The sequence below is a fragment of the Methylosinus sp. LW4 genome, assembly GCF_000379125.1.
Lineage (GTDB): Bacteria > Pseudomonadota > Alphaproteobacteria > Rhizobiales > Beijerinckiaceae > Methylosinus.
The window spans coordinates 3,444,903-3,669,436 of the sequence record NZ_KB900626.1 but is presented as its reverse complement, the minus strand read 5'-3'; the positions used below and the strand labels follow the sequence as shown (position 1 = coordinate 3,669,436).

At 65.8% G+C, this 224,534-nt stretch carries 213 protein-coding genes, 2 tRNA genes and 2 pseudogenes (2 of these 217 cut by a window edge); 114 read left to right on the top strand and 103 right to left on the bottom strand.

Annotation, left to right across the window (positions count from 1 at the left end):
- The 3 genes in view from otsA to otsB are tightly spaced (each overlapping or abutting the next) and all read right to left on the bottom strand, a layout consistent with a single transcriptional unit that may run on beyond the window.
- Positions 1 to 1,110, bottom strand: the 5' portion of a protein-coding gene (gene otsA / locus METLW4_RS0118265) for an alpha,alpha-trehalose-phosphate synthase (UDP-forming) (RefSeq protein WP_018267680.1). It extends 279 nt beyond the left edge of the window; the window shows 1,110 of its 1,389 coding nt (coding positions 1–1,110); its start codon is at positions 1,108 to 1,110; its stop codon lies beyond the left edge, outside the window.
- On the bottom strand, positions 1,107 to 2,921 hold the full coding sequence (locus METLW4_RS0118260) for a glycoside hydrolase family 15 protein (protein ID WP_018267679.1): 1,815 nt from the start codon (positions 2,919 to 2,921) through the stop codon (positions 1,107 to 1,109). The genes otsA and METLW4_RS0118260 overlap by 4 nt, the downstream gene beginning before the upstream one ends.
- Positions 2,918 to 3,667: a trehalose-phosphatase gene (gene otsB / locus METLW4_RS0118255; RefSeq protein WP_018267678.1), complete on the bottom strand. Its 750-nt coding sequence runs from the start codon at positions 3,665 to 3,667 to the stop codon at positions 2,918 to 2,920. Before otsB ends, METLW4_RS0118260 begins: the two co-directional genes overlap by 4 nt.
- A gap of 230 nt (positions 3,668 to 3,897) precedes the next feature.
- On the opposite strand from otsB, the gene putA reads away from it, so the two are divergent.
- The 8 genes from putA (at position 3,898) to METLW4_RS0118215 (ending at position 15,813) form a co-directional block, all read left to right on the top strand.
- Positions 3,898 to 6,966: a bifunctional proline dehydrogenase/L-glutamate gamma-semialdehyde dehydrogenase PutA gene (gene putA, locus METLW4_RS0118250; protein WP_018267677.1), complete on the top strand. Its 3,069-nt coding sequence runs from the start codon at positions 3,898 to 3,900 to the stop codon at positions 6,964 to 6,966.
- A gap of 85 nt (positions 6,967 to 7,051) precedes the next feature.
- Positions 7,052 to 8,221, top strand: coding sequence for an isovaleryl-CoA dehydrogenase (locus tag METLW4_RS0118245; protein WP_026191611.1), 1,170 nt, complete (start codon positions 7,052 to 7,054; stop codon positions 8,219 to 8,221).
- Between the two features lie 54 nt (positions 8,222 to 8,275).
- Positions 8,276 to 9,883 carry a carboxyl transferase domain-containing protein gene (locus tag METLW4_RS0118240; protein ID WP_018267675.1) on the top strand — a complete coding sequence of 536 codons (1,608 nt, stop codon included), beginning with the start codon at positions 8,276 to 8,278 and terminating at the stop codon, positions 9,881 to 9,883.
- Between the two features lie 7 nt (positions 9,884 to 9,890).
- Positions 9,891 to 10,691 carry an enoyl-CoA hydratase-related protein gene (locus tag METLW4_RS0118235; RefSeq protein ID WP_018267674.1) on the top strand — a complete coding sequence of 267 codons (801 nt, stop codon included), beginning with the start codon at positions 9,891 to 9,893 and terminating at the stop codon, positions 10,689 to 10,691.
- Positions 10,681 to 12,669, top strand: coding sequence for an acetyl/propionyl/methylcrotonyl-CoA carboxylase subunit alpha (locus tag METLW4_RS0118230; RefSeq protein WP_018267673.1), 1,989 nt, complete (start codon positions 10,681 to 10,683; stop codon positions 12,667 to 12,669). The genes METLW4_RS0118235 and METLW4_RS0118230 overlap by 11 nt, the downstream gene beginning before the upstream one ends.
- Positions 12,666 to 13,589 carry a hydroxymethylglutaryl-CoA lyase gene (locus tag METLW4_RS0118225; protein WP_018267672.1) on the top strand — a complete coding sequence of 308 codons (924 nt, stop codon included), beginning with the start codon at positions 12,666 to 12,668 and terminating at the stop codon, positions 13,587 to 13,589. Before METLW4_RS0118230 ends, METLW4_RS0118225 begins: the two co-directional genes overlap by 4 nt.
- Positions 13,586 to 14,635 carry an enoyl-CoA hydratase/isomerase family protein gene (locus METLW4_RS0118220; RefSeq protein WP_018267671.1) on the top strand — a complete coding sequence of 350 codons (1,050 nt, stop codon included), beginning with the start codon at positions 13,586 to 13,588 and terminating at the stop codon, positions 14,633 to 14,635. Before METLW4_RS0118225 ends, METLW4_RS0118220 begins: the two co-directional genes overlap by 4 nt.
- Entirely contained in the window at positions 14,632 to 15,813 is a 1,182-nt protein-coding gene (locus tag METLW4_RS0118215; protein ID WP_018267670.1) for an acetyl-CoA C-acyltransferase, read from the top strand. Before METLW4_RS0118220 ends, METLW4_RS0118215 begins: the two co-directional genes overlap by 4 nt.
- Here METLW4_RS0118215 and METLW4_RS0118210 read toward each other — a convergent pair.
- Positions 15,810 to 16,931, bottom strand: coding sequence for a Glu/Leu/Phe/Val family dehydrogenase (locus METLW4_RS0118210; protein ID WP_018267669.1), 1,122 nt, complete (start codon positions 16,929 to 16,931; stop codon positions 15,810 to 15,812). The two genes, METLW4_RS0118215 and METLW4_RS0118210, sit on opposite strands and share 4 nt — an antisense overlap.
- A gap of 131 nt (positions 16,932 to 17,062) precedes the next feature.
- On the opposite strand from METLW4_RS0118210, the gene pdhA reads away from it, so the two are divergent.
- The 8 genes from pdhA (at position 17,063) to METLW4_RS0118165 (ending at position 24,592) form a co-directional block, all read left to right on the top strand.
- The gene (gene pdhA / locus METLW4_RS0118205; RefSeq protein WP_026191610.1) at positions 17,063 to 18,148 is read left to right on the top strand and encodes a pyruvate dehydrogenase (acetyl-transferring) E1 component subunit alpha; all 1,086 of its coding nucleotides are present in this window, start codon (positions 17,063 to 17,065) and stop codon (positions 18,146 to 18,148) included.
- On the top strand, positions 18,141 to 19,121 hold the full coding sequence (locus METLW4_RS0118200) for an alpha-ketoacid dehydrogenase subunit beta (protein ID WP_026191609.1): 981 nt from the start codon (positions 18,141 to 18,143) through the stop codon (positions 19,119 to 19,121). Before pdhA ends, METLW4_RS0118200 begins: the two co-directional genes overlap by 8 nt.
- Positions 19,118 to 20,242, top strand: a complete 1,125-nt coding sequence (locus METLW4_RS0118195; protein WP_018267666.1) for a dihydrolipoamide acetyltransferase family protein — start codon at positions 19,118 to 19,120, stop codon at positions 20,240 to 20,242. Before METLW4_RS0118200 ends, METLW4_RS0118195 begins: the two co-directional genes overlap by 4 nt.
- A 487-nt stretch (positions 20,243 to 20,729) precedes the next feature.
- Positions 20,730 to 21,233: a hypothetical protein gene (locus METLW4_RS28370; protein ID WP_018267664.1), complete on the top strand. Its 504-nt coding sequence runs from the start codon at positions 20,730 to 20,732 to the stop codon at positions 21,231 to 21,233.
- 268 nt (positions 21,234 to 21,501) lie between these two features.
- Positions 21,502 to 22,122: a response regulator transcription factor gene (locus tag METLW4_RS0118180; protein ID WP_018267663.1), complete on the top strand. Its 621-nt coding sequence runs from the start codon at positions 21,502 to 21,504 to the stop codon at positions 22,120 to 22,122.
- Between the two features lie 41 nt (positions 22,123 to 22,163).
- Positions 22,164 to 23,702: a RecQ family ATP-dependent DNA helicase gene (locus METLW4_RS0118175; RefSeq protein WP_245258471.1), complete on the top strand. Its 1,539-nt coding sequence runs from the start codon at positions 22,164 to 22,166 to the stop codon at positions 23,700 to 23,702.
- Positions 23,703 to 23,828: 126 nt separating this feature from the next.
- Entirely contained in the window at positions 23,829 to 24,287 is a 459-nt protein-coding gene (locus METLW4_RS0118170) for a hypothetical protein (protein ID WP_018267661.1), read from the top strand.
- Positions 24,288 to 24,316: 29 nt separating this feature from the next.
- Positions 24,317 to 24,592: a hypothetical protein gene (locus tag METLW4_RS0118165; protein WP_018267660.1), complete on the top strand. Its 276-nt coding sequence runs from the start codon at positions 24,317 to 24,319 to the stop codon at positions 24,590 to 24,592.
- A gap of 22 nt (positions 24,593 to 24,614) precedes the next feature.
- Here METLW4_RS0118165 and METLW4_RS0118160 read toward each other — a convergent pair whose 3' ends face one another.
- The 3 genes from METLW4_RS0118160 to METLW4_RS0118150 all read right to left on the bottom strand — a co-directional run bounded on the left by METLW4_RS0118160 (position 24,615) and on the right by METLW4_RS0118150 (position 28,292).
- The gene (locus METLW4_RS0118160) at positions 24,615 to 26,456 is read right to left on the bottom strand and encodes a cation:proton antiporter domain-containing protein (protein WP_018267659.1); all 1,842 of its coding nucleotides are present in this window, start codon (positions 26,454 to 26,456) and stop codon (positions 24,615 to 24,617) included.
- A gap of 234 nt (positions 26,457 to 26,690) precedes the next feature.
- The gene (locus METLW4_RS0118155) at positions 26,691 to 27,653 is read right to left on the bottom strand and encodes a DnaJ C-terminal domain-containing protein (RefSeq protein ID WP_026191608.1); all 963 of its coding nucleotides are present in this window, start codon (positions 27,651 to 27,653) and stop codon (positions 26,691 to 26,693) included.
- A 144-nt stretch (positions 27,654 to 27,797) separates the two neighbouring features.
- Positions 27,798 to 28,292, bottom strand: coding sequence for an RT0821/Lpp0805 family surface protein (locus METLW4_RS0118150; RefSeq protein ID WP_026191607.1), 495 nt, complete (start codon positions 28,290 to 28,292; stop codon positions 27,798 to 27,800).
- A 59-nt stretch (positions 28,293 to 28,351) separates the two neighbouring features.
- Here METLW4_RS0118150 and pdxH point away from each other — a divergent pair, with 59 nt between their 5' ends.
- The 4 genes from pdxH to METLW4_RS0118130 all read left to right on the top strand — a co-directional run bounded on the left by pdxH (position 28,352) and on the right by METLW4_RS0118130 (position 30,577).
- The gene (gene pdxH, locus METLW4_RS0118145; RefSeq protein ID WP_026191606.1) at positions 28,352 to 28,960 is read left to right on the top strand and encodes a pyridoxamine 5'-phosphate oxidase; all 609 of its coding nucleotides are present in this window, start codon (positions 28,352 to 28,354) and stop codon (positions 28,958 to 28,960) included.
- 117 nt (positions 28,961 to 29,077) lie between these two features.
- On the top strand, positions 29,078 to 29,710 hold the full coding sequence (locus METLW4_RS0118140) for a TIGR02301 family protein (RefSeq protein WP_083919288.1): 633 nt from the start codon (positions 29,078 to 29,080) through the stop codon (positions 29,708 to 29,710).
- An 80-nt stretch (positions 29,711 to 29,790) separates the two neighbouring features.
- On the top strand, positions 29,791 to 30,048 hold the full coding sequence (locus tag METLW4_RS0118135; protein WP_018267654.1) for a hypothetical protein: 258 nt from the start codon (positions 29,791 to 29,793) through the stop codon (positions 30,046 to 30,048).
- Between the two features lie 22 nt (positions 30,049 to 30,070).
- Complete coding sequence (locus METLW4_RS0118130) at positions 30,071 to 30,577, top strand: hypothetical protein (RefSeq protein WP_157235230.1); 507 nt, start codon at positions 30,071 to 30,073, stop codon at positions 30,575 to 30,577.
- Between the two features lie 31 nt (positions 30,578 to 30,608).
- Here the strand turns inward: METLW4_RS0118130 and METLW4_RS0118125 are convergent, their stop codons facing one another.
- Entirely contained in the window at positions 30,609 to 31,151 is a 543-nt protein-coding gene (locus METLW4_RS0118125) for a GcrA family cell cycle regulator (protein ID WP_026191605.1), read from the bottom strand.
- A gap of 585 nt (positions 31,152 to 31,736) precedes the next feature.
- Here METLW4_RS0118125 and METLW4_RS0118110 point away from each other — a divergent pair.
- The 6 genes from METLW4_RS0118110 (at position 31,737) to METLW4_RS0118085 (ending at position 37,725) form a co-directional block, all read left to right on the top strand.
- Positions 31,737 to 32,924 (top strand): aspartate aminotransferase family protein, encoded by a 1,188-nt coding sequence (locus METLW4_RS0118110; protein WP_018267650.1) that lies wholly within the window; start codon positions 31,737 to 31,739, stop codon positions 32,922 to 32,924.
- Positions 32,921 to 33,871: an ornithine carbamoyltransferase gene (argF, locus tag METLW4_RS0118105; RefSeq protein WP_018267649.1), complete on the top strand. Its 951-nt coding sequence runs from the start codon at positions 32,921 to 32,923 to the stop codon at positions 33,869 to 33,871. The genes METLW4_RS0118110 and argF overlap by 4 nt, the downstream gene beginning before the upstream one ends.
- Before the next feature lie 36 nt (positions 33,872 to 33,907).
- Entirely contained in the window at positions 33,908 to 34,873 is a 966-nt protein-coding gene (locus METLW4_RS0118100) for an Hsp33 family molecular chaperone (RefSeq protein WP_018267648.1), read from the top strand.
- A 201-nt stretch (positions 34,874 to 35,074) separates the two neighbouring features.
- Positions 35,075 to 36,268, top strand: coding sequence for a DUF1624 domain-containing protein (locus METLW4_RS0118095; protein WP_018267647.1), 1,194 nt, complete (start codon positions 35,075 to 35,077; stop codon positions 36,266 to 36,268).
- Between the two features lie 10 nt (positions 36,269 to 36,278).
- Positions 36,279 to 36,971 carry a fumarylacetoacetate hydrolase family protein gene (locus tag METLW4_RS0118090; protein WP_018267646.1) on the top strand — a complete coding sequence of 231 codons (693 nt, stop codon included), beginning with the start codon at positions 36,279 to 36,281 and terminating at the stop codon, positions 36,969 to 36,971.
- 97 nt (positions 36,972 to 37,068) lie between these two features.
- Entirely contained in the window at positions 37,069 to 37,725 is a 657-nt protein-coding gene (locus METLW4_RS0118085; protein WP_043333007.1) for a DsbA family protein, read from the top strand.
- Positions 37,726 to 37,815: 90 nt separating this feature from the next.
- Here METLW4_RS0118085 and METLW4_RS0118080 read toward each other — a convergent pair whose 3' ends face one another.
- Entirely contained in the window at positions 37,816 to 38,469 is a 654-nt protein-coding gene (locus METLW4_RS0118080; protein WP_018267644.1) for a response regulator, read from the bottom strand.
- Complete coding sequence (locus tag METLW4_RS0118075) at positions 38,466 to 39,866, bottom strand: sensor histidine kinase (protein ID WP_018267643.1); 1,401 nt, start codon at positions 39,864 to 39,866, stop codon at positions 38,466 to 38,468. Before METLW4_RS0118075 ends, METLW4_RS0118080 begins: the two co-directional genes overlap by 4 nt.
- 205 nt (positions 39,867 to 40,071) lie before the next feature.
- Here METLW4_RS0118075 and METLW4_RS0118070 point away from each other — a divergent pair, with 205 nt between their 5' ends.
- Positions 40,072 to 40,584, top strand: coding sequence for a hypothetical protein (locus METLW4_RS0118070; protein ID WP_018267642.1), 513 nt, complete (start codon positions 40,072 to 40,074; stop codon positions 40,582 to 40,584).
- A 92-nt stretch (positions 40,585 to 40,676) separates the two neighbouring features.
- Here the strand turns inward: METLW4_RS0118070 and METLW4_RS0118065 are convergent, their stop codons facing one another.
- The 3 genes from METLW4_RS0118065 to METLW4_RS0118055 all read right to left on the bottom strand — a co-directional run bounded on the left by METLW4_RS0118065 (position 40,677) and on the right by METLW4_RS0118055 (position 43,502).
- A complete protein-coding gene (locus tag METLW4_RS0118065; RefSeq protein ID WP_018267641.1) occupies positions 40,677 to 42,305 on the bottom strand; it encodes a CTP synthase in 1,629 nt (542 codons plus the stop codon).
- Between the two features lie 123 nt (positions 42,306 to 42,428).
- Complete coding sequence (gene secG / locus METLW4_RS0118060; RefSeq protein WP_018267640.1) at positions 42,429 to 42,917, bottom strand: preprotein translocase subunit SecG; 489 nt, start codon at positions 42,915 to 42,917, stop codon at positions 42,429 to 42,431.
- A 117-nt stretch (positions 42,918 to 43,034) separates the two neighbouring features.
- Positions 43,035 to 43,502: a hypothetical protein gene (locus tag METLW4_RS0118055; protein WP_018267639.1), complete on the bottom strand. Its 468-nt coding sequence runs from the start codon at positions 43,500 to 43,502 to the stop codon at positions 43,035 to 43,037.
- Positions 43,503 to 43,735: 233 nt separating this feature from the next.
- Between METLW4_RS0118055 and leuB the strand changes: the two genes are divergently transcribed.
- Entirely contained in the window at positions 43,736 to 44,848 is a 1,113-nt protein-coding gene (gene leuB, locus METLW4_RS0118045) for a 3-isopropylmalate dehydrogenase (RefSeq protein ID WP_018267637.1), read from the top strand.
- A gap of 163 nt (positions 44,849 to 45,011) precedes the next feature.
- Here the strand turns inward: leuB and ftsH are convergent, their stop codons facing one another.
- The 3 genes from ftsH to METLW4_RS25295 all read right to left on the bottom strand — a co-directional run bounded on the left by ftsH (position 45,012) and on the right by METLW4_RS25295 (position 47,528).
- Positions 45,012 to 46,883 (bottom strand): ATP-dependent zinc metalloprotease FtsH, encoded by a 1,872-nt coding sequence (gene ftsH, locus METLW4_RS25300; protein WP_018267636.1) that lies wholly within the window; start codon positions 46,881 to 46,883, stop codon positions 45,012 to 45,014.
- 87 nt (positions 46,884 to 46,970) lie between these two features.
- A complete protein-coding gene (locus METLW4_RS0118035) occupies positions 46,971 to 47,171 on the bottom strand; it encodes a hypothetical protein (RefSeq protein WP_157235228.1) in 201 nt (66 codons plus the stop codon).
- A gap of 69 nt (positions 47,172 to 47,240) precedes the next feature.
- A complete protein-coding gene (locus METLW4_RS25295) occupies positions 47,241 to 47,528 on the bottom strand; it encodes a TetR/AcrR family transcriptional regulator (protein WP_018267634.1) in 288 nt (95 codons plus the stop codon).
- Positions 47,529 to 47,826: 298 nt separating this feature from the next.
- Between METLW4_RS25295 and METLW4_RS25290 the strand changes: the two genes are divergently transcribed.
- Entirely contained in the window at positions 47,827 to 48,099 is a 273-nt protein-coding gene (locus METLW4_RS25290; protein ID WP_018267633.1) for a hypothetical protein, read from the top strand.
- Between the two features lie 22 nt (positions 48,100 to 48,121).
- On the opposite strand, the gene METLW4_RS25285 is transcribed toward METLW4_RS25290, so the two are convergent.
- On the bottom strand, positions 48,122 to 50,344 hold the full coding sequence (locus tag METLW4_RS25285) for a tetratricopeptide repeat protein (protein WP_018267632.1): 2,223 nt from the start codon (positions 50,342 to 50,344) through the stop codon (positions 48,122 to 48,124).
- Positions 50,345 to 50,570: 226 nt separating this feature from the next.
- On the opposite strand from METLW4_RS25285, the gene METLW4_RS0118010 reads away from it, so the two are divergent.
- The 5 genes from METLW4_RS0118010 to METLW4_RS0117990 all read left to right on the top strand — a co-directional run bounded on the left by METLW4_RS0118010 (position 50,571) and on the right by METLW4_RS0117990 (position 53,824).
- Entirely contained in the window at positions 50,571 to 51,164 is a 594-nt protein-coding gene (locus tag METLW4_RS0118010) for a hypothetical protein (RefSeq protein ID WP_018267631.1), read from the top strand.
- Positions 51,165 to 51,180: 16 nt separating this feature from the next.
- The gene (locus METLW4_RS0118005) at positions 51,181 to 51,654 is read left to right on the top strand and encodes a CYTH domain-containing protein (protein ID WP_018267630.1); all 474 of its coding nucleotides are present in this window, start codon (positions 51,181 to 51,183) and stop codon (positions 51,652 to 51,654) included.
- A gap of 82 nt (positions 51,655 to 51,736) precedes the next feature.
- On the top strand, positions 51,737 to 52,351 hold the full coding sequence (locus METLW4_RS0118000; RefSeq protein WP_018267629.1) for a ribonuclease D: 615 nt from the start codon (positions 51,737 to 51,739) through the stop codon (positions 52,349 to 52,351).
- A gap of 113 nt (positions 52,352 to 52,464) precedes the next feature.
- Positions 52,465 to 53,160, top strand: coding sequence for an LPS export ABC transporter periplasmic protein LptC (gene lptC / locus METLW4_RS0117995; protein WP_018267628.1), 696 nt, complete (start codon positions 52,465 to 52,467; stop codon positions 53,158 to 53,160).
- A gap of 13 nt (positions 53,161 to 53,173) precedes the next feature.
- Complete coding sequence (locus METLW4_RS0117990) at positions 53,174 to 53,824, top strand: LptA/OstA family protein (RefSeq protein WP_018267627.1); 651 nt, start codon at positions 53,174 to 53,176, stop codon at positions 53,822 to 53,824.
- A 6-nt stretch (positions 53,825 to 53,830) separates the two neighbouring features.
- On the opposite strand, the gene METLW4_RS0117985 is transcribed toward METLW4_RS0117990, so the two are convergent.
- The 4 genes from METLW4_RS0117985 to METLW4_RS0117970 all read right to left on the bottom strand — a co-directional run bounded on the left by METLW4_RS0117985 (position 53,831) and on the right by METLW4_RS0117970 (position 56,711).
- A complete protein-coding gene (locus METLW4_RS0117985; RefSeq protein WP_018267626.1) occupies positions 53,831 to 54,292 on the bottom strand; it encodes a YbhB/YbcL family Raf kinase inhibitor-like protein in 462 nt (153 codons plus the stop codon).
- A gap of 1 nt (position 54,293) precedes the next feature.
- Positions 54,294 to 55,412: an alanine dehydrogenase gene (gene ald / locus METLW4_RS0117980; protein ID WP_018267625.1), complete on the bottom strand. Its 1,119-nt coding sequence runs from the start codon at positions 55,410 to 55,412 to the stop codon at positions 54,294 to 54,296.
- 12 nt (positions 55,413 to 55,424) lie between these two features.
- Positions 55,425 to 56,072 (bottom strand): phosphoribosyltransferase, encoded by a 648-nt coding sequence (locus METLW4_RS0117975; protein WP_018267624.1) that lies wholly within the window; start codon positions 56,070 to 56,072, stop codon positions 55,425 to 55,427.
- A 72-nt stretch (positions 56,073 to 56,144) separates the two neighbouring features.
- A complete protein-coding gene (locus METLW4_RS0117970) occupies positions 56,145 to 56,711 on the bottom strand; it encodes an HPF/RaiA family ribosome-associated protein (protein ID WP_018267623.1) in 567 nt (188 codons plus the stop codon).
- Between the two features lie 244 nt (positions 56,712 to 56,955).
- On the opposite strand from METLW4_RS0117970, the gene METLW4_RS0117965 reads away from it, so the two are divergent.
- A complete protein-coding gene (locus METLW4_RS0117965; protein ID WP_018267622.1) occupies positions 56,956 to 58,476 on the top strand; it encodes a ribose-phosphate diphosphokinase in 1,521 nt (506 codons plus the stop codon).
- Positions 58,473 to 59,840, top strand: coding sequence for a nicotinate phosphoribosyltransferase (locus METLW4_RS0117960; protein ID WP_018267621.1), 1,368 nt, complete (start codon positions 58,473 to 58,475; stop codon positions 59,838 to 59,840). Before METLW4_RS0117965 ends, METLW4_RS0117960 begins: the two co-directional genes overlap by 4 nt.
- On the opposite strand, the gene METLW4_RS0117955 is transcribed toward METLW4_RS0117960, so the two are convergent.
- Complete coding sequence (locus tag METLW4_RS0117955) at positions 59,824 to 60,837, bottom strand: hypothetical protein (protein WP_018267620.1); 1,014 nt, start codon at positions 60,835 to 60,837, stop codon at positions 59,824 to 59,826. The two genes, METLW4_RS0117960 and METLW4_RS0117955, sit on opposite strands and share 17 nt — an antisense overlap.
- 26 nt (positions 60,838 to 60,863) lie before the next feature.
- Here METLW4_RS0117955 and METLW4_RS0117950 point away from each other — a divergent pair, with 26 nt between their 5' ends.
- Positions 60,864 to 61,475, top strand: coding sequence for a nicotinamidase (locus METLW4_RS0117950; RefSeq protein ID WP_018267619.1), 612 nt, complete (start codon positions 60,864 to 60,866; stop codon positions 61,473 to 61,475).
- Between the two features lie 3 nt (positions 61,476 to 61,478).
- Positions 61,479 to 61,880 (top strand): DUF3775 domain-containing protein, encoded by a 402-nt coding sequence (locus tag METLW4_RS0117945; protein WP_018267618.1) that lies wholly within the window; start codon positions 61,479 to 61,481, stop codon positions 61,878 to 61,880.
- A 104-nt stretch (positions 61,881 to 61,984) separates the two neighbouring features.
- On the opposite strand, the gene METLW4_RS0117940 is transcribed toward METLW4_RS0117945, so the two are convergent.
- The gene (locus METLW4_RS0117940; protein WP_018267617.1) at positions 61,985 to 62,935 is read right to left on the bottom strand and encodes an endonuclease/exonuclease/phosphatase family protein; all 951 of its coding nucleotides are present in this window, start codon (positions 62,933 to 62,935) and stop codon (positions 61,985 to 61,987) included.
- A gap of 64 nt (positions 62,936 to 62,999) precedes the next feature.
- The gene (locus tag METLW4_RS0117935; protein ID WP_026191602.1) at positions 63,000 to 63,521 is read right to left on the bottom strand and encodes an Hsp20/alpha crystallin family protein; all 522 of its coding nucleotides are present in this window, start codon (positions 63,519 to 63,521) and stop codon (positions 63,000 to 63,002) included.
- A 228-nt stretch (positions 63,522 to 63,749) separates the two neighbouring features.
- On the opposite strand from METLW4_RS0117935, the gene METLW4_RS0117930 reads away from it, so the two are divergent.
- Together METLW4_RS0117930 and METLW4_RS25280 are read left to right on the top strand one after the other, a co-directional pair.
- Complete coding sequence (locus METLW4_RS0117930; RefSeq protein ID WP_051079647.1) at positions 63,750 to 64,709, top strand: metallophosphoesterase; 960 nt, start codon at positions 63,750 to 63,752, stop codon at positions 64,707 to 64,709.
- 80 nt (positions 64,710 to 64,789) lie between these two features.
- Positions 64,790 to 65,611 (top strand): trypsin-like serine peptidase, encoded by an 822-nt coding sequence (locus tag METLW4_RS25280; protein ID WP_018267614.1) that lies wholly within the window; start codon positions 64,790 to 64,792, stop codon positions 65,609 to 65,611.
- Between the two features lie 9 nt (positions 65,612 to 65,620).
- Here METLW4_RS25280 and METLW4_RS0117920 read toward each other — a convergent pair whose 3' ends face one another.
- Together METLW4_RS0117920 and METLW4_RS0117915 are read right to left on the bottom strand one after the other, a co-directional pair.
- Positions 65,621 to 66,499, bottom strand: a complete 879-nt coding sequence (locus tag METLW4_RS0117920; protein WP_245258470.1) for a c-type cytochrome — start codon at positions 66,497 to 66,499, stop codon at positions 65,621 to 65,623.
- Between the two features lie 100 nt (positions 66,500 to 66,599).
- Positions 66,600 to 67,088, bottom strand: a complete 489-nt coding sequence (locus tag METLW4_RS0117915) for a CDP-archaeol synthase (protein ID WP_018267612.1) — start codon at positions 67,086 to 67,088, stop codon at positions 66,600 to 66,602.
- Positions 67,089 to 67,275: 187 nt separating this feature from the next.
- Here METLW4_RS0117915 and METLW4_RS0117910 point away from each other — a divergent pair, with 187 nt between their 5' ends.
- From METLW4_RS0117910 to METLW4_RS0117890, 4 genes are all read left to right on the top strand, one after another.
- On the top strand, positions 67,276 to 67,476 hold the full coding sequence (locus METLW4_RS0117910; protein ID WP_018267611.1) for a hypothetical protein: 201 nt from the start codon (positions 67,276 to 67,278) through the stop codon (positions 67,474 to 67,476).
- Positions 67,477 to 67,572: 96 nt separating this feature from the next.
- Positions 67,573 to 69,099 (top strand): FAD-dependent oxidoreductase, encoded by a 1,527-nt coding sequence (locus METLW4_RS0117905; RefSeq protein ID WP_018267610.1) that lies wholly within the window; start codon positions 67,573 to 67,575, stop codon positions 69,097 to 69,099.
- Positions 69,100 to 69,477: 378 nt separating this feature from the next.
- Positions 69,478 to 69,888: a MucR family transcriptional regulator gene (locus tag METLW4_RS0117895; RefSeq protein WP_020493755.1), complete on the top strand. Its 411-nt coding sequence runs from the start codon at positions 69,478 to 69,480 to the stop codon at positions 69,886 to 69,888.
- 229 nt (positions 69,889 to 70,117) lie between these two features.
- Positions 70,118 to 70,699 (top strand): L,D-transpeptidase, encoded by a 582-nt coding sequence (locus tag METLW4_RS0117890; protein WP_026191600.1) that lies wholly within the window; start codon positions 70,118 to 70,120, stop codon positions 70,697 to 70,699.
- Positions 70,700 to 70,921: 222 nt separating this feature from the next.
- Here METLW4_RS0117890 and METLW4_RS0117885 read toward each other — a convergent pair whose 3' ends face one another.
- Complete coding sequence (locus METLW4_RS0117885; protein ID WP_018267607.1) at positions 70,922 to 71,299, bottom strand: gamma-butyrobetaine hydroxylase-like domain-containing protein; 378 nt, start codon at positions 71,297 to 71,299, stop codon at positions 70,922 to 70,924.
- Between the two features lie 140 nt (positions 71,300 to 71,439).
- Between METLW4_RS0117885 and moaA the strand changes: the two genes are divergently transcribed.
- The 8 genes from moaA to nusG (METLW4_RS0117840) all read left to right on the top strand — a co-directional run bounded on the left by moaA (position 71,440) and on the right by nusG (METLW4_RS0117840) (position 79,594).
- The gene (gene moaA, locus METLW4_RS0117880; RefSeq protein WP_018267606.1) at positions 71,440 to 72,480 is read left to right on the top strand and encodes a GTP 3',8-cyclase MoaA; all 1,041 of its coding nucleotides are present in this window, start codon (positions 71,440 to 71,442) and stop codon (positions 72,478 to 72,480) included.
- A complete protein-coding gene (locus METLW4_RS0117875; protein WP_018267605.1) occupies positions 72,477 to 73,244 on the top strand; it encodes a transporter substrate-binding domain-containing protein in 768 nt (255 codons plus the stop codon). Before moaA ends, METLW4_RS0117875 begins: the two co-directional genes overlap by 4 nt.
- A 64-nt stretch (positions 73,245 to 73,308) precedes the next feature.
- The gene (locus METLW4_RS0117870) at positions 73,309 to 74,184 is read left to right on the top strand and encodes an NAD(P)-dependent oxidoreductase (protein ID WP_018267604.1); all 876 of its coding nucleotides are present in this window, start codon (positions 73,309 to 73,311) and stop codon (positions 74,182 to 74,184) included.
- A 201-nt stretch (positions 74,185 to 74,385) separates the two neighbouring features.
- Positions 74,386 to 74,616 carry a hypothetical protein gene (locus METLW4_RS0117860; RefSeq protein WP_018267602.1) on the top strand — a complete coding sequence of 77 codons (231 nt, stop codon included), beginning with the start codon at positions 74,386 to 74,388 and terminating at the stop codon, positions 74,614 to 74,616.
- A gap of 90 nt (positions 74,617 to 74,706) precedes the next feature.
- Complete coding sequence (gene bufB / locus METLW4_RS0117855) at positions 74,707 to 75,552, top strand: MNIO family bufferin maturase (protein ID WP_026191599.1); 846 nt, start codon at positions 74,707 to 74,709, stop codon at positions 75,550 to 75,552.
- A complete protein-coding gene (locus METLW4_RS0117850) occupies positions 75,549 to 76,340 on the top strand; it encodes an HvfC/BufC N-terminal domain-containing protein (RefSeq protein ID WP_018267600.1) in 792 nt (263 codons plus the stop codon). The genes bufB and METLW4_RS0117850 overlap by 4 nt, the downstream gene beginning before the upstream one ends.
- A gap of 91 nt (positions 76,341 to 76,431) precedes the next feature.
- The gene (locus METLW4_RS0117845) at positions 76,432 to 78,759 is read left to right on the top strand and encodes an ATP-dependent helicase (RefSeq protein ID WP_018267599.1); all 2,328 of its coding nucleotides are present in this window, start codon (positions 76,432 to 76,434) and stop codon (positions 78,757 to 78,759) included.
- A 289-nt stretch (positions 78,760 to 79,048) separates the two neighbouring features.
- Complete coding sequence (gene nusG / locus METLW4_RS0117840; RefSeq protein WP_198162233.1) at positions 79,049 to 79,594, top strand: transcription termination/antitermination protein NusG; 546 nt, start codon at positions 79,049 to 79,051, stop codon at positions 79,592 to 79,594.
- A 26-nt stretch (positions 79,595 to 79,620) separates the two neighbouring features.
- On the opposite strand, the gene METLW4_RS26630 is transcribed toward nusG (METLW4_RS0117840), so the two are convergent.
- The 4 genes from METLW4_RS26630 to METLW4_RS25270 all read right to left on the bottom strand — a co-directional run bounded on the left by METLW4_RS26630 (position 79,621) and on the right by METLW4_RS25270 (position 83,329).
- Positions 79,621 to 80,049, bottom strand: a complete 429-nt coding sequence (locus tag METLW4_RS26630; RefSeq protein ID WP_018267597.1) for a hypothetical protein — start codon at positions 80,047 to 80,049, stop codon at positions 79,621 to 79,623.
- Complete coding sequence (locus METLW4_RS0117830) at positions 80,046 to 81,398, bottom strand: O-antigen ligase family protein (RefSeq protein WP_018267596.1); 1,353 nt, start codon at positions 81,396 to 81,398, stop codon at positions 80,046 to 80,048. The genes METLW4_RS26630 and METLW4_RS0117830 overlap by 4 nt, the downstream gene beginning before the upstream one ends.
- Before the next feature lie 18 nt (positions 81,399 to 81,416).
- Positions 81,417 to 81,935: a hypothetical protein gene (locus tag METLW4_RS0117825; RefSeq protein WP_018267595.1), complete on the bottom strand. Its 519-nt coding sequence runs from the start codon at positions 81,933 to 81,935 to the stop codon at positions 81,417 to 81,419.
- 71 nt (positions 81,936 to 82,006) lie between these two features.
- Positions 82,007 to 83,329 carry a hypothetical protein gene (locus METLW4_RS25270; RefSeq protein ID WP_018267594.1) on the bottom strand — a complete coding sequence of 441 codons (1,323 nt, stop codon included), beginning with the start codon at positions 83,327 to 83,329 and terminating at the stop codon, positions 82,007 to 82,009.
- Between the two features lie 188 nt (positions 83,330 to 83,517).
- Between METLW4_RS25270 and rpiA the strand changes: the two genes are divergently transcribed.
- The 3 genes from rpiA (at position 83,518) to gor (ending at position 86,289) form a co-directional block, all read left to right on the top strand.
- Positions 83,518 to 84,234 carry a ribose-5-phosphate isomerase RpiA gene (gene rpiA, locus METLW4_RS0117815; protein WP_018267593.1) on the top strand — a complete coding sequence of 239 codons (717 nt, stop codon included), beginning with the start codon at positions 83,518 to 83,520 and terminating at the stop codon, positions 84,232 to 84,234.
- Between the two features lie 43 nt (positions 84,235 to 84,277).
- On the top strand, positions 84,278 to 84,829 hold the full coding sequence (locus tag METLW4_RS0117810; RefSeq protein ID WP_018267592.1) for a DUF2059 domain-containing protein: 552 nt from the start codon (positions 84,278 to 84,280) through the stop codon (positions 84,827 to 84,829).
- A gap of 92 nt (positions 84,830 to 84,921) precedes the next feature.
- On the top strand, positions 84,922 to 86,289 hold the full coding sequence (gor, locus tag METLW4_RS0117805; protein WP_018267591.1) for a glutathione-disulfide reductase: 1,368 nt from the start codon (positions 84,922 to 84,924) through the stop codon (positions 86,287 to 86,289).
- Between the two features lie 71 nt (positions 86,290 to 86,360).
- On the opposite strand, the gene METLW4_RS0117800 is transcribed toward gor, so the two are convergent.
- The gene (locus METLW4_RS0117800; RefSeq protein WP_018267590.1) at positions 86,361 to 88,874 is read right to left on the bottom strand and encodes a TonB-dependent receptor; all 2,514 of its coding nucleotides are present in this window, start codon (positions 88,872 to 88,874) and stop codon (positions 86,361 to 86,363) included.
- Between the two features lie 78 nt (positions 88,875 to 88,952).
- Positions 88,953 to 89,324, bottom strand: coding sequence for a DUF2946 family protein (locus METLW4_RS0117795; RefSeq protein WP_157235224.1), 372 nt, complete (start codon positions 89,322 to 89,324; stop codon positions 88,953 to 88,955).
- Between the two features lie 139 nt (positions 89,325 to 89,463).
- Here METLW4_RS0117795 and METLW4_RS0117790 point away from each other — a divergent pair, with 139 nt between their 5' ends.
- From METLW4_RS0117790 to METLW4_RS0117750, 9 genes are all read left to right on the top strand, one after another.
- Positions 89,464 to 89,850 carry a DUF2946 family protein gene (locus tag METLW4_RS0117790; protein ID WP_018267588.1) on the top strand — a complete coding sequence of 129 codons (387 nt, stop codon included), beginning with the start codon at positions 89,464 to 89,466 and terminating at the stop codon, positions 89,848 to 89,850.
- 180 nt (positions 89,851 to 90,030) lie between these two features.
- Positions 90,031 to 90,672, top strand: a complete 642-nt coding sequence (locus METLW4_RS0117785; protein WP_018267587.1) for a MotA/TolQ/ExbB proton channel family protein — start codon at positions 90,031 to 90,033, stop codon at positions 90,670 to 90,672.
- Entirely contained in the window at positions 90,672 to 91,208 is a 537-nt protein-coding gene (locus tag METLW4_RS0117780) for an ExbD/TolR family protein (RefSeq protein WP_018267586.1), read from the top strand. Before METLW4_RS0117785 ends, METLW4_RS0117780 begins: the two co-directional genes overlap by 1 nt.
- Entirely contained in the window at positions 91,205 to 91,918 is a 714-nt protein-coding gene (locus METLW4_RS0117775; protein WP_018267585.1) for a hypothetical protein, read from the top strand. Before METLW4_RS0117780 ends, METLW4_RS0117775 begins: the two co-directional genes overlap by 4 nt.
- Before the next feature lie 27 nt (positions 91,919 to 91,945).
- Complete coding sequence (locus tag METLW4_RS26625) at positions 91,946 to 92,311, top strand: hypothetical protein (protein ID WP_018267584.1); 366 nt, start codon at positions 91,946 to 91,948, stop codon at positions 92,309 to 92,311.
- 28 nt (positions 92,312 to 92,339) lie between these two features.
- Positions 92,340 to 92,837 (top strand): hypothetical protein, encoded by a 498-nt coding sequence (locus tag METLW4_RS26620; protein WP_018267583.1) that lies wholly within the window; start codon positions 92,340 to 92,342, stop codon positions 92,835 to 92,837.
- A gap of 14 nt (positions 92,838 to 92,851) precedes the next feature.
- Complete coding sequence (locus tag METLW4_RS0117760; RefSeq protein ID WP_018267582.1) at positions 92,852 to 93,184, top strand: hypothetical protein; 333 nt, start codon at positions 92,852 to 92,854, stop codon at positions 93,182 to 93,184.
- Positions 93,181 to 93,531, top strand: coding sequence for a hypothetical protein (locus METLW4_RS25250; protein ID WP_018267581.1), 351 nt, complete (start codon positions 93,181 to 93,183; stop codon positions 93,529 to 93,531). The genes METLW4_RS0117760 and METLW4_RS25250 overlap by 4 nt, the downstream gene beginning before the upstream one ends.
- A gap of 65 nt (positions 93,532 to 93,596) precedes the next feature.
- Entirely contained in the window at positions 93,597 to 94,868 is a 1,272-nt protein-coding gene (locus METLW4_RS0117750; RefSeq protein WP_018267580.1) for a sialidase family protein, read from the top strand.
- A gap of 45 nt (positions 94,869 to 94,913) precedes the next feature.
- Here the strand turns inward: METLW4_RS0117750 and METLW4_RS0117745 are convergent, their stop codons facing one another.
- Together METLW4_RS0117745 and METLW4_RS28365 are read right to left on the bottom strand one after the other, a co-directional pair.
- Complete coding sequence (locus METLW4_RS0117745) at positions 94,914 to 96,728, bottom strand: ABC-F family ATP-binding cassette domain-containing protein (protein WP_026191596.1); 1,815 nt, start codon at positions 96,726 to 96,728, stop codon at positions 94,914 to 94,916.
- 80 nt (positions 96,729 to 96,808) lie between these two features.
- The gene (locus tag METLW4_RS28365) at positions 96,809 to 98,242 is read right to left on the bottom strand and encodes a M23 family metallopeptidase (protein ID WP_245258469.1); all 1,434 of its coding nucleotides are present in this window, start codon (positions 98,240 to 98,242) and stop codon (positions 96,809 to 96,811) included.
- Between the two features lie 219 nt (positions 98,243 to 98,461).
- On the opposite strand from METLW4_RS28365, the gene METLW4_RS0117735 reads away from it, so the two are divergent.
- From METLW4_RS0117735 to METLW4_RS0117715, 5 genes are all read left to right on the top strand, one after another.
- Positions 98,462 to 98,551: transfer RNA gene (locus METLW4_RS0117735), tRNA-Ser, on the top strand.
- Positions 98,552 to 98,690: 139 nt separating this feature from the next.
- Complete coding sequence (locus METLW4_RS0117730; protein ID WP_018267577.1) at positions 98,691 to 98,987, top strand: type II toxin-antitoxin system RelE/ParE family toxin; 297 nt, start codon at positions 98,691 to 98,693, stop codon at positions 98,985 to 98,987.
- 4 nt (positions 98,988 to 98,991) lie between these two features.
- A complete protein-coding gene (locus METLW4_RS0117725; RefSeq protein WP_018267576.1) occupies positions 98,992 to 99,291 on the top strand; it encodes an addiction module antidote protein in 300 nt (99 codons plus the stop codon).
- Between the two features lie 64 nt (positions 99,292 to 99,355).
- Complete coding sequence (locus tag METLW4_RS0117720; protein ID WP_018267575.1) at positions 99,356 to 100,279, top strand: SAM hydrolase/SAM-dependent halogenase family protein; 924 nt, start codon at positions 99,356 to 99,358, stop codon at positions 100,277 to 100,279.
- A 165-nt stretch (positions 100,280 to 100,444) separates the two neighbouring features.
- Positions 100,445 to 100,744 (top strand): DUF6881 domain-containing protein, encoded by a 300-nt coding sequence (locus METLW4_RS0117715; RefSeq protein ID WP_018267574.1) that lies wholly within the window; start codon positions 100,445 to 100,447, stop codon positions 100,742 to 100,744.
- Between the two features lie 21 nt (positions 100,745 to 100,765).
- On the opposite strand, the gene METLW4_RS0117710 is transcribed toward METLW4_RS0117715, so the two are convergent.
- The 4 genes from METLW4_RS0117710 to METLW4_RS0117690 all read right to left on the bottom strand — a co-directional run bounded on the left by METLW4_RS0117710 (position 100,766) and on the right by METLW4_RS0117690 (position 104,609).
- Positions 100,766 to 101,170 carry a rhodanese-like domain-containing protein gene (locus METLW4_RS0117710; protein ID WP_018267573.1) on the bottom strand — a complete coding sequence of 135 codons (405 nt, stop codon included), beginning with the start codon at positions 101,168 to 101,170 and terminating at the stop codon, positions 100,766 to 100,768.
- A gap of 78 nt (positions 101,171 to 101,248) precedes the next feature.
- The gene (locus METLW4_RS0117705) at positions 101,249 to 103,030 is read right to left on the bottom strand and encodes an ABC transporter ATP-binding protein (protein ID WP_018267572.1); all 1,782 of its coding nucleotides are present in this window, start codon (positions 103,028 to 103,030) and stop codon (positions 101,249 to 101,251) included.
- Positions 103,031 to 103,392: 362 nt separating this feature from the next.
- Complete coding sequence (locus tag METLW4_RS28575) at positions 103,393 to 104,241, bottom strand: DUF6456 domain-containing protein (RefSeq protein ID WP_018267570.1); 849 nt, start codon at positions 104,239 to 104,241, stop codon at positions 103,393 to 103,395.
- Complete coding sequence (locus tag METLW4_RS0117690) at positions 104,238 to 104,609, bottom strand: helix-turn-helix domain-containing protein (protein WP_018267569.1); 372 nt, start codon at positions 104,607 to 104,609, stop codon at positions 104,238 to 104,240. Before METLW4_RS0117690 ends, METLW4_RS28575 begins: the two co-directional genes overlap by 4 nt.
- A gap of 140 nt (positions 104,610 to 104,749) precedes the next feature.
- Between METLW4_RS0117690 and METLW4_RS25240 the strand changes: the two genes are divergently transcribed.
- Positions 104,750 to 105,127 carry a DUF6477 family protein gene (locus tag METLW4_RS25240; RefSeq protein ID WP_018267568.1) on the top strand — a complete coding sequence of 126 codons (378 nt, stop codon included), beginning with the start codon at positions 104,750 to 104,752 and terminating at the stop codon, positions 105,125 to 105,127.
- A 72-nt stretch (positions 105,128 to 105,199) separates the two neighbouring features.
- Complete coding sequence (locus tag METLW4_RS0117680) at positions 105,200 to 106,087, top strand: hypothetical protein (protein ID WP_018267567.1); 888 nt, start codon at positions 105,200 to 105,202, stop codon at positions 106,085 to 106,087.
- Here the strand turns inward: METLW4_RS0117680 and yidD are convergent.
- Entirely contained in the window at positions 106,051 to 106,407 is a 357-nt protein-coding gene (yidD, locus tag METLW4_RS25235; RefSeq protein WP_018267566.1) for a membrane protein insertion efficiency factor YidD, read from the bottom strand. The two genes, METLW4_RS0117680 and yidD, sit on opposite strands and share 37 nt — an antisense overlap.
- Before the next feature lie 125 nt (positions 106,408 to 106,532).
- Here yidD and METLW4_RS0117670 point away from each other — a divergent pair.
- Together METLW4_RS0117670 and METLW4_RS0117665 are read left to right on the top strand one after the other, a co-directional pair.
- Positions 106,533 to 106,609: transfer RNA gene (locus METLW4_RS0117670), tRNA-Met, on the top strand.
- A 112-nt stretch (positions 106,610 to 106,721) separates the two neighbouring features.
- Positions 106,722 to 108,770 (top strand): hypothetical protein, encoded by a 2,049-nt coding sequence (locus METLW4_RS0117665; RefSeq protein WP_018267565.1) that lies wholly within the window; start codon positions 106,722 to 106,724, stop codon positions 108,768 to 108,770.
- A gap of 433 nt (positions 108,771 to 109,203) precedes the next feature.
- On the opposite strand, the gene METLW4_RS0117660 is transcribed toward METLW4_RS0117665, so the two are convergent.
- On the bottom strand, positions 109,204 to 109,587 hold the full coding sequence (locus METLW4_RS0117660; protein WP_018267564.1) for a hypothetical protein: 384 nt from the start codon (positions 109,585 to 109,587) through the stop codon (positions 109,204 to 109,206).
- A 397-nt stretch (positions 109,588 to 109,984) separates the two neighbouring features.
- Between METLW4_RS0117660 and METLW4_RS0117650 the strand changes: the two genes are divergently transcribed.
- Positions 109,985 to 110,470, top strand: coding sequence for a GNAT family N-acetyltransferase (locus METLW4_RS0117650; protein ID WP_018267562.1), 486 nt, complete (start codon positions 109,985 to 109,987; stop codon positions 110,468 to 110,470).
- Positions 110,471 to 110,624: 154 nt separating this feature from the next.
- Here the strand turns inward: METLW4_RS0117650 and METLW4_RS27900 are convergent, their stop codons facing one another.
- The 6 genes from METLW4_RS27900 to METLW4_RS28350 form a co-directional block, all read right to left on the bottom strand.
- Complete coding sequence (locus METLW4_RS27900; protein WP_157235222.1) at positions 110,625 to 110,930, bottom strand: hypothetical protein; 306 nt, start codon at positions 110,928 to 110,930, stop codon at positions 110,625 to 110,627.
- A 131-nt stretch (positions 110,931 to 111,061) separates the two neighbouring features.
- Positions 111,062 to 111,397 carry a hypothetical protein gene (locus METLW4_RS27895; protein WP_157235220.1) on the bottom strand — a complete coding sequence of 112 codons (336 nt, stop codon included), beginning with the start codon at positions 111,395 to 111,397 and terminating at the stop codon, positions 111,062 to 111,064.
- Positions 111,398 to 111,454: 57 nt separating this feature from the next.
- Complete coding sequence (locus tag METLW4_RS27890; RefSeq protein WP_157235218.1) at positions 111,455 to 111,745, bottom strand: hypothetical protein; 291 nt, start codon at positions 111,743 to 111,745, stop codon at positions 111,455 to 111,457.
- Positions 111,746 to 111,991: 246 nt separating this feature from the next.
- Entirely contained in the window at positions 111,992 to 112,441 is a 450-nt protein-coding gene (locus METLW4_RS28360; protein WP_198290197.1) for a hypothetical protein, read from the bottom strand.
- 87 nt (positions 112,442 to 112,528) lie between these two features.
- The gene (locus METLW4_RS28355) at positions 112,529 to 112,978 is read right to left on the bottom strand and encodes a hypothetical protein (protein ID WP_198290196.1); all 450 of its coding nucleotides are present in this window, start codon (positions 112,976 to 112,978) and stop codon (positions 112,529 to 112,531) included.
- A gap of 270 nt (positions 112,979 to 113,248) precedes the next feature.
- On the bottom strand, positions 113,249 to 114,043 hold the full coding sequence (locus METLW4_RS28350) for a hypothetical protein (RefSeq protein ID WP_198290195.1): 795 nt from the start codon (positions 114,041 to 114,043) through the stop codon (positions 113,249 to 113,251).
- On the opposite strand from METLW4_RS28350, the gene METLW4_RS28345 reads away from it, so the two are divergent.
- Positions 114,014 to 116,182: a DUF3320 domain-containing protein gene (locus tag METLW4_RS28345; protein WP_198290194.1), complete on the top strand. Its 2,169-nt coding sequence runs from the start codon at positions 114,014 to 114,016 to the stop codon at positions 116,180 to 116,182. The genes METLW4_RS28350 and METLW4_RS28345 overlap by 30 nt on opposite strands.
- 342 nt (positions 116,183 to 116,524) lie before the next feature.
- Here the strand turns inward: METLW4_RS28345 and METLW4_RS27885 are convergent, their stop codons facing one another.
- The 6 genes from METLW4_RS27885 to METLW4_RS0117615 all read right to left on the bottom strand — a co-directional run bounded on the left by METLW4_RS27885 (position 116,525) and on the right by METLW4_RS0117615 (position 123,854).
- Positions 116,525 to 116,692, bottom strand: coding sequence for a hypothetical protein (locus tag METLW4_RS27885; RefSeq protein ID WP_157235216.1), 168 nt, complete (start codon positions 116,690 to 116,692; stop codon positions 116,525 to 116,527).
- A gap of 87 nt (positions 116,693 to 116,779) precedes the next feature.
- Positions 116,780 to 118,018, bottom strand: coding sequence for a PepSY-associated TM helix domain-containing protein (locus METLW4_RS25225; protein ID WP_018267559.1), 1,239 nt, complete (start codon positions 118,016 to 118,018; stop codon positions 116,780 to 116,782).
- A 31-nt stretch (positions 118,019 to 118,049) separates the two neighbouring features.
- Positions 118,050 to 119,333 (bottom strand): PepSY-associated TM helix domain-containing protein, encoded by a 1,284-nt coding sequence (locus METLW4_RS0117630; RefSeq protein WP_018267558.1) that lies wholly within the window; start codon positions 119,331 to 119,333, stop codon positions 118,050 to 118,052.
- 115 nt (positions 119,334 to 119,448) lie between these two features.
- Positions 119,449 to 122,127 (bottom strand): TonB-dependent siderophore receptor, encoded by a 2,679-nt coding sequence (locus METLW4_RS0117625; protein WP_018267557.1) that lies wholly within the window; start codon positions 122,125 to 122,127, stop codon positions 119,449 to 119,451.
- 210 nt (positions 122,128 to 122,337) lie between these two features.
- A complete protein-coding gene (locus tag METLW4_RS0117620; protein ID WP_026191594.1) occupies positions 122,338 to 123,276 on the bottom strand; it encodes a FecR family protein in 939 nt (312 codons plus the stop codon).
- 77 nt (positions 123,277 to 123,353) lie between these two features.
- Positions 123,354 to 123,854 (bottom strand): RNA polymerase sigma factor, encoded by a 501-nt coding sequence (locus METLW4_RS0117615; RefSeq protein WP_018267555.1) that lies wholly within the window; start codon positions 123,852 to 123,854, stop codon positions 123,354 to 123,356.
- A gap of 776 nt (positions 123,855 to 124,630) precedes the next feature.
- On the opposite strand from METLW4_RS0117615, the gene METLW4_RS0117610 reads away from it, so the two are divergent.
- From METLW4_RS0117610 to METLW4_RS25215, 7 genes are all read left to right on the top strand, one after another.
- Positions 124,631 to 125,341, top strand: a complete 711-nt coding sequence (locus METLW4_RS0117610) for a L,D-transpeptidase (RefSeq protein ID WP_018267554.1) — start codon at positions 124,631 to 124,633, stop codon at positions 125,339 to 125,341.
- A 586-nt stretch (positions 125,342 to 125,927) separates the two neighbouring features.
- Positions 125,928 to 128,390, top strand: a complete 2,463-nt coding sequence (locus METLW4_RS0117600; RefSeq protein ID WP_018267552.1) for a TonB-dependent receptor — start codon at positions 125,928 to 125,930, stop codon at positions 128,388 to 128,390.
- Positions 128,391 to 128,519: 129 nt separating this feature from the next.
- Positions 128,520 to 129,167 carry a MotA/TolQ/ExbB proton channel family protein gene (locus METLW4_RS0117595; protein WP_018267551.1) on the top strand — a complete coding sequence of 216 codons (648 nt, stop codon included), beginning with the start codon at positions 128,520 to 128,522 and terminating at the stop codon, positions 129,165 to 129,167.
- Complete coding sequence (locus METLW4_RS25220; RefSeq protein WP_018267550.1) at positions 129,168 to 129,617, top strand: ExbD/TolR family protein; 450 nt, start codon at positions 129,168 to 129,170, stop codon at positions 129,615 to 129,617. It begins immediately after the preceding gene.
- Positions 129,614 to 130,462, top strand: a complete 849-nt coding sequence (locus tag METLW4_RS0117585) for an energy transducer TonB family protein (protein ID WP_018267549.1) — start codon at positions 129,614 to 129,616, stop codon at positions 130,460 to 130,462. Before METLW4_RS25220 ends, METLW4_RS0117585 begins: the two co-directional genes overlap by 4 nt.
- 313 nt (positions 130,463 to 130,775) lie before the next feature.
- Positions 130,776 to 131,453 (top strand): response regulator transcription factor, encoded by a 678-nt coding sequence (locus METLW4_RS0117575; RefSeq protein ID WP_018267548.1) that lies wholly within the window; start codon positions 130,776 to 130,778, stop codon positions 131,451 to 131,453.
- On the top strand, positions 131,450 to 132,862 hold the full coding sequence (locus METLW4_RS25215; protein WP_018267547.1) for a sensor histidine kinase: 1,413 nt from the start codon (positions 131,450 to 131,452) through the stop codon (positions 132,860 to 132,862). Before METLW4_RS0117575 ends, METLW4_RS25215 begins: the two co-directional genes overlap by 4 nt.
- Before the next feature lie 80 nt (positions 132,863 to 132,942).
- On the opposite strand, the gene thrS is transcribed toward METLW4_RS25215, so the two are convergent.
- The 3 genes from thrS to METLW4_RS0117555 form a co-directional block, all read right to left on the bottom strand.
- Complete coding sequence (gene thrS / locus METLW4_RS0117565) at positions 132,943 to 134,877, bottom strand: threonine--tRNA ligase (RefSeq protein ID WP_018267546.1); 1,935 nt, start codon at positions 134,875 to 134,877, stop codon at positions 132,943 to 132,945.
- A 146-nt stretch (positions 134,878 to 135,023) separates the two neighbouring features.
- Complete coding sequence (locus METLW4_RS27115; RefSeq protein ID WP_018267545.1) at positions 135,024 to 136,280, bottom strand: IS110 family transposase; 1,257 nt, start codon at positions 136,278 to 136,280, stop codon at positions 135,024 to 135,026.
- Between the two features lie 483 nt (positions 136,281 to 136,763).
- Positions 136,764 to 137,618, bottom strand: coding sequence for a nitroreductase family protein (locus METLW4_RS0117555; protein WP_018267544.1), 855 nt, complete (start codon positions 137,616 to 137,618; stop codon positions 136,764 to 136,766).
- 303 nt (positions 137,619 to 137,921) lie between these two features.
- On the opposite strand from METLW4_RS0117555, the gene rpsU reads away from it, so the two are divergent.
- Together rpsU and METLW4_RS0117545 are read left to right on the top strand one after the other, a co-directional pair.
- Positions 137,922 to 138,161 (top strand): 30S ribosomal protein S21, encoded by a 240-nt coding sequence (gene rpsU, locus METLW4_RS0117550; RefSeq protein WP_018267543.1) that lies wholly within the window; start codon positions 137,922 to 137,924, stop codon positions 138,159 to 138,161.
- Positions 138,162 to 138,267: 106 nt separating this feature from the next.
- Positions 138,268 to 139,143, top strand: coding sequence for a tetratricopeptide repeat protein (locus METLW4_RS0117545; protein ID WP_018267542.1), 876 nt, complete (start codon positions 138,268 to 138,270; stop codon positions 139,141 to 139,143).
- A gap of 108 nt (positions 139,144 to 139,251) precedes the next feature.
- On the opposite strand, the gene METLW4_RS25200 is transcribed toward METLW4_RS0117545, so the two are convergent.
- The 3 genes from METLW4_RS25200 to METLW4_RS0117530 all read right to left on the bottom strand — a co-directional run bounded on the left by METLW4_RS25200 (position 139,252) and on the right by METLW4_RS0117530 (position 141,525).
- Positions 139,252 to 140,091 (bottom strand): alpha/beta hydrolase, encoded by an 840-nt coding sequence (locus tag METLW4_RS25200; RefSeq protein ID WP_018267541.1) that lies wholly within the window; start codon positions 140,089 to 140,091, stop codon positions 139,252 to 139,254.
- A gap of 5 nt (positions 140,092 to 140,096) precedes the next feature.
- The gene (locus tag METLW4_RS25195) at positions 140,097 to 140,798 is read right to left on the bottom strand and encodes a TerC family protein (RefSeq protein ID WP_018267540.1); all 702 of its coding nucleotides are present in this window, start codon (positions 140,796 to 140,798) and stop codon (positions 140,097 to 140,099) included.
- 94 nt (positions 140,799 to 140,892) lie between these two features.
- Positions 140,893 to 141,525 (bottom strand): hypothetical protein, encoded by a 633-nt coding sequence (locus METLW4_RS0117530; RefSeq protein WP_018267539.1) that lies wholly within the window; start codon positions 141,523 to 141,525, stop codon positions 140,893 to 140,895.
- A 118-nt stretch (positions 141,526 to 141,643) separates the two neighbouring features.
- Here METLW4_RS0117530 and METLW4_RS0117525 point away from each other — a divergent pair, with 118 nt between their 5' ends.
- Both METLW4_RS0117525 and METLW4_RS0117520 read left to right on the top strand, forming a co-directional pair.
- On the top strand, positions 141,644 to 142,207 hold the full coding sequence (locus METLW4_RS0117525; protein WP_026191593.1) for a DUF2975 domain-containing protein: 564 nt from the start codon (positions 141,644 to 141,646) through the stop codon (positions 142,205 to 142,207).
- A gap of 5 nt (positions 142,208 to 142,212) precedes the next feature.
- Positions 142,213 to 142,431, top strand: coding sequence for a helix-turn-helix domain-containing protein (locus METLW4_RS0117520; RefSeq protein ID WP_018267537.1), 219 nt, complete (start codon positions 142,213 to 142,215; stop codon positions 142,429 to 142,431).
- A 345-nt stretch (positions 142,432 to 142,776) separates the two neighbouring features.
- Here METLW4_RS0117520 and METLW4_RS0117515 read toward each other — a convergent pair whose 3' ends face one another.
- Positions 142,777 to 143,526 (bottom strand): GyrI-like domain-containing protein, encoded by a 750-nt coding sequence (locus tag METLW4_RS0117515; protein WP_018267536.1) that lies wholly within the window; start codon positions 143,524 to 143,526, stop codon positions 142,777 to 142,779.
- A gap of 90 nt (positions 143,527 to 143,616) precedes the next feature.
- Between METLW4_RS0117515 and dapF the strand changes: the two genes are divergently transcribed.
- A complete protein-coding gene (gene dapF, locus METLW4_RS0117510) occupies positions 143,617 to 144,483 on the top strand; it encodes a diaminopimelate epimerase (RefSeq protein WP_026191592.1) in 867 nt (288 codons plus the stop codon).
- Positions 144,480 to 145,637, top strand: coding sequence for a MiaB/RimO family radical SAM methylthiotransferase (locus tag METLW4_RS0117505; RefSeq protein ID WP_018267534.1), 1,158 nt, complete (start codon positions 144,480 to 144,482; stop codon positions 145,635 to 145,637). Before dapF ends, METLW4_RS0117505 begins: the two co-directional genes overlap by 4 nt.
- Before the next feature lie 77 nt (positions 145,638 to 145,714).
- On the opposite strand, the gene METLW4_RS27880 is transcribed toward METLW4_RS0117505, so the two are convergent.
- Together METLW4_RS27880 and METLW4_RS0117500 are read right to left on the bottom strand one after the other, a co-directional pair.
- A complete protein-coding gene (locus tag METLW4_RS27880) occupies positions 145,715 to 146,218 on the bottom strand; it encodes a hypothetical protein (RefSeq protein WP_157235214.1) in 504 nt (167 codons plus the stop codon).
- 104 nt (positions 146,219 to 146,322) lie between these two features.
- Positions 146,323 to 147,507 (bottom strand): PQQ-dependent sugar dehydrogenase, encoded by a 1,185-nt coding sequence (locus METLW4_RS0117500; RefSeq protein ID WP_018267533.1) that lies wholly within the window; start codon positions 147,505 to 147,507, stop codon positions 146,323 to 146,325.
- A 115-nt stretch (positions 147,508 to 147,622) separates the two neighbouring features.
- Here METLW4_RS0117500 and METLW4_RS0117495 point away from each other — a divergent pair, with 115 nt between their 5' ends.
- The 4 genes from METLW4_RS0117495 (at position 147,623) to METLW4_RS0117480 (ending at position 150,200) form a co-directional block, all read left to right on the top strand.
- The gene (locus METLW4_RS0117495) at positions 147,623 to 148,240 is read left to right on the top strand and encodes a DUF2239 family protein (protein ID WP_018267532.1); all 618 of its coding nucleotides are present in this window, start codon (positions 147,623 to 147,625) and stop codon (positions 148,238 to 148,240) included.
- Positions 148,241 to 148,318: 78 nt separating this feature from the next.
- Positions 148,319 to 148,546, top strand: coding sequence for an FmdB family zinc ribbon protein (locus tag METLW4_RS0117490; protein WP_018267531.1), 228 nt, complete (start codon positions 148,319 to 148,321; stop codon positions 148,544 to 148,546).
- Positions 148,547 to 148,747: 201 nt separating this feature from the next.
- Complete coding sequence (gene infC / locus METLW4_RS0117485) at positions 148,748 to 149,275, top strand: translation initiation factor IF-3 (RefSeq protein WP_018267530.1); 528 nt, start codon at positions 148,748 to 148,750, stop codon at positions 149,273 to 149,275.
- A 67-nt stretch (positions 149,276 to 149,342) separates the two neighbouring features.
- Complete coding sequence (locus METLW4_RS0117480; protein ID WP_157235212.1) at positions 149,343 to 150,200, top strand: hypothetical protein; 858 nt, start codon at positions 149,343 to 149,345, stop codon at positions 150,198 to 150,200.
- Positions 150,201 to 150,564: 364 nt separating this feature from the next.
- Here METLW4_RS0117480 and rpoC read toward each other — a convergent pair whose 3' ends face one another.
- The 4 genes from rpoC to rplJ all read right to left on the bottom strand — a co-directional run bounded on the left by rpoC (position 150,565) and on the right by rplJ (position 160,241).
- Positions 150,565 to 154,755, bottom strand: coding sequence for a DNA-directed RNA polymerase subunit beta' (rpoC, locus tag METLW4_RS0117475; protein WP_018267528.1), 4,191 nt, complete (start codon positions 154,753 to 154,755; stop codon positions 150,565 to 150,567).
- A gap of 235 nt (positions 154,756 to 154,990) precedes the next feature.
- Positions 154,991 to 159,136, bottom strand: coding sequence for a DNA-directed RNA polymerase subunit beta (gene rpoB, locus METLW4_RS0117470; protein ID WP_018267527.1), 4,146 nt, complete (start codon positions 159,134 to 159,136; stop codon positions 154,991 to 154,993).
- A gap of 153 nt (positions 159,137 to 159,289) precedes the next feature.
- Positions 159,290 to 159,667: a 50S ribosomal protein L7/L12 gene (gene rplL, locus METLW4_RS0117465; RefSeq protein WP_018267526.1), complete on the bottom strand. Its 378-nt coding sequence runs from the start codon at positions 159,665 to 159,667 to the stop codon at positions 159,290 to 159,292.
- A gap of 52 nt (positions 159,668 to 159,719) precedes the next feature.
- Positions 159,720 to 160,241: a 50S ribosomal protein L10 gene (gene rplJ / locus METLW4_RS0117460; protein WP_018267525.1), complete on the bottom strand. Its 522-nt coding sequence runs from the start codon at positions 160,239 to 160,241 to the stop codon at positions 159,720 to 159,722.
- Between the two features lie 1,062 nt (positions 160,242 to 161,303).
- Between rplJ and METLW4_RS25190 the strand changes: the two genes are divergently transcribed.
- A complete protein-coding gene (locus METLW4_RS25190; RefSeq protein ID WP_083919284.1) occupies positions 161,304 to 161,924 on the top strand; it encodes a PAS domain-containing protein in 621 nt (206 codons plus the stop codon).
- A 39-nt stretch (positions 161,925 to 161,963) separates the two neighbouring features.
- Here the strand turns inward: METLW4_RS25190 and rplA are convergent, their stop codons facing one another.
- The 11 genes from rplA to METLW4_RS25185 form a co-directional block, all read right to left on the bottom strand.
- Positions 161,964 to 162,668 carry a 50S ribosomal protein L1 gene (rplA, locus tag METLW4_RS0117440; protein ID WP_018267521.1) on the bottom strand — a complete coding sequence of 235 codons (705 nt, stop codon included), beginning with the start codon at positions 162,666 to 162,668 and terminating at the stop codon, positions 161,964 to 161,966.
- A 4-nt stretch (positions 162,669 to 162,672) separates the two neighbouring features.
- Positions 162,673 to 163,101, bottom strand: a complete 429-nt coding sequence (gene rplK / locus METLW4_RS0117435) for a 50S ribosomal protein L11 (protein ID WP_018267520.1) — start codon at positions 163,099 to 163,101, stop codon at positions 162,673 to 162,675.
- A 184-nt stretch (positions 163,102 to 163,285) separates the two neighbouring features.
- Positions 163,286 to 163,816, bottom strand: coding sequence for a transcription termination/antitermination protein NusG (nusG, locus tag METLW4_RS0117430; RefSeq protein WP_026191590.1), 531 nt, complete (start codon positions 163,814 to 163,816; stop codon positions 163,286 to 163,288).
- A 60-nt stretch (positions 163,817 to 163,876) separates the two neighbouring features.
- On the bottom strand, positions 163,877 to 164,068 hold the full coding sequence (gene secE, locus METLW4_RS0117425) for a preprotein translocase subunit SecE (RefSeq protein WP_018267518.1): 192 nt from the start codon (positions 164,066 to 164,068) through the stop codon (positions 163,877 to 163,879).
- Between the two features lie 176 nt (positions 164,069 to 164,244).
- Positions 164,245 to 164,466, bottom strand: a complete 222-nt coding sequence (locus METLW4_RS0117420) for a hypothetical protein (protein WP_018267517.1) — start codon at positions 164,464 to 164,466, stop codon at positions 164,245 to 164,247.
- Between the two features lie 33 nt (positions 164,467 to 164,499).
- On the bottom strand, positions 164,500 to 165,363 hold the full coding sequence (rsmA, locus tag METLW4_RS0117415) for a 16S rRNA (adenine(1518)-N(6)/adenine(1519)-N(6))-dimethyltransferase RsmA (RefSeq protein ID WP_018267516.1): 864 nt from the start codon (positions 165,361 to 165,363) through the stop codon (positions 164,500 to 164,502).
- A complete protein-coding gene (pdxA, locus tag METLW4_RS0117410; RefSeq protein ID WP_026191589.1) occupies positions 165,360 to 166,361 on the bottom strand; it encodes a 4-hydroxythreonine-4-phosphate dehydrogenase PdxA in 1,002 nt (333 codons plus the stop codon). Before pdxA ends, rsmA begins: the two co-directional genes overlap by 4 nt.
- Before the next feature lie 477 nt (positions 166,362 to 166,838).
- Positions 166,839 to 167,324, bottom strand: coding sequence for a hypothetical protein (locus METLW4_RS0117400; protein ID WP_018267513.1), 486 nt, complete (start codon positions 167,322 to 167,324; stop codon positions 166,839 to 166,841).
- A 214-nt stretch (positions 167,325 to 167,538) separates the two neighbouring features.
- Positions 167,539 to 168,939, bottom strand: a complete 1,401-nt coding sequence (locus METLW4_RS0117395; RefSeq protein ID WP_018267512.1) for a M48 family metalloprotease — start codon at positions 168,937 to 168,939, stop codon at positions 167,539 to 167,541.
- 124 nt (positions 168,940 to 169,063) lie between these two features.
- The gene (locus tag METLW4_RS0117390) at positions 169,064 to 176,641 is read right to left on the bottom strand and encodes a hypothetical protein (RefSeq protein ID WP_018267511.1); all 7,578 of its coding nucleotides are present in this window, start codon (positions 176,639 to 176,641) and stop codon (positions 169,064 to 169,066) included.
- Between the two features lie 269 nt (positions 176,642 to 176,910).
- A complete protein-coding gene (locus METLW4_RS25185) occupies positions 176,911 to 177,486 on the bottom strand; it encodes an invasion associated locus B family protein (protein WP_018267510.1) in 576 nt (191 codons plus the stop codon).
- A 180-nt stretch (positions 177,487 to 177,666) separates the two neighbouring features.
- Here METLW4_RS25185 and METLW4_RS0117380 point away from each other — a divergent pair, with 180 nt between their 5' ends.
- Both METLW4_RS0117380 and METLW4_RS0117375 read left to right on the top strand, forming a co-directional pair.
- Positions 177,667 to 178,122, top strand: a complete 456-nt coding sequence (locus METLW4_RS0117380) for a MarR family winged helix-turn-helix transcriptional regulator (RefSeq protein WP_018267509.1) — start codon at positions 177,667 to 177,669, stop codon at positions 178,120 to 178,122.
- 30 nt (positions 178,123 to 178,152) lie between these two features.
- A complete protein-coding gene (locus METLW4_RS0117375; RefSeq protein WP_018267508.1) occupies positions 178,153 to 178,557 on the top strand; it encodes a DUF1398 family protein in 405 nt (134 codons plus the stop codon).
- Between the two features lie 88 nt (positions 178,558 to 178,645).
- On the opposite strand, the gene METLW4_RS0117370 is transcribed toward METLW4_RS0117375, so the two are convergent.
- The 12 genes from METLW4_RS0117370 to METLW4_RS0117310 form a co-directional block, all read right to left on the bottom strand.
- On the bottom strand, positions 178,646 to 179,389 hold the full coding sequence (locus tag METLW4_RS0117370) for a cytochrome b/b6 domain-containing protein (protein ID WP_018267507.1): 744 nt from the start codon (positions 179,387 to 179,389) through the stop codon (positions 178,646 to 178,648).
- A 30-nt stretch (positions 179,390 to 179,419) separates the two neighbouring features.
- Complete coding sequence (locus tag METLW4_RS0117365; protein ID WP_018267506.1) at positions 179,420 to 179,911, bottom strand: c-type cytochrome; 492 nt, start codon at positions 179,909 to 179,911, stop codon at positions 179,420 to 179,422.
- Positions 179,912 to 179,942: 31 nt separating this feature from the next.
- Positions 179,943 to 180,506: a peroxiredoxin gene (locus tag METLW4_RS0117360; RefSeq protein ID WP_018267505.1), complete on the bottom strand. Its 564-nt coding sequence runs from the start codon at positions 180,504 to 180,506 to the stop codon at positions 179,943 to 179,945.
- Positions 180,507 to 180,513: 7 nt separating this feature from the next.
- Positions 180,514 to 181,062, bottom strand: coding sequence for a rhodanese-like domain-containing protein (locus tag METLW4_RS25180; RefSeq protein ID WP_051079693.1), 549 nt, complete (start codon positions 181,060 to 181,062; stop codon positions 180,514 to 180,516).
- A gap of 19 nt (positions 181,063 to 181,081) precedes the next feature.
- Positions 181,082 to 181,972 (bottom strand): dienelactone hydrolase family protein, encoded by an 891-nt coding sequence (locus METLW4_RS0117350; protein WP_018267503.1) that lies wholly within the window; start codon positions 181,970 to 181,972, stop codon positions 181,082 to 181,084.
- A 20-nt stretch (positions 181,973 to 181,992) separates the two neighbouring features.
- Positions 181,993 to 182,406 carry a hypothetical protein gene (locus tag METLW4_RS0117345; protein ID WP_018267502.1) on the bottom strand — a complete coding sequence of 138 codons (414 nt, stop codon included), beginning with the start codon at positions 182,404 to 182,406 and terminating at the stop codon, positions 181,993 to 181,995.
- Between the two features lie 139 nt (positions 182,407 to 182,545).
- Complete coding sequence (locus METLW4_RS0117335; RefSeq protein WP_018267500.1) at positions 182,546 to 184,003, bottom strand: DUF1501 domain-containing protein; 1,458 nt, start codon at positions 184,001 to 184,003, stop codon at positions 182,546 to 182,548.
- Between the two features lie 37 nt (positions 184,004 to 184,040).
- The gene (locus METLW4_RS0117330; protein WP_018267499.1) at positions 184,041 to 186,374 is read right to left on the bottom strand and encodes a DUF1549 and DUF1553 domain-containing protein; all 2,334 of its coding nucleotides are present in this window, start codon (positions 186,372 to 186,374) and stop codon (positions 184,041 to 184,043) included.
- A gap of 274 nt (positions 186,375 to 186,648) precedes the next feature.
- Positions 186,649 to 187,092 (bottom strand): RrF2 family transcriptional regulator, encoded by a 444-nt coding sequence (locus METLW4_RS0117325; protein WP_018267498.1) that lies wholly within the window; start codon positions 187,090 to 187,092, stop codon positions 186,649 to 186,651.
- Between the two features lie 189 nt (positions 187,093 to 187,281).
- A complete protein-coding gene (locus METLW4_RS0117320) occupies positions 187,282 to 189,474 on the bottom strand; it encodes a family 2A encapsulin nanocompartment cargo protein cysteine desulfurase (RefSeq protein ID WP_157235210.1) in 2,193 nt (730 codons plus the stop codon).
- Positions 189,475 to 189,659: 185 nt separating this feature from the next.
- A complete protein-coding gene (locus METLW4_RS0117315) occupies positions 189,660 to 190,607 on the bottom strand; it encodes a family 2A encapsulin nanocompartment shell protein (protein WP_018267496.1) in 948 nt (315 codons plus the stop codon).
- Positions 190,608 to 190,864: 257 nt separating this feature from the next.
- Entirely contained in the window at positions 190,865 to 191,494 is a 630-nt protein-coding gene (locus METLW4_RS0117310; protein ID WP_018267495.1) for a helix-turn-helix domain-containing protein, read from the bottom strand.
- Between the two features lie 297 nt (positions 191,495 to 191,791).
- Here METLW4_RS0117310 and METLW4_RS0117305 point away from each other — a divergent pair, with 297 nt between their 5' ends.
- Entirely contained in the window at positions 191,792 to 192,286 is a 495-nt protein-coding gene (locus METLW4_RS0117305) for a GlcG/HbpS family heme-binding protein (protein ID WP_026191588.1), read from the top strand.
- 81 nt (positions 192,287 to 192,367) lie between these two features.
- Here METLW4_RS0117305 and METLW4_RS25175 read toward each other — a convergent pair whose 3' ends face one another.
- Positions 192,368 to 193,339 carry an LLM class flavin-dependent oxidoreductase gene (locus METLW4_RS25175; protein WP_157235208.1) on the bottom strand — a complete coding sequence of 324 codons (972 nt, stop codon included), beginning with the start codon at positions 193,337 to 193,339 and terminating at the stop codon, positions 192,368 to 192,370.
- Positions 193,340 to 193,647: 308 nt separating this feature from the next.
- Here METLW4_RS25175 and METLW4_RS0117295 point away from each other — a divergent pair, with 308 nt between their 5' ends.
- The 8 genes from METLW4_RS0117295 (at position 193,648) to METLW4_RS0117260 (ending at position 202,659) form a co-directional block, all read left to right on the top strand.
- Positions 193,648 to 195,123 (top strand): amino acid permease, encoded by a 1,476-nt coding sequence (locus METLW4_RS0117295; RefSeq protein WP_018267492.1) that lies wholly within the window; start codon positions 193,648 to 193,650, stop codon positions 195,121 to 195,123.
- Positions 195,124 to 195,127: 4 nt separating this feature from the next.
- Positions 195,128 to 196,549: a cryptochrome/photolyase family protein gene (locus METLW4_RS0117290; protein ID WP_018267491.1), complete on the top strand. Its 1,422-nt coding sequence runs from the start codon at positions 195,128 to 195,130 to the stop codon at positions 196,547 to 196,549.
- 57 nt (positions 196,550 to 196,606) lie between these two features.
- Complete coding sequence (gene ccmI / locus METLW4_RS0117285; protein ID WP_020493753.1) at positions 196,607 to 197,713, top strand: c-type cytochrome biogenesis protein CcmI; 1,107 nt, start codon at positions 196,607 to 196,609, stop codon at positions 197,711 to 197,713.
- 111 nt (positions 197,714 to 197,824) lie between these two features.
- Positions 197,825 to 198,271: a cytochrome c maturation protein CcmE gene (gene ccmE / locus METLW4_RS0117280; RefSeq protein WP_018267489.1), complete on the top strand. Its 447-nt coding sequence runs from the start codon at positions 197,825 to 197,827 to the stop codon at positions 198,269 to 198,271.
- Positions 198,272 to 198,386: 115 nt separating this feature from the next.
- Positions 198,387 to 200,348: a heme lyase CcmF/NrfE family subunit gene (locus METLW4_RS0117275; RefSeq protein ID WP_018267488.1), complete on the top strand. Its 1,962-nt coding sequence runs from the start codon at positions 198,387 to 198,389 to the stop codon at positions 200,346 to 200,348.
- Between the two features lie 161 nt (positions 200,349 to 200,509).
- Positions 200,510 to 201,010: a cytochrome c-type biogenesis protein gene (locus METLW4_RS0117270; RefSeq protein ID WP_018267487.1), complete on the top strand. Its 501-nt coding sequence runs from the start codon at positions 200,510 to 200,512 to the stop codon at positions 201,008 to 201,010.
- A 90-nt stretch (positions 201,011 to 201,100) separates the two neighbouring features.
- A complete protein-coding gene (locus METLW4_RS0117265) occupies positions 201,101 to 202,252 on the top strand; it encodes a DNA cytosine methyltransferase (protein ID WP_018267486.1) in 1,152 nt (383 codons plus the stop codon).
- Between the two features lie 5 nt (positions 202,253 to 202,257).
- On the top strand, positions 202,258 to 202,659 hold the full coding sequence (locus tag METLW4_RS0117260; RefSeq protein ID WP_018267485.1) for a very short patch repair endonuclease: 402 nt from the start codon (positions 202,258 to 202,260) through the stop codon (positions 202,657 to 202,659).
- An 84-nt stretch (positions 202,660 to 202,743) separates the two neighbouring features.
- Here METLW4_RS0117260 and efp read toward each other — a convergent pair whose 3' ends face one another.
- A complete protein-coding gene (gene efp, locus METLW4_RS0117255) occupies positions 202,744 to 203,313 on the bottom strand; it encodes an elongation factor P (RefSeq protein ID WP_018267484.1) in 570 nt (189 codons plus the stop codon).
- A gap of 186 nt (positions 203,314 to 203,499) precedes the next feature.
- Here efp and epmA point away from each other — a divergent pair.
- Positions 203,500 to 204,531 (top strand): annotated as a pseudogene (gene epmA, locus METLW4_RS27875) (EF-P lysine aminoacylase EpmA); the annotation flags it as partial.
- A 111-nt stretch (positions 204,532 to 204,642) separates the two neighbouring features.
- Here epmA and METLW4_RS28895 read toward each other — a convergent pair.
- Positions 204,643 to 205,503: pseudogene (locus METLW4_RS28895) on the bottom strand (acyltransferase family protein); the annotation flags it as partial.
- 139 nt (positions 205,504 to 205,642) lie between these two features.
- On the opposite strand from METLW4_RS28895, the gene METLW4_RS0117245 reads away from it, so the two are divergent.
- The 6 genes from METLW4_RS0117245 (at position 205,643) to METLW4_RS0117220 (ending at position 212,151) form a co-directional block, all read left to right on the top strand.
- Complete coding sequence (locus METLW4_RS0117245; protein WP_018267482.1) at positions 205,643 to 205,888, top strand: type II toxin-antitoxin system Phd/YefM family antitoxin; 246 nt, start codon at positions 205,643 to 205,645, stop codon at positions 205,886 to 205,888.
- Entirely contained in the window at positions 205,885 to 206,271 is a 387-nt protein-coding gene (locus METLW4_RS0117240) for a type II toxin-antitoxin system VapC family toxin (protein WP_018267481.1), read from the top strand. The genes METLW4_RS0117245 and METLW4_RS0117240 overlap by 4 nt, the downstream gene beginning before the upstream one ends.
- A gap of 61 nt (positions 206,272 to 206,332) precedes the next feature.
- Entirely contained in the window at positions 206,333 to 207,466 is a 1,134-nt protein-coding gene (locus METLW4_RS0117235) for a lysine-2,3-aminomutase-like protein (protein ID WP_018267480.1), read from the top strand.
- 61 nt (positions 207,467 to 207,527) lie between these two features.
- On the top strand, positions 207,528 to 210,194 hold the full coding sequence (locus METLW4_RS0117230; RefSeq protein ID WP_051079644.1) for a DUF3772 domain-containing protein: 2,667 nt from the start codon (positions 207,528 to 207,530) through the stop codon (positions 210,192 to 210,194).
- Positions 210,195 to 210,262: 68 nt separating this feature from the next.
- Positions 210,263 to 211,564 carry a glycosyltransferase gene (locus tag METLW4_RS0117225; protein ID WP_157235206.1) on the top strand — a complete coding sequence of 434 codons (1,302 nt, stop codon included), beginning with the start codon at positions 210,263 to 210,265 and terminating at the stop codon, positions 211,562 to 211,564.
- Positions 211,565 to 211,671: 107 nt separating this feature from the next.
- Positions 211,672 to 212,151 (top strand): CAP domain-containing protein, encoded by a 480-nt coding sequence (locus tag METLW4_RS0117220; protein ID WP_018267478.1) that lies wholly within the window; start codon positions 211,672 to 211,674, stop codon positions 212,149 to 212,151.
- Positions 212,152 to 212,155: 4 nt separating this feature from the next.
- On the opposite strand, the gene METLW4_RS0117215 is transcribed toward METLW4_RS0117220, so the two are convergent.
- Positions 212,156 to 212,344 carry a hypothetical protein gene (locus METLW4_RS0117215; protein WP_018267477.1) on the bottom strand — a complete coding sequence of 63 codons (189 nt, stop codon included), beginning with the start codon at positions 212,342 to 212,344 and terminating at the stop codon, positions 212,156 to 212,158.
- A 139-nt stretch (positions 212,345 to 212,483) separates the two neighbouring features.
- Between METLW4_RS0117215 and METLW4_RS0117210 the strand changes: the two genes are divergently transcribed.
- The 3 genes from METLW4_RS0117210 to METLW4_RS0117200 all read left to right on the top strand — a co-directional run bounded on the left by METLW4_RS0117210 (position 212,484) and on the right by METLW4_RS0117200 (position 215,920).
- Entirely contained in the window at positions 212,484 to 213,539 is a 1,056-nt protein-coding gene (locus tag METLW4_RS0117210) for a hypothetical protein (protein ID WP_018267476.1), read from the top strand.
- A gap of 225 nt (positions 213,540 to 213,764) precedes the next feature.
- Positions 213,765 to 214,172 (top strand): bacteriohemerythrin, encoded by a 408-nt coding sequence (locus tag METLW4_RS0117205; RefSeq protein ID WP_018267475.1) that lies wholly within the window; start codon positions 213,765 to 213,767, stop codon positions 214,170 to 214,172.
- Positions 214,173 to 214,297: 125 nt separating this feature from the next.
- Entirely contained in the window at positions 214,298 to 215,920 is a 1,623-nt protein-coding gene (locus METLW4_RS0117200; protein ID WP_018267474.1) for an ABC-F family ATP-binding cassette domain-containing protein, read from the top strand.
- 12 nt (positions 215,921 to 215,932) lie between these two features.
- Here the strand turns inward: METLW4_RS0117200 and METLW4_RS26615 are convergent, their stop codons facing one another.
- The 10 genes from METLW4_RS26615 to METLW4_RS0117150 all read right to left on the bottom strand — a co-directional run.
- Positions 215,933 to 216,982, bottom strand: a complete 1,050-nt coding sequence (locus tag METLW4_RS26615) for an alpha/beta hydrolase fold domain-containing protein (RefSeq protein ID WP_018267473.1) — start codon at positions 216,980 to 216,982, stop codon at positions 215,933 to 215,935.
- A gap of 198 nt (positions 216,983 to 217,180) precedes the next feature.
- Positions 217,181 to 218,293 carry a CobW family GTP-binding protein gene (locus tag METLW4_RS0117190; RefSeq protein ID WP_018267472.1) on the bottom strand — a complete coding sequence of 371 codons (1,113 nt, stop codon included), beginning with the start codon at positions 218,291 to 218,293 and terminating at the stop codon, positions 217,181 to 217,183.
- Between the two features lie 10 nt (positions 218,294 to 218,303).
- A complete protein-coding gene (locus METLW4_RS25165) occupies positions 218,304 to 218,858 on the bottom strand; it encodes a DUF3617 domain-containing protein (RefSeq protein WP_018267471.1) in 555 nt (184 codons plus the stop codon).
- A gap of 90 nt (positions 218,859 to 218,948) precedes the next feature.
- Positions 218,949 to 219,872 carry a metal ABC transporter solute-binding protein, Zn/Mn family gene (locus tag METLW4_RS0117180; RefSeq protein ID WP_018267470.1) on the bottom strand — a complete coding sequence of 308 codons (924 nt, stop codon included), beginning with the start codon at positions 219,870 to 219,872 and terminating at the stop codon, positions 218,949 to 218,951.
- Between the two features lie 3 nt (positions 219,873 to 219,875).
- Positions 219,876 to 220,745, bottom strand: a complete 870-nt coding sequence (locus METLW4_RS0117175; RefSeq protein ID WP_018267469.1) for a metal ABC transporter permease — start codon at positions 220,743 to 220,745, stop codon at positions 219,876 to 219,878.
- Positions 220,735 to 221,493 carry a metal ABC transporter ATP-binding protein gene (locus tag METLW4_RS0117170; protein WP_018267468.1) on the bottom strand — a complete coding sequence of 253 codons (759 nt, stop codon included), beginning with the start codon at positions 221,491 to 221,493 and terminating at the stop codon, positions 220,735 to 220,737. The genes METLW4_RS0117175 and METLW4_RS0117170 overlap by 11 nt, the downstream gene beginning before the upstream one ends.
- A gap of 11 nt (positions 221,494 to 221,504) precedes the next feature.
- Positions 221,505 to 221,678, bottom strand: coding sequence for a hypothetical protein (locus METLW4_RS27865; protein WP_018267467.1), 174 nt, complete (start codon positions 221,676 to 221,678; stop codon positions 221,505 to 221,507).
- A gap of 49 nt (positions 221,679 to 221,727) precedes the next feature.
- Positions 221,728 to 223,005 (bottom strand): glycerate kinase type-2 family protein, encoded by a 1,278-nt coding sequence (locus METLW4_RS0117160; RefSeq protein ID WP_018267466.1) that lies wholly within the window; start codon positions 223,003 to 223,005, stop codon positions 221,728 to 221,730.
- Between the two features lie 207 nt (positions 223,006 to 223,212).
- A complete protein-coding gene (locus METLW4_RS27110) occupies positions 223,213 to 223,599 on the bottom strand; it encodes an endonuclease domain-containing protein (RefSeq protein ID WP_245258499.1) in 387 nt (128 codons plus the stop codon).
- Between the two features lie 138 nt (positions 223,600 to 223,737).
- Positions 223,738 to 224,534 carry the 3' portion of an HpcH/HpaI aldolase/citrate lyase family protein gene (locus tag METLW4_RS0117150; protein ID WP_018267464.1) on the bottom strand. 178 nt of this gene lie beyond the right edge of the window, so only the last 797 of its 975 coding nucleotides appear in the window; its start codon lies off the right edge, out of view; its stop codon occupies positions 223,738 to 223,740.

Sequence of the window (224,534 nt, the reverse complement as noted above, 5' to 3'; positions counted from 1 at the left end):
GGCCACGAGATTCATGCCGTCGCGCAGAGGCGTCACCAGCCCAACTTGTGAGCCGCGATAGAGCGCCGCCAGAGTGTCGCGATCGACGCGGCGATGCAGATAGCGCACCGGCGTCCAGTCGAAATCGCCGAACTGCCCGTTGATCTCGCCCGACAGCGCCTCCAGCTCGTGGCGAATATCGGCATAGGCCTGCACATCCTCGCGCGTCGGCGGCGCGATCTGCATCAGCGTCACCGCCTTGCAATTCTGCGGATAGATTTCGAGCAGGCGCTTGAACGAACGCAAGCGATCCGGCAAGCCTTTGGTGTAGTCCAGCCGATCGACGCCGATGACATTTATGCGCGGCTCGCCGGCGCGATGCAGCCTTTCGATGCGCTTGGCGGCGCTCGGGCTCTCCGCCATGGCGGCGAAAGAATCGACGTCGATGCCGACCGGGAAGACAGACGCCGTCACCGTCTTGCCGCCGACGCGCACGAGATCGGGGGTCAGCATTTCGCCCTGCATGAAGTCGCACATGAAGCGCAAGAAATTGGCTTGATCGGTCTTGGTTTGAAAGCCCACGAGATCATATTCGACGAGCGCGCTCATCAGCCATTCGTGCTCCGGCATGGCGCAGAGCACATCGGGCGGCGGAAACGGAATATGCAGAAAAAAGCCGATGCGATTGGAGACGCCGCGCTCGCGCAGCGCCGCGCCGAGCGGAATGAAATGATAATCATGCACCCAGACGAGATCATTGCTCTTGAGCATGGGCGCAAGCTTTTCCGCAAAGCGATCATTGACGCGGCGATAGCCGTCGATCGCCTCTTGCGTGAAGCGCGCGAGATCGAGCCTGTAATGATGCACGGGCCATAGCGCCGCATTGGCGAAGCCGAGATAATAATCGCGATAATCCCGCTCGGTGAGCGGCATAGTGGCGAGCGTCAGCTCGTCGAATTTCACACGCGATACGTCGATATCCGCATCGTCCGGCACGATCTCGCCATTCCAGCCGAACCATACGCCGCCGCGCTTGCGCAGAGCGTCGAGAATGCACACCGCGAGTCCGCCGGCGGCCTGGCTGCAGCCGGGATCGGCGACGCGGTTGGAGACGACGACCAAGCGTTTCATATGGCTTTCTCCCAAGAACGCGACAGCCTCATGGCGCAGTTGATGACGCCGACCATGGAATAGGTCTGCGGATAGTTTCCCCAGGCTTCGCCGGTTTTGACGTCTATGTCCTCGGACATCATGCCGAGCCGATTGCGTTGGGCGAGCAGCGCCTCGAAATAATCGCGCGCCTCCTCGCGCCGACCCATGCGGGCGAGCGCGTCGATGCGCCAGAAGGAACAGGTGGTGAAGGCCGTCGTCGGCTCGCCGAAATCATCCGCCGCCTCATAGCGCATCATATGCGCGCCGCGGCCGAGCGCGCGCTCGATCTGCTCGAGCGTCGAGACCATGCGCGGATCATTGGGGTCGATGAAGCCGACCTCCGTCATCAGCAGCACGCCGGCGTCGAGATATTCGCCATCGAGCGATTCGACGAAGGCCTGGCGCTTCTGCGACCAGGCGCGCTCGAGAATCACCTGCTTGATGCGCTCGGCCTCGACGCGCCAATCGCGCGCGCGCTCCGGCTCGCCGATGTAATCGGCGATGCGCGCGAGCCGGTCGGCCGCCGCCCAGCACATGAGGCTGGACGTCGTGTGTATGCGCGCGCGCGAGCGCAGCTCCCACATGCCGGCGTCGGGCTTGTCGTAGCAGGCGAGCGCCTGCCGGCCCATATCCTCGAGCCGCAGGAAATCCATGCGCGTCGGCGGCGACAGCAGGCGCCGATCGAGAAAGGCCTGCGCGACCCCGAGTATCACATTGCCATAAGAATCATGCTGAAAATGCTGATAGGCCTGATTGCCGACGCGCACCGGCCCCATCCCGCGATAGCCGGGAAGATTGGGGATGATGCGCTCGGTGAGCTCCGCTTCGAGCCCGAGCCCATAGACCGGCTGAATATGCGAGCCCGCCGCCGAGGCGACGATATTCATCAGCCAATCGAAGTAATTCTCCATCTTGCGCATCGCCGCCATGCGATTGAGCGCGCGCACCACGAAATAAGCGTCGCGCACCCAGCAATAACGATAATCCCAATTGCGCTGCGTGCCGGGCGCCTCGGGAATGCTCGTCGTCAGCGCGGCGACAATGGCGCCGGTTCCTTCATAGGTGCAGAGCTTCAGCGTGATCGCCGCGCGCAGCACCGCGCTCTGCCATTCGAAGGGAATCGCCAGCCGATGCACCCAGCGGCGCCAATAGTCGCGCGTGCGCTCCTCGAAATTGCGCGCCGTATGCGCAATCCCCTCGTGCAATGTCTCGTCCGGGCCGAGCACGAGATCGATCGGGCTGCTCAGATTGAACAGCGTCTCCTCGCGCACATAATCGAGCGGCGCATTGGTGGTGAGCCGCAACACCGAATGCGGGCCGACATAACGAATATGATGCGAGCCGAAGGTGAGGCTGGGAAGAGCCGCGCCGTAATCGTAACGCGGACGCAGCCGAATGCGTATGCGCGGCGTGCCGGACACCGGCGTCAACCGGCGGATCAGCATATTGGGATGATAGAGACGATCGCGCCAGAAGAAGCGCGGCGCGAAATCGGTGACACGCACAGAGCCCTGCTTGCCATGCAGCACCGTCTCCAGCACCGCCGTGTTGCCGCAATAATCCTGCTCGCTGTGCACGCGATCCTCGAGATCGATCGCGAAAAAGCCGCCGTCCTCCATGTCCGGCGGCGAGCCGAGCAGGCTGTGGAACACAGGATCGCCGTCGAAGCGCGGCAAGCAGCACCACACGACGCTGGCGTCGCGATCGATGAGCGCGGCGAAAGAGCAATTGCCGACCACGCCGAGCTCGAGATCGCTGATCTTGCGCTCATGATTCTGCGCATCGCTCATCGCGCGCGCTCCGCTTGCGACGCGCGCACGAGATCGGCGAGCCAGCGATGCAATTCGCGCAAGTCCGCCGCTCTATAGCGCGCCAATGTGGCGCTTCTCCCCACTTTTATGGAGAGCCCGCCGAGCGCATTGACGGCGCTGAAGGCGACCTCGTCGGTCACGTCGTCGCCGGCGAAAATCGGCATGCGGCCGCGAAACGGCGCTTCTTTCGAGAAGGCCTCTATGACGTCGCCCTTGTCCGCCCCTTGCAGACGAATCTCGAAGACCTTCTTGCCCGGCAGAATCTCGAGATCTGGCCGCTCGCGCGCCGCGCGCTCGGCGATGGCGCGGCACTTCTCCTCGAGCTCCGGCCGAAGACGATAATGCAGCGCGACCGCGCCTGTCTTGCGCTCGACGACGACGCCCTCCTCGCCGCCGATCTCCGCCGTGATGACACGAAAGACAGAGTCGAGATCGCCGCCGGCTGCAGCGGCGCCATGCATGCGCCCCGCGGCGTCGCGACGCTGCAATCCATGCACGCCGGCGACGGGAAGCCGCAACGGGCTGAGCAAGGCGTCGATGACGGCGATGTCGCGGCCGGAGACGACCGCCAGCGCATCGCCGGCCGCGCGCCGCAAAGCGCCGAGAAGCTCGATCGTCGCCGCATCGACCTGCACGGCTTCCGGCCGCTCGGCGATTTCCGCGACCGTGCCGTCCAGATCGAGAAACAGCGCGAAGCGACCGATATCGTCGACATTTGGCAACATTATTCGAGCGTCCCCTCTGGCCGCCTCTTGCCGCAGCGACCTTTCATGCTCATGTCGAATGAAAGGAACGGCGACGTTCGCGCCGCGCGCGCTCGTGATCCGCGTGTTCCCGCCCTCGCTTGCGAGACAACTATGGACGACTCCCACCTTTTCAATGACGACATGCGACCATGATGACAGCCGAGTTCGCGTCTCTTCCACGTGAGCCGACATCGCTCGGGACAGATGACATGCCGGAGCCGGAGCCGTTTCACGCGCCTTGGTTTCCCGCCGATGAAGAAATCGCGGCGAAATTCCTGACGCAGCCGCGCGATGCGGAGCAGAACGCCCGCATCGAGCAGCTCGCGCGACGTCTGCTCGCCGCGATGCGCGCGCCAAAGAGCATGGCCTCTGTCGAGACTCTGCTGCAGGAATATTCGCTGTCGACGCGCGAAGGACTCGCGCTGATGGCGCTCGCCGAATCTTTGCTCCGCGTGCCCGACGATTCCACTCTCGATCTTCTGATCGCCGACAAGCTCGCCGCCGGCGCCTTCGATCGCCACTCGCCGGCCTCCGATGCGCTGCTGGTGCAAGCCACCGCCTTCGCGCTCGGCCTATCGACGAAGATTTTCGCCGCGGATGAGACTCCGCGCGGACTCGTCGCGCAAGCCGCGCGACGTCTCGGCGCGCCCGCGCTACGCGGCGCCGCGCGGCAGGCGATGAAGCTGATGGGCGGTCACTTCGTGCTCGGCCAGACGATCGACGAAGCGCTCGCGCGCGCCGCCGACGATGAGCGCTGGCGCTATTCTTTCGACATGCTCGGCGAAGGCGCACGCAGCGCAGCAGACGCCGAACGCTATTTTGCCGCCTATGCGGCGGCGATCGAGGCCATAGGCGCAAAGGCCGGCGCATGCGCGCTTCCGCAGCGGCCCGGCGTCTCCGTCAAGCTCTCCGCGCTGCATCCGCGCTTCGAGCCATTGTCGCGCGCGCGCGTTCTGCGCGAGCTGACGCCGCGGCTGCTGGAACTGGCGCGCCTCGCCCGCGCGCACGATCTCGTCTTCACCGTCGACGCCGAGGAGGCGGATCGTCTCGAGCTGTCGCTCGACGTCATAGACGCTGTCGTCGCCGATTCCTCGCTCGCCGGCTGGAACGGTTTCGGCCTCGCGATTCAAGCCTATCAGAAGCGCGCCGCCGCGGTGATCGGCCATATGGAGGCGCTCGCGAAGGCGCATGATCGCCGCTTCATGGTCCGCCTCGTCAAAGGCGCCTATTGGGATACGGAGATCAAGCGCGCGCAGGAGCGCGGCCTCGCCGACTATCCTGTCTTCACGCGCAAGGCGATGACGGATTTGAATTACGTCGCCTGCGCCGATCTTCTGCTCGCCGCGCCGCGCATCTTCCCGCAATTCGCGACGCATAACGCCGCCACGGTGGCGACCATCGTCGAGCGCGCGGGCGATCCCACACAATATGAATTCCAGCGCCTGCATGGAATGGGCGAAGATCTGTTCGGCGCGCTTCTCGCAGAGAAGCATGACGCGAGCTGCCGCGTCTATGCGCCGGTCGGCCCACATCGCGATCTGCTCGCCTATCTCGTGCGGCGGCTCATCGAAAATGGCGCCAATTCATCCTTCGTCGCGCGCGCCGCCGACTGTGCGACGCCCGAGAGCGAATTGCTCGCTTTTCCCGGCGAGGTCATCGGCGACGCATCGTGCGCGCGCCATTCGCGCTTGCCGTTCCCCGCCGATCTCTATCGACCCTTGCGCGCGAATTCGAAAGGCGTCGAATTCGGCGATCGTGACGCGCTCGCCGAATTGCTCGCGGAGAGAGACGCCGCGCCCGCCATTTTGCACGCTGCTCCTTCGTCAGGGCGCAGCGCGCGCGCCCCACGCGAATTGCGCTCCCCCATCGACGACTCCTCGCTCATCGGCTCCGTCGTCGAGGCCGACGTCGAAACAGCGCGCGCGGCGATGATTACGGCCGCCCGCGCTTTCCCGGCGTGGGAAGCGACGACGGTCGAAGCGCGCGCCGCTATTCTCGAACGCGCGGCCAATCTCGTCGAAGCGCGCCGCGGCGCGCTCATCGCATTGCTGCAAAGGGAAAGCGGCAAGACGCTCGACGATGCGCTCGCGGAGATACGCGAGGCCGCAGATCTCATCCGCTATTATGCGGAACAGGCCCGACGGCTCTGCGCGGAAGAGAGTCTTCCTGGTCCGACCGGCGAAGACAATCGCCTGCGCCGGCGTGGACGTGGCGTTTTCGTCTGCATCTCGCCATGGAATTTTCCATTGGCGATATTTCTCGGCCAAGTCGCCGCTGCGCTCGCGGCCGGCAATAGCGCCATCGCCAAGCCCGCGGAGCAGACGCCGCTCATCGCGCGCGAAGCTGTCGCGCTTCTGCATGAGGCCGGCGTTCCGCATGGCGCTCTCCATTATATTCCGGGCGACGGCGCGATCGGAGCGGCGCTCGTCGCCGATCCTCATGTCGCCGGCGTCGTCTTCACCGGCTCGAGCGGGACCGCGCAATCTATCAACCGCACGCTCGCGGCGTCGAATGGGCCGATTGTTCCGCTCATCGCCGAGACCGGCGGCGTCAATGCGATGATCGTCGATTCCACGGCTCTGCTCGAGCAAGTCGTCGACGACGTCCTCGCATCGGCGTTTCGTTCCGCCGGGCAGCGCTGCTCGGCGCTGCGCCTTCTCTGCCTGCAGGAGGACATCGCCGAGGACGCGCTCGCTATGCTGATCGGCGCGACGAAGGAATTGCGCGTCGGCGACCCGCGTGATCCTTCGACACACATCGGTCCCGTCATCGACAGCACAGCTAGAGCGCGGCTTTGCGATTATTTGGCGCAGCGCCGCGCGCAAGGGCGCGTGCTCTACGCCGGCGAGGCGCCGAAGAGCGGCAGCTTCGTCGCGCCACACATTATCCGGCTCGATCGCGCCGGCGATCTGCGCGATGAGATATTCGGTCCCGTTCTCCACATTGCGACATGGCGCGCGGAGGATGAAAAGGATTTGTCGACTCTGATCGATGAAATATCGGCGAATGGATTCGGCCTCACAATGGGCCTGCACACGCGCATAGAAGCGCGCATGCGCATGTTCGCCGAGGCCACGCCGGCCGGCAATCTCTATGTCAATCGCAACATGATCGGAGCCGTGGTCGGCAGCCAGCCTTTCGGCGGATCGCGCATGAGCGGCACCGGACCGAAAGCCGGCGGCCCCGACTATCTGCGCCGCTTCCTGCGCGAGGAGACGGTGACGATCAACACCGCCTCCTTCGGCGGCGACGCGCGGCTGCTGGCGATGAAGGAGTGACTCGAAAGAGGCTCCGCCCGCGGTCTTGAAACGCCGCGCGCGCGCCAAATATTCGCTTCTATCGCGTCCGGGAGGCTCGGGACCGATGCGTCACTGGATTCCTTCGCTCGATTTCGCGCTCGGCGAAACCGCCGATATGTTGCGTGACCAGGTCGAGACATTCGCCGCGCGAGAGATCGCGCCGCGCGCCGCGACGATCGATCGCGAAAACGATTTCCCTTCCGACCTCTGGCTCAAGATGGGCGCGCTCGGCCTGCTCGGCGTCACGGTCGAGGAAGAGTATGGCGGCGCCGGGCTCGGCTATCTCGAGCATGTCGTCATTATGGAGGAGCTGAGCCGCGCTTCCGCTTCCGTCGGCCTCTCCTATGGCGCGCATTCCAATCTCTGCCTCAATCAACTACGCCGCAACGGAACATGCGAGCAAAAGCGCCGCTATTTGCCCAAGCTCGTTTCCGGCGAGCATATCGGCGCCCTCGCCATGTCGGAGCCGGACGCCGGCTCGGATGTGGTCAATATGTCGATGCGCGCGGAGAAGCGCGGCGACCGCTATGTGCTGAATGGCGATAAGATGTGGGTGACGAATGGTCCCAACGCCGATGTCGTCATCGTCTATGGCAAGACCGAACCCGCGGCCGGCGCGCATGGCATAACCGCCTTTATCATAGAGAAGGGCTTCAAAGGATTCACGCCCGCGCAAAAGCTCGACAAGCTCGGCATGCGCGGCTCCAACACATGCGAATTGCTGTTTAGCGATTGCGAGGTTCCCGAGGAGAATGTGCTGGGCCTGCCGGAGCGCGGCGTGAATGTGCTGATGAGCGGGCTCGATTATGAGCGCGCCGTTCTCGCCGGGGGGCCGATCGGCATCATGCGCGCCTGCATGGATATCGTCGTTCCCTATGTGCATGATCGCAAGCAGTTCGGCCATCCGATCGGCGAGTTCCAGATCATGCAGGCCAAGCTCGCCGACATGTATACGGCGCAAAATGCGGCGCGCGCCTATGTCTATGCCGTCGCGCGCGCCTGCGACCGCGGCCGCACGACGCGCAAGGACGCCGCCGGCGCCATTCTCTTCGCCGCGGAAAGCGCGACGCGCATGGCGCTCGAAGCCATTCAATGCCTCGGCGGCAATGGCTATATCAATGATTATCCGACCGGCCGCCTGCTGCGCGACGCCAAGCTCTATGAGATCGGCGCCGGCACCAGCGAGATTCGGCGCATGCTGATCGGCCGCGAGCTTTATAGCGAAACCGCGTGACGATCGCGGCGCGCTTCGCCGCGGCGAGAGATTTGGCCAAGAGAGAATTTGGCAATGACTGTTCTCGAAACGAGCTTGGACACGGCCTCCGCCCAATTCGCGGCCAATGCGCAGACGATGCGGAGCCTCGTCGCCGATCTCCGCGCCACGGCGGCGCGCATCGCCGAAGGCGGCGGCGCGGCGGCGCGAGAGAAGCATGTCGCTCGCGGCAAGATGACAGCGCGTGAACGCATCGCCGCGCTCGTCGATCCCATGTCGCCCTTTCTCGAGATCGGCCAATTCGCCGCCTATGATCTCTATGACGGAGAGGCGCCTTGCGCCGGCGTCGTCGCGGGAGTGGGACGCATTTGCGGCCGCGCCTGCCTGATCCTCGCCAATGACGCGACCGTGAAAGGCGGCGCCTATTTTCCGCTGACCGTGAAAAAGCATTTGCGCGCGCAAGAGATCGCCGCGCAGAATCGCCTGCCTTGCCTCTATCTCGTCGATAGCGGCGGCGCCAATCTGCCGCGGCAGGACGAGGTGTTTCCCGATCGCGATCATTTCGGCCGCATCTTCTACAATCAAGCACAGATGTCCGCGGCAGGCATTGCGCAGATCGCCATCGTCATGGGCTCTTGCACCGCGGGCGGCGCCTATGTGCCGGCCATGTCGGACGAGTCGATCATCGTGCGCGATACGGGCACGATTTTCCTCGCCGGACCGCCGCTGGTGCGCGCGGCGACGGGCGAGGTCGTGACGGCGGAAGAATTGGGCGGCGCCGCGGTGCATGCGCGCAGCTCCGGCGTCGTCGATCATTATGCGGAGAATGACGGCCATGCGCTCGGCATTGCGCGCGACATCGTCGCCACGCTCGGCGCGCCTCCGCCGCCGTCGCTGCAGAAGCGCGAGGCGCGCGAGCCGCTCTATGACCCGATGGAGATATATGGTCTCATCCCCGCCGACCGTCGCCGTCAATATGACGCGCGCGAGCTGATCGCGCGGCTCGTCGACGCGAGCGAGTTCGACGAGTTCAAAAAGCTCTATGGCGAGACGCTCGTCGCCGGCTTCGCCCATATTTGCGGCTATCGCATCGGCGTGCTCGCGAATAATGGCGTCCTGTTCGGCGAAAGCGCGCTCAAAGGCGCGCATTTCATCGAGCTCTGCGCGCAACGCGGGATTCCTCTGCTGTTTCTGCAGAATGTCACCGGCTTCATGGTCGGTCGCGACTATGAAGCGCGCGGCATCGCCAAGGATGGCGCGAAAATGGTGACGGCGGTGGCGACCGCCGCCGTGCCGAAATTTACCGTTATCGTCGGCGGCAGCTTCGGCGCCGGCAATTATGCGATGTGCGGCCGCGCCTATGGTCCCCGCTTCCTGTGGAGCTGGCCCAACGCCCGCATCTCCGTCATGGGCGGCGAACAGGCCGCCGATGTTCTCTCCCGCGTGCGCGGCGACAGCTACGCCGCGAAAGGCCGCGACTGGCCGCAGGCAGACCATGACGCCTATCATGCGCAAATCCGCGCGCAATATGAGCGGCAAGGCCATCCCTATTATGCGAGCGCGCGTCTCTGGGACGACGGCGTCATCGATCCGGCGGATACGCGCCGCGTGCTTGCTCTCTCTCTCGCCACGGCGTCCAATGCGCCGCTCGAGGCGACTCGCTTCGGCCTGTTCCGCATGTGAGGCGCCAATGTCCCTTCTTCGTTCGTCCCTCGATTCCCGCGGCGTCGCCACGCTCACGCTCGCACGAGCGGAGCGGCGCAATGCGCTGGACCAGGCGATGGTCCTCGAGCTCATAGCGGCGCTCGAATGCGCCGCGCATGATTCGCAGACGCGCATTCTCACGCTCTCTGGCGACGGCGCCGCTTTTTGCGCCGGCGGCGACATAGAATGGATGAAGCGCGTCGCCGCCGACACGCCGCGCGCCAATGAGGAGGATGCGCTTCTGCTCGCGCGTGCGATGCGCGCGCTCGACACCTTGCCCAAGCCGACCATCGCGCGCGTTCATGGCGCGGCCTATGGCGGCGGCGTCGGACTCGTGGCCTGCTGCGACATCGCCGTCGCGAGCGATACGGCGAGCTTCTGCTTGAGCGAGGCGAGGATCGGCCTCACGCCCTCTGTGATCGGCCCTTATGTTCAACGCGCGATCGGCGCGCGCCAGGCGCGACGCTATTTTCTCACCGCCGAGACGATCTCCGCGACGCAGGCGCGCGCGCTCGGCCTCGTTCACGAGATCGCCCCGGCCGCAGAGCTGGATGCGCGGCTCGCGCGCATCGTGGATGCGCTGCTCGCCGGCGCGCCGGGCTCGCAAGCCGAGGCGAAAGATTCCATAGCGCTCTTTGCCGAGCATCCGATCGACGAAGCGCTGATGCGCGACACGGCGCAGCGGATCGCCGCGCGGCGGGCGTCTGCGGAAGGACAGGAAGGTCTCGCCGCCTTCCTCGAGAAGCGCGCCCCCTATTGGAGACGGGATCGCGACGATGTTTCGTAAGATTCTCATCGCCAATCGGGGCGAGATCGCATGCCGCGTGATCGCGACCGCGCGGAGCATGGGCGTCATCGCGGCCGCCGTCTATTCCGACGTCGATGCGCAAGCGCGTCATGTCGCGCTCGCCGACGAAGCCTATCCGCTGGGCGCGGCGCCTGCGCGCGAGAGCTATCTCGCAATCGACAAGATCATCGCCGCCGCGCGCCGCGCGGACGCGCAGGCCGTGCATCCCGGCTATGGCTTTCTCTCCGAGAATGCGGCGTTCGCGGAGCGTTGCGGCGAGGCAGGAATCGTCTTCATCGGCCCGACGCCGCACGCCATGCGCCTCATGGGCTCCAAGGCGCGTGCGCGCGCTTTGATGGAGAGCGCCGGCGTGCCGATCGTGCCGGGCTTTCACGGCGCGCAAGATATGGAGAGCCTCGTCGACGCGGCGATGCGCATCGGCTTTCCCGTGCTCGTCAAAGCCTCGGCGGGCGGCGGCGGCAAAGGCATGCGCCGCGTGGAGACGCAAGCCGAGCTGCGCGGCGCGATCGAGAGCGCGAGACGCGAGGCGGCCTCCGCTTTCGGCGACGATTCGCTGCTGATCGAGAAGGCGCTCGACGGCGCGCGGCATATAGAAGCGCAAATTTTCGGCGATACGCATGGCGGCCTCGTCGCTTTTCCAGAACGCGACTGCTCGATCCAGCGCCGCCATCAGAAGATCATCGAGGAGACGCCCGCGCCGGGCCTCTCGAGCGCGCTGCAAGCCGCCTTGCGCGAGGCCGCGCTGGCCGCGGGGCGCGCGGTCGCCTATATCGGCGCCGGAACGGTCGAATTTCTCGTGAAGGATGACAGCTTCTACTTTCTCGAGATGAACACGCGGCTGCAAGTGGAGCATCCGATCACCGAAATGATATCGGGCGTCGATCTCGTCGAATGGCAGCTGCGCATCGCGTCCGGCGAGACGCTGCCCGCGCGGCAGGAGGAGATCGCGCCGCATGGACATTCGATCGAAGCGCGGCTCTATGCGGAGGCGCCGGCGCGCGATTTTTTGCCGAGCGTCGGCCGGCTCGAGCACTGGCGCGCGCCGCGTGAGGAGGGGGCGATTCGCGTCGAGACCGGTGTGCGCGAAGGCGATGTGGTGACGCCGTTCTACGATCCACTGCTCGCCAAGATCGTCGCGCATGGCGCGGATCGAGAGACGGCGCGCGCGAAGCTGGCCGCGGCGCTGCGAGAGTGCGAGATCGTCGGAGTGGAGACGAATCTGCTTTTGCTGCGCGCAATTCTCGACAGTGGAGCGCATGCAGCCGGCGAGATCGACACGGGATTTCTTCCGCGTCATCTCGAGCTTGTCCTCGCGGGGGCGGAGGCGCCGGACGCGGACGCCGAAACCATAGCGCTCGCGGCGGGCGCCGCCGCCTGGCTGCGTCGTCTTCGCGGCGAGCGCAGCGACGATTCCCCTTGGAATGCGAGCGACGGCTGGCGTCTCAATGGCGCCGCGCAGCAGAAGCTGCTCGTGCGATTCCAGGAGCGCGAAATTCCGCTAACGATCGAGCCTCTGCCCAAGGGCGCTTTTCGCTTGCAAACGCCGATGTCGCTGCATTGCGTCGAGCTCGACAGCGAGGCGGGTCGGTCTCGCCTGCGCATCGACGGCATCGCGCGACGGCTTTCGATCGTCGAGCGCGCGAGAGGCTTCGTCATCATATGGAATGGACGCAATCATGAGCTTTCGCTCGTCGATCCGCTCGCGCCGCCGCATGGGGAGCGCGAAGACGATGCGGCGCTCGCGGCGCCGCTGCCCGCGCGCGTCACCGGGCTCTTCGTCAGCGTCGGCGAGAGCGTGAAGAAAGGCGCGCCGCTCGTCATGCTAGAGGCGATGAAGATGGAAATCGGATTGTCGGCGCCCCGCGACGGACGCATATCGGAGATTCGGACAAGGATCGGCGATATGGTGCGGCAGGGCGAGCCGCTTATCGTCTTCGCCGAGGGAGAAGCGGCATGACCGACATTCCGCAGCGCGTGCGCATCGTCGAGGTCGGCCCGCGCGACGGCCTGCAGAATGAGAGCGCGATGGTTTCAGTGGAGACCAAGGTCGCGCTGATCGAGAAGCTGGCTGCGGCGGGGCTGCGCGACATAGAAGCGGGAAGCTTCGTCTCGGCGAGGCGCGTTCCGCAAATGGCGGATACGAAGCGCGTGCTCGCGCATCTGCGTCCGCCGCCGCATGTTCATCTGTCCGCGCTCATTCCCAATATGCGCGGGCTCGAGGAGGCGCTCGCTTGCGGCGTGCGCGGCGTCGCCATTTTCGTGGCGGCGAGCGAGAGCTTTTCGAAAGAAAATATCGGCTGCTCCATCAAGGAGAGCGTGCGGCGTTATACGCCTGTCGTCGAAGCGGCGGTCGGCGCTGGGCTCGCGGTGCGCGGCTATATTTCCTGCGCGCTCGGCTGTCCCTATGAAGGCGAGGTCGCGCCACGCGCCGTCGCGACGCTGGCCCGCGATCTCGCCGCGCTCGGCTGCCGCGAGATTTCGCTCGGCGACACGATCGGCGTCGGCGCGCCTTTGCAGGCGCGGCGGCTCGTGGAGGAGGTCGGGCGCGACATTCCATTGGCGCAGATCGCGGTTCATTTTCACGACAGCTATGGCCAGGCGCTGGCCAATATATTCGCTTGCGTCGAGATGGGCGTCGGCGCCGTCGATGCATCCGTCGCCGGCCTCGGCGGCTGTCCTTTCGCGCCGGGTGCGAGCGGCAATGTCGCGACAGAAGATGTGGTCTATATGCTCGAGCATTCGGGAATCGAGACCGGCGTCGATCTCGCCGCGCTGATCGACGCCGGATCGTTCATTTGTGAAAGTCTCGGTCGCGAGACGCAGAGCCGCGTAGCCCGCGCATCGCTGCTCCGGTGCGAGAAGAGGCGCCGCGCATGAGCGATATTCTCGTCTCTCGCACGCGCAAGGTCGGGCGCCTGTCGTTGAACCGGCCGAAGGCGCTGAACAGTCTGACGCTGGATATGGTGCGCGATTTTTCCACCGCGCTCGACTCCTTCGGCGCCGATCGGGAGATCGTCGCCATCGTGGTGACGGGCGAAGGCCAGCGCGGCTTTTGCGCCGGCGGCGATATTCGCGCGCTCTATGAGCTGCGCAATGGCGACCGCAGCCTCTATGAAACTTTCTGGCGCGAGGAATATCGGCTGAATGCGCGCATCGCCGCTTTTCCGAAACCCTATGTCGCGGTGATGGACGGAATCGTCATGGGCGGCGGCGTCGGGCTTTCCGCGCATGGCAATTTTCGTATCGTCACGGAGCGGACGCGCCTCGCCATGCCGGAGACGGCGATCGGCTTCATTCCCGATGTCGGCGGCTCCTGGCTGCTCACGCGCAATGGCGGCGTCGGGCGCTTCATGGCGCTTTCCGGCATGACGGTCGGTCCGCATGACGCGATCTTCGCCGGGCTCGCCGATGTGCTCGTGGATTCGGCCGCGCTGCCAGAGCTGCTCGCCCTTCTGAGCGACATAAGCGAGGCGGAAGAGCTGCGGCCGCTGCTGGCGCGCTTCGCCAAATCATCCGGCCTCGGCGCCTTGTCGCGCCACGAGACTTTGCTGCGGCGCGTGACGGCGCATTCGAGCGTCGAGCGCCTCATCGCCGCGCTCGAGACAGAGGGTTCAGAATTCGCGCGCGAGGCGGCGGCGACGCTCGCCATGCGCTCGCCGACGAGCCTGAAGGTGACGTTGCAGCTGCTGCGCCGCGCGGCCGACGCGGAAAATCTGGAAGCGTGCCTGCGCCAGGAATTTCGCACGGCTTGCAATCTTCTTTCGACGCATGATCTCTTTGAGGGCATTCGCGCCGCTGTCATCGACAAGGATCGCGATCCGCATTGGTCGCCGGCGACGCTCGGGGATGTGGACGACGCTTCGGTAAAAGCGCTGCTCGATGGCGGCGCGGCGCCGGAGCTCGAATTTCGAGCCCGGACATGAGCGAAAGCTTCGATCCCGTGGTCATCATCGGCGCCGCGCGCACGCCGATCGGCGCGATGCTCGGCGAGCTGAAGAAAGTTTCGGCGCCGGAGCTCGGCGCGGCGGCGATTCGCGCCGCGGTGGCGCGCGCCGACGCGCCGACAGATCAGATCGACGATGTGCTCATGGGCTGCGTGCTGACAGCGGGCCTCGGCCAAGCGCCGGCGCGGCAGGCGTCGCTCGCCGCCGGTCTGCCGGAGGCCGCGGGCTGCGTGACGATCAACAAAATGTGCGGCTCCGGCATGAAGGCGATCCAGCTCGCGCATGACCAATTGCTCGCCGGCAGCTCGCACGCCATCGTCGCCGGCGGCATGGAGAGCATGAGCAATGCGCCCTATCTGCTCGAGCGCGCGCGCGAAGGCTATCGCATGGGCCATAAGAGGCTCGTCGATCATATGTTTCTCGACGGGCTCGAGGACGCTTATGACAAAGGCCGGCTGATGGGCGATTTCGCCGAGGATTGCGCGACGACTCATCAATTCACCCGGCAAATGCAGGATGATTATGCGACGCTCTCGCTCGAGCGCGCGCGGCGCGCGGCGCAGCAGGGCGATTTCGATTGGGAGATCACGCCGATCGAGGCGCATGAGACGACGATCACGCGCGATGAATTGCCGGCGAAAGCGAAGATCGAGGCGATCACGAAATTGAAGCCGGCGTTTCGCGAGGGCGGCACTGTGACGGCGGCCAATTCCAGCGCCATTTCCGACGGCGCCGCGGCGTTGACCTTGATGCGGCGGGAGCGCGCCGAGCGCGCCGGCCTCGCGCCGCTGGCGATCATTCGCGCGCATGCGACGCATGCGGGGCCGCCCAATCTGTTTCCGACGGCGCCGATCTCGGCCATGCGCAAGCTCGTCGAGCGCCTCGGCTGGCCGCTGTCGAGCGTCGATCTCTTCGAGATCAACGAGGCTTTCGCCGTCGTCGTGATGGCGGCGATGCGCGAGCTCGATCTGCCGCGCGAAAAGGTGAATGTTCATGGCGGCGCCTGTGCGCTCGGCCATCCGATCGGCGCCTCGGGCGCGCGCATCGTCGTCACTCTGCTCGCGGCGCTGCGCAAATATGGGCTGCGACGCGGCGTCGCCGCGCTCTGCATCGGCGGCGGCGAGGCGGCGGCGGTAGCGATAGAGACGGTGAATTAGCGCCAGCGCTGCGTCGCCATCATCTTGCGCAGGCGTTCCTGCACCAGCGCTGTCGCGGCGTCGCGCAACGAGACGCGCATCGCGGAAGCGCGCGCGACGATCTCTCGCATGTTGCGGGAGATTTTTTCTTCGATCGCCGCAAAGGCGGCCTTCTCGTCGCCGCCGGCATATTCCACGGATGCGCAGATCACGCCGCTGGCATTGGCGATGAAGTCCGGCGCGCTGACGATTCCGCGCTCGAACATGATGCGCTCCGCCTCGGCGGTCGCGGGAATATTGGCGCCCTGCACCACGAGCTTGCATTGCAAGCCGCCGACATTGTCGGCGCGCAGCACATCCGGCCGCGCGGCGGGGATGAAAATATCGCAAGGCGCGGCGAGCAGCGCATCGGGGGCGAGCGCTTCGCCGCGCGCATGGCTGGCGACGCTACGGCCTTCGCTGCGGATTTGCGCCAATGCGTCAATGTCGAGCCCGGCCGCGTCATAGATCGCGCCGCGGCTGTCGGAAGCGCCCACCAATATCGCGCCTTTGCGCGCGAGGAATCGCGCGGCGTGCCGACCGACGGCGCCGAAGCCTTCGACGACGACGCGCGCGCCTTGGAGCTTCAGCCCGGCGGATGGCGCGGCCGCCTCCGCGGCTATGGCGACGCCATAGCCTGTCGCGCCGATCTCATCGAGCGGAACGCCGCCGAGCTCGGCGGGCAATCCCACGGCGCGGCCGATCTCGTCATGCACATAGGCCATGCAAGTTTCGTTCGTGCCCATGTCCGGGCCGGGGATGTAATCGGTCAAGGGCTCGATCGCCTTGGCGAAGGCGCGAATGAGCTGCTCTTTCTCCTGCGGAGGCATCGCAGGATCGCCGAAGATGACGGATTTGCCGCCGCCATGGCGCAGGCCGCAGGCGGCGTTCTTCAACGTCATGGCGCGGGCGAGGCGGAAGCATTCCTCGACGCCGACATCCGGCGCCATGCGCACGCCGCCTATGGCGGGGCCGGCGGCGATATTGTCGATGACGACGATCGCTTCGAGGCCGACGCCCGGCGTGCTCACATAGACGATTTTCGCCGGGCCGAATTCGTCGACGAAGGGGAAAGCGTCTGATTTGGACGACGCGGACATAAATCATGAACTGGGCGCGAGCGCGCGCGAATCAAGCGTTCTTCGGCTCACGCAGCAAAAAATTCCCTAGGGCGGATGAAAAGCGCGAGGCGGCGCCTTACGTCACTCTGACGAAGCTCGAGGCAGGCCCGATGACCATTGGCGTCTCCTTCCAGATCGACTTTCTTCGCTTCCTCTCCGCGTCGGGCGAGCTCGACCCCGCGACGCCGCGCGAAGCGATAGACCCCGAGCTTCTGCTCGGCCTCTATCGCGCCATGACGCGCACGCGCGCTTATGATGGAAAAGCCATCGCTCTGCAGCGCACCGGCAAGCTCGGCACTTTCGCCTCCGCTCTCGGGCAGGAGGCGATCGGCGTCGGCATAGGCGCGGCCATGCGGCGCGAAGATGTGCTCGCGCCGTCCTATCGCGATCATGGCGCGCAATTGCTGCGCGGCATGACGATGGTCGAAAATCTCGTCTATTGGGGCGGCGACGAGCGCGGCAGCGATTACGCCGTTCCGCGCAGCGACTTTCCCATCTGCGTTCCCGTCGGCACGCAAGTGGCGCATGCGGCGGGCGCGGCTTACGCCTTCAAGCTGCGTGATGAGAAGCGCGTCGCGGTGACGATCCTCGGCGATGGCGGCGCCTCGACAGGGGATTTCTATTCGGCCTTGAACATGGCCGCCGTCTGGCGCGTTCCGCTCGTCGTCGTCATCAATAATAATCAATGGGCGATCTCGACTCCGCGCGAAATGGAATCGGCGACCGCGACTCTCGCGCAAAAATCCGTCGCAGCCGGCGTCGAGGGACGGCAGGTCGATGGCAATGATGTGATCGCCATGCGCCATGTCGCGCATGCGGCGATAGAGAAAGCGCGCGACGGCGGCGGGCCGACGCTCATAGAGGCGCTGAGCTATCGGCTCGGCGACCACACCACGGCGGATGACGCCTCGCGCTATCGCGACGTCGAGATCGTGCGGCGCGAGGCGGAGAAGGAGCCGCTCGGCCGGCTACGCAAATATCTCGCCGCGCGGGGTTTGTGGAACGAGGAGCAGGAGAAGGCGCTCGCGAAGGATTGCGCGGATGAAGTGGAGCGCGCGGTCGCCGCCTATCTCGCGACGCCGCCGCAGGCGTTCTCGGCGATGTTCGATCATCTCTTCGCGCAACTGCCGGAATCGATGCGCGATCAATATGAGGAAGCGCGGCGCTTTGCGCCGAAGGATGGCGACCATGGCTGAGCTCACTCTCGTCGAGGCCGTCAATCGCGCGCTCGCGCATGCGCTGGAGCATGATCCGGCCGTGCTGCTTCTCGGCGAGGATATCGGCGTCAATGGCGGCGTGTTTCGCGCGACGCTCGGCTTGCAGCAGCGCTTCGGCTCGGCGCGCGTTCTTGATACGCCGCTCGCCGAGGCGGCCATCGCCGGCGTCGCCGTCGGCATGGCGGCGATGGGGCTGAAGCCGGTGATGGAGATTCAATTCAGCGGCTTCATCTATCCGGCGTTGGATCAGCTCATCAATCACGCCTCGCGTCTGCGCAATCGCACGCGCGGGCGGCTCACCTGCCCCATGGTGCTGCGCGCGCCCAATGGCGGCGGCATTCATGCGCCGGAGCATCATTCGGAGAGCCCCGAGGCCATGCTCGCGCATACGCCGGGCCTGCGCGTCGTCATTCCCTCTTCGCCGGCGCGCGCCTATGGCCTGCTGCTCGCCGCCATTCGCGATCCCGATCCCGTCGTCTTCCTCGAGCCGACGCGGCTCTATCGCTTGTTCAAGCAAGAGGTGATCGACGATGGCGAGAGCCTGCCGCTCGACACATGCTTCGTCTCGCGCGAGGGACGCGACGTCACGCTGATCGCCTGGGGCGGCATGCTGCATGAGGCGCTCGCCGCCGCCGAGACTCTCGCGAGCGAAGGCGTCGATTGCGAGGTCATCGACATTGCGACGCTGAAGCCGCTCGACGCCGAGACCATTTTGCGCTCCGTCGAGAAGACCGGCCGCTGCGTCATCGTGCAGGAGGCCGCGCGCACCGCTGGCTTCGGCGCCGAGATCGCGGCGATCATCGCCGAGCGCGGGCTCTACTTTCTGCAAGCGCCGGTGCGGCGCGTCGCCGGCTATGACGTCGTGATGCCGCTGGCGCGGCTCGAGGGACAATATTTGCCGAGCGTCGCGCGCATCGCCGACGCCGTGCGCAAAACGATGGAGGCGGCATGAGCGTCTTCAAGCTTCCCGATCTCGGCGAAGGCCTGCAAGAGGCCGAGCTGGTGCAATGGCATGTCGCGCCCGGCGAGGAGGTGGCGATCGATCAGCCGCTCGTCTCCGTGGAGACGGCGAAGGCGGTCGTCGAGATTCCCTCGCCGCAGGCAGGACGCATCGAAAAGCTGTTCGCGCAGGCGGGCGAGATCATCCGCATCGGCGGCCCGCTCATCGCTTTCGCCGGCGACGGCGAAGAGCCGCCGCGCGCGCGCGAGGATAAGGGAACCGTCGTCGGCGCGATGGAGACGAGCGGACGCGTTCTGCAAGAAGGCGCGGCGCCGCTCGGGCGCAATGGCGCTGGCCTGCGCGCGACGCCGGCGGTGCGCGCGTTGGCGCGGCGGCTCGATGTCGATCTCGCAATGGTGACGCCCTCCGGCGCCGATGGCGTCATCACCGCGAGCGATGTGCAGCGCGTGGCGCGCATATTGTCGGAGGCCGCGCCGCCCGAGCCTCTGCGCGGATTTCGGCGCGCCATGGCGCAGAATATGGCGTTGGCGCAAGCCGAAGTGGCCGCGGCCACCGTCGTCGACGACGCCGACATAGAGGCTTGGGGTCGGGGCGAGGATACGACATTGCGGCTCATCCGCGCGCTCGTCGCGGGCTGCCGCGTGGAGCCGGGACTCAACGCCTGGTTCGAATCCCATGCGCTGGCGCGGCGCGTGCTCGCCGCCATCGATCTCGGAATCGCCGTCGATTCGGCGGAAGGCGGATTATTCGTGCCGGTGCTGCGCAATGTCGCGGAGCGCGATCCTTCCGATCTGCGCGCCGGACTGAACAAGATGCGCGCCGATATAGAGGCGCGGCGCATTCCGCCGGAGGAATTGCGCGGCGCCACCATCACCCTCTCCAATTTCGGCATGATCGCCGGGCGCTACGCCGCGCCCATCGTGCTGCCGCCGACCGTCGCCATTCTCGGCGCCGGGCGCATCCGCCGCGCGATCGTCGCCGATGACGAAGGCCGCCCCGTCGCCCGGCGCATGCTGCCGCTGAGCCTCACCTTCGACCATCGGGTCGTCACCGGCGGCGAGGCGGCGCGCTTTCTCGGCGCGGTGATCGCCGATCTCGGCCGCGCCGCCTGAGAGAGCGCGGCGGCGCCTTCGCCGTGTCGCAACGAGAAATTGCATAGAATTTGAATATATTTGTAGTATATTCGGCCGATAAATGAATAGAATTTTCTATTCTTTCATCGACGATCGTATAAATCGCACGCCGAGCCCCACGTCGACGTCCCACATAACATGTTGAAATTATTGTATTATCGCGGCGACGCGCGACGCCTCTCCGCCTTATAAGTACATGTCCTAATTTTGGATTCGGCCGCCAGCAAGTATTGACGGATCAGCGCGGCCCACTGCAATCTCGCCGCCCAGGGAGAATTGGCGCAGATGACATCCATGGATCAATTTGATCTCCGCACGCAATCGATAAATTTGAAGCGTTTCTTTCGGCTTCGCGTCCTTGCCGATCCGCTTTGCCCTTTCGCCGGCAGCCGCGGCCCGTTTCCCGCAGGCTGATCGCCCTTCCATCGAACTGTAACGAGTTTGCGTAACGCGTAAGGAGCTTCTCATGATCACCGTGTCGCAATGCGCCGCCCAGGCGGGCCTGGCCTCCAACGAGCTGGTTCTCGGCGCCATCCCCTCTTGCGAGCATGACGCGCTGCTCGAGAGCTATCTGCTCAACGGCCATCGTGGGCTGACGGCCGTGCGCGAGATGATCGTCGCCGATCTGCGCGGCTTTCTCGATCTCGGCGTGACGATCCGCGCCGCCGATCTGCTGATCGTGCTGCGCCTGCTGCTCACCGCCCATCCAGAAGCGGGCCTCGCCCAGCATCCGCGCCACGCCGAGAGCGAGGCGGCTTTCGAGGCCGCGCTGCTCGGCCATTATGTCGACGCCCGCCGCGGCCGGAGCGTCCCGCTGCGCGAGCCGGGCGTGGTGCTGTCCTTCTTTCGCGAGGGACGCCGGCCCCGACGCCGCGACGCGCAGGGCGAGACCCCGGAGTCCCTTTGTGGCGGCGACCCGATCGTCGCCCGCTTCGGCGCACGGGCGTCCTATCTGCGCGGCGATCGCTAGAGCTTTCGGCTCCAGAGTCCCGAAGGCTCCCTCCGAACCGAAAGGGACTCTGGAAGGCGCGTCCTCGGCCGGATGGGCGCGCGTCACGCGGGCGTCACGCGGCTATTGCCAATCGACGCGCCACATAGGATCATCCCGGCCCGACGCGCCTGTCGAGGCGCAAAACGCTCGGGTGGTCGGACCCGTTCTTTATGCAATCGGTAGACTGTTTCGATCTCGGCATTTCCGGCGACCACGCCTTTCGGCCTCGGCCGGGCGGAGCGCGCGCATGAGCGCCGCGGCCATCGTGCATGTCATCGACGATGACGCCGCCGTTCGCGACTCGCTGACGCTTCTTCTGAAAATGGCGGATTTCGACGTTCGCGCCCACGCCTCGGCGCGCGACTTTCTCGCCGGCCTCCGTCCCGGCGATGGCGGCTGCGTCGTCACCGATGTGCGAATGCCGGGCACGAGCGGGCTGGAGCTGCTCGCCGAGATCAAGGCGCGCGGCCTCGATCTGCCGGTGATCGTCATCACCGCCCATGCCGATGTGTCGCTCGCCGTTCAAGCGATGAAAGCGGGCGCCGTCGATCTGCTCGAGAAGCCTTTCGGCGAGGAGACGCTGCTCCGTTCCGTGCGCCAAGCCCTCGGCCTTCGCGGCGCGGGCGATGGCCGCGGCTCGGAGGCGGCGATCGCCCGCGACCGTCTGGCCAGCCTCACGGCGCGGGAGCGCGAGGTGCTGGTTGGCGTGCTCGAGGGCCGCCCCAACAAGATCATCGCCCATGAGCTCGGCATCAGCGTCCGCACAGTGGAGGCGCATCGCGCCCGGCTGATGGTGAAGATGCAGGTCAAGAGCCTCTCCGAGCTGGTGCGCATTTCCGTGCTCGTCCCGCGCGCCGCCTCCTTCTGAAGTTGCGCCGCCCGCCCGCCGATATGAAGGAGGCGCGGCGCGTGCTGCGCGCGCGCTTCGGCCATGAGGATTTTCTGCCGGGTCAGGCGGCCGTTATCGCGGCTCTGCTCGAGGGGCGCGACGCGCTCGCGGTCATGCCCACGGGGGCCGGCAAATCCCTGCTCTATCAATTGCCCGCCGCCATGGGCTCGGCGCCGGTCGTGGTGGTCTCGCCGCTCATCTCGCTGATGCGCGATCAATTGCGCGGCCTCGCGCGCTCGGGCGTCGCCGCCGTCGCGCTTCATTCGGGCCAGAGCGAGGAGGAGCACGGCGCGGCGCGCGCCGCCATCGCCGGCGGGCGGGCGAAGCTCGTCTATCTCGCGCCGGAGCGTCTCGCCGGGGACGGAGCCATCGAGCTTTTGCGCGCCGCCGGCGTGGCGCTGCTCGCCGTGGACGAGGCGCATTGTGTCTCCCACTGGGGTCACGAATTTCGCCCGGATTATGCGCGGCTCGGCGAGATCGCCGCCCGGCTCGGCGCGCCGGTGCTGGCGGTGACGGCGACGGCCGGCCCGCGCACGCGCGCCGACATTATCGCCAGCCTGTTCACGCGCGCGCCGGAGGTTTTCGTCGCCTCCTTCGCGCGGCCCAATCTGCGCCTGTCCTTCCGCCCGCGCGGCGACGCCGAGGGGCGGCTTTCGCGTTTCCTGCGGCGCCGGCCGGGCGAGAGCGGCGTCGTCTATGTGCGCTCCCGCCGCGAGGCCGACGAGACGGCGGCGAGATTGCGCCGGCTCGGCTTCGACGCGCTCGCCTATCACGCCGGGCTCGACGCGCAGACGCGGGCCGCCCATCAGGACGCGTTTTTCGCGCGCGAGGGCGTGGTGATGGCGGCCACCATCGCCTTCGGCATGGGCGTCGACAAAAAGGACGTGCGCTTCGTCGTCCACGCCGACCCGCCCGATTCGATCGAGGCCTATTATCAGGAGATCGGCCGCGCCGGCCGCGACGGTCGGCCCGCCGATGCGCTCGCCCTCTTCGACCCGCGCGAGCTCGCCGGTCGCTTCGGCTTCGCACCGCCGGAGGACGATCCCGTCGCGCTCGGCGAGACGGAGCGGCGACGCGCCATGGCGCGCCTCTGCCTCACCCCCGCCTGCCGCTTTCAGACCCTGCTCGCCGCTTTCGGCGAGGAGAGCGACCGCTGCGGACGCTGCGACAATTGCCGCGGCGGCCTGCTGGCGCTGCCGCGCCGCGCCAGCCTCGTCGCACTCGGCTGGCGCGTGGCCGCGCTCGCGCGTTTTTCCAGCGCCGACGCCGAGAGGCTCGACGCGCCGGAGGAGGCGCCGAGCCCCGCTGTGGCGCCGGGCCTCTCCATCGCGCCGACCGAGGAGCGGCTCAGCGTGGCCGAGGAGCGGCTCTATCGGCGGTTGCTGCATTTGCGGCTCGATATTGCGAGGCGCCGCCGTCTCTCCCCCCGCGCCGTGGCCAGCGACATGATGCTGCGTCGGCTCGCGATCACGCGGCCGAGCATGATCGGCGCCTTTCCGCCCGGCGAGATCGTCGACGCGCCGGCCTTTCTGCGCGAAATCGAAGCCTATGACGAATGAAAGGACATAGGTCGAATCGAAAGTTTTCGCCCCGAGAAGCCATCGGCCATTCGCGTTCCGTCAAAAAAGCGTCTTCGTAAGGAGATATTCGCCACTTTTTATCATCGGCACGACGCAGAGCGTGGCATGAAACATTTTCGCGCGATTTTCCTATTGCTTCTTTTCGTCGCTTTTTGGACGGCGAGTTCAGCCAGCGCGCAAGGCGCATCGGACGCGCCTTCGCCGGAGCTTCCGGCGAATACCGCTGACCTGAATGGTCTTCTCTATATGAAGGATTGGAACGGTCTCGGCGCCGCGCTGAGGGATGCCGATCAGACCCCGGTCACCCGCGTGAAAGCGATGAATTGGCTACAGCGCCGGGTCTTGCGCGGCGCGGAATATTTCGTCGTTTACGCCTATATGCGCGAGCTATGGACTGTCGGAACCGTGTCGCAGTCGGAGGGAATGCGCCAAACGGCGGGCGCGATGGCGCTCTACGCCTATGCGCTCATCGCGATCGACGGCGCCAAATGCCAGGACCTGACGGCGCCGGGCAATCGCATGACCAATTGTTGGGCCTCAATCCCTCGACCTTTTCGTTTGTGAAGAGTCAGCCGGCAGAGACGAAAGCAAAAATGATCGATTTGGCGATCACGATCGAAAACCGCACCTCGTCCGCTCGCCGTGATGACGACTTGCTCTGCCGTGGCGGCTTGGAGGAATACAAAGCAGCTTTCGAGGGAGGGACGCAAACCGAAGTTCCAAACTCGACAGGGCATTTCGGCAAGACATTTCAAGTCGAGCCTCCTGCCTATTGGAAACCGAAATTCGCGCCGCCGGAGGTCTACCGCCCCAAGCAGGAGATCGCGCGCAACGCCATGCGCGAAGCCCTGCTCAAATTGATCCAGTAGTTCGCGCCCGAAACCGCCGTTCCTACTCGTCTTCCAGCCCCTGCGCCGGACGCGCGCGCCTTTTCTTCAGCTCGCGCAGCCGCGTCGAAGCGCGCGCGGCGCGTTGGCGCGCCTCCTCGCCGGTCGGCTGCAGCAGCTTGCGATATTCGTCGCGCTTCTCGTGAATGGAAGCGATGACATAGCCCATGGGCACGCCGACATCGACGAGCACCGTCTCAGCGAGCTGCAGGCTCGACTCGATCGTCTCCGGTATCGCGTCGCTGGCGCCGAGCTCGTAGAGATGGGTGGCGTGCCAGGAGTCGCGGGCGCGCGCCACGATGGTCAGATCGGCGCGCTCCTGATGCGCGAGGCGCACGATCTCCTGCGCGGCTTGCGCATTCTCCACCGTCACCACCAGCGCGCGCGCCTGGGCCACGCCGAGGCGCATCAAAAACTCGCGCCGCATGCAATTGCCCCAATAAATATCGACGCCCTTGTCGCGCGTCTGCGCGACGAGCTTCACGTCATTGTCGACGGCGACGTAAGGAATCTCATGGCGGCTCAGCATGTCGCCGATGAGCGCGCCGACGCGCCCATAGCCGACGATGACGACGCGGCCGGCGGCGATCTCGCCCTCCGGCGCGAGATGGCCGAACTCCGCCTCGTCGTCCTGCAGCCGGCGTCCGGGATTGAGCCATTCGCCGAGCCGCGCCAACGCCGGCAGCACGAAGAGACCGAGCGTCACGGCGAGCATGGCGTCGGCGCCGAGATTTTTCGGCAGCACGCCGGAGGCGATAGCGGCGCCGACGAGAATAAAGGCGAACTCGCCGCCGGGCGCGAGAAGAAGCGCCACTTCCGCCGCTATGCGCGGGCGCAGGCGAAAGGCGCGGCCGAGCAGAAAGACGATGAGCGTCTTGGTCACGATGAGGCCGATGGCGATGACCAGCACCTGGCGCAAATCCTCGATCACGCGGTCGAAATCGAGGCCCGCGCCCACCGACACGAAGAAGAGGCCGAGCAGCAGGCCCTTGAACGGCTCGATCGTCACCTCGATCTCGCGGCGAAACTCGGTCTCGGCGAGCAGCAGGCCGGCGATGAAGGCGCCGAGCCCCATGGAAAACCCCGCCGCCGCGCTGGCGACGCCGGCGCCGATGATGACCAGCAGGCTCGCCGCGGTGAACAGCTCGATCGATTGCGCCGCCGCCACCAGATGGAACAGCGGCCGCAGCAGCAGCCGGCCGGCGATGATCAGCGCGCCCATGGCGGCGAGCGCCGGCAGAAAGGCGAGCAGCGCCTTCAGCCCTTCGCTCTCCACTTGCGGATCGGAGAGGAAGGAGATGAGGAAGAGCAGCGGCGCCACCATCAGATCCTGCAGCAGCAGCACCGAAAAGGCGGCGCGGCCGGCGGCGCGGTTGAGGCGGCGGCGCTCGGCGAGCAGCGGAATGACGATCGCCGTCGAGGACATTGCGAGCCCCGCGCCGAGCAGCGTCGCCGGCGCGGGGCCGAGCCCGCCCCAGAACACGCCCGCCGCCGCCAGCGCCCCGCCGCAGAGCAGAACCTGCGAGAGTCCGAGCCCGAAGACGAGCATGCGCATGCGCGCGAGGCGCTCCCAGGAGAGCTCGAGGCCGATCATGAACAAGAGGAAGACGAGGCCGAATTCGGCGATCTTGGCGACGCCCTCGAGATCGCTCAGCGCGATCGCCGAGAGAAGCTCATGGCGCTCGGCGAGCTTGCCGAGGCCGAAAGGACCGAGCGCCGCGCCGGCGAGCAGAAAGCCGAGAATGGGGCTGATGCGCAGCCGATGGAACAAAGGCGCGACGACTCCCGCCGTGCCCAGAAACAGCAGCGCCTCGCGATATTCGCCCCACTGGAAAGAACTCGTCATGACTAGCTTTCGTCGAAGAAGGGCGCCCTGCGCCCGATTCGACGTTCAGCATAGGGCATGCCGCCGCGGGTTAGAACGCGCGCGCGACTTTGTCGCGCTTGCGCTGTGACGAAAGGAGTTTTCGGCCGTCATCGCGAGGAGCGAAGCGACGAAGCGATCCACACCCCGGGCGGCTCCTGGATTGCTTCGCTCCGCTCGCAATGACGGCGCGCAGGACATCCCTCCGCGCGCCGCTCACATTCCCTTGCGCGGATCATAGGGCTTGGCCGTGCGCCATTTTTGGGCGAAGGCCTCGAGCTCGGCGTCGGCGCCCTCCGGCAGCAGCACGCGCAGCGTCACATAGAGATCGCCGGCCGGCTTGCCGTCAACGGCCGGCAGGCCCTTGCCGCGCAGGCGCAGCACGCGTCCGCCATTGGAGCCGGCGGGGATGGTCAGCTCCACCTTGCCGGAGAGCGTCGGCGCGGCGACCTTGGCGCCCAGAACCGCCTCGTAGAAGGCGATCGGCAGATCGAGCTTCAGATCGCGGCCGGAGATGGCGAAGAGCGGGTCCGGCGCGACATGGATGGTGACGATGGCGTCGCCGGGCTCGCCGCCGGGCGGGGCGGCGTGGCCCTGGCCGCGCAGGCGAATCTGCTTGCCGTCCTCTATGCCGACCGGAATATTCACCTCGAGCGTGCGGCCGCTGGGCAGAAAGACGCGCGTGCTGCCGCCCTTCACCGCCTCCGCCAGCGAGACGGTCACTTGCAGCGCGACATCCTCGCCGCGGCGCGGCGCGCGGGCTCCGCGGCGCGCGCCCCCTCCGGCGCCGAAGAGATCGGCGAAGAGGTCCGAAGGGTCGAAGCCGGCGCGGCCGCCGCCGCCCGGAGCGTCGCCGCCGAAATGAAATTCGAAATGCTCGGCCCCGCCAGGGCCGCGCTGCCCGCGATAGCCGCCGCCGGGACCCGCGCCGAAGCCCTCGAAACCGGTGAAGCGCGGCTTGCCCTCGGCGTCGATCTCGCCGCGGTCGAATTGCGCCTTTTTCTTCTCGTCGCCGAGAATCTCATAGGCGGAATTGGCCTCGGCGAATTTCTCCTTGGCCTTGGGGTCGTTCTTGTTCTGGTCCGGGTGATATTTTTTCGCGAGATTGCGAAACGCCTTCTTGATCTCGGCGGCGCTCGCCGTCTTGGCGACGCCCAGGACATCATATGGATCGCGCATTTTCTTCAAAAGCCCATAGTGGCGCCCGCCACTAGCGGCGCGGACGCTCATGTCTGACCCGTCTATTTGGGAGAAGAGACGGCCGCGCGCAAGGATGCGGCGAAGGTCGGAGGACGAGACCGCTGAATTTTCAGGCCGGACTCGTCAGGCCTTGCGCCAGGGCCGCACGTCGATCAGCGCCCAATCCACGGATTTGTCGCGGCAGGCCGTGCCCTGCAATTGCTCGTGGCTGTCTTTTGTCCCGACTTCCGCCAGAAAGGCGCGGCACACCTTGCCGTCCGAAGGATAGGGCTGGCCGACCGGCGTGAAGGAGCCGCGCGCATGGCTTTCGGGATTGTCCCAATTGACCGTCGCGCCGGCGCCCTGAGGATCGAGCGCGACGCCGAGCGCCGCATTGGCGCGTCGCCAGTCTTCCTGGTCGAGCGAATGCGAGAGGGTCGGCGTGGTCTTATGCGGAATGGAGCCGGTCACATCATCGCTGACATTTTTCCAGGCCGGGGCCGGCTCGCCGCCGGGAATGGCGAAAGAGCAGCCGCCGAGCGCCGCCGCCGCGAGGGCGGCCGCGAGCAGACGTGCGGCGGCGAGACCGATTTGAGAAGCGGCCACGGCGGCGTTATGTGTGTCTCGCAGGTCGTGCAATGCGCTGCCTTACCACCAGGACCACCGCCATCGCTTCGGCGGCAGCTGAGGATTTTCCCGTGAAGGGGTTAAAACAGAGTGACTTCTGCGAGGCCTCCGAACCCTACGCATTATTCGGCGAGTGGTTCGGGGAGGCGAAGGCGAGCGAGCCCGACGTTCCCGAAGCGATGGCGCTCTCCACGGTGGACGAGACCGGCCTGCCGGATTCCCGCATGGTTCTGATGAAGGATTGGGGCGAATCCGGCTTCACCTTCTATACCAACGCCGAGAGCGCCAAGGGCCGCGAGCTCGCCGCCACGATGAAGGCGGCGGCGCTTTTCCACTGGAAATCGCTGCGCCGCCAGGTGCGCCTGCGCGGTCCGGTGGAGCCCGTATCGGACGCCGAGGCCGACGCTTATTTCGCCAGCCGGCCGCGCGACAGCCGCATCGGCGCCTGGGCGAGCCGCCAGTCGCAGCCGTTGGAGAGCCGTTTCGCGCTCGAGAAGGCGGTCGCCTATCAGGCCGCGCGCTTCGGGCTCGGCGAGGTGCCGCGGCCGCCGCATTGGCGCGGCTATCGGATCCTTCCGGTCGCGATCGAGTTCTGGGCGGATCGGCCCTTCCGCCTTCACGATCGCGTGCAATTTTCCCGCGAGGGCGCCGGCTGGACCAAGGCGCGGCTCTATCCTTGACGGATGTTTTCACTTCATTTCGCGCGGCGTCGGCCGCCTTCCTTCTCCCCGCCTGCGGGGAGAAGGTGACACAACGAAGCGATCGGCCGGATCATCGGACTCGAAAGAGGCGAAGCGATGCCATTCTCGTCAGACAGAAGGATCACGACGAAGAGCGAGCCTGAAGGCTCGCGGTCCTGGCCGGGCTCTGGACCGCGAGCCTTCAGGCTCGCCCTTCCCCTCGCGCTCTCCTGCGCCTTGTTCGCGCAGCCGGCGCGCGCGCAGGATTTTCTGCAGAGCCTGTTCGGCTGGGGCCAGCAGCATTCGGCGCCGCGCGTGATCGAGCAGGCGCCGCAGCAGGGCAAGGCCAAGGCGAAGAAGAAGAACGCCGCGAAAACGCCGCCGGGAGGCAAGCAGCAGGCGCAGCCCAACGGCGCCGCGCAGCAGCCCGCCGCCGAAGGACCGCCGCCGCCCTATGAGCCGCAATTGCTGCGACTTTCCGAGATACTCGGCGCGCTCTCCTATCTGCGCGATCTCTGCGGCTCCGAGGATGGAGAGGATTGGCGCACCAAGATGAGCGCGCTGCTGGAGGCCGAGGCCAAGACGGGCCAGCGCCGGCTGAAGCTGACGGGCGCCTTCAACCGCGGCTTTCGCGGCTATGAGACCACCTATCGCTCCTGCACGCCCAATGCGCGCCTGGCCATCTCGCGCTATCTCGACGAAGGCGGCCGCATCGCGCACGATATCGCGTATCGTTACGGGAATTCCTGACGTCGCGAGCGCGGATGTGCGTTAACCCTCCGGCAAGGACCCGTCTCGCGCGGCGCGCCGCCGTTGATTAGAGTGATCGCATGACGGGCTTTTCCTCCTCCACATTGGACGACGCCGCCGGAGCCGAGCAGCGCCGGGTCGCGCTCGCTTATCTCGCCGAGGCTTTCGCGGAAGCCGCGCTCGCCGGGATCGAAGGGGATTCCTTCGCTCATGTCGCGCTCTCGGCGGCGCTGCACGAGCTCGTCGCCACTTATGGCGAGGAGGCGGTCGCGGCTTTCGTGGAGCGTCTGCCGCGGCGCCTGCGCGACGGCGAATTCTCGAGCGGCCTGCGCCATTGAGCGCGCTCCACGGAGCGTGCGCGTGAAAAAGCCGACAAAACCCACAGTCGAGACGATCTCCGAGCCGCTGCGCGATCTTTCCGCTCTGCCCGCGCCGGTGCGCGCGCTGCGCGAGAAGATACTCGCCGCTTGCGAGACGGGCGACATAGAGGCGCTGCGCATCCCGATCGACTGGAACGAGGTGCGCCCCTTGTTCGAGCGCGGCGCGCGGCGGCCCGCGGGCGCCGATCCGATCGAGACCTTGAAATCGCTCTCATTCGATCGCGCGGGACGCGAGACGCTCTCGCTCGCGCGCGCCGTATTGTCGCAGCCCTTCGTGCGCATCGCGCGCGGGCCGTTCGAGAGCTATGAATGGCCGGCTTTCGCGCGACGTCCGGCGCCGCCGGCGAGCGAGGACGAGGCGCGCGCGCTCTGGTCCTGCGTGCGCTTCGCCGATCTCGCCGCGTCCAATGCCGACGGCCGCCCTAAGGTGATGCGGATCGGCGTCGGCGCAGATGGCGTCTGGCACTATTTCTGGAACGCGGAATGAGCGCGCCGAGCTGTCTCGGGACGAACGCGTCTCAGGCGAGACGCGCGGCGGAACGCAGCTGATCGCGCGCGCGGCGACGATCCTGCACGGGCTGATAAGCGATCTGCGAATGATAGCCGCAATAGGGGCTGCCGCCGCCGCCCGGCGAGCGCGCGCCGCAGAAGCGAAACTCGGCCGATGTCGGATCGCCGATCGGCCAACGGCACATCGACTCTCTGAGCTCCATCAGCGTGACGCGTTCGGACATTGGAATGACGACTTCCTCTTGCGGACGGGCGTCCGGCATCACCAGCGCGCGCGGCGCGAGAGCCAGCGCGACATTGCCGACGATGGCCGGCGCATGTCCGTGATGCATGCGCGGCGCGGCGACCTGCTGTGGGCGTTGCGGTTTCGCGACGCGCGGACGCGCCGCTATGGGCGTCTTGGCGCGCTGCGCGAGTCCGAGACGATGGATCTTGCCAATGACGGCGTTGCGCGTGATGCCTGCGCCGATCTCCGCAGCCACCTGACTGGCGCTGAGGCCATCGTTCCAGAGCTTGCGCAGCATCTCGACGCGCTCGTCGGTCCAGGACATTAGGTCCTCCTCGATTAAGCCGGCTTCAGCCGAGAGAATCGGCGAACGCTCGCGCAACCGGCGACGCCGGAGTCGACAAGACGCACACACACTCGAATGAAGGCGCCACACGAGATATCGTGGGCGATGACGCGAACGCTACTCTACCAGTTGAATCACGCGCAAGAGTCCCTGGCAAGCGAAACGGCGTTCCCCACAAGGTAATGCCGCTCATTCCTCGCAGGTGTTGCGCGAAAGACTCACTATGGGCGTCGAAACGCATGGAATTCCACGCAGGACGACGCGTTCGACGACGCATTTCGCGGCGCGCGAACGTCTCCATATGCGTCATCGGCGTGGGGCGACGCTCCGCGCGGTCGCTCGCGGCCCTTCCGGCGCCGTGGTTTCGCCGCAGTCCCGGCGCCGCGCCGCCTCGAAGAATGCGGCGGGAATGGGATTTGACCCGCGCAAGGGGAGGACCTAGAATGTTTCCACGAGAAAGATGCCGCCCCAGAAGGGCGGCACTTTGATTTTCAGACCCTCGCTGACTGTCGGCGCGGCCAATCGGGCGCCGGCGAGCCGAGGTCTCTGCGAAGGAGTCGCCAAGTGGTTTCGGCGCTGTTTCCGACCTATGCGCGGGCCGATCTCGCCTTCGAGCGGGGCGAAGGCGCCTGGCTCACCGCCAGCGACGGCGAGCGCTATCTCGACTTCGGCGCCGGCGTCGCGGTCAATTCGCTCGGCCATGGCCATCCGCATCTCGTCGGCGCCTTGACGGCCGCCGCGGCAAAGCCCTGGCACGTCTCCAATCTCTTTCAGATTCCAGAGGCCGAGCGCCTCGCGCGCCGCCTCGCGCAGGCGACATTCGCCGATCTCGTCTTCTTCACCAATTCGGGCGCCGAGGCGGTCGAATGCGCGATCAAGACGGCGCGGAAATTCCATGCGGTGGAAGGTCGGCCGGAGCGCTATCGCCTCATCACTTTCGAGGGCGCCTTCCACGGCCGCACGCTGGCGACCATCGCCGCCGGCGGCAATCCCAAATATCTCGACGGCTTCGGCCCGCCGACCGACGGCTTCGACCAGGCGCCCTATGGCGATCTCGAGGCCGTGCGCGCGCTCGTCGGCCCGCAGACGGCCGGCGTGCTGCTGGAGCCCATTCAAGGCGAAGGCGGCGTGCGCGCCGCCCCGCCGCGTTTTTTGGCCGGCCTGCGCGAGCTCTGCGACGCCCATGGGCTGCTGCTCGTCGTGGACGAGGTGCAGACGGGCATTGGCCGCACCGGGCGTTTCCTGGCGGTCGAGCATTCCGGCGTGAGGCCGGACATCGCCGCTCTGGCCAAAGGCATAGGCGGCGGCTTTCCGCTCGGCGCCTGTCTCGCCACGGCGGAGGCCGGCAAGGGCATGACCGTCGGCGCGCATGGCTCCACCTATGGCGGCAATCCGCTCGCCACCGCTGTCGGCAACGCCGTGCTCGACGTAGTGCTGGAGCCGGGCTTCGTGGAGCGCGTCGCCGGCCTCGGCGTGCTGTTCCGCCAAAAGCTCGCCGAGCTCGAGGATCGCCATTCCTCGATCATCGAGAGCGTGCGCGGCGAGGGGCTGATGTTCGGCCTGAAAACGCGCGTGCCCAATGGCGAGTTCGCCGCTGCGGCGCGCGAGGCCAAGCTGCTGACCATTCCCGCGAGCGACAATGTAGTGCGGCTGCTGCCGCCGCTGATCGTCGGCGAGAATGAGCTGGCCGAAGCCGCGCGGCGGCTCGACGCCGCCTGTGTGAAGCTCGAGAGCGCCGGAGCCGCGCGATGACCGTCCATTCGCCACTGACGGGCGTCCGTCATTTCCTCGATATTTCCGAGCTTCCGCCGACGGAGCTGCGACGCATTCTCGATATCGCCGCGGCGATAAAGGCCGCACGCGTGCGCGGCGCGCGCTCGAGCTATCAGCCTTTGACCGGCAAGACGCTGGCGATGATCTTCGACAAACCGTCGACGCGCACGCGCGTCTCCTTCGATCTCGGCATGCGCGAGCTCGGCGGCGAGACGATCATGCTGACGGGCCATGAGATGCAGCTCGGACGCGGCGAGACGATCGCGGACACCGCCCGCGTGCTGTCGCACTTCGTCGACGCCATCGTCATCCGCATTCTTTCGCATGACGATCTCACCGAGCTCGCCCGCTATGCCAGCGTGCCTGTGGTGAACGGGCTCACCAAGCTCTCGCATCCCTGCCAGGTGATGGCCGATGTGCTGACCTTCGAGGAGCATCGCGGCCCGATAAAGGGCCGCACCGTGGCCTGGACCGGCGACGCCAATAATGTGCTGGCGAGCTGGGTCCATGCTGCGAAGCCCTTCGACTTCACAATCAATGTCGCGACGCCGCCGGAGCTCGCGCCCGGCGACGAGCTGGTGGAATGGGCGCGCGCCAATGGCGTGCGGCTCAATCTCACCGCCGATCCTTTCGCGGCCGTCGCCGGCGCCGACGCCGTCATCTCCGACTGCTGGGTGTCCATGGGCGACGAGCAGGAGGAGGCGCGCCGCCATGCGCTGCTCTCGCCCTTCCAGGTGAACGCCAAGCTGATGGAAGCGGCCAACAAGGACGCGATCTTCATGCATTGCCTGCCGGCGCATCGCGGCGAGGAAGTGACCGACGAGGTGATCGACGGTCCGCAATCGGTGGTCTTCGACGAGGCGGAGAACCGCCTTCACGCGCAAAAGGGCGTGCTCGCCTGGGTTTTCGGAGCGAACGGACCATGACTCGACAGGCGAGCAAATGACGCAGCGGACGCGCAAATGACGCGACGGGCGGATGAGGCCATCGCCCGGCCGGCGTCGCCCTTCGCCGAGGACGACAGCCTGCTCCCCTTCGCGGTCGAGCCGCTCGATCTGCGCGGGCGTCTGACGCGGCTCGGGCCGGCGGCGCATTCCATCCTCACTCATTACGATTATCCGCCGGCCGTGGCGCGCCTGCTCGGCGAGGCCGCCGCGCTGACGACGCTGCTCGGCTCGCTGATCGAGTCGCATGGCCGCTTTCAATTGCAGACGCGCGGCGACGGGCCGGTCGATATGATCGTCGTCGATTTCGACGCGCCCGGAAAGCTGCGCGGCTTCGCGCGCTATGACGAGAGCCGCGTCAAAGCCGGCATGGCTCCGGGCGATCTGCTCGGCCGCGGCCATCTGGCGCTGACCATGGAGCACGACCGCGACGCGGCGCGCTATCAGGGCGTGGTGCCGCTGGAGGGCGAAGGCTTCGCCGAGGCGGCGCATCGCTATTTCCGCCAGTCCGAGCAGATTCCGAGCTATGTGCGCCTCGCCGTGGCCGAGAGCGTGACGCCCGCCGGGCGTAGCTGGCGCGTCGGCGGCCTGCTGCTGCAATATCTGCCGGGAACGCCCGTGCGTCCGCGCGATCTCGATCCCGGCGACGCGCCCGCGAGCGCCGCTCTTTCGGACGACAGCGAAGAGGACGCCTGGGTCGAAGGCCTATCGCTGGCGGCGACGACGCAGGATCACGAGCTGGTCGATCCGGGACTCTCGGGCGAGCGCCTGCTCTATTCGCTGTTCCACGAGCGCGGCGTCACTGTCTATCCGACGCGCAGAATCGTCGAATCCTGCCGCTGCTCGACCGATCGCATCGCCAATCTGTTGCGCAGCTTCGCGCCGCAGGACCGCCGCGACATGATCGGCGACAATGGCCGCATCGGCGTGACCTGCGAATTCTGCCGCACGCTGCGCGAGTTCGACCCGGCGGATTTCGAGTAGCGCGGCGCCTCACCTCCCCCTCGAGGGGGGAGGTCGAGCGCCGAAGGCGCTCGGGAGGGGGTGATCCCCGAGTCTCGGGGAGTTTCACCCCACCCCGTCCTGCTTCGCAGGCCGACCCTCCCCCTGAAGGGGAGGGTGAGGGCCGCTGTTTCATTCATTGAGTTTTCGCATTGAATTTTCGATAGCCGACGGAGCGACGTCATGACAAAGACGATGGAGGAAATCCCGAGCATCCCGCGCGACGCCGCGATCGGCGCCGGAACGCGCCTTCTCTCCATCGATCGGCTGCGCGGGCTCGTCATCATCGTCATGGCGCTGGACCATGTGCGCGATTTCTTCGACGCCGATGCGCTGCGCTTCGATCCGACCGATCTCGAGCGCACCTATCCCGCTTTGTTTCTCACCCGCTTCGTCACCCATTTCTGCGCGCCGACCTTCACCTTTCTCGCCGGCGTCTCGGCCTATCTGCACGGGCTCTCGCTCGAGGATCGCGGCGCGCTGTCGCGCTTCTTATGGACGCGCGGGCTGTGGCTGATCCTGCTCGACATCTTCATCATCAGCCCGGTGTGGACAGTGGGCTCGGGCGCGATCGAGCTCGGGACGCTCTGGGCGATCGGCTGCGGCATGATCGCGCTTTCCGTCCTCGTCCATCTGCCGACGCGCGCCGTGCTGGCGATCGGCGCGGCGATCCTGCTTTCGCACAATCTCTTCGACGGCGTTCACGCGGCGCAATTGGGCGGCTTCGCGCCCTTGTGGAATGTGCTGCACGAGAAAGGGCCGCTGCCCTTCGGCCTGCGCGGCCAAGTCTATTATCCCGTCCTGCCCTGGATCGGCGTCATCGCGCTCGGCTATGGGCTCGCGCCCGTCTTTCTCTGGCCGCCGGAGCGGCGCGCCCGCGCGCTCACGGCGCTCGGCCTCGGCTTTCTCGCGAGCTTCGCGGTCTTGCGCGCCACGGGCGTCTATGGCGACGCGCGGCTGTGGCGCAGCTTTCCAGACGGCGCGCGGACCGCGCTGTCCTTTCTCGACATCACCAAATATCCGCCCTCGCTGCATTACGCGCTGGCGACGCTCGGCGTCGGGCTGCTGCTGCTGCCGGCGCTGGAGCGGGCGGGCGGCGCCTTCGGGCGCGCGCTCGCCACTTTCGGCCGGGTTCCGCTCTTCGCCTATGTGCTGCATCTCTACGCCATTCTGGCCGCGGCCTTGCTCGTCGCCATCGCCAAGGGCGTCGATATCAAAGGCCTCGAGAGCGGCGGGCCGCCGCCGGAGAATTACGGGCTCGGCCTCGCCGGCGCCTATGTCATGTGGGCGCTGATCATGGCGGCCATCTATCCCGCCTGCGCCTGGTTCGCGCGCGTCAAGCGACGCCGGCGCGACTGGTGGCTGAGCTATTTGTGAGGAGAGCGCGATGAGCGAAGAATTTCTGTTTCCGCCGCCGGCGCCGGCCGCGCTCGCCATTGCCGGCGACGCCCGGCGCTTTCCCGTGCGGCGCATCTTCTGCGTCGGGCAGAATTACGCCGCCCATGCGCGGGAGATGGGCAAGGACCCCTCGCGCGAGCAGCCCTGCTTCTTCTCCAAGCCCGCCGACGCCGTGGTCGCCAGCGGCGCGACCATCCCCTATCCGCCCCGCACCACGGATCTCCACCATGAGATCGAGCTGGCAGCGGCGATCGGGAGCGGCGGGGCGGATATCGCGCGCGCCGACGCGCTCGCCCATGTGTTCGGCTATGGCGCCGGGATCGACCTCCCCCGCCGCGACCTGCAGAGCGAGGCGCGCAAGGCCGGGCGGCCCTGGGATCTCTCCAAAGGCTTCGACAATTCCGCGCCGTTGGGAGCGCTGGCGCCGGCCGCGCGCATCGGCCATCCGGGCAAGGGACGCATCAGCCTCGCCGTGAATGGCGTAGCGCGGCAGGACGCCGATCTCTCCGACATGATCTGGAGCGTCGCGGAGATCGTGGCGATCCTGTCGCAATTCGTGCGGCTGGAGGCGGGCGATCTCATCTTCACGGGCACGCCGGCCGGCGTCGGGCCGATCGTTTCCGGGGACCATGTGACGGGCGAGATCGAAGGCGTGGGAAGCGTCGCGCTGACGGTAGGGTAGCGATTGGCGCGTCGGCGGCGAGACGCTCTTTCCGCCGATTCCCCACGGCGCGAAAATGCTCTATGGTCCGCCGGTTCCGCGACCCTATGGAGCGTCCATGCCCAGCTTCGACCTTCGATTTTCCCGTCGCGCCGCGCTCGCCGCGGCGGCTCTCGCCGTCTTCGGCCTCGCCGCGCCCGCCTTCGCCCAGAAGGCGCCGAGCGGCAAAATCCCGGTCGAGGAGCTGATGGGGCCGAACGCCCTGCCGGATATCGTCGAAGGCAAGGCCGACGCGCCGATCACCATCGTCGAATACGCCTCGATGACCTGCAGCCATTGCGCGGCCTTCCACAAGGACGTCTATCCGGCGCTGAAGAAGAATTTCATCGACACCGGCAAGGTGAAATTCATCCTGCGCGAGTTCCCGCTCGATCCGCTGGCGACGGCGGCCTTCATGCTGGCGCGCAACGCCGGCGACAAGCGCGACGCGGTGGTCGATCTGCTCTTCGCGCAGCAGAAGAACTGGGCCTTCGTCGACAAGCCGCTCGACGGCCTCGCCAGCGTGCTGAAGCAGACCGGGCTCGGCCAGGAGAAATTCGAGGCGACGCTGAAGGATCAGCAGCTCTTCGAGAATGTGAGCAAGGTGCGCGACCGCGCGGCGGAGAAATTCGGCATTAATTCGACGCCGACCTTCTTCATCAACGGCGACAAATACAGCGGCGAGATTCCCGAGGCCGACCTCGAGAAGATTCTGGCCGAGAAGGCGAAGTCGTAAAGCGCATCAGCGCGAGGCCTCACGAGGCGAGCCTGAAGGCTCGCGGTCCGATCCCGCCCTTGGACCGCGAGCCTTCAGGCTCGCATCTTCTCACATCGACCCCTCGCCGCCGACCAGGCCGGCGCCGATGGCGAGCCAGACGAGATGCGCGTCCGTGCGGGCGCCCATCTTGGATTTGATCTGATAGTGATAATTCTGCACCGTCTTGGCGCTGAGATTGAGCGCCCCGGCGATCTCTTCCGTCGTGCGGCCGGAGGCGACGAGGCGCAGAATCTCCGTCTCGCGCGGCCCGAGATCGTCGAGCGGCGAGCGGCCTTCGGCGAGGCGCTCCGCCGCGATCTCCCGCGCTATGTCGTCGCCGAGCGCGCGGCCGCCATGGGCGACCGTCTCCACCGCGCGGACCAGCTCCGCCGCCTCGCCGCCCTTGGTGACGAAGCCGCTGGCGCCGGCCTCGAACGCCTTCAGCGCATAGGCGGCGGCGTCATGCATGGTGACGACGAGAATGCGCGCCTTCTTGTCCCATTGACGAATATGGCGCACCGCCTCGAGCCCGCCGGCGCCGCCGGCGAGCTGCAAATCCATCACCACCACATCGGGCGAGAATTTGCGATAGGCCTGATAGGCCGCGGCGGCGCTGTCCGCCTCTCCGACGACGCGAAAGCCCGGCTGGCGCTCGAGCAGGCGACGATAGCCCTCCCGCACGATCGGATGATCGTCGACGAGCAGGACCGAGACGCCGCTCACGCCGCCCGTCCGAATGCGCCGACGGCGTTGGAATTGGCCGGCGCCAGCGGAATGCGCGCCGCGACGCAGACGCCATGCGCGGCGCGGTCGATGGAGAGGCTGCCGCCGAAGGCCGAGACCCGCTCGCGCATGCCGAGCAGGCCATGGCCGGCGGAAAAATCGATGCGCGTCGGATCGCCCTCGCCATCGTCCTCCACAGTGAGCGCGACGACGCCGTCATTGGAGGCGAGCCGCTCCACGCGCAGAAAAACCTCGCTCGGCCGGCCGTGGCGCATGGCGTTGGTGAGGCATTCCTGCGCGATGCGGAAGACGCTGGTGGAGACCGCGGGCGGCACGCCGGCGAGATCGCCCATCAGATCGAGATGCACGACCGCGCGCGGCGCCGTCTGCGCATTCCAGCCGGCGACGAGCTGAACGAGGCAGGCCTCGAGGCCCAGCTCGTCCAAATCCTGCGAGCGCAGCCGCGCCAGCGCCTCGCGCAAAGTCATCGTCATGCGCCGCGCCACCTTGCCGATGGAGCGCGCGTCGGCGGCGAGATCGGGCCGATCGGACGCCCCCGCCTCTATCGCCGCGGCGAAGGCGCTGGTCGCCGTCAGGCATTGGCCGAACTCGTCATGGAGATCGCGCGCCAGCGCGCGGCGCTCCTCCTCCTGCACCTCGAACAGCCGCTTGGTCAGCGCGACGCGCTCCGCCGTCGTCTGCGCCAATCGCTCGGCGAGGTCGTTGACGGCGCGGGCGATGAGGCCGAACTCGCCGCTGGTGAAGGATTTGACGCGGTGGCGGTAATTGCCCTTCTCGAGCCGGCGCAGCCCGTCGACGATCGTCTGCGTCGGCGCCAGCGCGTGGAAGATGGCGAGCGCCGCCAGCAGGCAGACGCCGACCGCCATGGAGGCGGCGACGCCGGCGACGATGGAAATCTCGCGCCAGGCCTGCCGCACGGCGGCGCCCTGATCGGCGCGCGCCACCACGGCGCCCGTCTCCGGCTGGCGCACGGTGAGCGGCCGCGACACCGGCGCCGGCGCGCCGAACAGTAGATCGAAAGTGCGGGTGAACCATTGCGGCGCCTCGACGCCGACGCCGTCCATCTGGCTGCACAGCACGCGCGGCTCTTCCACGCCGGGCGCGAAAGTGATGCAGACGCCGGGCGAGACGAGCTTCAATGTGGCGAGCGACTCCCAATTGGGAGTGGGCAATATGTTGTCGCGCCGCATGGAGCCGCGCCAGAGAATCTCGCGCCAGAAGAGATGCTCGAGCTCATGGGCGACGCGCTCGGCCGAGGCCTGCGTCTCCGCGCGGATGGAGCGATTGGCGTCGTCCATCACCCAGCCGATGGCGAGCGCGAGGCAAAATCCCACAATGACGACGAGTCGCATGATGAGGCGAATGATCAATTGCATCGGGCTTCGCTCCGGCTCTCTCCCAGCGTGGCCGAGTAAAGCAGGAATCGCCTTGACCGCCAATGCGATCCGGCCGCCGCTTCGTTTCCCCCCGGGAAGATCGGGCAAAATGCCCGGCGCGACACGGGCTCGAGCGCCCTAGGGCGCGCGGCGGGGAGCGGGCAGGATCGCGCCTCTCCCCGGTCGGGGCTTTCGGAGATTTACGATGAGACAACCATCGATCGCGGCGCGCCTGCCGTCGCGCAACGCCTTTCTGCTCGCCTTCGCCACTCTGCTGCTGGGCATGGCGCTCGCCATCGCCTGGGTCTTGGGCTTTACCCTGTTCTACCCGGACAGCGCGCTCGCCCACGCCATCCCCCGGCGTGACGATCTCATCCGCGCCCATATCGATTATCTGATGATGGCGCAGTTCGTCTTCGTCTTCGCGCTGCTGTTCCGCCAATACGCGATACGGCCGCCGATCTGGATGATCGTCTCTATCTGCTTCGGCACGTTCAACAACCCGCTGTCCTTCGCGCTGCGCGCGCTGAAGCCGAAGATCGATCCGGCGACGCTGCCGCCGGTCGAGCCGCATTTTCCGCTGATCGCGGGCGTGAGCTTCACTCTGACGACGGTGGGGTTTCTGACGGCGGCCTTCCTCGCCGTCCGCGCGGCGTGGCGGGCTGGCGACGCCTCGGCGGCGCCGACCATCGCTCGGAGCCTCGAGCGAGCGGAGTAACTCCGCGCACGACAAAGCGAGCCTGAAGGCTCGCGGTCCAAAGCGCGTTCCCTGGACCGCGAGCCTTCAGGCTCGCTCTTGCCTATCCGAGATCACACCAGCCGGCTCTGCGCCTTGGCCGCCTCGATGAAGCTGGCGAAGAGCGGATGCGGCTCGAAGGGGCGCGACTTCAGCTCCGGGTGATATTGCACGCCGATGAACCAGGGATGGTCGGGAATCTCGACCGTCTCCGGCAGCACGCCATCCGGCGAGGAGCCGGCGAAGGAGAGGCCATGCGCCTCCAGCCGCTCGCGATAGGCGTCGTTCACCTCATAGCGATGGCGATGGCGCTCCGATATATCGCAGCGCCCGTAGATGGCGGCGATGCGCGAGCCGGGCTTCAAATGCGCGGGATAGGCGCCGAGCCGCATGGTGCCGCCGAGATCGCCGCTCGCGGAGCGCTGCTCCAGCGCATTGCCGCGCAGCCATTCGGTCATCAGGCCGACGACAGGCTCCTCGCAGGGGCCGAATTCGGTGGAATTGGCCTTCTCTATGCCGGCGAGGGCGCGGGCCGCCTCTATGACCGCCATCTGCATGCCGAAGCAGATGCCGAAATAGGGAACGCCGCGCTCGCGGGCGAAGCGGGCCGCGAGAATCTTGCCCTCCGCGCCGCGCTGGCCGAAGCCGCCGGGCACGAGAATGCCGTTCACATGCTCGAGATGCGCCGCCGGATCGGAGCTTTCGAACACCTCCGATTCGATCCAGTCGAGATTGACCTTCACCCGATTGGCGATGCCGCCATGCGCCAGAGCCTCGATGAGGCTCTTATAGGCGTCCTTCATGCCGGTGTATTTGCCGACGACGGCGATCGTCACCTCGCCCTCGGGATTGTTGACGCGCTGCGTCACCGCATTCCAGCGGCTCATATCCGGCTTGGGCGCGGGGTCTATGCCGAAGGCGGCGAGCACCTGCGCGTCGAGCCCGGCCGCGTGATAGGCGCGCGGCACGTCATAGATATGGGCGGCGTCGCGCGCCTCGATGACGGCGTTCTCGCGAACATTGCAGAAGAGGCCGAGCTTGCGGCGCTCCTCGCGCGGGATCTCGCGATCGGTGCGGCAGAGCAGAATATCCGGCTGAATGCCGATGGAGCGCAGCTCCTTCACCGAATGCTGCGTCGGCTTGGTCTTCAGCTCGCCGGCGCTGGGGATGAAGGGCAGCAGCGTCAGATGGATATAGATGCAATGCTTCTCCGGCAGCTCATTGCCGAGCTGGCGGATCGCCTCGAAGAAGGGCTGGCCCTCTATGTCGCCCACCGTGCCGCCGATCTCGATCAGGACGAAATCGACATGGTCATTGCCCTCGAGGGCGAATTCCTTGATGGCGTTGGTGACGTGAGGGATCACCTGGATGGTCGCGCCGAGATAGTCGCCGCGCCGCTCCTTGGCGATGATGTCCTGATAGATGCGCCCGGTCGTCACATTGTCCTGGCGACAAGCGGGACGTCCGGTGAAACGCTCATAATGGCCGAGATCGAGATCGGTCTCGGCGCCGTCGTCGGTCACGAAGACCTCGCCGTGCTGGTACGGACTCATCGTGCCAGGATCGACGTTGAGATAGGGATCGAGCTTGCGCAGCCTCACCGTGTAGCCACGCGCCTGAAGCAATGCTCCGAGCACCGCTGACGCCAAGCCCTTGCCGAGTGAGGAGACCACGCCGCCGGTGATGAAGATGTACCGCGCCATGGGAGCTTACGCTTATCGCCTCTGGATCGATTCGGAAAAGACTTTTTTCGTCGGCCGGCGGAATTCCACCGGCCGTTCGCTGGCCGAAGCTGCGAAAGGCGACCCTCGCGAGCCGCCCGCGCCTCACTTCTGCTCGGCCGGAGCCTTGTCTGCGCCCTCCGGGGCTTTCGCCTCCGGCTCCTTCGCGCCTTCCGTCGCCGGAGCGGCGGCGGGCGGCTCGGCGGCCGACGGCGTCGCGCCCTGGCGCTGCTGCTGGACGCGCTGCAGCTGGTCGAAGATGCTCTCTTTCTTCTCCGCCGGAGCCGGCGTCGAAGCGCCGGCCGCCGGCGCCCCGGCCGCCGGAACTTCCTTCAGCTCCAGCTTGGCGGGATCGAGCCCTTCGCCGCTGCCGCGCTCCCAGGCCGGAAGAACGGTGAGCGCGATGCTCGTGAGAAAGAAGATGGCGCCCAGAATGCCGGTGGCGCGGGTGACGGCGTTGGCCTGGCCGCGGCCCGTGAACAGGCCGCCGCCTCCGCCAATGCCGAGCGCGCCGCCCTCCGACTTTTGGTAGAGGATCAGCACGACGAGAGCGACCACCACCATCAGGTGGATGACGATGATAACCTGCTGCATGAACCGCTATCTCCCGGCGCCCGGTTTCCGCCCGCCCCGCGGCCCGCGCATGTTCTTGTCGCGGGCCTTCTACACCAATTGCGCGGGACTAGGGAAGGGGCGGCGACGGCCGCCCTATCAATAGGCCTTGCCGTCCTGGCCCTTCCAGCCGCTCGGGGCTTGATCGAAGCGCGTCTCGTCCTTGAATTCGATCGTGGCGCCCGGCTCGATATATTGCCGGCCCTTGATTTCCTGATTGGAGACGGTCGTCGAAAAATATTTGCTGGCCGAGCAGCCCTCCTTCACGGCCCCGGCCTCATCCGGCTTGCAATCGAGATTGGCGCCCTTGGGGAATTCCGCCGTGCCGGTGAAGTAGAATTCGACGGCCTTATGGCCGGCGCCCTCGACGTCCAGCTGCCAGAAACGCGACACCTCGAATTTGACCACCTTGACGTCGGGATCGAACTTCTGCTTCAGCCGATTCTCGAACACCGAGCGGGCGTTGTCGGCGGTCGGATCGCAAGAGAACAGGCAAAAGGCCTCGGCGCGGCCGGCGGTGAGCGCGGTCGCGAGCAGAGCGGCCGCCACGATCTTCGATTTCGACATGAAACGCGTCTCCTCTTTTCGTTTTTTTCCTTCGCTCCCGCCGAAAGAGATCGGCGCGAAGCGGGGCTCCTTATGGGGCTCGGAACGCAGGCTGCACGGCCGTCGCGATCCCGGCAAGCCGGCCGCCGTGGACAGATTGTCGCATCACGATGGATTTCTCCGCGATGTTGCCTTGCGGCGGCGCGCGCCTTATTGACGGCGCAACCCCGAGAACCAGAGATAGAGAGGATTTCATGGCCGCCTACAAGCTCCTTCTCCTGCCTGGCGACGGCATCGGCCCGGAAATCATGGCCGAGGCCGAAAAGCTCATCGCCTTTCTGAGCGCCGCCGGCGTCGCCTCTTTCGAGACGGAGAAGGGCCTCGTCGGCGGCTCCGCCTATGACGCCCATGGACAGGCGATCAGCGAATCCGACATGGCCCTCGCTCAGAGCGCCGACGCCGTGCTGCTGGCCGCGGTCGGCGGGCCGAAATGGGACGGGGTGCCTTATGACGTGCGCCCGGAGGCCGGCCTGCTGCGCCTGCGCAAGGATCTCGCCCTCTTCGCCAATCTGCGCCCCGCCATCTGCTATCCGGCGCTGGTCGACGCCTCCTCGCTGAAGCCCGAGCTCGTCGACGGCCTCGACATAATGATCGTGCGCGAGCTGACCGGCGGCGTCTATTTCGGCGAGCCCAAGGAGATCACCGATCTCGGCAATGGCCAGAAGCGCGGCGTCGACACACAGGTCTACGAGACCTATGAGATCGAGCGCATCGCCCGCATCGCCTTCGAGCTCGCCCGCAAGCGCTCTAACAAGGTCACATCGTCCGAGAAGGCCAATGTGATGAAGTCCGGCCTGTTGTGGCGCGAGGTGGTGACCGCCCTGCACGCCCGCGAATACGCCGATGTGCAGCTCGAGCATATGCTCGCCGACGCGCTCGGCATGCAGCTCGTGCGCCGGCCCAAGCAGTTCGACGTGATCGTCACCGACAATCTCTTCGGCGATCTCCTGTCGGACGTCGCCTCCATGCTGACCGGCTCGCTCGGCATGCTGCCCTCCGCCTCGCTCGGCGGGGAAGACGCCGCCACGGGCAAGCGCAAGGCGCTCTATGAGCCCTGCCACGGCTCCGCGCCGGACATCGCCGGCAAGGCGCTCGCCAATCCGATCGCCATGATCGGCTCGCTGGTGATGGCGCTGCGCTATTCCTTCGGCCTGATCCCGGCCGCCGACGCGATCGACAAGGCGATCGCCGACGTGCTGGCCGCCGGCCTGCGCACGGCCGACATCGCCGGCCCGACCGACAAGCCGGTCTCCACGAGCCAGATGGGCGACGCGATTCTGGCGGAGCTGAAGAAGACGCTGGGGTAAAGACGACGGTCGCGGGGCTCTTCCTTCTCCCGCTCGCGGGAGAAGGTGGCCCTCGCGTCAGCGAGGGTCGGATGAGGGCGCCAAAATCTCGGCGTCACACATGGACGACCGCTCTCGACCTCCGAACATCCGGCGAGCCTGGAGAGCCCTCATCCGGACCCGGCTACGCCGGGCCACCTTCTCCCACCAGTGGGAGAAGGGCGCGCGCATCGATCAGCGCTTTAACCTCATCCCTTATCGGCTCCAGCTCCTCCTCCGTGAACGTCTCCTTGTCGAGCAGGCGCTTCGCCGTCTCCTCATGCACGTTCGCGCATTCCTTCAAAATTCGCGACGCGCGCAAAAAAGCCTCTTCCACCAGCTCCCGCACGGCGCGGTCGATGCGGGCGCTGGTCTCCTCGCTCGCGTCGGAGCGCTGGCCGAGATCGGCGATGTCGAGATAGCGCGGGCGCTCGGCGATATAGGAGGCTTGGCCGACCGCGGGCTCCATGCCGTAGCGCGTCGCCATGGAGCGCGCCATTTCGGTCGCGCGCTGCAGATCGTCGGCGGCGCCGGTCGTCGCCTCGTGGAACACATTCATCTCCGCGGCGCGGCCGCCCAGCAGAACCGTCATGCGATTCATCAGCTCCGAGCGCGTCATCAGATAGCGGTCCTCGGTCGGCGTCTGCATCGTATAGCCGAGCGCGCCCATTCCACGCGGAATGATCGAAACCTTCTTGATCGGGTCCATATCCGGCAGCGCCATGGCGACGATCGCATGGCCCATCTCGTGATAGGCGACGATGCGCCGCTCGCGCGGATGCAGCAGGCGATTGCGCTTCTCCGGCCCGGCGATCACCCGCTCGATCGCCGATGTGAAATCGTCCGGCGTCACCGAGACCGCGCCGCGGCGCGTCGCCAAGGTCGCCGCCTCATTGACGAGATTGGCGAGATCGGCGCCGGTGAAACCCGGCGTCATCGCCGCGATCTGCGTGGGATCGACATCGGCGCCGAGCTTTATCTTGCGCAAATGCACGTTCAATATCGCAGCGCGGCCGATCTTGTCCGGCCGATCGACCGAAATCTGCCGATCGAAACGCCCCGCGCGCAGCAGCGCGGGATCGAGCACCTCGGGCCGATTGGTGGCGGCGAGCAGCACGACGCCGGCGCTCGGATCGAATCCATCCAATTCGGCGAGCAATTGATTGAGCGTCTGCTCCTTCTCGTCATGGCCGCCGGAAAGGCCGGATATTCCGCGCGCGCGGCCGAGCGCATCCAATTCGTCGATGAAGATGATGCAAGGCGCGGAGGCGCGCGCCTGCGCGAACAGATCGCGCACGCGCGCGGCGCCGACGCCGACGAACATCTCCACGAATTCCGAGCCGGTGATGGAGAAGAAGGGGACGCCCGCCTCGCCCGCCACGGCGCGGGCGAGCAAAGTCTTGCCGGTGCCGGGCGGCCCAACGAGAAGAATGCCTTTGGGGACGCGCGCGCCCAGGCGCCCATAGGTCTTGGGGTCCTTCAGAAAGGCGACGATCTCCTGCAATTCCGCCTTCGCCTCGTCGACGCCGGCGACATCGGCGAAGCCGACCTTCACATCCGTCTCGACGAAAATCTTGGCGCGGCTCTGGCCGATCTGCATGACCGAGCCGAGGCCCTGCGTCATGCGGCGCGACAAATAGCTCCAGACGAGAAAGAACAGCGCGATCGGCACGACCCAGGAGAGCAGGGTGGAGGCCCAAGTGTTCTCGACGATTCCCGAATATTCGACATTCGCCGCCTCGAGCTCTGCGGCGACGTCGGTCGGCACGCGCACGGCGACGATCTGCTTGCGCCCATCCTTCATCGGCTCCTTGAGCGTCGCGCGCATCATGTCGGCGCCGACCTCGACCGAGGCGATCTTGCTGTCGCGCAGGAGGGTCTGAAGCTCGCTATAGGGGACGACCTCGGTCTGCCGATAGACCGTCCACATCTGCTGCAATATCAGCACGCCGATCAGCGCCAGCAGAAAATAGGCGAGATGAAAAGACCAGGCCTTGTCCTTCGGGGGCTGCTCCATCGGTCTCGCCTCATCGTCGCCAGAGCTCCGCGCGCATGCGCAAGAGAGACCAGGCGCGCGGAAAGAAATATAGGAGCCGCCGCGAGCTTATCCATCGGCGCGCATGTCGCGGCCCGCTCTCGACCATTTGCGCGCGACGGAGCGTTTGGGCGCGCCTCGCGCAGCCGCCTCTTTTTTGGCGCGCGTTTCTAGCGCCGGCGCGCCGCTCGCTCTCTGCGCCGCGCCTTCCTCGACCACGCTTTCTGGCGCGAGGCAGGCGGCGAGCACGCGCTCAATCAGTGGACGCATCGTCGCTTCATCGGCGTTCTGAAGCGCCTCCACGCCGAACTCCGGCAGGCTGAGCGCGCGCGCAGCGTCTCATTCTCGCGCTCGCGGAACAGGTCCTCGGCATAGCGCGCCGAGGCTGCGCCCCTCCGCGACAATCTGCCGCTCCCTTTCTCCCGAGGCCGTCAGCGCCGCCGCAAAGAGCTGCTCCTTGGAGCCGAAGGCGCGGTGGACGAGCGCGACATCCACGCCGAACTCGGCCGCTATGTCGCGTAGCTTCACGTCCTCATAGGAAGCCGAGCCAAAGCGCGCGAGCGCCGCCTGGAGAATGCGCTCGCGCGTCTTCTCTCCGCCGCGGCTTTCTTTCCGCTTCGCGCGCATCTCGAAATCCTTTTCGCCCCGACGCGCGCAAAATATGCGCGCGTCGCCGAGGGGCCGTCGGATATGCGGCTCGTCGGCTCAACAATCGTTGACTTTTTTCGAGTCTCACGTATTTTCTACCTCGTTCTACGCTGCTGGAGCGAGCGCGAAGATATTTCGAGCGGCGATCACTTTCGAAGCCGTCATTGCAGCACGCCAAATGAGAGCGCAGCCGATTCCGCGAGGTTTTCGGCGCCGTCGCTTTCGTCTGGAGCATCGATCATTCCATCGAGCGTCGCTACAATGAAGAAGGATTGAGATGAAAGGACGCATTCACCTTCTCGACCCCGATCGACCGGACGAGGCGCTCGAGGTCGACATCATCGCCCATGACGAGGCTGTGCTTTCGGTCGGCGTGCCGAACACGCATGTCAGCTTCGATCTCTTGCGCCAGGACGCGAGCGCGCCCTATCGCGGCGTGCTCGGCGGGCGCAGCTTCCTCTTCACGCCGCCGGCCCCGCGTCGCCGCTCGCCGGCGCGCGAAGCCTCGCCCGCCGCCGCTCCCAAAAAGCGAACGCTCCAGAAGAGCTGAACCGGCGAAGGCCGGCGGTCCTTCAATGGCCGCCGCGCGCCGCCGCCTCGAGAAAATCCTCGAGCGCGCGAATATAATCCATGTCCTCGAAGGCTATGCGCTTCTCGGCGGCGACGCGAGCGGCGAGCGCGGCGCGATGAACGCGGTTGCGCCCCAGCCGCACGGCGATCTCGACATAATGATCGAGCGAGGAGGCGATGGTCTCCTCGCAGCCGATGCGGCGCAGAATCGCGGCCGTATGCCGCCCGCGCATGAATGCGCCCTGCAATGTCACGATGGGACGATCGGCGCCGAGAAGATCGAGCGTCGAGCGGCCGCCCGACCAGCCGGGCGTGTCGAGAATGACATCCGAGGCCGCCGCCGTCGCAATGAAGAGCTCCTGCGGCATTTGCGGCAGAATGACGCAATGATCTTCCGCGGAGAGTCCCGCGTCGGCGAAGACGCGCTGCATCCGCGCGCGGAAGACGGACGTCACCTCCTCGCTCTTGGCGAAGGCGATGAAGAGGAATTTGCACGGTCCGACCGCCGCGGCGATGCGCGGATAGACGGAGTCATAGCAGGGCAGATATTTGTAGAGCGCCTGTCCCGAGAAGAAGATCGGCGCATGCGGCTCGGCGTCGAAGAGCGAGCGATCAAGCTTTTGCAGCGCGAGCGTCTCCGCCTTGTAATGCAGGCCGAGATTGGGCAGAAGCGCGAGACGCTCGGTATAGAAATGCTCGGCGCCTTCGGGCTCCATCAGCGCGCTCGACAGAAAATGGTCGATCGTCGGCATGCCGCTCGTCTCCGGCTGGCCCCAGGCCATGCATTGCACGGGCGCGAGACGCTGCGCCGCCAGCCAGCCCGACACGGGATCCATGCCGATCTCTGGATAGAGCAGAACATGCGGCGCCGCGGCGACAATGGCCTCGCGCCAACCTTCCGGCGTCGAAGGCTCGCGCGGAAATTGGTCGCAGGCCTGCGCGGCGCGAATCGTCTCGGCGTCCTCGGTCTTGCCGGTATGGAAGCCGATGATCTCGAAACGCGCGCGATCGAGCTTCTCGATCCAGCTCTCGAGAAAAAGACGGAACACGGTATGGCGGCAGAAGAAGCCGCTGACGATTCCAACGCGTATGCGCTCGCCCTCCGCCGGCGGCGACGCGAGCGGCGCGGCGGGATGCGCCTGCGCGAGCGTGCGGCAGGCGAATTCGCCATAGAGCGTCTGCAATTGCCGATCGTCCTCGCCCTGATAGGGAAGGAAGAAGGGCTGCGTCGCGGAGACGGCCGGCGCGAGCGCGGCGGCGATCTCGGCGTCCTGCGCGGAAGCGGCGAGCGCGGCCAGCGCCTGCGCATAGCGCGCGCGGCGAATGGCGACCTCCTCCTGCGTGCCATAGAGGATCGGCAGCTCCGCCATGCACAGCGCGATGCGCGCGCGACCGTGGCCTGGATCGGCCGCGATAGCCGCGCGATGGCGCGCCACCGCGTCATCGGTGCGTCCCTCGAGATGCAGCAGGCAACCGAGATTATAATGCGCGTCGGAGAGATCTGGCTTCAGCGCCAGCGCGCTCTCATAGCAGACGATCGCCTCGGCATGACGGCCGAGCTCCTGCAGCACGACGGCGAGATTGTTCCAATAATTGGCGTCGCCGGGCGCGAGGCGCACGGCGACGGCGAGATGCGCGGCGGCCTCGCTCCAGCGGCCGCGCCGCATCAGCCAGCGGCCGAAATTGCCCTGCGCCTCGACGAGCCGCGGCTCGAGCTCTATGGCGCGCAGAAAGGCGGCCTCCGCCTGCGCGGCGGGGCCGATCTCCGCCAGCGCATTGGCGAGATTGTACCAGATGACGGCCTGATCCGGCGCGCATTGCGCGGCCTCGGCGTAATGCCGGGCGGCGTCGGCGCCATGGCCGAGCTCCATCAGCGTGCTGGCGAGATTGCAATGCAATGCGCCGGAGTCCGGCCGCAGCGCGACCGCGGCGCGATAATCCACGACCGCCTCCTCGAGCCGCCCCAACGCGCGCAGAGCGAGCGCGCGGCTGTTGTGATGGATCGCCTGTCCAGGCGCCAGGGCCATCGCCTCGCCGATCAAGGCGAGGCCCGTCTCCGGCGCGCCGCGCTCCGCCTCCAGCAGGCCGAGAAGATGCAGGCTGTCGGCATGCTTCGGCCAGCGATCGAGAACGCCGCGATAGAGCGCCGCGGCCTCGTCGATCGCTCCCGCCTCATGGCGCGCGCGCGCCTGTCGAAAAGCCGAATCCGGCGTGATGTCGTTCATGCGTGCGAGTGATCCACGAATCGGGCCGAGCCGCGCATTGGGACTATCTCGGACGCCAGTGTTGCGCCATCTTATTCGCCGTGTTTCCGAACGGCGAATGATAGCGCCATCCTCTCCGGCCGCCGCCGCGCTAAATGTCGTGTCGATGCGTCATTCGTCACGACGCCGATTGCAAGCCTCGGTAGGCTGCGCGCCAGCGGCGCTCGCCGTGAGAGTGAGAGGTCCCATGGACGCGCTCCAGCCGAATGCGACGCCACGTTGGGAATGGCGCATCTTCGGCGCCGATCTCGCAGCGCTGGAAAGCCGGCTCGGCTCGCCGACGAGCCTGCCGCGCCGCAGCGACGAGACCTATCTGCTGAACGCGCTGACGCCGCATTCCGCGAAGATTCGCGACGAGGCGCTCGAGGTGAAGCGTCTGCTGCGCGTCGACGACGGGCTGGAATTATGGGAGCCGGCCTTTCGCGCGCCCTTTCCGATGACGGCGGAGCGTCTCTGCGCAGCCGCCGCGGCCCTGGCGCTGCCGCTGCGCCATCTCGATCGCGCCGCCTATGACGAGGCGCATTTTCTCGCGGAGATCGTCGCGCCCTGCCCCGCGCTGCGCGCCGTCGCGGTGCGCAAGTCGCGGCTGCGCTTCTCCTTTCGCGGCTGCGCGGCGGAATTCGTGCGAATGCAGATCGGCCCCGCGCCAATGGAGAGCGTCGCGCTGGAGAGCGAGGACGAGCGGCGCCTCGCCGAGGCGCTCGCCGCGCTCGACGCCGATCCGCGGCTCAATGTGAATTTTCCCAAAGGCGTCGAGCGCGCCGCCGCTCTGGCGATCTAACCAGGAGGAGGAAGGAATGGGCGTCGAGATCGAGCGGAAGTTTCTGGTCACGCGCGAGCTGTGGCGGCCGCGCAACGACGGCGTGGCCTTTCGCCAAGGCTATCTCTCGCGCGCCGAGGATCGCGTGGTGCGCGTGCGCATCGCCGGCGGCGCCGCCTTTTTGACGATCAAGGGCCGAACCTCCAACGTCACCCGCTCCGAGTTCGAATATCCCATTCCCGTCGAGGATGCGCAGATCATGCTCGATCGCCTCTGCGAGCGGCCGCTGATCGAGAAGACGCGCTATGAGGAAGTGTTCGGCGGCCATATCTGGACCGTGGACGTGTTCCTGGGCGAGAATGACGGGCTCATCATCGCCGAGATCGAGCTCGGCTCCGAGGAGGAGAGCTTCGACCGCCCCGGCTGGCTCGGCCGCGAGGTCTCGGGCGATCCGCGCTATTTCAACTCTGAATTGTCGAAGCGGCCCTTCGGCTATTGGGATGCGCCCTAACGGCTCCGAGCCCCCCGCTTCGACAAAGCCCCCGGAAATCGGCTAAAGATCGCTCTCCCTCGAGAAAGCGAATCAAAAGCCCATGACCATCCGCCTGCATACGGGCGACCTGCCGGACGGCGCCGATCTCGGCCCCGTCGTCGCCATAGACACGGAAACGCTCGGCCTCAATCCGCATCGCGACCGGCTCTGCCTCGTCCAGCTCTCCGGCGGCAATGGCGACGCCGATCTCGTGCGCATCGCGCCGGGGCAGACCACGGCGCCCAATCTGACGCGCATGCTCGCCGATCCGAAGGTGCTGAAGCTCTTCCATTTCGCACGCTTCGACATCGCCATTCTGGCCAAGACCTTCGGCGTGATGGCGGAGCCCGTCTATTGCACCAAGATCGCCTCCAAGCTCATCCGCACCTACACGGATCGCCATGGGCTGAAGGATCTCGTGCGCGAATTGCTCGGCGTGGAAATCTCCAAGCAGCAGCAATCCTCCGACTGGGGCGCGGCGACGCTCTCGGACGCGCAGCTCGCCTATGCGGCCTCGGACGTGCTCTATCTCCACGCGCTGCGCGAGAAGCTCGACGCCATGCTGGCGCGCGAGAGCCGCGCCGATTTCGCGGCCCGCTGCTTCGAGTTTCTGCCGACGCGCGCGCGGCTCGATCTCGCGGGCTGGCCGGAGACCGATATTTTCTCGCATGAGTGACGCCTCGAATTCGCCATGCGGCCGGCGTTATCTCGCGGCGGCGGCGGAGCGTTTTCGAGCGTGGCCGGAACCCGGATCGAGGATGACGCGCAGAATTGGCGGGCAGAATTAGAATGAACGACGCCTCGTCGCAGACCGACAGACGCGATCGGCTCGCCTCCATCATCGCGCCGAGACGCGACGCCATTCCGCAGGCGCGGCGCCATTCCCAGCGCGTCGCCCGGCTGCGGCGCTGGCTGCTGTGGGGCAGCGGCGCGATCGTCGCCGCCGTGGCCGTGGGCGTGGCGCTTCATTCTCTGCGCTTTCTGCCGGCCGATCTGCGCTTCTCGCGCATCGCCATGCAGGGCACGCGCATCACCATAGAGAGCCCCAAGCTCGTCGGCTATCGCAAGGACGGCCGCCCCTATGAGCTGCGCGCCCGCACGGGCATTCAGGATATCGCCAAGCCCGATATGTACGAGCTGGAGCAGCTCGAGGTGCATATTCAGAGCGACAATGAGACCAATGTCGTGCTGACGGCGGAACATGGCCTCTACGACGCCAGGGTCGACCGCGCCGATCTCTCCGGCGGCGCGCGCGTCGTCGACGGCAAGCATTATGATTTGCGCACGGAAGCCGCGGTCATCGATTTTCGCGGCAATATCGTCACCTCCGACCATCCGACCAGACTGACGCTGGACAAATCGGTGGTGACGTCGCAATCGGTCGAATTTTCGCAGAACGAGCGGCGCGCGACATTCTCCGGCGCAGTGCATACGACGCTTCCCGGCGACGACGACGCTGGCGCGGCGGAAGGATCGTCTCCATGAAAATGATCGCCAAATGAAAATGATCGCCAACAAAATAATCACGTTGAAAGTGATTCCCGTCCTCACGGCCGCGCTTCTGGCCGCAGCGCCGCTCGCCGCCAAAGGCCGCTCCGGCGGCATTCTCCCCGGCGCCAGCGCCAAGGACCCTGTCGACATAGACGCCGGCAAGCTCGACTATTTCGACAAAGAGCAGAAGCTCGTCTATTCGGGCAGCGTCGTCGTCGTGAACGGCCCTTCCACGCTGAAGGCCTCGCGGCTGATCCTGCTGCTCGACAAGCCGCAGCAGGGCCAGGAGAGCAATGGCGGCAGCGACCGCGTTCGCCACATAGACGCCGAAGGGCCTGTGACTCTGGTCTCCAAGGATCAGATCGGCACGGGCGATCGCGGCAGCTACGACCGCAGCGAGAACAAGGTCTATCTCTTCGGCAATGTGACGCTGACCCAGGGCGACAGCGTCGTGAAGGGCGACAAGCTCATCTATGACACATCGACCGGCCAAGCGACTGTCGTGGAGAAGCCCGGCCAGCGCGTGCGCAGCATCTTCACGCCCAGCGAGGCCAAATCCAACGAGGCCAAGCCCAATGAGGCCAAGCCCAACGACGCCAAGAGCGAGAAGAAGGAGAAAAAGGAGCCCGCTCCCGCCGCCGAGCGCCGCGCCGACTGAGCGCGCTCAGCGCCGATACACGCCGACCAGCGCCGTCTCCTCGAGCAGGACCTCATTGGCGGCGCGCTCCACCTCGAGACAGCTCGGCTCCTTGCGCGCGACGGCCAGCGAGGCCGTGGACAAGGCGAGCAGCCGGAAACGATAGTGATGCGCGCCATGGCGCGGCGGCGGACAGGGCCCGCCATAGCCGGAACCCTCGAAATCATTGATCCCCTGCGAGAAGCCGCGCTGCGGCCCTGGACGCCCGGCGCCTTCCGGCAGTCCTGTGGCGTCGCGCGAGAGATCATAGACCGCCCAATGGCGCCAGACGCCGGCCGGCGCGTCTGGATCGTCGCAGAGCAGCACGAAGCTCTTGGTCTGCGCAGGCGCGCCGCTCCAGCTCAGCGGCGGCGAGACATTGGCGCCATCGCATGTGTATTTGCGCGGTATCTCCTCCCCATGGGCGAAGGCCGAGGATAGCAGCCGCATATTACGCTCCTGTCGTGAATTTCTCCGCCGGCGCGACAGCGAGGCCGAGCGCCGCGGCCACGGCGGCGTTGACGATCTCCCCGCGCGCCACTGTGAGGCCGGCGGAAAGATGCGGATCGTCACGCAAGGCGCCGATCCCTTTGTCGGCGAGCGCGAGCACGAAAGGCAGAGTCGCGCTGGCGAGCGCGAATGTGGAGGTGCGCGGCACGGCGCCCGGCATGTTGGTGACGCAATAATGCACGACGCCATCGACGACATAGGTGGGATCGGAATGCGTCGTCGGCCGCGAGGTCTCGCAGCAGCCGCCTTGATCGATCGCCACATCGACGATGACGGCGCCCGCCTTCATGCCCGCGACCATGCCGCGGCTGACGAGCTTGGGCGCCGCCGCGCCCGGAACCAGCGCCGCGCCTATGACGAGATCGGCGCGCCGCACCAGCTCCGCTATCGCCGTCGGCGTCGAGAATATGGTGCGCGGCGCATTGCCGAAACGCGCCGAGAGACGCCGCAGCGGCTCGGCCCCGCGGTCGGCGACGATGACGCTCGCGCCCATGCCCAGCGCGATCATCGTCGCCTGCGTTCCGACCGTCCCGGCGCCGAGAATCAGCGTCTCCGCCGGCGGCGCGCCCGGCGCGCCGGAGAGCAGCACGCCGCGCCCGCCCATAATCTTCTCGAGACAGCGCGCGCCCGCCTGCGGCGCCAGCCGCCCGGCGATCTCCGACATGGGCGTCAGCAACGGCAGGCCGCCGAAGGGCGAGGTCACCGTCTCGTAAGCGATGCAGATCGCGCCGGAGCGCATGAGATCGAGCGCCTGCGCGCGATCGGCGGCGAGATGCAGATAGGCGAACAGCAGCTGCCCCGGCCGCAATCGCGCGCGCTCCTGCGCCAGCGGCTCCTTCACCTTCACGATGAGATCGGCGGTGGCGAAAATCGCCTCCGGCCCTTCTGTCAGCGCGGCGCCCGCGGTCTGAAAATCGCCGTCCGAAATGCCGGCGCCGACGCCGGCGCCGCTCTCCACCATGACGAAATGCCCACGCTGCACGAGCTCGTAGACGCCCGCCGGGGTCAGCGCGACGCGAAACTCATTGTCCTTGATTTCCTTTGGCGCGCCGACGCGCATCAGGCTCTCCGATCATGCGAGCGGCGAGAAGCGATCGAGAATCTCGATCACCTCCTCATCCTCGATCTGCCGAAAATTCTCGTAGAAGAAGCCGATCGCGCCGAAGCTCCGATAATCCTCGAGGCAGACGATCGCATCGGCCTCGTGGCGCAGCGCTGCGAGCGCATCGGTGGGCGCGACGGGAATGGCGAGAATGAGCCTGCGCGGCTGCAGCGCGCGAACCGCGCGCAGCGCCGCGCGCGTCGTCGCGCCGGTCGCGACGCCGTCGTCGACGACGACAGCGAGCTTGCCGGCGACATCCGGCCGCGCCCGGCCGCGCAGATAAGCGCCGCGCCGTCTCTCCAGCTCGGCGCGCTCACGCGCGCAGACGGAATCGAAGACGGCTTCCGTCACTTCCGCGGCGTCGATCACATCCTCATTGCGCACGATGATCGGCGCGCCGCCATTGGCGATCGCGCCCATGGCCAGCTCCGGCTGATAGGGAACGCCGATCTTGCGCACCAGCACGAGATCGAGCGGCGCCTTCAGCCTTTCGGCGATATGCGCGGCGACGGGAACGCCGCCGCGCGGCAATGCATAGACGACGCAAGCTTCGCCGACATGCGCGGCGAGCGCATCGGCGAGGCGGCGACCTGCGTCGTCACGATCTCGAAACGGCATGGCTCGCCTGCTCCGGCGCGGATGCGCGACGCCTTCGATATAATCGGCCGCCGCCGCGATGCGAGGGCGCGCTCACGACGGCGCGCGCTCGCCGAGCGGCCGCACCGCGCTCGCTTGCGGGCCATCCTCCGCGTCTTCAGGCACATAGCGCACGCGATCGCCACGCTCGAGCGCATCGAAGCCCGCGCCTTCGACGTTATTGCGGTGAAAATAGAGTTCACGTCCATCCGCGCTTTCTAAGAATCCATAGCCATCCTCGCGCATCAGCCGGCGCACGACGCCGAGCGCGGGCTCGGCGTGCTGCTTCACATGGCCCTCGAGGCGCCGCACCTGATCCTGCAACCGACGGCGCGCGCGCTTGAATGCGTCATTGATCGCGAAATCGAAATCCTGATAGCGCTCGTCCTGTGGCGGCGTGCGCTCGACGATCGCCTCGCGCCCGTCCGGCAGAGCGAGACGAATGTTGATCTCGTATTGCCCGCCCGTGTGATGACGCGCGCTCGGCGCTTTCACCACGATGCGGCAAGCGGTGACGCGGCCGAAGCGCGTCTCCAGCTCGTCGATCTGATGCGCGATGCGCGCCTGCGCCTGCGGCGAGGCCTCCATGCCCTGAAAGTCGATTTCCGGCGTCGTCTGCATGGCCGAGCCTCCGTTCTAGTGACGCGAATTTCGCCGCCGCTCGCGCGAGCGGCGCGATAGATAGATAGGGCGCGACAGCGGAGGTCGTACCGCGCCGGCGCCGCACACGCCGCTCGGATTTCGAAGTTCTTAATCTCGAATCGAGCGGGCGGCGCGACGGCGCCTCGACGACGCGCGGTCGCGACACATTTGTCCCCGCAGCCGGTCACGCTGGCGGCGAATGACCGGCCCTCGAGAGGTTCGAATGACCACGCTGGCCGAGACGCAACCTCATCTCAAGCGTCTCTTCGAGCGCATCGATCTCGCGCCGCGGCCGATCGGCGTCGAGACGCGCCACGCGCTCGAACATTGGCGCGCCTCGCGCCGCGGCGTCGCGCCGACCTTCGCCGATGTCGTCGCCGATCTGCGCAATGGCGGCTTCGCCTTTCGCGCCGTGCCGGAAGCCCGCGATTATGAGATCGTGATCGGCGCCAAGGCGGTGGCGCCGCTGCTCGGCGCCGTCGCGGAAGGCGCGCGCTTGAGCGAGGCGCCCAACCGTCGCGGCGCCGTGCGCCTGCGTCGTCTCTTCGATGAAGCCTTGCGCATCGGCGAGCCCGCGCTCGTGGAGTTCACGCTTGTCGAGAAAGGCCGCGACCGCGCCGGCGTCGAGCTGCTCGCAGCGCCGCTCGCGCTCGCCGATGGCGCGCTCGGCGCCGTGCTCGGCGCGCTGAACATTCAGCGCTATGAAGCGCCGGCGCCGGCGCGTGAGCCGCCGCCTCCGGCGACAGACGAAGCGATCGTGCTGTTCGCGCTCGGCTCCAGCCGCGCGCTCGGCGAGCGCGTCGCGCGCGAGCTCGCAATCACGCTCTCGCCGCATGAGGAGCGGCGCTTCGAGGATGAGGAGCGCAAGACGCGGCCGCTCGTCGGCGTGCGCGACAAGGACGTCTATGTTCTCTCGAGCCTCGAGGGCGAGACGGGCGACAGCGGCGCCGACAAGCTCTTGCGCCTTCTCTTCTTCATCGGCGCGCTGCGCGACGCCGGCGCCGCGCGCGTCACCGCCGTCGCGCCCTACCTCTGCTATGCGCGCAAGGACCGCCGCACCAAGCCGCTCGACCCTGTAGCCACGCGCTATGTCGCGCTATTGCTCGAGGCGATCGGCGCCGATCGCATCGTCACGATCGACGCGCATAATGTCGTGGCTTTCGAAAACGCCTTTCGCATAGAGGCCGTCGCGCTCGACGCGCAGGCGCTGCTCGCGCGCTATTTCGCGCAAAGGCTCGGCGCCGAGCCGGCGGCGATCGTCTCGCCCGATCTCGGCGGCGAGAAGCGCGCCGAGCTGTTCCGCCAGCGCCTCGAGACCATGCTCGCGCATCCTGTGGCGAAGGGCTTCATGGACAAGCATCGCAGCATGGGCGAGATCGCCGGCGAGATTTTCGCCGGCGACGTGGCCGGCCGCGCAGTGGTCATTCTCGATGATCTCATCAGCAGCGGCGGCACGATGGCGCGCGCCGCGCGCGCCTGCCGCGCCAATGGCGCGACGCGCATCTTCCTCGCCGCGACACACGGACTCTTCGCCCACGACGCGGAGAGCGCGCTGCGCGAGGCGCCGATCGAGGAGATCGTCGTCACCGACACGGTCGCGCCGAGCGAGGCCGTGGCGCTACGCTTGCGCGGGCGCCTGGTGACGCTCGGCGTCGCGCCGCTGCTCGCCGAGGCGATCGCGCGCCTCCATGGCGGCGGCTCCATAGACGAATTGCTCGACACTGGTCCGAAAGGCGCGCCATGACCGCAAATGCTCTCTTCGTCGATCTCTATGAGATCGCCATGCTCCGCGCCTATTTCGAGCTCGGCATGGCGGAGCGCCGCGCCACATTCGGCCTCTTCGTGCGGCGACTTCCGCCTGCGCGCAATTTCCTGCTCGCCTGCGGCCTCGCCGATGTACTGAAAGAGCTGCAGGAGCTGCGCTTCGAAGAAGGCGACTTGCGCTATCTCTCGTCGCTCGGCTTCGGGCGCGAATTTCTCGACTGGCTCGCGCGATTTCGCTTCACCGGCGACATTCGCGCGCTGCCGGAGGGCACGCCCTTCTTCGCCAATGAGCCAATTCTCGAAGTGACGGCCCCGATCGGCGAGGCGCAGATCGTCGAGACGCTGATCCTCAATCAAATCGGCCTGCAGACGATCCTCGCCTCCAAGGCGGCGCGCATGGTCTTCGCCGCGCGGGGACGCGCCGTGGTCGATTTCGGCGCGCGCCGCGCGCAGGGTTTCGACGCAGCGGTGAAAGGCGCGCGCGCTTTTCATATCGCCGGCGTCGCCGCCACTTCCGATCTCGCCGCCGGCAGAGCGCATGACATCGCCGTCGCCGGAACCATGGCGCACAGCTTCGTCGAGGCCTGCCCTTCCGAGGCCGCCGCCTTCGAGGCCTATGCGCGCATGTTTCCCGGCGCGACGCTGCTCGTCGACACCTATGACACGCTGGAAGGCGTGCGCAAGATCGTCGCATTGGCCAAAGAAATGGGCGCCGATTTCGACGTGCATGCGATAAGGCTCGACTCCGGCGACCTCGATGCGCTGTCACGGCAGGCGCGGCGCATATTGGATGAAGCCGGGCTCTCGCGCGTCGAGATCGTCGCGAGCGGCGGACTCGACGAAGCGCTCATCGACAGGCTCGCCGCCGCGCATGCGCCGATCGACGCATTCGGCGTCGGCACGGAAATGGCGGCCTCCACCGACGCGCCGGCGCTCGACATCGCTTATAAGCTCGTGGAATTCGCGGGCGAGGGGCGCATGAAGCTCTCGCCCGGCAAGCGCAATCTGCCGGGCCGCAAGCAGATCTTCCGCCAATTCCACGATGGCGTCGCGCTGCGCGACGTCATCGCGCGCGAGGACGAGCGCTACTCCGGCGTTCCATTGCTCGAGCCGGCGATGCGCGACGGCGAGCTGGTGAAGCCGCGTCCGAGCCTCGCCGACATTCGCGAGCATGCGCGCGCGGCGATGGCGGCGCTGCCGTCCGACGCCCGCGGCCTTTCGCCTTGCGCCGCTCCCTTTCCGGTGACGATCAGCATGCGCCTCGCCGAATATGAGCGCGAGGTGGAGGCCTCTCTCACGCGCAGGGCTCCGCACGCACGGCCGCATCTCACACGATGCGCGTGAGGCGCTCACGCGCGAGCGCGAGATAGCGGCGCGCGAGCGGCTCCCATTTGTCCTGGTGACGCGGCGCGGGATCGAGCAGATGAGCGAGCGAGAGACGAACGCGCAGCAGCGCGCGGCACACGCCATAGAGCGCGAACAGCGTGGGCGACGGCGGCCCAGGCAAATGGCGCGCCGTGGCCTCGACGATGGCCGCGCCGATTTGCGGCGCGCCGAGCAGAGCGCATTCGAGATCGAGAAAGGCGAGCTCGTCGAAAGGATCGACCTGCCGCAATTCATCATTGAACTCGAGACAATCGAAAATCGCCAGCGGCTCGCAGAAGCAGATGTGCTCGGGCCGCAGATCGCCGTGTCCGTCGACGATGCGCCCTTCGCGCACGCGCGCCTCCAGCGCCGGCGCCTGCTCCGCCAGCAGGCGATCGACGCGATCGAGCAGAGAGATCGCGTCGCAATGATCGAGCGCGAAATCGCGCAGCGTGACGATGCGTCGATTTTCCGCCTGCTCGCGCGAGAAGCGCGCGACATAATCCGGCGCGGAAATCGTCGAACGTTCCGCGCTGGCATAGAAGATCGCGAGGCGCGTCGCGAGCGCCTCGATCCGATGCGCGTCGACGGCGCCGTTCACGAGCAGACGATCGAGCATCAGCTCGGCCGGCAAGCGCTTCATCTCGACCAGCCAATCGACGATCTCGCCCGCGCCGCCGATCGACAATCGTCCATCGGCGAGCGTGACCGGAACCACATCGAGATAGACATTCGGCGCGAGACGACGATTGAGCCGAAGCTCCGCGCGACAATCGGCCTCGCGCGCGCGCGGCGTCGAAAAATCCAGGAAGGCGAAGCGCACGGGCTTCTTCAATTTATAGACGCGGTCTCCCGCGAGGAACAGGCGAGACATATGTGTCTCGACGACATCGACGCCGGCGGGCGCGCGCGCGAGCTGGCGCTGCAGCTCCTGGGCGAGGCGATCGAATGGCGCTCGGTCTTGCGGCGAAGACATAGGCGGCTTCATTGGAGGGGGTCGCGATGATGCGAAAGAAGATAGGGCTGCGCTCGACCGACGCGCTGCTGGTCGTCGATCTTCAGCTCGACTTTTTTGCCGGCGGCAAGCTCGCGGTTCCGCGGGCCGAGGAGATTCTGCCGGTCGTCAACGACGTCATCGACGAGGCGCGCCGCTCCGGGACCCAGATCATCATCTCGCGCGATTGGCATCCGCCGGATCATGTGAGCTTTTCCGCGCAGGGCGGCGAATGGCCGCAACATTGCGTGCGCGGCACCAGAGGCGCGGAGTTTCACCCCGAGCTGCGCCTGCCGCCGGGCGCTCTATTCGTCTCCAAGGCCAAGCGCGCGGAGCGCGAGCAATATTCCGATTTCGACGGCACCAGCCTCGCCGAGGAGCTGCGCCGCCGCGCCATAGATCGCATTTTCATCGTCGGCCTCGCCGAAGATTTCTGCGTGAAATGCAGCGCGATCGACGCGGCCCGTCTCGGCTTCGAGACTCATGTGCTGCGCGCGGCCACGCGGCCGGTGACGCGCGAGGGCGGCGAGAGAGCGCGCGCAGAAATGCGCGCCGCCGGCGTGACGGTGATCGAGCCGCCCTGCGCCCCATATGACGTCGATCACATCGCGAGGACGTGAGCCATGCCGGAGATCAATACCGACAAAGTTTGTTTCGTCATCGTCAAGGCGCGCGAGCTCGAGGCGGAGGACGAAGGAATGCGGCCGGACGCCTCCAATCCTTCCGACGACAAATTCGTGAGCGTGCTGACGGAGGAGGGATGGTCGCCCAATCGCCGCGAGCTCGTCGAGTTCATCGAGGCGATGGACGATGACGAGCAGGCGGAGCTGGTCGCGCTCGTCTGGGTCGGACGCGGCGATTTCACCGCCGACGATTGGGATTCCGCCGTCATTCAGGCGAAGGAGCGGCGCAAAGGGCCGACCTCGAAATATCTGCTCGGCATTCCGCTGCTGGCGAGCTATCTGGAGGCGGGGCTCGACGAATTCGACGAGAGCTGCGAAGGCTTCGAGGACGATCGGCAATAGTCTCGAGCGCTTTCCGATCGAACGGAATCGTTCGATCGATCAGAATTCGCTTCCAATGAAAGAATCTCGGAGCGCTATCCGATCCAATTGGATCGGATAGCGCTCTAGAGACGAAAGCGCGCGACGAGCGGCGCGTGGAGCGAGCCGAGAATCGGGTCCGGCGCCGTCGCCTCGTCGGCGAGGCCGTCATTCGATATCACGACCTCCTCGCATCGCGCCGCGAGCGCGGGCGACGCCAATATCTGATCGATGAGCGTCTTGCGGCCGGCGTGAATCACGGTGAAGCGCGCGCGCTCCTCTATGCGCAGCGCGAGCGGCGCAAGACTGCGCGGCCCGGCCGCGGCTTCTTCCGCGCCCCAGAGAATGCGCGCGGGCGCATCATAGGCGTCGCAGTTGAGATCGCCGCAGACGGCGATGAGCGGCGCGGTCTCCACATCGAAAATGCGATCGACGAAGAGCCGCGCCTCCAGCGCCTGGCCTTCGCGCTTTTGCGCGGCGAGCCATTGGCCTTCCGCGAAGGCGCGGCTCGATTTGCGATCGGCCTCGCCGGGCAGCGGAACGGCGCGCGGCGCGCGCAAATGCAGATTGAGCACATGCAGCGCCGCCCCATCGGGGAGATCGACGCGCGCATAGAGAATGGGACGCTCGAACAGAATGTCGATCGGCTGCGGGACGCTCGTCTCCGCCGGCGGAGTCCAGCACCATGGCGCGATGATATCGTGATAGAGCTGGCGATGCTCGACGACGGGCCAGCGCGAGAGCAGCGCGAGATTATGGATATCCGCGGGCGCGTCGCCGCCTGGACGCGAGGTCGTCGCGCGGAAGAAATTCGCATAGCCGCCGCCTTCGACGAGACGATCGAGCGCGATGAAGCGGCGCGGCGCATGCGCGGCCTCGCGCTGCGCATCGACTTCCTGAAGGCAGAGAATATCGGCGTCGATCGCCGCGAGCTGCGGACGCAGCACGGCGAGGCGCCGATCGAATTCGTCCTGCGCCGATGGCGACCAGTCCAAATTCTCTATGTTGAAGGTCGCGAGGCGAAAATGGCCCGCCATTCGTCGAAAATCCGTCTCGCGCCCTCTCCCGCGCGCGGCGGGAGAGGGAGATTGCCGTCGCCGCTCACGCGGCCTTTATATCGATGTTCTTCTCGGATTTCTGCGCCTGCGCGGATTTGGGCAGATGCACGGTCAGCACGCCTTTGGCGAAGGTCGCGTCGATCTTGTCGGACTCGACATTCTCCGGCACGCGAAAGGCGCGACGGAAGGAGCCATAGCGGCGCTCTGAGAGGAAATAGCCCTTGTCCTTCTCCTCACGCTGCTCCTTCTTCTCGCCGCTGATGATGAGCGAACCATTGGAGAGCTTCACCTCGACATTCTTCTCGTCAATGCCGGGAAGCTCGGCGGTGATCTGATATTCCTTGTCCTTCTCGACGAGATCGACCGCGGGCGTCGCCGCCCAGCCGATGCCGAAGCGGCCGAAAGGCTCGAGATCGGGCGTCGCGCCCTTTTGGAAGGGCGCATCCTCGAACAAGCGATCGATCTGCCGCCGCAACGTCTCCAGAGGATGCCAGTCGAACAAGCCATAGTTCGGCGGCGTCTCCTTCGATTCTCTCACGGGAACTTTCGTCTGCGCTTCCGCCATCTCCGCCTCCTCTATCAAAATGGACGAGTCGCTGCGGCGCGCGTCGGCGCGCTCGCACGACGCCTGTGACGTAGGAGAGCCGCGCGAAAAAACAATCGGCGCGGCGCGTCGGCGGAGCGCGGATGCGACGCGAAACGAACGAAAGCGAAGGCTTTCGCTGTGGCGCGACGCCATAGGCAAATTGTCGCGGCCGGTTATATTGCTCTTTAGATAATGGAGCGCTGCGACATGTCCGACGAGCCGACGCCGACCGAGGACGACATCATGCGCGCGCTGGAGGCGCGGCTCGGACGGCTGCATGCGCGCCAGAGGCTCGGCATAGAGCGCGACCATGAGGCGCAAGTCTTCGGCCAGGGCCTCAATTTCTTTCACCTTGAAAATCTCGCCGCCTCGCCGCTGCTGATCCGCGCCGCGCTCACCGCCGTCGGACTCTACCGCCGCGGTCTCGCCAATGCGGAAAAGCTTCGGCTGCGCGAGAATGAGATCGTCAGCGCGCGGCTGCCGCGCGCCTTCGACGGTTTCGCCATTCTCCATTTGAGCGATCTGCATGTCGATATGTGCGCGGGCGCGATGGCGCGGCTGCGCGCGATGGTCGCCGATCTCGCCTATGATCTCTGCGTGCTCACCGGCGATTATCGCGGCGCGACACATGGGTCCCACACGGCGGCGCTGGAGGGCATGGCGGAGCTGCGCGCGGCTTTGCGCGCGCCGATCCTCGCCGTGCTCGGCAATCACGACACCATATTGATGACGCCGGGCCTCGAGCAAATGGGAATGCGCGTTCTGCTCAATGAATGCGCGACATTCGTCCGCGACGGCGCGCGCCTTCATGTCGCCGGCGTCGACGACGCGCATTATTTTCGCGTCGACAATATCGCCAAGGCCGGCGAGGCGATACCGCAAGGCGAGTTCTCGCTGCTGCTCTCGCATACGCCGGAGATTTTCCGTCAGGCGGCGCATGCGGGCTTCGATGTTCTGCTCGCCGGCCATACGCATGGCGGGCAGATCTGCCTGCCGGGCGGCGTCGCGCTCACGCTCGACTCCGTGCTGCCGCGCGCCTATGGCGCCGGCGCTTGGCGATATCACGACATGCAGGGCTATACGTCGGTCGGCGCGGGCTCCTCCGTGCTGCCGGTGCGGTTCAATTGTCCGCCGGAGATCACCTTGCATCGGCTGCGGGCCGCCTGAGACGGAAATCGCCCGCGCATCTGGTCGAGCTTCGCGTCCGCCGCTAGAATATGACGGAGACGTGAAGGAAAGGGCGCGGGATGCGAGGCGACGAGCGAGTTGCAGGCGCGGGCCTTCGAGGCTTTCGGACGGCGATCGGCGCGGCCCTGCTGCTCGCGGCCAGCGCCGCCGCGGCCTTGGCGGCGCTCTATCCGCGGGAGGCGCGGCGCTTCATGGCGGAGGAGGATTTTCGCCGCTATCCGGGCGCCGGCGTGCTGACGTGCCGCACGGAGGAGGGCGTGCCGGAGCGCGCCGCCGCCGCCTGGCTGATCGGCGACCGCGGCCTCGTCGTGCTCAACGCGCATAATTTCGTCGATCGCAAGCTGCGGCCGACGCATCCCATAGACGATTGCGCCTTCTCCATCGGCGAGAAGGAATACGCCTTCGACATCGACAGCCTGCGCTTCGGCTTCGCCCGTGACGCCAAATCGCTGAACATCACCGATGATTGGGCGCTGGTGCGCCTGCGCGATCCGGTGGACGCCGATATAGCGCCGCAGCCGATCCCAGACGCTCCGGCGCTGCCGACCGGCGTCGAGACTCTGCGCGTGGTGATGGTGTCGCCGGCCGGCCACTCCAATTTCCGCCGCGCGACCAGCATAGAGGAATGCCAGATTCGCCAGATCGACGCGCCGACGGAGGCGGGAATTCGCCGCGCGCGGCATGATTGCAACGACGGCTATGGCGGCTCGGGCTCGGGGATTTTCAGCGACGATGGACGGCTCATCGCCATGCACAGCGCCTCGCTGGACATGAATTCGCGCCGAGATTTCGACATGGAGCGCCATTTCGGCATGGCGCTGCTGTTCGAGGGCGAATTGCTGGACGCTATTCGCGCCAATCTTCGGGCGGACGCGCGCTAGAACGGCGCCTCACGGCCCCGCGCGGGGCGGAATCGTGCGCAGCCAGAGGATGAGCGCATCGAGATCGCGCGGCGTCATCTTCGAGAAATGCGCCTTGGAAAGATTGGCCATGGTGGGCTTGAGCGGCTTGCCGTCGCGGCCGACGCCGGCGACGATCGCGGCCTTGATCTCCGCGTCGCTCCAAGCGCCGACGCCCGCCGTCGGATGCTGGGTGATATTGGCGCCGACCGCCGTTCCCGCCGGCGTGCGGAACAGCTTGCCGCCGGCGCCGAGCTTCTCCTTATGGTCGAGCGCGCCATTGGTCTCGCCGCTGTGGCATTCCATGCAGCGCGCCAGAGTCGCGACATAGAAGCCGCGCCGCAGCGGATCGTCGAGCGCGCTCTCCTCGAAAGGCGCCTCGGCGCCAGGAAAGGTCTCGGCCTTCTGCTCGCCGTCGCGGCGCTGCGCGGGCCGCGCGGCCTCCACCGGCGCAGCCGTGCGCAGAAAGGCGATGACCGCCTCGAGATCGCGCGCGGTCAATATTCGGTAATATTCCGACGGCATGGCCGGCGCGAGACGCCCCTCCGGCCCGACGCCGGCGATGATCGCCGCCGCCAGCCGCTCATCGCTCCAGGAGCCGATTCCGGTCGCGGCGTCGGAGGAAATATTCGGCCCGCGCACGCTGTAAGTCTCGCCATTGAAAGTCTGCGAGCCGCCGGAAAAGCGCTTGTCGAGCCGATAGCCGTCGGGGCCGCGCGGCGTATGGCAATTGTCGCAGGCGGTCAGCGCCTCGACGAGATAGCGGCCGCGATCGATATCCGCGGCGGCGGCCGGGGCGGCGAGGCAGAGCGGCAGCAAGGCGCGCCACGCCAGAGAACGCGCCCATGCGAGAGCAGAAGCAGAGAGCACAGCCTATCCGATAGCTCGAGAATGCCGCGCCAACATAGGCGGCGGCGCGTTCCGCTTCATTTCAAAAAAGTCTCGATTATGCGGGTGATTTCTCCCGTCGTCAGAACGGCCGCTCGCGGACGCGCAGATCGAACATCAGCCGCGAGAGCGCCTGCGAGCCGAAGAAGAACAGGCCGGCGACGATGACGATCTCCCCTGCCCCGAGGCGCGCCGGGCCGGCGATGGCGAGCAGCGGCAGCAGCGCTTCCGGGATTTGATCGAGCCCCGGCGCGCGGCTGCTGGAGGGCAAGCCGAGCCGGCGCTTGACGAAGCTCGAGAAAAGATCGCCCGCCATGGCGAAAGCGCCGAGCAATGCGCCGATAGGAGCGGGAAAGCCGAGCAGCGGCGCGCAGAAGGCGGCGGCCAGGACGGCGAGAAGGAGGCCGCGCCAGGTCTTGGCGGGGCCGAGCAGCGGCCGCCCGTCGAGGAAGCAGGCGCCGCCGTCCACGGGCCGGGCGAAGGCGCCGCCGAGCAGCCTTTTGCCGAGCACGGGCGCGCCATTGGCGACGATCAGCAGAAGCAGCAGGCGGAGAATCAGGGCTCCATCCATGTCCTATCCCCGCGAACGCGCCAGGGCTCATGGCTTATGGCTCATGGCTCATGGCTCCTTCGGCAATATAGCAGAGGCGGACGCGCCGTCATGCGGGCCGATAATCGACTAATCTTGTTGACTTCTGGAGCGGCTCTCCTAGCATTTCCTCGATAGGATTCGCTCAGCAGCGCTCGCGAGGACGCCGATGACGAGCAATGTCGATTTCGTGTTCGTCGATCAGATCGCCGTCGGTCTTCTCGTGACCGAGGGCGAATGCAAGAGATTTTGCGGCGCCTCCTGGGCGCTGGCCGCGCTCGAGGGCGCCGTGTTCGCCGATCTCGAGGAGGCCGAGCGGATCGTCGCGCGGCATTTGCGCAGCCGCGGCGAGCATGGCGGCGCCGGATAGTTTCGCGAGAGCCGGCCTTGTCGGAGCAAGAGCGCCTCTCTACATGAGCTGCGATATCCCGCCGTGCGGGAGAGCCTATAGTCTCCGAGGCCGGTCATGGGCGAGGACGCAGCAGCGGCCGATGGCCCCGATTTCTCGCTCGGCGTCGGCGTCGCCGATATGGCCGACGGCGCCGTTGTCTCCGGCCGCGTGGGCGCCGCGCCGGCGCTGCTGATCCGCCGCGGCGACGAATTCTCCATCATCGGCTCCGCCTGCACGCATTATCAGGGTCCGCTCGGCGAGGGGCTGATCGTCGCCGACACGATCCGCTGCCCTTGGCATCACGCCTGCTTCAGCCTGCGCGACGGACGAGCGCTGCGCGCCCCGGCCCTCGACCCCATTCCCTGCTGGCGCGCCGAAAGACGCGGCGATCTCGTCTTCGCCATGGAGACGATCGATCCTGGGGCGCCAGAGCGCGCGGCGCCGCCGACGCTCGGGCGCGTCGTCATCATCGGCGGCGGAGCGGCCGGGCTCGCCGCCGCCCATGAGCTGCGGGAGCAAGGCTATTCCGGCGCGCTGGTCATGGTCAGCGCCGACGACGCCGCGCCCTATGACCGCCCCAATCTGTCGAAGGATTATCTCGCCGGCGCGGCGCCGGAAGACTGGCTGCCGCTGCGCCCGCGCGATTATTACGAGGAGCGGCGCATAGAGCTGCTGCTGGCGACGAAGGTGCGCGCGATCGACCCCGGCGCGCGGCTAGTGTCCCTCGAGCATGGCGAGCCGCTGCGCTATGACGCGCTGCTGCTGGCGACCGGCGCCGAGCCGGTGCGGCTGACGATTCCCGGCGCCGAGCTGCCGCATGTGCATTATCTGCGCAGCCTCGCCGACAGCCGCGCGCTCATCGCCGCGGCGGCGCGGGCCACGCGCGTCGCGGTGATCGGCGCGAGCTTCATCGGCCTCGAGGCCGCTGCGGCGCTGCGCGAGCGCGGGCTCGAGGTCCATGTCGTGGCGCCGGATGCGACGCCCATGCAGAAAACGCTGGGCGAGGACATAGGCCGGCTGGTGCGCGCGACGCATGAGGCGCATGGCGTCGTCTTTCACCTTTGCGAGAGCGTCGTCGCCATAGGCGCGGATCATGTCGCGCTGGCGAGCGGCGCGCGCGTTCCGGCCGATCTCGTGGTCGTCGGCGTCGGCGTGCGGCCGCTCACGAGGCTCGCCGAGGAGGCCGGTCTCGCCGTCGATCGCGGCGTTCTCGTCGATGAATATCTCGAAACCAGCGCGCCGAACGTCTTCGCCGCCGGCGATATCGCGCGCTGGCCGGATCGCCGCAGCGGCGAGCGGATCAGAATTGAGCATTTCGTCACCGCCGAGCGCCAAGGGCAGACGGCGGCGCGCAATATTCTCGGCGCGAAGGAGCCCTTCGAGGCGCCGCCCTTCTTCTGGAGCCGCCATTACGACATGACCATCGCCTATGTCGGTCACGCCGGCGCCTGGGATCGCGTCGAGATCGTCGGCGACCTCGAGAAGAGGGATTGCATCGTGACCTATTTCTCGCGGGATCACAGAATGGCGACAGCGACAATCGGCCGCGATCTGGACAATCTGCGCGTGGAAGCCGAGCTGGAAGCGTCGACCGGCGGTTGAGCGAGCATAGTCGGCGCACGGACGACATATTCGACTTCGATTCGAGATATGCGCTCGGCCCATTCTTCTACCGAGCCATGGCCGGTTCTTTCGGGGACGCGCCCACAGCCGGGCCGAGCAAGTCAAACGGCGACATCGACGGCCGCTCGATTTTCGAGCGTAGTTCTACGTAGCAGTCGCAACAAATATTTATGCCCAGATTTAGTGACGCTTGGTTAGGAATTAGTTGCGACGGGTAGAGCATTGATGTATACCCGCAAATGTCTTTGCGGTCGAAACGGCGCTGACTTGCCCGCCCCGAGCTTGCCGGGCTTCGCCCCGCCGACCGCGCCGTGTCAGGACTTCCGGCGCCGAAACGAGAAAGTGAAGAGTGAAGAGATGACATCGACGAACAACATCGAACTCGCGGCCGACATCGTTTCCGCCTATGTGAGCAATAATTCTGTTCCCGCCGGCGATCTTCCGGGCCTCATCAATGAAGTCTATGGCGCGCTGATGCGGGTCGGCTCCGGCGTCGTCGTCGAGCCGGCGGAAGCGCCCAAGCCCGCTATTTCGGTGCGCAAGTCGGTGACGAACGACTTCATCATCTGCCTCGAGGACGGCAAGAAGTTCAAGTCTCTCAAGCGTCATCTGCGCACGCAATACGGTCTCTCGCCGGAAGAATATCGCGAGAAGTGGGGTCTTGCGGCCGATTATCCGATGGTCGCTCCGAATTACGCCAAGGCGCGCTCCACCCTCGCCAAGCAGATGGGCCTCGGCCAGCAGCGCCGCCGCCGCGGCGGCCGCTGACCCAGAACGACCGACGAAGGCGCGCCGCGAGCTCGGCGCGCCCATAGGTTGCAGGCCGCGCCGCAGCCGCTTCGTCAAATCGTATTTTTTTAAATTCTTTCCGCCCGCTTTCGCCTAGAGCGAGGGTGTGCGAGGAAACGACGCCGGACCCGCGTCCGGCTCGCAACGCGGCTGCTTCGGCGGCCGCGGCCGCTCGATTGTTGTCACTTGAGGCGAATGGGGGAAGCTCATGCGGCGTATCGCAGTTGCTCTGTGCATTTCATTCATGGGTTGCTCGGCCGGGTCTGCGTACGAAACAGGGGGCTTGGCCAGCTTGTTCGATTTGAGTCCGCGTGGACAGCAGCCGGCGGACGGCCGCCCGCAGGCGACCGCCGTCGCCCGCGAGATCGTGTCCTATCCCGGCGGCTACTCGCCCGGCACCATCGTCGTCTCGACCAATGAGCGGCGGCTCTATTATGTGCTCGGCAATAATCAGGCGATCCGCTATGGCGTCGGCGTCGGCCGGCCGGGCTTCGAATGGACCGGCACGCGCGTCGTCTCCAGCAAGCGCGAATGGCCGGATTGGACGCCGCCGGCGCAAATGCTGCGCCGCCGCCCCGATCTGCCGCGCCATATGCAGGGCGGGCTCACCAATCCGCTCGGCGCGCGGGCCATGTATCTCGGCGGCTCGCTCTACCGCATCCACGGCTCCAACGAGCCCGAGACCATCGGCCAGGCCGTCTCCTCCGGCTGCATCCGCATGACCAATGAGGATGTCGTCGATCTCTACGAGCGCGTGCGCGTCGGCGCGCGGGTCATCGTCACCCGCTAACTGTCTGCGTCGCGAGCGACGACGCCCCCTCCCCTGCCCTCCCCCGCTGCGCGGGAGAGGGAGCAAATTCGGGGCTTCATCGCAGGTTCGCGAAACGTCGACGTCCCCTCTCCCGCGCAGCGGGGGAGGGTGAGGGAGGGGGCAGCCCTAACCTTGCGCTCGCTCCAGATGCAACAAAAGACCGGCTTCCGATCCTGTGAACATCGGAAGCCGGTCTTTTTTTTATCGCTCGCCCGGACGGTCCCGATCCAGGCCCTTTTCCGCGAGTTCCTGCTCATAGGCGGCGAAATCCGCCGCGCCGCCGACGCCGAGCTCGTGGAGATAGCCCCAAGTGTAGATGCCGGTGTTGTGGAGATCGTCGAAATCCAGCCGCACGGCGTAATGGCCGACCGGCGCGACGCCGATTATGGCGACATTGCGCTTGCCGCCCACGGTCTTGCGCTCCTCCGGCGAATGGCCCTGCACCTCGGCCGAGGGGCTGCGCACCCGCAAATGCTCGGCCGAAAGATCATAGCTCGCCCCATTCTCGAAGCTCACCTTGAGCTTCCGCCCCTCTTCCAAAAGGCGTATCTCGCTCGGCCAAATATCCGCGTCGGCCATGGTCTTCTCCCGATCGTCTGGTCGGCCGTCCGCCCCGGCGCATCCATTGCTTGGGGCTTCACGCGCGGCCATTCCGTCAATATATAGGAACCTCCTTTGGAGCCTATACGCAGGACGGGACGCCGCAAACGGTCGACTATATGAATCCGCATCCGAAAATCGCCTATGATCCTCTGGCCTCCGCGCCGCTCGTCGACCCGTTCGGACGGGCCGTGTCCTACCTGCGCGTATCGGTCACGGATCGTTGCGATTTCCGCTGCGTCTACTGCATGTCCGAGCACATGCAATTTTTGCCCCGCCGCGACCTGCTGACGCTGGAGGAGCTGGACCGGCTCTGCACGGCCTTCATCGAGCGGGGGACGCGCAAGCTGCGCATCACCGGCGGCGAGCCCTTGATGCGCCGCGACATTCTCTCGCTGTTCGAGCGTCTCTCGCGCCATCTGCTCTCCGGCCGGCTGGAGGAGCTGACGCTCACCACCAATGGCTCGCAGCTCGAGCGCTTCGCGCAGGCGCTGGTCGATTGCGGGGTCAAGCGCGTCAATGTCTCGCTCGACACGCTGGATCGGGAGCGTTTCCGACAATTGACGCGCACCGGCGACCATGAGCGCGTTCTCGCCGGCGTCGACGCCGCGCTCCGCGCCGGCCTCGAGGTGAAGCTCAACGCCGTGGCGCTGAAGGGCGTCAATGAGGACGAGTTCGTCGCGCTGACGCGCTTCGCCCATGAGCGCGGCATGGACATGACCTTCATCGAGGTGATGCCGCTCGGCGAGATCGACGGCGGCGAGCGCGTCGACCAATACATCCCGCTGACTTTGGTCCGCGAGCGCCTGGCCGAGCGCTTCACGCTCACGGAGATCGACTATCGCAGCGGCGGGCCGGCCCGCTACATGCGCGTCGCCGAGACCGGCGGCCGCGTCGGCTTCATCACGCCGCTCTCGCATAATTTCTGCGAATCCTGCAATCGCGTGCGCGTCACCTGCACCGGCACACTGTTCATGTGCCTCGGCCAGGAGGACGCCGCCGATCTGCGCGCGCCGCTGCGCGCCGATCCGACCGACGCCTCGCTCAACGCCGCCATAGACGAGGCGATCGCCCGCAAGCCCAAGGGCCATGATTTCATCATCGACCGCTCGACGCGCGCGCCGGCCGTGGCGCGGCATATGAGCACGACCGGGGGATGATCCGGCGCCTCGTCGCCGCCGCGGCGGCCATCGCCCTTCTCCTGTGCCCGGCCGCCGCCGAGCCGCGCCATTTGCGCGTCGCCAGCGAAGGCGCGCGGCCGCCCTTCAATTATCTCGACGCCAATAATCAGCTCGCCGGATTCGAGATCGATCTGACGCGGGAGATCTGTCGCCGCATAGAGGCCGATTGCGTCTTCGTCACGCAGGAATGGGAGAGCCTCGTCCTCGGGCTCGAGAACCGTCAATATGATCTCGTCGTCTCGGCGATGGAGATAAACGAGGAGCGGCTGCGCAAAATCGACTTCTCCAAGCCCTACGCCCATACGCCCTCGGCGCTGATCGCGCAGCGCCAGTCGCCGCTCGCGAGCGCTGATCCGAAAGCGCTGCAGGGCGCGCGCATCGGCGTCGTCGCGGATGGGCCGCAGCAGGCCTATGCGGAGGACAAGCTCAAGGAGAGCGAGGTGCAGCGCTATGCGACGCTCGAGGCCGCCATGCTGGACCTCGCCGAGGGGCGCGTGGACGTCGTGGCGGAAGACAAGCTCGCCGCAATGGATTTTCTGCACGAGCGCAAGGAAGGCCGCTGCTGCCGCATCATCGCCGATCTGCCGCAAGACGCGGCCTATTTCGGCGGCGGCTTCGGCTTTGGCCTGCGCAAGGGCGCCACGGAGCTGAAGAGCGCGATCGACGCGGCGCTCGACGCCATCGTCGCCGATGGAAGCTATCGCGCGATCCGCAGCAAATATTTCGATTTCGACATACGCTGAGCGGAGGCGGCGGGCCTGAGGCTTGCTTGCGCGCTCTCGCATCTCACCCGCAAAGGACCGACAAATGACCGAGCTGACCGTCGCCTTCATCGGATTGGGCGTGATGGGCTATCCCATGGCCGGCCATCTCGTCACGCGCGGCGGGCGCAAGGTCGTCGTCTATAATCGCACGGCGGAGAAAGCCGAGCGCTTCGCCGCGCAATTTTCCGCGCGGACGGCGCCGACGCCCCGCCTCGCCGCCGAGGGCGCGGATTTCGTCTTCTCCTGCGTCGGCAATGACGATGATCTGCGCCAGGTGACGATCGGCGAGGACGGCGCCTTTCGCGCGCTGAAGGCCGGCGCGGTCTTCGTCGATCACACCACCGCCTCGGCGGAGGTCGCGCGCGAGCTCTATTCTCACGCCAAAAAGGGCGGCTTCGGCTTTCTCGATGCGCCGATCTCCGGCGGCCAGTCCGGCGCCGAGAATGGTGCGCTCACGGTGATGTGCGGCGGCGACGCCGAGGATTTCGCCCGCGTCGAGCCCGTGCTCGCCGCCTATGCGCGCGCCAGCCGGCTGATGGGGCCGTCCGGCGCCGGGCAGCTCACCAAAATGGTCAATCAGATCTGCATCGCCGGCCTCGTCCAGGGCCTCGCCGAGGCGCTGGATTTCGCCAGCCGCGCCGGGCTGGACGGCGCGGCGGTCGTCGATCTCATCAAGAATGGCGCGGCGCAATCCTGGCAGATGGAGAATCGCCACAAGACCATGCTCGCCGGCGAATATGATTTCGGCTTCGCGGTCGAATGGATGCGCAAGGACCTCGGCATCTGCTTCGCCGAGGCCCGCCGCAACGGCGCCAGCCTGCCGGTCGCCGCGCTGGTCGATCAATTCTACGCCGAGGTGGAGAATATGGGAGGCCGACGCTGGGACACGTCGAGCCTGATGGCGCGGCTGCGCCGATAGCTCGAAGCTCGGCTCGGCGCGGCGGCGGATGGCCCCGGCGCTCGAGAACGGGAAGCGCGGGCGCGGCGGAGCGGGACGCGAATCGGAGCGCGCTTTCAAATCCTTCGGCGAGTGCTATGGTCGCGCCGGGCCTGGGGAGGTCCAGGTCGCGCTCTTTTGGTCCCTGTCAGGGGCGGGGAGAGCGATGATGGGAGAAAAAAAATGAAAGCCAAGATCGTTTCGGGCTCGACCATCGCCGCGGCGGCGATCGCTCTGGCGCTCGCGGGCGGCGTTTCGACGCAGGCTTCCGCCAAGCATTCCAAACACGTCTGCAATATGGAAAAAGGCCAATGCGGCGGCAAGACGAAGTGCATGACCAAAAAGGGCGTCTGCAAGCACCACAAGGGGCATAAGGCCTCCTGCAGCGCCAAGGGTTCCTGCGCCGGCCGTTGAGCCGATCGAAGCCGTCGATCGCGCGCCATGCGGGGCGCGATCGATTCTCGCGGCGGGGGCGGCGCGAAGAGAGCATTTGGAGCGCGAGACATGAGCAGACCCGCCCCATTGGGACACGGCCTCGGACTGAGGCCGATCTATTACGATGAAATTCTGTCGACCCGCCCCGCCGTCGACTGGTTCGAGATCATCTCGGAGAACTACATGATCGGCGGAGGCCGGCCGACCGCCATGCTGGAGCGCGTGCGCGCCGATTATCCGATCGTCATGCATGGCGTCGCAATGTCGCTCGCCTCCACCGATCCGCTCGACTTCGATTATCTGCGCGCGCTCAAAGCGCTGGCCGAGCGCGTGGAGCCGGCCTTTGTCTCCGACCATCTCGCCTGGACCGGCGTGCATGGCGTGACGCTGCACGATCTTCTGCCGATTCCCTACACGGAGGAAGCGCTCGCCCATGTCGCCGAGCGGGTGATGCGCGTGCAGGATTTTCTCGGCCGGCGGCTCGTCGTCGAGAACGCCTCCACCTATGTCGCCTTTCGCGAATCCGAGATGAGCGAATGGGCCTTCGTCAATGAGCTGGCGCGGCGCGCCGACTGCCTGCTGCTGCTCGACGTCAACAATGTCTTCGTCTCGAGCTTCAATCACGGCTTCGACGCCAATGCGTTCATCGACGCCATAGACCCGGATCGCGTGGCGCAATTCCATATGGCCGGCCACACCGACAATGGCACGCATCGCATCGACACGCATGACCAGCCGGTCTGCGACGAGGTGTGGGCGCTCTATGAGCGCGCGCGGCGGCGCTTCGGCGCGGTCTCCACCATGATCGAGCGCGACGATAATTTCCCGCCCTTCGACGAATTGCTCGCCGAGCTCGGCCATATGCGCGAGATCGCCGCGCGCATAGACGCCGAGAACACGCGGAGCGCCGCATGAGGCTCGCCGAGCTGCAGGCCCTGTTCCAGGCCGGCGTGCTGGCCGGCGCCGAGGATGGCGCGCGCATTCTCGAATCGGTGAAGAATTCGCGCCAAGCCGACCGCACCACGCTCTTCGGCGTCTATGTGAACGCCTATCGCGCGAGGCTCGCCGAATTTCTGGCGGCGGATTTCCCCGCCGTTCGCGCGCTGATCGGCGAAACGGCCTTCGACGCGCTCGCCGACGCCTATATCGGCGCGCAGCCCTCGCGTGAGCGCAACGCGCGCTGGTACACGACGCGCTTTCCCGATTTCCTGCGCGAGCAGGACGAATGGCGCGACAATGCGCGGGCGATCGACCTCGCTCTGCTCGAGCGCGCGCTCACCGACGCTTTCGACGCGCCCGACGCCGAGCCGCTGGCGATCGCCGAGCTCGCCGCCTTCGCGCCCGAGCAATGGCCGCGCCTCTCCTTCGCCTTTCATCCAAGCCTCATCGTGCTGGAGCTGGAGGAAGGCACGATCGCGACGCATGAGGCGGCGATGGAGCAGCAGGACCTGCCGCCGCGCGGCGAAGGCCGCGGCCATGTCGCGATCTGGCGCGCCGATCTCGACTCCGTCCATTGCGAATTGGAGACGGACGAGGCCATGGCGCTGTCGCTGGCGATGGAAGGCCACGCTTTCGGCGACATCTGCCAAATGGCCGCCTTCCGCGATCACGCCGACGCCTCGCCCGAGCGCCTGGCGCAAATGCTCACCGGCTGGTTCCAGGAAGGGCTTGTGGTGGGCGCAAAGGCAGACGAAGAGAGCTGACGCGATCTCCACATTCGGGGGCATATCGAGAATCGGACGGTGATTCGCCATCCGTTCTCCTATATTCTCCCCGCTTCGAAGGAGAATCGCCTTGTCACGCCAAGCGCCGCCGGAAGACTTCACGCCGCTCGAAGGAGGCGTCGCCGCGCGCGCCGCGGCGCTCGCCGGCCGCGGGCGCTTTCTCGAGGCGCTGAACCCCGAGCAGCGCGCCGCCGTCGAGACGATCGACGGCCCGCTGCTGGTTCTCGCCGGCGCCGGCACCGGCAAGACGCGCGTGCTGACGACGCGCATCGCGCATATTCTCGCCAGCGGGCGGGCGCGGCCTTGGGAAATCCTCGCCGTCACCTTCACCAACAAGGCCGCGCGCGAGATGCGCGAGCGTATCGAGAGCTTGGCCGGTCCCGGCGCCGAGGCGCTGCAATGGCTCGGCACGTTTCACGCGATCAGCGCCAAAATCCTGCGCCGCCACGCCGAGCTGGCGGGGCTGAAGTCGAACTTCACCATTCTCGACACCGACGATCAGATCCGCCTGATGAAGCAGGTGCTGCAGGCCGAGAACATAGACGACAAGCGCTGGCCGCCGCGCGCGCTGGCGCATCAGATCGACGCCTGGAAGAACAGAGGACTCTCGCCGGATCACGTCCCTGTCGGCGAGGCGCAGAGCTTCGGCGACGGCAAAGGCAAGAAGCTCTACGCGCTCTATCAGGAGCGCCTGAAGGTGCTGAACGCCGTCGATTTCGGCGATCTTCTGCTCGAGACTTTGCGGCTCTTCCGCGAGAACGCCGATGTGCTCGACGACTATCGGCAGCGCTTCAAATATATTCTCGTCGACGAATATCAGGACACCAACACCGCGCAATATCTCTGGCTGCGCCTCATCGCGCAGGGGCGGCACAATGTCTGCTGCGTCGGCGACGACGATCAGAGCGTTTACGGCTGGCGCGGCGCCGAGGTCGAAAATATTCTGCGCTTCGAGAAGGATTTTCCCGGCGCGAAAATCGTGCGGCTCGAGCGCAATTATCGCTCCACCGGGCATATTCTCGCGGCGGCCTCGCATCTCATCGCGCGCAATGAGGGACGGCTCGGCAAGACGCTGTTCACCGAAGGCGCCGATGGCGAGAAGCCCAGCGTCACCGGCGTGTGGGACAGCGAGGAGGAAGCGCGGGCGATCGGCGAAGATATCGAGCAATTGCAGCGCAAGGGGCATGATCTCGAGGAGATCGCCATTCTCGTGCGCGCGTCTTTCCAGATGCGCGAGTTCGAGGAGCGCTTCATCACGCTCGGCCTGCCCTATCGCGTGATCGGCGGCCCGCGCTTCTACGAGCGGCTGGAGATACGCGACGCGCTCGCCTATCTGCGCTGCGTCGCGCAGCCTTTCGACGATCTCGCCTTCGAGCGCATCGTCAACACGCCCAAGCGCGGATTGGGCGACGCCACGCTGCAGGTGCTGCACGAATATTCGCGCCGCGAGAGCACGCCGCTGATGCAGGCGGCGCGCGTCATCGTCGAGACGGAGGAGCTGAAGCCCAAGCCGCGCGCGACGCTGCGCGCGCTGATCGCCGATTTCGATCGCTGGCGCAGCCTCATCGAGACCATGCCGCAGAACGAGCTCGCCGAAACGGTGCTGGACGAATCCGGCTACACGCAAATGTGGCGCGACGACAAGACGCCCGAGGCTGCGGGCCGGCTGGAGAATTTGAAGGAGCTGGTGCGCGCCATGGAGGAATTCCCCGATCTTTCGGGCTTCCTCGAGCATGTGTCGCTGGTGATGGAGACGGATGAAGCCGCCGATCAGCGGCGCGTGTCGATCATGACGCTGCACGGCGCCAAGGGGCTCGAGTTCGAGACCGTCTATCTCCCCGGCTGGGAGGAAGGCCTGTTTCCGCATCAACGCTCGCTGGACGACAATGGCCGCGCCGGATTGGAGGAGGAGCGCCGCCTCGCCTATGTGGGAATCACGCGCGCCAAGCGACGGCTGAAAATTTTCTTCGCGACAAATCGGCGCATTCACGGCCTGTGGCAAACCACTCTGCCCTCGCGTTTTCTCGACGATCTGCCGGCGGCCAATGTCGAGGTGAGAGAAGCCTCCGGCGGCTCGCAATATGGCTCCTACGGCGTGTCGCGCTTCGCCAATATGGACAGCTATGGCTCGAGCTATTCGACGCCGGGCTGGAAGCGCGCGCAAGCCGCGCGCGAGAGCGGCGGAAGCAAGCCAGCGTCACGCCGCGCGCCGCCGATGATAGAAGGCGAGGTGCTGGCGAAATCCTCCACGAGCGCGCGCTTCACGATCGGCGTGCGCGTGTTTCACCAGAAGTTCGGGCCGGGCACGGTGGTCAATGTCGAAGGCGCCAAGCTGCAGGTCGATTTCGACAAGGCCGGACGCAAGATGGTGCTGGAGAGCTTTGTCGAGCGCGGATAATCACGCAGGCTCGGCGCGCCGTCCATGTGGCGGCGGGCGTTTACAATTCGTAACCGAGCCGTATATGATTGCCGCATTGTGTCAACAGAAAGCGGATTGATCATGATGTGTGTCGAGCCGCCGCTCGTGAAGAGCGCCTGACCTTCGGACGCGAAGCCGCATCGACGTCTCATTCGTCGAAATATTCGGCCGCGCCATTTCGAGCTGCAATCATCATCGCAACCGGCGCGGCCTTCGCATCGGGGCGTGTAATCTTGTCTTCGTCTCATTTCAGCAGTCGAGGTTTCTCATGGCGTCGTTTCCAGATATGGATAATGCTGTCGCACACGTTTCCCTGCGCCACGCGCGCGGCTGGGGGGTGGTGAACACGCACCCGCACCGGGAACGTCTCGCCATCGAAAATCTGATGCGTCAGCAATTCCACGTCTATTGCCCCTTTATGCTCGAGCGCGTCCGCCATGCGCGTCGCACGCGAGAGGTCTCGCGGCCGTTGTTTCCCGGCTATGTTTTCGTGGAGCTCGCGTCCGACACGCGCTGGACGCCGATTTGCTCGACCTTCGGCGTGAGAACGCTGGTTCGCTCCGGCGAGAACCCGAGCATGCTCCCGAGCGATTTCGTCGAGGATTTGAAAATAAGAGAAGTCGACGGCGTGATCGTCGCGCCGTCGCGCCGCTTCGAGATCGGCCAGAAAGTGCGCATCGCCGGCGGCGCCTTCCAAGACTTCGTCGCCACGGTCATCGACATGGACGAGCGCGATCGCATCATCGTGCTGATGGAATTGCTCAGCCGTCCGGTGAAGGTCAAATTGACCTCGGAACAAGTCGCCGCCTGCTAGAAATCGGAAGCGAGCGCCGCGAGATTCTACAGCGGCGCGGCGCGGCAAGCGGGCACGCCCATGGCGATGAGCGCTTCGCCGGACAGCATTTTGGCCTTGTCGAAATCCGTGCTGTCCAGCGCGCCCGATCGCATGACCCACTCGCGCACGCGCGGCGGGTAGAAGGCGAGCATCTCGAGCGAGCCGAGACTGTCTGGACTTGGATCATCGGGCAGATGCGCGGCGTGGAACCAGAATTGCGCGCCGGGCTCGACGCAGACATTGCGCATGCCGAGATAGATCGTGCAGGCGGATGCGCAGACGCCGCGAATGGCTTTTTGCGCGCCGCGCGCGTCGAGCCGGCGCGCCTCGTCGATATAGGCGCGCAGATTGCCGCCCGCATCGCGCGTCGCTGGCGCGCCTTGGCATCCGGCGAGCAGCAGAGCGAGCGCCACAGAGGCGCGCCATGAGCTCATAGCTCGTGGACGAGCTCCGTCCGCGCCTGGCGCTCGTCGCAGCGCGCGGACCGGCTCGATCTATTTTTGCAGACGATGGCGCAGCACATGGCGAAGATGGCGGCGAGCGCCGAGGTCCGCAATGGATAGTCGATCGTCGAATGCGCGAACAGCAGGCCGACGACGATGAGAGCGGCGAAGCGCTCTTTCCGCAGCGCCACATCGCTCTCGCTGAAATTGCGCACAGCGGCGATCATCGTCGCGGCGAGCCAGCAGAGGACGAGCAGAACGCCGACGAGCCCGAGCTCCATCGCCAATTCGACAATGTCATTGTGCGCATGATTGACGATCGCCGGGAGGATCACGCTCGTCGGCTCGTATAGAGGATAGACGCGATCGAATGTGCCGAGGCCGGAGCCGAGCGGGAAGAACCCCTGCATCGTCTCGAAGGAGACGCGAAGCACGGTCCAGCGCACATCGGCGGCGACATCCTCGCCGGTCAAGCGATCGATGATTTGCGAAAGCCCGAAATAGGGCGCCAGAACGCCGGTGACGATGAGCGCAGGCGCGATGACGAAATAGATCGCCGCCTTGCCGGCCCGCGCGCCGCCGAGCCGATCGCCGAGAATGAGCGCATAGGCGAGCGCCGCCGAGGCGAGGCCGAACAGCAGAGCCGCGCGCGAAGCCGTCATCATGAGGCCGAGCGTGAACAGCATGAACAGCGCGAACACCGCTATCACGCCATAGGCGGAACGTCGCGACAAATATCGCTCCAGCGCATAGGCGGCGAGCGGCGTCAGCGAATAGAGAAAGGCCGCTGTGTGATTTTTGTTGACGAAGAGGCCGACGTCGGCGGGGCTGTAGAAACGAAGCGCGCTTTTTGGCCCCTGCACGATCTGCATCACCTCGAGCAGCACGGTCGCCACTCCGATGCAGGCGGCGAGCAGCATCAGGCGCCGCCGCTCATCGGCGTGGCAGGACATGACGCCGAGAAAAATGGCGATCGGCGCGGTCAGGGCGAGAAGGCTCATCGACGTCGCCCATGGCGCGACGGACAGGCCGAGCCATGGCGGAGCGAGCTCGGCGATGCGATAGGTGTCGGCGATGGCGTCACGCCCCGGCAGCCTGCTCCACACAGAGGGCGCGAGCGGAATGAGCTGCAGCAGCGGAACGGCAATGACGACGCCGAGCAGGACCGCGGTCCAGCCGCGCGTCGCGAGCGTTCGGCCTACATCCGGCAAGACCAGCGCCAGCAGCGGAAGCGCGGCCAGCTGAACAACGACATCCGAGACGCCGCCCTTCTGCGTCGCGCCGCCGAAGATCAGCGACGTCGCCAAGGCGACGCCGCAGAGCGTCTCGGTCATGCGCATGAGCGGCCCGCGCTCGCGTCAGTTGCTCAATGATTGCAGCAGCAAAAGCGCGGCGTTGCGCTGCTGCTCGTCATTGTTGTTGTTCGTATTGGAAACGCCGACGCCGACGCCCACGCCCACGATGATGGCGGCGGCGCCGCCGGCGACATAAGGCCCCGGATCGAAAGAGCTCTCCTGGCCGACGATCTCGGGATTGGATGCGACGCGCTTCGCGCAGATCACGCCGTCGTTTTCGGCGATCGTCACCATCGCGCCCGCATCCGCGCGCACCGCGACCTTGTCGCCGACCGTGACGCTCGCGGAGCCTTCACGCACGAGAATGCGGTCGCCCGGCGACAAGGGCGCAGCGTCGCGCAGCTCAGTGAACGAGCCGCCGCGCGACAAGAGCACGCCGCCTTTCACATTCGTCAGACGCGCGTCGCCGACGGCGCAATTGTTTCGACGTTGATTCGAGGGGGAGCCGACGGCCGCGCTCTCGGCCGCAGCCATTTGCGCGCAGCAGCCGAAAATGGCGATCGTCGTAAAAATTCTCTTCATCGAAACCTCCGATAAGTCGGCTCACCCGAGGGGGCCGCGAATCGACGCTATCATCGACGCCTATCGCCGGTCTATTTGCGGTCATGCACGATAGCGCCTGCCGAATTGCTCGATCTCGGCGCGCTCGCGAGACTTTCGACTGCGAGATTCACATAGCGCGCGCCGCCGCTGACATCGGCGTCCGTGGCGATGCGCACCGGTATCTCGAGCTTGAGCCATTGCGCGTCGCAGCCTTGGCTCGGCACGGCGAACTCGACGCGAAAGGCGCGCAGCGGAACCGTCTTCTTCAATAGCCGCGTCGCCGCCAGCGTCTGCGACGGATCGGCCGCGCAATAGATTCGCCAGCGCAGCCCCAGCTCATTGTCGAGATCGTCGGCTGCGGCGGCGCCGGTGAATGCGTATCGACCGGGCGCGAGCATGAGCATATGCGTCACATTCGAAAAAGAGACGCGCGCGCCGTAGAATTCGACGCTCAGCGTCTTGCGTTCGCCCTCCTCCGTCAGAGCGATGCTCGCGCCGCTCGTCGGCGTGAAGGTCCAATCGAAGGGGAGATTGGAGACCGGATATTGGAAGCGCTCATTATAGAGCAGGCCGAGCGCGCCGAGCCGTTCCGGCGGCAGATGCGCGAGCCAGGCCGCATAGGCCTCGTCATAGAGACCGTCGCGCAGCAGCCGCGCGAGGAGCAGGCCCATCTCCATATCGGACGGCCGCGCCTTGGATGTCTGCAGACGGCCGAAGAGACGCAGCAGCACATTCGGATTTTCGATGACGGGCGCGAGCTCGGCGAGCATGGCGGCGCGCCAGGGCGGAGTCGCCGCCAGCTGCCGAAAGAAGCGGTCCTCCACCGCCGCGCCGGCGCCCAGCATCGCCTGCAAGGACGGCGCGAGCCTGTGCGCCAGCGACGGACGCGCGCGCAGCAGCGTGTCCAGTTCGTCCAGCGCCTCGAGCAGCCGTCCATTGGCGAGCGCGTTCTCATAGAGCCAGCCATGCGCGACGAGATCGATCGGCAGATGCGCGGCGGCGAGGCGCAGAATGCGCTCGGCGCGCTCGGCGTCGCCGAGCTGCTCCACCGCCTTGCCATAGAGCGACAAGGCGCCGGGCGCGAGCGGATCGATGGCGAGAAGCCGCGCCGCGATCGATCGTCCCTTCGCCGCGCGCGCATCGGCGCCCGGCGTCAGCTCGCGCTGAGCGAGCTGGAGGAGAGTCGTGGGATCGGCGGAGTCGAAGGTGAGCGCCGCCCGCGGATCATGCGGCGCCAGCAAGGCGGAGAGCCCATGGCCGACGATGCGCCAGGCCAGAAAGGCGATCACGAGATAGGCGAGGAGCTGCGGCGGCTCCAGACGGCCGAGGCCGCGGGCGACGCTCTCCACGCCGGAGATGATCGATCGCTTCATCGAAGGCGGCGCTCTCGCTGCGCCTGCGGCGCATCGCAGGCGCAGACGGCATAGCGCGCGGGCCGCCGGGCGGTCTATCCGGCCCGACCCGTAAGCGCGCGGCCGGGACGCCGCCCGCCGCCGTTGCTTTCGGCCCGCGAAACGACTATCCGCCATTTCTCCCAAGCGACCGACAGAGGACGCCGCCCATGCCCGCCCCTTCCGCCGACGAGCTGAAACGACAAGCGGCCGCCGTGGCCCTCGAGGCCGTGACCCCGGGAATGCGCCTGGGGCTCGGCACGGGCTCGACCGCGGCGCATTTCGTCGATCTGCTCGGCGCGCGGGTGAAGGCAGGGCTCGACGTGCTCTGCGTTCCCACCTCCGAGCGCACGCGGGCGCAGGCCGCCGCGCTGGGCGTGCCGCTGGCGACGCTGGAGGAGGCGCCGGAGCTGGACCTCACGGTCGACGGCGCCGACGAGCTCGAGGGCCGAATGCGCCTCATAAAGGGCGGCGGCGGCGCGCTGCTGCGCGAAAAAATCGTCGCCGCCGCGTCCAAGCGCTTCATCGTCATCGCCGACGAATCGAAGAAGGTCGAGACGCTGGGCGCCTTTCCGCTGCCGGTCGAGATCGATCCTTTCGGCGCCAAGGCGACGCGTCTGCATGTGGAGCGCGCGGCGCGCGATCTCGGCCTAATCGGGACCGTCGGCCCGCGGCTGAAGCCCGACGGCCATGTTTTCGTCACCGACGGCGGCCATTTGATCCTCGATTGCGCATTCGGCGCGATTTCCGATCCCGATGCGCTGGCCGATCGCCTCTCGGCGATTCCCGGCGTCGTCGAGCATGGATTGTTCATCGGCCTCGCCACGGCGGCGGTCATCGCCGGCCGCGACGGAATCGCGACGCTCGGCCGGCTGGCCCCGGCGTGACCGAGCGCCGTCGCCGAATTGGTTTCACGAGGAGACGTCCCGAGTGATATTTCGCCCGACGATCGGTTTCGCCGCGCTCATTCTGGCGACCGCCGCCAGCGCCGCCGAGCAGCGACCCGGCGCCGCCCCCGCGGCGGCCGTCTCGCCGCCCGTCGCTTCCGCTCCGACGGTCGCGGCCACGCCGGCGCAGCTGGCGCTGGCGCGCACCATCGTCGTCGATTCCGGGATCGCCTCGTCTTTCCGGCTCATCATTCCGCAATATCTCGAGCAGATCGCCCTTTCGGTGACGCGCACGCGGCCCGAGATGGTGCCGGACCTCAATCTCGTCCTCGCCGCCGTGCGGCCGGAGTTCGACAAGAAGGTCGAGGAGATGATCGACAGCGCCGCGCAGCTCTACACGCAGCGCTTCTCGCCCAAGGAGCTCGAGGATGTCGCGGCTTTCTTCAAGAGCGCCTCGGGCCGCAAATATGTCGGCATGCAGCCGCTGCTGATGAGCGATATGTTCGTCGCCATGCAGGCGTGGTCGCAGAAGATTTCCGTCGACATGATGACCCGCGTGCGCGAAGAGATGCGCAAGAAGGGCCACGAGCTCTAGCCGCCCCATGAACGGAGAAATCTGGAGCGGGCGAGCTCTGGCGCAACCCGTGCGGGCCTTCCGCCCTCGGGTCGCAGATTCCGGGGTTCGAAATGGCAGAGCATGATTATGATCTCGTCGTCATCGGCGCAGGCTCGGGCGGCGTTCGCGCGGCGCGCATCGCCGCCGGCTATGGCGCGAAAGTCGCCATATGCGAGGAGTTCCGCATCGGCGGGACCTGCGTGATCCGCGGCTGCGTGCCGAAAAAGCTCTATGTGATGGCGAGCCGCTTCCACGATGATTTCCAGGACGCCGCCGGTTTCGGCTGGCGCGTCGGCGAAGTGGCGTTCGACTGGAAGGCGCTGGTCGCCGCCAAGGAGGCGGAGATCACCCGCCTCTCCGGCCTCTATGCGCAAAATCTCGAGAAGGCCGGCGTCGAGGTCATTCGCGAGCGGGGCGTGATCGCCTCGCCCAATGAAGTCGCCTTCGCTGGCGGCAGGCGCGTCTCGACACGTTACATTCTGGTCGCCACCGGCGGCGCGCCGACGTTGCGGCCGGACATTCCGGGCCTCGAGCACGCCATCTCCTCCAATGAGATTTTCGATCTGCCGGAACTGCCGAAGAGCCTGCTCGTCGTCGGCGGCGGCTATATCGCCGTGGAATTCGCCAGCGTTTTCGCGCGGCTCGGCTCCAAGGTCCATTTGTCGCTGCGCGCCGATCTGCCCTTGCGCGGCTTCGACGAGAATCTGCGCCGCCTGCTCGACGAGGGCCTCGTCAATGCGGGCATAAAGATTCACCGCGGCGCTCTGCCCACCAGGCTCGAGAAGACCGCGGGGGGGCTCGTCGCCACGCTGCAGAATGGCGCGCGGCTCGACATTGACGCGGCGCTGCTGGCGACCGGCCGCGCGCCGCTGACGCAGGGCCTCGGGCTCGAGGCTTTGGGCGTCGCGATGAAGGAGAGCGGCGCGATCATCGTCGATGATTATTCGCGCAGCAATATTCCGTCCATCTACGCCGTCGGCGATGTGACCGACCGCATCAATCTGACGCCTGTCGCCATACGCGAGGGACACGCCTTCGCCGACACTGTGTTCGGCGGCAAGGACGTCCGCGTCAGTCACGATCTGGTGCCGACGGCCGTGTTCACCACGCCGGAGATCGGAACCGTAGGCCTCACCGAGGCCGAGGCGCATGCGAAATACGGCCGGCTCCATGTCTTCGAGACCAGCTTCCGGCCGATGCGCGCGACGCTGTCGAAGCGCGCGGAAAAAGTCTTCATGAAGATTTTGGTCGACGCCGCCAGCGATCTCGTCGTCGGCGTGCATATTCTGGGGCCGGAGGCGGGTGAGATGGCGCAGATTCTCGCCATCGCCCTGCGGCTCGGCGCGCGCAAGGCGGATTTCGACGCGACCATGGCGCTGCATCCGACGCTCGCAGAAGAGCTGGTGACGATGCGCGCGCCGAGTCGCATCGTGGAATAAGAGAAAAAATGCGAGCCTTCAGGCTCGCTTTCGAGAGGCGATCCGAGACATTCCCGGATCGCCTCGTCGCCTCACTTCACGAAGGATATGTCGAACAGCGGCGGCTCGTCGCCTTCGAAAAAGACGCCGCGCTCGCCCTTGTCGCGCCCGAACTCATACTTCGCCGAGATCGTATAGGTGCGCTGGGGGAAGGGGTGGAACAGGAAGTATTTGTAATTTCCGATATTGTCGACGCCGAAGTCGAAGCTGACATGCTTGTTCCATTTGTAATGGATCTTCGTGTCGACGACGAAGAAGCGGTCGAAGCTCTGATAGACGCCATGGGCGATGTCGTTATTGGCGAGCGTCGTCCACATCTGGCCCTGATAGCGGGCGGCGACAGTGAAGGCCCAATGATCGTCGGGCCGATAGGTCGCCTCCATTGTGGCGCGCCAATCCGGCACATTGGGCACGCGCTTGCCGGCGACCGAGAGCGCCCAATTGTCGAAGTTCGTGCCGCCGGACGGCGCCCATTTGCTGTCGGAGATGACGCGAGCGTTGAGATAGGTCACGCTGCCGATGAGCTCGAGCCCCTTGATGACGACATTGTCCTTGCGCGCCGCGAGCTCGACGCCGCTGTTGCGGACGCGATCGACATTGGTCGTCTGCGACGCGGTGAAGGTCTGATTGGTGACGAAAGTGCTCTGCGAGATGATCGCGTCGCGCACTTCTTCATCGAAGAGCGACACGCGCACGGAGCCGTCGTCGCCGATCTTGCGCTCGACCGCGAGCTCCTTGCTGAGCGCCACTTCCGGCCGCAGATTGGGGTTGGGATTGACCACCGTTCCCGTCGCGCCGGGAATGGTCGTCAGATTATAGAGCTCCTTGGCGGTCGGGAAGCGATTGGCGAGGCCGATCGAGCCGGTGACCGTCCAATCCTCGTCCGGCGTCCATTGCAGCGAGCCCTTGGGCGAGAAGCGCGTGTGATAGAGCGCCGGCTGATAGATCGGCAGCATGCTCGCCGCCGTCGCCGTCGAGCCGAAGCCAGTGGCGTTGATGGAGCCGAGCGACTGGTTGTAGCCGTCCGACGCGCTCCAATGCTCCCAGCGGCCGCCGACCGTGAATTTGAACTCCTTCGAGATCTTCCACGCGTCCTGCGCCCACAGAGCCTGCGTGCGCGTCGTGCCATTGCCGATGGAGGCCGCGACGCCATAGGACGAGGCCATGCCGCTCGTCCAATTGGTGGTGAGCCAGGTGGGATTGTTCAGATGGAACTGGTCCCCATGCAGGCCGAAGCTGATGTCGTGGCCCGTGAGAACGCCGTCCGGCCGCAATATGCCCTTGAGGTCGAGCAGCGTCCAATAGGTGCCGTTGTAGCGGACATCCTTGCCGGTCGAGGAATAGCCCACCGGCGCCGCCGTATAGGGCGAGCGCTGATCCGACTGGAGATAGGTGAAATGCGAGGCGGAGACCTCGAAGTCGAAGGGGCCGCCGGTATTGGATTTCACCGCCAGCGCATTGGTGAGCATCTTCTCCTGCACGCGGTAATAGCCGCTGCCGAAGCTCTGCATCGCCGAGGAGCCGATGCTCCCCGTTCCGCTCGTCGCGCCAAAAGCCTGCGATCCGCTCGAGAAATAGGGCTGCGGGATGGAGGTTCCGTCATTGCTCCAGAAGCCGAGCGTGTAGGTCGCGCGAACCGTCGGCGTGAAGTCGTACGCCAGCTTCAATTTGGCGTTGATCTGGTCGTTCTCGAGATTGCCGGTCGCCCCGAGAATAGTGGCCGGCGCGCCGAATTTGGTGTTGCCGAAATAAGCGCCCGGATAACCGTAGAGATTATTGTTGGCCGCGGTCGCATAGGTCAGAGGCTGTGTCGTGCCATGGGCGTAATTGCCAGTGACCAGCCAAGAGAAATCGCCGATCTTGTCGCCGACGGTGGCGCTCGTCACCTCGGTGTGGAACAGCTTGCTCGTTCCATAGAGCGAGAAGTCCTGCAGCGCGACGGTTTGCTTGGCGGTGACTTCCAGCTTGTCGGGCATGCGCGTGGTGATCTGCAGCACGCCGCCCATGGAGTTGCCCGGATAGGCCGCCGAGAACGGCCCATAGAGCATGTCGACGCGCTCGATCTCCTCCGGCGCGACGAGGCCCCAGCGCGGGGCGCCGATGTTGTTGTCGTTGCCGATGAGCGCCGTCAGCAGCAGATCGTCGGCATAGACGAGGCTGCGCGCGCTCGACGAGACGCCCCAGGTGCGCGTCTGCAGCACCGCCTGCGTGTCGCCATTGTTGCGTTTGCGCAGGAAGAGGCTCGGCAGATATTTGACCACGTCTTCCGTGTCGATGACGTTGATCGTCTCGTCGATCTGCTTGCGGGTCACGCTGGCGACAGTGTTCGGCAGATCGAATTTCTGCACGAAGGCCGGCTTGCCGTCCGGCAGAGTGGGCGACCACACGGAGGCGGGCGCCGGGCGGCGCGACTGCGCGGGCTGCGCCTCCCCGGCGACGTCGATCGTCGGCAGCGATTCCTGGGCGCGGGCCGGGAGAATGGCGGCGGAGCAGACGATAAAGAGCGCGCCGGCGGAGACGCCGCGCAGCAGATGGTGACGATGCATTTGTGATGTCCTTCCCTGACGCCCTCTCGCGAGGGCGCGCGTCGATTTGCGGCGCTCGCGCGCCGCGGCGGTGTCGCGTCAGGAGAAGGAAGGGGGCGCGCGGGTCGGCGCATTGTCGTCGTCGCGCGAGAAGGGCGCGCCGGAGAAGGCGACGAAGGCGCCGGCCGCATGCGCGCGCGGGGGCTGCGCCGCGACCCACGCCATGGTCGCCAGAAGCGGGGGGCCGCCGGCGCCGAGCTCGCAGAAGGCGCAGGCGCCATGGCGATGGGATTGGTCGCTCTTTGGAGCCTGCTTGCCGGGCTCCGCGGCGAATGCGTCGCCCGCCTCGGCATGCGCGGCGAGGCAGAGCCGCGCCGCCGTCTCGCCATGCGCGCGCATTCCGCCGAGCGGCGCGGTCAGCGCCTGGCCCAGCAGGGCGAGAAGGAAGAGGAACTTGGCGATCGCCGCCATCGCGCGCATTAACTCTATCGATAAACCAGCTGCGAATTAGCGCGTTTCGCCAAATAAATCCAAGACCCCGCAGATTGTCAGAAGTTAAAAAATCCGTTAAGAGACATTTATGTCACACACGGGGGGACAGCGCAGAGAAATGCGCGCGATCTGCGCGATCGCCGCCGTTTGCGCGCTCGTTTTCGCCCTCCTCGTTTCTGGCGCGCCGCATCGCGTTGCGAGTGCGAGCGCCGCCGCCCGCGCGGGCGATCAGACAGCCCGCGCCGTGTGTCATGACGCGCTCACCGACGCGAACGCCGGAACGCCCGACAGGCCGATGAAGAAAGGGGCGAGCTGCCCCTGCTGCCTCGCCGCGCATTCCGGTCCCGCGGTGTTGCCCGATCGCGTTTTTGTCGCCCTGCGCCGCCAGACCGCCGCGCAGCCCGCCGTCTATCGAGCCTATGCCGCTGTGCGGCCGTCTTTCGCGCTATCGCAGGCGGTCAATGGCGCCCGTGCGCCGCCTTCCGGTCTCCTCGCTCTCATCTGACGACAGGCCGATTCCACGCCGAGCGACGCGCGGGAACGGCAAAGCAGGGCTTCGACGGCGCCTCCCCTCCCTCGAGAGAGCGGGATATCGCCGTTGGACGAACAAAATCATAAGCAACAACAATCTGCTGATCCGCGGCGGCGTCGCGAGATCGGGGAACCCCAAGCGCGAGTGCGTCCTATGGATTACGGCTCAATTTCTCCTGTCACCATGTTCCTGAACGCCGGCCCTGTGGGCAAGGTGGTCATGGCCGCCCTGCTGCTGGCGTCGGTCTGGACCTGGGTGCTGATCGTCGAGGGCGTCGTCGCCGTCGTGCGTATCGGCAAATCGGCGCGCGCCGCGCGCTCGGGCGGTCCGGCCGGATTGCTCGCGCCGATCGAGGCCGCCGGCGAGCACGCCGCCTCCTTCGATCTCCCCGGCGAATCCATCGGCGAGAAGCGCGAGCGCGTCGCCGAGATCATGAGCCGCGTCGGCCGCGAGCTGATGACCAAGGCGGAGGGCGGCCTGCCCAATCTCGCCGTCATCTCCTCCGTCGCGCCCTTCGTCGGCCTGTTCGGCACGGTCTGGGGCATCATGACCAGCTTCGCCGGCATCGCCCAATCGCAGGACACCAGCCTCGCGGTGGTCGCGCCGGGCATCGCCGAGGCGCTCGCCGCCACCGCCTATGGCCTCGCGGCCGCCATTCCCGCCTCGGTCGGCTACAACCGCATCGGCGCGGCCTTCTCGCGCGCCGGCCAGCAGGTCGCCCATTATGTCGAGGACAAGGCGCTCGCCGTCACCAGCGGCCACATCGTCGCCTCGAGAAAGCGGGAGGCCGCCTGATGGCCGGACTTCCCACGCGCTTCAAGAATGGCGACAGCCTCTATCAGCCGCTCGCCGACATAAATGTGACGCCGCTCGTCGACGTCATGCTGGTGCTGCTCATCATCTTCATGGTGACGGCGCCTCTGCTCGCCAAGGGCATGAAGGTCAATCTCCCGCAGTCCAAGGCGGCGCAGCCGCTCAATCCCAAGGAGCCGATCGTCGTCGCCGTCTCCAAGGACGGCAAGGTGGCGCTCGGCGCCGATGAAGTGTCGCCCGAGGCGCTCGTCGACGGCATCAAGGCGATGATGGGCTCCGACACGAGCCGCATCGTTCATGTTCGCGGCGACAAGGAGGCCAATTACGGCGAGGTGATCGCCGTGATGGACAAATTGGCGACCAATGGCATCACCCATATCGCCATACTCACCGACTCGCGGCCCAAGGGCGCGGCGACCCCGGCGGCGGCCGTCGGCGCGAAGCCGGCCGCGGCGAGCCCGGCGCCTGCGACGGCCGTTCCTGCGGCGGCGATTCCCGCGGGAGGGGCGGCGAAATGACGGATGCGATCCTCTCTTCCTTCGAGCATGAGGGGACGCCCATCGGCGCCCCGCCGCCCGTCAGACCCGGCTGGCTGCGGCCGGCGAGCTTCGCCGGCGTCGTCGTCGCTCATGCGGCGGTCGGCTGGCTGCTGCTGAAGCTGGCCGTGCCGAGCATCGCCAGCCTCGACTCGATCAGCATGGAGCTCGTCCCGCAGGGCGATTTCTTCGAAGCGCAAGAAGTGAGCGCCGCGGAGGAAGAGCCGCCGCCGCCCGAGGAGATCGAGCAGCCCGATCTCGCCATTCCGCCGCCGCAAGTGATGGCGCCCGATGCGCCGACGCTGCCGCAGCAGAAAGAGATCGTCGAGAAAAAGAAGAAGGTCGTCGAGAAAAAGAAAGACGTCGAGCGCGACAAGAAGCGCGAGGCCGTCACCCAGCGCCGGTTGGGCGCGCCGGAAGGGCAGTCGCAGAGCAATGGCATGTCGCAGAGCGCCTATAAGGCGCTGCTCGCGGCGGCGATCCGCAGCCACACGCCGGGAAGCTCCGCGCTGGGCGAGGGCACGGCGCATTGCACCTTCAATGTGACCGCCGGCGGCGGCATCGCCAGCATTTCCGCTTCCGGCTCCTCGCCGGCTCATGCTGCGCTGGCGAGGCGTATTTTGGCCTCGGTCCATGCGCCGCCGCCGCCGGGCGGATCGTTCATCGCAACTCAGAGCTTCCACTTCCACTGATGCGACGAAAAGATCGAGAGACGCGAAATGAGATTGTCGTCATCGACGATCGCCGGTCTGATTTCCGTCTTTGCTCTCGCAGCCGCGGACGCCGCGACTGCGAAGGATATCGCCCCGGCGTCGTCGGTCTTCGCCGATCCGGCGGCCATTCACCGATATAAGACAATCATGGCGGAAGTAATCCGCCGCCACACGCCGAACCGCGCAACGATCGGCCAGGGGCGGGCGACCTGCTTTTTCCATGTCGGGAAGGACGGCGCCATCAGCGTCGTCGAGGCGACGGGCTCGTCTCCGGCTCATGCGGCGTTGGCGCGGCGGATCATCGAATCGCTGCGGGCTCCGCCGCCGCCGGGCGGCCCGTTCGACGCCGAACAGAGTTTTCACTTCAACTGAGCGCAAAAAAAGATCGAGGAACGTCCCAATGAAAAGAATCGCGATATTGATGATCGCCGGGCTCGTCTCCGGCTCCGCCCTCGCGGTCGAGGGCGAAACGGCGGCCCCTGCCGCAGCCGAATCCGCCGCCGCGCCCGCTCCCGCCGCGACCGAGCACAAGGCCACGGAAGCCAAGCCCAAGGCCAAGCCTGAAAAGGCCGCCGATAAGGAAAAGAGCAAGGACGCGGACAAGAGCAAGGACAAGAAGCAGGCCGAGAAGGCGAAGCCCGCTCTCTCCAAGCAGGCCTATGTCAAGCTGCTCGCCGCCGAGATCAAGCGCCACACGCCCAAGGCCTCTGACGCGCAGACCGGCTCCATCCATGTCGCCTTCACGATCGGCGCCGGCGGCCGCGTCGTGTCGCACAAGGTTCAGAGCGCCTCCAATCCGGCGCTCGAACCCGTCGTCAATCAAATCCTCGCCGCGGTTCACACCGTGTCGCCGCCCGGCGGCTCCTTCTCCGCGGTGCAGGAATTCAACTTCCACTGATCGGCGGGAAGCTCATGAAATCCTCGGCCCTCGCGATAGCGCTCTTCCTCTGCGCGGGGGCCGCCCTCGGCGGCGAGTCGAGGCATCCGAATGTCTATGTCGCGCTCGTGAATGCGACTTTGGCGAGACAGAGCTTTCCGGCGCCGCATCCCGCAGGACGGGTCGACGCGGAGATCGAGATAGGCGCGGACGGATATGTCGTCTCCTCCCGCCTGCGGGGTTCCGATGCGCGCCTCGTGGCGTTGACGCGCGACAGGCTGGCGCGGGTCAGCCTGCCGCCGCCGCCCCGAGGACAATACCACCTGCGCTATCGTTTCGTTTTCGTGCGTGAAGGACAGGCCAGATGAGACGCTCGATCTTAATTCTCGCTTTCACCATGCTCGCCGGCGCGGCCCAGGCCGCGGGCGACGCCAATGGCGCGACGACGGCCCCCTCCGGCCTCTCGCAGAGCAAGTTCCTCGGCCTGCTCTATAGCGAGATCGCCAAGCGCACGCCGACGACGAGCCCCGCCGGTCCCGGCTCGGCGACGGCCAGCTTCCACATCGACGCCGCCGGCAAGGTGGATCAGGTGACGATCGCCCAGTCGAGCAGCCCGAAACATGCGGAGATCGTCCGCAAGATTCTCTCCGGCCTGATCGCCCCGCCGCCGCCCGGCGGCTCCTTCGAGGGCTCGCAGAGATTCAACTTCCACTGACGCGGGGTCGGCGGGCTTTTCGTCCCTTCGAGCCGACATCTTCAGCCGCTGAGAAAGGCACCGCCATGAAACGCGCCGCGCTCGCTCTGCTGTCCCTTCTCGTCGCTTCCGGCGCGCTCGCGCAAGAGAAAGCGCGAGAGGAAAAAATGGGCCAGATGGCCCATGCCGCGCCGCCCGCCTGCGCCGATCCGCTGCCCAAATGCGCCGTCAGCGCGACGCCCTCCTTCGGCGCCGATGGGCGGCTGTGGCTGACCTATTCGGTCGCCGGCAAGGTCTATGGCGCGGTTTCCAGCGACAATGGCAAGAGCTTCGCGCCGCCCTTCGTCATCGCCGCGCCGGCGGGAACGCTGGACGACAATGGCGAGGCGCGGCCCAAGATCGTCGCGCTCGCGGACGGGACTCTGGTGGCGAGCTTCACCACGCGGCCCGAGAAGAGCTATGAGGGCACGGTCTTCGTCACGCGCTCGACCGACGAGGGCAAGAGCTTCGCGCCGCCGCAGCCGCTCGTCGACGACAAGGGCCAGCGCTTCGAGACCTTCATCGTCGACCCCAAAGGGCGACTCTACGCCGCTTGGCTCGACAAGCGCGACGCCGCCAAAGCGAAGGCCGCCGGCGAGAGCTTCGAGGGCAGCGGCATAGCGGTCGCCTGGTCCGACGACGCCGGCAAGAGCTTTTCCGGCAAGAGCATTCTGCTCGATCACAGCTGCGAATGCTGCCGCATCGGCGCGGCGCTGGATCGCGACGGCCAGCCCGTCTTCATGTGGCGCCATGTGTTCGAGAATAATCGCCGCGACCATATGGCCGCCAAGCTCTCCGCCGACGGCAAGACGCTCATCGGCTCGCGCGTCAGCCTCGACGATTGGGCGACCGCCTGCCCGCATCAGGGACCGGCCATGGCGATCGACGCCGCCGGACGCTGGCACATCGCATGGTTCACGCGCGGCAAGACGCGCCAGGGCCTGTTCTATGCGCGCAGCGAGGATGGTGGAAAGAGCTTCTCCGAGCCCCAGCGCATCGGCGACGCCGAGCGCGCGCCGCAGCGTCCGCAGCTGCTCGTCAGCGGCGGCAAGCTGTACCGCGCCTGGAAGGAGTTCGACGGAACGCTGACCACCGTCCTCGCGCAGAGCTCGCGCGACGGCGGCAAGAGCTTCGACGCGCCGCGCGCGCTGGCGCAAACGGCGGAAGCCTCCGACCATCCGCTGCTCGTCGAGAGCAAGGGCGTCGCCTATCTCTCCTGGCTGACGCAGCAGGAGGGCTACCGGCTCATTCCGCTGGAACGCGGCCATGCGGAGACGCAGACGCGCAAGACCACAGCCGGACTCGCGACGAAGCGCTGAAGCGACGCTCTCAGGGCGCCTCTGAGGACGGGCGGGTGAAGCGCCTCACCCGCCGATCTCCTCCCGCTTGATCTCCAATTCCAGCCAGCTCTCCTCGGCGGCGGCGAGCTCTTCCTCCACTTTCGCGAGGAGCTTGCCGGCTTCGGCGAATTTCGCCGGATCGCGCGCATAGAGGCCGGGATCGTCGAGAAATTTCTGCAGCTTCTCCCTCTTGCCGCGCAACTCCTCCATTTTCGCCGGCAGCGTCGTCAGCGCATGCTGCTCGGCGAAGGAGAGGCGCGGCTTGGCCGCGGATTTCGGCCGCGGCGCGCTCGCCGCTTTCGCCTTCTCCTCACGCGGGGCGGCGGCGGCGCTTCGCGCCTGCACGCCTTCGCCGCGCTGCGCCACCATGTCGGAATAACCGCCGGCATATTCGAGCCAGCGGCCATTGCCTTCCGACATCAGCACGGAAGTGGCGACGCGATCGAGAAAATCGCGATCATGGCTGACGACGATCAGCGTGCCGGGATAATCGGCGAGCATCTCCTCCAAGAGATCCAGCGTCTCGAGATCGAGATCATTGGTCGGCTCGTCCAGCACCAGAAGATTGGACGGCAGCGCCAGCGCGCGGGCCAGCAGCAGGCGCCCGCGCTCGCCGCCGGAGAGCCGGCCGATGGGCGTGCGCGCCTGCTCGGTCCCGAACAGGAAGTCCTTCATATAGCCGATGACATGCTTGCGCTGGCCGTTGATCTCGACGAAATCCGAGCCGCCGCCGGTCAGCGCGTCCTTCAATGTCGTCTGCGGATCGAGGCTGGCGCGGCTCTGATCCAGCGTCGCCATCTCGACCGAAGCGCCGAGCCGCACATGGCCGCCGTCCGGCGCCAGCGTCCCCGTCAGCATTTTGATGAGCGTCGTCTTGCCCGCGCCATTGGCGCCGACAATGCCCAGCCGATCGCCGCGCATCACCCGCGTCGAGAAAGTATCGACGATGGTCCGATCGCCGAAAGCCTTGGAAATTCCCCGCGCCTCGACCACCAGCGCGCCGGAGGTCTGCGCCTCGGCGACCTCGAGCTTTATGTCGCCCGTCGGCCCGACATGCCGGCGCCGACGCGCGCGCATCTCGTGAAGATCGGAGAGGCGCTTCTGATTGCGCTTGCGGCGGCCGGTGACGCCATGCTGCAGCCAATGCTCTTCCGCGACGATCTTGCGGTCGATCTTGTGCTGCTGCTTTTCCTCTTCCTCGAACTCGCGGTCGCGCCAGGCCTCGAAATCCTTGAAGCCGCGTGACAAATAGCGCGTCCGCCCGCGATCGAGCCAGACCGTCGAGCGCGTCAAATCCTGCAGGAAGCGGCGATCATGGCTGATGATCACCATCGCCGAGCGCAGGCCGGCGAGCCGCTCCTCGAGCCAGAGAATCGCCGGCAGATCGAGATGGTTTGTCGGCTCGTCCAGCAGCAGCACGTCCGGCTCCGGCGCGAGGATGCGCGCGAGCGCGGCGCGGCGGCCCTCGCCGCCGGAGAGGCTGCGCGTATTTTCCTCGCCCGTGAGGCCGAGCTCGAGCAGCAGCGCCTTGGCGATATAGGGATCGTCGGTCGGGCCGAGGCCGTCGACCACATAATCCAGCGTGGTCGCGAATTTGGAGAGATCCGGCTCCTGCGGCAGATAGCGCAGGCTCGCGCCCGGCTGCAGGAAGCGCATCCCCGAATCGGCCTCCACCTCGCCGGCGGCGATTCGCAGCAGGGTCGATTTGCCCGAGCCGTTGCGGCCGACGAGGCACAGCCGCTCGCCGGGCGAGACGGAGAGGTCCGCCGATTCGAAAAGCGGCTTGCCGCCGAGCGTCAGCCCGACATTCTGGAGCGTCAAAAGGGGTGGCGGGGCCATGGGGTCCGATATGTCCGCGCCGGCGGGACGAGGCCGGCCCCGCGTCTTTTATCGCACTCGCCCCATAACGCCAGCCCGGCTCAACGACTCTCGGCCAGCGTCGAGGCCGCGCGCAGGAAGCGCGAGGGGTCGACCGGCTCGCCATCCACCCGCACCTCATAGTGCAGATGCGGCCCGGTGGAGCGGCCCGTGGAGCCGAGCCGCCCGACCGTCTCGCCCGGCGCCACCTCCTGGCCGACGGAAACGGCAATCGCCGAGAGATGCGCATAGCGCGTGGCGAGGCCGGAGCCATGGTCGATCTCGACCATCTGCCCATAGCCGCCGCTCGGCCCGGCGTTGACGACCACGCCGCCCGCCGTCGCGCGCACGGGCGAGCCGTAATCGTCGCGCAGATCGACGCCCGTATGCAGCGCGGCGCGTCCGAAGAAGGGATCGGTGCGATAGCCGAAGCCGGAGGTGGTCTCCGGCGCGCCGGCGAGCGGCTTGCGCAGCGGCACGCTGGGCAGCGCGCTGCGCAGGCCCTCGAGCGTGGTGGCGGCGGTCTCGGCGGCGCTGAGCTCGCGCTCGAAAAGATCATTGCGCTCGGCCGGCACGAAAGGCCCGCCGGCGAAGCTCTCGGGAGCAGCGCCGGCCTTGGCGCGGCCCTTGGGAAGAAAGCGCTCGACCGGCAGGCCGGCGACATCGAAAGCGCGCCGCAGCTTGGCGGTCGCCGCCCGAATCGGCTCGACCAGCCGGCCGAGCCGCTGGGTCTGCTCGCGCTCGGCGTGATCGAGCGAGGCCTCCAAATGCTCGAGGCGCGACTGCATCGGCAGGCCGGCCTCGGCCGCGAGGCGGGGCGATTCGGTCTGCGGCGCGAGCTCCGCCGAGGCGCCGCGGCGTTCGGCCGCCGGCTTGCCCGAAGAGTTGGCGGGCGCATCGTCCTCGCGTCGCAGCCGTAGCTCGAGGCCCTCCGGCTGCGGCTTGTCGAAGCCGGCGAAAGGCTCCGGCCGCTCCTCTTGCGCCGGCGCATAGGCGCTGACGCCGGAAGGCAACCCCACAGCCGGCCCGCCGACAGCCGCCGCGCCCACAGCCGGCGCGCGCCTCTGCGCGGTCACGCCGGCGGGAGCGGCATCCTTGGAGGCGACGCCTTCGACGAGCCGCGCCACCAGCGCCGCCCGCGTCTCCAGCTTGGCCTGACGGGCGACCAAGGTCTGCACCTTGCTCTCGACGTCGCCCTGGGCGAGAAACTGCCGGCTCGTCGCCTGATCGAGCCGCAGCCGCATGGCGGCCAGCCGATCCTCATAGGCGTAGCGCATCTGCGTCTGGCGATCGACCAGCTCGGCGAGCATGTCGTCGCGAAACGCGAGATAGGCGGCCGCGCAAGGCGCGAGCAGCCCCGCCCCGAGCAGAACGAGACCCGCCACGGCGAGCGTCGGGGGCGACAGCTCCAGCCGCCGACGGCGCGAGGCGAGCGTGAATTCGACGACGAAAGGAAGCCGCTTTTGTCGCGGTCTGAGATCGTTGGCTTTCGGCATGCGCATGTTCCAGAGGACCGCCCGTCGCGCGAGCCGCGAGCGCGCGAGGGGAGGTCGGCGGCCTGTTACACCTCATTAAGGTTAACGATCGGCAAATCTGCCGCGGGAGCCTCGAGCGAGGCTGGGCGAAAGGATCGCGTTTCGAGCCTTGATCGCCGAGGCGAACGCGTGCTATTGGGCGCTTCGCCGCGAGCGGGGCAAGTCCTCGCTTTCGCCCCTGGAGAGGTGGCTGAGTGGTTGAAAGCACCGCACTCGAAATGCGGCATACGGGCAACCGTATCGGGGGTTCAAATCCCTCCCTCTCCGCCATCTGCTCCCAAATCTACTGCTCCACCTCAGCCTAGGCCGTGACCGTCGAGCCGCCTCGCTCGAATTCGGCGCTGTCCGCTTGCCATGCGGCGACCTGCGACTAGCTTGTCTTTCTGTATCCATGTGGATACGGTCGGGCATGTTCACGCTCGTTCGATCTTCGTCGTTCGACGAATGGCTCTCCGGTCTCGTCGATCGAAAGGGCAAGGCCCGCATATTGGCGCGGCTGACGAGCGCCGCGCATGGCAATTTCGGCGATTGCGAGCCTGTCGGGGAAGGCGTGTCGGAGATGCGAATTCACTATGGGCCGGGCTATCGCGTCTATTTCGTCAGGAACGGCGCGACCGTCTATGTGCTGCTCTGCGGCGGCGACAAGGGCTCGCAGCGACGCGACATCGAGCGCGCGAAGGAATTGGCGCGGGAGCTGAAGGAGTGACGCAATGACCAAGAATTTCGCTGCCTTCAACGTGTCCGATTATCTCGATAACGAGGAAACGATCGCCGAATATCTGACGGCCGCGGCAGAGGACGAAAACTCCGACGTTCTGCTCGCCGCGCTTTCGGAAGTGGCGAAGGCGCGCGGCATGGCGCAGGTCGCGGCCGCCGCCGGGCTCGGACGCGAAAGTCTCTATAAAGCCCTCGCCCCCGGCTCCCATCCGCGGTTCGAGACGATCAGCGCGGTCTTGCGCGCGCTGAACGTAAAGATCGCGTTGATTCCGACCTCTTCGACGACGCCGTGACCAGCGCTTTCATTTTTTCATAAGACGCGAGGCCGACGGCCCGGCCTCTGAGATTGGAACGCCCATGCTTCATTCGCCGCTCCGCGCGCTCGTCGCCGCCCTTCTCTTCTGCCTCTCTTGCGGCGTCGCCGCGGCGCGCGCGCCGCTGGTGCTGTTCACGGATTTCGGAACGGCGGACGGCGCCGTCGCCGCGATGAAAGGCGTCGCCTATTCCATCTCGCAGGATCTCTTGGTCGCCGATCTCAGCCATGAGGATCCGGGCAGTATTTTCGCCGGCGCCTATCGCCTCTATCAGGCGGAGCCCTATTGGCCGAAAGGCACGGTGTTCGTCGCCGTCGTCGATCCCGGCGTCGGAACGGGGCGGCTGGCCATTGCGCTGGAGACGCTGAGCGGCCGCTTTTTCCTCGCGCCCAACAATGGGCTGCTGACATTGGTCGCCGAGCGCGAGGGCGTGAAGGAAGTGCGCGAGATCGACGAGAGCGTGAACCGAAGGCCCGGCTCCGAGCAATCCCACACATTTCACGGCCGCGATATTTTCGTCTATGCCGGCGCGCGTCTGGCGGCGGGCGCGCAGAGCTTCGAGCAGATCGGCCGCAAGCTGCCGCCGGAAGCGCTGGTCACGATTCCCTATCGCGCGGCGGAGCGCAAAGGCGATGCGGTCAGTGGAATCATTCCCGTGCTCGACGCGCATTTCGGCAATGTGTGGTCGAACATTCCGAAAACCCTGTTCGACGAATTGAAAATCTCGCTGGGCAAGCCGGTGCGTCTGCGCATTCGCCATGGCGATCGGCTCGTCGCCGATCTCGCCGCGCCCTATGAGCGCACATTCGGCGACGTTCCGCAGGGGCGCCCGCTCGTCTACGTCAACAGCCTCTTCGACATGGCCGTCGCGCTCAATCTCGGCGATTTCGCCAAGAGCTATGGCGTCGACTCCGGCCCCGACTGGACGATCGAGCTTTCGCGCGCCGATCTTGCGCACGCGCCTTGAGGTTAATGCATCGACTCTAACATTTGAGGCCCATCTTCAGCCGACGCTTGGTAAGAATGGCGAAGAACCCCTCGCCAGCGTTGAGCCAGGAGGTCAATGTCGATCCGCTGAATTCAAGCTTATAATGATCCCATTACACAATCTCTCAGCCGAGCTGAAAATCGCATGAATTACATTTGCATCCGGTGGATCCACGAAAATTCTAATGACCCGGTGTTGCTCATCAGTGAACTCGATGACCATCGTTGGGAAACCCGCAAGGTAGAAATCTTCGCGGACGGCGCCAAAGGATATGCGACCAAAAACGACGAGACGGGCGGGACGGCCCTCAGTCTGGAGCAAGTCCCATCCATCGACGAAATCGCCGCCGATCCGCAGTTTATCCCGAAGGAGATTACCAAAGAAGAATTCGAGGAGTTTTGGAAAGCACGCCGTTTGCCCAGTGCGCCGGGACTCATGCGTTAGATTTTATCCAATAGATCCTCGTCAGCAGGCGCAGCCCGCATCGCCGCCAGTGCATGATTGCGCGCCTTCGGTGGCGTAGCCGTCGCGCTTCCACCAGTCGAGGCCGCCGATCAGCTCTTTGACGCGAAACCCCAATCGGGCGAGGTTCAAAGCGCCTTTGGTGGAGGCGTTGCAGCCGACGCCGTCGCAATAGGTCACATAGAGCGCATCGCGACGAAGATGCGTCGTCGTCTCCGCGGTCATCGTCCGATGCGGAAAGCCGATGGCGCCGGGAATATGCTCTTTTTCATAGGCCTCGGGCGAACGCGCGTCGATGATGACGACCTCCTCCTCGCACGCGCGAAGGTCCCAGGAGTCGATCTCATATTCGAGCTTCGACGAATAATGCGCGATGCGCGCCGCGTCGATTTTCGGTTCCTCGCCCATTCGTCTCGCCTCGCTGCTTTGGTGACGGCAATTCATTTTCGATAACGAGAATTTCATATCCCCGAAGGGGCGGGGCTCTCACCCCGCCCGCTCGATCGCCTCCTCCAGCGAGTCGCCGGCGCCGACCTGCGTGTCGAACAGGCGTCGATAGACGCCGCCCGAAAGGCGCAGCAGCTCCTCATGCGAGCCGTCCTCGACGATGCGGCCATGGTCGAACACCAATATGCGGTCGAGCCGCTGCACCGTCGATAGGCGATGCGCGACGACGATCGTCGTGCGTCCCGCCGACAATTGCTCGATCGCCGCGCGAATATGGAATTCGGACACGGAATCGAGCGAGGAGGTCGCCTCGTCCAGCACCAATATCGGCGTCGCCGCGAGAATGGCGCGCGCGATCGCCACGCGCTGGCGCTCGCCGCCCGAGAGCTTCACGCCGCGCTCGCCCACCAGAGTCTCATAAGCGTCGGGCAGACGCTCGATGAACATATTCGCATGGGCGAGACGCGCCGCTTCCGCGACCTCATATTGCGCGGCGTCCGGCCGGCCATAGGCGATATTCTCGCCGAGCGGCCGGTGGAACAAGATCGGCTCCTGCGCGACGATGCCGATCGCCTCTCGCAGCGAGGCCTGAGTCGCGAAGGCGATGTCCTGGCCGTCGATGAGAATGCGTCCGGCGTCGAGATCGAACTGGCGCTGCAGCAGCTTGACGAAGGTCGTCTTGCCGGCGCCAGAGGCGCCGACGAGGCCGACCCGCTGGCCCGGACGGATCGTCAGCGAGAAATTCTCATAGAGCTTCCTGCGCGCATTCGGATAGCCGAAGGTCACATTGTCGAAGACGATCTCGCCGCGCGTCACCACGAGCGGCGTCGCGCCCGGCGCATCGACCACATCGGGCTCCTGCGCGTCGAACTCGACGACATCCTCCATCTCGTTGACGGCGCGCTGCAGATTGCGCACATGCTCGCCAATGTCGCGCAAATAGCCGTTGATGAGCCCCTGTATGCCGATGAGGCTCACCACATCGCCCGTCGACATGCCGCCCTGCGACCACAGCATCAGCCCGCAGCCGAGCAGAGTCGCCTGCATGGCGATCATTACCACGGCCTGCAGCAGGCCGACCGTCGTGCCGCGATACCAGGAGATCAGCGTGCGCTTGCGCCATTCGGTCACGAGCGCGGTGAAGCTCGCATCCTCGCGCTTCTCGGCGGCGAAGCCTTTGACGATCTGATTGCCGGTGATCGAATCGGCGAGCCGCGCGCTCACGGCGGAATCGAGCGCCTGCGACACTTGCGCCGCAGGGCTGATCCAGCCGAGCGAGAGGCCGATTCCCATCGCCAGAAACAGCGAAATGCCGATCGCCACGACGAGGCCGAGCAGCGGCCAGCGCCAGGACAGGAGGCAGGTGATCGCCACGATCACCGTCGCCGCCGGCAACATGCCGAAGATCAGCGTGTCGCTGAGCGAATCGAAGGCCCAGACGCCGCGCGTGATCTTGCGCACCGTCGCGCCGGCGAAGGCGTTGGCGTGCCAATCGGCCGAGAAGCGCTGCACGCGCGCAAAGGCGTCGCGCACCAACGCCGCCATGGCGTGAGCGGCGACATGGCAGACGGAGAAGGCGACGAAATTGCGCAGGCAATGAAACAGCAGCACCGTGCCGAGAAACACGGCGAGCGCCGAAAGCGCCGGCGCGAGCTCGCGGCTCTCGCCGGCGACGACATCGGCGAGATGGCCGGAGGCCACTGGAACGAAGACGTCGACGACATTGGAGACGAGACGAGCGACGAGCATCGCCGCGAGCAGACGCGGCGAGAGAAGCCAATAGCGGAGCGCGAAGCGCAGCGTGGTCAAATAGGCGGACATGAATCCTGCGGGACGCGAGACGTCCCGATCCCTTTTTTCGTGAATGGGCGCGAGGCGACGCGAGACGAAGCTGCGTCGCGGCTGTTTCCGGGAATGTCTTTCGTGAGAAGATCGTCAGAGCCGACAGGATCGACAGAGCGACATGCGCGAGAGAGCAGCCCGGTATTTTCGAACCGGGCTCACTGCCTGAACTCTCTAGGCGCGGCCCGGGGAACGATGAGACATGACGAATTTCATCATGGCGACTCCCCGATAGAGATGACGAGCGTCGCCGATGCGACGCGCCATATTGCAGTGCAATATGGCGAGATTCATGCGCCCAAAGCGCCGCTCTGTCAACCGCGCCGCCGCCGCTCGGCGCGTCAGAGGGTAGGACGATAATCCTCCGCGCCCCAATGCAGCAAATGGCGCGCGCGCTCCGGCCCCTGCGCCTCGCTGGCCAATCCATAATGCAGGGCGAGCCGCTCGAGCGCGATTTTCAGCACCACTTTGGCGGAGCGCTGCGGCCAGCCGCGCTCGCTCTCGACGAGCTCGAGGCCTTTCAAATAGCCGCAGACATCGGTGAGCAATCCGCCGAGCTCCGGCCCCACCGCATCGAAGGCGAGAGAGAGTCGCCGGCGCGCGTCGATCGCCACATCGGCGATAGCGGCGCCCGCGCCGCCGCCGCGCGCGGAGCCGATCGCCGCCTCCCAATCGGCGGTGACGCGCTGGAGAATGGCGGCCTGCGTCACATCGCGGCGGAAGCGCTCGCCGGCCTCGATCTGCTCCGGCGCGAGAAAGGGGCGGCCGTCGCGATCCTTGCGGCGCGCGAGCCAGGCGAGCGGGCTCTCGCCCTCATTGACCAGCGTCGGGCGCGCGCCCTGCTCCACGACTCGCGGCGCGAGCGCGCTGTGCTGCGCGAAAAAGGGATTGGCCTCGGCCGGCGCCGCGAGCCGCCTCAGATGAGCGCGCCCCTCATCTGTCAGACGCAGACGGCGCGCCTCGCCGGCGCCGTCCCAACGCGCCAAGCCGCGCGCGGCCGCGCTATCGGCGACGCTCGCGGGAAGGCGCGCCCGCGCGACCGTGACGCCCTTGCGCGGCGCTGCGACGATGATCGACCGCACGCCGAGCGGATCGGCCATCGCCTGCGCGCCGGGCTCATTCATCGCCTCCAGCAGACGGCGCAGCGCGCGCGCCTCGGTCTCGTCTCTCTGTCGTTGAACGCCACTCATGAATCGTCTCCGGTTGGATGTGAGCGGAAGGAAAAGGCGATCGTCTCGACGAGCCGCCGCTGCGCGCGCAGCGCCTGTTCCAGCGCGGCCACGGCGCGATCGAAATTCTCTTCGTCGCGGCGGTCCTCCACCCGCGCGCAGGCGTGGCGAATGCTGGCGCGATCCCGCGCGAAAGCGCGCGCGCAGGCCGAAAGGCTCGCGCCGAAAGCGACATGATCGAGATAGACCGCGAGATGACGCGCGTCGGCGACATTGGCGCGCCCGCGGCGCGCGCTGCGCAGAGCGTCGGGCGGGACGCCACAGACGGCCGCGGCGGCGGCGGCGCAGAGCGCCGATGACGGAAAATGATCGCTTCGTCGCGGAGCCATTCGTCTCGCCTGTGCAGACGCCGCGGCCCCTCGGCCGGCGACGTCTTCGACGCTATCATGAATTTAATCCTATACAACGGATAAAAAACTTATCCCCATCCTCCTCTCCTCGCCCATGCTCCGGCGCGGGAGGACTCCTCATGCGCAATCCATCGTCACCCGATCGCCTGCGCGCCGCCGCGCGAAAAAGCCTGCAGAGCGCGCTGCGCGCAAAAGCCGACGCCTATCGCCGGGAAGAATTCCTGCGCTCGTTTCATCGCCTGCCGCGCAGCGTCATCGCCGCCGAGACGCCGCAGGCCGCCGCCGCCGTGCTGAAGGAGCTGGAGCGCGCGCTACGGGCCGAGCGCGCCCGCGCCGGACATTGGACCTATGATCTCTCGCGCCATATCGCGCTTCTCGTGGCGCATCGCGCCGAGCGGGCGCGCGCGCTGCGGCTCGCCCGCGCAGCGCCGGGAGACGCGCGCGCGGTCGTGAAGGCCGGCGCGCCCGGCCCGCTCTTTGTCGGCCGCCGGGATTGAGCTAGAAAGCCTTTCCATTGGTGTTTGCGTTCGAATCTCCATTCCCCGAGCGGGCATATCGAAAGACCGACCATGTTCTTGGAAAGGCTGCTCGCTCTGGCGACGGGCGCGATCGTCGCGCTCTGTCTCGGCCTCGGGCTGGTGATGATGGCGCTCGGCCCCGGCCGCAAGACCGCCGAGCCGGCCCATATCGCCGAGCCGGCGCGTCTCGCCGAGCCCACTCTCGCCGAGGCCGATCCGGCGCCGCTCGCCGAAGCCGCGACGGAGCCCGCGCCCGCGCCGGCGGACCCACGTCCTTCCGCCCGCGCCCGCATAGAGCAGGCGATCGCCGCCACGGAGGAATACCGATCGTTCTTCCAGCGCATGCGCCAGGCTTTTCCGACCGATTACGCCGCCGCCATCGAGACATTCGCGCAGGAGCCCGGCGTCGGCGCCGAGACGGCGAGCGTCGATTTCTATCTCGCCGAATCGGTGCGCCGGCTACGCCAGGCGCGCGGCGTGCTCGCCGCCAAGGCGGAGCCGCTGGTGCTCGCCCGCGTCTTCGATCTTCAGCTCGATGTGCTGCGCGCCATCTCCGCCGAGAACAAGAAGCTCTGCGCGGCCTTTCTCTACGGCGGCGTCGATCAGGATTTCCACAGCTTCGCGGCGCGGCGGCGCGCGCTGGTCGCGGAAATGGCGGTGGTCGGCCTCGAGGCCATCGCCAGCGGCCAGGCCAAGCAGCTGGAGCGCTCGGCGCCGAGCGAGGAGGATTTCCGCGCTCTGGAAAAGGCGCTGGCCGCGCGCGGCCTGCGCAAGCCAGAGATCGACTCGCTGCTGGACGGCAAGACGCCCGATCCGCCCTTCGACGACAAGAAGACCTGCGCCCTCGGCCAGACCTATCTCGAGGCGCTGCGCGCTCTGCCCGAGCCGATCCGTCTACGCATCTACGGCCTCGCCGTGGAGCTGATGGCGCGCTCCTGACCGTCGCCGCTGCGCTCGACGGCCTCGCACACCGCCGGACGCCGCCACGCCCCATAGCGCCAGGGCGCGAGCGAATGCGCCGCCGCCGGCGCCGCCAGCGGAACCGGATCATAGCCATCGCCCCCGCCCGGTCGGCAACGGCACAGACGCGCAAAGCCCATCCAGCCGCCGGCCCACAGGCCATGGCGACGGATCGCCTCATCCGCATATTCCGAACAACTCGGCAAATAGCGGCACTCGCGCCCGATGAAGGCCGAGAGGCTGAGCCGATAGACGAGGATGAGCGCGCGAGCGGCCCGCGCCGGCAGCGATCCGAGCATGGGCCACCCTAGCACGGCATGGGTCGCGGGGCAGAATCGACGCGAGCGACAATTCCCCGGACGACGGCTTGACACTTTTGACGAGCGTCGACTATATCCGCCGACGCTCGTCCGAAAGGACGCGGGGCGGAGTAGCTCAGTCGGCTAGAGCAGAGGAATCATAATCCTTGTGTCGGGGGTTCGAATCCCTCCTCCGCTACCATTTCTCCGCCGAACGGAATTCCTGAGCCGAAATCAATAGCTTGTGTCGGGGTAGCGAGTCTGAGCCTTGACTCGTGACCGGGGCCCGTCTCTCATCGACGGGAGACCGGATTTTGGCGCGAATCAGCTTCCTCCATCGCCGCGACGGGCGCTACTACCTTCAGGTGCGCATGCCCGTCCACGACGGCGAGACCGCGCGCACGCGCGTCTTCCGATCCGCTCTCGGAACTTCGGCCTTCGTCGTCGCTCGTCGGCGGCTGTCTCTATGCATGGCGTGGATCGTGGCTCTCAAGGACAATCCCGAACTCCCCCGCCGCGGCGCGTTACTGCTGGCGCAGATGCGGGGATATCTCGACCGCGGCGCGCCTGTCGACGCCGATGCTCTCGCCGCACGCGGCGCCATGGAGCACTATGTGCAGATATGGCTCACCGAGTGCCGCGTGTTCGATTGCAACCCGGGCGAGATCTGTCCCGGCTTCACTGATACGTGGAAGGAGTTCGTCGCCCAGAATGTCGACGGCGAGACCGGGCATCGCGCCAAGGCCGAGGACGACAGCTTCCGCCGAGGTTTTGCGGTCGGCCGACAGACCGCGCTCGGGGATGTCGAAGCGCGCACGACCGCGGCCGCGGTCGGAGCGGATCACGCCGCCGTCGGCCGCGAGGCACGCGACGATTTCCTGCGCCGCGACGTCAATCTGACGCCAGGCCACGAATTCCCGCTGGGCGCGATCCGGCGGTCCGTTGCGGCCGAGCCGAATGACGCGATATCATCTCCCTTCGGCGTCGAGGAATTCATCGCGCCGGTCGAGCAGAAGGAGGTCGCTGTCCCTCCGAATTGCAGTGGAGCCGGGCTTGCCGCGCACGCAGCGCGGGCGGATAGATTCTCCGAGGCTCCCGGACGGGCCGAAGTCGAGACGACCTCGAATGCGACGATCGACGTCGGCGACCTCGCCGTGCTGGACGAGTTCCTGCCCGAGCCGACCGATCCGCTCTCGGTTGCGCTCGAAAAATTCCTCGGCCGCGAGAAGAAGCGCCATGGCGACGATCGCGCGCGCGAGCGGGTCGGGCTCGTCGTCCCTTTCGTCATCGCCGTCATCGGCGACAAACCCGTTTCCGCCGTCACGAGGCGCGAGCTCGGCAAGGTCGACCTCGCTCTGCCGGATATCCCCACGCGGACGAATATCCCGAAGGAGTACTGCGTCTCCCTGGCCGCTCGTTATCTCTATGCCCAGAAGAACGGGTGGGAAGGGCTCCAGCGCCTCGCGGAAAACACGCTCAGCAACCGTTACCACACGACCCTCAACACTTTTTTCGAGTGGCTTTATCAGAGGGAAGCCCTGCACGAGCAGCCCTATCGGTTCGAATTTGTTCAAAAGGACAATCCCGAGCAAGTCGATCGTGACGTCTTCTCACCGGAGGAGGCGATCAAGCTCGTCAACTTGCCGCTCTTCACCGGATGCGAGTCGTTGTCGCGCGTCTGGAACCCTGGCGAGTTGTTCGTTCAGGACGCCCGCTATTGGGGCTATGTCCTCGCCCTCGTGACCGGCATGCGTCCGGCCGAGATCGCGCAGATCCGCTGCCGAGATCTGATCGCGATCGAGGACGAAGGCGAGCTCGTATGGTTCGTCGATTTCACCGATCGAATGATGAACGTGAAGTCGAAGAGCGCGCGCCGGATGATTCCTCTCGTCCCATTGGTGATCGAGCTCGGCCTCGTGAAACGCCGCGATCTGTTGATGGAAGCCGGTCACGAGCGGTTGTTTCCCGAGTGGCCTTTCATGACGAAAACGACCGGCGAGGTCAAATATGGCCACTATCTTTCCAAGAGCTGGCAGTACATCAAGCGCAAGTTCAAGTTTTCAAGGGACGGCGTCACGCTCTATTCGGCGCGACATACATTCGCGCAACGGTTGGACGAAGTCGGCCAGATTGCCGAACGTTCCCGTCATCTGGTGATGGGCCACTCCACGAGCGGCAGTGCGCGCCTGACCTACGGCGCCAGACATCTCGCGCTCGGCATCGCGAAGCTGATCAACTCCATCAAGGACCCGACCCTCGAGCGCGTCTCGGAAATCCTCTTGGACGCAAAAAGGCGCGCCGACAGCGGGGAATTGAAACGCGTCGACATCATGGAGATCGTGCGCAAGGTGGGCGATGATTGACGACGGGTGGCTGGAGACGATTGGAATTCTGCGTGTCGGACAGGAGCCGCCCCATTCCCATTAGGTCGAACGCTCATCGAACGATATATCGTGGGGCATGCCACCGGAATGCCCCACGCCGACATTGAAAAGGCCGACGTGATCAAGTCGACGATGTATACCTCGAGCGTTTCGACGCAACCGAAGAGCACGTCGCCATCTCCCGTGGCCAGCACGGCAGCCGGAGTCCCAATCGGCTTGGGATAGCAACGGCGCGGCGCCACGGCTGCGACGCGCGGATAGGCATGGCGGGAATAATACCTCGGGCGCTTACGTTGGCGCCAGAGTTGTTCGATGAGTGACTGCAAAAGGCAGGAATCCCTGTATAGTGACAGCGGGCTTGCGCAGATTTCGTCCGTAAAATGATGTTCTTTTGAGAGGAAGAGCTTCATCCTCACTCAGCCCACGGAAACAGGGCGACCATGTCCGGCGTCCCGCGCCCATACACGGCGCGGTATTTTGAAATTGCCCGGTTCAGCCAGAACGTCACTTCCCACTCTTCGATTTCAGTCTCCTGCACACCCCACCCGTGCTTCATCCAATTCGCCGCGTAATTGAAGTCCTCCTTCGGTCCGTCGGGAGGGGGATTTTCGGCACTGGCCTTTTTGAGGATTGCAAAAAAATGCGTTGGCTCTTCTGGCTCGGGCATTTGCCCTTCAGCCGCGCTGCACAGCGATATCGCACATTCAAACTCGCCATTTTGAAAATGCGCGATGGCGGCGTGTATCTGTCGTTCGGCGGCGAGCTGTTTGCTTGTCCGGACTATACGCTTGCTCATGTCGCCTCCCCTCGTCGGAGGGGATTTCTACCGCTCGAATAGCAGAGTGTCATTCTCTCGCGCCATTCTCTCGAAAACGGTCGTTTTTGAGAGAGGGTTCCACCTCCTATTCTTTGCCAGCTTGGCTGACGCACTCCGCTCTGGGTTATGGCTCCTCGTTCGTCATTCCGAATGGCCAAGTGGCGCCAGAAGCGGTCATTGCGCTTCTGACATGTCGATTGACCAACCATCGCAATCTTGGCATTGTTCCGGCTATGGGCGAGAAACTCTTCTTCGTGAAATATTATCCGCTGCTCACATAGCGGCGCCCTGACTCATGTCTGTGCAGCAGCCGCCAAGGTTCGGCTGCTTGCCATTGAGTGCCCGAGCGCGGCGGCTCCAAAAACGGAGCCTTACGATGCCCCTTTCTTTTTCGATACGCCCGGCGAGCCCCGAAGATCAGGGCGCGTTGCTCCCGTTGTTCGAAGAGCTCGACGAATTCCATCGACGCATCAGGCCAGACCTGTTCCGTAAACCTGTTGGTGACCGCCGGGAAAGCGCCGCGCTTCGAGACCTTATCGCCGGACCGAAAAGTGCTCTCTTGGTGGCCGATAGCGGGAATCACGATCTGCTCGGCCTAGCGGTTTTCGTCGAAAAAACACGACCGGCAACCAACGTCGGTCGCGAGAGGCGGTTCGTCGAATTGGATCAGTTGATTGTCCGATCCGATGTGCGCCTGCACGGAATTGGCAGATCCCTGTTCGTCGCGGGAAGGCTGTGGGCAAAAAACCGAGGCGTTTCCGACATAGAGGTTGTTGTATGGTCTTTCAACCAACAGGCCGCGAACTTTTACCGCCGGCTGTCCTTCAAGCCCATGGTCGAGCGCCTAACGATGCCGCTATGAATTTTTGAACTTGCTCTTGCCGCGCATGCTCCCGACCGTTGCCGCCCCGATGGGGAACGGTGCGCCATGAGCGGGCATTCCAGACGGACAGACAGGACGGTTCTCGTGTCTCTCACCTGTCGTCAATCGACATGGAGCCCGACTCAGATCGCCTTCATGGCTGAGCCGAATGTAAAATTCGAGTAATGGCGGAGCGGGGAAGGAGAGCGAATTGTCCGCCGATCCCCGCCGCACGGCTTTCACTGAATGTTTCGTCTGGGTCGCAGAGATCTCGTAGGTGGCCAGCTAGGCGGTGAATCGCTTCATTCGATTGACGTAGATGGCTGACGGAATCGTCACCATCATAGTGCGTGCGAGCAAAAATGGTCATTTCCGTGATCGCCGTCGCAAGGAGCGTCAACAGCTCCTGGCGGTTCGCCGCGCGCATCCTATCGATCGTCTGCATCACTGTAATTTCCATCACTTTTCATCCATAGTGTCCGGCATTGGGTTGTGCTTGGCGGTTCCCGCGTCGCGCCAGGAGGGGACGTTCGCGCGATACCTCGAAGGCTACTTTCAGCTCAGCTCGCACGGCGCCGACTGTTGCGAAAATCAAAAATTAGGCAACATAAACAAAGGTCTATCATCGCTTCTCAGGCGCGAGCGCCAATCTGGAGGCAACTGCATTTCTATCCACGCCTGCTGAAAAACACGCCGATTGGATTCAAGCGCACCCGGAGGAATGTGTGGCGTGTTTGCATCGAACACGATAACGTCCCATGGTTCCGGGTTTACGGCGCATCCATTCTTCTGCGATAGACCCAGCAACTCGGTCTTATAAATGCGACCGTTGTCGATTCTGTATGAATCGAGAATGGATTCCATATTTTCTTTATCTGTCAAATCGATAAAAGTTGCTGCTGCACTGGAAACGCAGAGCAATCGCAAACAAATAATTCGCTCTTCTCTAAGCCACTCTGATGCACCCCCCATATCCGAGTGCAGTTATGTGTCGAGGCCGCCAAAGGTTGATTGACCAAATCCGACCTGCGATGAAATGATACCGATTCTGTTATTGTTGAGGATGGTCGCCCCCCAACGTATAAAACTGCTTGCTGCGCCGCTGACAAAATTTGCAAATGGGCGGATTGGTTCTGCGACGCCGCTTTGCCACCAATCATCGTAAGATTCGCGCCGGTCGCTGGAAGCGTAAGAAGCCACGGCTTTCCGTTGTTCTTCAGTCAACGAGCCGAGAATACGGGGCGGGATGCCATTTAACGTCAGTAGTGCAATCATATTCCATCATAACATGAATTTATGGGGTCGTGCCCCCTCGATGGTGTAGCAATTCGGAAGTCTGGGCGTCCGGCTCGATCGGAGCCGTGACAATGACCGCTTGGGGTCAATTGGAGCCCCGGGCGCAACTGCCCCCAAGCGCCACGAGCTGCCGCCGGCAAATTTCCGGCGATCGGCGCGGCTCGTTTGGGGATTTCGGGTGAGCGTGGGGCGAGCGCCTGATATTCCCGTTGGCCGAAGGGCAAATCACCCGCTGAACAATGGAGCGCGCAAATGTCGGGGCCATTCCCCCACATCGAACCCTATGGGAGTGGCATGCTCGATGGAGGCGATGGGCATCAGGTCTACTGGGAGTGCTGCGGCAATCCGGCTGGGCGCGGCGTCGGGCTCGCCGCCGTCACGCCATTGGAAGTGGATCGCCTGACCACGCGTTTCGCGGCGCTCAGTGAACGGCTCCACGCGCTCGCGGCATCGCAGGTCGACCTCGCATCGATTCTCGAACGCGCGCCGGCGACGACGCTCGACGAGCTTTCCCCGGTCATCGCGCTCGCTCGACGCATCGCCGCCGCGCCTGACCTTTCCGGCGCGGCGCTCGGCGCGACCGCCTGGGGGGACGATCGCGAGGCGATCCAAACGCTGCTGGTGAATGGCGCTCGTTATGCGAGCCTCCGAACCGATTTGGCGAGCGTCTTCCATGACGAGGCGTGGGAAACGGAGACCGCGCCGCTTCGCGAGACTCTGGCGCTGCTGCCGCCGTCCTTTTCCGCGGAGGCTTTCACGCGCCTAGGGGCATTGGTCGCCGTTCTCCCGCGCCTCGCCATAGAGGCGAAGGGGCTGGCCGACACAATGGCCCTTGCGACGCCGCTCACGCTCGCCGATGTCCGGCGTCTCATGCAGATCGGCGAGCGCGTCGTAGCGGCGCCGGTCGCGAGCGCCGAAGCCTTTGCGAATGATCTTTGGGACGATAACGTCGAGCGCGCGGCCGATCTCGCCGACGCCATTCGCTCGCTCGAGCAGGCGCGAGCGGAGATCGGCGCCAGCCTGTCGGATGCGGCTTGGACGATGGATTTGTCGGGCGCGCGGACGACGCTCGCTTATCACGGCGACGGATTCTTCAAGATTCTGAGCGGCGAGTGGCGACACGCCAACGCCTTGGCTCGTTCCGTCCTCCGTAGCCCGGATCAGCCATTGGCGGATACGCTCGCGCAGCTCGATGCGCTCATCAGGGGGCAAGCCGCCAAGCGGCTGATCGAGAGCGACGACGATTTCGGACGAAAAGTCTTCGCCTCGGACTGGAGGAGCGATCGTTCTGCTTCGGCGCCATTGTCGGCGCTCGTCGAATGGATGCGGTCACTGAAGGGGTTGGGCGATGAGCCGCGACGTGTCGCGGCGAATAATCCAGACCGCGAGATGATCGCATCCTGCATGGAGCGGACCGCGATGCTTCTCGTCGAGGCGGCGCCGGTCGTCAAAGCGCTCTGGAACGAGCTGCCAGAGCGCGCCCTATTGTTCGGCGCGGCGCCGACGCCGGACAGGGCCGAGCTCGCTCCCATGCTCGATGCGGCGAGAGGATTCCACGCCGCCGACCGAGCCGTGGCGGCGCTCGAGAAGGCCTCGTTCACCATTCTTGCTGTTCGGCTGGATATGCTGGCTCTCATCGCAGAAGGGCGCACATGCGCCGAGGCGCTGGCGTCGGGTGAGACGCTCGGCTGCTCCGCCTTCGGCGTGGCTTGGCGCGGCAACACATCCGAGTGGAACACTCTGAAGAGCGCCGCCGACTGGATCGATGGCAACGGCGACATTCGGCTCTTGGCGAGTCGGATCGAGGATCGGCGAGCGCTCGCCGATCGGGCCGATGCGATCGAAGGAGACCAGTCGTCGCTCGTCGCCGATCTCGACGCCGCATTCACGGCAATGTCCTTCGACCTCCCAAGAGGTTTCGGGTCGGCGACCATCGGCCTCGTGTCGCTCGAAAGTCTGCGACAGCGGCTCGGCGATTGGGCTGCCGGCGGCGAGCAATTGTCCAAATGGGTCGCCTATCGAGATCGCGCGGAGCGAGGCCGAGCGCTCGGCTGCGCAGAGGTCGTCGGCCGTCTGGAGGATGGCAGGTTGAAGGCCGGCGAGGTCATCCCAGCGTTCGAGATGGCCTATTACGAAGCCGTCCACGCGGATCAGGTGCGTCTGGCGCCGGAACTCGGTCGGTTCGACGGAACTCTGCATGGCCGCAAGGTGCGCGAGTTCGTCGATCTCGACCGTCAGCGGATGGCGATGGCCGGCCTCGAGGTCGTGCGCGCGCATCACAAGCAGATTCCCCCTCGGGACGGCGGCTCCGTCGGTCCTTTGGGCGCGCTTCGCGCTGAAATTCAGAAGAAGCGCGGTCATATGCCGATCCGCAAGCTCATGGAGAAGGCCGGGCCGGCGGTGCAGGCGCTCAAGCCGGTCTTCATGATGAGTCCCCTCTCCGTGGCCCAGTTTCTCGTTCCGGGCGTGTTCGACTTCGACCTATTGGTGATGGACGAGGCGAGCCAGATCCAACCTGTCGACGCGCTCGGCGCCATCGCACGCGCGAAGCAAGTCGTCGTGGTCGGCGATCCGAAACAGCTGCCCCCGACAGCCTTTTTCTCGAAAATGACCGGCGCCGTCGACGATGACGATGAGGATAACGGCGCCCGGGTCGCGGACATAGAGAGCATCCTCGGTCTATTCACGGCCCGTGGCCTGCCGACGCGGATGCTCCGATGGCATTATCGCAGCCGGCATCAGTCACTGATCGCGGTCAGCAACCGCCAGTTCTATGAGGGCAAGCTCTTCATCGTTCCGAGCCCCTATACATCCGAAGCCGGCATGGGGTTGCGCTTCCATCACATTGAGCAAGGATTGTTCGAGGCCGGCGCCTCCCGCACCAATCAGATCGAAGCCAAGATCGTCGCGCAGGCGATAGCCGCTCACGCGCGCGAGCATTCGAATCTATCACTCGGCGTCGTCGCGTTTTCGGTCGCTCAGCGACGCGCGATCCTCGACCAGTTGGAGCTCATCCGCCGCACATTGCCGCCGGAGACGGAGGCATTTTTTCAGGCGCATCATGCGGAACCGTTTTTCGTCAAGAACCTGGAAAACGTGCAAGGCGACGAGCGCGACGTGATCTTCATCTCGGTCGGATACGGGCCCACGACGCCAGGAGGTCGTGTTCCGATGCGCTTTGGACCGCTCGGTGCGGAAGGCGGCGAACGGCGCCTGAATGTGCTGATTTCTCGCGCCAAGCAGCGCTGCGAAGTCTTCGCCTCGTTGACCGACGAGGATATCGAGCCGGATTTCGCGTCGACCCGCAAGGGCGTCTTCGCCTTTCGCCTGTTCCTGCATTATGCGCGGACAGGGAGGCTGACCTTGGCGGAGAGCACCGGTCGCGACCATGACAGCGTGTTCGAGGAGCAGGTCGCCAAGGCTCTCCAGGCTCGCGGCTATCAGGTTCACCGTCAGGTCGGACTCGCAGGCTTCTTCATCGATCTCGCCGTCGCCGATGAGGATCGGCCTGGCCGTTATCTGCTAGGGATCGAGTGCGATGGCGTCGCTTATCACGATTCCCGCTCGGCGCGCGACCGCGACCGGCTGCGGCAATCGGTGCTCGAAAGTCATGGCTGGACCATTCATCGAGTCTGGAGCTCAGATTGGTTCCACCGTCCGGCCGAGCAGCTCGACCTCATCATCGCCAAAATACAAACGGCCAAGGAGGAGCACGACGCTACGACCACGAGAGCGACTCGCGCGGCGCCGGTCGACATCGTCACGATCGAGCGGGAGGACTTCACAGAGATCGGCCTCGTTCCCGTTGGCGAAGAGTCTCAGAGTTCGAGCGACGCCTATATCGAAGCGGTGTTGAGCCGGCCCTCGGCTTGGGCCGGTGAATTGCACGAAGCGCCGATCGGTATCCTGATCGCGCTCGTCGAAGAGGCGGTGCGGATCGAAGGTCCCGTTCATTCTGACGAAGTCGTCAGTCGTATTCGCGACGCTTTCGGTCTCAAAAGAGCGGGAAATCGTATTCAGCAAGCAGTCGAAGCGGCGATTGGCGTCGCCGTTACGACCGGTCGGATCGAAAGCGTGGTCGATTTCCTGTCGATTCCCAATTCGCCTGTCCGCATTCGAGACCGAAGCTCCGCAACCTCGCAGACGCTGCGACGAGCAGAAATGCTACCGCCATCGGAAATCCGCTCAGCCGTAGTCGATGTCGTGCGCCGCAATTTCGGTGCGACCGCCGATCAGGTCATGCAAACGGTTTCCAGGATGTTCGGCATCAGATCGACCGGCGCGAACGTGCGAGACGTCATCCAAAAGCAGATCGACGATGCGCTCGAAGGAGGAGCGCTGACGATGCAGGCCGGCGTTCTCATGTGTGTCGTGGGCGATGAAACGTCGAATGAGGAATTGGTTCGAGAAGCATAGTGCATATCGGGCTTCACGCCTCCTGTATGCTTCCAACGAGAAAGCGACCGCTCCTGGTTGCAATGTGGAGACGCCAACAATACGGCCTAGAGTCTAGGTGACTAGGTTGCTGGCGACACCCGTGGGACGCATTCGACCGTGTTGTCTATTTCATTGTTTTGTCGGGCTCGACGATCGGCCTCGTCGAGGACAGCGCTCTCGATCGCACGGACCGGCGAACTCGGCGGCGCGGTAGACGTGGACGCCGAGCCGCTCGCGCACCGTTCATAGGCACGCGGCGACGTCGTCGCGGAGGTGAGCGTCCCATGAGGCCCGAGGCGTCGCCAGCGTCGAACACATTGATCACTCGGCATCGGCGATCGAGGCAGCGATCGACGCGGTCGGAGACCGTCCGCGCGGATGCGCCAGGAGAGGTAGGCAGCGTCGAAGCGCTTCCATCAGTCGGTGAGCATCGGCGGCGCGCGTCCGATCGACATCGCGAGAATTCATGTGTCGAATAATCTCGGTCATGTCGAAATCCGCTTCTGTGAAATATCACCATGGGCGTTTCAGCGAATGCGCCCACGGCCTCGAGCGAACGGTTTCGAATAGTATCCGCTACTCGGCAGGCGTCGCCTCCAGCGGCGGGACAGAAACGCCCTGCTTCTTGCGGAAGCGGCGCGCCCGTCTCTTCTTCCACCAGATGTAGACGCCGGTCGCCGACAGCATGGCGACGACGAGGCCGAGGATGCAGACGAAGATTTTGTAGGGCAGGCCGAACACGCCCGCCACATGCAGCGCGACGAGCCAGCGGTCGACGATGTCCTGCTTCTCCGTCAGGCGGAGAAAAGGAACATCGGCCGGCGCTCCGGTGTCGCCGTCGATCGTGACGAGAGTCGGGCGCCCTTCCAGAAAGCCCTCCTGGGGAGCCGCGCCGCGCGCGCCGTATACATAGACGCCCATCTTGTCCATATAGGCGAACATCGAGGGCTCCGGCGCCTCGAAGCCCCCTGCCCTCGCTTGCTCGGCGGCGAGGCGCCGGGCGGCCTCGAAGGCGGCGCGCGCTCCGATCACGGGGACAGGCTTTGCCGCCGGCTGGGGCAAATCCTTCAGCTTCATGGCCTCCTCGAGAAGCGAGGAATGCGCCATGAATTTCGACATCGTCCAATCATAGACCGGCCGCAGATTGAACATCACGCTCGACCAGGCGAAGACGAGCAGCATGGGCCAGAGCCACAGACCACTCGCCCGATGCAGATCGAGATTGAGCCGATAAAAGCCGGCGCCGCGCTTGACGACCCACGCCGTCTTCCATTTCCGCCAGAAAGCGGAAAGGGAGACGGGAAGGGTGAGATAAAATCCATTGAAGCAGTCGAGCGTCCACAGCACGGCGACGATGCCGAGAATGAGAGTGCCCGGACCTGAAACGAGCAGCGCGACATGCAGCTTGTAAATGAAGCGCATGACATTGCTGCTTTTGGAATAATCGCCGATCGTGCGCCTTCCGAGCTCAGCGCCGGTCCAGGGGTCGACATAGAATTGGGTGAACCCCAGATCATAGGGCCTGTCCGTGGCCGGATCTTTCTCGGGCAGGTAATTGATCTGGGCTTGATCGACTCCGTTCCATTGCGCGCCGACGATCCGCGCATGGGAAATGAGCGGAGCGCGCTCCATCAGCGTCGCGAGATCGAGCGGCGGAACGCCGGGCCGCGGCGTGACGTAAAATTGGCGGGCGAAGACATGATCCAGCTCTTGATGAAAGGCGAGCAGGCTGCCGGTGAGACCGACGATGACGAGGAAGACCGCCATCGCCAAGCCGATCCAACGATGCAGGACGACGAAGATATTGCGGATCATGACAATGGCCTCCAGCTTCTCAAATCGTCGTTCAGGCGGCCTCGAGCGGTCTCGGCCTCGTGGCGCCGGTCCGCGCGCGCAGCATTTGCGCGATGCGGGCGTTGCGCTTTTTCCACCAGATGTAGACGCCCGTCGCCGACAGAATGGTGATGACGAGGCCGAGCGCGCAGACCAGTATGCGGAAGGGCATGCCGAAGACATGCGCCATATGCAGCGCGAAAAGCCAGCTTCTGATCTCATTGCCCAAAGGCGCGGCCGCCGCGGGCGATCTGACGTTCAGGAGCTCGCCTGTGTCGGCGTCGAAATCGACTGACGCCGCGCTATGCGGCGAGAAGAAGGCGTCGCCGCTGTGGACCATGTAATGGTAGGAGCCGCCTTTGTCCAAATAGCTCAGCCCCCACGCTTCGCCGACTATGAAGCCTTGCGTGGCGCCCTGTTGCTCGATCAGCTTCGCGCCGACGGCCTGCGCCGCACGCCAGTCGAGAGCGGGGCGTTCCTTGACCGGCAGCTTCATGTGTTCCGTCATCTTCACACCGGCGTGGGAGCCATGCTCGAACAGCGGCGTCATCACCATTCGATAGACGGAACTCATGTTGAACCCGACGCTCGACCAAGCGAAGATGAACAGGATAGGCCACAGCCATAGTCCGCTGGCGCGGTGCAGATCGAAATTGAGCCGATAGAATCCGCCTTTGCGCTTGATGAGCCAAGCCGGCTTCCACTTGCGCCAGAAGCCGGCGGGCGAGACGGGCAGCGTGAGATAGAACCCGACGAAGCAATCGATCGTCCAGGCGACCGCGACGACGCCGAGGATCGTCGCGCCGGTGGATCCCAAGGCGAGGGCATCGTGCAGACGGTAGATGAATGGCATGAGGTTGATCAATCCCTCGGAGAGATCTGAGCTCATGGGCCGCGCTAGCGCGGCGCCGGTCCAGGGATCGACATAGAACTGTCCCCAGCCGTTCTCGTAGGGCTGGCTCAGCTCGTAAGGCTTACCCGTCTCCGGGTTCGTTTCCGCACGGTAGCGGATCGTCGCCTGATCTAGAGGCTGTCTTCCGTGGGCGGCGCGAGCGCCCAGATCCACGGATATGACGCGCGCGTGAGGCGGGACGAGCGTCGCCGCCCGCTCGGCGAGCGTCGCCATATCGAGCTGCGCTTCGCCCGGACGCGGTTTGGCGAAGAGCTGCGGCGCGAAAACATGCTCCAGATCGTCATAGAAGGCGAGCAGGCTGCCAGTCAGACCAACGATGACGAGGAACACGGTCATCAGCAGTCCGACCCATCGATGCAGGAAGACCAAAACGCCTCGGATCATGATCGTGGGTCCTTTTTCACTTCGACAGGAACGTCATTGTCATGATCGTAGCGACAAAGCAGGCCGGCTCCGGCCGGATCGGGCCGCTTCGCGCGCAATGGCGGGACGGCGCCCGTCAGAAATCGAATCTCAGAGAGCCTGTGATGTTGAAGGGCGAGCCGGGGTCGATAAAGGCGAGGGCCGGGCTGTACACCGGGCTCGGCTTCGCGATCACGGAGCCGGCTGTATAATAGTTGCGATCGAAGATGTTCTTGGCGTTGATCTGCGCCGTCGTCCTCACTCCGTCGAGATCGAATGTGTAGGACGCCATCAGATCGACGAGTCCATAGGATGAAAGTTGAGGGTGAAAAGCGCCATAGAGCCCCCTGTCATTGAGCCACATCGAGCCGCGATAGGTGTAGCCGACGCCGAGCTTCAGCCCCGTCAGCCGCTCGTCCTGAAATTCATAGGTGGTCCACAATCTCGCGAGATTGCGCGGCACATTGCGATAACGGTCGCCGACCCTCAAGCCTGTGAATGCCCCGGATGATTCGCCGAAGCCGGCGCTGGTGGAGATTGCGGGGAGACTGGTGACGTGAACTTCCTGATTGGTATAGGAGACGATCACGTCCCACCCCGGCGCGAGCCGGCCCTGCATGTCCACCTCGACGCCCTTGCTGCGCGCCGCGCCGATGAGAAGCGAGCAGCCGCCGGTGGTCGACTGGCCGCAAATATGGGTCGGATCGGGATCGGCGATCGGAAGATTGGTCTTGATCAGATAGAAATAATCGGCAGTGGCGCGGAGCTGTCCGTCGAACAGCTCGAACTTCGCGCCTGTCTCCCAGCTCATCGCGTTCTGCGCCGGCGCCGCCTGGTTCGGATAGATCAGGGCGTTATTGACGTCGAATCCTTCAGTGTAATTGCCGTAGAGGCTCACCCATTCGCGCGGACGCCAGAGCAGACCGAAGCGCGGCGTGACGCGGGCCTGATGGGTGGGCACGCCGCTGTCCTGCGCCGGCCCCGTCAAATAGCCATACTGTCCTGAAAGCACCCGGTTGATGTTGAAATTGGTCGTGTTCCAGTTAAAAATATACTGATACCGGGCCCCCGCCATGACGTGGATATTGTAGGGCAGTTCGATCTGCTCCTGCAGATAGAGACCTGCTGTATCCTGGCGATTATATATGTTGAGCTTATAATAGATTCCCGGCGTAAAGGTCGGTATGCCAGGATAGGTTGGATAGATCGTGTTGACGGTTTGCGTGCCGTAGCGATTCAGCATCGTGCCGAACTGGTTGGTGTTCCGATAGTAGTCGCCGCCGGCCAGCACGGTGCTTTTCGTTCCAAAGAAATCGAAATGGCCGACGAGATCTTGGTTCGTTTGCCACGCCGACACCAACGATGTCCCGAGGATGTCGGGGGTCGTGGCGATCAGCAGTGGGTTGGCAGGGTTTCCTGGCGTGGCGGAGGGAACGTTGGCGCCACTCTGCGAGCCGTCTATCGCCGAGAAGTTGACGCGTGATCTGAGCTTCCAGTCGTCGTCGAACTTGTGCTCGCCAGTCAGCGTCAGATTGGTCTCCCCGAAGAGAACCGGCCGCCAATCATTGAAATTTATGCTGCGCGAGAGATAGACGAAATTGCCGTTGATCATCGGCATGAAATTCTGCGTCGAGCCGGTCAAATTATTGTTGTAACTCGCCTCGAGCTTCAGCCAGTTGTTGTCGTCGATCTGCCATTTGACCTGTGGCGCTATGAGAAAATCGCGGGCGTGCACTCGGTCCATGAAAAAGCCTCGCGGCGCGCCATCCTGATTATAGGACAGGTCGACACGGTAGAGCACGGACTTGTCGGCGGTGACCGGCCCGGAGGCGGCGACGCTGGTGATATAACGCGCCAGCGATCCGACCGACTGTTGAACCGTATAATGCGGCGCGTCCGTCGGCCCTTTGGTCGTGATGTTGATGAGGCCGCCGGGCTGGGACAGACCGTACATCGCCGCCCCCGGCCCCTTTAGCAACTCGATGCTGCTGACATTGCCGAGCTGTTGGGCGGCGACGAGATCCTGAGACGTTCCGGCCGATGTGTTGGCCGCCTGGGATCCGCTGACGCGAAAGCCGTCCTGATAGAATTCGCGAGTCTGGAAACCGCGCACATAAATGCCCGACGTCACCGTGAAACTGCCCGCCGCGGAGCTGCCGGGAACATTGACGCCGCTGACGTTCGTCAAGGCGTCCGCCAATGTCGTCGTCCCCTGATCCTCGATCGCCTTTTGCGTGATCGCCTGCACATTGACCGGCGTGTTCATCACCGGCGTGTCGGTCTTTGTTCCGGTTGAAACCACCGGCGTGACATAGCTGTTCTGCGGCGTGAGGCTTGGCTTGCCGCTGCTCGGCCCGACGCGCCTCTCTGACCGCTCCGCGCCGATGTCGATCGTCGGCAGCGCCTCCGCTCCGGCGTCGCTGCGTGTCGTATCGTTCTGCGCCAGCGTGATCAGCACCGTGCGGCGATTGTCCGTGAGCGCGTAGGTGAGGCGCGTGCCGGCGAGCAGACGGTCGAGCGCCTCCCTCAGCGAATGGGCGCCCGAGAGACCCGGCGTCCTCAGCCCCTGCGTCAGGCCTGCTGGGAAAGCCACATGCAGCCCGCTCTCGTCGGCGAGATCGTTGAGCGCGGCGGCCACCGAGCCCCCGGGAATGCGATAGCTCCGCACGACGCCGAGCGCGTCCTCGGGCGCGATCGCCGCCTGGGCCGGCGAGCCGGAGACGCCCGCCCCCGTGGCGAAGGCGCTCATCGCGAGGGACGCCAGCGCGGACCCCATGACCTCACTCCCTTTCGCGCGGTCCCAACTCTTCGCGCCCCGCCGGCGAACGATCTTCCGCATCATGGCCATAGCCCCCTCGCTTCTCGGGGCTTCGAGCGGCCCCTCGATTCATCGACGCGGGACTTTTGAAAATGGGACAAAATTCGAAGGCCGAAATCGACAAAATTCGAGCTGTGGCATTTTTGCGCCAGTCGCGGAGGACGCGCCTCATTCGTAAAAGACCGCGACAAAGCGGCTGAAGACGGCGAGGCGCAGGCCGAGCGCCGTCTCCAGCGCCTCGAGCGATTGCATCGGGTCCTGCGTGCCGAAGACGCCGGTGACGGCCCGCGCGCAGATCGCCGCGCTCGCACAGGCGACGACGCCGTGGTGATGGCGGCCGAGCGCGGCGATGACGTCGCGCAGCGGCGCGTTCTCGACGATCAGCTTGCCCCGCCGCCAAGCGCCGACCCAGGCGCTTTTCGCCGGCTCGGGACGGGAGGGCCCGGCGTCTGCGCGATAGGCGCTGCGCTCGCCTTGCGCGACCACCACATCCGTTCCGCCACTGGTCACGCGCACGCTGTGCTCGGCGACGGCGACGCGCGCGCCGGAAGCGTCGAGCGCGACGTCGAAGGCGGTGCCGAGCGCCCTGATCTCGCCGCCCGCCGCCGTGACGACGAAGGGGCGCGTCGCGTCTGGCGCGACCTCGAACCAGGCTTCGCCCGCGATGAGCTCGATACGCCGTTCCGTTGCGCCATAGCGCAGGGCGATGGCCGAGCGAGCGTCGAGCTGGACGCGCGAGCCGTCCTCGAGCGCGACGATCCGGGTCTCGCCAGTGCCGGCGTAATGATCGGAGCGCAGGAAAGTGACGAGATCGCCCCAGCCGGCCAGAATGGCGAGGCAGGCGGCAGCCAGCGGCGCGGCGGCCAGGAGCCATACACGCGGACGCGCATAGAGCGGCGGCGCCTCGACGGGCGGCGGCAGCGTGGCGAGATGGACGCAGAGCCCTTCGATATTGGCATAGGCGGCGGCGTTGGCCGGATCGGCGCGCCAGACATCGAAGGCGTCCTGCTCGGCGACGCCGAGCGGGCCGGCGCGCCGGCGCATCCACCAGTCGACGGCGACCTCCCGCCGACGCTCGTGGCTTCTGTCGTTTCTCCGTTTGGTCATTTCGACAGTTCACTCCAGAGGGGCTCGACAGATTCGACGCGCGACCCTCGATTTCGGGACATTTTCCGCAACCAGAATCAATCGACGACGGCTCGGCAGCGCAGGATGGCCCGGCGGAGCTGCTTGCGAACGGCGTTTTCGGAAATTCCGAGGCGGCGGGCGATCTCATCGTGCGAAAGATTCTGGTGCAGCGCCAGGATCAGCACTTGCCGGCTCCGGCGCGGGAGCTTCGCGATCGCCGCCTCGAATTGCCGTGATTGCCGTTCGAAGTCGATGCGCTCTTCCGGTCGGGTCTCGTCGGCCGGCGCGTCGGCCGCGTCGGCGCCGGCCTCGATCACCGCCTGCTCGCTCTTTCGGCGGCGACTGAGATCGAGCACGAGATTTGATGCGATCCTTTGCAGGAAGGCCGGCGGATCGGCGACCTTGTGGAAAGCCTCGTAGCGGAGCGCGCGCACAAAAGTCTCTTGTAGCAGATCGGAGGCGTCCTCGCGGCCGACCCGACTCCGCAGAAATTGAAAGAGCACGCGCCTGTTGTGCAGGAAGAGGTCGCGGAACGAAGCTGATTTCTTGTCCGGCATGCAGATTCCAACGGCTTCCCGAATTCCGACGCGGGATCGCGGATTCGGGGCGTTGCGCCAATCTCTCGACGAGACGAGAGGCGGACTGTTGGACAGAAGACGCGGCCGGTCCGCGAAAAAAGACGCGGCGCGGGGTCGCTAGGGATCAGGCGATCGGCGGGGCGCGCTGCGACCAGGAGCTGGTCCAGCCCGTCGGCGAAGATGTCTCCACGATCGGAGAAACCCCGACCGGAATGATCGCGGGGGCCGGGAATGAAAGATCTGCGCCCGTCGGAATGAGCGAGAGAACTCCGGTCGGACCGTCGATCTGACCGGCCCGGCACGGAATGCAGCAGGAACAAGAAAAATGTGGCCCGGGGGAGCGGCGATGGTCGCCGGCGCCGCCGGGCGCCGCGCAATGGCGAAAGTCCGCGGAGCCGACCCCGAGGTCGACCGCAGGGGACGATGTGGCGGCGCCCCCTTGCAGGACAAGAGTCCAAGCCAAGAGGCCCACGATCAATACGCGAGCGACTCCCCTTGGCCAGAGCGCGAACTTATCCATTTGTCACATGGAATCCCCGGACGCTACGCAGAGTCAAGGTCGGTGGGAGGGGGCGGCGGCAGCTTGTCCGCGCGAGATGATCGGTTTCGCCGCGGGGCGCTCCTCGGAACGTCCGCGCGCGCAGCGCTGACCGGCGCTTGCCAATCGCGCCATGTGACGGCAATTTCGGCTCCTCGACGAGGGGACGCCGGAACGGTCTCTGGCCGGACGACAGGACACGGGAAAATCCGAGATCATGACGATGGACGATGGGATCGCCGACGCCGGCAAAAGATATGAGGATTCTCTGCTCGGGCTCGGGGCGGCGCGCCTCGACCGCCGATCGTTTCTATTCGGCTCCGCCATCGGTCTCGGCGCGCTGGGGCTCGCCGGCTGCGCGACCTCCGACCGTGTGATCCCCGCCGAGGTGGCGAGAATGTACGGGCCGCTGCCCAATGAGAAGTTCCCGATTCCGGCGGTCGATCTCGGCAAGGTCGATCCCAAATATTATCGCCAGACGGTTCGCTACGACAGCAAGGAAGCGCCCGGTACGATCATCGTCGATCCCGGCAATTACTTCGTCTATCGCATCGAAGGCGAAGGGCTCGCCACCCGCTATGGCGCCAATGTCGGCCGCTCCGGCTTTTTGTGGAGCGGCGAAACCTATGTCGGCCGCAAGGCCGAATGGCCCGTCTGGACGCCGCCCAAGGAGATGATCCAGCGCCAGCCGGAGGCGGGCAAATACGCCCGCGGCATGCCGGGAGGCCTGGGCAATCCGCTCGGCGCCCGCGCGCTCTATCTCTACAAGAACGGCGTCTATACGGTCTACACCATCTACAGCACCAGCGACCCGGAGACGATCGGGACCGGCGTCACCAGCGGCTGCACCGGCCTCCTCAGCCAGGATATGATCGATCTCTATTCACGAACGCCGATCAAGACGAAAGTGGTGATCCTGCCGGCATAGCGCCCGATCGCTCAGTCCAACGGCGGCGCGGCGATCTGGCGAGCCTCGCCGTGATTTCTCTGGGTTTCCGACATTTCGGCGCAGAGGCCCGCGCCCGCCGCATAATAATCATCCGCTCGGCTCATTTGTTTCTATTATTTCTAATATATTTCTACTTGAGCCGTTTTATTTCCAATCCTTGTGGGACTCGCGTGCGTCTCGCCGCCTCGCCGCAAGGCCGCGCTCTGTGGAGCGCCGCCTTAAATACTAGCAATAACAAAATGATCCGATAGCATCGGCGCGCCCGCATATCGCACGCGACGGCACGCCGCCGCTGTCGCGGCGCGATCGAAGAAGTCTCGGGCAACTATGGCAAATTTGTCGCACCCGAAGTGATTTCGACCGAATTCAAAGAATTGTTGCAAGACTGTCACGTCCGCTCCTTAACGGCTCCTTCCCAGCCAGAAGCGAAAGCGCAGGCGAAAGCGTTTCCAGCCGAATGTGGAGGCCGGCTCGGCGTTGGAAACGCGTCGAAACAACGACTTGGAATTTCAGCATCGCCGCGGGCGGCGAGACGAGTCCAAGAGTCGAGAGCTGGGGTTGTGGGATGTCCAAATATACGCTGAATGCGCAGGCTTCCGCCTTCGCGCTCGGATTCGTCGTGGCGGCGGTTCCGCCGCTCGAGGCCGTGGCGCAGACCGATATCGGCGCTTTGACGGTGGTGTCGCGACAGGCGAAGCCGAAAAAGGCGAAAGCCGCCGCCAAGGCGCATGCGCGCCATGTTCCGGCCGTCGCGCGGACGGGCGGAAGCGCGGGCGCCGCGCGCGGCGCGGCGCAAGTCGCCGCCGCGGAGCCGGTAGCCGCCGCTGGCGCTTCGAAGCTTCCCGTATTCGCGTCCAGCGCCGTCGGCTCCAAGGCGCCTCCCGGCTCGGCTCCCGCGCTCGCGCCCTCGCAGGCGCCGCTCGACTCCATCGAGCCGACCTCGATCGTCAGCGACAAAGTCATCCGCGACATGGTTCAGCCGAGCGCGGACTTCAATCAGATCATCAAATATACGCCCGGCGCGGTCTCCACGGCGAGCAACGGCCTCATCGGCGACAGCAACAAGGGCGGCTGGCGCGGCTTCTCCGACGGCCAGTACAACGTCACTTTCGACGGCATTCCCTTCGGCGACGAGAATAATCCGTCGCACCATTCCGCCTCTTATTTCCCCAGCGGATTCATCGGCGGCGCGACGATCGATCGAGGCCCCGGCCCCGCCTCGCAGGCCGGCTATGCGACCTTCGGCGGCACGCTGGCGCTACGCTCGCTGGAGCTCTCCGACAAATTCGGCGGCAGCATCGAAAACTCCTACGGCAGCTACAGCACCTTCGTCACCACGGAGACTTTGCAGTCCGGTCTCGACAAGACGACCGGCGTGCGCGCGCTCGTGCAATATTCGCACTCCGACACGGCCGGCGCGCAGCAATATGGACTGGTCGAGCAGAACGGCTGGCTGATGAAGGCCGACCGCGACTTCGGCCTCTTCAACGTGACCGTGTTCGGCAATTACAGCCGCGAGCATTACAACAACACTTCCAACATCACCTATCCGCAATATTACTCCGCCGGCTCCCATTACGGCGCTGTCGGCTCTGACCCGACGACGCAACAATATGTGGGCAACAACGTGTCCGAGAAGCAGACGGACATGGAGTATATCAATCTGAAGTGGGATTATTCCGGCATCCGCTTCAACGATAAGGTCTACACCTATTCCTATTGGTATCCCTGGTATCAGCGCAACTCCGCCGATCAGACCGTCGAAGGCTCGGCGCTTTTCGGCGTGCAGCCCAAGGCCTCGGGCCTCAGCGTCCCCTCACAGCATGTCGTGGGCTTCCTCCAGATCAACAATTATCGCGCCTGGGGCAATCTCTTCGACGCGAAATACGATCTCTCCGCGGGCTATGCGAGCGGCGAGCTGCGCACGGGCGTCTGGTGGGAGCGCGGCGACAATTGGCGCCGCCAGTTCTACACGGACTATACGAATGGCGTCGACTTCACGCTGAAGGCCACCAGCGTCGCTTCATATCAGGCCGCCTATAAGCTCGATCTCGGCTCGCATTATCAGAATGTGCAGCCTTTCGTCGAATATGAGTGGAAGCCGATAGAAGGCCTGTCGATCACGCCCGGCTACAAGTTCATCGCCTTCACCCGCGACCAGAACGCGCGCCTCAACCAGACGACTCTCACCCCGCTCTATTACGAGCACACCTACCGCTCCGGCCTGCCCTTCCTCTCGGCGCGCTACAAGGTGCTGCCGGAGCTCTCTGTCTATGGACAGGCGTCGCGCGGCTATCTGGTGCCGACCGTGTCGGCCTATTACGTCGCCAATCCCGACTTCAACAATATCCAGCCGCAGTCGACGACCAATTTCCAGATCGGCGCCGTCTACAAGACCGAGAAGCTCGCCGCGGACGTCGCGCTCTATCAGATCACCGCGAACAACTTCCCGATCACCACGACAAATCCAGACAAGACGGTGAATTATCAGAACGGCGGAACCGCGCGCTATCGCGGCGTCGAGATGGAGCTCACCTATCAGCTCATGCCCGGCCTCGCGCTCACCGCCAATGGCTCGATCTCCGACGCGCGCTTCCTCGAAGGCCAATACGCCGGACTCTATGTCGGCGCCGCGCCGCGCTACACGGCCATGGGCGGCGTCGTCTATGACGACGGCCAATTCTTCGGCTCGCTGCTGCACAAGCAGGTCGGCGACCAATGGGGCAGCGCCGGCCAGCGCTCCTTCGCCTCTATCTATGTCGCGGGCCTCACCAATCCGACGCTCAACTACATCCCCTCCTACGCTTCGACCGATTTCGTCATCGGCGCGCGCGGCGAGTGGCTGAAGGAATGGGGCCACAACAATAAGATCGAGGTGAAGTTCGGCGTCAACAATATCGCCGACAACCGCTCGGTCACCGGCATTTCCGGCGAGCCCGCCGGCCTGCTCTCGGTCGCCAACACCAAGCTGACCTACTCCTTCATGGCGGGTCGGCTGTTCTACGGCGGCGTGAAGGTCGATTTCTGATCGTCATGCACAGATTTCCGCCCGGCTGCGCCAGCGGCCGGGCGTTTCGTAATCGAAATGTCGCGTAGAGGCGCCATGCGGGTTCTTCCAGAAAGGGAGCCTCGGGGCGCCCACTGGAGATGAATTCAGATGGAAGCCATATCGATTTCGCCGCTCTCGCTGTTCATGCAGGCGGGAGTCGTCGGCAAGATCGTCATGATCGCGCTCGGCGTCGCCTCGCTCTGGGGCTGGGCGGTCATCATCGAGGTCGCCGTGCTGACGGCGCGTCTGCGCAAGGCGATCCGCGAGGCGCAAAACGGCGGCAATCCGCCGCTGCTGGCGCCGGTGATGGCGGAGGCGGCGCGCGCCGCCCGCGTCATGGTGCCGGGAGAAAGTGTCGGCGAGCGCCGCGCGCGCATCGTCGAGACCACCGGCCGCGCGGCGCGCAAGCTGCTCGTCGCCACGGAAGCGGGCCTGCCCAATCTCGCGGTCATCTCTTCCGTCGCGCCCTTCGTCGGCCTGTTCGGCACGGTTTGGGGCATTATGACGAGCTTCGTCGGCATCGCCGACTCGCAGGACACGAGCCTCGCCGTCGTCGCGCCGGGCATAGCCGAGGCGCTCGCCGCCACCGCCTATGGCCTCGCCGCCGCCATTCCCGCGGCCATCGGCTTCAACCGCCTCGGCGGCACGCTGGCCCATACGGGCGAGGCGCTCAGCGATCATGTGGAGGAGCACGCCATCACGCTCGTCGGCGGCGTCGAGAACGATGGCGCGCGCCGCATCGCGGAGGCCGCTTAAATGGCTTTTTCCGCCAAGCGCGGCTCCGGCGGCTTCCAGCCCCTCGCCGACATAAATGTGACGCCGCTCGTCGATGTGATGCTGGTGCTGCTCGTCATCTTCATGATCACCGCGCCGATGATGGCGCAGGGCATGAAGGTCGACCTTCCGCAGGCGCGCGCCGCCAAGCCCGTCAATCCCAAGGAGCCCGTGGTCATCACCGTCGCCAAGGATGGGCGGCTGATGCTGGGGCCGGACGAGATTCCGCTCGACCGCATCGTCGAGGCAGTGCGCGCCAAGATCAATGGCGATCTCTCCCATGTCATCCATCTGCGCGGCGACAAGGAATCCTCGCTCGGCGATCTGGTGACGCTGATGGACGCTCTCTCGTCCAATGGCATGACGCATATCGCCATTCTTTCGATGCAGGCGAAGCACGCGAAAGCCGAAGCGAAAGGCGCCGCGAAATGACCTATGTCGCCGAGCCCGAGCAGTTTCCGCAATTGCGTCCGCGCTGGCTGCGGCCGGTCGCGGGCGCCGCGCCGCCGCTCGTCTATCTCGCCATCTTCGGCCTGCTCGCCATGACGACGGTGGAGCCGCCGAGCGCGGCGTCGGACAGCTTCGATCTCGCCTATGTGCAGGACGGCGACGCCGCGCAGCAGGCCAGCGCCGACACCGCGCCCGACGAGCTGGCCCACAACATGGACAGCACGATCGCCCAGGAGGCCGCCGAAGCGCAAATGGCGGAAGCGCCGAAGGCTTCGGCGACCGACGCGCCGACCGCGCTCGCGATGGCCGCGCCGAAAATTCGCGCACCCGACGCGCTGGATCTGCCCGAGGATGAGCCGCGCGAGGAAGAGCGCAAGCCGACGCTCGAGCAGCGTCGCGAGCATTCCAGCGAGCAGACGCCCGTTCCGACGGCGGACGGCAAGGCGCTGCGCGAGGCGACCGCGGCCGCGCAAGCTTCGGACGCCTCCTCCTCCTCGGCCGATCGCGCCGGCGCGCTGGACGGGCGCAAGACGCCGAGCGGCGCGACGCGCGCCCGCTATGGCGCACGCGTCCTCGCGGAAATTCAAAAGCACATGTTCTATCCGCCGCAGGCGCGTCGCAGCGGCGTCAAGGGCGACGCCGTCGTCACTTTCACCGTGGGCGCCGACGGCCATATGATCGAGCGCAAAATCGTCAAATCCGCCGGCGACGAGGCGCTCGACCACGCCGCTCTCGCCATGGTCGAGGCGACCGTCGCGCCGCCGCCGCCGGCAGGCCGTTTCCAGGGCAAGACGACGATCCGTTTCGATATTCGGCGCGACCGTTAGAGTTTCGAGCGAGGCGGAAACCGGCTCGCGTGAAGAAAGCACGATCGAGCGAGCATCGGCCGCCTTTCCGGGGCATCCGAACGAATTGCCCCGAGACGTCGACGGAGCGCGAACGAAAACGATCTATTTCAATGACATAGGCGCGTCTCGCCGAAACCCGTGATCGGGTCCGGCGCGGCGTCGCGCCCATTCTCGCCGCTCGAGGACGCCATGGCCGGCGCGGGCGCTTGCCTTGCGGCCCGGTACCGAGGAAGACTCGGCTCTCTCTCGCTTTGCGGGAGAATATCCGGTCGAAACGCAGGGAGCGGCGCCCATGCGAATTCTCTTGGTGGAAGATCAGAACGAGCTCGCGGGAGAAATCCGGCGACGAATGCGGCGCGACGGCTTCGCGGTGGATCATGTCGGCTCGGTGAGCGATGCTCTGGAGGCGCTGCGGGCGCACTCCTATGCGATCGCCATGCTGGACCGGCGATTGCCGGATGGGGACGGTCTCGCCATCGTCCCGGAAATCAGACGGCGCCAGCCCGGCAGCCGCGTGCTGGTCCTCTCCGCGCTGGATGCGGTGGACGAGCGCATCAACGGCCTCGACGCCGGCGCCGACGACTATCTCACCAAGCCCTTCGATCTCGACGAGATGATGGCCCGCATACGCGCGGCCTTGCGCCGCCCGGGCGCCGACTCCGCGCCGCCGATCCGCGTCGGCGCGCTGGAGTTCGACCCTGGAACGCGCGCCGTCGCCATCGACGGCCGGCCCGCCGTGTTCCATCATCGCGAGCTGGCGCTGCTCGAGGGGCTCGTGCGCCGCGCCGGCCGTGTCGCGGAGCGCGAGGCTCTGGCCTCGGAGATTTGGGGCTTCGACGAGCCCGTGCAATCGCATGCGCTGACGATCATCGTCTCGCGCGTGCGCGCGCGCCTGCAGAAGCTCGAGGCGCGCGTCGACATTCATATGGTGCGCGGCGTCGGCTATTTTCTCTGCGAGACGGAGGAATGAGGCCGCCGCCCTCGCTCACGCGCCGATTGATCGTCGATCTGTCCTATACGCAGCTCATCGCCATCGTCGTCGCATGGCTCGGAACCACGGCGCTCGGCGGGCTCGGCATCGTCGGCGCCAATGATTATTGGATCGATGAATTCTACAGCTATTACTATATTCGCGACCTGGTCCTGCAATCGATCGTGCGGGACGCGGACGGAACGCGCCACATAGAGCCCAATGCGGCGCTCCGCGAGGAGATGCGACGAACCCCGACTTTGCGCTACGCCGCTCTGGAGTCGATCCGCGGACCGGCGCTCCCCGGCTCCTCCGAGGATATTTCCGCGGCGCTCATCGGGATTACTTCGGTGGAGACGCGCGGGCTCGACTTCTTCTTCACATCCGACGCGGGCCGACGCACAGCCGCGTCCGTCTGGCGCTGGAAGAGTCCGACAGGGAATGTGTTCGTCGCCTCCGGCGGCATGACCTTCGGCTGGAAGGACGTCTTCTACGCTTTTCGAAACGAGCTCGTCTCTCAGAGCCTCTATCTGATGGCCGTCTTCTCCGTTTCGGCTGCGGTCGCCCGGCTCGCCGTGCGGCGCGGCCTCGCGCCCTTGCGGCGCGCGGCGGAAGCGGCGGAGCGCATCGATCTCGAATCGCTCGGCCAGGGCCTATGCGTCGACGATGCGCCGAGCGAGATTCGCCCGCTCGTCGAAGCGGTGAATCGAACGCTGAAGCGCCTCGACGCCAGCGTCGCGCGCATGCGGCGCTACACCGCCAACGCCGCGCATGAATTGCGCACGCCGGTCGCGATTCTGCGCGCGCGTCTCGAGAATCCAGAGGAGCGCAGCTTTCGCGTCGATCTCCAGCGCGACACGCGCCGCATTCAATTGATCGTCGAGCAGATGCTCGTCGCCGCGCGCCTGACCGAGGGGCAAGCGCCGCCGGATGGAGATCTCGATCTCGGCGCCGTCACGCGCGGCATCGTCGCCGATTATTCGCCGCTGATCTTCAAGGCCCGGCGTCGCATCGCCTTCGAGGCGCCCGCGGCGCCCGTCGCTCTGCGCAGCAATCGCGTCGCGATCGAATGCGCGCTCGCCAATCTCATCGACAATGCGTTGCGCGCCGAGCCGGAGGGCGGGACCGTGGTCGTGCGGGTCGACGCCGATCGCACGATTCGCGTGATCGATCATGGAGAGGGCGTCGACCAAAAAGACAGGGAGCTCGTCTTCGAGCCCTTCTGGCGGCGCAGCGACGAAGCGCCGGGAAATGGCCTCGGCCTCGCCATCGTCGCGGAGCTGATGGAAAAGCTCGGCGGCCGCATCGGCGTCGAGACCACGCCGGGAGGCGGGGCGACATTCGCGCTGTCCTTCCCGGCGCGCCGACGCGAAGCGCGAGACGAGGAAGGCGATCACGCGCGATCCTGACGGCGACCGCGACGCCCGCGTGAAAAGAAAGCGGGGCGCAGGGCGTTTTCCGCCGCCGGCCCCGCCCTTCGTCTCACGGCTCAGGCTTGCTTCACATCCGGCGGCGTCGCCTCGGCGGCGAGCGCGGCCAGCGCGTCGGAAAGGCTCGCAGAGCTCTGCGCCTGCGAGCCGAGACGGCGGATGGAGACGGTGCGCTCGGCCGCCTCCTTCTTGCCGACGACCAGCAGCGCGGGAACCTTGGCCAGCGAATGCTCGCGCACCTTATAGGTGATCTTCTCATTGCGCAGATCGAGATCGACCGAAAGGCCGAGCTTACGCGCTTCCGCCGCGACCTCGAGCGCATAGTCGTCGGCGTCCTGCGTGATGGTGCACACGACGATCTGCAGCGGCGAGAGCCACAGCGGCAGATGACCCGCGTAGTGCTCGATCAATATGCCGGTGAAGCGCTCCAGCGAGCCGAACATGGCGCGGTGGATCATCACCGGCGTTTTCTTCTCGCTGTCGGCGCCGATGTAGAAGGCGCCGAAACGGCCCGGCAGATTGAAATCCACCTGCGTCGTGCCGCATTGCCATTCGCGGCCGATGGCGTCGCGCAGCGTATATTCGAGCTTCGGCCCATAGAAGGCGCCCTCGCCCGGATTGACGCCGGTCTCGAGGCCGCGCGCCTTCAGCTCGTCGAGCACCTTGTAGAGCGCCGCCTCCGCCTTGGCCCAGGCTTCATCGGAGCCGACATGCTTCTCCGGCCGGGTGGAGAGCTTCACCACCACATGGTCGAAGCCGAAGTCTTTGTAGATCGTCAGGATGAGGTCGTTGATCTTCAACGCCTCCTCCATGATCTGATCCTCATTGCAGAAGATATGCGCATCGTCCTGCGTGAAGGCGCGCACGCGCATCATGCCATGCAGCGCGCCCGAGGGCTCGTAGCGATGCACAATGCCGAATTCGGCGATCTTCACCGGCAGGTCGCGATAGGACTTCAGCCCGTTTTTGAAGATTTGCACATGGCCGGGGCAGTTCATCGGCTTCAACGCGAAAATGCGCTCGTCCTCGGTCTTGGTGAGGAACATGTTCTCGCGATAGGTCTGCCAATGGCCCGACGTTTCCCACAAAGCGCGGTCGAGCACCTGCGGCGTGTTCACCTCGCGATAGCCCGCGGCCTTCTGGCGCCGGCGCATATAGGAGACGAGGCTCTGGAACAGCGCCCAGCCCTTCTCGTGCCAGAAGATCGTGCCCGGCCCCTCCTCCTGGAAATGGAAGAGGTCCATCTCGCGGCCGAGGCGCCGATGATCGCGGCGCTCGGCCTCCTCGAGGCGATGCAGATAGGCGTCGAGGTCTTCCTGTTTCGCGAAGGCGGTTCCATAGATGCGCGAGAGCATCGGGTTGTTGTGATCGCCGCGCCAATAGGCGCCGGCCACCTTCATCAGCTTGAAGGCGGTTCCGACCTTGCCGATCGACGGCAGATGCGGGCCACGGCAGAGATCGAGCCAATGGCCCTGACGATAGATTTTCAGATCCTCGCCGCCGGGAATGCTCTCGATCAGCTCGCGCTTGAAGGCCTCGCCCTTCGCCGTGAAGTAGGTCTTGGCCTGATCGCGGCTCCAGACTTCCTTGGTGATGGCGGCGTCACGCGCAACGATCTCGCGCATCTTTTTCTCTATGGCGGGAAGATCGTCCGGCGTGAACGGCTCGGAGCGATAGAAGTCGTAATAGAAGCCGTTCTCGATCACCGGGCCGATTGTGACCTGCGTGCCGGGAAACAGCTCCTGCACGGCTTCCGCCAGCAGATGCGCGCAATCGTGACGGATCAGCTCCAGCGCGCGCGGATCCTCGCGGCCGACGAACTCGATTTTGGCGTCGCGGTCGATCGTGTCGACGAGGTCGCGCAGCTCTCCATCGAGAGCCATGGCGACGGTTCGCTTGGCGAGGGAAGGGGAAATGCTCTTGGCGATATCGAGGCCGGAGACGCCGGGCTCGAATTGACGGGACGCCCCGTCGGGGAAGGTAACGGCGATCATATGCTCTCCTCATGCGCCCACTCGCCGATACAAGTCGGCGTAAGTCGCGTGTCGCCCGAATTTGGGCAGGAGCACTGATAAGGCAAGCATGTCGCGGTTGGCAATGATCGGCGCGGGGGGGACTCCCCACCGTTTGTAAAGCCCGATCATGGGCGGGGATTGGCGATTTTCTCGGGGAGACTTGGATTGAAGAGAGTCCGGGTCTGGAGCATGGCGCAGGCGACGGCGAGCAGGCGGTCGGCGACCGAGCGAAGGGCTCGTCCGTGACCATGGCCTCTGGCGCGCAGGGCGGCGTATTTGGCCCGGCTTCGTGGGTCGTGTTGCACGGCTGTGCGCGCCCAGTGATAGACGGCGTTGCGCAGTCGAACGTGCGCGGCTTGGCGCATCAGCACGATCTTGCTCTTCCCCGATCGTTTCGTGATCGGCGCGACGCCCGACAGGCAGCGCAGCGCATGGTAGTCTCGGCGTTGCAGAGCGTGCTGAGCTTCTGTGAGCAGCGTGGCGAGGACGATCCTTCCGACGCCGGGCAAGGATCGNAGGATCGTCACGTCGCGCGGCTCTTGTGTCTGCCCCTCGGCTGTGTCCTCGCCGCCGGCGAGCTTTTCGGTCAGGCGATCGAGGCGCTTGTCGGCCTCGCGGATCTGGCGATTGACGAGCGCGAGGCGCTGGGCGGCTCCTTCGATATGCCCGGTCACGGCGCTGACCGTGCCGGCCGCGACGGAGATGGCGGGCGCCCTCAGCCGCTCCAACGCCGCGGCGGCGGTAAGGCGACGGATACGGTGACGTTTGAGCAGACGCTCGACCGTCGCCTCGCGCACGCGCCTGGCCTTGTCGGGCGTCGGAACGAGACGCCACAGCTCGAGAACCCAATCGGCGGCGACGTCGTCGCAGAGTTCGAGAAGCTGCGGATAATAACGCCAGAGCAGCTCGCGGACTTGATTGGACAGACGGGTGCGTTCGACACGCAGCTCGTCGGCGATGCGCGACCATTCCCGCAGCTCGACGACCGTTGGATCGAGCGGCGCCAACAACCGGAAGCAGCGCCGATCGGTGCGCAACGCATCGGCGAGCGCCTCGGCGTCACGGCTGTCGTCCTTGGCGCCGGCGGGCGAGAAGCGGTCGCGGAAGCGATCGAGCTGCTTGGGATTGATGGCGTGAACGCGGAGGCCTCGTTCCATCAAGCTTTCCACGACGGGGCCATGCGGAACCTCGATGGCGATCATCACGGCCTCGGGCGGCGCGCCGGTGGACTCGAGAATCCAGTCGGCCATCTCCTTCAACCCTTCGCCGCCATGCTCGAAGGCGCGCTCGCCGATTTTGGCGCCTCTGGCGTCCGACAGGCGCACGTGGTGCGTTTGCGAAGCCCAGTCCACGCCGACGAACCAGTTATTCTCATCCTCCATGTCGAAGCCCCCCGTTGCCACGGAGCCGCCGCGATGTCAGCCGTTCCCTGTACTGGCGCTCGAAGGCGCGGACTCCCCACGGGGCATCCATCGCGGCCGCCCGCCGGGGCACAGGTCCCCCCCAGGTGTTCAGGACACAGGGGGCGATTGGTCGCTCCCGGCGGGTCGGCTCGATCCAGGAGAGTAGCTCGAACTCGGTCTTTCGGGCGCGCGCGGTCGGAAGCGCTTTGCTGCGCTACGCTCCGCGTCGCGCTCCCGACCGCGCGCTATTCGTCATGAACCTTGGAAACGGTACAGGGGGGTGATCGGCCGAACGCCGGAAGAGGCGTTTCCACCTCCCCCTCGAGGGGGGAGGTCGAGCGCCGAAGGCGCTCGGGAGGGGGTGACGCCCCGACTCTCGGGGAGCTCCCCACCCCGTCCGGCTGACGCCGGCCGACCCTCCCCCTGAAGGGGAGGGTAGAGCGCCTTTTCGGCGAAGTTCCGTTACTTCAACGCGAATCCCAGCGCCCGCAGCGCCTCCTTCAGCCGGTCGCGGCCGCTGAGGCTCTCGGGGCCGCGAATGCGGGAGAGCGCCTGGCGAATCCAGCCTTGCTCCGGCAGGCCCGCATCCTTCTGGAAGTCGCGGAACTTCTCGTCATAGGTCGCCACCGCCTCGCGCTGCGCCTCATTCCACGCATATTGCTCGCGATGCAGCACGGCCCCCTGCCCCAGCCGCGGGCGCACGCCGCCGGCCTTGGCCGGATCGGGACGGCCGACCGCCATGCCGAAGACGGCGAAAACGCCGGGCGGCAGGTCCAGCTCCTTCGCCACTTCCTCCGGCTTGTTGCGGATGCCGCCGATATAGACGCCGCCATAGCCGAGCGATTCCAGCGCGACCAGCGCATTTTGCGCGGCGAGGCCGGCGTCGATCGCGGCGGTGAGGAACATTTCGAGATAGGGCAGCGCCGCCCCGTCGCGGCCCTGCGCCTTGCCGATATTCTCGAGCCGCGAGAGATCGGCGAGCCACAGAAGAAACAAAGGCGCGTCGCGAATATGCTGCTGATTGCCGGCGAGATCGGCGAGGCGGCTCTTGCGCGCCTCATCCTCTACGGCGACAAGGCTCCACACCTGGAGATTGGAAGAGGTGGAGGCCGATTGCGCGGCGGCGACGACGGTCGCCAGAGTCTCGGCGGGAATTTTTTCCGGCAGATAGGCGCGAATGGACCGATGCGCGAGCAAAAGCTCGAGCGTCTCGTTCCAGACGGGCGGGGTCGGCGAATCGTCGCGCCGATAGCGGGCGCGGATCGCCTCCGCGCCATCGGCCGCGCTCAATTCCCCTTTGCTGATCGGCTTGTTCATATCGTCTCCAGAAAACGCCGCGTGACGCGCGCACTTACGCGCGCTTTGCGGCATGGTGGCGAAAGCGGCCGCAAAAATCCACCCTGCGCCGTCGGAAAAGGGGAAGCGGACGGCGCGGGAGCCGACCCCTCGGCTTGTACGGATAGCGGCGGCGTCCGAGCCGCTGCTTGTGGACAACGCCGGGCAGTTCTGTTAATTCCCCGCGCACGGGTCAGGCGCTCCGTCAGCGCCCGACCGACTATTCTCACCCGCAGCAACGTCTCCAACCGGGGCGCGCGCCGCCTCTAGAAACAGGATCGCTTCGTGCAAGTTCTCGTCCGCGACAATAATGTCGACCAGGCTCTCAAGGCGCTGAAGAAGAAGATGCAGCGCGAAGGCATTTTCCGTGAGATGAAGCTCCGCGGCCATTATGAGAAGCCCTCGGAGAAGCGCGCCCGCGAGAAGGCCGAGGCCGTGCGCCGCGCCCGCAAGCTCGCCCGCAAGAAGCTGCAGCGCGAAGGCCTGCTGCCCGTGAAGGCGAAGCCCGCCGTCGGCGGCCGCTGATCGAAAAGAAGCGGGCGCGTCGAAATCTCGCCGAATTGCCCGCTATCATTCGTCTTCGTCGCGCATTCGAAGCGCTTTCAGGACTTGTCTGAGGAGGTCGGACGGAATGGAATTGCCGCTCGGATCGGCGGTTCGCCGGACGTCCCCCATCTTTTGTCGCTGCGCGCCTCTGCGCGCGGGCGTCGCAATGCTGACTCTGCTCGCCCTCGCCGGCTGCGAGACCGCCGGCGTGCTGCGGCCGCCGGGACGCGGCTTCGCCGAGACCGACGCCGCCGATCCGCGAGCCGCCAACGCCAATATAGAGTCGCTGTCCGAGGTCGTGCGCCGCAATCCGACGCCCGAGGCCTATAACACGCGCGGCGTGGCGCTGGCCAAGATCGGCCAGTTCCAGGAGGCGATCGCCGATTTCTCCCAGGCGATCAGGATCGAGCCCAACAGCGCCGCCGCCTTCACCAATCGCGCTCTCGCCTTCCGCCAGATCGGCCGCAACGATCAGGCGCGGCTCGACTTCGACCGCGCCATAGACGTGAACGCCAATCACGCCCCGGCCTATATCGGCCGCGCCAATCTGTTGCGCGCGCAGGGCAATCTGGATCAGGCGCTCGCCGATCTCGACGCCGCGATCCGGCTCAATCCCGAGAGCGCCCAGGCCTTTCACGCGCGCGGGCTGATCCATCAGAAGCGCGGCGACAATCAGCGCGCCGTCACCGATTTCGACAACGCCATCGACCGCGATCCTTTCGCCGCGGCGCCCTATCAGGCGCGCGGCGAGAGCCTCGTGACGCTCGGCAATTACGACAAGGCGATCGAGGATTTCAACGCGGCGCTCAATGTCGACAATAAGAGCGCGCCGGCCTGGGCCTGGCTCGGCCTCGCCTATGAGCGCAAGGGCAATCGCCAGAAGGCTGCGGAATCCTATCAGCGCGCTCTGGCGCTCGATCCGCAGCAGCCGATCGCCAAGCAGGGCTCCTCGCGCGGCTGAACCGGCGCGGCGCGCATCCTCTGGCAATTGCGCTCCCCTCATCCTTCGAGACGCGACCTTCGGCCGCTCCTCAGGATGAAGGGGCTGGTTTTTCGACACGACCTTTCATCAATCGCTCGCCTCGAGACGCCGCGGCGTCGCCAGCGCGCCGTCCACCCAGCGGGCGAGGCGCGGGAAGACGTCCGGCAATCCGAGCACCAGATGCTGCCCGCCGGGCACGAGCATGAATCGCTTCGGCTCATTGGCGAGATCGAAGAGCTTGCGGCCGAGCGCGATCGGCACCACGCCATCCTTGTCGCCATGCGCGATCAGCACGGGAACATGCACGTCGCGAATGGCGAGATCGGAGCGGAACTGATCCAGCATCAGCCAGCGCACCGGCAGAAAGCCATAGCGCGTCTCGGCGACATCGGCCGCTGAGGAGAAGGGCGAGTCGAGCGCCAGCGCCGCCGCCTCCCGCCGCGCCGCGAGTTGCGTGGCGACGCCCGAGCCCAATGATTCGCCGACGATGACGATCTGCTCCGGCCCATAGCCACGCGCGCGGGCCTCCGCATAGGCGGCCTCGGCGTCGCGCATCAGCCCTTCTTGCGTCGGCGTTCCACTGGAGCCGGCATAGCCGCGATAGGCGATGGCGAGAAAGCCATAGCCCTCGCCCATAAAAAAGCGAAAACGCGCCACGCGATCGACGAGCCCGCCGGCGTTGCCGTGGAAATAGAGCAGCGCCGGCCGCCCCTCGCGCGGCGGCGCATGCCAGGCGACGATCGTCTCTCCGTCCGAGGTCGCGAGCTTCAGCTCCTCGACGCCGGCGAGCCCTGCCTGCTGCGGCGAGATTTGGCGCGTGTCCGGCAGATATTGCAGCCGCCGCTGAAACAGGCCGAGTCCCGCCGCCGCCAGCACATAGGCTCCGACGACGACGAGCAGCGCCCATTTCAGCAGCGCGAGCGCCATTGCGATCAGCCTCCGCCCTGCGTCTTGCGCCGCGCCTCGGCGCGTTCCTCGAGCTTGGAGGCGATGAAGCCGGCGACCAGCACCAGAATGGCGCCGGCGATAGAGGCGCCGAGCTCGAAATGCTCCGGCGCCGTCCAGCCGAATTTCTCCCAGATCGGATCGCCGGCGATGAGTTCGCCCGAAATCCAGCCGAGCAGGCCCGCGCCCGCCCAGACCAGAATGGGAAAGCGCGACAGCGCCTGCATCAGCAGGCCGGCGCCGAAGACCACGATCGGCACCGACACGCCGAGGCCGAAGATGATGAGCGGCATGGAGCCCTCCGCCGCGCCGGCGATGGCGATGACATTGTCGAGCGACATCACCGCATCGGCCATTATGATGGCCGCCACCGCGCCCCAGAGGTCCTCTTTCGCCTCCATATGATGCTCGGTCTCGTCGACGAGCAGCTTGGTGGCGACGCCGAGCAGCATCAGTCCGCCGAGCGCCTTGAGCGCCGGAATCGCCATGAGCTGAATGACCACGAAGGCGAAGGCGATGCGCAGCAGCACGCCGCCGCCCGCGCCCAGCAAAATGCCCCATCGCCGCTGCTGTTTCGGGAGCTTGTGACAGGCGAGCGCGATGAGAATCGCATTGTCGCCCGAAAGAAGCAGATCGATCCAGATGATTTCTAAGACTTGGAAGCCGACGGAAAGCTCGTCGCCGCTCATTGACTTGGGTGTCCGACCCTGCCCGAGGGCAGTATGCGCGCGATCATATCGCGGCAAAGGGGACCAACGCCAGCGAGAACGGACAGACTTGGCGCTATCGCCGCGTCTTGGCTGCGACATTGGCCGGCGCCGGCGCGCAGGGCGGCATGAAATCGGCGAGCTTCTTCTCGTCCGCGCCGGACGGATGCGCGTCATGGCCGATCAGCAACGGGAGCCAGCCGAGCGCGTCGTCGGCATGGACATAAACGTCGAAAACCACCGCTCCGGCAGGGATTTCCGCGCGGCGGCAGTAGAGCCCGCCCTCGAGATCGAGCGAGCCATGGCCTTTCGCGCCGCTCTCGCGCCAGCGCTTTCCCTCCTCCTGCGCGGCGCGAATAGCGGCGAGATCGCGCCGGTCGGCCTCGAAGACCATCAGCCCGCCGCTCGTCGCCGATTCGAGCCCGGCGAGAATGGGCCGGTCTTCCGCATGGGCGGCGGGAACGAGACGAATCGTCAGAACGCGCTTCGCCGCCTCCTCTCCCTCGCGCCAATAGGTGGCGACGACCCGCGCGCTCGTCGGCGTCGGCTCGAGCCAATCGGGCGCGCGCAGGGCGAGGCGGAGCGGCGCGACATCGGCGGTCGAGAGATCGAAGGAGCGCAGCTTCCACTGCGTCGAGAGCGGAACGCCATTGCAGGCCGAGAGAGAAAGAGCAGAGGCGAGCGCGAGAAACGGGAGGCCGCGGGTCATGGATCGCTTCCTGTTGTTCAATGATATTTTCATGTTTGACATTAAAAATAATATGCGTCAAATTGTTTCCATCGCGCCGGACGGCCATTTTGCCGCGCCGCCGAAAGGATGGAATCCCATGATCGACGCCATTGCTCTCCAAGACCCGCGTCTTTCCGCGCTGCGGGCGCGCATCGGATGGATCTGCCAAACAATTCGGGCGCTCGTCGTTTTCTTCGCGGCGGCCGATCTCCTCGCGATACTGACCTTCTGGGCCGACGCCGGAAAGGTCGAGCGCCACTTTCGCGAGCTGTTGCAGATCGACGTTTCGGGCGCCTCGCAAGGCCAATATGCAGCGGCGACGGCGCTGAGCCTCTTCGTCTGGGTCTTTGTCGCGGTCATCTGCTTTTGCCTGTGGCGCGTGTTCAGCCTCTATCTCGAGGGCGGCGTCTTCTCCGCGGAGGCGGCGCTATGGCTACGGCGCGCAGGCGTCATCGGGCTGTTCACCGTGCTTCTGGACGTGGCGATGCGCTCGGCGATCATTCTGGCCATCGCCTCGCATCTTCCCTATGAGCAGAGCCATCACGGCTACATAAAGCTCGAGGATCTGCTGAACATCATCTTCCTGCTGATGCTGATCGCCATAGCGCATATCTTCAAGACCGCCGCCGACATCGCCGGCGAAAACGCGCAATTCGTGTGAGCGCCATGGCGATCGTGGTCAATCTCGACGTGATGCTCGCGCGGCGCAAGATGCGCTCGCGCGATCTCGCGCAACGTATCGGCATCGCCGAGCAGAATGTGAGCCTCTTGAAATCCGGCAAGGTGAAAGGAATTCGCTTCGATACGCTGGAGAAAATCTGCGAGGTCTTGGACTGCCAGCCGGGCGACATTCTGGAATATCGGCCGGACGCGAAAGAAAGCTGAGCCGCTCCAACCGCGCTTCGAGTGCAGATCGGGAATATCGTCGCTGCGAAGCCCGTTGAAGATTGTGTGACGAGGGACGTCTCCATGCGGCCAGGCTCTTAAGCCAGGTTTCATTAGAGACGATCTCTGCGATCGCGAGAGAGGCGAGACGAACCGGACCTGTCTTGACCCCTCATGCGCGCATGGTCGCAACGACGGCCCTCACGCTGAGGTGCCCGCGAAGCGGGCGTCTCGAAGCGTCGAAACGCGCACTGGAACATCCTTCGAGGCTTTTTGCGTTCCGCAAAAAGCGCCTCAGGATGAGGGGATTGTATTTGACGGGACGAAGCCAGCGCCCGGAAGCTCTCACTTCAAGAACACATAAATATCCACCTGGAGCCCATCATCGTCGCTGGTCTTCAGATCGTTGAGATATTCCTCGACGAACAGGTTTTTCGTGTCGAGGCCCTTCTCGTCCAGAAAGGCGGTGATCGCCTCATAGGTCGAGTCGATCTCCTCATAAGGCCCGCGATGCTGGAACTTCAGCGCCTTGCCGGCGGGCGAGGCGCCGGCCTCGACGCCATGCTCGAATTTGGCCTTGGCCTCGGGCGGGCGCGTCAGCGGCAGCATGGCCTCGAAATGAAAGCCATTGTCATCCGTCTCGGTAAAGGCGACCAGCGGGCGGCCGTCCACGGTGAGCCCGGCCTTGGAGGCGGCGACGCGCAGGCTGGCGATGGCCTCGGAGAGCGTCTTGAGCCCGTCCGCCCATGTGCCCTGCCCGCGCAATTTGAGGACGGGCCGGGCGATGATATCGATTGCCTGACCAGCGATGGCGTCGGCTTGCGCCTGCGCCTCCGCCTCGGCCTGAGAGGGCTCGTTGAGGTCGAGCGTCGGCTTCGGCGCGACGGGGCTGTCCGGCGCGGAGGGCGCGGGCTTTTGCGGCGTCTCCGCCGCGACCTGAGCGCCCGGCGCCGTCACGACGGCGGTGGAGGTCGGCGGAGTGGATGTCGCGCCGAAAAAGGCTCCCGCGACGACGGCGAGAACGGCCAGACCCGCGACAAAGGGCCAAGCGCGCTTCAATCTCTGCGTGAAGCCCTCATCGCTCGAATTGCTCATGGGTCTCGTCCTCTTTGAAAGCGCGGGCGCCGGCCATAGCGTCGCGATTCGATTCTCTATATACGCCTGTAACAGGAAATGAACGGCATGATGACCAGCCCGCTCGCCGGACTCCCTATCTTTCGTATGAACGGGATCGGCAATGAAATTCTCGTTCTCGACTTGCGCCGCGCCGGCCTCGAGGTCGCGCCCGCCGAGGCGCGCGCCATCGCCCGCGCCCCCGGCCTGCGCTTCGACCAGCTGATGGTCCTGCATGCGCCGCGCCATGCGGGCGCGAACGCCTATATGCGCATCTACAATACCGACGGCTCGCTCTCCGCCGCCTGCGGCAATGGCACGCGCTGCGTCGCCTATGTGCTCGGCCGCGCCGGGGAAGGCGAGGCGCTGACGCTGGAAACCGACGCCGGCCCGGTGCGCACATGGCGCGCGGGCGAGACGCGCTTTACCGTCGATATGGGCGCGCCTCGGCTGAGCTGGCGGGACGTACCGCTCGCCGCCGAAGCCCCCGATACGAGAAATGTGCCGCTCGCGCCTGAAGTCCAGGGGGCGCCCGCCGCCTTTTCGGCAGTCAATATGGGCAATCCTCATGCGGTCTTCTTCGTCGAGGACCCGCTCGCTCTCGATCTCGCCACGCTCGGGCCGCAGCTCGAGCATCACCGGCTCTTCCCCGAGCGCGCCAATATCTCCTTCGCCAAGATCGTCGCGCCGGATGAGATTTTGCTGCGCGTCTGGGAGCGCGGCACGGGCGAGACGCGCGCCTGCGGCTCGGCCGCCTGCGCGACGCTGGTGGCGGCCGCCCGCGCCGGCCTCTCGGCGCGTGAGGCGCGCATTCGCCTCCCCGGCGGCGAGCTCGTCATCGCCTGGGGGCCGGACGATCATGTCATGATGACCGGCGACGTCGAGCTCGAATTCGAGACGGAGCTGGAAGCCGGCTACTTCGCCGAGCTGGACGCGTGAGCGCCGCGGTCGACATCGTCACCTTCGGCTGCCGCCTCAATTACGTCGATTCCGAGCGGCTGCTGCGCGAGGCGCGCGCCGGCGCGCAAAGCGAGCGCGTCATCGTCAATACCTGCGCCGTGACGGCCGAGGCGACGCGCCAGGCGCGGCAAGCGATCCGCCGCCTTCATCGCGAGCGGCCGGCGGCCGAGATCATCGTCGCCGGCTGCGCGGCGCGCATCGATCCCGCGAGCTTCGCCGCAATGGACGGCGTCGCGCGCGTGCTCGCCGAGCCGGGCGCGCCGCGCGCCGACAGCGCCGCCGAAGGGCAAACGCGCGCCTTTCTCGCCGTGCAGAACGGCTGCGACCATAGCTGCACTTTCTGCATCATTCCCCTCGGCCGCGGCCCCTCGCGCTCCATCGCGCCGGCCGAGGTCGTCGCCGAGGCGCGGCGGCTGGTCGAGAGCGGCAAGCGCGAGATCGTGCTGACCGGCGTCGATCTGACGAGCTACGCCGCCGAAGGCGTTTCGCTCGGCGGCCTCACGCGCGCGCTGCTGCGGGAAGTGCCGCGGCTCGAGCGGCTGCGGCTCTCCTCCATCGACTGCATAGAGGCGGACGCCGAGCTGTTGGACTGCATGCGCAGCGAGCCGCGGCTCATGCCGCATCTGCATCTCTCGCTGCAAGCGGGCGACGACCTCATTCTGAAACGCATGAAGCGCCGCCATTCGCGCGCCGACGCCATTCGCTTTTGCGCCGAGCTGCGCGAGGCGCGGCCGGATATCGTCTTCGGCGCCGATTTCATCGTGGGCTTTCCCACCGAGACGGAAGACATGTTCGCGCGCACGCTCGCTCTCGTCGAGCAATGCGGGCTGACGCATCTGCATGTCTTCCCCTATTCGCCGCGTCCCGGAACGCCGGCGGCGCTGATGCCGCAGGTCAATGGCTCATTGGTGAAAGAACGCGCCGCCCGCCTGCGCGCGGCCGGTGACGCCGCGCTCATCCGCCATCTCGACGCGCAGATCGGCAAGACATTGCGCGTGCTGACGGAAAAAGGCGGCATGGCCCGCGCCGAAGATTTCACTCCCATCCGCACGCCCGGCGCGGAAGCGGGACGCATGCTGGATATGCGCGTGATGGGGCATGACGGGAAGGCGTTGAGCGGGCAAATGCTCTGAAGGACGTATTCACCCAAAAATTTCAGTAAACCGTCTCTCGTCTATGAAAGCTCTGCTCCGATGCAGGGTCGGAATGGTCACGCATAGGCAAGCGTCAGCGCAATCAACAGTCCTTCGCCACAAAGCAAAAAAGCCTCTAAAGAAAACTGCTTTGTTGCAAAGCCTCCCATTAACATAGAGACAGGAACAAACTGCGCAACAAAAATGAAAATACCACATATTATAGATAGCCATAGCATAATATTAAAAGCCTGACCCGAACCTGGATTAGGCATATTCTGGCGTCGTTGCGCTTCTATCGCCAATTGTTTTAAATATGAACGAAAATATATGCATCCACAGATCGCGATCGCCCAAAATGGTACGAGCATGTTTCCAAATAGACAGACCTGAGTAGATCCAACCAAGCCAGATCGCACAAGCTGCTCGAAATGAGGCAGTCGCTCTAGTAGACCAATATTCAAAGGACAGAAATCGATTTTGGTGGATGCTGCCGGGACTACAAATAACATCAGTGATACGGCACCCATAAACATAGAAAACGATTGCGCATCGGATGTCGGCTGTTCTTCATTGGCCATGACGGTCTTCTTTTAGCGCGGTTGCTCGAAGGATTGCGTTCCTCGTATTTGAATTTCATATGAGCACGTGGAGGAGTGACAATGTCAATGCGCAATGGGAAGCCTCACGGCGCCTTATAAACAATCCGATACACCGCCCCATTCTGGTCGTCCGTCACCAGCAGCGAGCCGTCCGGCAGTTCCGCCACATCCACGGGCCGGCCGAGATATTGCGGATCGCCATTGTTCCAGCCTTCCGCGAAAGGCTCGCTGACGCCGCGCTTTCCCTCCGGGCCGACGCGGGTGAACATCACGCGCGCGCCGACCGGCATCGTGCGGTCCCAGGAGCCGTGCTGCGCAGAGAAAATCCCGCCGCGATAATAGGGCGGGAAGGCCGAGCCGCGATAGAAGGTCATGCCGAGATCGGCGGCGTGCGGCGCCTCCTCCACTTGCGGAAAGACGACGCCCTCCGGCGGCGCATCGCGCGAATATTCGTAAGTTCGCACATGGCCGCCGCCATACCAGGGAAAGCCGAAATGCAGTCCCGCCCGCGGCGCGCGATTGAGCTCGCCGGGCGGCGTGTCGTCGCCCATGCGATCCACCTGATTGTCGGTGAACCAGAGCGTTCCGTCCGCAGGATCGAAATCCATGCCGACGGAGTTGCGAACGCCGCGCGCAAAAACCTCGCGGCCGGAGCCGTCGCGATTCATGCGGATGATTCCGCCCATGCCGATGCGCTCATAGAGCTCGAGCTTGTCGTGCGGCGTGACATTATAGGGCTGGCCCAGCGAGACATAGAGCTTGCCGTCCGGCCCGATGCGACAGATGCGCGTCGTGTGATTGGCGCTCTGCTCGGCGACGGGGATGAGCCCGCCTTGTGGCGCGAGGCTGCGCGCATCCTTCCAGGCGAGCCGGCGCCAGTCCTTCTCGGCTGAAGCAAAGCTCGAAATGCGATTCTGCTCGACGACGAACAATGTTCCCTCCGCGTCGAAGCAGAGTCCATGCGGAATGACGAAAGGCGCATCGGCGGCGAAAGTCTCGACAGAGGCGGCGCGCTCGCCGCCCGGAATCAGCACATGTATGCGGCTCGCATCCGTGCCGACGAAAATCGCCTCGCCGCGCCCGCCGATAGCGAGCGTGCGCGCATGTGGAACCAGCGCGTAGAGCGAGATGGAAAACCCCTCCGGCAGCTGAATGCGGCGCAGGTCCTTCTCAATCTGCTTCGCCTCGTCCTGCGCCGAAGGCGCCGCATGGGCGTCCAGCGAGGCCGTCGCGCATAGGAAAAGGCAAAGGAGGCATCGGGCGATCATCGGGGAGTCTCCGGGGCGGCTCTCGGAGAGATAGGGGCGCCGGCCGCCGCGGCGCGAGAAATATTTATTCCGGGTATTATTGACTCTGATAATTTAACCTGGGTATAAATTGCGTATGGAAAAAGACGCTCTCTCCCGCCTGTCGCGGCCCTGCGCCGCTTTCGCCGATGGCCGCATCCTCGCCTCCGGTCCGCTGGTCGAGGTCGCCTTGGCGGTGAAGAACGCCGATGCGGCCGATGGCTATGTCCTCACTTTCGACGACGCCACCGGCGAGGTGGTCGATCTCGATCTGCGTGGCGCCAAGCCGGAGATCATCGCGCGGCTCGCCGCCGCTCCTCCCGGCAGAGAGCGCAGCGACGCCGCTCCGACGGAGGGCGCGGAGGAAGCCGCGCGTGGTCGTGGACGGCCCAAGCTCGGCGTTGTCGCGCGCGAGGTCACGCTGCTGCCGCGGCATTGGGACTGGCTCGCCGCGCAGCCGGGCGGCGCTTCGGCGACGCTGCGCCGTCTGGTCGAGACCGCGCGACGTGAGGGCGGAGCGGAGAGCCATAAGCGCGAGGCGCGCGAGGCCGCCTATCGCTTTCTCTCCGCCATAGCGGGAAATCTTCCCGGCTATGAGGAGGCGTTGCGCGCGCTCTTCGCCGGCGATGCGGCGCGATTCGAATCGATCATGGCCGATTGGCCGAAGGATGTGCGCGCCTATGCGCTGCGCCTCGCCGAAGCGGGCGGCGCGTGAGCGGGACTCCCGGCTTGCAATGGCCTGATCGGGAGCGCATGTAACGCGCGACATCCGCTTCCGGCGACGAGGATTTCAATGCCGCTCTACGCCTATAGCTGCAATTCCTGCGACAAAGAATTCGAGACATTGGTGCGCTCGGACGAAATTCCCGCCTGTCCGGCCTGCGGCGGCGTCGAATTGACGCGCCAGCTCTCGCTGATCGCCAAGCCGGCGAGCGGCGGTGAGACCGAAGCCTCCTGCGCCTCCATGGGCGGAGCGGGCGGCTGCGGCGCCTCCTGCCCCGCCTTCGCCGATTGCGGTTGAGCACGAATTTCGCGCGGCTCGCCGCGAATAGTTCTATATCGACGGTTGACTTCGCGGAGGAGAGTGAGATTCTTTCCGCGTCGGCCCTCCGCCGGGTAGCCCCGGGGGAAATGACGGCTCATGCCGCTTTCTCTCGCGCAACGGATCGGATCGGAAGACGATCTATTTCATCCTGAAGGGAGAACATCCATTCGCCGTCCAATGAAGAGCACCGCGGCCCCACAGAAGGAGGGTCCGCGCATCAACCGGGAGATTCGCGCGCGCGAGGTGCAACTGATCGACTCGGAAGGCAAGAACCACGGCGTGGTTCCGTTTCTCGACGCCCTCTCTCTGGCGGAGACGGCAGCGCTCGATCTCGTCGAGATCGCGCCCAATTCCGAGCCGCCGGTCTGCAAAATTCTCGATTACGGCAGATTTCGATTTCTCGAGCAGAAAAAGGCCGCCGAGGCCCGCAAGAAGCAGAAGATCGTCGAGGTCAAGGAGATCAAGCTCCGCCCCGGCATCGACGAGCACGACTATGATGTGAAGATGAAAGCCGTGCAGCGCTTCTTCGAGGAGGGCGACAAGGTCAAGGTCACATTGCGTTTTCGTGGTCGCGAGATCGCGCATCAGGATATCGGCTACCGTCTGATGACGCGCGTCAAGGCGGAGACGGCGACTATCGCCAAGGTCGAGCTCGAGCCCTCCATGGAAGGCCGGCAGATGATCATGGTGCTGGCGCCGCGCTGACGCGGCTTCGGGCGGGGCCTCGATCCGCACTTGCCGAGGCCGCGTCTTTCAGTCTTTGTTGTCTTTCATGTCCATCGTCTCTCTCCGCGCGATTCTCTCCAGCGCGGCGCTTCTTTCGGCGCTCCCCGCCACGACCGGCGCCATCGCTCAGATGGCGCTGCCGGGCGCGGTCGCGCCGGCGCCGGCGGGTTCTGTCGCGGCCCCCGTCGAGCCGGGCGCCAAGCCCAAGCCGCGCGCCGCCGTGACGCCTGTCGCGCCCAAGCCGCCGAGCGAGGAGACGATTGTCGGCCGCGTCCTCTATCAGGATGGCGAGGCGCGCGGCTCGATCGAGCTGCAGAGGCGTGGCGGCGCGCTCGAGGTGGCGCGGCTGTCGCTCGTGGGCGATCGGCTGACGCGCTCTGGCGAGACCTGCCGGATCGAGGTGTCCGAGCCATTGCGCCTGGCGCTGCGTCAAACGAGCAGCGGGCTTCGTCGCTTCGAGGTGGAATTTCCGGCCTGCCCCTTCAGCTTCGACGCGCTGGACGGCGCGATTCTGGCGAGCTCCGACGGCAGGGCGTGCGAGCTGAAGCAGGCCGATTGTCGCGCCGACCCCAATGGCCTGTGGGGCATGGGCGCCGGCGAGCTCGACCCCAAGCGCGCCGAAGAGATGCTGACCATGCGCGCCCGCATCGAGCAGACGGTGCGCAACGACTACAAAGCGCTCTACGACAAGATGAAATCCGAGAAGGCCCAGCGCAAGGAGCTCGTCCGCGAGCAGGCCGGCTTTTCCGCGCGCCGCGAGGAGATTTGCCGCTCATACGCCCAGGAGGCGGATTTCGGCTATTGCGCATTGCGCGTGACGGAAGCGCGCGCGCTCACGCTCGGCACAGAGCTGGCGAACGGCTTCAAGAAGACAGCGGAAGCCGGCGGCAAAAAGAAGCGCTGAGCTTGCGTGGTTCGAATCCTGTCGAAAAGCCCCTGATACGACTTCCGATCGATCCATTCGGATGAACCATCCATCCCTCGCCCTGAGGAGCCCGCATCGATCTCGGGTTTACCAAGTCGGGCTTGCCCGACTTGGGTGCCGGGGTCTCGACGGGTCGCCGCTGTGTGGGCTGGATCGTCCTTCGAGGCTTTTTGCGTGCCGCAAAAAGCGCCTCAGGACGAAGGGATTGTGTTCGCCGCGCCGAAGCAATCGGTCGGAAGCAGTATGATACGGAATGAAAAAGGCCGCCATCGCTGGCGGCCTTTTTCATTTTGCTCGGGCCTCTCCCTCTCCTCTTTGGAGGAGAGGGACAAGACCCCTCGCCTCACTCCGCCGCGGCGGGCGGCAGGCGCGGCGTCGTCGGGCGCGTCTCGGCTTCCGCGGCGCGCTGCGTGATGATGAGATCGTCGCGCCCCGTCGCAATGCCACGGAACTTCGCCATGGCCGCGCCCGTGCCCGCAGGAATCAGCCGGCCGACGATGACATTCTCCTTGAGGCCGATGAGCGGATCGACCTTGCCATTGACCGCCGCCTCGGTGAGCACGCGCGTGGTCTCCTGGAAGGAGGCCGCCGAGAAGAAGGAGCGCGTCTGCAGCGAGGCCTTGGTGATGCCGAGCAGAACCGGCGTGCCGTGAGCCGGCTTGCCGCCCTCCTCCAGCGCCTTGGCGTTGGCCTCCTCGAGCTCGGTGAGATCGACCTGCTCGCCATCGAGGAAGCCGGTGTCGCCAGCGTCGACGATATCGACCTTCTGCAACATCTGACGCACGATCACTTCGATGTGCTTGTCGTTGATGTTGACGCCCTGCAGCCGGTAGACCTCCTGGATTTCATTGACGAGGTAAGCGGCCAGCTCCTCCACGCCCTTGATCGCCAGAATGTCGTGCGGCGCCGGATTGCCGTCGACGATATAGTCGCCCTTCTCCACGACGTCGCCGTCCTGAAGATGGATGTGCTTGCCCTTGGGGATCAGATATTCGACCGGATCAGCGCCTTCCTCATGCGGGACGATGGAGAGGCGCTGCTTGTTCTTATAGTCGCGGCCGAATTGCACCGTGCCGGAGATTTCCGCGATGATCGCGTGATCCTTGGGACGGCGCGCCTCGAACAGCTCGGCGACGCGCGGCAGACCGCCGGTGATGTCGCGGGTCTTGGCGCTCTCGAGCGAGATACGCGCGACAATGTCGCCGGCCTTGATCTGCCCGCCCGGCTCGACCGCGATGATCGACTCGACCGGCAGCGTGTAGCGAGCGTCGCCGCCGCGCTGCAGCTTGATGACCTTACCGTCGGCGCCCTTGATGACGATCGCCGGCTTGAGGCTCGCCGAGCGCGTGTTGAGACGCCAATCCATGACGACGCGCTTGGTGATGCCGGTCGACTCGTCCGCCGTCTCCGTCACCGATTGGCCTTCGACCAGATCCTCGAAGCCGATGGCGCCGTCCACCTCGCTGACGATGGGACGCGTATAGGGGTCCCATTCCGCGATGCGGTCGCCGCGCTTGATCTTGTCGCCTTCGTCCACCTTCAGCCGCGCGCCATATTGGATGCGGTTGACGGCGCGCTCGACGCCGTCCGGCCCGACGATCACCGCCGCGACGTTGCGCGCCATGACGATGAGATCGCCATCCGAGTTGCGCGCCACATGGCGGTTGCGGATATGCACCGTGCCTTCGAAGTTGGACTCGATGAAGGACTGGTCCGCCAGCTGCGCCGCGCCGCCGATGTGGAAGGTGCGCATGGTGAGCTGCGTGCCCGGCTCGCCGATCGACTGCGCCGCGATGACGCCGACCGCCTCGCCCATATTGACGGGCGTGCCGCGGGCGAGATCGCGCCCGTAACATTTGCCGCAGACGCCGTTCTTCGACTCGCAGGTCAGCACCGAGCGGATCTTCACCTCCTGAATGCCGGCGGCGTTGATCGGCTCGATATGCCACTCCTGGATCATCTCGCCATTGGGGACGATGATCTTGCCCTGCTGATCGCGCAGATCCTCCGCCGCGGTGCGGCCGAGAATGCGCGAGGTGAGCGAGGCGACGACCTGACCGGCGTCGATGATCGCCCGCATGCGAATGCCCTTCTCGGTGCCGCAATCGACCGTGGTGATGATCGAATCCTGCGCCACGTCGACGAGACGACGCGTGAGATAGCCAGAGTTCGCGGTCTTCAACGCCGTGTCCGACAGGCCCTTGCGGGAGCCGTGGGTGGAGTTGAAGTATTCGAGAACGGTGAGGCCCTCTTTGAAGTTCGAGATGATGGGGGTCTCGATGATCTCGCCCGAGGGCTTGGTCATGAGGCCGCGCATCGCTGCGAGCTGCTTCATCTGCGCGGGCGAGCCGCGCGCGCCCGAGTGGGACATCATATAGATGGAGTTGATCGGCAGATCGCGGCCATGCTCGTCCTTGCGGACGGTGGAGATGCGGATCATCATCTCCTCGGCGAGCTTCTCCGAGCACTTCATCCAGGCGTCGACGACCTTATTGTATTTCTCGCCCTGGGTGATGAGGCCGTCGTTGTACTGCTGCTCATATTCCTTGGTGGCGCTGCGCGTCTCGGTGATGATGCGCTCCTTCGTCTCCGGGATGACCATGTCATCCTTGCCGAAGGAGATGCCCGCCTTGAACGCCTCGCGGAAGCCGAGGGCCATGATGCGATCGCAGAAGATGACCGTCTCCTTCTGACCGCAATTGCGGTAGACGGTGTCGATCATGTTGGAGATTTCCTTCTTCGTCATCAGCTTGTTGGCTGCGTCGAAGGGAATCTTGGGATTGCGCGGCAGCAGCTGGCCGAGGATCAGACGACCGGGCGTCGTGTCGAAGATTTTCGACACGCGCTCGCCCTTCTCGTTATAGGTCCAGGCGCGGCCCTTGATCTTGGTCTGCAGCGTGATCGACTTGGCGGCGAGCGCATGCTCGATCTCGCCCTGGTCGGCGAAGGCCATGCCCTGGCCGGGCTCGCCGTCACGCTCCAGCGACAGATAATAAAGGCCGAGAACGATATCCTGCGACGGCACGATGATCGGCTGACCATTGGCCGGATGCAGAATATTGTTCGTCGACATCATCAGCACGCGCGCCTCGAGCTGCGCTTCCAGCGACAGCGGGACGTGCACGGCCATCTGATCGCCGTCGAAATCGGCGTTGAAGGCGGCGCAGACGAGCGGATGCAGCTGGATCGCCTTGCCCTCGATCAGCACCGGCTCGAAGGCCTGAATGCCGAGGCGATGGAGCGTCGGCGCGCGATTGAGCAGCACCGGATGCTCGCGGATCACCTCGTCGAGGATGTCCCACACCTCCGGCTTCTCTTTCTCGACCAGCTTCTTGGCCTGCTTCACCGTGGCCGAATGGCCCTTCGCGTCGAGGCGCGAATAGATGAAGGGCTTGAACAGCTCGAGCGCCATCTTCTTCGGCAGGCCGCATTGATGGAGCTTGAGCTCCGGGCCGACGACGATGACCGAGCGGCCGGAATAGTCGACGCGCTTGCCGAGCAGATTCTGGCGGAAGCGGCCCTGCTTGCCCTTCAGCATGTCGGCCAGCGACTTCAGCGGACGCTTATTGGCGCCGGTGATGACGCGGCCACGGCGGCCATTGTCGAACAGAGCGTCGACGGCCTCCTGCAGCATGCGCTTCTCATTGCGAATGATGATATCCGGCGCGCGCAGCTCGATCAGCCGCTTCAGACGATTGTTGCGGTTGATGACGCGGCGATAGAGATCATTGAGATCGGAGGTCGCGAAGCGGCCGCCGTCGAGCGGCACCAGCGGGCGCAGGTCCGGCGGGATGACCGGGACCTCCTTCAGGATCATCCACTCCGGCTTATTGCCGGACTGAATGAAGGCCTCGATGATCTTCAGGCGCTTGGCGAGCTTCTTGGGCTTGAGCTCGGTGGTCGCCTCGGCGATCTCCTGGCGCAGGCGCGCGGCGATGCCCTCGAGATCCATCGACTCGAGGATCTTGCGGATCGCCTCGGCGCCGATCATCGCCGTGAAATGGTCCTGCCCATATTCGTCTTGGGCGCGCAGATATTCGTCCTCGGTGAGGAGCTGACGCTCCTTCAAGGGCGTGAGGCCCGGATCGATGACGATGTAGGACTCGAAATAGAGGATGCGCTCGAGGTCCTTCAGCGTCATGTCGAGCAGAAGGCCGATGCGCGAGGGCAGCGACTTCAGGAACCAGATATGCGCGACCGGCGCCGCGAGCGAGATATGGCCCATGCGGTCGCGGCGCACGCGCGCCAGCGTGACCTCGACGCCGCACTTCTCGCAGATGACGCCCTTGTATTTCATGCGCTTGTACTTGCCGCACAAGCACTCGTAATCCTTGATCGGGCCGAAGATGCGGGCGCAGAACAGGCCGTCGCGCTCCGGCTTGAAGGTCCGGTAGTTGATCGTTTCCGGCTTCTTGATCTCGCCGAACGACCAGGAGAGGATTTTCTCCGGGCTCGCGATCGAAATCTGAATCTGATCGAACGCCTGCGGCTGGACGACCGGATTGAAGAGATTCATGACCTCTTGCTGATTCATGGTCTTCTCCTAGAGACGCAGGACGGATGAAGCGGCTGGGCTCGCCATCTTTGTCCGTCGCGCCCATAAACCTCGGTGCGCGCCCCTCTCCCGCTTGCGGGAGAGGGTGGCCCGGCGACGCCGGGTCGGGTGAGGGTCCTTCAAGGCTCGCGCGAGCGGCGCCGGCCCTCATCCGACCCTCGCTGACGCGAGGGCCGCCTTCTCCCGCCCTGCGGGAGAAGGAAGAATGGCGGCTTTATTCGGCCGCCTCGGCCGTCGTCTCGGGCGGCGGCTCGTCGCCCTCCTCGGGCTCGGCCGAGGTGAGCTCGACATTGAGCGCCAGCGAGCGCATTTCCTTGATGAGCACGTTGAAGCTCTCGGGAATGCCCGACTCGAAAGTGTCGTCGCCGCGCACGATGGACTCATAGACCTTGGTGCGGCCGGCGACGTCGTCGGATTTCACCGTCAGCATCTCCTGCAGCGTGTAGGCCGCGCCATAGGCCTCGAGCGCCCACACCTCCATCTCGCCGAAACGCTGTCCGCCGAACTGGGCCTTGCCGCCCAGCGGCTGCTGCGTGACCAGCGAATAGGGGCCGATCGAGCGCGCATGGATCTTGTCGTCGACGAGATGATGCAGCTTCAGCATATAGATGTAGCCGACCGTCACCTTACGATCGAAGGGCTCGCCCGTGCGCCCGTCGAAGAGCGTGACCTGACCCGAGGAGGAGAGCCCCGCCCGCGTCAGCATCTCGACAATGTCCTTCTCGCGCGCGCCGTCGAAGACCGGCGTCGCGATCGGCACGCCGCGGCGCAGATTCTTCGCGACTTCCACCAAGGTCGGCTCATCGAGGCTCTTCAGCGACTCGTTGGGGCCGTAGATGTCGACGAGCTTCTCCTTGAGCGGCGCCACATCCTTGCTGCGCAAATAGGCGTCGACGGCGGCGCCCACCTGCTTGCCGAGACCGGCGCAGGCCCAGCCCAGATGCGTCTCGAGAATCTGCCCGACATTCATGCGGCTCGGCACGCCGAGCGGATTCAGCACGATATCGACCGGCTGGCCGTCCTCGAGGAAGGGCATGTCCTCCTGCGGCACGATGCGCGACACCACGCCCTTATTGCCGTGGCGTCCGGCCATCTTGTCGCCGGGCTGGATCTTGCGCTTCACCGCGACGAAGACCTTGACCATCTTCATCACGCCGGGCGGCAGCTCGTCGCCGCGCTGAAGCTTCTCGACCTTGTCGAGGAAGCGGTTCTCGAGACCCTTCTTCGACTCGTCATATTGCTTGCGCACGGCCTCTACGCCGGCCATCAGATTGTCGTCCTCGACGACGAAGGTCCACCACTGCGAGCGGGGATATTCGTCGAGGATCGCCTGGCTGAGCGGCTGGTCCTTCTTGAAGGTCTTCGGCCCGGCGATCGCCATCTTGCCGACCAGCATCTCGAAGAGACGGGCGTAGGTGTTGCGGTCGAGAATGGCGAGCTCGTCGTCGCGGTCCTTGGCGAGACGCTCGATCTCCTCGCGCTCGATCGCCTGGGCGCGCTCGTCCTTCTCGACGCCATGGCGGTTGAACACGCGCACCTCGACGATCGTGCCCTGCACGCCCGGCGGCACGCGCAGAGACGTGTCGCGAACGTCGGAGGCCTTTTCGCCGAAGATGGCGCGGAGCAGCTTCTCCTCCGGCGTCATCGGGCTCTCGCCCTTGGGCGTGATCTTGCCGACGAGAATATCGCCCGCCTGCACTTCCGCGCCGATATAGACGATGCCGGCCTCGTCGAGATTCTTCAGCGTCTCTTCCGAGACGTTGGGAATGTCGCGGGTGATCTCCTCCGGGCCGAGCTTGGTGTCGCGCGCCATCACCTCGAATTCGTCGATATGGATCGAGGTGAAGACGTCGTCCTTGACGATGCGCTCGTTGAGAAGGATCGAGTCCTCGAAGTTGTAGCCGTTCCACGGCATGAAGGCGACGAGCACATTGCGGCCGAGCGCCAGATCGCCGAGATCGGTCGAGGGACCGTCGGCGATGATGTCGCCCTTCTTCACATAGTCGCCGACCTTCACCAGCGGCTTCTGATTGATGCAGGTCGACTGGTTCGAGCGCTGGAACTTCATCAGACGATAGATGTCGACGCCCGGCTTGGTCGGGTCCTGCTCTTCCGTCGCGCGAATGACGATGCGGGTCGCGTCGATCTGATCGACGACGCCGGCGCGGCGCGAGGCGATAGCGGCGCCGGAGTCGGCGGCGACCACCGGCTCCATGCCGGTGCCGACCAGCGGCGCGTCGGCCTTCACCAGCGGCACGGCCTGGCGCTGCATGTTGGAGCCCATCAGCGCGCGGTTGGCGTCGTCATTCTCCAAGAAGGGAATGAGCGCCGCAGCGACCGAGACGAGCTGCTTGGGCGACACGTCCATGGCGTCGACGCGCTCGCGCGGGACGAGCACGACATCGCCGGCGTGACGGCACAGCACCAGATCCTCGAGCAGATTGCCCTCCGCGTCGACCGGGGCGTTGGCCTGGGCGACGTGATATTTCTGCTCTTCCATGGCGGAGAGATAGGCGACCTCATCCGTCACCTTGCCGTCGCGCACGCGGCGATAAGGACCTTCGATGAAGCCGTATTTGTTCACGCGCGCGAAGGTGGCGAGCGAGTTGATGAGACCGATGTTCGGACCTTCCGGCGTCTCGATCGGGCAGATGCGGCCGTAATGCGTCGGATGCACGTCGCGCACCTCGAAGCCGGCGCGCTCGCGCGTCAGACCGCCCGGACCCAGCGCCGAGAGGCGGCGCTTATGGGTGATCTCCGACAGCGGATTGGTCTGGTCCATGAATTGCGAGAGCTGCGACGAGCCGAAGAACTCGCGCACCGCCGCCGCCGCCGGCTTGGCGTTGATGAGGTCCTGCGGCATCACCGTGTCGATGTCGACCGAGGACATGCGCTCCTTGATCGCGCGCTCCATTCGCAGGAGGCCGAGACGATACTGGTTCTCCATCAGCTCGCCGACGCTGCGCACGCGGCGATTGCCGAGATGGTCGATATCGTCGATCTCGCCGCGTCCGTCGCGCAGATCGACGAGCGCGCGCACGACGGCGACGATGTCCTCCTTGCGGAGGACGCGCATCGTGTCCGGCGCGTCGAGGTCGAGACGCATGTTCATCTTCACGCGGCCGACGGCCGAGAGGTCGTAGCGCTCGGGATCGAAGAACAGCGAATAGAACATCGCCTCCGCCGTATCCATCGTCGGCGGCTCGCCCGGACGCATGACGCGGTAGATGTCGAACAGCGCTTCCTCGCGCGAGGAGTTCTTGTCGACCGCGAGCGTGTTGCGGATGTAGGGACCGATGTTGATATGGTCGATGTCGAGCACCGGCAGCTCGTCAAAGCCCTTCTCGACCAGCAGCGGCAGCGACTTCACCGTGATCTCGTCGCCGGCCTCGGCGAAAATCTCGCCCGTCGAGGGATCATAGAGATCCTGCGCGAGGAACTGGCCGTAGAGATCCTCGGACTGGATCTTGATCGCCTTCACGCCCTTCTCGGCGAGCTGACGAGCGGCGCGCGCGGTGAGCTTCTTGCCCGCCTCGACGATCACCTCGCCGGTGTCGGCGTCGACGATGTCGTTGACGGCCTTCAGCCCCTTCAGCCGCTCCGGGTCGAAGGGCTGGCGCCAGCTGTCGCCGGAGGCCTTGAAGGTGATGGTGTTGTAGAAGGTGGAGAGAATCTCCTCGCCATCCATGCCGAGCGCGAACAGCAGCGACGACGCCGGAATTTTTCGCCGACGGTCGATGCGCGCATAGACGATGTCCTTGGCGTCGAACTCTATGTCGAGCCAGGAGCCGCGATAGGGAATGATGCGCGCCGCGAACAGCAGCTTGCCGGAGGAATGGCTCTTGCCCTTGTCATGGTCGAAGAAGACGCCCGGCGAGCGGTGCATCTGCGAGACGATGACGCGCTCCGTGCCATTGACGATGAAGGTGCCGTTCGCCGTCATGAAGGGCATATCGCCCATATAGACGTCCTGCTCCTTGATGTCCTTGACGGATTTCGCCTGCGTGTCGGGATCGACATCGAACACGATGAGGCGCAGCGTGACCTTCAGCGGCGCGGCGAAGGTCATGCCGCGCTGGCGACACTCGTCGACGTCGTATTTCGGCGGCTCGAACTCGTAGCGCACGAATTCGAGCAGAGCGACCTGCGAGAAATCGGAAATCGGGAAAACGGATTTGAAGACCGACTGCAGACCCTCGTCGGGACGCCCGCCCGCAGGCTCGTCGACGAGCAGGAACTGGTCGTAGGAAGCTTTCTGAACTTCGATCAGATTGGGCATTTCCGCGGCTTCGCGGATATGGCCGAAGAATTTGCGGACACGCTTGCGACCGGAGAAAGTCTGCGCCGAAGTCTGAGCCATGTCGCCTCTCGATCCTCTTATTGAAAGCGAATAGCGAGTTGCGAATAGCGAAAGGACCAATGTCTTTTCGCTATTCGCTATTCGCCATTCGCTCCTGGTCACACGTGCCGAAAACCCTCTCCCGCCATGGGGCGGGAGAGGGGAATTTTCGTCTTACTTGAGCTCGACCTTGGCGCCGACCTTCTCGAGGGCGGCCTTGATCTTCTCGGCCTCGTCCTTGGAAGCGCCTTCCTTGACCGGCTTGGGAGCGCCCTCGACCAGATCCTTGGCCTCCTTGAGGCCGAGGCCGGTGATCGCGCGGACCTCCTTGATGACCTCGATCTTCTTGTCGCCGGCGGCGGCCAGAATGACGTTGAACTCGGTCTTCTCCTCGACCGGGGCCGCGGCGGCGGCGGCGCCCGGAGCGGCGGCCACCGCGACGGCGGCGGCGGCCGAAACGCCCCACTTCTCCTCGAGGAGCTTCGCCAGCTCGGCGGCCTCGAGCACGGTCAGGCTCGACAGGTCTTCGACGATCTTTTCGAGATTAGCCATGTTGCTTCAGTCCTTCGAATTTGGTTCTGCTTGGTTGGATTTGCGCCGCCTGTCAGGCCGCGTTCGCGTCTTTGTCGGCATAGGCCTGGACCACGCGCGCCAGCTTCGAGGCCGGAGCGGTCGTGAGCTGCGCCAGCTTGGTCGCGGGAGCCTGGATGAGGCCCACGAGCTTTGCGCGCAGTTCGTCGAGCGACGGGAGAGTCGCGAGCGACTTCACACCGTCGGGGTCGAGGGCTTGGGCGCCGAGCGCGCCGCCGAGGATGACGAATTTGTCGTGATCCTTGGCGAAGGCTGCGGCCACCTTGGGCGCCGCCACCGGATCGTCCGAATAGGCGATCAGGGTCGGCCCCTTGAGAAGGGGGCCGATGGAGGCGACGCTCGTGCCGTCGAGAGCGATTTTGGCGAGGCGGTTCTTGGCGACCTGCACGGACGCGCCAGATTCACGAGCCTGCTTGCGCAGCTTCTGCATCTGGGCGACGGTCAGGCCGGAGTAATGCGCCACGACGACGACCGGGGTCTTCGCAAAGACCTCGTTCAGCGCCGCGACGGCTTGCTTTTTCTCCGCTCTGTCCACGGTTGCTCTCTCCTCGAGCGGGGACGAGCCCCGCCGTTGCGATGAGCCGTCGCATCGCCGCGGGAGCGGCGGGAACGACGGCGCCGTAGATCCTGTCCCCTCGGCTGAGGCCGAAACGGCCTCGCCTCGGATCAGAGGGGCGCCAACCAAATTCGAAAGACCGCGCGCGAGCTTTGAAAAGCGCCGCGCCGGCCCTACAATTCCGGTCTTCCCCGTCTATGCAGGCCGCTCGTCGGGGGCGGAGGGCTCCGCCGTCCAGCGAGCCGATTGAGCCGTCCTCGGGGTGAGCCTCGGACAGGCGCCGGCAGTCTCGGACAGGACATGGCCGGACGGGACGCGAGGAATCTCCCCCGGGTCCGCCGGCCTATCCACCGTCTCGCCTTCTCCCGCATCTGGGGACTCGGTTCGACGGAAGCTGATATCTGAAAACGGGGTCGCGAACGCTGGCCGACCCCGGAAAGGCCTTATTAAAGGCGGCCACGACGTTTGCCAAGCAAAAATTTTGCCCCGGCCCGCCTGCGCGCCCTGCGTCAAAGCTAGGGTCCAGCCCTGAAAAAGCCGCGACTCTCCAGGAGGATCGCTCGAGCTTCGACATAGGCGATCTTCGCAAAGCCGAATGCGATGACGAAACCGATGATCGAGTGACCGAGAGCCCGGCGCAGCGCCTCGTTGAGGTTCTCGAGACCGCTGCTACGCGCCGCGAGGAGTCCTCGATCGACAATGCCGCCTCGCGCGCAGGGCTTTTCGAACATTTTGAGTCTCGCAATTCAGACAATAGCGATGCTTTCGCATCATAGCGAAAAAAAGACGTTCTGTTCACCTCGAATCTTTCCCGCGGATCATTTGGCGAAAATGCTTGTTCGAACACATGAATTGTCGAAACTCGCGCTCCGGCGCGGCGCGCGGCTTCGCGCGGCGCGCTCGAGAGCGCGCGGCGGTTTCGATCATTTCAGGCGTTGCGCCGCGGTTTTGCCGCAGACCGCCAGGCCCGTCGACCCGAAGACATAGCCGCGCACGGACACCCGAGGGGCGGGGGGATTCGTTCGATGGGCGGGAGGCGGCATGAGATATCCAGCCAACAGAATTTTATACGAATATTGGAGGGGGCTCAGAGGCGAGCGCGCCGCCCCCGACTGCCACACGATGGATTTGGCGAAAGCCTTCGTCACGCTTTCGGACGCCTTCGTCATCGAGACGGAGCTGAGCTATTTCGTTCCGGCCGGACTCTGCGGCGCGCGCGTCGGCGCCTTTTGGCCGCCCGAGCGGAGGAGCCGTTCTTTTCTCGGAATATGGAGCGAGTCCGGGCGCGAGGATGTGAAAACGATCCTGCGCATCGTCACGGACGACACGACCCCTGTCATCGCCGGAGCCAAGGGTTTTCTGGTCGGAGGGATCGAAATCGTCGATTTCGAGCTCTTGCTCCTGCCGATCCGCTACTTCGGAAAAACACATGCGCGCGTTCTCGGCTCCCTCGCGCCCGGCGAGCGGCCGCTATGGCTCGGGCGCACGCCGGTCGAGGCGCTGAATATCGTGTCGCTGCGCGTGCTCGGCGAGGAAACGGCGCTGGTTTTGCCTCTCGCGCCCGGAACGCCGACGCGCGATCTGCAGAGACGGCCGCGCTTCACCGTCTATGAAGGGGGAGCGGAAGGCTCGACGCGAGAGGATGATCCCTCGCGTCGATAATCTCGTAGCGTCGACGGCTCGATCGCGAGCCGCCGCGCATCACGCCTGCGTCGCGCCGAGCGTCGCCACATCCACCTTGACGCCGGGCCCCTGGGTGGAGCTGAGCGCCACGCGCTGGATATAGGTGCCCTTGGAGCCGGCGGGCTTGGCCTTGGCGACCGCATCCACGAAGGCGCGGATATTCTCGGCGAGCTTGCCCTCCTCGAAGGAGGTCTTGCCCACCGTGCCCTGCACAATGCCGGCCTTCTCGACGCGGAACTCGACGGCGCCGCCCTTGGAGGCCTTCACCGCGCCGGCGACGTCCATCGTCACCGTGCCGACCTTGGGGTTGGGCATCAGGCCGCGCGGGCCGAGCACCTTGCCGAGGCGGCCGACCAGCGGCATCAGCTCCGGGGTGGCGATGCAGCGATCGAACTCGATCGTGCCGCCCTGGACGATGGTGACGAGATCCTCGGCGCCGACGATATCGGCGCCGGCGGCCTTGGCCTCATCGGCCTTGGGACCGCGGGCGAAGACGGCGACGCGCAGCGTGCGGCCGGTGCCGTTCGGCAGATTGACCACACCGCGCACCATCTGGTCCGCATGCTTGGGGTCGACGCCGAGATTCATCGCGATCTCGATCGACTCGTCGAATTTCGCGGTGGCGTTGGCGCGAACCAGCTTGATCGCTTCCTCGACCGGGTAGAGCTTGGTGCGCTCGACGGCCTGACGCGCCTTGGCGATGCGTTTTCCGATATGGGCCATGATCTCACCCCACCACTTCGAGGCCGATGGAACGGGCGGAGCCCTCGATCATCGACGCGGCCGACTCGATCGACGTCGTGTTGAGGTCCTGCAGCTTCTTCGCGGCGATCTCGCGAATCTGCGCCCGGGTGACTTGGCCGACGAAGCCGCGTCCGGTCGTCTTCGAGCCCGATTTGACGCCCGCCGCCTGCTTCAGGAAGTAGGAGACCGGCGGCTGCTTCAGCTCGAAGGTGAAGGAGCGGTCCTGAAAGGCCGTGATGATGACGGGGATGGGCGTCCCCTTCTCCATCTGCGCCGTCTTGGCGTTGAAGGCCTTGCAGAATTCCATGATGTTGAGGCCGCGCTGACCGAGCGCGGGACCGATCGGCGGCGACGGATTGGCCGCGCCCGCCGGCACTTGCAGCTTGATGTAGCCGGCGATTTTCTTCGCCATGTCTCATCTCCAACATTGAGCGGCCCCGGCGCGCTTCCGCGCCCCGAGCCGCCGGTTGCAGTTCGTGGTCCGACGCGTGATCCCCCTGGCGACAGGGGCGCGCCCGCCACGGCTTTTTCCTTCCCCCGCTGGGGGAAGGATTCTCCGAATTTGATCGCGAGCCTTCCGGCTCCTCAGCGATCCGTCAAACCTTCTCCACCTGCGCGAATTCCAGCTCCACAGGCGTCGGCCGTCCGAAGATGGACACCGCCACCTTGAGCCGCGAGCGGGCGTCGTCGACCTCTTCCACCACGCCGTTGAAGGAGGCGAAGGGACCGTCGGCGACGCGGACCGTCTCGCCGATCTCGAAAGAGATGGAAGGCTTGGGGCGCTCGACGCCATCGGCCACCTGGCCTTTGATGCGCATCGCCTCCGCCTCGCTGATCGGCATGGGCTTATTGTCGGCGCCGAGGAAGCCGGTGACTTTCGGCGTGTTCTTGATGAGCGAGAAGACCTGGTCGGAGAGGTCGCATTTCACCAGCACATAGCCGGGGAAGAATTTGCGCTCCGAGCTGACCTTACGGCCGCGGCGCACCTCGACGACCTGCTCGGTCGGCACGAGAATCTCCTCGAACTGATCGGTGAGATTGCGCTGCGCGGCGCCCTCGCGAATGGAGTCGGCGACCTTCTTCTCGAAGTTCGAATAGGCGTGGACGATATACCAGCGCATGCTCACGGCGCGACAAGCTCCAAAATTTTCGCTCTCGACGATCGGCGCGCCGGCGGGTTCCCGGCCTTACTGGCCGATCCGCAGCAGCAGGCCGACGGCGACGCGAAGCCCCTGATCGACGACGACGAAGAAAATGCTCGCGGCCAGCACCATGAGGACCACCAGGCCAGAGGTGATCAAGGTCTCGCGGCGGGTCGGCCACACGACCTTGCTCGCCTCCGAGCGCACTTCTTGCAGGAACTGAAACGGATTGGCCATGCTTCACCGAGCCGTGATGTTTCACCGAGCCGAGGACCGCAGCCCCAGAACTCGTCGAGGCGCGCCACAAAACAGTCGCGGCGCGAGACCCCAGGCCGCGCGCCACGCATCTGGTGCTTATAATCGAGTAAGGCGGGGCCGCCAAGCGGAAATTCAGGCCCCGGGAAAACGCGCCCTCACCCGTCCGCCGACGCGCCATTATGCTTGGCGAACCAGGCGCGCGCCTCGTCGCGCGTGCGCTCCAGCTCGCGCAAGGCGCTGTTCAGCTTCGCCTCGTAATCGGCAAAGCTCTCGCTCGGGTCGAAGACATCCGCCGCCAGCGAATATGGAGTTGCGATCTTGAGCTCGGCGCGCAGGCCTTCTTCGGTCTCCACCGCCGCAAAATAGAATTTCGCCATTGCTGCCGCTCCTCGAAAACAGGCGCCGCAGAGTCAAAATAGGACAGCCAGAGCCTCCGCCAATGCGACGAATCCGCCGATGTCGATCTCCTCGGCGCGGCGCGTCTCCTCTATGCCCGCCCGCGCCAGCAGAACGGCGACGTCGAGGCCCGGCTTCGGCAGCGACTTCAGGCTCTGACGCAGCATTTTGCGCCTCTGGCCGAAGGCGGCGCGCGTCACCTGCGACAAGAGCCTCGGATCGCAGGAGAGCGGCGAGGCGTTGGGAATGAGCTCCACCACGGAGGACGTCACCTTGGGCGGCGGCGTGAAGGCCGAGGGCGAGAGGTCGAACAAAATGCGCGCGCGCGTCCGCCATCCGCAGAGCACGGCGAGGCGGCCATAATCGGCGCGCTGCGCCGGCGTCGCGACGATGCGCTCGGCGACCTCGCGCTGGAACATCAGCACATAGCGGTCGAAGACCGAAGGCCAAGGCTCCGCCTCGATCCAACGCGCCAGCAGCTCGGTGGCGATATTATAGGGAAGATTCGCGCAGATGCGCGCCGGCCCGCCGAGCCCGTGCAGCCGCGCCAGCTCCGCCGGATCGAGCGCCAGCGCGTCGCCCTCAATGAGGACGAGGCGGCCGGGATAACGCGCCTCTATCTCGCGCAGCGCCGGAATGCAGCGCGCGTCGCGCTCCACGGCGATGACGCGCCCGGCCCCTTCGGCCAGCAGCGCGCGAGTGAGGCCGCCCGGCCCCGGTCCGATCTCGATGATCGTCGCGCCTTCGAGCGGCCCGGCGGCCCGGGCGATGCGGGCGGTGAGATTGAGATCGAAGAGGAAATTCTGGCCGAGCGCCTTGCTGGCCATGAGCCCATGGCGCGCGACCACCTCGCGCAATGGCGGCAGATCGTCGATCATCGCGCCGTCATTCGGTCGGCGAGGCGGATCGCCTCGATGAGGCTCGTCGCCTCGGCGACGCCCTTGCCGGCGATGTCGAAAGCCGTGCCATGGTCCGGCGATGTGCGCACAAAGGGCAGGCCCAGAGTGACATTGACGCCGCGATCGAAGGCCAGCGTCTTTATGGGGATCAGCGCCTGGTCATGCGTCGGACAGATGGCGACGTCATAGCGCGCGCGGGCGGCGGCGTGGAACATGGTGTCGGCCGGATGCGGGCCGGTGGCGTCTATCCCACGCGCGCGCAGCTCGGCGATGGCGGGGGCGATCACATCTATCTCCTCGCGGCCCATGGCGCCGCTCTCGCCGGCGTGCGGATTGAGGCCGGCGAAAGCGAGGCGCGGCGAAGCGAGGCCGAAGCGGGCGGAAAGATCAGCGGCGACGATCACGCCCGTTTCCACCAGCAGCTCGCGGGTCAGCAGGCGCGGAACCTCGGCGAGCGCCACATGGATCGTCGCCGGAACGACGGCGAGCTCTTCCGAATAGAGCATCATCACCGGGCGGAAGGGGCGACCGTAGCGCCGCTCCGCCAGCGCGGCGAGAAATTCCGTATGGCCCGGATGCGCGAAGCCGGCGGCGTAGAGCACATTTTTGGCGATCGGATTGGTGACGAGCGCGCGCGCTTTCCCCTCCGCGACCAGCTCGACGGCTCGCTCTATGGAGAGGATCGTCGCCGCGGCGTCGGCAGGCTCGGGCGCGCCCGGAGCGCCACGAACCGAGAGCCCGAGCGGGACGACTGGCAGAGCCGAGTCGAAAACCGCCGCCGCCCCCTCCGGCGCGACCTCGCGCAGCGCGATCTCGAGCCCGAGCGCCGCCGCCGTCCGCGCCAGCTGCGCCGGATCGGCGAGCACGAAAAAGGGCGGCAGCGCCCGCGCCGCGCGCGCGGCATAGGCCTTCAACGTCAGCTCCGGGCCGATGCCGGAAGGGTCGCCCTGGGTGAGCGCGAGGGGAAGCGTGGTCAATCTGTCGTCCCGAGTCTTGCGCGGGCGAAACCTTCCCGCGGTCACGAAGTCCTGGCCTTCGAGATACCGATAGATCACGACGAAAGGCGAAACCACCCCAATCCGCTCAATGCGGTTCTGCGTCGCGGGATGGTCGCCGATCCGCCGGTAGAGGGTTCAAAGAGGCCGCGGTGTTTGCCGACAGTCGGAGGTCCGGCGACGCCGTCGAGATAGGCGAGAACCCTCGCCAGATCGACATTGGCCTTTCGCGCAACCCGAGCCTTTCACGCGACAAAGAGACGCGCCTTCAGCGCGCCTCGGCGCGAACCAAAGCGTCGAGTTGCGAGAGATGCCCGTCCAGCGTCGTTGCTCCGCCGGCCGCGGCCTCCTCCACCGCCACATCGACGAGAGGTTTCGCCCAAGCCAGACGAGCGACAACGAGATCCACGAGGGCAGAACGACCATCTCACAATCAAAATTGACTCGGAAAAGGACCTGTTACTGGCCACGCACCAAATACGGATCGGTCGTCGAGGCAGACACCCGAATCGTCATGCCAGGTTTAAAATTCGGCGACAGTCGTTCCGCTGGAATCTGAATGCGCTGCGAATAGTTTTTTCCGTCGGCGGGCGACACGTACTCGACGAACATTACAAAATATCTCTTGACCGGAAATTCGGATGTTCGATCAAGTTCGCGCTCACTGGCCGAGTCGCAGGGGATCGAGCCCGGCGGCACGGGTTTGTGATCCCGCTCTTCTGGCCAGCCATTCTTAATTTTTGGGCGGTAGTAGTCGCACAGCTGTTCCGCTTTCGTGATGCGAGCGTCAATGGTTCGAAATGGATCGAACAGACCGATAAGCGCGTTGAAGACGACCAAGCCCACGGCGCCGAACACGAATCTGACAACGCCGCGCACATGATCGTCGTGCGTTAGAGACTCTAAGAAGCGTCTGGCCTTCTGTCCTGCTGGATCGCCGTCCATTATCTACCCGGAACTGACACACGTCGGCGCGCGCTGCGCCAAGTTTAGAGTTCTCGAGTTTCGTACCAGCCAGCGCCGTCGGCGCTTGGCAAGATAGCTATTGAGCGGCGCTGTTGAAAGCGCTGCTTCTGACGCATTGGCGAAATTCAAATCGACCCGCTTTCCGTCCTCGGCATGCTGATGTCCCGTTCAGAAAAATCCTGCGCCGATCGTCTCACTCGCTCCCCGGCGGGCGATAGGTCAATATATCGTCCGCCTTCAGCCAGCCTTGCGTGCCTTCCTTGAACTGCGCCTGGGCGCGCGTCGCTTGCGTGCGCGCCTCCACATATTTGCCGGCGACGAAGAGGCCCTCGGCGGCTGCGAGCTGCGCCTTGGCGTTCTCGCCTTTGCGGAAATAGGCCATGGACAGAAACTCCCAGGCGTCGGCGCTGTCCTCGTCGCGCTGCGTGGCGTTGGCGAGCACGCTCACCGCCTCGTTCAGCAGCTTGGGATCGTCGGCCGAGACCAGCGCATGGCCGAGCAGCACGCGGATCGGCGTCGCCGCCGGCCCGGCGATGGCGGCGGCCTTGCGCAAAGGCGCGATGGCCTGGTTGGCGCGGCCGGCCTCCAGCAAAATCTGCCCTTTCAGCTCCCAGAAGTAAGGGTTCTTCGGATCGGCCGCGACGAGCGCGTCGGCGCCGCGCAGCGCCTCCTCCAGCCGGCCGAAGCGATTGTCGGCGATGACGCGGGCGTAGCGCGCCGGCAGCGAAAGATCGGAGATCGGATAGCGCCGCGCCGCCTCGCCGGAATTGCCCATGAAGCCGACGAGCTTGGCGCGCATCAGATCGTGACGCGCCTGCAGCGCCGGCGAATCCGGGACATCGAAATAGGGCGACTGCTTGGCCGCCTGATCGAGATTGGAGATTCGCTCATTGGGCAGCGGATGCGATTGCAGATACGGGTCGATCGCCGTGGTCTTGAACAAGGATTCGCTGGCGAAGCGGTTGAACACTTCCAGCATGCCCTTGGCGGATTGATGCGTCGCAGTGAGGAAGCGCACCGCCATGCGGTCGGCGGCCTGCTCCTCGCCGCGCTGATAGGCGAGCAGCGAGCGCTTCACCGCCTCCTGCGGGCCGAGCAAAATTCCGGCGGCGCCGGCCGAATCCATGCCCACCTGCCCGTCGCGACGATTGAAGGCGCCGCGCGCGGCGACCATGGCGCCGGCGCTGGCCAGCATTCCGGCGACGGAGAGGATGGTCGCCTTGGCGAGCTCTTGCCGCCCGCGCGCCAAATGGCCGCCGGCGATATGGCCGGTCTCATGCGCGAGGACGCCGATGATCTCATTGGGCGTCTTCGCCTCCATCAGCGCGCCCGTGTTGATGAAGATCTTCTGTCCGTCGGCGACGAAGGCGTTGAAGGAGCGGTCGCCGACCAGAATGATCTTGGCCGCCTCGCTGTGAATCCCCGCCGCCTTCAGCACGGGGGCGGTGTAGTCCCGCAATAATTGCTCGATCTCGGCGTCGCGGATGATCGACACATGCGGACCGTCATCCTCCGCGCGCGCGGACGCGCAGAGCGCGAAGATCAGGAGACCGGTGAGAAGCGTCCGCCGCTTGCCGCTGCTTTTGCGATCCATGGGCAAAGAGTGGCGTAAGCGCGGACGGAAAGCAAACCGCCCGGTCACAGCCGAGCTGTCGCAAGAAAAGCGTCACGCGGCGGAAGGCCGTCCTTCCGCCGCGCGCGAGAAACGGCGCGGCCGTTCAGAAGCGGTAGGACACGCCGCCATTGAGCGCCGCGCCGGTCAGCTTCTCGCCGGTGCGATAATCGCCGCGCAGGAAGCCGACCCAGCCCGTGTCGATGATCTGCGCCGAGACGCCGAGACCGAATTGCGCGAAAGCGCCGGAGCGCGACACCGCGATCGGCACATAGGTGACGTTCTGCTGGAACGTCTCCTTCAGGCTGGTCTCGAACTCGTTCCAGCCGCTGACCGAGGCGAAGGGCTGGAAGGCGTATTTATTGTCGATGACGAAGGAGGTTCCCGCGCGCAGGCCGACGCGGCCGAGAGTCGAGCGCACCGTGTCGAGCGCGAGATAGGCCGGCGTCGTGCCCGCCGCCACCTGCAGCCGATCGAAATCGACGCTGGTGACATTGATCGCGGCCGAGGGCTCGATGAACCAATCATTGGGCAGATCCCAATGATAGCCGAGCGAGGCGGAGCCCGCCCAGCCGCGGCCCTGCAGCGGCGTCTCGTTGAGGCCGGCGCGATAATTGGTGATGTCCGCGTTCCAGAAATCATGACGGAACTGCACATCGGCGAAGAAGCCGAAGCCGGTCGCCACCGCATAGACGCCCACGAAAGGCACGTCGAACCGCGTCCTCGTGCCGGAGCCGAGGAGATCGTAGGAATTGGAGAGATATTGGCCCGCCATCACGCCGGTGTGGAGGTTGATCTGCGTGTTCTCGATATTGGAGAGCGAGGCGTCGAGGCCGACCTGATAGCCGCTGTAGAGCGTGCGCGTCTTCTCATTGGTGATGGCCGTCCCGCCCGCGGCCGTCGGCGCGCTGGAGGAGCTCGCGAGATCGGACCGGCCGACCGCGGCGCGCGTCCAAATTCCGAAATCGACGGCGTTGGGCTTGGCGTCCGGCCGCGACTGCACGAAGGCCGAAGCGCTCTGGAAAAAGCCCGTCGTCGCCGAGCTGATCGCGGAGGCGACGCTGCCGCCGATCGCCGACAGCGCTCCGGTGTCGAGATTGGGGACGAGATACCATTGGCCGGGGCTGAGCTGCTGCAGGTTGAAGCTCACCAGACCCGTGTTGAGCGCCTGCGCGGCGCCGATCGCTGTGGCGGCGTTGCCGAGCTGGAAGGTCGATGTCGAGCCCGGATTGGTCTTGGCGATCAAAATCGGGCTGGCGAAGAAGCCGGTGCTGTTCAGGAACGGATTGACGATCACCGTCGTCACATTGCCGGAGCCCGCGCCATTGACGAGCAGCTCGCCGGCCCGCTGTCCGCCGAGATCGTTGAAGCGCGCCGCCACATTCAGCACGCCGCCGCCGACATAACCGCCGTTGACGGTGAGGCTGTTGGCGAGCGCGGCCGCCGTCGCGCCATTGGCGACCACCTGATTGGCGGCGGCGAGATCGAGCGTCCCATTATTGGTGAGATTGCCGGCGATGACGGAATTGACCGTCGTATTGGTCGTGCGGTCGCCGAGCGCGATGGTCGCATTATTGACGACGCTGGTCGCGCCGAGCGTGCGGCCATGGCCGAGCGACACGCCAATGCCCTGGAATTGCGCGCCGGCCGTGGCGTCGCCGGCCGAGCTGTTGGTCAGCGTTCCGATATTCGTGTAATCGCCCGCTCCGACGATCAACGCGCCATTGCCATTGTTGTCGAACTTGCCGCCATTATTGGCGAGCGCAGCGGCGACATTGAATGTCCCCGTATTGGTCACGCCGCCGCCGATGGCTCCGGCGGCGTTGACCTTGCCCTTATTGACGAAGCCATTGGTCGTCAGCAGCGCGCCGCCGTTGATGGCGATGGTCGAGCCGGCGCTGTTCGTCGCGCTGGTAGCCGAGAGCGTGCGGCCAGAGGCGATCGTCACGCCGGTCGCGGCGGTGGAGCTGTTCGTCAACGCGCCGACGGCGGTGTAATCGCCGCCGGACACGGCGAGCGTCCCCGCGCCTTTATTTACGAAATCGTCGCCGCCATTGGCGAGCGCGCCGGTCACGGTGAATGTTCCCGTATTGGCGACGCCGCCGGCGATCGAGCCCGCCGCATTGGCGATATTGTTGTTGTTGAGCCCGCCGGTGATTGCGCCCGTCGAGGTCAGCGTTCCGACGTTCTGGATCGGCGCGTCGGTCACGGCCAGCGTGCCAGCGTTGACGATCGTTGCGCCGACGTTGTTGGACAGAACGCTCGCGCGTAGCGTGCGGCCCGCGGAGATCGAGACGCTGGTCGCCGCCGTCGAGCGATTATCGAGGAAGCCGATATTCGTATAGTCGCCGCCGGCGACGGCGACCGTCCCCGCGCCAATATTGATGAAATTGCCGCCGCCGTTGACGAGCGCGCCGGTCACGGTGAAGGAGCCCGTATTGGTCACGAAGTCGAGCGAGCCGGACACATTAGCCGTTCCGGTGTTGGCCAATCCGCCCAAAGAGCCGGCGAGCTGATTGAAGGCGCCGGCGTTGAGGAGGCCGCCCGCGACCGCGCCGGAATTGATGAAGGTTCCAGAGTTCACTATCGTCGCGTGAGAGACGAGGGTCCCGAAATTGGCGATGGTCGCACCACTGGCATTGGTCACGCTGGACGCCGAGAGCGTGCGTCCCGCGGTGACCGACACGCCGGTCGCGGCAGTCGAGCTGTTCGTCAGCTGGTCGATCGTGGTGTAATCGCCGCCGGAGACAACGAGCGTTCCCGCGCCATTATTGGCGAAATTGCCGCCGCCATTGACGAGCGCGCCGGTGACGGTGAAGGAGCCCGCATTGGTCACGCCGCCGGCGATGGAGCCGGCCGCTTTCGTCACGCCCGCCGCGGCGTTGGTCAGCCCGCCAGTGACGGCGCCCGTCGTGGTGAAGGAGCCGCTATTGGCGACGCCGCCATTGACGGTCCCGCCATTGGTCGCCGTCGCGCTATTGGTCAGCCCGCCATTGAGGATGGCGCCGGCGTTATTGTTGAGCGTCCCCGTATTGACGAGGCCGCCGTTCAGCGTTCCGCCATTGTTGTTGTTGACGAGGCCGGCGTTCTGGATCACGGCGGCCGAGGTGATCGTCGCATTATTGTTGATCGTTCCGCCGGCGCCCAGGGTGAGCGCAGCGGCCGTCACCACGCCGCCGGCGTTATTGGTCAGCACGCCGCCATTGACCGCGAAATTCGTCGTCGCGCCGATGGTCCCGCTATTGGCGATGAGGCCGCCGGTCTCGGTGACCGCATTGGCGGCGATCGCGCCGCCGGCGTTCTGAATCGAGCCCGCGACCTGCGTGAGCGTTCCATTCACCGCGAGACTGCCGCCGGCGATGGTGATCGCGCCATTATTGTTCAGCGCGCCTATGTTGGTGAAGCTGCGCGTATTGACGTCGAGCGTCGCGCCGGCATTGTTGTTGACGGTCGAGCCATTATTGGCGAGCGCGCCCGTCAGCGTGAATTTGCCGCTATTATCGATCTGTCCATTGATCGCGCCCGCGGCGAACACCGTGCCGGCGACGCCATTGACGAGGCCGCCATTGACGGTTCCGCTCGTCGTCAGCGTTCCGCCCGTGACGGTCGCGCCATTATTGATCGTTCCCGTCGAATTCAGCGTTCCGGCGAGAACCAGCGCGCCGCCATTGAGCGCGCCGGCGTTGGTCGCCGTCCCCGATGTGGTCAGCAGGCCGCTGAGCTTGGAAGCCGCGGTGGAATTTTTGAAGGTTCCGCCGGCGCCATTGGTGACGGCGCCGGTCCATGTCGCCTGATTGTCGATCGTCCCGCTGGCGTTGGCGGCGTCGCCGACCCAGGAGCCTTGATTGACGATCTGCGCGCCGGTCGTGTTGGACAGGACATTGCCGGTCCAAACGCCCGTGGACTTGTTGGTCACGACCGCCGCGGCGCCGGAGTTGATGAGATCGCCATTATAGGCGCCGGAATTGTTGACGACGCCCGTATTGGTGAGCGCGTCATTGACCTTGCCGCCCTGATCGACCGTGAGCGCGCCGGAATTGGTCACGCCGCCCAGCGCCGTGAGCGTCGCGCCATTGCGCACGAAGAGATTGCCGGCGTTATTGACCGACAAGACGCCCGCGGCGCCGCTCGTCGTTCCCGCCTTTATATCGACCGTCGCGCCGGCCGAATTCTGCACCGAGTCGGTCTTGAGATCGCCGGTGACATTGAACGCTCCAGCGAGATTGTTGACGATTCCATTGATCGTCCCCTGCGCATTGGTCGTTCCCGAATTGGTCAGCCCGCCATTGACGACGCCTTGCGTCGCGAATGTTCCGCCCGTCACATTGACGCCGCCGCTGATCGTCGCGCCGGCGGCGTTGGTCGCCGTTCCCGAAGTCTTCAGCCCGCCCGTGACATTGCCGCCGGCGTAGTTGTTGAAGGTCGCGGAATTATCGACGGCGCCGGAGATCGTCGCATTATTGTCGAGCTGGCCGCCGGTGACGGCGACAGCGCCGACGATCTGATTATTATTGGTCAGCAGGCCGCCCGTGACCCCGGCGCCGCCATTGAGATTACCGGCGTTCGTCGTCGTTCCCGCCGACTGGGTCAGCTGGCCCGCGACGACGCCGCCGGCGAGATTGGAGAAGGTCCCGGAATTCGCGACCGTCCCGCTGATCGTTCCGCTATTCGTCAGCTGGCCGAGATTATTGCCGACATTGCCGGTCCAGACGCCGCGATTGTCGATGGCGCCCGTATTGGCGCCGGCGTTGACATTGCCGATCCAATTGGCGCCCGCCTCATTGACGATCGCGCCGCTATTGGCGACGACATTGCCCTGCCAAACGCCGGTCGGGGCCTTGTTGGTCACGACGCCGGTCGCATTGTTCTGGAGATTGGCCGTCGTCAGGCCCGAATTATTGACGACGCCGCTATTGACGAGATCATCGGTGAGGCGGCCGCCCGCCTCTATGGTGACGGTCCCCTGATTGGTGAGATTATTGGCTCCCGTATCGACCGCCCCGCCGGTCTTGATCAGCAGCGTTCCATCGACATTGATCGCGCCCGCATGATTGGCGGCCGTGCCGATGGCGCCGCCCGCCGCGACCGTGAGGCCGGAGCCGCCGTCGATCTGAGTCGTTCCCGAATAGATATTCTGCCCCGTGACCGTCAGCGTCTTGCCGCCGGAGACCTGCGTCGACAACTGACCGGCTCCGTCGCGCAACTGGCCCGCGAAAGTCGAATCCGCGCCGAGGCCGAAGGTCAGCTTCGAGGCGCCGCCATTGGTGGTGACGGTCCCCTGCCCGCCGACGCCGGAAACAGTGGCGTTGAATCCGTTGAGATCAAAGGTCCCGCCCCAATTGACGGTGAGCGCGCTATTGGCGCTGAGGCCCTTCGCGCTGTTCAACCGCAATGTGGCGCCGTCGACCAATGTGGCGCCGGAGTAAGTATTGGCGCCCTCGAGATTGGTCGTGCCCGCGGTCAGCCTCAAGCCCGTGGAGCCAGAGATGCTTTCGACTGCGCCGCCCGTCGAGATAATTCCACCGGAAGGTGAGGCAACTATATCGGTGCTGGTCAGCGTCCCATTGCGAATGCGGCCGCCGCTGAGATAGACGGTGTCGATCGTCTGGTTGAAGCCGTTGAGGTCGAGTTTTCCGAGAACACTGGTCCTACTTTTTTGGCTAAGGGCGTTGACGGCGCCGGCCTTCAATGTCCCTGCGGAGTCGATAGACGTTGGGCCGCCGTAGGTATTCGCACCCGCCAGCGTCAGCACGCCGCTCTTAACATTTACCCCGACCTGTCCGCCGGCTCCGTCACGGATCACGCCGGAATAAGTGGTGTCGACGGAATTGTTGGTCGTGACCGTGGCGAGGCCGCCGAAATTGTTGGTGATGACGCCCTTGGACGACCCGGTGAGATTATTGGCGGTGAAGCTGAAGCCGGTGTCGAGGGTCGCCGCGGTCGTTGCGTCCTTGCCGACATTGAGGCCGCCCGTCAGGCCCGAGATGGCCGCCGCGCTCTGCGTGTTGCCGAGCCGCAACGTCCCACCGTCCACGGAAACGGCGCCCGCGCTGGCGACCGTTGCGAGCGTGGGCACGAGAAACAGGGTTCCGGTGCTGGTCGCCGAGCCGAAATGAACTGTCGTCCCGGCCCCGCCGAGCAGGCTCAGCATCTTCCCGACGCCGGGCGCGATCATCAGCGTCGCGCCGGCGCCGGCGCCGATCGTTCCAGAGACGCCGGAATCGATCGTGACGTTCTGGGTCAGAGACTGCGCGCCTGCGCCAGCGGCGAGTTGGAAGGCCGGCGCCGTCGATCCGCCCGCGACGAGCGAGAGATCGCCACCGCCGAGAGCCCCCGTATTTGTGACGGAGAGCGTCCCGCTCTTCACCTGCGTCTGGAATTGATTATTTGAGGCGTTGCTCAGCGTGACCGCATTCGCGCCCGCGTCGACGACGACATTGAGATTGCCCGCCGTATCGACGATCCTGTTCGCATAAGCGGCGTTGCCGGCGGCCGCGACCGTCTGATCGAGCGTCAGCGCTCCGCCATTGGCTCGAATGTCGCCCGAGAGCGCGCCAGCGCCCAGAGTGGTGAGCCGATTGGTCCCGGACAGATCGAGCGCGACGCCGGCCGAGCCGCCCGCGCCACCGGCTGCGCCGCCGGCGATCGCGCCGGAATTGGTGATTATGAGACCGGAGCCGACGATCGCCGCGCCCCCATTGCCCGAGGCCGCGCCGCTGCCGCCGAGCCCGCCCGCGCCGCCCTTTATGGCTCCCGAGTTGACGATCGTCCCGCCGGCGATCGCCGAAAGGCCCGCTCCTCCGGCCCCGCCCGTCCCGCCTACGCCGGTGGCGGTCGCCCCGCCGACGCCGCCGGCGCCGCCCACGATCGAGCCGACATTGGTCACGGTTCCGAGCGTCCCGACGGCGGAAATAGCCGCGCCGCCAGCGCCGCCGGCGCCGCCATTGCCGAAGAGAGAGCCGCTCTTTCCGCCGGCGCCGCCGGCCCCGCCGACAGCCGCGCCATTGATATTCACATCAGACCCGGAGCCGGTGAACAGAAAGGCCGAGCCGCCGCCGCCGCCCGCGCCGCCATTGCCGGCGATTCCTGTCGCCGAGCCGCCGTTGCCGCCGGCCCCGCCGGTCGTCGTCGCGCCGACGGCGACGCCGCTGAACACGCCTGCGCCGCCGGTCATCACGGCGAGATTGCCGCCCGCGCCGCCGCCGCCGCCGGAGCCCGTTCCCGAGCCGCCGGCCCCGCCCGCGCCGCCGGGGTTGCCCACGAGGTTGGCGACGGCTGTCGCGCCGACAAAGGTAAAGGCGGTCGCGGCGCCCGCGCCGCCGCCGCCGCCTTGATTGGCAGGGCCATTCGCCCCAGCGCCGCCCGGGGCCACGCCGCCGGGCGCGCCGCCGCCAGCGCCGCCTTTGGCGTTGACGCCGCCGCCACCGCCGCCGCCCGCGACGTTGGTCGCATTGCCGCCCGCTGTCCCGACGCCCGCGGCGTTGGTCGTTCCCGCCGTTCCGCCGCCCGGATTGCCGCCCGCGCCGCCCGCCTGCTGAGCTTGCGCCGGCGACAGGCCCATGGAAAGCGCGATGCTGAGCGCCGACACGCCGAGCAGAAGCCCGCCCCTGTGAGAATTGCCGATCGAAAGGCTCGAAAAAGAGGAGCGCACGGCATCGCCGCGACGGTCGGACGAACGGGTCATTCGCTAGTCTCCAAAACTCGTCGAAATTCAAACGACAAAATCACGTCGAGCGAGGCCGACGCGGGCCGACTCGCGCATTTCCAGTTCTGCGATTTCTATTTTCGATCGGCGAGAGCGGCAAGGCCACAGCTGCGCGTCTAGCGCGCGGCGCGGCTGCGCAGCGGGCGGAAACGCCCACTAAGTGAATTACTTAAGTGTTTCTATGAATTTCTGTTTTTTGTCTGGCGTTCGGCGAATTTCAACGGCTGTGGCAATTCTGCCACAGATCGTCAACGCTCCCGCGCCAGCGCATCCAGCGCCTGCGCGAGCCCGCGAAACGAAATGGGCAAAGCCGCATCCTGCCCAGCGGCGCTCTTGAAGGCGATGCGCCCCATTCCGTCATAGGCCCGCCAGCGGGCGAGGATCGACTCTCCGAGCGGGACGCTGGCGAAACACCCCGCCGCGGCGCAGCGCCGCCAGACGAGATCGAGCGGCTGCGGATCGGCGTCGCTCACCGTCACGCGGGGCGCCGCGTGAAAGGCGACGTCGACCGGCACGACGATCGTCATAGCGAGGGCCTGCGCCGTATCCGGCTTGCCGAAGGCGATCTCTGCGATGGTCGCGCTCTTGTCCTTGACCAGCACGGATTGCAAAATCTCGCAGCTGCGATGCGCCGCCTGCCCGCCGCCGGCCGCGAGGCAACGCAGCTGCCAATCGCCGAACACGCGCGGCGCCTCTCCCGCCGGAGCCGCCGCGGGCGCCTTCGCCGGAGCCGCCGCACGCGCGGGCGCACTCGGCCGGTCCAGCGCATGAGCGACGGAAATCTGCAGAAGCAGGACGAGAGCCGATGCGATAGGACGAGCCATGACGAGCCTCGACGCGCGAAGACGATCGGATAGGCGACGGCGTCCTTGGTAGCTCAGGCGAAGCTATGGCTCAAGGTGCGCGCGGAGCGCGAGCTTCTCGACATGGGGCGTCGGCGCCAGTAGTTGACTAGGAAATCTCCTCCAGATAGTTTCCAAGGAAATCAACCGGGCCGTCCCGTCATGCCCTCCCGCATTCCTGATCTGACCGATCATCTCGGCTACTGGCTACGCCAACTGTCCAATCACGTAACGCTCGGCTTCGCCCGAAAGCTCGCCGACAAGGATGTGACGGTCGCCGAATGGGGACTGATGCGAAGTCTCTACGGCAGGGAGCCGACCTCGCCCAGCCGGCTCGCGAGCGAGATGAGCCTGACGCGGGGAGCCGTCACCAAGCTGGCCGACCGCCTCATCGCCAAGGCCCTCGTCATGCGCGAAGCGAGCGAGGCGGACGGACGCGCGCAAACGCTGCGTCTCACCCGCAAAGGCGCCGGCTTCGTGCCCGAGCTAGCGGCATTGGCCGACCAGAATGAGATCGCGTGCTTCGGGAGCCTCTCCGACGAAGATCGAAGCGCCCTCGAGCGGATTTTGCGTGAGACCGTCGCGCGACTGGGCCTGACGAAGATGCCGCTCGATTGAACGCGCGCCCCGACAGCCGAAGGAGCAACCATGGACGCTGCAATATCCGAAGTCGCCGAATTCTGTCTGCGGGCGGCCGAGAGCAATAGTCTGAGCTTTCCAGAAGTCGTCGGGAAGCTGATGCAGGCGGGATTCGAGAGCTATTCGATCGATTTCCGCCGCGCGACGGCGACCTATTATCTGCCTGACGGCGAAAGCGTCGTCCTCGCCACGCATCGCCATCACGCGCCGATCGCCGCCGAGCTGAATGTCGCGGCTCTGCGCGCGGCGATCGCGGAAGCGCAGCATGCGGCTCCGAGCTACACATATTCTGGTTTCTGCGAGAAGATCATGACCGGCGGTTGCGCCGGCTATCTCGTGTCGTTCTTCGGGCGCCGCGCCGTCTATTTCGGCCGCGCCGCAGAAACGCATGTCGAGCCATTCCCTCAACGCTGACGCGATTTGGGAGCAGGCCTTTCGGTTCCCGCGCCTCTCGCGAAAGCGCGTTCGAATTCACGAAACGAAAGACGCGGCGCGCCTCTCCTCAGAACCCATCGCCGCCGGCGCTGGCCACAGGCGCGATCGAGGTGAGCGCGGCGAGCGCGATGGCGACGACGAGCAGCAGGGTCGCCGCCAGCGGCAGGCGGGAGCTGGCGATCTCGTCCTTCGGATGCACGGTTTCGGCGCGCTTATAGCCCGTGACCATTGCGCGCACGAGATTCTCGCGCTTCACCAACACATAGGCGATGACCGCCGCGACATGAATGAAGACGGCCGCCGCCAGCACATAGAATCCCTTCCTGTGCAGCGAGGTGAGCAGCAGGCTCGTCTCCTTGCTCACCGCGCCGGCGAAGGGGCCGACATTGAAAATCTCGTCATTGGCGAAAAGGCCCATGGTCGCTTGCGCCAATAGGCCGAGCAGCAGCGCGACAACCATCAGCGCGCCGAGCGGATTATGCCCGGCGTAGAGCGGCGCGCGGCCGCGCAGCAGGCCTCGCCCATAGAGCCACGCCTCCCGCGGATGCCGCAGGAAGCTGGCGAAGCGCGCGTGCTTGGCGCCGAAAAGGCCCCAGAGCACGCGAAACGCGACGAGCGTGAGAACGGCGTAGCCGAAGCGGACATGCCAGTCGAACCAGGCGACGCCGAGCCTGTTGGTCACATAGGCGCCGATGAAAGAGACGACGAGCGACCAGTGGAACAGCCGCACCGGCAAGTCCCACACCAGACGCTCTTCTTTCGATTGCGCGTCCGCCGCCTTTGTTTCGGGCGGCCTGTCGATCACCGTCATCTTACGTCTCGTCGCGCTCGTTGGGCCTGACTATTTCGCCTTGTAGGAGTCGTGGCAGCCCTTGCAGTCCTGGCCGAGATTAGCGACCGCGGTCTTGAAGGCTTCCGTCGCGCCCTTCTCCTTGCCGATCGCATCGGCGAAGACATGGGCGTCCTCCTTGAACTTGGCGAGCTTCTTGTCGAACTCCGCCTTCTCTTTCCAGATTTCGGCTTTCGCCTTGCTGTCCGGCTCGCCGACATTGGAGACGTCGGGGAAGGATTCGTCGAGCAAGCCGGCGATATAGGCGATGCGCTCGGAGCGCTTCTTGGCCTCCGCCTCGTCATAGGGGGCGTTGCCTCTGGCGACGGCGCCGAACCACCGGAAGAAATTGCCGATCAGCACGAATTCCGCCTTGCGATTCTCCACCGCGATTTTCGCCGGCGTGGGGCCGGGCGCCTGTGCGGAGGCGGAATTCAGCGCGACGCAACCGGCGATGAGCGCGCCGCCGAGGAGAGCGAGCGAGCGCTTCGAATACAGACTCATGATCGTCCCTTTTTATTCCGAGGTTGAATGCTCAAATCTTGCCGGCTTTATGGCTCTCTTGCCATTGCCGCACGAATTGAAGCGTCTCCGAGACATGCTTGATCGGGTCCGAGCTGACAAAGGTCAAGCCGATTTTGCCGTCCGGCGTCACGACATAGGAGATGCGGTCGGAAACCGTGTCGCCATTCTGCGTCGGGCGGTCGCGCTTTGCGTCATAGGCGTTGATTACGGTAAAATTCGCATCCGCCGCGACGGGGAATTTGTCGCGGCATTCCTTGGTCGAGAAATCGCGCTGCGTCTCGATCGTGTCGGCGGAGACGCCGATCAGCGAGGCGCCGGCGGCGGCGAAATTGTCGTAATTCTCGGCGAACTCATGCGCCTCGATCGTGCAGCCGCGCGTGAAGGATTTGGGATAGAAGTAGAGGACCACCGGGCCTTTCTTCAGCGCTTCGGCGAGAGAGAAGACGAAGTCCTTGCCGCCAATGGCGGCTTGGGCGCTGAAATCGGGCGCCGAGGCGCCCGTCTTCAATGCAGCGGAGGCCGGGACGGCCGCGAGAGCGACCGAAAGAGCTGTGAAAATCGCGAGCTTACGCATTTTGGCCTCACTTGGCGGCGGTGGCGGGAGCCGCGGCAGGGGCGGCGGCGGGAGCGGCGACCGCGGCCGTCGCGGCGGGGGCCGGCGGCGCGATCTTGGTCAGAGTTCCGCCCTCGTCCTGATAATCGAGCACGCCGATCGCGCCGACGACATGATAGCCGAGGCCGGCGAGAATATCGCCGACGGCGCCGGCGCGATGCGCGCGATTGGAAACAGTGACGATGAGACGGTCACGCGGAATATAGGAGAGATATTTCTGAACTTCCTTGGTCTGGATGCTCAGATAGACCGGGAAGCCGCCGACCTTGGTCAGCTCGTCGGGCCGGCGAATGTCGAGAACCAGAAGATCCTCGGGCTTCGCCAGCAGAGCGTCGAAGGCGGCGCGATTGAGGCGAAGCGTCTTGTAGGTGTAGGCGGGATCATTCTGCGGCGTGACGGGCGCCGCGGCGGCGGGAGCGGCGGGCGCAGGCGCCTGCTGCGCGCCGGCGCCGGTCGAAAGAAGCGCGGTGGAGGCGACGCCGAGCGCCAGGCCGAAAAAGAGCGTCGAGGCTCTCATGGCTGTTTCCTTTTCTCTGTCAGGCGCGCAGATGCGCATTGAAGAAATCGACGGTGCGCTTCCAGGCGAGCTCGGCCGCCGCGGCATCGTAGCGCGGAGTCGTGTCATTATTGAAACCATGCTGCACGCCCGGATAGACGAAAGCCTGATAATCGACATGCGCGGCTTTCAGCGCCGTCTCATAGGCCGGCCAGCCCGCGTTGATGCGATCGTCGACGCCCGCATATTGGATGAGCAGCGGCGATTTGATCTTGGCGACCTCCTCGGCCGGCGGCTGCGCGCCGTAGAAGGGAACGCCGGCGGCGAGGTCGGGCAGCTTGGTGGCGAGGAAATTGACCACGCCGCCGCCGTAGCAGAAGCCGACCGCGCCGACCTTGCCATTGCCGATCGGGCAGGTCTTCAGCGCGCCATAGGCGGCGATGAAATCATTGCGCGTCTTGGCCTGATCGAGCTTGGTGAAGAGCTCGCGAGCCTTGTCCTCGTCGCCCGGATAGCCGCCGAGCGGCGCCAGCGCATCCGGCGCGAAGACGACGAAATTCGCCAGAGCGAGGCGGCGGGCGATGTCCTCGATATGGGGATTGAGGCCGCGATTCTCGTGGATGACGAGCACGGTCGGCAGCTTGCCTTCCACTTTGGCGGGCTGCACGAAATAGCCCTTCACCGTTCCATTGCCGTCCGGCGAAGGAACCTCGAGCGTCTTGCCGACGATGCGCGGATCGTCCTTCTTGACCACCTCCGCCTCGGCGAAGCGCGGCAGCAGCTCGTCGAGGAAGGCGGTCGCAGCGGCGGCGCCGATGGCGAATTTCTTCGCGCCCTCGACGAAGCCGCGACGATCGATGTCGCCATGCACGAAGAGATCGAAGAGCTTCAATATTCCGGGCGGGAACTCGTTTGCGGTCTTACGCGTCATGGTTCTTTTCCTCGGGTCTCTCAACGTGCGAGTCGGGGCTTGTAGATTTCGTGGCAGGTTTTGCAGACTTGCGTCGCCTCCCGCGCGGAGGCGGCGGCGGCGTCGAACTCGCCTTTGTCGACCTTGGCGACGACATCGGCGATGAGGCGCGATCCATCGCGGGAGATCGCCACGGCGTCGTCCTTGCCGCGCTTGGCGAAATAGTCTTCCGTATAGCGGAAGCCGTCGAGCAGCACTTCCGCATCCTCTTTCGCGGCCTGCGAATTTTGCGCGGTGATGTCCGGCTCGAAATATTTGATCGTCTTTTCGAGATCGCGCATCAGATCGTCGTCGTAATCGCGCAGGTCCAAGGCGGCCAGCGCCGGCGTGGCGATCAGCATCGCGCAGAGGGCGAGACGCGCGTAAGAATTTCGATAGGCTGAGATGCGGCTCATGGCGCTTTTTGCGATCCTGCCTCGAGGTTTCTGCTGTGCCGAGGACACGCCTGTTCGTTCTCGCGGCGCGCGCCGCCGCGCCGCGAGCAAGATCGGCATGTCGCGCCGGAGCCGCGAGGGCTCCGGCCGAGTCTGATCGTCAGGCGAGAATGTCGTTCACGACCTTGCCGTAGACGACGGTGGGGCGCTCGGCGCGGCCGGCGCGCAGATAGATCGTCTTGAGGTGATCGAGGCCCAGGAGCTGCAGCACGGTGGCGTGCAGATCATAGGTGTCGACCGGATTCTCGACGGTCTTGAGGCCGAGGTCGTCGGTGCGGCCATAGGTGATGCCGTGCTTCAGGCCGCCGCCGGCCAGCCACTGGGTGTAGCCCCAGGGATTATGGTCGCGACCGTCGCCGCTCTGGCCGTAAGGCGTGCGGCCGAACTCCGAGGTCCACACGATGAGCGTGTCGTCGAGCAGGCCGCGCGACTGCAGATCGGCGAGCAGGCCGGCGACCGGCTTGTCGATGGCGCGCGCATGAGCGCCGTGATTGCGCTCGAGCTGACGATGCGCGTCCCAATTGGCGTCGTCGCCCTGGCCGAGTCCGGCGATCGGACCGGACACGACATGCACGAAGCGCACATTGCGCTCGACGAGACGACGGGCGCGCAGCAGCACCGTGCCCATGTCGCGCGTCGCCTCGTCGTCGAGGCCGTAGAGCGCCTTGGTCGCCTCGGTCTCCTTGGAGAGATCGACCGCCTCCGGCGCCGTCGCCTCCATGCGATAGGCGAGGTCATATGAGTTGGTGCGCGCAGCGAGCTCGCTGTCCTGCGGACGCGAGGCGGAGCGAATGTCGTTCAGCTGATGCAGCAGATCGAGGCTCTCGCGCTGCTGCTGCAGGCCGATCAGCTCCGGCGGCGCCTGATGCAGGATCGGCTGCGCGCCGGGACGGAAGGCCGTGCCCTGATAGACCGCCGGCAGGAAGCCCGAGCTCCAATTGACCGAGCCCGCGCGCGGCTCGCGCTGGCCGCCATAGAGCACGACATAGGGCGGCAGATCGGGATTGGCCGAGCCGAGCGCATAGGCGACCCAGGCGCCGAGCGAAGGACGGCCGGGGGAGAGATCGCCGGTGTTGAGCTTCAGGATCGAGATGTCGTGCGTGGCGCCGACCGTGACGCTGGACTTGACGAAGGTCAGCTTGTCGGCCTGCTGCGCGAGATTGGGCAGCAGATCCGAGAACCAGGCGCCGCTCTGGCCATATTGCTTCCAGCTGCGCTTCGAGGCGAAGAGCTTGCCGACGCCGCCCTGCGTCGAGGTCTTGATGCCCTCGAGGAAGGAGGCCGGAATGTCCTGGCCGGCGAGGCGCTCGAGCTCGGGCTTATAGTCATAGAGATCGATGGTGCTGGGCGCGCCGTCCAGATGCACCCAGATGACCGATTTCACCTTGGCCGGAAAATGCGGCTGCTTGGGCGCCAGCGGATCGACGAAAGTGGCCGCCGCATTGGCGTCGGGAACCCCGAACCAGCCGCCGCCGGGCATCATGCCGGAAACAGCGAAACCACCCACTCCATAGGCCGCGCTACGCAGCCATTCGCGACGCGATGTCTTGATGAGCATGAGATGCTCCCCTCGGTTCAGATTGCTGTGGTGTCTTTTAGAAGCGGTAGACGAAATCGTTGCTGTTCACGACCGTGTGCACGAGATCGACGAAGGCGGAGGCGCGAAGCGGATCGACGAAATGCGCCTTCGTCGTCACCGGCACCGCGATCGAGAGCTTGCCGTTCTCGGCCTTCTCGGCGATCGTCTTCTGATGCTGGTCGAGGAAGGCGTGCAGCGCCTTTACCTCCGGCTCGCTCGGCTTGCGGCCGAACAGCACGAGATAGAGGCGATCGAGCTGCGCGGCCTCATTGTCGCCGGCCTCCTCGATCACGCGGCCCGCCAGCGCCTGCGACCATTGGAAGACGAGCTCGCTGTTGTAGAGCGTCAGCGCCTGTAGCGGCGTCGTCGTCACATCGCGCTTGCTGTGAATCTGCTGCGCATTCGCCATGTCGAATGTCTCGAGCAGAGGATAGGGTAGGCTGCGGCGCGTGAAGATGTAGAGGCTGCGGCGGGTGTAATCGTTCGGATCCTTGGAGACGGTCCAGGCGGGATCCTGATTGAAATTGCCGCCGCCGGCGAAATTCGTCGGAACGGGCGGGAACACGCTCGGGCCGCCGATCTTCTCATTGAGCTTGCCGGACGCGACGAGGATCGAGTCACGGATTTCCTCCGCCTCGAGACGCTTGCGCGGGAAGACGGCGAGCAGCTTGTTCTCGGGATCGGCCTTGGCCACATCCTCGCGATAATCGGAGGACTGGCGATAGGTCGCCGAGAGCAGGATGGAGCGATGCAGCTTCTTCACGCTCCAGCCGTCCTTCACGAAGGTGAAGGCGAGATGGTCGAGCAGCTCCTGATTGGTGGGCTTGTCGCCGGCCTTGCCGAAGTCGCTGACCGTGCCGACGATGCCCTTGCCGAAATACTGGTTCCACACGCGATTGACGAAAACGCGCGCGGTGAGCGGATTCTTCTCGCTCACCAGCCAGTCGGCGAGCGCCGTGCGGCGGCCGGAGGAGGTCGCCGTCGGCTTGATGTCGGGAGCCTCGGTCGTCATGCCCTCGGGGAAGGCCGGCTGCACCTCGTCGAGCGGCTTCTCATGATTGCCGACGAAGAGAATATGCGTGGGCGGCGCGTCGCTATGGCCGAGCTCGGTGGCGGCGGTGTAGTTCAGCGAGCCCTTGTTGGAGCGCAGAGTCTGGAACTTGCGCAGCTCCTGCGTCAGCTTCTGATATTCCTCGGCCTTCTTGACGATCTCCTCGCTGTGCTCCGGCGCGGTCTTGTCGTCGGCGGCGTAGCGCAGGAAGCCGGCGAGCGCCGTATCGTCCGTCACCGCGACGAGACGGTGATTGACCCAGCGGTCCATCGCGTTCCACTGATCCTTCGGCTTGAAGATCGAGTCGCGGCTGTCGGTGAGATAGCGCTCTTTATGATATTTCAGCGCCGCCTCGCGAACGGAGTCGATGATCTCCTTCTGCCGCGCGCGAATGGCCTTGGTCGCCTCGTTGTAGACGGCCTGCTCCTTCTGGAACTCGGCCTCCACCTCGCCCTTCCTGGCCGGAACCTTCTCGTCGAAGGCGGTGTTGGCGAAGAAGGCCTGCAGAGAATAATAGTCCTTCTGCGTGAACTTGTCGGTCTTGTGATTGTGGCAGCGCGCGCAGCCGACCGTCGTGCCGAGGATCGCTTGGCCGACCGTGTCGACCATATCGGTCGTGATCTGATATTTGCGCTGCACCAGATCGCGCGAGTTGCTGTTGTCCGGGTAGCCGGCGAGGAAGCCGGTCGCGACCAGCACATCCTGATCGCCGGGCGCGATCTCGTCGCCGGCGATCTGCTCGCGAATGAACTGGGCGTAGGACTTGTCGTCGTTGAACGCCTTGATCACGTAATCGCGATACCGGAACATGTTCGGCCGCGTATTGTCGTTCTGGAAGCCGGTGCTGTCGGCGTAGCGCGCGAGATCGAGCCAGAAGCGCGCCTGACGCTCGCCGTAGCGCGGCGAGGCGAGCAGACGGTCGATCAGCTTCTCATAGGCGTCCGGGCTCTTGTCGTTCTCGAATGCGGCGACCTCCTCCGGCGTCGGGATGAGGCCCCAGGCGTCCAGAGTGGCGCGGCGAATGAAGATGGCGCGATCGGCGTCCGGCGAAGGCGTCAGGCCGCGCGCCTCGATCTTGGACAGCACGAAAGCGTCGAAGGAGGACCGGGACCAGTCCTTGTTCTGCACATTCGGCGCGAAGGGCTGGTAGGCCGGCTGCCACGCCCAATGCGGCTTGCTGACGCGCGCCGATTCAGAAGCCGCGCCCGCCGGCGCCTTCTGCTCTTCGGCGATCGCGAGGGCCGCCGCCGATGCGCTCAGCATCATTGCGATCACGGATCGTTTCAAGGTCTTCGTCATGTGCCCGCAACCTCGTTTTTCTCTATTGCCTATAGGCGTCATATGCTTGCGAGAAGCGTCCGCGTTCCGTCGGCGCGCATTGCGCGCTCGCATCTTCGTGGCTGGAGGGGGACTTTAGGCGACTATATCCATTAAGTCTACAAAGAAGATCAACTTCTCATCGAAAAAAGCAGGGCGATCCGCACGTCGTCGCACGTGCGCGCCGGCGCTCGGCCGCCCGCACGGCGCCATGCGCGCCGCAGGCGCTATGCAATGCTGCGAAACGATTGAAAGATCAGATCTCGTAGCAGAGCGCGACCTCATCGGCGAGGTCGCGAACATGGGCGAGCGAGCAATTGTCGAGCACGCCGGACAGAGCGCGCTGAGCGTCCTGCATCACCAGCCGGACGGCGCATTTTTCGACATCGACGCAATCGTCGCAGGGCTGGTAGCGCGTCTTGCTGGCGCAGGGGAGCGGCGCCAGCGGACCGTCGAGCGCGCGAATGATGTTGCCGACGGTGATGGTCTCGGCCGGGCGGGCCAGCGTGTAGCCGCCGCCCTTGCCCATTTTGGAGCTGACATAGCCGAGATTGCGCAGCTCGCAGAGGATGGCGTCGAGAAATTTTTTAGGGATGCGCTGCGTCGTCGCGATCTCCTGCACCGGCACCGTCCGCCCAGGCTCGAATCGCGCGAGATAGCTCATGGCTTTGATGCCGTATTTGCCTTTTTTCGTCAGCATCTGGCCACCTCGTCTATAAAAACTGTAGACTATTAGTGGCGAGTCTGGAAGTCAATAAAGACGATAGAGCTTTCGTTGAAACAACGGATGGAAGATGGGGAGGATGCGCCCCTGCCGGCGCGAAAGAAGATTTTCCTCGAGCGCCCGAGAGGCCCGTTCACGAGCCCTCGAGCGACGAGCGGCATCCCTTCAGAAAAAGCCGGCGCGGCCGCTCTGCAGGCGCAAAAGCGCGGCGACCAGCGCATCGACATCCGCGCATGTATTATAGAAGGCCAGCGACGGCCGCACGGTCGCCTCGAGGCCGAAGCGGCGCAGAATCGGCTGCGCGCAATGATGGCCGGCGCGCACCGCTATGCCCTCGCGGTCCAGCGCCTTGCCGACCTCCTCGGTGCGATGGCCGTCGAGCACGAAGGAGAGCACGCTCGCCTTCTCCGCCGCCGTGCCGATGAAGGTGAGGCCCGGCACCATGCGCATCTTCTCCGTCGCATAGACGAGGAGATCATGCTCATAGCGGGCGATCACCTCCATGCCGATCGATTCGACATAATCGAGCGCCGCGCCGAGGCCCACGGCGTCGGCGATATTGCCGGTGCCGGCCTCGAAACGCTCCGGCGGCCCTTGATAAATGGTCTTCTCGAAGGTGACGTCGGCGATCATATTGCCGCCGCCCTGCCAGGGCGGCATGTCGGCGAGAACGTCGTCCCTGCCGTAGACGACGCCGATTCCCGTCGGGCCGAACACCTTATGGCCGGAGAAGACGAAGAAGTCGCAGCCGATCGACTGCACGTCCACCGGCATATGCGAGACGGACTGCGCGCCGTCGATGAGCACGCGCGCGCCATGGCGATGGGCCATGGCCGTGATCTCATGCACCGGCGTCACCGTGCCGAGCGCGTTGGAGACCTGCGTCACCGAGACGATCCGCGTCTTGGGGTTCAGCAGCTTCTCATATTCCTCGAGGATGATCTGGCCGCGATCGTCCACCGGCGCGACGCGCAGACGCGCGCCTTTCTCGGCGCAGAGCTGCTGCCAGGGCACGATATTGGCGTGATGCTCGAGCCAGGAGACGACGATCTCGTCCCCCGCCTGCACATTGCGGCGACCCCAGGCCTGGGCGACGAGATTGATCGCCTCGGTGGCGCCGCGCACGAAGATGATGTCCTTGACCGAAGGCGCCTTCAGGAAGCGGCGCGCCTTCTCGCGCGCGGCCTCATAGGCGTCGGTCGAGCGCGCCGCCAGCGCATGGGCGGCGCGATGAATGTTGGAGTTCTCATATTCGTAGAAATGGGCGAGACGGTCGATGACCGCCTGCGGCTTTTGCGTCGTCGCGGCGTTGTCGAGCCAGATGAGCGGCTTGCCATGCACCTGCTGCTGCAGAATGGGGAAGTCGCGCTTCACAGCATAGGGGTCGAAGGCCGCCCGGCTCGCCGGCGCGCTGGCCGCGAGCTGCGGCGCATAGCCCTGCGACTCTTGCGGAGCCGTCTTCGGCGCGGCGGGAACGGCGCCGGCGCGATCGAGGAAATAGAGCGAATCGGTGGCCGCGGGACCGGCGGCGCCGGGCGCGAAGCTGCGCTCCTGCCCGGAGATTTCCGGCAGCGCGACATTGGGCGTCCCCAGCGCGAACGCATCCGAGACGCGATGCGGATCGGCCTCGGAGGGGCCGGAATAGGCGAAGCTCTCCGGCGCGGCGAGGGCGGGCGCTTCCGGCGCGCCATCGACATCGACGTCATAGCGATCGACGAGCGAGAGCGAGGGATCGGACGGCGCCGCGGCGGGCGTCGCGCGCTCGTGCAGGAAATAGAGATTGTCGGCCGGGGCGGCTTTCACGCCGCCGGGGACGGAGCTGGCGTCATAGGCGCCATAGGGCGCCGGCGCCTGCACGGGGGCGGCGCCGCCATATTGCGCCAGCGTGCTGGGAATGGCGGAATAATCGATCGCCGCCGCCGAAGGGCTCCCCGGCTCGAAGGCGCCGGCGGACGCGCCCGGCTGCGGAACATCCGAGAGCCCATAGGGCGGGACCGCCGGCTGCAGACCGACCGGCGCCGAGGGCGCGGAGAGATTGGGCGTCGGCGCGATGGAGGGAATCGTCGTCGGCGGAACGTCCGGCGGCCCCACGGGCGCACGCGCCGGCGCATAGGGCGCGACGCTGGTGACGATGGAGGGGGCCGGCGCCTCGGGAAGGGTCGGCGGCACGATCGGCGCGCCGGGAGAGAGCGTCGCCGGCGATTCGCTGGGCGAGGCCTGGAAAAAAGCATTGGCGAGGCGGGCGATCATGGCCGGATCGGGAAAGGACGGCGCGCCATGGCGCGTCAGCGTCTCCTCGGAGGGCGCGTCCGGCGCGCTGGCGCCGAAGGCCGCGGAATTGGACGGCGCAGAAGACATGATCATTCCTCGTCTCTGTCGAAAGCTCTTCCGTCGCAAGAAGCCGCAAGAGCGTCACCCGCGAGCGCCAGAAGATGGCGAACGAAGCATTCCTCGTCCTTCGAGACGGCGGCTACGCCGCCTCCTCAGGATGAGGAAAGCTTCAGCCGATCACTCGGGTTCCGCCGAAGCGGGACCCGATGCGCTCAGACGTATTTGTCGCCGTAATCGTGGAACTTGCCCACCTCGACGCCCTCGAGCACGCCGAGCGCGTCATGCGTCAGCACGGCGGCCGAGCAATAGAGCGAGATGAGATAGGAGGCGATGGCCTTGCGGTTGATGCCCATGAAGCGCACCGAGAGGCTCGGCGCCACCTCGCCGGGAATGCCCGGCTGGAACAGGCCGATCACGCCCTGCTTCTTCTCGCCCGTGCGCAGCAGCAGAATATTGGTCTTGCCGTTCTCGTCGATGAAGAGCTTGTCGCTCGGCACCAAGGGCAGGCCGCGCCAGGTGATGAAGGGCGAGCCGAACAAAGTGACGGTCGGCGGCGGCACGCCGCGACGAGTGCATTCGCGACCGAAGGCCGCAATGGCGCGCGGATGCGCGAGGAAGAAGGCCGGCTCCTTCCACACCTTGGTGATGAGCTCGTCGAGATCGTCCGGCGTCGGCGCGCCCGTCCGCGTCCTGATCTTCATGGACGGATGGGCGTTGGCGAGCAGGCCGTATTCGGCGTTGTTGATGAGCTCGCTCTCCTGCTTCTCCTTGACCTTCTCCGTCAGCAGGCGGACCTGCTCCTGGATCTGATCGTAAGGATGGCTGTAGAGATCGGAGACGCGGGTCTGCACGTCGAGCACGGTCGTGACCGCGTTCATCGAATATTCGCGCGGATGATCCTCGTAATCGACGAAGGTCTCCGGCAGATCGGCGTCGCGGTCGCGGGCCGGGCTGCAGGTCACGTCGGCGTCGGTGAGGGCGCCCTCTTCCTTGACGCGGTTCAGCCGGTAGATGCCGGCCTCGACGGGCGTCCAAGGCAGAAAGGACACGAGCCAGCGCGGGGTGATGCCCGACCACTGCGCTCTCGTCTTGGTCGCATTGGCGAGCTGGCGGGCCGCAGATTCGCTCAGCGTCCGCCGGACTTCTGGTTCCGTGGTCATGGGTTCATTCCTCGAACGATGCGCCCGGCGCCGACGCGAGCTTCAGCTCGCGCGGACGCCGATGAACGTCGGCCGTCATCGAAAAAGCGCGGCGGGACGAATCCGAACCGCGAGCGATAACTACAGTCGCGCCCCATGCAAATCAATAGTATTCGAAATAGAAAATTTTACTACTTTCAATTACTTATCTTTTTATATTCACTTACTATACGTCTACAAGAACCATATAGTGTGTCGAACAGCGCCGACCGCAGCGCTCACGTCTCGCTCGCCTCGGCCGCGGCATAGGACATTACGAGAAAGAAGCTCGCCGGCGTCTCGCCGAGATTGCGATAGCTGTGCGGCACGTCGGCGAGAAAATCGACGGCGTCGCCCGCGGCGAGCGTCACCGGCGGCTCGCGACCGGCGATGATCTCGATCTCGCCCTGCGCGACGACCAGCGTCTCCTTCGCGCCCGGGGCATGGGCCTCGGCGCGCTCCTGATGCAGCGGCGCGATCGTGACCTCATAGAATTCGACGGGCCGGGCGCTGTCATAAGGAAACAACGGGCGCGAGAGAAAATTGCCGTCCTGCGAGCCGATCAGCCGCGGGCTGGCCCTGCGCATGACGAGCACGCCGCTGCGCTCCTGTGAGGCGACGAGGCTGCCGAAGGGAACGCCGATCGCATTGGCGATGCGCCACAAATGGGCGATCGTCGGCGCCTTGGCCCCGGATTCGATCGACCGCAGCTCTTCCAGCTCGACGCCGCTCAGCTCGGCGAGCCGCTCGAGCGAGCGGCCCTTGCGGGCGATCAGCCGCTCGAGCCGCTGCGCCACCGTATCGGCGAGGCGCTCGGAGGCTTCGCTGCGGGGCGGCTCGGAGTCGGACGAACGCTGGAATCTACCCATCGACAACTCCTATTTTCTAAATATTTTTTAATCTGTCGCTTTGGCCGCGGTCAAGAATTATGACGGGCGCGCGGCTTTTCTTCGGCGAGCGCGACCTATTCGCCACACTGCGGATTTTTCGTTCTTTTATTTGCATTTATAGAGAAGGCCCGCTACGCGCGGCAGCGTATCGGCGACAAGGCTCGTCCATTCGGCGCGCTATAGCGCGGCCTTGACGGTTCATGAATTCTATAACATTGATCGGTTTACCATCCCCGTCGGGATGTGGAGCAAAATTTCCTCTTCCCCGGAGAGACCATGACGTCGAAACTCCTCGCCTCCTTCGCCGCTCTCGGCGCCTTCGCCGCGACGCTGGCGCCCGCCAACGCCGAGCTGCTCACGCAGAAGATCCTGCCCACGCCGGTCGCTCTCGCCATTGCGCAGACCGCCTATGACGTCTGCTATCAGCAGGGCTATCGCATCTCGGTGACGGTCGTCGGCGAGGAGGGCCAGATCCTCATCGCCATTCGCGGCGACGGCTCCTCGCCGCATACTTTCGAGAACAGCCATCGCAAGGCCTACACCTCGCGCACCTTCCGCACGCCCTCGGGTGAGTTCGCACAGCGCGTGAAGGACAATCCGACGCTGAGCGCTGTGCATCTCGCCAATGTGATCGCGGCGCAGGGTGCTCTGCCGATCAAGGCGGGCGAAGTGGTGATCGGCGCCGTCGGCGTCTCCGGCGCGCCGGGCGGCGACAAGGACGAGGCCTGCGCCAAGGCCGGCATCGACAAGGTCGCCGACCAGCTCAAGTAGAGCGACAGATCGGAGAGCCGCTCGGCCGAGCGGCTCTCTCGCGTCGAGAGCTCTGTCCGTTCGATCGGAATGCGCTCTCGATCAATCCACCGGCAGACGCAGACGAATCTCGTCGACGAAAGCCGCGAGACAGCGCTTCACCGTGTCGAATTGCGAGGTGGTGGGCGCCATCGCTATGCCATGCACGCCGAACTCCTCGTTCAGACTGTTCACCTGGTCCGCGACCTCCTTGAAGCTGCCGACCAGCGACATGGACAAAAGCGCCTGCGGATCGAGCGGCGCCTCGCCCTCGGCGCGCGCGGCGTTGGCCTTGGCGCAATAATCCTCGAGATAGGGGGTCGCGATCGACACCGCCTCGGCGCGTTCCTGTGTCGCAAAGCCGAAGCGCGCGAGCACCAGACGCGGGTCGCCGTCGGGCGCCTCGTCTTTGTAGACGCCGAGAATGCGATGCAGTTCGTCATTCGTGCAGGTCGCCGACGCCATGAGCCCATAGCCCTTGCGCGCAGCGAGGCGAATCGTGCTCTCCGCCGTCGTCGCGATCCAGGTCGGAACCTTCTGCTCCGGCCGCGGCGAGAGGCTCAGCTTCTCCACCTGGAAATATTTGCCCTTATGCGTGACCTCGCTCTCCAGCAGCAGGCGCTCGACGAGCTCCAACGCCTCCAGGCCGCGCTCGTTGGCGTCCTCCGGCGCGACGCCGAAATTGAGGGTCTGCTTGGGAAAATCGGCGCCGCTGGCGACGCCGAAGCTGAACCGGCCCTTGGTCAAGAGATCGATGCTGGCGACATCTTCGGCGAGCTGGATCGGATCGCGCAGCGCCGGCAGAAAAGACGCCGAGCCGATCCGCGCCCGCATGGTGACGCCCGCCGCATAGCCGAGCATCACAGAGTTGGCGCCGCTCGGGAAATGATCGTCGAAATGATGCTCGGCGAACCAAATGTCGTCGAAGCGCATGCGCTCCGCCTCACGCACCAATATGAGCTGGCGCGTCAAGGCGCGGCCGGCCTCGAGGGTCGGATTGTCGAACAGGCAGAGATAACCAAAACGCGGATTCATCGCGCCGCTCCAGCTGGCCCGGCCAGGCGCCGGGGAGATTGCGCGAAGACCTGCAACAACCGAGCCGCCCCCGCGCGCGGCCCGATTTTTCTGCGTCGAACAGCGAGATTCCGCCGCTCCGGCGCCCTCGGCCGCTTCCGCGACGAGCGGCCGACGTCGGAAATGCGACAAGGCCGCCCAAGGCGCGATCACCCTGCCGCTCACGCTTGCGCCTCTTGTAACCTTTTCACAGCGCAACCATAATCGCGGCCCGATCACGGCCTGCGCGCTTTCGCGCGAGCGCCGATTGCGGAAGAAGGGATCTCCTCGTGGTGCAAGACACGACGACCGGCGCGCGCGCGCCGACGCGCAATTTTTTCGCGCGCAAGAGCGTAGACGAAATTCTCGCTGAAAATCACATAGAGGAAGGCGGCAATTTCGCGCGCGCCCTCGGGCCGGTCTCGCTCACCGCGCTCGGCATAGGCGGCATCATCGGCGCCGGCATTTTCGTGCTCACCGGCACGGTCGCGGCGAAATTCGCCGGGCCGGGCGTCGTCATCTCCTTCGCGCTCGCCGGCCTCGCCTGCGCCTTCGTCGCGCTCTGCTATTCGGAGCTCGCCGCGCTCATCCCCGTCTCGGGCAGCGCCTACACCTACACATACGCCACGCTCGGCGAGGTTTTCGCCTGGATCATCGGCTGGGATCTCGTGCTCGAATATGGGCTCGGCGCGGCGACAGTGGCGGTCGGCTGGGCGGGCTATTTCAACCGCGTGCTGCATGGAATCGGCATAGATTTGCCGCCACAATGGACGACGGCCTATTTCTCGGAAGCCGGCCATGTCGGCGCCGCGGCCGGCCATGGATTCTTCAACCTGCCGGCGGCTCTGGTGATACTGGCGCTCTCGCTGCTCTTGGCGCGCGGCACGCACGAATCCTCCATGTTCAATAATTTCATCGTCTTCGTGAAGCTCGGCGTGGTGCTGATCGTTATTTTCTTCGGCGTCTCCCATATCGACACGGCGCATTGGACGCCTTTCGTGCCCGAGAACACCGGCGAATTCGGCCATTACGGCTGGAGCGGCGTGCTGCGCGGCGCCTCCGTCGTCTTCTTCTCCTATATCGGCTTCGACGCGGTCTCGACGGCGGCGCAGGAAGCCAAGCTGCCGCAGCGCGACGTGCCGATCGGCATCATCGGCTCGCTCGCCATCTGCACCGTGCTGTTCATCGGCGTCGCCGGCGTGGCGACGGGCGTCGTCTCCTACACGGCGCTCAATGTGCCGGACCCGATCGCCGTGGCGATGGACGCCACCGGCGCCTCCTGGATGGCGTGGACGGTCAAGATCGGCGCGCTGGCCGGCCTCACCACCGTCATTCTGGCGCTGCTCTTCGGCCAGACGCGAGTCTTCTACTCCATGGCGCATGACCGCATGCTGCCCTCCGTCTTCGCCAGGCTGCACCCGGTCTATAAGACCCCGGCGATCAGCCAGATCGTCGTCGGCGTGCTGGTGGCGATCGCCGCCGGCCTGTTCCCCATCGAGATCCTCGACGAAATGGTGTCGATCGGCACGCTCTCCGCTTTCGCGCTCGTCTGCGGCGCCGTGCTCTATTTGCGTCGCAAGAGCCCGGAGCTGCATCGCCCCTTCCGCGCGCCGGGCATTCCATGGGTGCCGATTTGCGGCATTTTCTCCTGTCTCGCGCTGATGGGCGCGCTGCCGATCGAAACCTGGATCCGCCTCTTCGTCTGGATGGCGGCCGGGCTCGCGCTCTATTATTTCTACGGCAGCCTGCGCACCCGCCGCAGGTGAGGCGTTGAGCGCGCCGGCCATCATCTGGTTTCGGCGCGACCTTCGGCTCACCGATAATCGCGCCCTGAGCGCCGCCGTCGCCTCCGGCGCGCCGCTGATCCCCGCCTTCATTCTCGATGAGGAAGAAGGCGGCGAATGGCGGCTCGGCGGCGCCTCCCGCTGGTGGCTGCACGAGAGCCTCGCCGCCCTCTCGCGCGATCTCGAGAAGCGCGGCGCGCCGCTGACATTGCGGCGCGGCGACGCGCAGGCGGAGCTCTCGCGCCTCGTCGCGGAGACCGGCGCCGCCGCCGTCTATTGCAACCGCATCTATGAGCCCTGGGCGACAGATCGCGACGCGGAGCTAGAGGCGAAGCTGCGCGAGCGCGGCGTCACGACGCGAAGCTTCGCCGGCGCTCTGCTCGCCGAGCCCGGCTCGGTCTGCAATGCGCAGGGGAAGCCCTTCCGCGTCTTCACGCCCTTCTGGCGCGCGCTCGCCGAGCGTCTGCAGCCGGCGCCGCCTCTGCCCGCGCCAAAGAAGCTCCAAGCCGCGCCCGCCCCCGCGAGCGATCGGCTCGCCGATTGGCGGCTGCAGCCGAAGGCGCCGGATTGGGCGGAGGGCCTGCGCGAGAGCTGGCGGCCGGGCGAGGCCGGCGCGCAGCGGCGCCTCGACGATTTTCTGCGCGACGGCATAGGCGCCTATGCTCTGCTGCGGGATTTTCCTGCGAAGGACGGCGCCTCGCGCCTCTCGCCGCATCTCCATTGGGGCGAGATTTCGCCGATGCAGATTTGGAGCGCGACCGCCGCCGCGCCCGAGGCGGGGCGCCTCGCCTTTCTGCGCGAGCTCGGCTGGCGGGAATTTTGTCACCATCTGCTCGCCGCCCATCCCGATATGCCGAAGGCGCCGCTCGATAAATCCTTCGCGCGCTTCCCCTGGGCGAATGACGCAGGCGCGCTCGAAGCCTGGAAGAAGGGCGAGACCGGCTATCCGCTGGTCGACGCCGCCATGCGCCAGCTGTGGCGGACCGGCTTCATGCACAATCGGCTGCGCATGGTGGCCGCCTCCTTTCTGGTGAAGCATCTCCTGCTGCCCTGGCGGGAGGGCGAACGCTGGTTCTGGGACACGCTGGTCGACGCCGATCTCGCCGATAATTCCGGCAATTGGCAATGGGTCGCCGGCTGCGGCGCCGACGCCGCGCCATATTTCCGCATCTTCAATCCCGTGCTGCAGGGCGAGAAATTCGATCCCGACGGCGCCTTTGTCCGCCGCTTCGTCCCCGAGCTGGCGCGGCTCGAGGCGAAATATATTCACAAGCCCTGGGCCGCGCCGGAGCGCGCGCTGCGCCAAGCGGGGATTGCTCTCGGCGAGACCTATCCGCGGCCCATCGTCGATCACGCCGCGGCGCGGAAAAGAGCGCTCGAAGCTTACGCTTCTCTACGCGCCGGGTGAGGCGGGAAATTCTATCTCCCTTCCCTCTCAGTCGGATTCCCTCTAAACAGCCGGGCCATGATCTGGCTTATCTTCGCTCTACTGACCGGCGCCGCAGTCATGAGCGTGCTGTGGCCGCTCGCCCGCAAAAGCGGCGTCGCCGACGCCGCCGCCACCGACATCGCCTTTTTCGAGGAGCAGATCGCCGAGATCGCGCGCGAGAGCGCCGAAGGGCGCCTGTCCGCCGCCGACGCCGAGACCGCGCGGACCGAGGCCGCCCGCCGCCTGCTGCGCGCCCGCGGCGCGAGCGCCGGCGCCGCCGCCACCTCCCGCCGCAACGCCATTGTCGCGGCGGCGAGCGCGATCATTCTGATCCCCGCTCTCGCGCTGCTGCTCTATGGCAAGCTCGGCCGCCCCGATCTGCCGGACGCGTCGCTCGAGGCGCGGCTCGAGGCCAAGCCCGGCCACACCGACATAGCGACCGCCGTGGCGCGCATAGAGGCGCATCTCGCCGAGCATCCCGAGGATGGCCGCGGCTATGAGGTGATCGCCCCCTTCTATCTGCGCAACGGCCGCGCGGCGGACGCCGCCGACGCCTATGAGAAGGCGCTGCGCCTGCTGGGGCCGACGCCGCATCGCCACAATGCGCTCGGCGAAGCCCGCGTGCTGGCCTCCGAAGGCCGCGTGACGCCGCAGGCCATGCGCGAGTTCGAGGCGGCGCTCGCGCTCGATCCGCAGTCCGCCATGGCGCGCTTCTACCTCGGCCTCGAGGCGGCGCAGACCGGCGCGCGCGAGAAGGCCGAAGACATTTGGACCAAGCTCGTCTCCGACGGCCCGGCCGACGCCCCCTGGCGTCCGCGCGTCGAGGCGCTGCTCGCGCAATTGCGCAGCGCGCCCGCGCCCGAATCCGCGCCGGCGAGCGAGGAAGGCGCGAAGATCGCCGCAATGCCCGAGGCGCAGCGAATGGACGCCATTCGCACGATGGTGGAGCGGCTGCGCGGCAAGCTCGAGCAGGACGGCGCCGATGTCGAGGGCTGGCTGCGGCTGATTCGCGCCTATAGCGTGCTGGCCGAGACGGAAAAGGCCAAGACCGCGCTCGACGGCGCCCACAAGGCGCTGGCGCAGGACAAGGATGGTCTCGCCCGCGTCGATGCGCTGGCGCGCGAATTGGGCGTTGGAGGTTGACGCAATGACGAATGACGCGCGCAATCGATGCGAGCCTGAAGGCTCGCGGTCCGAGGCGGTTGGACCGCGAGCCTTCAGGCTCGCTCTCGGCGCCAATCAGGTGGAAGACCAATGACTCGCAAGGGCAAGAGGCTCGCGCTCATCTCCGGCGCGCTCGCGGTTCTCGCCGTCGCCGTCGGGCTGGCGCTGTTCGCGCTGCGCGACAATATCGTGTTCTTCTATTCGCCTGCAGAGCTCGCGCAAAAGCATGTCGCGCCAGGGACGCGGCTGCGCATCGGCGGACTGGTGAAGGAAGGCTCTGTGCAGCGCGGCGACGACCGCAATGTCGCTTTCACCGTCACCGACAGAACCGCCGATCTCGGCGTCGCCTATAAGGGCCTGCTGCCGGACCTGTTCCGCGAGGGACAGGGCGTCGTCGTCGATGGAACGCTCGGCGCCGACGGCGCCTTTCGCGCCGATAGCGTGCTGGCCAAGCACGACGAGCGCTACATGCCGCGCGAGGTCGCCGACTCGCTGAAGAAGCAGGGCGTGTGGCAGGGCGAAGGGACGAAGAAATGACGCGGCTCGCCGACGATCGTCGCCGATGCGAGCCTGAAGGCTCGCGGTCCGAGGCCCGCACCGGACCGCGAGCCTTCAGGCTCGCTCTCCTTCACACCCACCGCGAGGAGGCGATATGATCGTCGAGACCGGCCATTTCGCGCTCGTTCTGGCGCTGGCTCTCGCGCTGGCGCAGGCCATTCTTCCCTTCGTCGGCGCGCGGCTGCGCGATGTCGCGCTGATGCGCGTCGCGCGCCCTGTGGCGGTGGCGCAATTTCTCCTCGTCGCCACGGCCTATGGCGCGCTCACCTACGCGCATGTCGTCTCGGATTTCTCGCTCGTCAATGTGATCGAGAACTCCCACTCCTTGAAGCCGATGATCTATAAAATCTCCGGCGTGTGGGGAAATCACGAAGGCTCCATGCTGCTGTGGGTGCTGGTGCTCTCCTCCTGCGGCGCGGCCATCGCATTGCTCTCGCGCGCCATGCCGGATTTGCTGCGCGCCGACACGCTCGCCGTGCAGGGATTGATGGGCGCGGCCTTTCTCGCCTTCATTCTGCTGACCTCCAATCCTTTCGCGCGCGTCGCCGATCCGCCCTGGCAGGGGCGCGACCTCAACCCGATTCTGCAAGACCCCGGCCTCGCCATTCATCCGCCGCTGCTCTATCTCGGCTATGTCGGCTTCTCGATCGTCTTCTCCTTCGCCGCTGCGGCGCTGATCGGCGGACGCATAGACGCCGCCTGGGCGCGCTTCGTGCGGCCATGGACGCTCGCCGCCTGGATATTCCTGACGCTCGGCATCGCGATGGGCTCGTATTGGGCCTATTACACTTTGGGCTGGGGCGGCTTCTGGTTCTGGGATCCTGTCGAGAACGCCTCGCTCATGCCCTGGCTCGCCGGCACGGCGCTGCTGCATTGCGCGGCGGTGATGGAGAAGCGCGAGGCGCTGAAGGTCTGGACGATCTTCCTCTCCATTCTCGCCTTCTCGCTGTCGCTGCTCGGCACATTCCTGGTGCGCTCGGGCGTGCTCACCTCTGTGCACGCCTTCGCCAGCGATCCCGAGCGCGGCGTGTTCATTCTCGCCATACTCGTCGCCTTCATCGGCGGCGCGCTGGCGCTCTTCGCTTTTCGCGCCAGCGCTCTGCCGACGGGCGGTCTCTTCGCGCCGATCTCGCGCGAGGGCGCGCTGGTCGTCAATAATCTGCTGCTGACGGTCGCCTGCGCGACCGTCGTCATCGGCACGCTCTATCCGCTGGCGCTGGAGGCGCTGACCGGCGACAAAATCTCCGTCGGCGCGCCTTTCTTCAACACCGTCTTGATCCCGATCGCTCTGCCGCTCGTGCTGCTGATGCCGATCGGCCAAATGCTCGCCTGGAAGCGCGGCGATCTCGCCGCAGCGCTGCAGCGTCTGCGCGCGGCTTTTGCGGCGGGCGTCGTAGCGCTGGCGGCTTTCGGCGCGCTCTATGGCGCGCCGGTTCTCTCCATTGTCAGCGTCGGCCTCGCCGTCTATCTCGTCGTCGGCGCGTTTTCGGACATTGCGCAACGCGCCGCGCAAGGCAATGCGCTCGCGCGCTTGCGCGGCCTGCCGCTCTCGGCCTGGGGAACCTCGATCGCCCATGCGGGAATGGGGCTGTCGCTGCTCGGCCTCGCCGCGACCGGCTGGGGCGTCGAGCAGATCGTCGCCATGAAGCCGGGCGTCGCCCAAGAGGTCGGCCCCTATCAGATCGTGATCGAGGATATCGCCTCGCGCGCCGGCCCCAATTACGCGGAGACCTACGCCGTGATGGCGCTGCGCAAGGGCGGCGAGACGATCGCGCATATCGAGCCGGCGAAGCGCTTCTATCAGGCGCGCCGCATGGCGCGCACGGAGGCGGGCATCGTCACGCTCGGCCTCGGACAGGTCTATGCCGCGCTCGGCGAGCAGCATGAGGACGGAACGCTGGACGCGCGGCTCTATTACAAGCCGCTGGTGCTGCTGATCTGGCTCGGCGCCGTGGTGATGGCGCTCGGCGGCGGATTGTCGCTCGCCGATCGGCGCCTGCGCATCGGCGTCGCCAGCCGCGCCCGCACGGCTGCGCAGCCACAGGCGGCGGAGTGATGCGGATGTCGCGGAATCTCTCCGTTCTTCCTTCTCCCGCGCGCGGGAGAAGGTGGCCTCGCGAAGCGAGGTCGGATGAGGGTTTCGGCGCGGACCCTCACCCGACTCGACTTCGTCGAGCCACCCTCTCCCGCGAGCGGGAGAGGGGAACGCCCTTTCTTTTGTCACTCGCGCTCAGCGTCGCGCTTCTGTCTCCAGTTCTCGCCGTCGAGCCTTCCGAAAAGCTCGCCGATCCCAAGCTCGAGGCCCGCGCGCGCGCCATCGCCAGCGAATTGCGCTGCCTCGTCTGCCAGAATCAATCGATCGACGATTCCGACGCGCCGCTCGCCAAGGACCTGCGCGTCATCGTGCGCGAGCGGCTGAAGGACGGCGCGAGCGACGCCGAGGTGCGCGATTATGTGGTGGCGCGCTACGGCGATTTCGTGCTGCTGCGCCCGCCGGTGAAACGAGAGACGCTGCTGCTGTGGGCGGCCCCCGCGCTGGCGCTGATCGGCGGCGTCTGGGCGATCTTCGCGGCCACGCGCCGCAATCGCCGCGCCGCCCCCGCGCTCACAGCGGAAGAGCGCGCGCAATTGCAGGCGCTGGGCGTCGAGCCCCCTCCCTCACCCTCCCCCGCTCGCGCGGGAGAGGGAAGCGGCAGAGGCGACGCGCAACCTTCATGAAGCGCCGAGTCCGCCCCCTCTCTCGCGAAAGCAGGGGAGGGCCGGGGCGGAGGCATGTCGCCCAAGGTCGAATTGCGCTAGACTCGGCGCATGGAGAAGCCGAGCTATTACGAATTCTTCGCTGGTGGCGGCATGGCGCGCGCCGGGCTCGGCGAGGGCTGGCGATGCCTCTTCGCCAATGATTTCGACCTGAAGAAATGCGAGAGCTATCGCGCCAATTGGGGAGATAAGGAACTCTTCCCCGGCGATGTGCGCAAGGTGACGACCGCCGATCTGCCCGGCAGAGCCGATCTCGTCTGGGCCTCCTTCCCCTGTCAGGACCTCTCGCTCGCCGGCGCCGGCGCCGGGCTGAAGGGCGAGCGCTCCGGGACGTTCTGGCCGTTTTTCGAGATCGTCAAAGCGCTGCGCAAGGAAGGGCGCCATCCGCCGCTGCTGGTGCTGGAGAATGTCTGCGGCGCGCTGACCTCGCATGGCGGAAAGGATTTCGAGGCGCTCTGCTCCGCGCTCGCCGGCGAGAACTATCGCTTCGGCGCGCTGGTGATCGACGCCGCGATATTCGTGCCGCAATCGCGGCCGCGCTTGTTCATCGTCGCGCTGCATGATGATTTCGTCGCTCCCGCCGAGCTGACGACCGCGGAGCCCTCGCCCCTCTGGCATACGCGCGCGCTGCTCACGGCGCAGGAGCGCCTGCCGCGCGCGCTGCGTGAGAATTGGATCTGGTGGCGCCTCGCCGCGCCCGCCGCGCGCAACACGCGCCTCGCCGATCTCATCGACGACAGGCTGGAGGGCGTCGCCTGGCATGATCGCGAGGAGACGCAAGCGCTGCTCGCCAAGATGAGCGATCTCAATCGCGCCAAGGTGGAGGCGGCGAAATGCGCCGGGCGGCGCATGGTGGGAACGCTCTATCGCCGCACGCGCTATGGCGCCGATGGCGAGAAGATTCAGCGCGCCGAGGCGCGTTTCGACGATCTCGCCGGGTGCCTGCGCACGCCCGCCGGCGGCTCCAGCCGACAAATCGTGCTGATCGTCGAGAAGGGCCGCATGCGCTCGCGATTGATCTCGGCGCGCGAGACGGCGCGGCTGATGGGCCTGCCCGAGGATTACCAGCTGCCGCGCAATTACAACGAGGCCTACCACCTCACCGGCGACGGCGTCGTCGCGCCCGTGGCGCGCCATCTCGCCGCGCATATTCTCGAGCCGCTGCTCATCACGCTGCGCGGCCTCTCGAGAGCCGCCGCCTGACGGCCATGGCGGAAGACCACGCCAAACGCTCCGCCATCATGCGCGCGGTGAAATCGCGCGACACTTCTCCCGAGAAAGCCGTGCGCGCGCTGCTGCGCGGCTTTGCGCCGCATTACCGGCTGCATCGCGAGGATGTGCCGGGCAATCCCGATATCGCCTATGTGGGGAGAAAGCGCGCCATATTCGTGCATGGCTGCTTCTGGCACGGACATGATTGCGCGCGCGGCGCGCGAACGCCAAAGACCAACGCCGATTATTGGCGCGGCAAGATCGCGCGCAATCGCGCGCGCGACATTGCGCATCAGGAAAAGCTCGCCAGCATCGGCTGGCGCGCGCTCATCGTGTGGGAATGCGAGCTGAAGGACCGCGCGGCGCTGGAAGCGAAGCTTCGAGAGTTTTTGGCGTGAGCCGTCATCGCGAGCGGAGCGAAGCGATCCAGGGGCCGCCTCACGGCTCTGGATTGCTTCGCCTTCGGCTCGCAATGACGAAGGTCAATCCTTCGCGCGCTCGACGTAGGAGCCGTCTTCCGTCTGGATGACGATGCGCGTGCCGGCCTGGATGTGCGGCGGCACCATCACGCGGGCGCCGTTGGAGGCGATGGCGGGCTTGTAGGAAGAGGAGGCCGTCTGGCCCTTCATCGCCGGCTCGGTCTCGGTGATCTCGAGGGTCACGCGGGCCGGGAGCTGGATCGCCACGGCGGTTCCGTTGAACAGCGACAGAATGCAGACCATGCCCTCCTGCAGCCATTGCGCCTGATCGCCGATGACGTCCTTGGGCACGATGACCTGGTCATAGGTGGCGGTGTTCATGAAAGTGTAGCCGTCGTCATCGCCGAAGAGATAGCTGAAGTCCTGATCCTCGACGAAGGCGCGCTCGACCTGCTCGGTGGTCTTGTAGCGGTCGGCGACCTTCACCCCGTCGGCGAGGCGGCGCATGTCGATCTGCGTCGTGGGCGTGCCCTTGCCGGGGAAGAAGCTCTCGGCCTTCAGAACGACATAGAGATGGCCGTCCTCCTTCTCGATGATATTGCCCTTGCGGATCGAGCTGGCGATGACTTTCACGTTGTTTATCCTCGATTGCTGGCCGCGTTCGGCCGGTCTATGAACGGCTCGGACCCTTTTCTGATCCGGTCGGATCAAAAAAGGGTCCGATTCGCATTGGAGCGATCAGATCGCTCGAAAAAGGCTCGTCCGCGCCTCTCGCGCGGGACTCGGCCGCCGCCCTCGAACCCATGGATGGCTCGACGAATGACGCGAGTGTCGCCCTGGTGGGCCAGGGATGTTTACGCCGATCGCAAGCCATTTCTCAAGGCTCGCGCGCGGATCGCCGTCGCCCTGAGGCAGTTTTTCTCCGCCCAAGGCTTCGCCGAGGTGGAGACGGCGGCCCTTCAGCTCTCGCCGGGCAATGAGACGCATATATCGGCTTTCGGCGTCGATCTCGTCTCCGACGCGGGTGAGGCGAGCCGGCTCTATCTCCATACGTCGCCGGAGTTTTCCTGCAAAAAGCTGCTGGCGGCGGGGGAGGAGCGCATCTTCACCTTCGCCCGCGTGTTCCGCAACCGCGAGCGCAGCGCCCTCCACCATCCCGAGTTCACCATGCTGGAATGGTATAGGGCGCATGAACCGCCGGAGCGGCTGATGGAGGATTGCGCCGGCCTGCTCGCCGCGACGGCCGAGGCGCTCGGCGTCGAGCGATTCGCCTATAGGGGCGCGAGCGTCGATCCTTATGAGGAGCCGGAGGCGATCTCCTGCCGCGAGGCCTTCGACCGCTACGCCGGCATGGACCTCGCCGCCCTGCTCGGCGACCGCGACGGCCTCGCCCGCGCCGCCGCGCTGGACGGGATACGCGTCGCCGAGGACGATGATTGGTCCGACCTCTTCAGCAAGATTCTCTCCGAGAAAGTGGAGCCGCAGCTCGGCCGGGCGCGCGCGACGCTGCTCTGCGACTATCCGGCGAGCGAGGCGGCGCTGGCCCGGCCCAAGGCCGACGACCCGCGTTTCGCCGAGCGTTTCGAGCTCTTCGCCTGCGGGGTGGAGCTCGCCAATGGCTTCGGCGAGCTGACCGACCCGGCCGAGCAGCGCCGCCGTTTCGAGGAGCAGATGGAGAAGCGCGCCCGCATCTATGGCGACCGCTATCCGGTCGATGAGGATTTCCTCGAAGCGCTCGCCCATATGCCGCCGGCCAGCGGAATAGCGCTCGGCTTCGATCGGCTGGCGATGCTGGCCAGCGGGGCGGAGCGCATCGAGCAGGTCTTGTGGACGCCGGTGGCGGAAAAGGGGGACGTAGCCGCCGCGCCTTTCTCGACGCCGATCGATGGCGTGGAATGCGAGCAGCGCCGTCGCCAGCGCGAGGACCAGCAGCGCCTCCGGCGCGCGCAGGCCGAAGATCGCATAGCCCATGATCATCGCCGGAAAATGGAAGAGATAGAGCGGGTAAGAGAAGGCCCCGAGATAGGCCGCCACGCCGCGCAGCCGCTGCGGAAAGGCGATCCTGCCGCGAAGGAGAAGCGCGGCGAGCGGCGCGAGAAAGGTGACGACGGCCAAGGGCTCAGGCGTCATCGGCCCGAAGCGCACCGCCGCCGCGCCGAGGACGGCGAAGCCCAGCGTCGCGACGGACCGCTCCCGCCACAAAAGAAAGCCGAGCAGCCAGCACCAGAGATAATCCAGCGCATTGGCTTTGAGCAGCGCCCGATAGGCGAGGCCGAAATCGGCGTCACGCGGCAATAGAAAGCAGAAGAGGGACAGAGCCATCAGCGCGAGCAGGCGCTTTTGCTCGAGGCGCCGGAAGAAGGGCGCGAGCAGATAATAGAAGACCTCGATCGCCAGCGACCACAGCGGCCCGTCGAATTGCAGAGGCCGCACGAAAAAAGCCTGCAGGAAAAACAGATTGCCGAGCGCGGCCGAATATTTCTCGCCCTCGATCGAGAAGCCGCCGATCTGGACATGGCCGTGGGTCGCCGCCTCGACCAGCAGCGACAGCGCCACCGCGCCGAGATAGAGCGGATAGATGCGCAGCAAGCGCCTCAGATAGAAGCCTTTTTCCTCGCGCTCCAGCGAGGCGGCGATGGAAAAGCCGGACATCAGCAGAAAGCCGAGCACCGCGGCCTTGCCGCCGAAATCGTCGAATGTCTCGACAAAGCCGCCAGAGGCCGCCGGATACCAGCTCAAATGCCCGGAGAGGACCACGAAGGCGAGGAAGAAGCGCAGCAGCGCCAGAATCTCCCATGGCGTGCTTTGGGTGGTGACGGGCATAGGGGCTCGAGAGCGAGGGGACGTGCTGCGGCACTATAGGCAGGGAGATCGACGAAAACAGCGCCATGTGAGTCGACGACGCTTGCCATTGGCGAACCTGGTAGACTAAACTAATTAAACTAAGTCCAGAGGACGGGCCATGCGCACGATCAATATTCACGAAGCGAAGACGCAACTGTCGCGCCTCGTCGATGAAGCAGCCAAGGGCGAGTCCTTCATCATCGCGAAGGCCGGCAAGCCCCTCGTCCAGGTCACGGCGCTCTCGGCGCCCACTGCGGGAGAGGCCAAGCGGCTCGGCTTCATGGCAGGCTGCTTTCATACTCCCGATGATTTCGACTGCATGGGACAAGAAGAGATCGAGCGCTTGTTCGGCGTCGACGAATGAAGCTGCTGCTCGACACTCATCTATTGTTGTGGGCGGCGTCAGAGCCGCAGAAATTGCCGCATCAGTGTCGCATCTTGCTCGAAGAGGCGACCAGCGAGCCGATCTTCAGCGTCGCGAGCATTTGGGAGATCGCCGTTAAAAACGGCTTGAAACGTGACGACTTCCGCGTCGACACAGCCGTATTCCGACGATGCCTCCTGGAAAACGGTTATAGCGAGTTGCCGATCTCGGGCCGACATGCCGCCGCGGTGGAAGCGCTTCCGCCCCTCCACAAGGACCCATTCGATCGAATGCTCGTCGCCCAGGCGATAGTCGAAGGCGTCGAGCTGCTCACCGCGGATCGGATCGTCGCGCTCTATCCTGGGCCGATCCGAAAATGTTGAGTCGCTCGGCGACGCCGAAAGTCCCGTTGCCACGCGTGAATTCGGCCGTATAAGCGGCCCGATGACCGAGGACAGCGCCCGTTATCGCCTGGAGCGGAGCGACGACACGATTCTGGAGCCCCAGGGCTCCGGCGCGCCGCGCGCCGCGACCGCGACCTCCGTGGCCGATCTCGCCGCCGCCGGGCTGGTGGAGCCGGCGCGAGCGGCGGCGCTGGCGGCCGTCGAGGCGCGCTATAGCGTCGCCGTGACGCCGGAAATCGCCGCGCTGATCGACAGCGCCGACCCCGCCGACCCGATCGCGAGGCAATTTCTGCCCGACCTGCGCGAGCTGGAGACGCGCCCGGAGGAGCGCGCCGATCCGATCGGCGACGACGCCTTCAGCCCGGTGGAAGGGCTGGTGCATCGCTATCCCGATCGCGTGCTGCTGAAGCTGCTCTCGGTCTGCCCGGTCTATTGCCGCTTCTGTTTTCGCCGCGAGACGGTGGGTCTCGGCAAGGGCGCCATGCTCTCCGACGAGGCGGTGGACAAAGCGCTCGCCTATGTCGCGGAGCGGCCGCAGATTTTCGAGGTCATTCTGACCGGCGGCGATCCGCTGGCGCTCTCCGCGCGGCGGCTGCGCATGGTCGCCGAAAAGCTCGCCGCCATTCCGCATGTCGCCGTGCTGCGCATCCACACGCGCGCGCCGACCGCCGCGCCGCGCCTCGTCACGCAGGAGCGGCTGGCGGCGCTGAAGGCGAGCGGCAAGGCGGTCTATATGGTGCTGCACGTCAATCACGCCCGCGAGCTGTCCGCCGCGGCGCGGGAGGCCGTGGCCAGCATTCAACGGGCGGGCGTTTCGACGCTGGCGCAGACCGTGCTGCTCGCCGGCGTCAACGATTTCGCCGACACGCTCGAGCAGCTGATGCGCGCTTTGGTGACGGCGCAGATCAAGCCCTACTACCTGCACCATCCCGATCTCGCGCCGGGCACCGGTCATTTCCGCCTCCCGCTGGAGCGCGGGCAGGCGCTCTATGCGGAGCTGGCGCGCCGGGTCTCCGGCGTCGCGCTTCCTTCTTACGTTCTCGACATTCCGGGCGGCTACGGTAAGGTTCCGCTTCAGCGATCCCACATCGAGCGCGACGCGGACGGCGGCTGGCTCGTCCGCGACCGCGCCGGAGAGCGAAGGCCCTATCCGGCGCGAGATCGCGACCGATAGCCGCCGCCTCGCCGTCGGCGTCGCCGCAAGATTGGCAAATTGTTCGTCTCATTGCGCGTATATGGCTCGTCTCACCAACGAAAGCTTCGCCTTGCGCCGTTTTCTCGCCCTCTGCCTCGTCCTCTTCTTCGCCGGCGCCGCGGTCGCCGCGGAGCCCTCTTCCACGCTCGATCAGTTCAATGCGCGGCTCGACGCCGCCCGCGCGACGCTCGAGGAAGTGGAGACCGCCCTCGCCGATCCCTCGCTCAATGACGCCACGCTCAAGAGCCTGCGCGATCGCGTCGATACGCTGCCGGCCGAGCTTCAGGATGTGATCGACAGGCTGACGCCGCGCCTCGCCGCCTTGCAGGCGCGGCTCGACGAGCTGTCCGGCCCGGCCAAGCCCGCCGGCGAGACGAAGGAGGCGCCCGCCGCAGCGCCGCCTCCGGCGCCGGCCGAGGCGCCGCCCAAGAAGGAGGAGCCCGCCCCCGGCAAAGGCGCGCGCGCGCCCGCCAATGGCAGAGCCGTCATCGCCAGAGCCTCGGCCGAAACGCGCTCCCTGCCCACGGCCGTCCCCGCGCCCGCGCCTGCTCCATCCCCTGCCCCCGCTCCGTCAGTGGATAGCGGCTCGCTGGCGACGGCGAGCGTCAACGCCGAATTCGCCGAGCAGAAAAAGCTCTATGAGGAGGTGGACGCGACGCTGAAGCGCGCGCGGGCGCTGTCGATCGAGACGCGGCAGACCGCTCTGGTGATCCGCGCGCGGCAACGGGCGCTCTTCGCCAAGACCTTGTTCCTGCGCACCAGCGGTCTGTTCTCTCCAGCGCTGTGGAGCGCCGCTCTGCAAGAGCTGCCCTATGACGCCAAGATCTTCGGCCTGCTGCTGGAGCAGCGCGCCGAGGCCGTCTCGGCGCGGCTGCGCAATGGGCAGCTCGAAAGCTTTCTGGCGACGATATTTTTCGTGCTGCTGCTCGCCGTCCCGGCGACCTTGTTCGCCCGCCGTTTCGCGAAGCGCGAGGCCACGATCGAGGCGCCGGACCAATTCCACAAGGCCACGGCGGCGGTGACGACGACCATTGTGACCGCGGCGCTGCCGATCGCCATCGTCGCGGCCATCGCTCTGGCGCTCGACGCTTTTCAGCTCGAGGACGCCGTTCTTGCCCCGCTCGGCCGGCGTCTATCCGAATCGGTGACTTTCGTCGCAGTCTCCCTGGGGCTGGCGCGTGGGCTGCTGGCGCCGGGCCTGCCGCAATGGCGGCTCGTCGGCTTGGGCAACCGGCTCTCGCTGCGGCTGCTCTATCTCGCGGTTCTCGTCGGCTTCGTCGCCGCGGCGACGCGCGTTCTCGAGCAGATCGCCGAATTCGTGCAGGCGAGCCTTCCGGTCATCGTATTGACGCGCGGCGGCGGCGCCTTGTTCATCGCCATCGTCTTTCTCATCGTCACCGTGGCGACGCGCCATGAGACATGCGACGACGACCCCGGCGCCGATCTCGACGGACGCGACCGCATCTATGCGCTGCGCCTGCTCGCCTGGGTGGAGATCGTCGTCATCACGGGCGCGCTGGCGGCCGGCTATGTGGCTTTCGCCAATTTCCTGGTGCTGCAGCTCGCCTGGCTCGCGGCCGTCGGCTCGGCGCTCTATCTTCTGCTCGCCTTTGTCGAGACCGGCCTCAAACATCTCTTCCAGCCGGAGACGGCGCTCGGACGCACGCTCGTTTCCGGCTTCGGCGTGCGCAGCGAATCGCTCTGCCAGCTCGCCGTGCTCTCGACCGGCGTCGCGACGCTCGCTCTCTACGGCTTCGCGCTCTTCGTCGCGCTGGTCCCCTATGGCTTTCAGTCCGGCGATTTCCTGGGCAATCTCCAAACCGCCTTCGCCGGCTTCAAGATCGGCGAGGTCACGATCTCGCCGGCCGGCATGGCGACGGCGCTCGCCCTCTTCGCGCTCACCTATGGGGCGACCAAGGCGCTGCGCCGCTGGCTCGACCAGCGCCTGCTGCCGCTGACGCGGCTCGACATGGGCCTTCGCCACTCCATCGGCGCCAGCCTCGGCTACGCCGGATTCATCCTGGCCGTCTCCGTGGCGCTGGCCGAGCTCGGCCTCAGCCTCGAGCGCCTCGCCATCGTCGCCGGCGCGCTGTCGGTCGGCATCGGCTTCGGCCTGCAATCGATCGTCAATAATTTCGTCTCCGGCCTCATACTGCTGTGGGAGCGGGCGATCCGCGTCGGCGATTGGGTCGTGCTCGGCGACGAGCAAGGCTATGTGAAGCGCATCAATGTGCGCTCCACCGAGATCGAGACCTTCGATCGCGCGACAATGATCGTGCCCAATTCCAATCTCGTTTCCGGCGTGGTTAAGAATTGGTTGCGCAACGACCGCATCGGCCGCATCAAGATCGCCATCGCTCCGCATTCGGGCGTCGATCCCGAGCAGATTCGCGAGCTGCTGCTCGCCGCCGCCAAGGCGCAGGACGGGCTGCTGCGCATTCCGGCGCCGCAAGTGATGTTCCTCGCCATGGAGCAGAGCGCCTTCCGCTTCGAGCTCTGGTGCTATGTCGAGGATGTCGAGCAGGCGACGCGGGTGAAGAGCGATCTGCTCTTCGACATCTACCGCCGCTTCGCCGAGGCGGGCGTGAAGATTTCCGCGCCGGCACCGGCGCCGGCGGTGGTGCAGGTGATGGGGCTGGAGCCTTTCGCGCCCGCGCCGCTTTCGCGGCAAGACGAGCGCGATTATGCGATAGCCGGACACCGCTGACCCGAGGCAAGGTCGGCGCTGTCGTTCATTGCTCGGCGCCGATCGATTCTTTCTGGATTTGTTCACGAATGAGTATTTCAGCAAAGCGCAAGCGGATATTGCTCGCCACCTTCGGGACTCTCGGCGACATTTATCCATTCATCGCCATTGCGCATGCGTTGCGTCGGCGGGCGCTCGATGTCGTGATCGCCGCGCCCGAGATGCACCGGGGGACGATCGAGCGCGAAGGTCTCGGATACACGCGCTTGCGTCCGCACGAGGACGACATCATCGGCGCGCTCGGCGTGGATCTGCCGGGCGCTTTTCGGATCATGCTCCAAAATCCCTATTTCATTTTGGACGAGATTTATCTCCGATTCCTCTCGGAGACCTACCACGACGTTTTGGCGGCGGCTGAAGGCGCGAGCGCGATCATGACGCACAGCCTGCTCGTCGGCGCAAATCTGGCGGCGGAAAAAGCCGGCGTTCCCTCCGCCCGAGTCGCGCTAGCGCCAATGTATGTCCAGTCAGCCGCCGCACCATCGCTCACCCCTCCGGCGCCGTATATTTTACGGCCCAAAACGGGTTTGACCCTCGGATATAACGAGCTGGTGCGGTGGGTCATACGCACCGGCGTAAATCTGCGAATGAAGCGTCTACATGTCTTTCGGAGAAAGGTCGGATTGCCATACAGCCGGGAGGATTTGTTTCTCGATTTCGGTCGGAAGAACGCGGCGTCGAAATTCTATGGTCTCTATTCGCCGGGCTTCGCGGCGCCTCCGCCAGACGGGCCGGACAATATGGAGGTTCCGGGCTTTCCCTTCTATTCGCCCCGAGACGAGCGCAGGCGCGAGCTCGGCGAGCCATTGCGGGCATTCCTGGCGTCTGGCGAAGCGCCGATCGTCTTCACTTTGGGCTCGTTCGCGCCACAAGTGTCGGGCAGCTTCTACGATGTCAGCATCGGCGCGGCCCGCGCCTCGGCACGGCGAGCCGTTCTGCTTGCCGGTCCGGCGGACGCCGCTCGGCTGGCCTCGTCGATCGGCGAGAACGAATTCGTTTGCCATGAGGCGCCGCATGAGGAGCTGTTTCCCTTCGCCTCCGGCGTCGTCCATCACGGCGGGATCGGAACGACCGCCCAGGCCTTGCGCGCGGGAAAACCGCAGCTGATCGTGCCTTTTTTCGGCGACCAGCCGGACCACGGCAAAAGGATCGAAAGGCTGGGAGTCGGCTTCGCTCTGCGGCTCACGGATTATGATTTGAAAAACGCCACGAGGGCGCTCATAGCGCTCGACGATCCAGGCTATTTGCGCGCGGCGCGAGATTTCGCCATATCGATGCGCGCCGAGCGCGGAGTCGAAGTGATCGCCGATTGGGCGTCGAGGGTCGGCTAGCGCATGCCGGCGAAGCAGTTCGAAGGGTTCCCATGCTTCACTTTTTCTCAGCCCTCGCCGAGCGAGAAGGCGCCATATCCAACCTCGCACGCCTCTCCCCCGTTGCTATGGCGCTTCTCGCGCTCGCCGCCTGCACGAGCGAGAGCCGCCTGCCGAAAGAGCCGGAGCAGCCGAGCTTCTATCGCTCGCTCGCCGCGCCGAATGCGCGCGTCGATGCGCAGGCGGCGCGGGACATGATCTCGCTCTATCGCAGCAACAATGGGCTCTCGGCGCTGGCGCTGGACCCCGCGCTGCAAGAGGCCGCGCAGGCGCAGGCGAGCGCCATGGCCTCCGCCAATTCGCTGAGCCATGAGGTGCGCGGAACGCTGGACATGCGCCTCACCGCGCGCGGAATGCGCAGCGTCAGCGCCGCGGAGAATGTCTCGGCCGGCTATCACACGCTCGCCGAGGCGTTCTCGGGATGGCGGCAGTCGCCACCGCACAATAAGAATTTGCTGATGAAGAAAGCGACGCGCATGGGCATTGCGACCGCCTATGCGCCCAATGCGAAATACAAGGTCTATTGGGCTTTGATTCTCGCCGACTGACGGATCACGCCCGGCGCTTGCGCTTGCGGCCGCCGCTCGTCGCCTTGCCGCCGCCGCTCGGCGTTTTCGTCGCCGCATCGTCCGGCCGCACATAGCGCACGCCGAGAAAGAAAAGAATTTGCGCCTCGCCGACGGCTGGCGGCGCTTGCGGCGCCGGCCGCGCCTTCGAGGAGAAGGCTATGAGCTCGCCCATTTCATCGCCCCCCGCAATGAACCGCGCAAATCGCGCGATCGGTCGATAGGGCGATTAGGGGACGCCGAGGGTTAATGTTGCGTCAATGTCCACGCGCTAAATTCGCCGTTCGTGTATTAAGTTTGCGATTGGTGCGTATATGCCACGAGGCGAAAGCGAAAATCGGAAGGCCGAGGCGGCTCTGTTCCGCGAGATCGTCGACCAGTTCGTCGCGCGTCCGCTGCATCCGGCGGCCGATATCGACCAGTTCGAGACGCTCGTCGGAGGCTTCATCGATGTGCTCGACGCCGATGTGGTGGCCGAGCGGGCTTTGGAATTGTGCCGCCACCCGGACACGCCGCGCGGAATCGTCGCGCAGCTGCTGGACAAGGGCGGACGCGTCTCCCGCATCGCCGTAGAATATGCGCCGGTGATTCACGCCGGCCTCGTGCGCGCGCTGGCCGAGCATGGCTCGGCCGAGCTCGCCGTCGCCATCGCCCGCCGCTCCTCGCTGGAACGCAAGATCATCGCCGGCCTCGCCTCGCGCGGCGAGAGCGAGGTGCTCTGCGCCCTCGCCGCCAATCGGCGCCTGCATCTCGATCAGGCGGCGCGGCGCTCGCTGCTGCAGGCCGCGCGCGACGATCTGCGGCTCGCCCGCATATTGCTGGACCGCGCCGATCTCGCGCTCGACCCGGAAGCGCTGTTCCTCGCCGCCGATTCCGGCGAGCGCTCGCGCATATTGCTGGAGGCGGCGACGCAGGCTCTCGTCTCGAATGGGCCGGAATATGTCGCGCGCCCGGCGCCGGCGCTGGCCGAGGAGATCGACGCCTGCGCGGTCGCCCGCGATTTCGAGGGGCTGGCCGAGGCGCTGGCGGAAGCGCTCGACTGCCGCAAGTCGCGCGCGCGCGCCATTCTCATGGACAAAAGCGGGGAGGCGCTGGCGCTCGCCCTGCTCGCCCTCGGCGTCTGCGAGGACACGGCGATCCGCATCTTCCTCGGCGCCGAGCGCGCCGCGCCAGATGTGGAGCGCATCCGCTCGCTCGTCGCGCTGATGCGATCGACGCCGCCGCGCGCCGCGCAGAGGCTCGTCGCCGCCATGACCGGCTCGCTGCGCCAGGAGAAGGAGCGCGCCGCCGCCGCCTCCGCGCGCCCCGGCGTCCTGGAGCAGAAGCGCAGGCGCAAGCAGAGGAAAGACGCCGTCAAAGCGCAGGCGTGACAGCGCTGCGATGCGAGCCTGAAGGCTCGCGGTCCAAAAGCCGCCCCCTGGACCGCGAGCCTTCAGGCTCGCTCTGGTCGCGCCCCTAAGGCCTCATCATGCCGCAGCGGCAATTCGTCCTTTATTGACGCTCGTCAATGACGCGCGGCGACGCGCCCTTTACGCGATCACTCGTTCGGTCGCGGCGCGCCTCGATCGGACCAATCATTCGATGGAGGAAAAGGCATGTCGCTCATCACCTGGTCGTCCGAGCAATTCGCCACCCACGTCTCCAAGCATGACATAGAGCATCAGGAAATTTTCCGTCTGCTGAATGTTCTCGGCGATTCCGTCGCGAGCGGCGACCGCGACGCCGTCGGCCGCGATCTCGACGCGCTCATCGCCTATGTGGCCGAGCATTTCGCCTCGGAGGAGGCGAATTTCGAAGCCTATGGCTATCCCGCCTATCCCGGCCACAAGGCCGAGCACGACAAGCTCGTCGCCACCGCGCTCGATCTGCAGAAGAAGTTCCACGCCGGCGAGGCGGAAGTGACCGCCGACACGGCGGCCTTTCTCGTCGGCTGGCTGACCGATCATATTCCGAAAATCGACAAGCTCTACGGCTCCTTCCTCAATGAGAAGGGCGTGGCGTAAGCCGCGCGCGTTTTCCTCTCCCCGCGCCGGCGGGGAGAGGACGAGATCGCCCGAGACGGCCCGGTTTCGGGAATCCGCCTCGCTATGTCATAAGACCCGCGCAATTCACCGATAAGCGCGCGGACATGATACGCCTCGAGAACATCAGCAAGCAGAACGGCCAGCAGCTCCTCTTCATCGAAACGTCGGCGGCGCTGCTTCCCGGCGAGAAGGTCGGCCTCGTCGGCCCCAATGGCGCCGGCAAGACGACGCTCTTCCGCATGATCGCGGGCCAGGAACGGCCGGATGAAGGTCAGGTGTCGGTCGATCGCGGCGTCACCATCGGCTATTTCAACCAGGATGTCGGCGAGATGGCCGGCCGCAGCGCCGTCGCCGAGGTGATGGACGGCGCCGGCCCGGTGAGCGCCGTCGCCGCCGAGCTCGCCGAGCTGGAGGCCGCCATGGCCGACCCGGACGCGGCGGAGAATTTCGACGCGATCCTCGAGCGCTATGGCGAGGTCCAGGCGCGTTTCGAGGAGCTGGACGGCTATGCGCTGGATGGCCGCGCGCGCGAGGTGCTCGCCGGCCTCGGCTTCTCCCAGGAGATGATGGATGGCGATGTCGGCGCGCTCTCCGGCGGCTGGAAGATGCGCGTCGCACTGGCGCGCATTCTGCTGATGCGCCCGGACGCCATGCTGCTCGACGAGCCGAGCAACCATCTCGACATCGAAAGCCTGATCTGGCTGGAAGGATTCCTGAAAGGCTATCCCGGCGCGCTGCTGATGACCTCGCATGATCGCGAGTTCATGAATCGCATCGTCGGCAAGATCATCGAGATCGACGGCGGCTCGCTCAACTCCTATTCCGGCGATTATGAATTCTACGAGCGCCAGCGCGCGCAGAATGAATTGCAGCAGCAGGCGCAATTCGAGCGGCAGCAGGCCATGCTCGCCAAGGAGATCAAGTTCATCGAGCGCTTCAAGGCGCGCGCCTCGCACGCCGCGCAGGTGCAGAGCCGCGTGAAGAAGCTCGACAAGATCGAGCGCGTCGAGCCGCCGCGCCGGCGCCAATCGGTGACATTCGAATTCGCCCCGGCGCCGCGCTCCGGCGAGGAGGTGGCGACGCTCGCGCGCGTCTCCAAGCGCTATGGCTCGCGCAGCATTTACGAGGGACTGGATTTTCAGGTGCGGCGCAGGGAGCGCTGGTGCGTGATGGGCGTCAATGGCGCCGGCAAATCCACGCTGCTGAAGCTCATTGCCGGCGCGACGCAGCCGGACGAAGGCGCCGCGGCGCTCGGCGCCAATGTGAAGATGGGCTATTTCGCGCAGCACGCAATGGAGCTGCTGAACGGCGAGCGCAGCATCTTCGAATCCCTCGAGGACGCGTTTCCGCAGGCGGGGCAAGGCGCGCTGCGCACGCTCGCCGGCTGCTTCGGCTTTTCCGGCGACGATGTGGAGAAGAAATGCCGCGTGCTCTCCGGCGGCGAGAAGGCGCGGCTGGTGATGGCGAAAATGCTCTTTGATCCGCCGAATTTCCTGGTGCTGGACGAGCCGACCAACCATCTCGATCTCGGCACCAAGGAGATGCTGGTCGAGGCGCTCGCGGCCTATGAGGGCGCCATGCTGTTCGTCTCGCACGACCGGCGCTTTCTGGCGGCGCTCTCCAATCGCGTGCTGGAAGTGACGCCGGAGGGCGTGCAGCAGTTCGGCGGCGGCTATACGGAATATGTCGCGCGCACCGGGCGCGAGGCGCCGGGCGTGCACGGGTGAGCGAAGCCGCGCTCACCGCGAAAGATGCTGGTCGAAAAAGGCCTTCATCTTGGCGATGGCGAGGCGCGACTCCGGCGCGTTCGGAATCTGCCCCTGGAACACATGCGGCATTCCTTCATAGACGTCGAGCTTGGCGGTCCCGCCCGCCGCCTCGATCGCCTGATAGAGCCGCACCGAATCGCTGAGCAGAATTTCGCGCGTGCCCGCCTGAATCAAAGCCGGCGGAAAGCCTTTCTCGAAATCGCCATAGACCGGCGACACATGAGGATGCGCCCAATCCTTCGCATCCGCATAAGCGAGCATGGCGTTTTTGATCTGGCGCTCATAGGACATGATGGGATCGGCGTCGCGCAGCGTGACGCGAGTGTCGGCGGCGTTGCGGAAATCGGCCAGCAGCGACCATGTCGCCACAGCCGCCGGCAGGCCGAGGCCTTCGTCGCGCATTTTCAGCGTCGTCGCGACGGCGAGATTGCCGCCGGCGGAGTCGCCGAAAATGGCGATGCGCCGCATTTGCGCGCCGCCGGCGAGCAGGCGCTTGACGACGGCGACCACGTCTCCGGTGATCTGCGGCCATTTCGCCGCCGGCGCGAGTCGATAATCGACGACGACGATGCGACGGCGAAAGACGCGCGCGAGCTTGGCCATTCCCTCGAGCGCGCCGCGCGCGTCGAAATACACGAAGGCGCCGCCATGGAGATAGACGACGACCGATCCATCATCGACGAGCCCGTTCGGCGCAATGTCGAAATAGGAGGCGCCGTCCGTCTCGATCCGCGAGACGTTCACTCCTTGCGCCCGCACTGCGGCGAAGTCGACTTCGCGCGCCGCCGCCGCGGCGGCCTGCAGCCGCGCCCAGCCGTCATGATCGGCGGGCTCCGGCAGAGTGGGAATGATGGCGTGATCGCCGCCGATTTTCGCCAGCAGCCGCTTGCCGTCGGTCGACAATGTTTCGGGAACGTAAGCATAGGCGGAGGCGCTGGGCGGATCGGCGCCCGAGGTCGGCCGCAGCAGCGCGATCAGCAGCAAGCCCGCCGCTGTGCAATGCGCGAGCGATTCCTTCACCCTCTCACCCCGATCGGAAGACGGGCGACGCCACGCCTCGAGCGGACCAGAATGAGCGAGACGATTTTCTAATTCTTTGCTCGATCGCGACGACTGTTTCTATCCGATGGCCCGCCGGCGCCGACAGGGAGGCGCCCGCTCTCTCTGCGAGGAAACGCGCGGCGAGACGCCCTCGCCGCGCGCGGAATTGCGGAAAGATCACTTGCGCCGCAGCACTTCCGTCTCGAAGCTCTCGCGGATCGTCTCTTCCTTCAGCTTGCGGCCGATGAAGACGAGGCGCGCGCTGCGCTTCTCGTCGGGGCGCCAGTCGCGCTGCAGATCGCCGTCCAGGATCATATGCACGCCCTGGAAGACGAAGCGCTTCGGCTCGTCGGTGAAGGCGACGATGCCCTTGCAGCGCAAAATATCCGCGCCCTCGCGCTGAACGAACTCGTTGAGCCAGGGCACGAAGACATTGGGATCGAGCTCGCCCTCGTGGAGGATGGAGACCGAGCCCATCTCCTCATCGTGATAATGCTTCAGCCCATGGCCGTGATCGTCGTGATGCGCGTGCGCGTGATGCTCGTGCTCGTGCTCGTGATGATGATCGTGACCGCAATCCGGCCCGCACTCGTGGTCATGGTCATGGTGATGGTCATGCTCATGATGGCCGTGATCGTGATCCTCGGCCTCGAGGAAGCGCGGCTCTATCTCCAATATGCGATCGAGATCGAAAGCATTGCGCTCCAGCACCGCCGCAATCGGCACATCGGCCTTTACCGCATGATGCAGCGTCGCATAAGGGTTGATGGCGCGAATGCGGCCCTCCACCTCGGCGAGCTCCTCGCGCGTGACGAGATCGGTCTTGTTCAGCACGATGACGTCGGCGAAGGCGATCTGATTCTTCGCCTCCGGCGCATCGGCGAGACGCTGCGCCAGAAATTTGGCGTCGGCGAGCGTCACCACAGCGTCGAGCCGCGCCGCCTCCTTCACATCCTGATCGACGAAGAAAGTCTGCGCGACCGGCGCGGGATCGGCGACGCCGGTGGTCTCGACGATGATCGCGTCGAACTTGCCGCGGCGCTTCAGCAGACCTTCGATGATGCGGATGAGATCGCCGCGCACCGTGCAGCAGATGCAGCCATTGTTCATCTCGAAGATTTCTTCGTCGGCGCCGACGACGAGGTCATTGTCTATGCCGATCTCGCCGAACTCATTGACGATGACGGCGTAGCGCCGCCCGTGCTGCTCGGTGAGGATGCGGTTGAGAAGAGTCGTCTTGCCGGCGCCGAGATAGCCGGTGAGGACGGTGACGGGAATCTTGTCGGTCAAGGGGCTGCTCCTATTGCGCGCCTTTGCGGAGCTGATCGCGCATTTTCATGAGCTCCTGCATGTTCATCTGTCCGCCCGGACCGCCCAGCGCCTTGAGCGCCGGCGCGTCTATGTCGCCGGGCTTCTGCCCGGGCTGGCAGGGACCGAGCCATTTCGCCTCCATCACAATGTCGGAGGAGGCGCGCGTCGAAAGCGGCGGGTCGAAGGTCACATGCAGCTCGGCGCGATAGGCGGAGTCGAAGCTGCCGGTGAAGGTTCCCTCCGTCGTCGCCACGCGGTCGCCGATCTTGCAGACCGAGCTCACGCGATATTTATCGCCCTCGCGCCGGAAGCTCATCTTCTCGCATTGCTGCTCCTGCCCGCCGAAGCGCTGACGCATGAGATCGTCGGTCTTCTCGTCGACGCATGTCTCGATCGGACCGGCGATGCGCGCGGCGGAGCCCTGCGCATGCTCGATCCGCCACAGCCCGGCCTTGCGGCGCGGAATTTCATCCGCCGCGGCGGCGGCGATGGACAGAGCGAAGATGGGGAGAGCTGCGCCGAGAGGGAAGAAGCGACAACGCATGAGAGAAAGGCTCCGCGGCGCGCGCATGACGGCGCGTCTGGGCCAGTATAGACTAAAATCCGGCCGAAAGTCGTCGGCCGACCGCGAGCTTCAGGGCGCGAGAGCTGCAGTCAGCTGCTTCACATTGAAGCGCATCAGCCGGAGATAGCTCGGCGCCGGGCCCTCCGGCGGGGAGAGCGCGTCGGAATAGAGCGTGCCGCCGACCTTGGCCCCCGTCTCCGCGGCGATGCGCTGGGCGAAGCGCGGATCGACGATATTCTCGAGGAACACGGCCGCGACCTTATGCGCTTTCACCGCATCGACGATGCGGGCGAGGTCGCGCGCGCTCGCCTCGGCGTCGGTGGAGACGCCCTGCGGCGCGATGAACTCCACGCCATAGCGCGCCGCGAAATAGCCGAAAGCGTCATGGGTGGAGACGACGCGGCGGCGCGCGTGCGGAATGGCGTCGATCGCCGCGACGATCTCGGCGTCGAGCCCGCCGAGCGCATGAAGATATTCCGCCGCATTGGCCTTATAGTGCGAGGCGCCGTCTGGATCGGCGTCGACCAGCGCATCCCTTATGTTGGCGATATAGATTTTGACATTGGCGACATCCTGCCAGGCGTGCGGGTCGACGCCCTCCCCGTCCTTGCGCGGCGTGACGGCGCGGCTCGCGGCGACGATGCGCGCCTTGGTCCTGGAGGCGGCGACGAGCCGGTCGATCCAGCCCTCGAAGCCGAGACCATTGACGAAAACGAGCTTGGCCGCGGCGAGACGGCGGCCGTCCTGCGGGCTCGGCTGATAGACATGGGCGTCGCCGTTCGGCCCGACGATGGTCGCGACCTCTATGCGGTCGCCGCCGACGATGCGGACGAGATCGCCGAGAATGGAAAAGCTGGCGACGACCGGCAGCTTCGGCGGCGGAGGCGGCGCCGGCTGGGCGCGCAGCGGCGCGGCGAGGAGCGCGAGCGTCGCCAGCGCGGCGCGGCGCGACAAGAGGCGAAAATCCGAGGACGTCGCGCGCGATGATTTCATGCGTCACCCCTCCAAATGTCGCTTGGGTCTCCGCAAGCGAATCAGGCCGCCGGTCCTGCCGAAAACCAGAGAGAGGAAATAGGCGCCCCCCGCCATGAGGATGATCACGGGGCCGGCGGCGAGGCCCGTGCGGAAGGACAGGACGAGGCCGAAATAGGAGGAGGCCGCGCCGATCGCCGCCGCCAGCGGCAGCGCCCTGGTGAGGTCCTGCGTCCACAACCGCGCGGAGGCGGCCGGCAGCATGATGATTCCCACCGCCATCAGCGTGCCGAGCGCATGGAAGCCGGCCACCAGATTGAGCACCACCAGCGCCAGAAAGGCGAAGGGAATCCATTCGCCCAGCGGGCTGACGCGGCGGGCGAAGAGCGGATCGAAAGTGTCCAGCGCCAGCGCGCGATAGGCGAGCGCGAGCGCCGACAGAGTGAAGCTCGCAATGGCGGCGAGGAAGATCAGCGTGGCGTCGTCGAGCGCCAGCACCGAGCCGAACAGCACATGCAGCAGATCGACATTCGAGCCCTTGAGCGAGACGAGCGCGACGCCGAGCGCCAGCGAGACGAGATAGAAAGCCGCGAGCGAGGCGTCCTCGCGCAGGGCGGTCCAGCGCGCCGCCGCGCTCGACGCCACGGCGACGGCGAGGCCGGCGAGCAGGCCGCCGAAGGTCATGGCGGGCAGCGACAGGCCGCAGGCGAGATAGCCGAGCGCCGCGCCCGGCAGAATGGCGTGCGAGAGCGCGTCGCCGGCCAGCGACATGCGGCGCAGAATCAGAAAGACGCCGAGCGGGCAGCCGGAGATCGACAGAGCGATTGCGCCGACCAGCGCACGACGCATGAATTCATAATCGACGAAAGGCGCGATGAAGAGCTCATGCAGCATGGGGAGCCTCGTCGCGCCGGCAGTCCTCGGCGTCGCGATCGAAGGCCTCGACCATGCTGCTCGCCTGCGCGAGATGCGCCTCGGACAGCGCCTCTTGCGTCGCGCCCCAGAAGATCGGCTCGCGCGCCAGCAGCAGCGCCTGCGGAAAGGCGCGGCGGGCGAGGTCATGCTCGTGCAGAACCGCGACGACGGTGCGGCCCTCCTCCCGCCATCGGGCGATAATCTTCACCAGATCGTCGATGGTCCGGGCGTCTATGGCGCCGAAAGGCTCGTCGAGCAGAATGACCGGGCAATCCTCCACCAGCAGCCGCGCGAATAATACGCGCTGCATCTGGCCGCCGGAGAGCGTGCCGATCGCGCGCTCCTCGAAACCCTCGAGCCCGACAGCGGAGAGCGCCGCCGTTATGCGCTTGCGCTCTCCGGCGCCGACGCGGCCGAAAAGCCCGATGCGGCGCATCGCGCCCATGGAGACGAAATCCAGCACATCGATCGGAAAGGCGTGATCGATCTCCGCCGATTGCGGCAGATAGGCGATATCGCGCAGCGCGAGGTCGTCATAGACGATGCGGCCGCCGAGCGGCGGCAGCAGGCCGGCGAGCGCTTTGAGCAGAGTGGATTTGCCGGCGCCGTTCGGCCCGCAGACGGCGAGACCGGCCCCGGCCTCGACGACGCCGGAAAGATGGTGAACGGCCGGGCGGCGCTCATAGCCGAGCGTCACATTCTCCAGCCGGATCGCGCCAGCGCTCATCGATCGCGCCTTCAGCTCAGCGCCCAATAGACGGCGGCCCAGAGCAGCGCCAGCACGGCGACGGCGCCGAGTAGCCGCTCGCCCGCCGAAAGGCGCAGCAGGGAGACGCGATCGTCGGCGCGCTCGCCATGCGCATGAGCGGCGAGCGCGTCCTTTTGAAAAATAGCCGATTGCTGTCGGTTCATTTCCGAATGTTATATTATAACAGCAGCAGCCGGCAAGCGCGGAATGCCGTCAGCTCGCCCGGCCGGGCACGAGAATGACGCGGAAGTCGTTCACATTGGTGCGCGTCGGGCCGGTGACGAGGAGATCGCCGAGCTTCTCGAAGGCGGTATAGGCGTCGTTATTGGCGAAGAGCGCCTTGAGATCGACGCCCTGCGCCGCCGCCCGCGCGAAGCTGTCGGCGGTCATGATCGCGCCGGCGTTGTCCTCGCTGCCGTCGATTCCGTCCGTGTCGCAGGCGATGGCGGAGATTCCGCCGAAGCCCTCGAGCGCCAGCGTCAGCGCCAGCAGGAACTCGGCGTCGCGGCCGCCCTTGCCGTTGCCGCGCACGGTGACGGTGGTCTCGCCGCCGGAGATGATGGCGACGGGCGGCGCGATCGGCTGCGCATGGCGCGCGATCTGGCGCGCGACGCCCGCGTGGACCAGCGCGACGTCACGCGACTCGCCCTCGAGATCGCCGAGGATGAGCGGCGTGAAGCCGGCCTTGCTGGCCACTGCGGCGGCCGCGTCCAGCGAGCCTTGCGGCGTCGCGATGAGAATATTCTCGACGCGATCGAAAATCTTGTCGCCGGGCTTGGGCGTCTCGCAGGCGTCGGTCGCCAGATAGGCGAGCACGGCGGCGGGCGCGTCGATCTTATATTTGGCGATGACGGCGAGCGCGTCCTCGCGCGTCGTCGGGTCCGGCACTGTGGGGCCGGAGGCGATGACGGAGAGATCGTCGTTCGGCACGTCGGAGATCATCAGCGCGACGACCTTGGCCGGCGCCGCGGCGCGGGCGAGGCGTCCGCCCTTGATGGCCGAGAGATGCTTGCGGACGCAATTCATCTCGGAAATGGTCGCGCCGCTCTTCAGCAGCGCCTTGTTGACGGCCTGCTTTTCTTCCAGCGTCACGCCATCGGCCGGCAGCGCCATCAGCGCCGAGCCGCCGCCGGAAATCAGCGCGAGCACGAGATCGTCCTCGGTGAGGCCCTGCACCTTTTGCAATATGCGGCCGGCGGCGGCGCGGCCGGCGGCGTCCGGCACCGGATGCGAGGCCTCGATCACCTCGATCTTGGAGGTGGGAGCGCCATGCTCGTAACGGGTGACGACGAGGCCCTCGATCGGATGCGGCCAATGCGCTTCGACCGCCGCGGCCATGGAGGCCGCCGCCTTGCCCGCGCCGACGACAATGGTGCGGCCTTTGGGCGGCGCGATCTTCTCGAGGAAGGCCGGCAGGCAGACGGACGGATGCGCCGCGCCGACAGCGGCGTCGAACATGGCGCGGAGAAGCGTGCGATAGTCGTCAGACATTCCTAAGCCTCGGTGTTCTCCCTTCTCCCACTCGTGGGAGAAGGCGGCCCGACGAAGTCGGGTCGGATGAGGGTCCTCGCCGCTTCGCGATCGTTCTATCCGCCTCGCGAAGAGTTTCCAACGGAATCCGGTTCTCTTCGCTGGCCCTCATCCGACCCCGCTTCGCGGGGCCACCTTCTCCCGCCCTGCGGGAGAAGGAAGAGAGCGCTACGGTCTTCGTCTTCTCCCTTCTCCCACTCGTGGGAGAAGGTGGCCCGACGAAGTCGGGTCGGATGAGGGTCCGCGACGATTTGCGATCGTCCTGACAGCCTCCCGAATCCGCTCCAGCGGGATATTGCCACCGCCGATGACGAGGTCATTGTCTAGGCGAAGGACATGATAGCCATGCTCACGCAGCCAGCGATCCCGAATCGCGTCATGGCGGCGTTGATCTTCACTTTCATGCGGACGGCCATCCAGCTCCACGATGAGCCGGAGTTCGACGCAGAGAAAATCCGCGACGTAATTCCCGACCGGGACTTGCCGCCGGAATTTCAGACCGTCGAGCCCAGAATTGCGTAACGAACGCCAGAGGATTTCCTCCGCGTTCGTCATCTCGCGCCGCAAGCGTCGAGCGAATGCGGTTTTGGACTTCGAGACCCGCGTCGGCATGCGAGGACCCTCATCCGACCCCGCTTCGCGGGGCCACCTTCTCCCACGAGTGGGAGAAGGATGCGCGCCCAACGATTGCTGTTACGCAGCGCCGATCTGGTCCGCCTTGTCGATCAGCGCCTGGGCCATGCGGATGCTGGCGATGTCGATCAGGCGGCCGTCGAGGGACACCGCGCCGCGACCTTCCTTCGCCGCCTGCTCCATCGCCTCGAGAATGCGGCGGGCCTTCTTCACTTCCGCCTCGGAGGGGGTGAAGACCTGATTGGCCAGATCGATCTGCGAGGGATGGATCGCCCACTTGCCCTCGAAGCCGAGAACCGCGGCGCGCTTGGCGGCGGCGATATAGCCATCGGGATCGCCGAAGTCGCCGAAGGGACCGTCGATCGGACGCAGGCCATAGGCGCGCGCGGCGACGAGGAAGCGCGTCTGCGCCGCATGCCACTGGTCGGCCCAGAAATACTGGCGATTGCCCTCGGCGTCCTTGTCCGAGAGAACGCCGTAATCCGGGTTCACGCCGCCGATGACGGTGGTGCGGGCGCGGGTGGAGGCGGCGTAATCGGCGACGCCGAAGGAGAGCGCCTCATTGCGCTTCGAAGCCTGAGCGATCGCCTCGACATTGGCCATGCCGAGCGCGGTCTCGATCAGCAGCTCGAAGCCGATGCGCTTGGTGCGCTTCTTGTAGCTCTCGATCTGCGTGACCAGCATGTCGATGGCGTAGACGTCCTGCGGAACGCCGACCTTCGGAATGAGGATCACGTCGAGACGCGGGCAGTTCTCGACGACGTCGACCACATCGCGATAGGCGTAATGCGTGTCGAGGCCGTTGATGCGCAGCGTCATCGTCTTATTGCCCCAATCGATCTCATTGAGGCCCTGGA

Coding starts and splice junctions, on each gene's coding strand:
- rpoB (WP_018267527.1), bottom strand. CDS start 159,136: ATGGCTCAGACTTCGGCGCAGACTTTCTCCGGTCGCAAGCGTGTCCGC.
- METLW4_RS0118070 (WP_018267642.1), top strand. CDS start 40,072: ATGAGACAACCATCGATCGCGGCGCGCCTGCCGTCGCGCAACGCCTTT.
- METLW4_RS0117935 (WP_026191602.1), bottom strand. CDS start 63,521: ATGGCGGAAGCGCAGACGAAAGTTCCCGTGAGAGAATCGAAGGAGACG.
- METLW4_RS0118235 (WP_018267674.1), top strand. CDS start 9,891: ATGTCCCTTCTTCGTTCGTCCCTCGATTCCCGCGGCGTCGCCACGCTC.
- METLW4_RS0117420 (WP_018267517.1), bottom strand. CDS start 164,466: ATGGCGAAATTCTATTTTGCGGCGGTGGAGACCGAAGAAGGCCTGCGC.
- METLW4_RS0117230 (WP_051079644.1), top strand. CDS start 207,528: ATGGCTCGTCTCACCAACGAAAGCTTCGCCTTGCGCCGTTTTCTCGCC.
- METLW4_RS0117345 (WP_018267502.1), bottom strand. CDS start 182,406: ATGAGCCGCATCTCAGCCTATCGAAATTCTTACGCGCGTCTCGCCCTC.
- METLW4_RS0117370 (WP_018267507.1), bottom strand. CDS start 179,389: ATGACGGTGATCGACAGGCCGCCCGAAACAAAGGCGGCGGACGCGCAA.
- METLW4_RS0117890 (WP_026191600.1), top strand. CDS start 70,118: ATGCGGCGTATCGCAGTTGCTCTGTGCATTTCATTCATGGGTTGCTCG.
- METLW4_RS0117515 (WP_018267536.1), bottom strand. CDS start 143,526: ATGAGCAATTCGAGCGATGAGGGCTTCACGCAGAGATTGAAGCGCGCT.
- METLW4_RS0117895 (WP_020493755.1), top strand. CDS start 69,478: ATGACATCGACGAACAACATCGAACTCGCGGCCGACATCGTTTCCGCC.
- METLW4_RS0117305 (WP_026191588.1), top strand. CDS start 191,792: ATGACGTCGAAACTCCTCGCCTCCTTCGCCGCTCTCGGCGCCTTCGCC.
- METLW4_RS0118035 (WP_157235228.1), bottom strand. CDS start 47,171: ATGCGTCCACTGATTGAGCGCGTGCTCGCCGCCTGCCTCGCGCCAGAA.
- METLW4_RS25285 (WP_018267632.1), bottom strand. CDS start 50,344: ATGAACGACATCACGCCGGATTCGGCTTTTCGACAGGCGCGCGCGCGC.
- METLW4_RS25180 (WP_051079693.1), bottom strand. CDS start 181,062: ATGAGAGCCTCGACGCTCTTTTTCGGCCTGGCGCTCGGCGTCGCCTCC.
- METLW4_RS0117380 (WP_018267509.1), top strand. CDS start 177,667: ATGCCCTCCCGCATTCCTGATCTGACCGATCATCTCGGCTACTGGCTA.
- METLW4_RS0118065 (WP_018267641.1), bottom strand. CDS start 42,305: ATGGCGCGGTACATCTTCATCACCGGCGGCGTGGTCTCCTCACTCGGC.
- METLW4_RS26620 (WP_018267583.1), top strand. CDS start 92,340: ATGAAAAGAATCGCGATATTGATGATCGCCGGGCTCGTCTCCGGCTCC.
- METLW4_RS0117910 (WP_018267611.1), top strand. CDS start 67,276: ATGACGAGCAATGTCGATTTCGTGTTCGTCGATCAGATCGCCGTCGGT.
- METLW4_RS0117720 (WP_018267575.1), top strand. CDS start 99,356: ATGCTTCATTCGCCGCTCCGCGCGCTCGTCGCCGCCCTTCTCTTCTGC.
- pdhA (WP_026191610.1), top strand. CDS start 17,063: ATGACCATTGGCGTCTCCTTCCAGATCGACTTTCTTCGCTTCCTCTCC.
- METLW4_RS0117860 (WP_018267602.1), top strand. CDS start 74,386: ATGAAAGCCAAGATCGTTTCGGGCTCGACCATCGCCGCGGCGGCGATC.
- METLW4_RS0118165 (WP_018267660.1), top strand. CDS start 24,317: ATGATCGATTTGGCGATCACGATCGAAAACCGCACCTCGTCCGCTCGC.
- METLW4_RS26625 (WP_018267584.1), top strand. CDS start 91,946: ATGAGATTGTCGTCATCGACGATCGCCGGTCTGATTTCCGTCTTTGCT.
- METLW4_RS0117875 (WP_018267605.1), top strand. CDS start 72,477: ATGATCCGGCGCCTCGTCGCCGCCGCGGCGGCCATCGCCCTTCTCCTG.
- leuB (WP_018267637.1), top strand. CDS start 43,736: ATGGCCGCCTACAAGCTCCTTCTCCTGCCTGGCGACGGCATCGGCCCG.
- METLW4_RS27890 (WP_157235218.1), bottom strand. CDS start 111,745: ATGATTGCACTACTGACGTTAAATGGCATCCCGCCCCGTATTCTCGGC.
- METLW4_RS28350 (WP_198290195.1), bottom strand. CDS start 114,043: ATGCGCGCGCACGACCTCGAGGCCGGCCATCGCCATCCGCTGACGGTC.
- METLW4_RS0117780 (WP_018267586.1), top strand. CDS start 90,672: ATGGCCGGACTTCCCACGCGCTTCAAGAATGGCGACAGCCTCTATCAG.
- otsB (WP_018267678.1), bottom strand. CDS start 3,667: ATGTTGCCAAATGTCGACGATATCGGTCGCTTCGCGCTGTTTCTCGAT.
- rpiA (WP_018267593.1), top strand. CDS start 83,518: ATGCCCGCCCCTTCCGCCGACGAGCTGAAACGACAAGCGGCCGCCGTG.
- METLW4_RS0117790 (WP_018267588.1), top strand. CDS start 89,464: ATGCGCGCGATCTGCGCGATCGCCGCCGTTTGCGCGCTCGTTTTCGCC.
- METLW4_RS0117555 (WP_018267544.1), bottom strand. CDS start 137,618: ATGAACAAGCCGATCAGCAAAGGGGAATTGAGCGCGGCCGATGGCGCG.
- METLW4_RS0118215 (WP_018267670.1), top strand. CDS start 14,632: ATGAGCGAAAGCTTCGATCCCGTGGTCATCATCGGCGCCGCGCGCACG.
- bufB (WP_026191599.1), top strand. CDS start 74,707: ATGAGCAGACCCGCCCCATTGGGACACGGCCTCGGACTGAGGCCGATC.
- METLW4_RS0117545 (WP_018267542.1), top strand. CDS start 138,268: ATGGAATTGCCGCTCGGATCGGCGGTTCGCCGGACGTCCCCCATCTTT.
- METLW4_RS0117205 (WP_018267475.1), top strand. CDS start 213,765: ATGTCGCTCATCACCTGGTCGTCCGAGCAATTCGCCACCCACGTCTCC.
- ald (WP_018267625.1), bottom strand. CDS start 55,412: ATGCGCGTCGGCGCGCCAAAGGAAATCAAGGACAATGAGTTTCGCGTC.
- METLW4_RS0117240 (WP_018267481.1), top strand. CDS start 205,885: ATGAAGCTGCTGCTCGACACTCATCTATTGTTGTGGGCGGCGTCAGAG.
- METLW4_RS0118230 (WP_018267673.1), top strand. CDS start 10,681: ATGTTTCGTAAGATTCTCATCGCCAATCGGGGCGAGATCGCATGCCGC.
- METLW4_RS0117320 (WP_157235210.1), bottom strand. CDS start 189,474: ATGTCTTCTGCGCCGTCCAATTCCGCGGCCTTCGGCGCCAGCGCGCCG.
- METLW4_RS0117660 (WP_018267564.1), bottom strand. CDS start 109,587: ATGAGCAAGCGTATAGTCCGGACAAGCAAACAGCTCGCCGCCGAACGA.
- METLW4_RS0117310 (WP_018267495.1), bottom strand. CDS start 191,494: ATGGGTAGATTCCAGCGTTCGTCCGACTCCGAGCCGCCCCGCAGCGAA.
- METLW4_RS25225 (WP_018267559.1), bottom strand. CDS start 118,018: ATGATCCGCAATATCTTCGTCGTCCTGCATCGTTGGATCGGCTTGGCG.
- METLW4_RS25295 (WP_018267634.1), bottom strand. CDS start 47,528: ATGCGCGCGAAGCGGAAAGAAAGCCGCGGCGGAGAGAAGACGCGCGAG.
- METLW4_RS27900 (WP_157235222.1), bottom strand. CDS start 110,930: ATGGAAATTACAGTGATGCAGACGATCGATAGGATGCGCGCGGCGAAC.
- METLW4_RS0117220 (WP_018267478.1), top strand. CDS start 211,672: ATGGCGCTTCTCGCGCTCGCCGCCTGCACGAGCGAGAGCCGCCTGCCG.
- METLW4_RS28365 (WP_245258469.1), bottom strand. CDS start 98,242: ATGCCGAAAGCCAACGATCTCAGACCGCGACAAAAGCGGCTTCCTTTC.
- METLW4_RS0117630 (WP_018267558.1), bottom strand. CDS start 119,333: ATGATCCGAGGCGTTTTGGTCTTCCTGCATCGATGGGTCGGACTGCTG.
- ftsH (WP_018267636.1), bottom strand. CDS start 46,883: ATGGAGCAGCCCCCGAAGGACAAGGCCTGGTCTTTTCATCTCGCCTAT.
- dapF (WP_026191592.1), top strand. CDS start 143,617: ATGACCAGCCCGCTCGCCGGACTCCCTATCTTTCGTATGAACGGGATC.
- METLW4_RS25200 (WP_018267541.1), bottom strand. CDS start 140,091: ATGGCGCTCGCGCTGCTGAAATGGGCGCTGCTCGTCGTCGTCGGAGCC.
- METLW4_RS27865 (WP_018267467.1), bottom strand. CDS start 221,678: ATGAACCGACAGCAATCGGCTATTTTTCAAAAGGACGCGCTCGCCGCT.
- METLW4_RS0117180 (WP_018267470.1), bottom strand. CDS start 219,872: ATGAAATCATCGCGCGCGACGTCCTCGGATTTTCGCCTCTTGTCGCGC.
- METLW4_RS0117225 (WP_157235206.1), top strand. CDS start 210,263: ATGAGTATTTCAGCAAAGCGCAAGCGGATATTGCTCGCCACCTTCGGG.
- METLW4_RS0117760 (WP_018267582.1), top strand. CDS start 92,852: ATGAAATCCTCGGCCCTCGCGATAGCGCTCTTCCTCTGCGCGGGGGCC.
- METLW4_RS0117235 (WP_018267480.1), top strand. CDS start 206,333: ATGACCGAGGACAGCGCCCGTTATCGCCTGGAGCGGAGCGACGACACG.
- lptC (WP_018267628.1), top strand. CDS start 52,465: ATGAACGACGCCTCGTCGCAGACCGACAGACGCGATCGGCTCGCCTCC.
- METLW4_RS0118140 (WP_083919288.1), top strand. CDS start 29,078: ATGCCATTCTCGTCAGACAGAAGGATCACGACGAAGAGCGAGCCTGAA.
- METLW4_RS0117950 (WP_018267619.1), top strand. CDS start 60,864: ATGATGCGAAAGAAGATAGGGCTGCGCTCGACCGACGCGCTGCTGGTC.
- METLW4_RS0117800 (WP_018267590.1), bottom strand. CDS start 88,874: ATGCATCGTCACCATCTGCTGCGCGGCGTCTCCGCCGGCGCGCTCTTT.
- METLW4_RS0117610 (WP_018267554.1), top strand. CDS start 124,631: ATGACGATGGACGATGGGATCGCCGACGCCGGCAAAAGATATGAGGAT.
- METLW4_RS0117170 (WP_018267468.1), bottom strand. CDS start 221,493: ATGAGCGCTGGCGCGATCCGGCTGGAGAATGTGACGCTCGGCTATGAG.
- nusG (WP_198162233.1), top strand. CDS start 79,049: ATGGCGTCGTTTCCAGATATGGATAATGCTGTCGCACACGTTTCCCTG.
- rplA (WP_018267521.1), bottom strand. CDS start 162,668: ATGGCCCATATCGGAAAACGCATCGCCAAGGCGCGTCAGGCCGTCGAG.
- METLW4_RS0118135 (WP_018267654.1), top strand. CDS start 29,791: ATGACGGGCTTTTCCTCCTCCACATTGGACGACGCCGCCGGAGCCGAG.
- secG (WP_018267640.1), bottom strand. CDS start 42,917: ATGCAGCAGGTTATCATCGTCATCCACCTGATGGTGGTGGTCGCTCTC.
- METLW4_RS0117825 (WP_018267595.1), bottom strand. CDS start 81,935: ATGAAGAGAATTTTTACGACGATCGCCATTTTCGGCTGCTGCGCGCAA.
- METLW4_RS0117975 (WP_018267624.1), bottom strand. CDS start 56,072: ATGCCGTTTCGAGATCGTGACGACGCAGGTCGCCGCCTCGCCGATGCG.
- METLW4_RS0117395 (WP_018267512.1), bottom strand. CDS start 168,939: ATGGATCGCAAAAGCAGCGGCAAGCGGCGGACGCTTCTCACCGGTCTC.
- METLW4_RS0117965 (WP_018267622.1), top strand. CDS start 56,956: ATGACCACGCTGGCCGAGACGCAACCTCATCTCAAGCGTCTCTTCGAG.
- METLW4_RS0118240 (WP_018267675.1), top strand. CDS start 8,276: ATGACTGTTCTCGAAACGAGCTTGGACACGGCCTCCGCCCAATTCGCG.
- METLW4_RS0117730 (WP_018267577.1), top strand. CDS start 98,691: ATGTTCACGCTCGTTCGATCTTCGTCGTTCGACGAATGGCTCTCCGGT.
- METLW4_RS25270 (WP_018267594.1), bottom strand. CDS start 83,329: ATGAAGCGATCGATCATCTCCGGCGTGGAGAGCGTCGCCCGCGGCCTC.
- METLW4_RS0118210 (WP_018267669.1), bottom strand. CDS start 16,931: ATGTCCGCGTCGTCCAAATCAGACGCTTTCCCCTTCGTCGACGAATTC.
- METLW4_RS28370 (WP_018267664.1), top strand. CDS start 20,730: ATGATCACCGTGTCGCAATGCGCCGCCCAGGCGGGCCTGGCCTCCAAC.
- METLW4_RS25220 (WP_018267550.1), top strand. CDS start 129,168: ATGGCTTTTTCCGCCAAGCGCGGCTCCGGCGGCTTCCAGCCCCTCGCC.
- METLW4_RS28360 (WP_198290197.1), bottom strand. CDS start 112,441: ATGGAAGACGCTCGCCAAATCGGTTCGGAGGCTCGCATAACGAGCGCC.
- METLW4_RS0117520 (WP_018267537.1), top strand. CDS start 142,213: ATGGCGATCGTGGTCAATCTCGACGTGATGCTCGCGCGGCGCAAGATG.
- METLW4_RS0117955 (WP_018267620.1), bottom strand. CDS start 60,837: ATGTCTTCGCCGCAAGACCGAGCGCCATTCGATCGCCTCGCCCAGGAG.
- METLW4_RS0118225 (WP_018267672.1), top strand. CDS start 12,666: ATGACCGACATTCCGCAGCGCGTGCGCATCGTCGAGGTCGGCCCGCGC.
- METLW4_RS0117160 (WP_018267466.1), bottom strand. CDS start 223,005: ATGTCTGACGACTATCGCACGCTTCTCCGCGCCATGTTCGACGCCGCT.
- METLW4_RS26630 (WP_018267597.1), bottom strand. CDS start 80,049: ATGAGCTCATGGCGCGCCTCTGTGGCGCTCGCTCTGCTGCTCGCCGGA.
- METLW4_RS25215 (WP_018267547.1), top strand. CDS start 131,450: ATGAGGCCGCCGCCCTCGCTCACGCGCCGATTGATCGTCGATCTGTCC.
- METLW4_RS0118010 (WP_018267631.1), top strand. CDS start 50,571: ATGGACGCGCTCCAGCCGAATGCGACGCCACGTTGGGAATGGCGCATC.
- putA (WP_018267677.1), top strand. CDS start 3,898: ATGCCGGAGCCGGAGCCGTTTCACGCGCCTTGGTTTCCCGCCGATGAA.
- METLW4_RS25175 (WP_157235208.1), bottom strand. CDS start 193,339: ATGAATCCGCGTTTTGGTTATCTCTGCCTGTTCGACAATCCGACCCTC.
- METLW4_RS0117905 (WP_018267610.1), top strand. CDS start 67,573: ATGGGCGAGGACGCAGCAGCGGCCGATGGCCCCGATTTCTCGCTCGGC.
- METLW4_RS0117785 (WP_018267587.1), top strand. CDS start 90,031: ATGGATTACGGCTCAATTTCTCCTGTCACCATGTTCCTGAACGCCGGC.
- METLW4_RS0117595 (WP_018267551.1), top strand. CDS start 128,520: ATGGAAGCCATATCGATTTCGCCGCTCTCGCTGTTCATGCAGGCGGGA.
- METLW4_RS0117710 (WP_018267573.1), bottom strand. CDS start 101,170: ATGGGCGAGGAACCGAAAATCGACGCGGCGCGCATCGCGCATTATTCG.
- METLW4_RS0117885 (WP_018267607.1), bottom strand. CDS start 71,299: ATGGCCGACGCGGATATTTGGCCGAGCGAGATACGCCTTTTGGAAGAG.
- METLW4_RS0117365 (WP_018267506.1), bottom strand. CDS start 179,911: ATGAGTCTGTATTCGAAGCGCTCGCTCGCTCTCCTCGGCGGCGCGCTC.
- METLW4_RS27885 (WP_157235216.1), bottom strand. CDS start 116,692: ATGACCGAGATTATTCGACACATGAATTCTCGCGATGTCGATCGGACG.
- METLW4_RS0117830 (WP_018267596.1), bottom strand. CDS start 81,398: ATGCGCATGACCGAGACGCTCTGCGGCGTCGCCTTGGCGACGTCGCTG.
- METLW4_RS0117600 (WP_018267552.1), top strand. CDS start 125,928: ATGTCCAAATATACGCTGAATGCGCAGGCTTCCGCCTTCGCGCTCGGA.
- moaA (WP_018267606.1), top strand. CDS start 71,440: ATGAATCCGCATCCGAAAATCGCCTATGATCCTCTGGCCTCCGCGCCG.
- METLW4_RS27110 (WP_245258499.1), bottom strand. CDS start 223,599: ATGACGAACGCGGAGGAAATCCTCTGGCGTTCGTTACGCAATTCTGGG.
- METLW4_RS0117390 (WP_018267511.1), bottom strand. CDS start 176,641: ATGACCCGTTCGTCCGACCGTCGCGGCGATGCCGTGCGCTCCTCTTTT.
- ccmI (WP_020493753.1), top strand. CDS start 196,607: ATGATCTGGCTTATCTTCGCTCTACTGACCGGCGCCGCAGTCATGAGC.
- infC (WP_018267530.1), top strand. CDS start 148,748: ATGAAGAGCACCGCGGCCCCACAGAAGGAGGGTCCGCGCATCAACCGG.
- METLW4_RS0117945 (WP_018267618.1), top strand. CDS start 61,479: ATGCCGGAGATCAATACCGACAAAGTTTGTTTCGTCATCGTCAAGGCG.
- METLW4_RS25185 (WP_018267510.1), bottom strand. CDS start 177,486: ATGGCTCGTCCTATCGCATCGGCTCTCGTCCTGCTTCTGCAGATTTCC.
- METLW4_RS0118260 (WP_018267679.1), bottom strand. CDS start 2,921: ATGAGCGATGCGCAGAATCATGAGCGCAAGATCAGCGATCTCGAGCTC.
- METLW4_RS25280 (WP_018267614.1), top strand. CDS start 64,790: ATGCGAGGCGACGAGCGAGTTGCAGGCGCGGGCCTTCGAGGCTTTCGG.
- METLW4_RS28345 (WP_198290194.1), top strand. CDS start 114,014: ATGGCCGGCCTCGAGGTCGTGCGCGCGCATCACAAGCAGATTCCCCCT.
- METLW4_RS28575 (WP_018267570.1), bottom strand. CDS start 104,241: ATGAGTGGCGTTCAACGACAGAGAGACGAGACCGAGGCGCGCGCGCTG.
- METLW4_RS0117335 (WP_018267500.1), bottom strand. CDS start 184,003: ATGCTCATCAAGACATCGCGTCGCGAATGGCTGCGTAGCGCGGCCTAT.
- METLW4_RS25165 (WP_018267471.1), bottom strand. CDS start 218,858: ATGCGTTGTCGCTTCTTCCCTCTCGGCGCAGCTCTCCCCATCTTCGCT.
- METLW4_RS0118100 (WP_018267648.1), top strand. CDS start 33,908: ATGACGCGACGGGCGGATGAGGCCATCGCCCGGCCGGCGTCGCCCTTC.
- METLW4_RS0118245 (WP_026191611.1), top strand. CDS start 7,052: ATGCGTCACTGGATTCCTTCGCTCGATTTCGCGCTCGGCGAAACCGCC.
- METLW4_RS0118200 (WP_026191609.1), top strand. CDS start 18,141: ATGGCTGAGCTCACTCTCGTCGAGGCCGTCAATCGCGCGCTCGCGCAT.
- METLW4_RS0118155 (WP_026191608.1), bottom strand. CDS start 27,653: ATGCGCGATCCATATGATGTCCTGGGCGTCGCCAAGACGGCGAGCGCC.
- METLW4_RS0117315 (WP_018267496.1), bottom strand. CDS start 190,607: ATGACCACGGAACCAGAAGTCCGGCGGACGCTGAGCGAATCTGCGGCC.
- METLW4_RS0117525 (WP_026191593.1), top strand. CDS start 141,644: ATGATCGACGCCATTGCTCTCCAAGACCCGCGTCTTTCCGCGCTGCGG.
- METLW4_RS0117375 (WP_018267508.1), top strand. CDS start 178,153: ATGGACGCTGCAATATCCGAAGTCGCCGAATTCTGTCTGCGGGCGGCC.
- METLW4_RS0117330 (WP_018267499.1), bottom strand. CDS start 186,374: ATGACGAAGACCTTGAAACGATCCGTGATCGCAATGATGCTGAGCGCA.
- METLW4_RS0117585 (WP_018267549.1), top strand. CDS start 129,614: ATGACCTATGTCGCCGAGCCCGAGCAGTTTCCGCAATTGCGTCCGCGC.
- METLW4_RS0117775 (WP_018267585.1), top strand. CDS start 91,205: ATGACGGATGCGATCCTCTCTTCCTTCGAGCATGAGGGGACGCCCATC.
- METLW4_RS0117705 (WP_018267572.1), bottom strand. CDS start 103,030: ATGTCCGCCTATTTGACCACGCTGCGCTTCGCGCTCCGCTATTGGCTT.
- ccmE (WP_018267489.1), top strand. CDS start 197,825: ATGACTCGCAAGGGCAAGAGGCTCGCGCTCATCTCCGGCGCGCTCGCG.
- rsmA (WP_018267516.1), bottom strand. CDS start 165,363: ATGATCGACGATCTGCCGCCATTGCGCGAGGTGGTCGCGCGCCATGGG.
- rplK (WP_018267520.1), bottom strand. CDS start 163,101: ATGGCGAAGAAAATCGCCGGCTACATCAAGCTGCAAGTGCCGGCGGGC.
- METLW4_RS0117915 (WP_018267612.1), bottom strand. CDS start 67,088: ATGGATGGAGCCCTGATTCTCCGCCTGCTGCTTCTGCTGATCGTCGCC.
- argF (WP_018267649.1), top strand. CDS start 32,921: ATGACCGTCCATTCGCCACTGACGGGCGTCCGTCATTTCCTCGATATT.
- METLW4_RS0117745 (WP_026191596.1), bottom strand. CDS start 96,728: ATGGCCCCGCCACCCCTTTTGACGCTCCAGAATGTCGGGCTGACGCTC.
- METLW4_RS0117850 (WP_018267600.1), top strand. CDS start 75,549: ATGAGGCTCGCCGAGCTGCAGGCCCTGTTCCAGGCCGGCGTGCTGGCC.
- METLW4_RS0117495 (WP_018267532.1), top strand. CDS start 147,623: ATGGAAAAAGACGCTCTCTCCCGCCTGTCGCGGCCCTGCGCCGCTTTC.
- METLW4_RS0117215 (WP_018267477.1), bottom strand. CDS start 212,344: ATGGGCGAGCTCATAGCCTTCTCCTCGAAGGCGCGGCCGGCGCCGCAA.
- METLW4_RS0118160 (WP_018267659.1), bottom strand. CDS start 26,456: ATGACGAGTTCTTTCCAGTGGGGCGAATATCGCGAGGCGCTGCTGTTT.
- gor (WP_018267591.1), top strand. CDS start 84,922: ATGGCAGAGCATGATTATGATCTCGTCGTCATCGGCGCAGGCTCGGGC.
- METLW4_RS0117725 (WP_018267576.1), top strand. CDS start 98,992: ATGACCAAGAATTTCGCTGCCTTCAACGTGTCCGATTATCTCGATAAC.
- rplL (WP_018267526.1), bottom strand. CDS start 159,667: ATGGCTAATCTCGAAAAGATCGTCGAAGACCTGTCGAGCCTGACCGTG.
- METLW4_RS25240 (WP_018267568.1), top strand. CDS start 104,750: ATGCGCAATCCATCGTCACCCGATCGCCTGCGCGCCGCCGCGCGAAAA.
- METLW4_RS0117985 (WP_018267626.1), bottom strand. CDS start 54,292: ATGCGGCTGCTATCCTCGGCCTTCGCCCATGGGGAGGAGATACCGCGC.
- METLW4_RS0117500 (WP_018267533.1), bottom strand. CDS start 147,507: ATGATCGCCCGATGCCTCCTTTGCCTTTTCCTATGCGCGACGGCCTCG.
- METLW4_RS0118005 (WP_018267630.1), top strand. CDS start 51,181: ATGGGCGTCGAGATCGAGCGGAAGTTTCTGGTCACGCGCGAGCTGTGG.
- METLW4_RS0118125 (WP_026191605.1), bottom strand. CDS start 31,151: ATGTCCTGGACCGACGAGCGCGTCGAGATGCTGCGCAAGCTCTGGAAC.
- METLW4_RS0117680 (WP_018267567.1), top strand. CDS start 105,200: ATGTTCTTGGAAAGGCTGCTCGCTCTGGCGACGGGCGCGATCGTCGCG.
- METLW4_RS0117400 (WP_018267513.1), bottom strand. CDS start 167,324: ATGGACGGCGATCCAGCAGGACAGAAGGCCAGACGCTTCTTAGAGTCT.
- METLW4_RS0117650 (WP_018267562.1), top strand. CDS start 109,985: ATGCCCCTTTCTTTTTCGATACGCCCGGCGAGCCCCGAAGATCAGGGC.
- METLW4_RS25290 (WP_018267633.1), top strand. CDS start 47,827: ATGAAAGGACGCATTCACCTTCTCGACCCCGATCGACCGGACGAGGCG.
- METLW4_RS25190 (WP_083919284.1), top strand. CDS start 161,304: ATGAGATATCCAGCCAACAGAATTTTATACGAATATTGGAGGGGGCTC.
- METLW4_RS0117275 (WP_018267488.1), top strand. CDS start 198,387: ATGATCGTCGAGACCGGCCATTTCGCGCTCGTTCTGGCGCTGGCTCTC.
- METLW4_RS0117350 (WP_018267503.1), bottom strand. CDS start 181,972: ATGACGCGTAAGACCGCAAACGAGTTCCCGCCCGGAATATTGAAGCTC.
- METLW4_RS0118000 (WP_018267629.1), top strand. CDS start 51,737: ATGACCATCCGCCTGCATACGGGCGACCTGCCGGACGGCGCCGATCTC.
- METLW4_RS25250 (WP_018267581.1), top strand. CDS start 93,181: ATGAGACGCTCGATCTTAATTCTCGCTTTCACCATGCTCGCCGGCGCG.
- thrS (WP_018267546.1), bottom strand. CDS start 134,877: ATGATCGCCGTTACCTTCCCCGACGGGGCGTCCCGTCAATTCGAGCCC.
- METLW4_RS0117990 (WP_018267627.1), top strand. CDS start 53,174: ATGAAAATGATCGCCAACAAAATAATCACGTTGAAAGTGATTCCCGTC.
- METLW4_RS0117210 (WP_018267476.1), top strand. CDS start 212,484: ATGCCACGAGGCGAAAGCGAAAATCGGAAGGCCGAGGCGGCTCTGTTC.
- METLW4_RS0118195 (WP_018267666.1), top strand. CDS start 19,118: ATGAGCGTCTTCAAGCTTCCCGATCTCGGCGAAGGCCTGCAAGAGGCC.
- METLW4_RS0118095 (WP_018267647.1), top strand. CDS start 35,075: ATGACAAAGACGATGGAGGAAATCCCGAGCATCCCGCGCGACGCCGCG.
- METLW4_RS0118090 (WP_018267646.1), top strand. CDS start 36,279: ATGAGCGAAGAATTTCTGTTTCCGCCGCCGGCGCCGGCCGCGCTCGCC.
- METLW4_RS0117625 (WP_018267557.1), bottom strand. CDS start 122,127: ATGGGGTCCGCGCTGGCGTCCCTCGCGATGAGCGCCTTCGCCACGGGG.
- METLW4_RS0118170 (WP_018267661.1), top strand. CDS start 23,829: ATGAAACATTTTCGCGCGATTTTCCTATTGCTTCTTTTCGTCGCTTTT.
- METLW4_RS0118075 (WP_018267643.1), bottom strand. CDS start 39,866: ATGCAATTGATCATTCGCCTCATCATGCGACTCGTCGTCATTGTGGGA.
- METLW4_RS0118180 (WP_018267663.1), top strand. CDS start 21,502: ATGAGCGCCGCGGCCATCGTGCATGTCATCGACGATGACGCCGCCGTT.
- METLW4_RS0117970 (WP_018267623.1), bottom strand. CDS start 56,711: ATGCAGACGACGCCGGAAATCGACTTTCAGGGCATGGAGGCCTCGCCG.
- METLW4_RS0117930 (WP_051079647.1), top strand. CDS start 63,750: ATGTCCGACGAGCCGACGCCGACCGAGGACGACATCATGCGCGCGCTG.
- secE (WP_018267518.1), bottom strand. CDS start 164,068: ATGGCCAATCCGTTTCAGTTCCTGCAAGAAGTGCGCTCGGAGGCGAGC.
- METLW4_RS0117200 (WP_018267474.1), top strand. CDS start 214,298: ATGATACGCCTCGAGAACATCAGCAAGCAGAACGGCCAGCAGCTCCTC.
- METLW4_RS0117620 (WP_026191594.1), bottom strand. CDS start 123,276: ATGACCAAACGGAGAAACGACAGAAGCCACGAGCGTCGGCGGGAGGTC.
- METLW4_RS0117480 (WP_157235212.1), top strand. CDS start 149,343: ATGTCCATCGTCTCTCTCCGCGCGATTCTCTCCAGCGCGGCGCTTCTT.
- METLW4_RS0117325 (WP_018267498.1), bottom strand. CDS start 187,092: ATGCTGACGAAAAAAGGCAAATACGGCATCAAAGCCATGAGCTATCTC.
- METLW4_RS0118085 (WP_043333007.1), top strand. CDS start 37,069: ATGCCCAGCTTCGACCTTCGATTTTCCCGTCGCGCCGCGCTCGCCGCG.
- METLW4_RS0117175 (WP_018267469.1), bottom strand. CDS start 220,745: ATGCTGCATGAGCTCTTCATCGCGCCTTTCGTCGATTATGAATTCATG.
- METLW4_RS0117750 (WP_018267580.1), top strand. CDS start 93,597: ATGAAACGCGCCGCGCTCGCTCTGCTGTCCCTTCTCGTCGCTTCCGGC.
- METLW4_RS0118055 (WP_018267639.1), bottom strand. CDS start 43,502: ATGTCGAAATCGAAGATCGTGGCGGCCGCTCTGCTCGCGACCGCGCTC.
- METLW4_RS0117870 (WP_018267604.1), top strand. CDS start 73,309: ATGACCGAGCTGACCGTCGCCTTCATCGGATTGGGCGTGATGGGCTAT.
- METLW4_RS0117265 (WP_018267486.1), top strand. CDS start 201,101: ATGGAGAAGCCGAGCTATTACGAATTCTTCGCTGGTGGCGGCATGGCG.
- METLW4_RS0117940 (WP_018267617.1), bottom strand. CDS start 62,935: ATGGCGGGCCATTTTCGCCTCGCGACCTTCAACATAGAGAATTTGGAC.
- METLW4_RS0117960 (WP_018267621.1), top strand. CDS start 58,473: ATGACCGCAAATGCTCTCTTCGTCGATCTCTATGAGATCGCCATGCTC.
- METLW4_RS0117615 (WP_018267555.1), bottom strand. CDS start 123,854: ATGCCGGACAAGAAATCAGCTTCGTTCCGCGACCTCTTCCTGCACAAC.
- METLW4_RS0117260 (WP_018267485.1), top strand. CDS start 202,258: ATGGCGGAAGACCACGCCAAACGCTCCGCCATCATGCGCGCGGTGAAA.
- METLW4_RS0117575 (WP_018267548.1), top strand. CDS start 130,776: ATGCGAATTCTCTTGGTGGAAGATCAGAACGAGCTCGCGGGAGAAATC.
- METLW4_RS0117360 (WP_018267505.1), bottom strand. CDS start 180,506: ATGCGTAAGCTCGCGATTTTCACAGCTCTTTCGGTCGCTCTCGCGGCC.
- rpoC (WP_018267528.1), bottom strand. CDS start 154,755: ATGAATCAGCAAGAGGTCATGAATCTCTTCAATCCGGTCGTCCAGCCG.
- yidD (WP_018267566.1), bottom strand. CDS start 106,407: ATGCTCGGATCGCTGCCGGCGCGGGCCGCTCGCGCGCTCATCCTCGTC.
- METLW4_RS0117715 (WP_018267574.1), top strand. CDS start 100,445: ATGAATTACATTTGCATCCGGTGGATCCACGAAAATTCTAATGACCCG.
- METLW4_RS0117490 (WP_018267531.1), top strand. CDS start 148,319: ATGCCGCTCTACGCCTATAGCTGCAATTCCTGCGACAAAGAATTCGAG.
- METLW4_RS0118220 (WP_018267671.1), top strand. CDS start 13,586: ATGAGCGATATTCTCGTCTCTCGCACGCGCAAGGTCGGGCGCCTGTCG.
- METLW4_RS0117795 (WP_157235224.1), bottom strand. CDS start 89,324: ATGGCGGCGATCGCCAAGTTCCTCTTCCTTCTCGCCCTGCTGGGCCAG.
- METLW4_RS0117245 (WP_018267482.1), top strand. CDS start 205,643: ATGCGCACGATCAATATTCACGAAGCGAAGACGCAACTGTCGCGCCTC.
- METLW4_RS0117530 (WP_018267539.1), bottom strand. CDS start 141,525: ATGACCCGCGGCCTCCCGTTTCTCGCGCTCGCCTCTGCTCTTTCTCTC.
- METLW4_RS27880 (WP_157235214.1), bottom strand. CDS start 146,218: ATGGCCAATGAAGAACAGCCGACATCCGATGCGCAATCGTTTTCTATG.
- METLW4_RS0117690 (WP_018267569.1), bottom strand. CDS start 104,609: ATGGCTCCGCGACGAAGCGATCATTTTCCGTCATCGGCGCTCTGCGCC.
- METLW4_RS25195 (WP_018267540.1), bottom strand. CDS start 140,798: ATGAGCGGCGACGAGCTTTCCGTCGGCTTCCAAGTCTTAGAAATCATC.